The sequence below is a fragment of the Pyramidobacter sp. YE332 genome (assembly GCF_033060595.1).
Lineage (GTDB): Bacteria > Synergistota > Synergistia > Synergistales > Dethiosulfovibrionaceae > Pyramidobacter.
Genome location: NZ_CP133038.1, coordinates 1490326 through 1721011, shown reverse-complemented (window position 1 = coordinate 1721011; position 230686 = coordinate 1490326). Strand labels below are relative to the sequence as shown.

At 58.5% G+C, this 230686-nt stretch carries 207 protein-coding genes, 5 tRNA genes, 3 rRNA genes, 1 other RNA gene and 4 pseudogenes (2 of these 220 running past the window's edge); 154 read left to right on the top strand and 66 right to left on the bottom strand.

Features of this window, described 5'->3' with window-relative positions:
- Nucleotides 1–640, top strand: partial view of a 23S rRNA (guanosine(2251)-2'-O)-methyltransferase RlmB gene (rlmB, locus tag RAH42_RS08125; protein WP_317539233.1) — the 3' portion only. 236 nt of this gene lie to the left of the window's left edge; 640 of the gene's 876 nt are visible here — the last part of the coding sequence; its start codon lies beyond the left edge, outside the window; it ends in the stop codon at nt 638–640.
- Nucleotides 641–662: 22 nt separating this feature from the next.
- A complete protein-coding gene (locus tag RAH42_RS08120; protein ID WP_078015091.1) occupies nt 663–1478 on the top strand; it encodes a pyrroline-5-carboxylate reductase dimerization domain-containing protein in 816 nt (271 codons plus the stop codon).
- Between the two features lie 81 nt (nt 1479–1559).
- On the opposite strand, the gene msrA is transcribed toward RAH42_RS08120, so the two are convergent.
- On the bottom strand, nt 1560–2540 hold the full coding sequence (msrA, locus tag RAH42_RS08115; RefSeq protein ID WP_317539232.1) for a peptide-methionine (S)-S-oxide reductase MsrA: 981 nt from the start codon (nt 2538–2540) through the stop codon (nt 1560–1562).
- 288 nt (nt 2541–2828) lie between these two features.
- Here msrA and RAH42_RS08110 point away from each other — a divergent pair.
- The 14 genes from RAH42_RS08110 (at nt 2829) to RAH42_RS08045 (ending at nt 12746) form a co-directional block, all read left to right on the top strand.
- Nucleotides 2829–2903, top strand: a tRNA-Val gene (locus RAH42_RS08110).
- A 24-nt stretch (nt 2904–2927) separates the two neighbouring features.
- Nucleotides 2928–3002, top strand: a tRNA-Val gene (locus RAH42_RS08105).
- Nucleotides 3003–3161: 159 nt separating this feature from the next.
- On the top strand, nt 3162–3536 hold the full coding sequence (acpS, locus tag RAH42_RS08100; RefSeq protein WP_296425454.1) for a holo-ACP synthase: 375 nt from the start codon (nt 3162–3164) through the stop codon (nt 3534–3536).
- Nucleotides 3536–5029, top strand: a complete 1494-nt coding sequence (locus tag RAH42_RS08095) for an NAD(P)H-hydrate dehydratase (protein ID WP_317539231.1) — start codon at nt 3536–3538, stop codon at nt 5027–5029. Before acpS ends, RAH42_RS08095 begins: the two co-directional genes overlap by 1 nt.
- Nucleotides 5023–5511: a tRNA (adenosine(37)-N6)-threonylcarbamoyltransferase complex ATPase subunit type 1 TsaE gene (gene tsaE, locus RAH42_RS08090; RefSeq protein WP_317539230.1), complete on the top strand. Its 489-nt coding sequence runs from the start codon at nt 5023–5025 to the stop codon at nt 5509–5511. Before RAH42_RS08095 ends, tsaE begins: the two co-directional genes overlap by 7 nt.
- Nucleotides 5508–6164 (top strand): tRNA (adenosine(37)-N6)-threonylcarbamoyltransferase complex dimerization subunit type 1 TsaB, encoded by a 657-nt coding sequence (gene tsaB / locus RAH42_RS08085; protein WP_317539229.1) that lies wholly within the window; start codon nt 5508–5510, stop codon nt 6162–6164. Before tsaE ends, tsaB begins: the two co-directional genes overlap by 4 nt.
- Nucleotides 6165–6223: 59 nt before the next feature.
- Nucleotides 6224–6430, top strand: a complete 207-nt coding sequence (locus tag RAH42_RS08080) for a 4Fe-4S binding protein (protein ID WP_120371662.1) — start codon at nt 6224–6226, stop codon at nt 6428–6430.
- Entirely contained in the window at nt 6430–7566 is a 1137-nt protein-coding gene (locus RAH42_RS08075) for a 2-oxoacid:acceptor oxidoreductase subunit alpha (RefSeq protein WP_317539228.1), read from the top strand. The genes RAH42_RS08080 and RAH42_RS08075 overlap by 1 nt, the downstream gene beginning before the upstream one ends.
- Nucleotide 7567: 1 nt before the next feature.
- Nucleotides 7568–8386, top strand: a complete 819-nt coding sequence (locus RAH42_RS08070) for a 2-oxoacid:ferredoxin oxidoreductase subunit beta (RefSeq protein WP_296425466.1) — start codon at nt 7568–7570, stop codon at nt 8384–8386.
- A gap of 11 nt (nt 8387–8397) precedes the next feature.
- Entirely contained in the window at nt 8398–8967 is a 570-nt protein-coding gene (locus RAH42_RS08065; RefSeq protein WP_120371664.1) for a 2-oxoacid:acceptor oxidoreductase family protein, read from the top strand.
- Between the two features lie 140 nt (nt 8968–9107).
- Complete coding sequence (rlmD, locus tag RAH42_RS08060) at nt 9108–10454, top strand: 23S rRNA (uracil(1939)-C(5))-methyltransferase RlmD (protein ID WP_317539227.1); 1347 nt, start codon at nt 9108–9110, stop codon at nt 10452–10454.
- A gap of 263 nt (nt 10455–10717) precedes the next feature.
- Entirely contained in the window at nt 10718–11596 is an 879-nt protein-coding gene (locus RAH42_RS08055) for an MBL fold metallo-hydrolase (protein WP_317539226.1), read from the top strand.
- Between the two features lie 418 nt (nt 11597–12014).
- Nucleotides 12015–12440, top strand: a complete 426-nt coding sequence (locus RAH42_RS08050; protein ID WP_317539225.1) for a nuclear transport factor 2 family protein — start codon at nt 12015–12017, stop codon at nt 12438–12440.
- Nucleotides 12441–12476: 36 nt separating this feature from the next.
- On the top strand, nt 12477–12746 hold the full coding sequence (locus tag RAH42_RS08045) for a DUF6485 family protein (protein WP_317539224.1): 270 nt from the start codon (nt 12477–12479) through the stop codon (nt 12744–12746).
- 245 nt (nt 12747–12991) lie between these two features.
- Here the strand turns inward: RAH42_RS08045 and RAH42_RS08040 are convergent, their stop codons facing one another.
- From RAH42_RS08040 to RAH42_RS08025, 4 genes are all read right to left on the bottom strand, one after another.
- A complete protein-coding gene (locus tag RAH42_RS08040) occupies nt 12992–13243 on the bottom strand; it encodes a DUF255 domain-containing protein (protein ID WP_317539223.1) in 252 nt (83 codons plus the stop codon).
- 149 nt (nt 13244–13392) lie between these two features.
- Entirely contained in the window at nt 13393–13869 is a 477-nt protein-coding gene (gene tnpA, locus RAH42_RS08035; protein WP_317539222.1) for an IS200/IS605 family transposase, read from the bottom strand.
- A 184-nt stretch (nt 13870–14053) separates the two neighbouring features.
- The gene (gltA, locus tag RAH42_RS08030) at nt 14054–15496 is read right to left on the bottom strand and encodes an NADPH-dependent glutamate synthase (RefSeq protein ID WP_120373055.1); all 1443 of its coding nucleotides are present in this window, start codon (nt 15494–15496) and stop codon (nt 14054–14056) included.
- A 1-nt stretch (nt 15497) separates the two neighbouring features.
- Complete coding sequence (locus RAH42_RS08025; protein WP_120373054.1) at nt 15498–16331, bottom strand: sulfide/dihydroorotate dehydrogenase-like FAD/NAD-binding protein; 834 nt, start codon at nt 16329–16331, stop codon at nt 15498–15500.
- A gap of 312 nt (nt 16332–16643) precedes the next feature.
- Here RAH42_RS08025 and RAH42_RS08020 point away from each other — a divergent pair, with 312 nt between their 5' ends.
- A complete protein-coding gene (locus RAH42_RS08020; RefSeq protein WP_317539221.1) occupies nt 16644–17981 on the top strand; it encodes a glucose-6-phosphate isomerase in 1338 nt (445 codons plus the stop codon).
- 72 nt (nt 17982–18053) lie between these two features.
- On the opposite strand, the gene RAH42_RS08015 is transcribed toward RAH42_RS08020, so the two are convergent.
- On the bottom strand, nt 18054–18881 hold the full coding sequence (locus RAH42_RS08015; protein WP_317539220.1) for an ATP-binding protein: 828 nt from the start codon (nt 18879–18881) through the stop codon (nt 18054–18056).
- 164 nt (nt 18882–19045) lie between these two features.
- On the opposite strand from RAH42_RS08015, the gene RAH42_RS08010 reads away from it, so the two are divergent.
- Genes RAH42_RS08010 through RAH42_RS08000 form a run of 3 tightly spaced genes read left to right on the top strand, consistent with a single transcriptional unit; the run spans nt 19046 to nt 21250 of the window.
- Nucleotides 19046–19612: a hypothetical protein gene (locus RAH42_RS08010; RefSeq protein ID WP_317539219.1), complete on the top strand. Its 567-nt coding sequence runs from the start codon at nt 19046–19048 to the stop codon at nt 19610–19612.
- On the top strand, nt 19609–20676 hold the full coding sequence (locus RAH42_RS08005) for a lysylphosphatidylglycerol synthase transmembrane domain-containing protein (protein WP_296426922.1): 1068 nt from the start codon (nt 19609–19611) through the stop codon (nt 20674–20676). Before RAH42_RS08010 ends, RAH42_RS08005 begins: the two co-directional genes overlap by 4 nt.
- Nucleotides 20666–21250 carry an isoprenylcysteine carboxylmethyltransferase family protein gene (locus RAH42_RS08000; RefSeq protein ID WP_317539218.1) on the top strand — a complete coding sequence of 195 codons (585 nt, stop codon included), beginning with the start codon at nt 20666–20668 and terminating at the stop codon, nt 21248–21250. The genes RAH42_RS08005 and RAH42_RS08000 overlap by 11 nt, the downstream gene beginning before the upstream one ends.
- A 72-nt stretch (nt 21251–21322) precedes the next feature.
- Here the strand turns inward: RAH42_RS08000 and trpS are convergent, their stop codons facing one another.
- Nucleotides 21323–22342 carry a tryptophan--tRNA ligase gene (gene trpS, locus RAH42_RS07995; RefSeq protein ID WP_317539217.1) on the bottom strand — a complete coding sequence of 340 codons (1020 nt, stop codon included), beginning with the start codon at nt 22340–22342 and terminating at the stop codon, nt 21323–21325.
- A 262-nt stretch (nt 22343–22604) separates the two neighbouring features.
- Here trpS and RAH42_RS07990 point away from each other — a divergent pair, with 262 nt between their 5' ends.
- Nucleotides 22605–23342, top strand: a complete 738-nt coding sequence (locus tag RAH42_RS07990; protein ID WP_317539216.1) for an IclR family transcriptional regulator — start codon at nt 22605–22607, stop codon at nt 23340–23342.
- 365 nt (nt 23343–23707) lie between these two features.
- Here RAH42_RS07990 and RAH42_RS07985 read toward each other — a convergent pair whose 3' ends face one another.
- The gene (locus RAH42_RS07985; protein ID WP_317539215.1) at nt 23708–23983 is read right to left on the bottom strand and encodes a type II toxin-antitoxin system YafQ family toxin; all 276 of its coding nucleotides are present in this window, start codon (nt 23981–23983) and stop codon (nt 23708–23710) included.
- Nucleotides 23976–24242, bottom strand: coding sequence for a type II toxin-antitoxin system RelB/DinJ family antitoxin (locus RAH42_RS07980; protein WP_154527881.1), 267 nt, complete (start codon nt 24240–24242; stop codon nt 23976–23978). Before RAH42_RS07980 ends, RAH42_RS07985 begins: the two co-directional genes overlap by 8 nt.
- Before the next feature lie 202 nt (nt 24243–24444).
- Here RAH42_RS07980 and RAH42_RS07975 point away from each other — a divergent pair, with 202 nt between their 5' ends.
- Nucleotides 24445–24705, top strand: a complete 261-nt coding sequence (locus tag RAH42_RS07975; protein WP_317539214.1) for a hypothetical protein — start codon at nt 24445–24447, stop codon at nt 24703–24705.
- A gap of 505 nt (nt 24706–25210) precedes the next feature.
- On the opposite strand, the gene ssrA is transcribed toward RAH42_RS07975, so the two are convergent.
- From ssrA to RAH42_RS07955, 4 genes are all read right to left on the bottom strand, one after another.
- Nucleotides 25211–25528, bottom strand: a transfer-messenger RNA (tmRNA) gene (gene ssrA / locus RAH42_RS07970).
- 34 nt (nt 25529–25562) lie between these two features.
- The gene (gene smpB / locus RAH42_RS07965; protein WP_317539213.1) at nt 25563–26039 is read right to left on the bottom strand and encodes an SsrA-binding protein SmpB; all 477 of its coding nucleotides are present in this window, start codon (nt 26037–26039) and stop codon (nt 25563–25565) included.
- A 110-nt stretch (nt 26040–26149) separates the two neighbouring features.
- Nucleotides 26150–26227 (bottom strand) — tRNA-Pro (locus RAH42_RS07960).
- 58 nt (nt 26228–26285) lie between these two features.
- Complete coding sequence (locus RAH42_RS07955) at nt 26286–26876, bottom strand: hypothetical protein (RefSeq protein ID WP_296428711.1); 591 nt, start codon at nt 26874–26876, stop codon at nt 26286–26288.
- A gap of 128 nt (nt 26877–27004) precedes the next feature.
- Here RAH42_RS07955 and RAH42_RS07950 point away from each other — a divergent pair, with 128 nt between their 5' ends.
- From RAH42_RS07950 to RAH42_RS07935, 4 genes are all read left to right on the top strand, one after another.
- Nucleotides 27005–27556 (top strand): isochorismatase family protein, encoded by a 552-nt coding sequence (locus RAH42_RS07950; RefSeq protein WP_078017041.1) that lies wholly within the window; start codon nt 27005–27007, stop codon nt 27554–27556.
- Nucleotides 27557–27561: 5 nt separating this feature from the next.
- A complete protein-coding gene (locus tag RAH42_RS07945) occupies nt 27562–28266 on the top strand; it encodes an A24 family peptidase (RefSeq protein WP_317539212.1) in 705 nt (234 codons plus the stop codon).
- A 66-nt stretch (nt 28267–28332) separates the two neighbouring features.
- Nucleotides 28333–28743: a methylmalonyl-CoA epimerase gene (gene mce, locus RAH42_RS07940; protein ID WP_078017043.1), complete on the top strand. Its 411-nt coding sequence runs from the start codon at nt 28333–28335 to the stop codon at nt 28741–28743.
- 97 nt (nt 28744–28840) lie between these two features.
- Nucleotides 28841–29557, top strand: a complete 717-nt coding sequence (locus RAH42_RS07935) for a B3/4 domain-containing protein (protein WP_317539211.1) — start codon at nt 28841–28843, stop codon at nt 29555–29557.
- A 188-nt stretch (nt 29558–29745) separates the two neighbouring features.
- On the opposite strand, the gene RAH42_RS07930 is transcribed toward RAH42_RS07935, so the two are convergent.
- Entirely contained in the window at nt 29746–30660 is a 915-nt protein-coding gene (locus RAH42_RS07930; RefSeq protein WP_317539210.1) for a tetratricopeptide repeat protein, read from the bottom strand.
- A 959-nt stretch (nt 30661–31619) separates the two neighbouring features.
- On the opposite strand from RAH42_RS07930, the gene RAH42_RS07925 reads away from it, so the two are divergent.
- From RAH42_RS07925 to RAH42_RS07910, 4 genes are all read left to right on the top strand, one after another.
- Nucleotides 31620–32978 (top strand): sodium:alanine symporter family protein, encoded by a 1359-nt coding sequence (locus RAH42_RS07925; protein ID WP_078017046.1) that lies wholly within the window; start codon nt 31620–31622, stop codon nt 32976–32978.
- Nucleotides 32979–33179: 201 nt separating this feature from the next.
- Nucleotides 33180–33731 carry a LemA family protein gene (locus RAH42_RS07920; RefSeq protein WP_317539209.1) on the top strand — a complete coding sequence of 184 codons (552 nt, stop codon included), beginning with the start codon at nt 33180–33182 and terminating at the stop codon, nt 33729–33731.
- A 476-nt stretch (nt 33732–34207) separates the two neighbouring features.
- A complete protein-coding gene (locus RAH42_RS07915; protein WP_317539208.1) occupies nt 34208–41929 on the top strand; it encodes a YadA-like family protein in 7722 nt (2573 codons plus the stop codon).
- A gap of 104 nt (nt 41930–42033) precedes the next feature.
- Nucleotides 42034–42549 (top strand): OmpH family outer membrane protein, encoded by a 516-nt coding sequence (locus tag RAH42_RS07910; protein ID WP_078017049.1) that lies wholly within the window; start codon nt 42034–42036, stop codon nt 42547–42549.
- A gap of 198 nt (nt 42550–42747) precedes the next feature.
- On the opposite strand, the gene RAH42_RS07905 is transcribed toward RAH42_RS07910, so the two are convergent.
- Entirely contained in the window at nt 42748–44148 is a 1401-nt protein-coding gene (locus tag RAH42_RS07905) for a DegQ family serine endoprotease (RefSeq protein ID WP_317539207.1), read from the bottom strand.
- 558 nt (nt 44149–44706) lie between these two features.
- On the opposite strand from RAH42_RS07905, the gene RAH42_RS07900 reads away from it, so the two are divergent.
- From RAH42_RS07900 to RAH42_RS07885, 4 genes are all read left to right on the top strand, one after another.
- Nucleotides 44707–46231, top strand: a 16S ribosomal RNA gene (locus RAH42_RS07900).
- Between the two features lie 304 nt (nt 46232–46535).
- A 23S ribosomal RNA gene (locus RAH42_RS07895) occupies nt 46536–49510 on the top strand.
- Between the two features lie 131 nt (nt 49511–49641).
- Nucleotides 49642–49756: ribosomal RNA gene (rrf, locus tag RAH42_RS07890) — 5S ribosomal RNA — on the top strand.
- Together the 16S, 23S and 5S rRNA genes with 1 tRNA gene alongside form the textbook arrangement of a ribosomal RNA operon.
- Nucleotides 49757–50021: 265 nt before the next feature.
- Nucleotides 50022–50098, top strand: a tRNA-Ile gene (locus RAH42_RS07885).
- 120 nt (nt 50099–50218) lie between these two features.
- On the opposite strand, the gene RAH42_RS07880 is transcribed toward RAH42_RS07885, so the two are convergent.
- The gene (locus RAH42_RS07880) at nt 50219–50452 is read right to left on the bottom strand and encodes a hypothetical protein (RefSeq protein ID WP_317539206.1); all 234 of its coding nucleotides are present in this window, start codon (nt 50450–50452) and stop codon (nt 50219–50221) included.
- On the opposite strand from RAH42_RS07880, the gene RAH42_RS07875 reads away from it, so the two are divergent.
- The 10 genes from RAH42_RS07875 (at nt 50432) to rpsI (ending at nt 58866) form a co-directional block, all read left to right on the top strand.
- Nucleotides 50432–51259, top strand: coding sequence for a PHP domain-containing protein (locus RAH42_RS07875; RefSeq protein ID WP_317539205.1), 828 nt, complete (start codon nt 50432–50434; stop codon nt 51257–51259). The genes RAH42_RS07880 and RAH42_RS07875 overlap by 21 nt on opposite strands.
- 11 nt (nt 51260–51270) lie before the next feature.
- Nucleotides 51271–52620: a TldD/PmbA family protein gene (locus RAH42_RS07870; protein WP_078016252.1), complete on the top strand. Its 1350-nt coding sequence runs from the start codon at nt 51271–51273 to the stop codon at nt 52618–52620.
- A gap of 106 nt (nt 52621–52726) precedes the next feature.
- The gene (locus tag RAH42_RS07865) at nt 52727–54244 is read left to right on the top strand and encodes an N-acetylmuramoyl-L-alanine amidase (RefSeq protein ID WP_317539204.1); all 1518 of its coding nucleotides are present in this window, start codon (nt 52727–52729) and stop codon (nt 54242–54244) included.
- A 48-nt stretch (nt 54245–54292) separates the two neighbouring features.
- Nucleotides 54293–54952: a hypothetical protein gene (locus tag RAH42_RS07860; protein ID WP_078016250.1), complete on the top strand. Its 660-nt coding sequence runs from the start codon at nt 54293–54295 to the stop codon at nt 54950–54952.
- Between the two features lie 119 nt (nt 54953–55071).
- Nucleotides 55072–55800 (top strand): ribonuclease PH, encoded by a 729-nt coding sequence (gene rph / locus RAH42_RS07855; protein ID WP_256385762.1) that lies wholly within the window; start codon nt 55072–55074, stop codon nt 55798–55800.
- Nucleotides 55801–56412 (top strand): RdgB/HAM1 family non-canonical purine NTP pyrophosphatase, encoded by a 612-nt coding sequence (gene rdgB / locus RAH42_RS07850; protein WP_078016249.1) that lies wholly within the window; start codon nt 55801–55803, stop codon nt 56410–56412.
- Nucleotides 56413–56554: 142 nt separating this feature from the next.
- Nucleotides 56555–56776: a preprotein translocase subunit SecG gene (gene secG, locus RAH42_RS07845; protein ID WP_078016248.1), complete on the top strand. Its 222-nt coding sequence runs from the start codon at nt 56555–56557 to the stop codon at nt 56774–56776.
- 21 nt (nt 56777–56797) lie between these two features.
- Nucleotides 56798–57835, top strand: coding sequence for a nicotinate phosphoribosyltransferase (locus RAH42_RS07840; RefSeq protein ID WP_078016247.1), 1038 nt, complete (start codon nt 56798–56800; stop codon nt 57833–57835).
- A 187-nt stretch (nt 57836–58022) separates the two neighbouring features.
- Complete coding sequence (gene rplM, locus RAH42_RS07835) at nt 58023–58457, top strand: 50S ribosomal protein L13 (protein WP_078016246.1); 435 nt, start codon at nt 58023–58025, stop codon at nt 58455–58457.
- Nucleotides 58458–58473: 16 nt separating this feature from the next.
- A complete protein-coding gene (rpsI, locus tag RAH42_RS07830) occupies nt 58474–58866 on the top strand; it encodes a 30S ribosomal protein S9 (RefSeq protein ID WP_009166148.1) in 393 nt (130 codons plus the stop codon).
- 245 nt (nt 58867–59111) lie between these two features.
- Here rpsI and RAH42_RS07825 read toward each other — a convergent pair whose 3' ends face one another.
- Together RAH42_RS07825 and RAH42_RS07820 are read right to left on the bottom strand one after the other, a co-directional pair.
- Nucleotides 59112–59444 carry a transposase gene (locus RAH42_RS07825; RefSeq protein ID WP_317539176.1) on the bottom strand — a complete coding sequence of 111 codons (333 nt, stop codon included), beginning with the start codon at nt 59442–59444 and terminating at the stop codon, nt 59112–59114.
- 32 nt (nt 59445–59476) lie between these two features.
- On the bottom strand, nt 59477–59980 hold the full coding sequence (locus tag RAH42_RS07820; protein ID WP_317539175.1) for a winged helix-turn-helix domain-containing protein: 504 nt from the start codon (nt 59978–59980) through the stop codon (nt 59477–59479).
- 114 nt (nt 59981–60094) lie between these two features.
- Between RAH42_RS07820 and RAH42_RS07815 the strand changes: the two genes are divergently transcribed.
- Nucleotides 60095–60170 (top strand) — tRNA-Asn (locus tag RAH42_RS07815).
- Nucleotides 60171–60243: 73 nt separating this feature from the next.
- On the opposite strand, the gene RAH42_RS07810 is transcribed toward RAH42_RS07815, so the two are convergent.
- Both RAH42_RS07810 and RAH42_RS07805 read right to left on the bottom strand, forming a co-directional pair.
- The gene (locus RAH42_RS07810; protein WP_078016245.1) at nt 60244–60492 is read right to left on the bottom strand and encodes a hypothetical protein; all 249 of its coding nucleotides are present in this window, start codon (nt 60490–60492) and stop codon (nt 60244–60246) included.
- Nucleotides 60493–60957: 465 nt separating this feature from the next.
- A complete protein-coding gene (locus tag RAH42_RS07805; protein ID WP_317539203.1) occupies nt 60958–61806 on the bottom strand; it encodes a hypothetical protein in 849 nt (282 codons plus the stop codon).
- 238 nt (nt 61807–62044) lie between these two features.
- Here RAH42_RS07805 and hypA point away from each other — a divergent pair, with 238 nt between their 5' ends.
- Genes hypA through RAH42_RS07775 form a run of 6 tightly spaced genes read left to right on the top strand, consistent with a single transcriptional unit; the run spans nt 62045 to nt 67385 of the window.
- Nucleotides 62045–62407 (top strand): hydrogenase maturation nickel metallochaperone HypA, encoded by a 363-nt coding sequence (gene hypA / locus RAH42_RS07800; protein ID WP_317539202.1) that lies wholly within the window; start codon nt 62045–62047, stop codon nt 62405–62407.
- Nucleotides 62388–63059: a hydrogenase nickel incorporation protein HypB gene (hypB, locus tag RAH42_RS07795; protein ID WP_317539201.1), complete on the top strand. Its 672-nt coding sequence runs from the start codon at nt 62388–62390 to the stop codon at nt 63057–63059. Before hypA ends, hypB begins: the two co-directional genes overlap by 20 nt.
- A 31-nt stretch (nt 63060–63090) precedes the next feature.
- Nucleotides 63091–65067: a UvrD-helicase domain-containing protein gene (locus RAH42_RS07790; RefSeq protein ID WP_317539200.1), complete on the top strand. Its 1977-nt coding sequence runs from the start codon at nt 63091–63093 to the stop codon at nt 65065–65067.
- Entirely contained in the window at nt 65021–65620 is a 600-nt protein-coding gene (gene coaE, locus RAH42_RS07785) for a dephospho-CoA kinase (protein ID WP_317539199.1), read from the top strand. The genes RAH42_RS07790 and coaE overlap by 47 nt, the downstream gene beginning before the upstream one ends.
- A 29-nt stretch (nt 65621–65649) precedes the next feature.
- Nucleotides 65650–66285, top strand: a complete 636-nt coding sequence (locus tag RAH42_RS07780) for a site-2 protease family protein (protein WP_317539198.1) — start codon at nt 65650–65652, stop codon at nt 66283–66285.
- 38 nt (nt 66286–66323) lie between these two features.
- Complete coding sequence (locus RAH42_RS07775) at nt 66324–67385, top strand: AbrB family transcriptional regulator (protein ID WP_317539197.1); 1062 nt, start codon at nt 66324–66326, stop codon at nt 67383–67385.
- 230 nt (nt 67386–67615) lie between these two features.
- On the opposite strand, the gene RAH42_RS07770 is transcribed toward RAH42_RS07775, so the two are convergent.
- Genes RAH42_RS07770 through RAH42_RS07755 form a run of 4 tightly spaced genes read right to left on the bottom strand, consistent with a single transcriptional unit; the run spans nt 67616 to nt 73373 of the window.
- Nucleotides 67616–68041, bottom strand: a complete 426-nt coding sequence (locus RAH42_RS07770) for a peptidylprolyl isomerase (RefSeq protein WP_317539196.1) — start codon at nt 68039–68041, stop codon at nt 67616–67618.
- A gap of 3 nt (nt 68042–68044) precedes the next feature.
- Nucleotides 68045–69982, bottom strand: coding sequence for an ABC-F family ATP-binding cassette domain-containing protein (locus tag RAH42_RS07765; protein ID WP_317539195.1), 1938 nt, complete (start codon nt 69980–69982; stop codon nt 68045–68047).
- On the bottom strand, nt 69979–70974 hold the full coding sequence (locus tag RAH42_RS07760; protein ID WP_317539194.1) for a hypothetical protein: 996 nt from the start codon (nt 70972–70974) through the stop codon (nt 69979–69981). The genes RAH42_RS07765 and RAH42_RS07760 overlap by 4 nt, the downstream gene beginning before the upstream one ends.
- 47 nt (nt 70975–71021) lie before the next feature.
- Complete coding sequence (locus tag RAH42_RS07755) at nt 71022–73373, bottom strand: aminoacetone oxidase family FAD-binding enzyme (RefSeq protein ID WP_317539193.1); 2352 nt, start codon at nt 73371–73373, stop codon at nt 71022–71024.
- A 165-nt stretch (nt 73374–73538) separates the two neighbouring features.
- On the opposite strand from RAH42_RS07755, the gene RAH42_RS07750 reads away from it, so the two are divergent.
- From RAH42_RS07750 to RAH42_RS07740, 3 genes are read left to right on the top strand one after another with little or no spacing between them, the layout of a single operon-like run.
- Nucleotides 73539–74108, top strand: a complete 570-nt coding sequence (locus tag RAH42_RS07750; RefSeq protein WP_317539192.1) for an isochorismatase family protein — start codon at nt 73539–73541, stop codon at nt 74106–74108.
- A gap of 36 nt (nt 74109–74144) precedes the next feature.
- Nucleotides 74145–75719, top strand: coding sequence for a hypothetical protein (locus tag RAH42_RS07745; RefSeq protein ID WP_317539191.1), 1575 nt, complete (start codon nt 74145–74147; stop codon nt 75717–75719).
- Between the two features lie 35 nt (nt 75720–75754).
- The gene (locus RAH42_RS07740) at nt 75755–76087 is read left to right on the top strand and encodes a heavy metal-binding domain-containing protein (RefSeq protein WP_317539190.1); all 333 of its coding nucleotides are present in this window, start codon (nt 75755–75757) and stop codon (nt 76085–76087) included.
- 51 nt (nt 76088–76138) lie between these two features.
- On the opposite strand, the gene RAH42_RS07735 is transcribed toward RAH42_RS07740, so the two are convergent.
- The 3 genes from RAH42_RS07735 to RAH42_RS07725 form a co-directional block, all read right to left on the bottom strand.
- Nucleotides 76139–78298, bottom strand: a complete 2160-nt coding sequence (locus RAH42_RS07735) for a Tex family protein (RefSeq protein ID WP_317539189.1) — start codon at nt 78296–78298, stop codon at nt 76139–76141.
- A 138-nt stretch (nt 78299–78436) separates the two neighbouring features.
- The gene (locus RAH42_RS07730) at nt 78437–80371 is read right to left on the bottom strand and encodes a TRAP transporter fused permease subunit (RefSeq protein ID WP_317539188.1); all 1935 of its coding nucleotides are present in this window, start codon (nt 80369–80371) and stop codon (nt 78437–78439) included.
- A gap of 180 nt (nt 80372–80551) precedes the next feature.
- On the bottom strand, nt 80552–81550 hold the full coding sequence (locus RAH42_RS07725; protein ID WP_317539187.1) for a TAXI family TRAP transporter solute-binding subunit: 999 nt from the start codon (nt 81548–81550) through the stop codon (nt 80552–80554).
- 328 nt (nt 81551–81878) lie between these two features.
- On the opposite strand from RAH42_RS07725, the gene RAH42_RS07720 reads away from it, so the two are divergent.
- The 5 genes and pseudogenes from RAH42_RS07720 (at nt 81879) to RAH42_RS07700 (ending at nt 89525) form a co-directional block, all read left to right on the top strand.
- A complete protein-coding gene (locus RAH42_RS07720; protein WP_317539186.1) occupies nt 81879–82517 on the top strand; it encodes an HAD family hydrolase in 639 nt (212 codons plus the stop codon).
- Nucleotides 82514–84319 carry a DUF255 domain-containing protein gene (locus tag RAH42_RS07715; RefSeq protein ID WP_317539185.1) on the top strand — a complete coding sequence of 602 codons (1806 nt, stop codon included), beginning with the start codon at nt 82514–82516 and terminating at the stop codon, nt 84317–84319. Before RAH42_RS07720 ends, RAH42_RS07715 begins: the two co-directional genes overlap by 4 nt.
- A 408-nt stretch (nt 84320–84727) precedes the next feature.
- Nucleotides 84728–85642: pseudogene (locus tag RAH42_RS07710) on the top strand (ribonucleoside-diphosphate reductase); the annotation flags it as partial.
- Nucleotides 85612–87417, top strand: coding sequence for a hypothetical protein (locus RAH42_RS07705; RefSeq protein ID WP_317539184.1), 1806 nt, complete (start codon nt 85612–85614; stop codon nt 87415–87417). The pseudogene RAH42_RS07710 and the gene RAH42_RS07705, both read left to right, overlap by 31 nt.
- Nucleotides 87418–87578: 161 nt before the next feature.
- Nucleotides 87579–89525, top strand: a complete 1947-nt coding sequence (locus RAH42_RS07700; protein ID WP_078016227.1) for a S9 family peptidase — start codon at nt 87579–87581, stop codon at nt 89523–89525.
- Between the two features lie 264 nt (nt 89526–89789).
- On the opposite strand, the gene RAH42_RS07695 is transcribed toward RAH42_RS07700, so the two are convergent.
- Complete coding sequence (locus tag RAH42_RS07695; RefSeq protein WP_078016226.1) at nt 89790–90056, bottom strand: hypothetical protein; 267 nt, start codon at nt 90054–90056, stop codon at nt 89790–89792.
- 163 nt (nt 90057–90219) lie between these two features.
- On the opposite strand from RAH42_RS07695, the gene glmU reads away from it, so the two are divergent.
- The 9 genes and pseudogenes from glmU to RAH42_RS07650 all read left to right on the top strand — a co-directional run bounded on the left by glmU (nt 90220) and on the right by RAH42_RS07650 (nt 100182).
- Nucleotides 90220–91614: a bifunctional UDP-N-acetylglucosamine diphosphorylase/glucosamine-1-phosphate N-acetyltransferase GlmU gene (gene glmU / locus RAH42_RS07690; protein ID WP_078016225.1), complete on the top strand. Its 1395-nt coding sequence runs from the start codon at nt 90220–90222 to the stop codon at nt 91612–91614.
- 3 nt (nt 91615–91617) lie between these two features.
- A pseudogene (locus tag RAH42_RS07685) lies at nt 91618–92588 on the top strand (ribose-phosphate pyrophosphokinase).
- A gap of 49 nt (nt 92589–92637) precedes the next feature.
- Nucleotides 92638–92943, top strand: coding sequence for a 50S ribosomal protein L25 (locus tag RAH42_RS07680; protein ID WP_009166178.1), 306 nt, complete (start codon nt 92638–92640; stop codon nt 92941–92943).
- Nucleotides 92944–92947: 4 nt separating this feature from the next.
- Nucleotides 92948–93292, top strand: a complete 345-nt coding sequence (gene pth, locus RAH42_RS07675) for an aminoacyl-tRNA hydrolase (protein ID WP_317539183.1) — start codon at nt 92948–92950, stop codon at nt 93290–93292.
- Entirely contained in the window at nt 93289–93540 is a 252-nt protein-coding gene (locus RAH42_RS07670; RefSeq protein WP_317539182.1) for an aminoacyl-tRNA hydrolase, read from the top strand. Before pth ends, RAH42_RS07670 begins: the two co-directional genes overlap by 4 nt.
- A 178-nt stretch (nt 93541–93718) precedes the next feature.
- A complete protein-coding gene (locus RAH42_RS07665) occupies nt 93719–96661 on the top strand; it encodes a DEAD/DEAH box helicase (protein WP_240496132.1) in 2943 nt (980 codons plus the stop codon).
- Nucleotides 96662–96687: 26 nt separating this feature from the next.
- Nucleotides 96688–97500 carry a nucleoside triphosphate pyrophosphohydrolase gene (gene mazG / locus RAH42_RS07660; RefSeq protein WP_078016221.1) on the top strand — a complete coding sequence of 271 codons (813 nt, stop codon included), beginning with the start codon at nt 96688–96690 and terminating at the stop codon, nt 97498–97500.
- A gap of 140 nt (nt 97501–97640) precedes the next feature.
- Complete coding sequence (locus RAH42_RS07655) at nt 97641–99086, top strand: pyruvate carboxylase subunit B (protein WP_317539181.1); 1446 nt, start codon at nt 97641–97643, stop codon at nt 99084–99086.
- A gap of 139 nt (nt 99087–99225) precedes the next feature.
- The gene (locus RAH42_RS07650; protein ID WP_078016219.1) at nt 99226–100182 is read left to right on the top strand and encodes a PhoH family protein; all 957 of its coding nucleotides are present in this window, start codon (nt 99226–99228) and stop codon (nt 100180–100182) included.
- Here RAH42_RS07650 and RAH42_RS07645 read toward each other — a convergent pair.
- Nucleotides 100149–100484 carry a hypothetical protein gene (locus RAH42_RS07645; protein WP_317540268.1) on the bottom strand — a complete coding sequence of 112 codons (336 nt, stop codon included), beginning with the start codon at nt 100482–100484 and terminating at the stop codon, nt 100149–100151. The genes RAH42_RS07650 and RAH42_RS07645 overlap by 34 nt on opposite strands.
- On the opposite strand from RAH42_RS07645, the gene RAH42_RS07640 reads away from it, so the two are divergent.
- The 9 genes from RAH42_RS07640 to RAH42_RS07600 are packed head-to-tail and all read left to right on the top strand — an operon-like array spanning nt 100485 to nt 110802.
- Nucleotides 100485–102308, top strand: a complete 1824-nt coding sequence (locus RAH42_RS07640; RefSeq protein ID WP_343228908.1) for an HDIG domain-containing metalloprotein — start codon at nt 100485–100487, stop codon at nt 102306–102308.
- On the top strand, nt 102244–102837 hold the full coding sequence (gene ybeY, locus RAH42_RS07635; RefSeq protein WP_078016217.1) for an rRNA maturation RNase YbeY: 594 nt from the start codon (nt 102244–102246) through the stop codon (nt 102835–102837). The genes RAH42_RS07640 and ybeY overlap by 65 nt, the downstream gene beginning before the upstream one ends.
- Nucleotides 102834–104126 (top strand): hemolysin family protein, encoded by a 1293-nt coding sequence (locus RAH42_RS07630; protein WP_078016216.1) that lies wholly within the window; start codon nt 102834–102836, stop codon nt 104124–104126. The genes ybeY and RAH42_RS07630 overlap by 4 nt, the downstream gene beginning before the upstream one ends.
- A 3-nt stretch (nt 104127–104129) precedes the next feature.
- The gene (locus RAH42_RS07625) at nt 104130–105395 is read left to right on the top strand and encodes a hemolysin family protein (RefSeq protein WP_078016215.1); all 1266 of its coding nucleotides are present in this window, start codon (nt 104130–104132) and stop codon (nt 105393–105395) included.
- Between the two features lie 6 nt (nt 105396–105401).
- Nucleotides 105402–106313: a GTPase Era gene (gene era, locus RAH42_RS07620; protein ID WP_078016214.1), complete on the top strand. Its 912-nt coding sequence runs from the start codon at nt 105402–105404 to the stop codon at nt 106311–106313.
- Nucleotides 106268–107011, top strand: coding sequence for a DNA repair protein RecO (recO, locus tag RAH42_RS07615; protein WP_317539180.1), 744 nt, complete (start codon nt 106268–106270; stop codon nt 107009–107011). Before era ends, recO begins: the two co-directional genes overlap by 46 nt.
- Nucleotides 107012–107035: 24 nt before the next feature.
- Nucleotides 107036–107908: a glycine--tRNA ligase subunit alpha gene (locus tag RAH42_RS07610; protein WP_120371975.1), complete on the top strand. Its 873-nt coding sequence runs from the start codon at nt 107036–107038 to the stop codon at nt 107906–107908.
- 14 nt (nt 107909–107922) lie between these two features.
- Nucleotides 107923–109980: a glycine--tRNA ligase subunit beta gene (glyS, locus tag RAH42_RS07605; RefSeq protein ID WP_317539179.1), complete on the top strand. Its 2058-nt coding sequence runs from the start codon at nt 107923–107925 to the stop codon at nt 109978–109980.
- Between the two features lie 15 nt (nt 109981–109995).
- Nucleotides 109996–110802 (top strand): pyruvate, water dikinase regulatory protein, encoded by an 807-nt coding sequence (locus tag RAH42_RS07600; protein ID WP_078016210.1) that lies wholly within the window; start codon nt 109996–109998, stop codon nt 110800–110802.
- Nucleotides 110803–110882: 80 nt separating this feature from the next.
- Here the strand turns inward: RAH42_RS07600 and RAH42_RS07595 are convergent, their stop codons facing one another.
- The 4 genes from RAH42_RS07595 to RAH42_RS07580 form a co-directional block, all read right to left on the bottom strand.
- Entirely contained in the window at nt 110883–112031 is a 1149-nt protein-coding gene (locus tag RAH42_RS07595; protein ID WP_317539178.1) for an aldo/keto reductase, read from the bottom strand.
- A 355-nt stretch (nt 112032–112386) separates the two neighbouring features.
- Nucleotides 112387–113409 (bottom strand): IS30 family transposase, encoded by a 1023-nt coding sequence (locus RAH42_RS07590; protein WP_317539177.1) that lies wholly within the window; start codon nt 113407–113409, stop codon nt 112387–112389.
- Nucleotides 113410–113595: 186 nt separating this feature from the next.
- Nucleotides 113596–113928: a transposase gene (locus tag RAH42_RS07585; RefSeq protein ID WP_317539176.1), complete on the bottom strand. Its 333-nt coding sequence runs from the start codon at nt 113926–113928 to the stop codon at nt 113596–113598.
- A gap of 32 nt (nt 113929–113960) precedes the next feature.
- Nucleotides 113961–114464, bottom strand: coding sequence for a winged helix-turn-helix domain-containing protein (locus tag RAH42_RS07580; RefSeq protein WP_317539175.1), 504 nt, complete (start codon nt 114462–114464; stop codon nt 113961–113963).
- A 648-nt stretch (nt 114465–115112) separates the two neighbouring features.
- Here RAH42_RS07580 and rpsB point away from each other — a divergent pair.
- From rpsB to frr, 4 genes are all read left to right on the top strand, one after another.
- Complete coding sequence (gene rpsB / locus RAH42_RS07575) at nt 115113–115928, top strand: 30S ribosomal protein S2 (protein ID WP_078017142.1); 816 nt, start codon at nt 115113–115115, stop codon at nt 115926–115928.
- A gap of 20 nt (nt 115929–115948) precedes the next feature.
- Nucleotides 115949–116542 (top strand): translation elongation factor Ts, encoded by a 594-nt coding sequence (gene tsf / locus RAH42_RS07570; RefSeq protein WP_296429022.1) that lies wholly within the window; start codon nt 115949–115951, stop codon nt 116540–116542.
- 155 nt (nt 116543–116697) lie between these two features.
- Nucleotides 116698–117411, top strand: coding sequence for a UMP kinase (pyrH, locus tag RAH42_RS07565; protein WP_317539174.1), 714 nt, complete (start codon nt 116698–116700; stop codon nt 117409–117411).
- A gap of 20 nt (nt 117412–117431) precedes the next feature.
- Nucleotides 117432–117980 (top strand): ribosome recycling factor, encoded by a 549-nt coding sequence (gene frr, locus RAH42_RS07560; protein WP_120371927.1) that lies wholly within the window; start codon nt 117432–117434, stop codon nt 117978–117980.
- A 72-nt stretch (nt 117981–118052) separates the two neighbouring features.
- Here the strand turns inward: frr and ade are convergent, their stop codons facing one another.
- The 3 genes from ade to RAH42_RS07545 all read right to left on the bottom strand — a co-directional run bounded on the left by ade (nt 118053) and on the right by RAH42_RS07545 (nt 122569).
- Nucleotides 118053–119753 (bottom strand): adenine deaminase, encoded by a 1701-nt coding sequence (gene ade, locus RAH42_RS07555; protein ID WP_317539173.1) that lies wholly within the window; start codon nt 119751–119753, stop codon nt 118053–118055.
- Between the two features lie 89 nt (nt 119754–119842).
- Nucleotides 119843–121165 (bottom strand): NCS2 family permease, encoded by a 1323-nt coding sequence (locus tag RAH42_RS07550; RefSeq protein ID WP_296428982.1) that lies wholly within the window; start codon nt 121163–121165, stop codon nt 119843–119845.
- Nucleotides 121166–121369: 204 nt separating this feature from the next.
- The gene (locus RAH42_RS07545; RefSeq protein ID WP_078017148.1) at nt 121370–122569 is read right to left on the bottom strand and encodes a pyridoxal phosphate-dependent aminotransferase; all 1200 of its coding nucleotides are present in this window, start codon (nt 122567–122569) and stop codon (nt 121370–121372) included.
- Nucleotides 122570–122763: 194 nt separating this feature from the next.
- On the opposite strand from RAH42_RS07545, the gene raiA reads away from it, so the two are divergent.
- Entirely contained in the window at nt 122764–123294 is a 531-nt protein-coding gene (raiA, locus tag RAH42_RS07540) for a ribosome-associated translation inhibitor RaiA (RefSeq protein WP_078017149.1), read from the top strand.
- An 86-nt stretch (nt 123295–123380) separates the two neighbouring features.
- Here raiA and RAH42_RS07535 read toward each other — a convergent pair whose 3' ends face one another.
- Both RAH42_RS07535 and RAH42_RS07530 read right to left on the bottom strand, forming a co-directional pair.
- Nucleotides 123381–124544 carry an ISAs1 family transposase gene (locus tag RAH42_RS07535; protein ID WP_317539172.1) on the bottom strand — a complete coding sequence of 388 codons (1164 nt, stop codon included), beginning with the start codon at nt 124542–124544 and terminating at the stop codon, nt 123381–123383.
- A gap of 298 nt (nt 124545–124842) precedes the next feature.
- Nucleotides 124843–126198, bottom strand: a complete 1356-nt coding sequence (locus RAH42_RS07530) for an ISNCY family transposase (protein WP_317539171.1) — start codon at nt 126196–126198, stop codon at nt 124843–124845.
- Nucleotides 126199–126385: 187 nt separating this feature from the next.
- Here RAH42_RS07530 and rplU point away from each other — a divergent pair, with 187 nt between their 5' ends.
- The 10 genes from rplU (at nt 126386) to pgsW (ending at nt 133769) form a co-directional block, all read left to right on the top strand.
- Nucleotides 126386–126700, top strand: a complete 315-nt coding sequence (gene rplU, locus RAH42_RS07525) for a 50S ribosomal protein L21 (protein ID WP_078017101.1) — start codon at nt 126386–126388, stop codon at nt 126698–126700.
- Complete coding sequence (locus RAH42_RS07520) at nt 126697–127020, top strand: ribosomal-processing cysteine protease Prp (protein WP_296428980.1); 324 nt, start codon at nt 126697–126699, stop codon at nt 127018–127020. Before rplU ends, RAH42_RS07520 begins: the two co-directional genes overlap by 4 nt.
- Nucleotides 127020–127295 (top strand): 50S ribosomal protein L27, encoded by a 276-nt coding sequence (rpmA, locus tag RAH42_RS07515; protein WP_078017099.1) that lies wholly within the window; start codon nt 127020–127022, stop codon nt 127293–127295. The genes RAH42_RS07520 and rpmA overlap by 1 nt, the downstream gene beginning before the upstream one ends.
- A gap of 255 nt (nt 127296–127550) precedes the next feature.
- The gene (gene obgE / locus RAH42_RS07510) at nt 127551–128852 is read left to right on the top strand and encodes a GTPase ObgE (RefSeq protein ID WP_317539170.1); all 1302 of its coding nucleotides are present in this window, start codon (nt 127551–127553) and stop codon (nt 128850–128852) included.
- A 2-nt stretch (nt 128853–128854) separates the two neighbouring features.
- Entirely contained in the window at nt 128855–129520 is a 666-nt protein-coding gene (nadD, locus tag RAH42_RS07505; protein ID WP_078017097.1) for a nicotinate-nucleotide adenylyltransferase, read from the top strand.
- A complete protein-coding gene (locus tag RAH42_RS07500; RefSeq protein WP_078017096.1) occupies nt 129517–130830 on the top strand; it encodes an LCP family protein in 1314 nt (437 codons plus the stop codon). The genes nadD and RAH42_RS07500 overlap by 4 nt, the downstream gene beginning before the upstream one ends.
- 17 nt (nt 130831–130847) lie before the next feature.
- Nucleotides 130848–131201: a ribosome silencing factor gene (gene rsfS, locus RAH42_RS07495; protein WP_078017095.1), complete on the top strand. Its 354-nt coding sequence runs from the start codon at nt 130848–130850 to the stop codon at nt 131199–131201.
- Between the two features lie 101 nt (nt 131202–131302).
- A complete protein-coding gene (locus tag RAH42_RS07490) occupies nt 131303–132298 on the top strand; it encodes a Mur ligase family protein (protein WP_317539169.1) in 996 nt (331 codons plus the stop codon).
- Complete coding sequence (locus RAH42_RS07485) at nt 132295–132732, top strand: poly-gamma-glutamate biosynthesis protein PgsC/CapC (protein WP_078017093.1); 438 nt, start codon at nt 132295–132297, stop codon at nt 132730–132732. The genes RAH42_RS07490 and RAH42_RS07485 overlap by 4 nt, the downstream gene beginning before the upstream one ends.
- Nucleotides 132729–133769, top strand: coding sequence for a poly-gamma-glutamate system protein (gene pgsW, locus RAH42_RS07480; protein ID WP_168170125.1), 1041 nt, complete (start codon nt 132729–132731; stop codon nt 133767–133769). The genes RAH42_RS07485 and pgsW overlap by 4 nt, the downstream gene beginning before the upstream one ends.
- Nucleotides 133770–133816: 47 nt before the next feature.
- On the opposite strand, the gene RAH42_RS07475 is transcribed toward pgsW, so the two are convergent.
- A complete protein-coding gene (locus RAH42_RS07475) occupies nt 133817–134809 on the bottom strand; it encodes a biotin--[acetyl-CoA-carboxylase] ligase (protein ID WP_078017091.1) in 993 nt (330 codons plus the stop codon).
- A gap of 626 nt (nt 134810–135435) precedes the next feature.
- Here RAH42_RS07475 and RAH42_RS07470 point away from each other — a divergent pair.
- From RAH42_RS07470 to RAH42_RS07460, 3 genes are all read left to right on the top strand, one after another.
- Complete coding sequence (locus RAH42_RS07470; protein ID WP_317539168.1) at nt 135436–143313, top strand: ESPR-type extended signal peptide-containing protein; 7878 nt, start codon at nt 135436–135438, stop codon at nt 143311–143313.
- Between the two features lie 166 nt (nt 143314–143479).
- Nucleotides 143480–144013 (top strand): hypothetical protein, encoded by a 534-nt coding sequence (locus tag RAH42_RS07465; RefSeq protein WP_078016793.1) that lies wholly within the window; start codon nt 143480–143482, stop codon nt 144011–144013.
- A gap of 498 nt (nt 144014–144511) precedes the next feature.
- Nucleotides 144512–145603, top strand: coding sequence for a PTS sugar transporter subunit IIC (locus RAH42_RS07460; protein WP_078016792.1), 1092 nt, complete (start codon nt 144512–144514; stop codon nt 145601–145603).
- A 968-nt stretch (nt 145604–146571) separates the two neighbouring features.
- Here the strand turns inward: RAH42_RS07460 and pssA are convergent.
- The 3 genes from pssA to gyrA are packed head-to-tail and all read right to left on the bottom strand — an operon-like array spanning nt 146572 to nt 150598.
- Nucleotides 146572–147330 (bottom strand): CDP-diacylglycerol--serine O-phosphatidyltransferase, encoded by a 759-nt coding sequence (gene pssA / locus RAH42_RS07455; RefSeq protein ID WP_120372552.1) that lies wholly within the window; start codon nt 147328–147330, stop codon nt 146572–146574.
- Between the two features lie 31 nt (nt 147331–147361).
- Nucleotides 147362–147979 carry a phosphatidylserine decarboxylase gene (locus RAH42_RS07450; RefSeq protein WP_078016790.1) on the bottom strand — a complete coding sequence of 206 codons (618 nt, stop codon included), beginning with the start codon at nt 147977–147979 and terminating at the stop codon, nt 147362–147364.
- A 3-nt stretch (nt 147980–147982) separates the two neighbouring features.
- On the bottom strand, nt 147983–150598 hold the full coding sequence (gyrA, locus tag RAH42_RS07445; protein WP_078016789.1) for a DNA gyrase subunit A: 2616 nt from the start codon (nt 150596–150598) through the stop codon (nt 147983–147985).
- Between the two features lie 191 nt (nt 150599–150789).
- Here gyrA and RAH42_RS07440 point away from each other — a divergent pair, with 191 nt between their 5' ends.
- From RAH42_RS07440 to RAH42_RS07430, 3 genes are all read left to right on the top strand, one after another.
- Nucleotides 150790–151494, top strand: coding sequence for a DUF554 domain-containing protein (locus RAH42_RS07440; RefSeq protein ID WP_078016788.1), 705 nt, complete (start codon nt 150790–150792; stop codon nt 151492–151494).
- A 119-nt stretch (nt 151495–151613) separates the two neighbouring features.
- Nucleotides 151614–152150, top strand: a complete 537-nt coding sequence (locus RAH42_RS07435; RefSeq protein ID WP_317539167.1) for a phosphatidylglycerol lysyltransferase domain-containing protein — start codon at nt 151614–151616, stop codon at nt 152148–152150.
- Nucleotides 152147–152500 carry a phosphatidylglycerol lysyltransferase domain-containing protein gene (locus tag RAH42_RS07430; protein ID WP_343228907.1) on the top strand — a complete coding sequence of 118 codons (354 nt, stop codon included), beginning with the start codon at nt 152147–152149 and terminating at the stop codon, nt 152498–152500. Before RAH42_RS07435 ends, RAH42_RS07430 begins: the two co-directional genes overlap by 4 nt.
- Before the next feature lie 348 nt (nt 152501–152848).
- Here the strand turns inward: RAH42_RS07430 and RAH42_RS07425 are convergent, their stop codons facing one another.
- The 6 genes from RAH42_RS07425 to RAH42_RS07400 form a co-directional block, all read right to left on the bottom strand.
- On the bottom strand, nt 152849–153928 hold the full coding sequence (locus tag RAH42_RS07425; RefSeq protein WP_078016786.1) for an Ldh family oxidoreductase: 1080 nt from the start codon (nt 153926–153928) through the stop codon (nt 152849–152851).
- 72 nt (nt 153929–154000) lie between these two features.
- Complete coding sequence (locus tag RAH42_RS07420; protein ID WP_078016785.1) at nt 154001–154909, bottom strand: NAD(P)-binding domain-containing protein; 909 nt, start codon at nt 154907–154909, stop codon at nt 154001–154003.
- A gap of 27 nt (nt 154910–154936) precedes the next feature.
- Nucleotides 154937–156232 carry a TRAP transporter large permease gene (locus RAH42_RS07415; protein WP_078016784.1) on the bottom strand — a complete coding sequence of 432 codons (1296 nt, stop codon included), beginning with the start codon at nt 156230–156232 and terminating at the stop codon, nt 154937–154939.
- A 2-nt stretch (nt 156233–156234) separates the two neighbouring features.
- On the bottom strand, nt 156235–156795 hold the full coding sequence (locus RAH42_RS07410) for a TRAP transporter small permease (protein WP_158606299.1): 561 nt from the start codon (nt 156793–156795) through the stop codon (nt 156235–156237).
- 112 nt (nt 156796–156907) lie between these two features.
- Entirely contained in the window at nt 156908–157768 is an 861-nt protein-coding gene (locus RAH42_RS07405; RefSeq protein ID WP_317539166.1) for a TRAP transporter substrate-binding protein, read from the bottom strand.
- Nucleotides 157769–157991: 223 nt separating this feature from the next.
- Complete coding sequence (locus RAH42_RS07400; protein ID WP_078016796.1) at nt 157992–158672, bottom strand: RraA family protein; 681 nt, start codon at nt 158670–158672, stop codon at nt 157992–157994.
- A gap of 343 nt (nt 158673–159015) precedes the next feature.
- On the opposite strand from RAH42_RS07400, the gene RAH42_RS07395 reads away from it, so the two are divergent.
- A complete protein-coding gene (locus tag RAH42_RS07395) occupies nt 159016–159954 on the top strand; it encodes a LysR family transcriptional regulator (protein WP_120372545.1) in 939 nt (312 codons plus the stop codon).
- Nucleotides 159955–160244: 290 nt separating this feature from the next.
- On the opposite strand, the gene RAH42_RS07390 is transcribed toward RAH42_RS07395, so the two are convergent.
- Genes RAH42_RS07390 through RAH42_RS07375 form a run of 4 tightly spaced genes read right to left on the bottom strand, consistent with a single transcriptional unit; the run spans nt 160245 to nt 162917 of the window.
- Nucleotides 160245–161003 carry a Sir2 family NAD-dependent protein deacetylase gene (locus tag RAH42_RS07390; RefSeq protein WP_317539165.1) on the bottom strand — a complete coding sequence of 253 codons (759 nt, stop codon included), beginning with the start codon at nt 161001–161003 and terminating at the stop codon, nt 160245–160247.
- A 42-nt stretch (nt 161004–161045) separates the two neighbouring features.
- Entirely contained in the window at nt 161046–161360 is a 315-nt protein-coding gene (locus RAH42_RS07385; protein WP_078016779.1) for a TfoX/Sxy family protein, read from the bottom strand.
- A gap of 10 nt (nt 161361–161370) precedes the next feature.
- A complete protein-coding gene (locus RAH42_RS07380) occupies nt 161371–161679 on the bottom strand; it encodes a GIY-YIG nuclease family protein (RefSeq protein ID WP_078016795.1) in 309 nt (102 codons plus the stop codon).
- A 5-nt stretch (nt 161680–161684) separates the two neighbouring features.
- Nucleotides 161685–162917 carry an MFS transporter gene (locus tag RAH42_RS07375; RefSeq protein ID WP_078016778.1) on the bottom strand — a complete coding sequence of 411 codons (1233 nt, stop codon included), beginning with the start codon at nt 162915–162917 and terminating at the stop codon, nt 161685–161687.
- A 205-nt stretch (nt 162918–163122) separates the two neighbouring features.
- Between RAH42_RS07375 and RAH42_RS07370 the strand changes: the two genes are divergently transcribed.
- The 3 genes from RAH42_RS07370 (at nt 163123) to RAH42_RS07360 (ending at nt 167212) form a co-directional block, all read left to right on the top strand.
- Complete coding sequence (locus tag RAH42_RS07370; protein ID WP_078016777.1) at nt 163123–163665, top strand: cytidine/deoxycytidylate deaminase family protein; 543 nt, start codon at nt 163123–163125, stop codon at nt 163663–163665.
- On the top strand, nt 163656–165440 hold the full coding sequence (locus RAH42_RS07365; protein WP_078016776.1) for an MBL fold metallo-hydrolase RNA specificity domain-containing protein: 1785 nt from the start codon (nt 163656–163658) through the stop codon (nt 165438–165440). Before RAH42_RS07370 ends, RAH42_RS07365 begins: the two co-directional genes overlap by 10 nt.
- Before the next feature lie 101 nt (nt 165441–165541).
- The gene (locus RAH42_RS07360) at nt 165542–167212 is read left to right on the top strand and encodes a bifunctional UDP-sugar hydrolase/5'-nucleotidase (protein WP_168170091.1); all 1671 of its coding nucleotides are present in this window, start codon (nt 165542–165544) and stop codon (nt 167210–167212) included.
- Nucleotides 167213–167435: 223 nt separating this feature from the next.
- Here the strand turns inward: RAH42_RS07360 and RAH42_RS07355 are convergent, their stop codons facing one another.
- On the bottom strand, nt 167436–168560 hold the full coding sequence (locus RAH42_RS07355) for a nitronate monooxygenase family protein (RefSeq protein WP_120372535.1): 1125 nt from the start codon (nt 168558–168560) through the stop codon (nt 167436–167438).
- Between the two features lie 181 nt (nt 168561–168741).
- Entirely contained in the window at nt 168742–169866 is a 1125-nt protein-coding gene (locus RAH42_RS07350; RefSeq protein ID WP_078016773.1) for an efflux RND transporter periplasmic adaptor subunit, read from the bottom strand.
- A 200-nt stretch (nt 169867–170066) separates the two neighbouring features.
- On the opposite strand from RAH42_RS07350, the gene RAH42_RS07345 reads away from it, so the two are divergent.
- The 5 genes from RAH42_RS07345 to RAH42_RS07325 all read left to right on the top strand — a co-directional run bounded on the left by RAH42_RS07345 (nt 170067) and on the right by RAH42_RS07325 (nt 172678).
- The gene (locus tag RAH42_RS07345) at nt 170067–170450 is read left to right on the top strand and encodes a metalloregulator ArsR/SmtB family transcription factor (protein ID WP_078016771.1); all 384 of its coding nucleotides are present in this window, start codon (nt 170067–170069) and stop codon (nt 170448–170450) included.
- A gap of 32 nt (nt 170451–170482) precedes the next feature.
- Nucleotides 170483–171139 (top strand): Cys-tRNA(Pro) deacylase, encoded by a 657-nt coding sequence (ybaK, locus tag RAH42_RS07340; RefSeq protein WP_078016770.1) that lies wholly within the window; start codon nt 170483–170485, stop codon nt 171137–171139.
- Nucleotides 171133–171429, top strand: coding sequence for a DUF1294 domain-containing protein (locus RAH42_RS07335; RefSeq protein ID WP_078016769.1), 297 nt, complete (start codon nt 171133–171135; stop codon nt 171427–171429). Before ybaK ends, RAH42_RS07335 begins: the two co-directional genes overlap by 7 nt.
- 9 nt (nt 171430–171438) lie before the next feature.
- Nucleotides 171439–171861 (top strand): thioesterase family protein, encoded by a 423-nt coding sequence (locus RAH42_RS07330; RefSeq protein ID WP_078016768.1) that lies wholly within the window; start codon nt 171439–171441, stop codon nt 171859–171861.
- 67 nt (nt 171862–171928) lie between these two features.
- The gene (locus RAH42_RS07325) at nt 171929–172678 is read left to right on the top strand and encodes a gamma-glutamyl-gamma-aminobutyrate hydrolase family protein (protein WP_168170090.1); all 750 of its coding nucleotides are present in this window, start codon (nt 171929–171931) and stop codon (nt 172676–172678) included.
- Between the two features lie 392 nt (nt 172679–173070).
- On the opposite strand, the gene RAH42_RS07320 is transcribed toward RAH42_RS07325, so the two are convergent.
- Nucleotides 173071–173745: a Crp/Fnr family transcriptional regulator gene (locus RAH42_RS07320; protein WP_078016766.1), complete on the bottom strand. Its 675-nt coding sequence runs from the start codon at nt 173743–173745 to the stop codon at nt 173071–173073.
- 128 nt (nt 173746–173873) lie between these two features.
- Here RAH42_RS07320 and RAH42_RS07315 point away from each other — a divergent pair, with 128 nt between their 5' ends.
- Nucleotides 173874–174650, top strand: coding sequence for a 4Fe-4S binding protein (locus tag RAH42_RS07315; protein ID WP_078016765.1), 777 nt, complete (start codon nt 173874–173876; stop codon nt 174648–174650).
- Nucleotides 174651–174899: 249 nt separating this feature from the next.
- Entirely contained in the window at nt 174900–175427 is a 528-nt protein-coding gene (locus tag RAH42_RS07310; protein ID WP_078016764.1) for a sigma-70 family RNA polymerase sigma factor, read from the top strand.
- A gap of 303 nt (nt 175428–175730) precedes the next feature.
- On the opposite strand, the gene RAH42_RS07305 is transcribed toward RAH42_RS07310, so the two are convergent.
- Together RAH42_RS07305 and RAH42_RS07300 are read right to left on the bottom strand one after the other, a co-directional pair.
- Complete coding sequence (locus RAH42_RS07305) at nt 175731–176150, bottom strand: hypothetical protein (RefSeq protein ID WP_317539164.1); 420 nt, start codon at nt 176148–176150, stop codon at nt 175731–175733.
- A 41-nt stretch (nt 176151–176191) separates the two neighbouring features.
- A complete protein-coding gene (locus tag RAH42_RS07300; protein WP_317539163.1) occupies nt 176192–176752 on the bottom strand; it encodes a hypothetical protein in 561 nt (186 codons plus the stop codon).
- A gap of 666 nt (nt 176753–177418) precedes the next feature.
- On the opposite strand from RAH42_RS07300, the gene RAH42_RS07295 reads away from it, so the two are divergent.
- A complete protein-coding gene (locus tag RAH42_RS07295; protein WP_078016922.1) occupies nt 177419–177934 on the top strand; it encodes a type III toxin-antitoxin system ToxN/AbiQ family toxin in 516 nt (171 codons plus the stop codon).
- 43 nt (nt 177935–177977) lie between these two features.
- On the opposite strand, the gene RAH42_RS07290 is transcribed toward RAH42_RS07295, so the two are convergent.
- Nucleotides 177978–181385: a hypothetical protein gene (locus RAH42_RS07290; protein ID WP_317539162.1), complete on the bottom strand. Its 3408-nt coding sequence runs from the start codon at nt 181383–181385 to the stop codon at nt 177978–177980.
- A gap of 243 nt (nt 181386–181628) precedes the next feature.
- Complete coding sequence (locus RAH42_RS07285; protein ID WP_078016920.1) at nt 181629–182387, bottom strand: cyclase family protein; 759 nt, start codon at nt 182385–182387, stop codon at nt 181629–181631.
- Nucleotides 182388–182941: 554 nt separating this feature from the next.
- Between RAH42_RS07285 and RAH42_RS07280 the strand changes: the two genes are divergently transcribed.
- The 3 genes from RAH42_RS07280 (at nt 182942) to RAH42_RS07270 (ending at nt 186168) form a co-directional block, all read left to right on the top strand.
- Nucleotides 182942–183289, top strand: a complete 348-nt coding sequence (locus tag RAH42_RS07280; protein ID WP_078016919.1) for an SWIM zinc finger family protein — start codon at nt 182942–182944, stop codon at nt 183287–183289.
- Between the two features lie 485 nt (nt 183290–183774).
- Nucleotides 183775–185112: an RNA-binding domain-containing protein gene (locus tag RAH42_RS07275; protein WP_078016918.1), complete on the top strand. Its 1338-nt coding sequence runs from the start codon at nt 183775–183777 to the stop codon at nt 185110–185112.
- Nucleotides 185113–185377: 265 nt separating this feature from the next.
- Nucleotides 185378–186168 (top strand): IS5 family transposase gene (locus RAH42_RS07270; RefSeq protein ID WP_317539161.1). Its coding sequence is split into 2 segments (ribosomal slippage): nt 185378–185746 and nt 185749–186168, totalling 789 coding nucleotides; the frame shifts between segments, so codons are not numbered across the junction.
- A 254-nt stretch (nt 186169–186422) separates the two neighbouring features.
- On the opposite strand, the pseudogene RAH42_RS07265 reads toward RAH42_RS07270, so the two are convergent.
- Nucleotides 186423–187120 (bottom strand): annotated as a pseudogene (locus RAH42_RS07265) (NAD-dependent epimerase/dehydratase family protein).
- Between the two features lie 277 nt (nt 187121–187397).
- On the opposite strand from RAH42_RS07265, the gene RAH42_RS07255 reads away from it, so the two are divergent.
- On the top strand, nt 187398–189044 hold the full coding sequence (locus RAH42_RS07255; protein WP_317539158.1) for an RNA-binding domain-containing protein: 1647 nt from the start codon (nt 187398–187400) through the stop codon (nt 189042–189044).
- A gap of 102 nt (nt 189045–189146) precedes the next feature.
- Here RAH42_RS07255 and galE read toward each other — a convergent pair whose 3' ends face one another.
- On the bottom strand, nt 189147–190151 hold the full coding sequence (gene galE / locus RAH42_RS07250) for a UDP-glucose 4-epimerase GalE (protein ID WP_317539157.1): 1005 nt from the start codon (nt 190149–190151) through the stop codon (nt 189147–189149).
- A gap of 182 nt (nt 190152–190333) precedes the next feature.
- Between galE and RAH42_RS07245 the strand changes: the two genes are divergently transcribed.
- The 3 genes from RAH42_RS07245 (at nt 190334) to RAH42_RS07235 (ending at nt 192642) form a co-directional block, all read left to right on the top strand.
- Nucleotides 190334–191677: an ATP-binding protein gene (locus tag RAH42_RS07245; RefSeq protein WP_317539156.1), complete on the top strand. Its 1344-nt coding sequence runs from the start codon at nt 190334–190336 to the stop codon at nt 191675–191677.
- Between the two features lie 457 nt (nt 191678–192134).
- Nucleotides 192135–192401 (top strand): type II toxin-antitoxin system RelB/DinJ family antitoxin, encoded by a 267-nt coding sequence (locus RAH42_RS07240; RefSeq protein WP_317539155.1) that lies wholly within the window; start codon nt 192135–192137, stop codon nt 192399–192401.
- Nucleotides 192394–192642 carry a type II toxin-antitoxin system YafQ family toxin gene (locus RAH42_RS07235; RefSeq protein WP_317539154.1) on the top strand — a complete coding sequence of 83 codons (249 nt, stop codon included), beginning with the start codon at nt 192394–192396 and terminating at the stop codon, nt 192640–192642. Before RAH42_RS07240 ends, RAH42_RS07235 begins: the two co-directional genes overlap by 8 nt.
- Before the next feature lie 478 nt (nt 192643–193120).
- On the opposite strand, the gene RAH42_RS07230 is transcribed toward RAH42_RS07235, so the two are convergent.
- On the bottom strand, nt 193121–193327 hold the full coding sequence (locus tag RAH42_RS07230; protein WP_317539153.1) for an NAD-dependent epimerase/dehydratase family protein: 207 nt from the start codon (nt 193325–193327) through the stop codon (nt 193121–193123).
- A gap of 388 nt (nt 193328–193715) precedes the next feature.
- Nucleotides 193716–193874 (bottom strand): hypothetical protein, encoded by a 159-nt coding sequence (locus tag RAH42_RS07225; protein WP_317539152.1) that lies wholly within the window; start codon nt 193872–193874, stop codon nt 193716–193718.
- Between the two features lie 513 nt (nt 193875–194387).
- Between RAH42_RS07225 and glf the strand changes: the two genes are divergently transcribed.
- The 16 genes and pseudogenes from glf to RAH42_RS07145 all read left to right on the top strand — a co-directional run bounded on the left by glf (nt 194388) and on the right by RAH42_RS07145 (nt 208534).
- Nucleotides 194388–195509: a UDP-galactopyranose mutase gene (glf, locus tag RAH42_RS07220; RefSeq protein ID WP_317539151.1), complete on the top strand. Its 1122-nt coding sequence runs from the start codon at nt 194388–194390 to the stop codon at nt 195507–195509.
- Nucleotide 195510: 1 nt separating this feature from the next.
- On the top strand, nt 195511–196566 hold the full coding sequence (locus RAH42_RS07215; RefSeq protein WP_317539150.1) for a glycosyltransferase family A protein: 1056 nt from the start codon (nt 195511–195513) through the stop codon (nt 196564–196566).
- Nucleotides 196567–196695: 129 nt separating this feature from the next.
- Nucleotides 196696–197658 carry a glycosyltransferase gene (locus RAH42_RS07210; protein ID WP_317539149.1) on the top strand — a complete coding sequence of 321 codons (963 nt, stop codon included), beginning with the start codon at nt 196696–196698 and terminating at the stop codon, nt 197656–197658.
- Nucleotides 197659–197671: 13 nt separating this feature from the next.
- Nucleotides 197672–198961, top strand: a complete 1290-nt coding sequence (locus RAH42_RS07205; RefSeq protein ID WP_317539148.1) for an ATP-grasp domain-containing protein — start codon at nt 197672–197674, stop codon at nt 198959–198961.
- 27 nt (nt 198962–198988) lie between these two features.
- Nucleotides 198989–199612: a dTDP-4-dehydrorhamnose 3,5-epimerase family protein gene (locus tag RAH42_RS07200; RefSeq protein ID WP_317539147.1), complete on the top strand. Its 624-nt coding sequence runs from the start codon at nt 198989–198991 to the stop codon at nt 199610–199612.
- Between the two features lie 43 nt (nt 199613–199655).
- On the top strand, nt 199656–200207 hold the full coding sequence (locus RAH42_RS07195) for a dTDP-4-dehydrorhamnose 3,5-epimerase family protein (protein WP_317539146.1): 552 nt from the start codon (nt 199656–199658) through the stop codon (nt 200205–200207).
- A 59-nt stretch (nt 200208–200266) separates the two neighbouring features.
- On the top strand, nt 200267–201391 hold the full coding sequence (locus RAH42_RS07190) for a glycosyltransferase family 2 protein (protein WP_317539145.1): 1125 nt from the start codon (nt 200267–200269) through the stop codon (nt 201389–201391).
- A 17-nt stretch (nt 201392–201408) separates the two neighbouring features.
- The gene (locus tag RAH42_RS07185) at nt 201409–202011 is read left to right on the top strand and encodes an NAD-dependent epimerase/dehydratase family protein (RefSeq protein WP_317539144.1); all 603 of its coding nucleotides are present in this window, start codon (nt 201409–201411) and stop codon (nt 202009–202011) included.
- Nucleotides 201975–202349, top strand: a complete 375-nt coding sequence (locus tag RAH42_RS07180; RefSeq protein ID WP_317539143.1) for an NAD(P)-dependent oxidoreductase — start codon at nt 201975–201977, stop codon at nt 202347–202349. The genes RAH42_RS07185 and RAH42_RS07180 overlap by 37 nt, the downstream gene beginning before the upstream one ends.
- A gap of 224 nt (nt 202350–202573) precedes the next feature.
- Entirely contained in the window at nt 202574–203644 is a 1071-nt protein-coding gene (locus RAH42_RS07175) for an acyltransferase (protein ID WP_317539142.1), read from the top strand.
- Nucleotides 203645–203701: 57 nt separating this feature from the next.
- On the top strand, nt 203702–204253 hold the full coding sequence (gene rfbC, locus RAH42_RS07170) for a dTDP-4-dehydrorhamnose 3,5-epimerase (protein ID WP_317539141.1): 552 nt from the start codon (nt 203702–203704) through the stop codon (nt 204251–204253).
- Nucleotides 204254–204275: 22 nt separating this feature from the next.
- Nucleotides 204276–205001: a WbqC family protein gene (locus RAH42_RS07165; protein ID WP_317539140.1), complete on the top strand. Its 726-nt coding sequence runs from the start codon at nt 204276–204278 to the stop codon at nt 204999–205001.
- On the top strand, nt 204998–206137 hold the full coding sequence (locus RAH42_RS07160) for a DegT/DnrJ/EryC1/StrS family aminotransferase (protein WP_317539139.1): 1140 nt from the start codon (nt 204998–205000) through the stop codon (nt 206135–206137). Before RAH42_RS07165 ends, RAH42_RS07160 begins: the two co-directional genes overlap by 4 nt.
- Nucleotides 206138–206149: 12 nt before the next feature.
- Nucleotides 206150–207022: a glucose-1-phosphate thymidylyltransferase RfbA gene (rfbA, locus tag RAH42_RS07155; protein ID WP_317539138.1), complete on the top strand. Its 873-nt coding sequence runs from the start codon at nt 206150–206152 to the stop codon at nt 207020–207022.
- Nucleotides 207022–208079, top strand: a pseudogene (gene rfbB, locus RAH42_RS07150) (dTDP-glucose 4,6-dehydratase). Before rfbA ends, rfbB begins: the two are co-directional and overlap by 1 nt.
- A gap of 164 nt (nt 208080–208243) precedes the next feature.
- On the top strand, nt 208244–208534 hold the full coding sequence (locus RAH42_RS07145) for a GDP-mannose 4,6-dehydratase (protein WP_317540250.1): 291 nt from the start codon (nt 208244–208246) through the stop codon (nt 208532–208534).
- Between the two features lie 69 nt (nt 208535–208603).
- On the opposite strand, the gene RAH42_RS07140 is transcribed toward RAH42_RS07145, so the two are convergent.
- Nucleotides 208604–209353 (bottom strand): ABC transporter ATP-binding protein, encoded by a 750-nt coding sequence (locus RAH42_RS07140; protein WP_282012822.1) that lies wholly within the window; start codon nt 209351–209353, stop codon nt 208604–208606.
- A gap of 12 nt (nt 209354–209365) precedes the next feature.
- A complete protein-coding gene (locus RAH42_RS07135; RefSeq protein WP_317539137.1) occupies nt 209366–210133 on the bottom strand; it encodes an ABC transporter permease in 768 nt (255 codons plus the stop codon).
- Between the two features lie 407 nt (nt 210134–210540).
- Here RAH42_RS07135 and RAH42_RS07130 point away from each other — a divergent pair, with 407 nt between their 5' ends.
- Nucleotides 210541–210765, top strand: coding sequence for a DUF1659 domain-containing protein (locus tag RAH42_RS07130; RefSeq protein WP_078016896.1), 225 nt, complete (start codon nt 210541–210543; stop codon nt 210763–210765).
- Between the two features lie 39 nt (nt 210766–210804).
- A complete protein-coding gene (locus RAH42_RS07125) occupies nt 210805–211020 on the top strand; it encodes a DUF2922 domain-containing protein (protein ID WP_078016895.1) in 216 nt (71 codons plus the stop codon).
- Nucleotides 211021–211251: 231 nt separating this feature from the next.
- Here the strand turns inward: RAH42_RS07125 and RAH42_RS07120 are convergent, their stop codons facing one another.
- A complete protein-coding gene (locus RAH42_RS07120; protein WP_078016894.1) occupies nt 211252–212007 on the bottom strand; it encodes a glycosyltransferase family A protein in 756 nt (251 codons plus the stop codon).
- 568 nt (nt 212008–212575) lie between these two features.
- Between RAH42_RS07120 and RAH42_RS07115 the strand changes: the two genes are divergently transcribed.
- The 19 genes from RAH42_RS07115 to RAH42_RS07025 all read left to right on the top strand — a co-directional run.
- A complete protein-coding gene (locus tag RAH42_RS07115) occupies nt 212576–213598 on the top strand; it encodes an IS30 family transposase (RefSeq protein WP_317539136.1) in 1023 nt (340 codons plus the stop codon).
- Nucleotides 213599–214341: 743 nt separating this feature from the next.
- A complete protein-coding gene (locus RAH42_RS07110) occupies nt 214342–214911 on the top strand; it encodes an AAA family ATPase (protein WP_205948277.1) in 570 nt (189 codons plus the stop codon).
- Nucleotides 214912–214935: 24 nt separating this feature from the next.
- Nucleotides 214936–215556: a DUF4143 domain-containing protein gene (locus RAH42_RS07105; protein ID WP_205948278.1), complete on the top strand. Its 621-nt coding sequence runs from the start codon at nt 214936–214938 to the stop codon at nt 215554–215556.
- Between the two features lie 460 nt (nt 215557–216016).
- On the top strand, nt 216017–216817 hold the full coding sequence (locus RAH42_RS07100; RefSeq protein ID WP_078016458.1) for a hypothetical protein: 801 nt from the start codon (nt 216017–216019) through the stop codon (nt 216815–216817).
- Entirely contained in the window at nt 216799–217404 is a 606-nt protein-coding gene (locus RAH42_RS07095) for a hypothetical protein (RefSeq protein ID WP_078016459.1), read from the top strand. Before RAH42_RS07100 ends, RAH42_RS07095 begins: the two co-directional genes overlap by 19 nt.
- Entirely contained in the window at nt 217404–219017 is a 1614-nt protein-coding gene (locus RAH42_RS07090) for a PilC/PilY family type IV pilus protein (protein WP_168170065.1), read from the top strand. The genes RAH42_RS07095 and RAH42_RS07090 overlap by 1 nt, the downstream gene beginning before the upstream one ends.
- 13 nt (nt 219018–219030) lie before the next feature.
- A complete protein-coding gene (locus RAH42_RS07085) occupies nt 219031–220545 on the top strand; it encodes a GspE/PulE family protein (RefSeq protein WP_078016461.1) in 1515 nt (504 codons plus the stop codon).
- Nucleotides 220546–220550: 5 nt separating this feature from the next.
- The gene (locus tag RAH42_RS07080) at nt 220551–221636 is read left to right on the top strand and encodes a PilT/PilU family type 4a pilus ATPase (protein WP_317539135.1); all 1086 of its coding nucleotides are present in this window, start codon (nt 220551–220553) and stop codon (nt 221634–221636) included.
- Nucleotides 221633–222856, top strand: coding sequence for a type II secretion system F family protein (locus tag RAH42_RS07075; protein ID WP_078016463.1), 1224 nt, complete (start codon nt 221633–221635; stop codon nt 222854–222856). The genes RAH42_RS07080 and RAH42_RS07075 overlap by 4 nt, the downstream gene beginning before the upstream one ends.
- Nucleotides 222857–222867: 11 nt before the next feature.
- A complete protein-coding gene (locus RAH42_RS07070) occupies nt 222868–223215 on the top strand; it encodes a hypothetical protein (RefSeq protein WP_143521788.1) in 348 nt (115 codons plus the stop codon).
- A 29-nt stretch (nt 223216–223244) separates the two neighbouring features.
- On the top strand, nt 223245–224150 hold the full coding sequence (locus RAH42_RS07065; RefSeq protein WP_078016465.1) for a hypothetical protein: 906 nt from the start codon (nt 223245–223247) through the stop codon (nt 224148–224150).
- Nucleotides 224140–224673 (top strand): hypothetical protein, encoded by a 534-nt coding sequence (locus RAH42_RS07060; protein WP_078016466.1) that lies wholly within the window; start codon nt 224140–224142, stop codon nt 224671–224673. The genes RAH42_RS07065 and RAH42_RS07060 overlap by 11 nt, the downstream gene beginning before the upstream one ends.
- The gene (locus tag RAH42_RS07055; RefSeq protein ID WP_078016467.1) at nt 224670–225191 is read left to right on the top strand and encodes a hypothetical protein; all 522 of its coding nucleotides are present in this window, start codon (nt 224670–224672) and stop codon (nt 225189–225191) included. Before RAH42_RS07060 ends, RAH42_RS07055 begins: the two co-directional genes overlap by 4 nt.
- A complete protein-coding gene (locus RAH42_RS07050) occupies nt 225188–225661 on the top strand; it encodes a hypothetical protein (protein WP_078016468.1) in 474 nt (157 codons plus the stop codon). Before RAH42_RS07055 ends, RAH42_RS07050 begins: the two co-directional genes overlap by 4 nt.
- Before the next feature lie 9 nt (nt 225662–225670).
- Nucleotides 225671–227371 (top strand): secretin N-terminal domain-containing protein, encoded by a 1701-nt coding sequence (locus RAH42_RS07045; RefSeq protein ID WP_078016469.1) that lies wholly within the window; start codon nt 225671–225673, stop codon nt 227369–227371.
- A gap of 417 nt (nt 227372–227788) precedes the next feature.
- On the top strand, nt 227789–229066 hold the full coding sequence (locus RAH42_RS07040) for a hypothetical protein (RefSeq protein ID WP_205948279.1): 1278 nt from the start codon (nt 227789–227791) through the stop codon (nt 229064–229066).
- 480 nt (nt 229067–229546) lie between these two features.
- Nucleotides 229547–230122 (top strand): elongation factor P, encoded by a 576-nt coding sequence (gene efp / locus RAH42_RS07035; protein ID WP_078016471.1) that lies wholly within the window; start codon nt 229547–229549, stop codon nt 230120–230122.
- Between the two features lie 117 nt (nt 230123–230239).
- The gene (locus RAH42_RS07030) at nt 230240–230665 is read left to right on the top strand and encodes a CD1247 N-terminal domain-containing protein (RefSeq protein ID WP_078016472.1); all 426 of its coding nucleotides are present in this window, start codon (nt 230240–230242) and stop codon (nt 230663–230665) included.
- A protein-coding gene (locus RAH42_RS07025; RefSeq protein WP_078016473.1) for an Asp23/Gls24 family envelope stress response protein crosses the window boundary here: on the top strand, nt 230652–230686 show its 5' end (the start). The gene runs 469 nt beyond the window's last position; only the first 35 of its 504 coding nucleotides appear in the window; it begins with the start codon at nt 230652–230654; its stop codon lies off the right edge, out of view. Before RAH42_RS07030 ends, RAH42_RS07025 begins: the two co-directional genes overlap by 14 nt.

The following is a 230686-nucleotide window of genomic DNA, read 5'->3' as shown; positions in this document are numbered from 1 at the left end:
GGTGACGCGCCTCTGCGCCGACCGGCGGATCCCGCTGGACCTGACGGAGCGGGACGATCTGGAGCGGCTGACCGGCGGCGCGGTCCATCAGGGCGTAGCGGCCCGCGTGGCGCCGATCCCGCCGGCCGATCTCGACGACGTCGTCGACGCGCTGGATCCTCAGGCGCCGGCGCTGGTCGTGCTGCTCGATCACTGCCAGGATCCTCACAACCTCGGCGCGGTGATCCGCACGGCCGAAGTGGCCGGAGCCGCCTGCGTCGTCTGCCAGAACGACCGCTCGGCGACCGTCAACGGCACGGTCGTCAAGACCAGCGCCGGCGCCGCCTTCCGTTTGCCCGTGGCGCGGGTGGTCAACGTCGGCCGCACCGTGGAACGCCTCAAGCACAAAGGCTTCTGGGTCGTGGGACTGGATCACCGTACCGACGAGACCGTGTGGAGCAGCGCGCTGCCCGAACGGCTGGCGCTCGTCGTCGGTTCCGAAGGCGACGGCATCTCGGCGCTGACGGCGAAAAACTGCGACAAGCTCGTCAGTTTCCCCATGGCGGGGCGCACCGGCAGCCTCAACGCCGGCGTCGCGGCGGCGCTGGGCATGTTCGAGTGGGTGCGTCTGTATGGCTGCGGCGCGAGAGCGCCTGAATGAATTTTGCTGGGAGGCGTGTGTCATGAACGTAAAAGAACTTCGCCCGATCGTCATCGGCGGCGGCAATCTGGGCGGCGCCGTAGCGCGCGGGCTGTCCCGCGCCGGCGTCAGGCCCGTGGTGGTCCAGCGCCGGGGAGCGAATTTCGACGCGCTGAGCGGCGACGGCGTCGAAACGGTCGCCGCTTTGGCCGAGGCTGCGCCGCTGGCGCGCGGCCCCGTGTTCGTCGCGTTGAAACCGTGGTTGATCGAAAGCTACTGCGCGGAAAACGCGGCCGTGCTGGCCGGGCGCGCGCTGGTTTCCTGCGCGGCGCTGGTCAGCCTGGAATTGCTGAAGAAAGCGGCGCCGAACGCCCGCTGGGGGCGCGTGATGCCGAACATCGCTTCCGCCGTCGGGGCCGGATTTACCGGCATCGTCCGCGGCGACTGGAGCGACGGTGACTTCGAGGAAGTTCGCGGGCTCTGCGCGCTCTTCGGCGACGTCGTAGAAGTGTCCGAAAAGGATCTGGACGGCGTCGTCTGCCTTTCCGGCTCGGCGATCGCCTATGTGCTGGAACTGCTGGAAGGATTTATCCAGGGCGGTCTGGCCGTGGGCATGAAAAGCGATCTGTCGCTGCGCGCCGGCGCGGCGACGCTGATCGGCGCCGCCGAACTGGCGCGGCAGAAGAACGTTCATCCCGCCGCGCTCAAGGATTCCGTCTGCACTCCCGGCGGCACGACCATCGCCGGGCTGCGCGCCCTCCAGCGCGCGGGATTCAAAAGCGCCTTCGTCGAGGCGCTCGCGGCCACGGTCGAAAAGGCCAGGGAAGGCGCCGCCGCGTTCGAGAAATCGCGCCGATAAAAACGCCGGAGGGCGGAGAACATGCGACGTTCTCCGCCCTCCGGCGTTTTTTTGCGACGCGGTTTTCCGGCGCGCTGCGGGCTAGCGTTTGTCGTAGCTTTCGCAAAGATGCTTGAACTCGCCGTAGCCTTCTTCGTCCAGCTTGTCGTAGGGGATGAAACGCAGCGCCGCGCTGTTGATGCAGTAGCGCAGCCCGCCTTTTTCCTTGGGACCGTCGTCGAAAACGTGCCCCAGATGGCTGTCGCCGCTTTGGCTGCGCACCTCGGTCCGGCTCATGCCGTAACTGCCGTCGTGACGTTCGACGACGACAGCCGGCTCGATCGGTTTCGAAAAGCTGGGCCAGCCGCAGCCGGAATCGAACTTCGCTTCGGACGAGAAGAGCGGTTCGCCGGTGACGACGTCGACGTACAGCCCCGGTTCGCGGTTGTCGAAATATTCGTTGGCGAACGGGCGTTCCGTGGCGGCTTCCTGCGTCACGGCGTACTGGGCCGGCGTCAGTTTTTTCCTGAGCTCGGCGGCGGACGGCTTGGCGTATTTCCTTTCGGGCGCGGGCGGCGCTTTCGCTTTCAGTCCGTTGAGCGTGCTGAAGTCGACGTGACAATATCCGCCGGGGTTCTTTTTCAGATAATCCTGATGATACTCCTCGGCCGCGGAGAAGTTTTCCAGCGGCAGCAGTTCCGTAGCGAGTTTTTGTTCGTGCTTCTTTTGCTCGGCGGCGAAAAGACGCTCGAGGATCTCGCGGTCTGCGGCGTCGGCGTAATACACGCCCGTGCGGTACTGGCGGCCGACGTCGTTTCCCTGCCGGTCGCGAACGGTCGGGTCGATGATCGCGAAAAACTGTTCCGTCAGCGTTTCCAGACTGACGAGCCGCGGGTCGTAACTGACGCGCACGGTCTCGGCGTGCCCGGTGTTCCCGGAGCAGACTTCCCGGTAGGTCGGATTTGCCGTGTGCCCGTTGGCGTATCCCGACACGGCGTCGCTCACGCCGGGAATGCGCGAAAAATATTCTTCAACGCCCCAAAAACAGCCGCCTGCGAAGTAGATCTCTTTCAGATTTTTCATGTCCGCTCCTTCGTTTTTCGTCGCGAGAGCTCCCGCTCGTGTCCCGCCTGTCGCAAAAGGCATGGCCGAAAACAACGCCGCCAGCACTACGAGAATCGTTCTTTTCATAAGTGTCTCCCTTCCGATGTCAGGTCGTTCGCCTCGCGTTTCATGCGGGCGCTGATCTTTGTGCCGAGGCTATTATACTTTATGGAGGCGAGAATAGGCGAGCCCTGCGGGGCGGAAGACGCTTTTCAGGGTTGACAGACGCGGGCGGAGAGAGTAGAATTCCTCATGTTCGGCGTCATCGGGTGATTAGCTCAGAGGAAGAGCGCTTCCCTGACACGGAAGAGGTCACAAGTTCGATTCTTGTATCACCCACCATTGTTGTCCATACGCCCCGATAAAGGGTGATTAGCTCAGAGGAAGAGCGCTTCCCTGACACGGAAGAGGTCACAAGTTCGATTCTTGTATCACCCACCATGGTTTCGAGAGCATCTTTTCAAGGTGCTCTTTTTTTGTAGAGAAAAATATAGATTGAATTTCTGTCTTGATGATTCTAATACAGTTCCAATTTGATTTTTTTTAAGTTGAAACTGTTGTAAAATAGTGCGGAGCGGTATAGTATAAGGCGGTGAAAACATGATTGCCGGTGTCGGAATGGATCTCTGCGGCGTGGAGCGCATGCGGGAAGCCTGCGAGAGCGAAGCTTTTTGTCGAAGAGTTTTTACCGAAGCGGAGTTGTCTTACGCGGCGGGGAAAAAATCGCGCGCCTGTCATCTTGCCGCGGCGTACGCGGCGAAGGAGGCCTTTGCCAAAGCGACCGGTTTGGGCTTGGCAAAGCTGGGGCTTCACAGCGTGAGCGTGCGTCACGACGCGGAAGGGCGGCCTTTTCTTGTTCTCGATCCGCAGACGCCGGCGCTGGAGCCGTACCGCCGGGCGCGTTTTCATCTTTCGCTCAGCCATGACGGCGGCATCGCGGCCGCCGTGGTGATCTACGAGACGGAAGGAGTCTGATGGCCGTGATCCCGTGGTACGCGAACGGAAAAGTGAGAGTCCTTGACGCGCGGCTGATCGAATCCGGCCTGTCGGGCCTGGAACTGATGGAGCGCGTCGGCCGCGGCATTGTCGATTTTATCCTGAAACAGCCGCTCGCTCATTCAGCGTTGATTTTGGCGGGCGCCGGGAACAACGGCGGCGACGGCTTCGTGGTCGCCCGGCTTTTGATGGAACGAGGCTGGAAAGCGACGGTGCTTCTCAGCCACGAGGCCTCCCGTTCCCAGGGCGACGCCGCCGTCAATCTGACGAGGCTCGGGAAGATGGCGGTGCCGGTCGTTGAAAGCGGCACCCTTGACGAAACGGCGCTGACGGAGCTGTTGAATTCGCACGATCTTGTCGTCGACGCGCTTCTGGGCACCGGCGCGGTGGGTGCGCCCCGCGGCGAGACCGCCCGTCTGATCGCGGCGCTCAATCGCTGCCGCTTTGGCCGTCGTGTGCTGGCGGTAGACATCCCCAGCGGCGCGGAAGGCGGCGAGGGCGTCGAAGCGCAGTGGACCTGCACGGCCGGCGGCCGGAAACTGTCGATGGCGACGGGGCGCGGCGCGGCCTTGGCGGGGGAGACGATCCTGATCCCTCTGGACGAGAACGCCGCGCCGCTGCTGGGAGTTCCCGATGCGCTGGAGCTGGAAGAGCGCGACGTGCGAAATTTCCTTCCCCGCCGCCGGATCGACGACCACAAAGGCCGCCGCGGCGGCGTGCTGATCGTCGCCGGATCAAAACGCTACCGCGGCGCGGCTCTTCTGGCGGCGCGCGGCGCTCTGCGCGCCGGCGCGGGGCTGGCGGTGCTGGCTTCGGTTCCGGAAGTTCTGAACGCTCTCGCAGTATCGCTCCCGGAAGCGATCTCTGAACCGCTGGACACTCCGGGTTCTCTTGAGGCGGTCATGCGGAAATGGCGCCCCCGCTGCACAGCGCTTCTGATCGGTTCGGGGCTCGACCGCGACGACCGCGCCCGCGAACTGTGCCGGATCGGCGCGCAATGGGACGGCCCGTCCTTGTGGGACGGCGACGGCCTGTACTGGCTGGGCGAAGATGATATAAGCCCCGCGCGGTGCTGTCTGACGCCTCACGAGGGCGAAGCGGCGGCGCTCCTCGGCGGGCGAGCTCCCGTGCGGGATCGCTTCGAGGCGGCGGGAGCTTTGGCGCGACGTTGCGGCCCCGTGCTCTTGAAAGGGTACCGCTCGCTTGTCGTCGCTCCGGAGCAGACGCCGTGGATCGTGCCGCGCGGGGATCGGACGTTGGCCGTGCCGGGGTCGGGCGACGTGCTGGCGGGGGCCTGCGCGGCCCTGCTGGCCGCGGGAGTTCCCGAGGAAAAGGCGCTGGCGTTGGGGGCCTGGTGCCACGGCGCGGCCGGAGAGACCCTGGGCCGTACGCGGGGACGAGACGGTATGCTGGCTCACGAAGTGGCCGATCGCCTGCCGGCGGTTTTGAAGGAGCTGAACGGAGCGTGCTGACGGTAAAAAAAGAACCGGACGGACGAAGCTGTTTTTCGCTCGACGGACTTGACGATACGCGGGCGTTGGGAGAAAAAATCGCCGCCGTCCTGCGTCCCGGCATGACGCTGCTGATGGCGGGGGAGCTGGGCGCCGGCAAGACGACGCTGGTGCGCGAGCTGTGCCGAGCGCTGGGCTGGAAGCGGACCTGCAGTCCGTCTTTCGCGTTGGTCAACGAATACGCGCGGGCGCGGATCCCGGTCGCGCATGCCGACCTGTACCGTCTGGAGCGCGTCGACGGCCGGGAGTTGGGCTTTGACGAGTATCTCGACAGCGGCTGGGTGCTGATCGTCGAATGGCCGGAACGCTTCGCCCGAGACGATTTCGAAGATGTCTGGCGCTGCGAGATGTCTGCCGCGGGCGAGAAACGCCGCTTCCGCGTCGCCGCTGCGGGCGAAACGGCGCGGAGCGCTTTGGCGCAGCTGGAGAAGGCGTGTTCATGAGCGACGTCCTCTTATCCATAGATTGTTCCAACCGTTGGTCCTGCCTGGGACTGGCTGTCGGCGGAAAGATCGCCGGCGAGTGCAATCTCGACCTTGGCCGCGAACAGGCGGCCCGTCTGCCCCTGCTGGCGGCGGAACTGCTGGCCGGACACGGGCTGAAAGTTCGGGACGTGACGTGCGTCGCCGTGACGGTCGGTCCCGGCTATTTTACCGGCATCCGCATCGGCATGGCCTACGCCGCCGGCCTGGCCTTCGCCCTCGGCATCGGCATCGTGCCGCTGTGCAGCTTGGAGGCGGTGCTTCGTTCCTGCCCGGGCTGGAATCGCGGCGTGAAGGCGCCGCTGATCGCCGCGTCGCGCGAGCGGGCTTTTTCCAGCGCGTACAGGGACGGTCGTCCCGTGCTGGCCCAAAAAGAACGCGCGTACGAGGAACTTTTATCGGAACTGCATGAGATTTCGCGTGATTTTGAAATGTGGTCGGTGAAAGATGCGCGCTTGTTTGCCTCGTCGCCTCGCGAGGGGGTACAATACATCGCAAACCCGAGCGGCGCGGCGCACGCGGCGCTGGCGCTGGAGCGTCTCCGTACAAGTATAAAGCCGGACGAGCTGAGAGCTCGCTATCTGCGCGAGCCCGGCCTCGGCCGTTCTTTATAGATTTCTGTTTTTTCGTTGCACGTGGGGGAAGTTTTTTTATTTTTCTGGAGGTGAAGGTGTTGGCCAAGAAGTTCGACGTATCTATCAACAAAACTTGGTGCAAAGGATGCAGTCTATGCGTTTCCGTTTGCCCCAAGAAGGTTCTTGCCCTGAACGACAGAGTGAAGTCCGAGGCTGTACATCCGGAAGAGTGCATCGGTTGCAGATCATGCGAAAATATCTGCCCCGATCTTGCGATCACTGTGCGAGAGGATGGGACGAAATAATGGCTGAGATCAAATTCTGGCAGGGCAACGAAGCCGTCGCGTTTGGCGCGCTGGCGGCGGGATGCAAATTCTACGCGGGGTATCCGATCACCCCCTCGACGGAAGTCATGGAGACGATGGCGGTCGAACTGCCCAAGATCGGCGGCGTCTTCCAGCAGATGGAAGACGAGCTTGGCGCCTGTGGCTGCGCCATCGGCGCTTCCATTGCCGGCGTCAAGTCCATGACGGCCAGTTCCGGCCCGGGCTTCACGCTGAAGCAGGAAAACCTGGGCCTGGCTTATGAAGCCGAAATTCCCCTGGTTGTCGTCGACGTCATGCGCGGCGGCCCTTCCACGGGACTTCCCACGCAGGGCGCCCAGCAGGACGTCATGCAGGCCCGCTGGGGCACGCATGGCGATCACGGCACGATCGCCCTGGCCCCCGCTTCGGTGGAGGAGTGCTATACGCTCACGGTCGAGGCGTTCAACCTGGCGGAGCGTTTTCGCCAGCCCGTTCTTATCATGAGCGACGCCGAGATCGGACACATGAGGGAAAAGTTCGTCGTGCCCGATCCCGAGAATCTGAAGGTCGTCGACCGCAAAAAACCGTCCGTCGATCCTGAGCACTTCGTGCCCTATCAGGCCGATCCCGAAGACGACGTTCCGCCCATGGCCGGCTTTGGCGACGGATACCGCTGGCACGTCACGGGGCTGACCCATAACGATTGGGGATTCCCCACGACCGATCCGAGCGACATCGACAAGAAAATGCGCCGTCTGATGCGCAAAATCGACCGTTTCCGCGACGACATCGTCAAGTTCGACACCGTCGAAGCGGGAGACGCGGAAATCCTCGTCGTGTCCTACGGCAGCGTCTCCCGTTCCAGCGTCCGCGCCGTGCGCGACGCCCGCGCCCAAGGCATCAAGGTGGGACATTTCCGCCCCATCACTCTGTGGCCGTTTGCGGACAAAGAACTGGAGCGCCTGGCCCGCCGCGTCAAGACCATCATCGTGCCCGAGCTGAACTGCGGCCAGATGGCGCTTGAAGTCGAGCGCGCCGTTCACGGCAAGGCCCGCGTCGTGCCGCTGAACCGCGTGGACGGCGAGCTTTTCCAGCCCACCGAAATTTTCAACAAGATCGTCGAGGAGGCCAAGTAAGATGCCCAGCAAAGAAGTCTTTGAATGGATGCGCCCTCGCTTTTTCCCTCATATGTGGTGTCCCGGCTGCGGCCACGGAATCATTCTCAACGCGCTGCTGCGGGCCGTCGTCGATCTGAAGCTTGATCCTGCCCAGACCGTTTTCGCGTCCGGCATCGGCTGTTCCAGCCGCCTTCCCGGTTACGTCAACGCCTGCACGCTGCACACCACTCACGGCCGTTCGCTGGCCTATGCCACCGGCATCAAGATGGCCAAGCCGCAGCTCACCGTCATCGACGTCATGGGCGACGGCGACTGCAGCGCCATCGGCGGGAACCACTTTATCCACGCCTGCCGCCGCAACATCGACATCACCGCCGTCGTCATGAACAACAACATCTACGGCATGACCGGCGGCCAGATGTCGCCGACGACGCCGATCGGCGCCATCGCCAAGACGGCCCCTTACGGCGTCACCGATCCCTCCTTCGACATCTGCAAGCTGGCGGCCGGCGCCGGCGCGACCTTCGTGGCCCGCACCTGCGTGGCCAATCCGCGCGACGTCGAAAAGACGATCACGCTGGCCGTGAAACATCACGGCTTCTCCGTGGTCGAAGTGGCCGGTTTCTGTCATACCCAGTACGGCCGCTACAACAAACTGAAAACTCCCATCGTCAACATCGAGTACCTCAAGCAGCATCTCGTGCCCGCCAAGAAGGCCGCCGAGATGTCGCCCGAAGAACTCCAGGGCAAGATCGTGACGGGCGTGTTCGTCGACACCGAGCGCGCCGAGTACACCGATCAGTACAAGGCTCTTCTTGAGCGCGTTATGGCTAAGTAGGAGGCGCTTCCATGTCCAAACGTTTCGAAATCTGTCTGGCCGGTTCCGGCGGCCAGGGCGTCATCACCGCGGCCATCATGGCCGGCGAAGCCGCTTCTATTTTCTGCGACGGCCTTTACGCCGTGCAGACGCAGAGCTACGGCCCCGCGGCCCGCGGCGGCTCGGCGAAGGCCGAAGTCGTGATCTCCGACGAACCCATCGATTACCCCAAGCCCATCAATCCCGATCTGATGATCTGTTTGACCGGCGGCGCCGCCGACAAGTACGCCGGCGACGTGAAGCACGGCGGCCGTTTGATTCTCGACAGCTTTGCCGTCGAGGAAGTGCCGGTGGTGGACGCGAACATCTATCAGCTTCCCATCATCCAGACGGCCCGCGACAAGATCGGCCGCGAGATCGTCACCAACATGGTCGCTCTCGGCATGGTCGCCCGCGTGCTTGAGCTCGAGGGCATGATGAAGCCCGAAGCCGTCCGCAAGGCTATGCTCGACCGCGTCCCCAGAGGCACGGAGGAATTGAATTCCAAGGCCTTCGACGAAGGTTACAGCATGTTCAAGGACGCTCCCGCCCATATGCAGTAAGTTCCGGGTGCAGAAGTAGAAAATCCTCCGCTCTGTTTCGGGCGGAGGATTTTTTGTGCCGTGCGCGCGTCGGCCGGGAGAATATTCCCGACGGAGCGGGTATAATGGGCGAAAGAAAAGAGAACGAGGGAGGTCCCACGATGGAACAACTTTATATCGACAGAATGAACTCCGCCGGTCAGGGGATCGGGCGTGCCGCCGACGGGCGGACCGTGTTCGTGGAGGGGGCGCTGCCGGGGGAAACGGCGGTCATCGCCGTGCGGCAGGAAAAGAAAAATTACATTCAGGCGCGCGTCGAGCGCGTCGTGGAAGCCAGTCCGGAGCGCCGCGAAGCGCCCTGTCGCTGGTACCGCAGCTGCGGCGGCTGCCAGCTTCAGCACGCCGAGTACACGTTGCAGTGTCAGATCAAAGCGATGCTTGCCGCCGACGCCCTGCGCCGCATCGGCGGCTTCGAGATCGACGGCGAGATCCCCTGCGTGCCGTCCCGCAGCGAATGGCGCTACCGCAACAAAGCGTCCTTTCCCGTGCGCGCCAGGGGACGCGCCGGCGACATCGGCTTTTTCAAACGCGGCTCGCACGAGATCGTTCCCGTCGATCGCTGCCCCGTTATCTGCGACCGCGCCAACAAGCTGTACGCTGTTATCAAGAACATGATCAACTACGGGCGCTTCTGCTGCTACGACGAAAAGAGCAACAGCGGCTGGCTGCGGCACGTCGTCATCCGCAGCGCCCGCGACGGCGAGGAACTCCTGCTGATCCTCGTCGGCGCCGCCCGTCCCGAGGGCGGCGCGCTCGAGTCGCTCGAACGGCTCTACGATCATCTCAAAGAGCGTTTTCCGGAACTGCGCGGACTTGTCGTCAACGTCAATCCCGACGAGGGCAACGTCATCATCGGCGCAGAGTCCGTGCTCGTCAAAGGCGAAGACCGCCTGACGGAGCGGCTGGGAAACTTCAGGCTGGATTACGACGGCACGTCGTTCTTCCAGGCGAACTCGGAGCAGGCGGAACAGCTCTTTGCATATGCCGCCAGCCTGGTGGAAGGGCAGAATCTGCTCGAACTTTACTGCGGCGTCGGCGCGCTGACGGCGTTTCTGTCCCGGAAAGCGAAGACCGTCACGGCGGTCGAAGTATGGCCCTCTGCCGCCGCGCTGGCGCGGGAAAACGGCGAGTTCAACCGGATCGAAGGGCTGACCGTGGTCCAGGGCGCGGCGGAAAACGTCGTCACTCCCGCCGATCTCGAAGGCATCGACTGCGTCGTCGTCGATCCGCCCCGCGCCGGCTGCGACAAAAGCCTGATCGAGACCATCGCCGCCAGCCGCGTGCCGCGCGTCCTCTACATCTCCTGCAACCCCGCCACCCTCGCCCGCGACGCCGCCCTCCTGCGCGACGCCGGCTACGCCCTCGACATGGACAGCCTCAAAGTCTTCGACATGTTCCCGCAGACGTGCCATGTTGAAACCGTCGTGAGCCTCGTAAGGTCGAACTGATCGAGATCTTGCATTTTATACACTATTCGGAGCATTTCACGTTTGGGAAGATTGCATGGTCAGAACATGGTAAAGAAGCTGGAGAGGTATGTTCACGTCAGTGTGGCGATTGAGATTGTAATAGTAGGAGCGATCGCTGCCGAAAAGAGAAACGCTTGGAGGAATTAAACAAATCGTCAGTTTATCTATCCGTCTCTCTGTACATTGCATTGCTCTGCTTACAATATTAATATTTATCCGAATCGCTCATGGAGGAATGACCAATGTATGAGTTGATACAAGTTTCTGAGCGGAATTATTACATCCAGAGTCCGGCGAAAATCGGGCTGACCAAACTAAACGACCACAATATTTGCCTGATAGACAGCGGAAACGATAAGGATGCCGGAAGAAAAGTCCGACAGCTTCTCGATGCCAACGGATGGCAGCTTACCGCGATTTATAATACGCATGCCAATGCAGACCATATCGGTGGCAATCAGTATTTACAGAGACAGACCGGGTGTAAGATCTATGCTCCGAGGATTGACTGTGCATTTACCCGCCATCCTATCCTTGAACCTTCCTTTTTGTATGGCGGTTTCCCGTGTAAGGAACTGCGCCATAAATTTCTCATGGCTCAAGAGAGCGACGCACAGGAACTGACGTCGGAATCTATACCGGAGGGATTTGAAATTATCCCGTTACCGGGGCATTTTTTCGATATGGTAGGCTTTCGCACACCGGATGATGTGGTCTATCTGGCCGACTGCTTATCCAGCCGCGAAACGCTAGACAAGTATCAAATTAACTTTATCTATGATATTGATGCATATCTAAAGACGCTTGAGATGGTAAAAACTATGCAGGCAAAGATGTTTGTTCCGTCTCATGCCGCTGCCTCTGAGGAGATTGCCAGCCTTGCTCAGTACAACATCAATAAAGTGTTGGAAATTGCAGAAAAGATTATCGATATCTGTCAGCACCCGCTCTGCTTTGAGTCAATCCTGAAAGAGCTTTTTGACAACTACGGTTTGAGTATGAACTTTGAGCAGTATGTTTTGATTGGAAGTACGGTGCGCTCATATCTTACATGGCTGAAAGACACCGGCAGACTGAATTATTTGTTTGAAAATAATATGTTGCTCTGGCAGCGGGTATAGGGGATTGTTATGGCTAGGAGTGGTAAAAGAGTACTTCTCAAAGTTTGGAATCGCACATCAGGTGAAAGAATTTGGTGTTTCCAGTGCCACCGTAGAGTTAACGGCTCGGGCGCTGAGGTGTGAACCCTGTCGAATTGCATAGACTCTTTTATTAGAAATGCGAAAGACGATACTAAACTTGAAATGAAACGTTGTCGCCACTCATCGCACGAGTCTGACGAATTGTCGTCACATAGCACAGTCGATGCACATGGTGACCGTGGCGCTGCTATCGTGGGAGACGCTTGTCTGTAACGCGCTCTCCTAAATTGCCTCTTTGGGCAGCAATTAGAGCTGTCGGGCTCCGTTGGACTGGCAATGATGGAACTTCGTTGTTCAATGGGCTGGATAAAAGTATTGCCGGAGGTGCGGTATAAGCATGACGAACGACCAAAGAGAAAAAACAGTCGAACGCTGGTTTGCTATGTGGCTTCGACAGGACGATTCCGGGATCGGCGCGGTATTCGAGGAAGACGCCCTTTACATCGAGAGCTGGGGGCCTCAATATGAAGGTCTCGAAAAGATCGGAAAATGGTTCCGCGAGTGGAACACGCGCGGGCGCGTCCTGCGGTGGGATATCAAGCGATATTTTCACAGCGGCGCCACAACGGTCGTCGAATGGGACTTCAAGGATGAAATGGCCGGCGGCAAGTCCGAAGAATTTGAGGGAATGTCTCTCATCGAGTGGTCGCCGGGGAACAAAATCGCTTTTTTGAAGGAGTTCGGCTGCAACAAAAACCGTTACGATCCTTATCGAAACGGAGAAAGACCGGTCTTTGCCGACGAAGAAGCAAAATGGTTTTGACTGGCCGCACGTCCTGAACGCAATGGAGATGAGTATATGATTCACGGGAACGAGAAAACGCAAAATCGGGTTCTTTTTTGTACGTGTACGGACGTAAAATGTCCGAACCATCCGAGTAACCATAATAGAGGGTGCAATCCGTGTATCGCCAAAAATCTTGCGCTGGGCGAGATCCCGACCTGCTTCTTTAAGAAAGTTGACCCGGAATACAGGGGACCGGGGTACTTTATGAAGGATTTTGCTGCATTGGTCATGCGTAAGAACGAAACCGAAAATGAACGCCAAGGGCCTCATACTATTTCTTGATAAAAAGCATTAACAGAGTTTGCAGGGCGCTGCGAGGGAGATCCACAAAGCGGGCTGCGCAGACCGCGCAACGGTCGAGGGAGTCCTGAACGACTGAACTCCCTCGCAGCGCCCTTGCGTTCATCCTTTTAATTGAAAAATAATATTAAGAATGATTGGAAATGAACGATGAAACAAATCAATGTCCGCAAGGATCGATAGCAAGAGCGGGACTTTCGCTTGATCCGGTGAAAGTTCCGCTCTTGCTATTGTTCCTCGTGTCGGTAGGGCAGAATATCGGTGCGGTAAAATCCCCACAGGCGTTCCATCGCCTTTTCGGGGGTGAAGAAGTTTTCTTCGAGGATGTGCGCCCAGGCTTTGTCGCTGACGCCGCCGACGTATTCCGTAAAGTCGGGATCGTTTTTCGTCAGCGCCAGTTCGAGCGTCTTCTGACGGAAGACCTTCCAGTCTTTCAGATCGCCGTTGGCGTTGTAGCCGGTTTTGCCGCAGCAGCTCATTCGAGTTGCCTCCTTTGCAGAATCATAACCACCGGCCGTGCCGGTGGTTTGCACAAGCCCCCTTGGGGCATCTTCCCAGCCGAGCCTATAGGCTCATCGAAAAGTCTGTCAGCCGCACAACTCTCACAGGCTGCCCCTAAAGGGGCTCTCTACTTGCCTTCCTGTGCCGGCTTACCCGTAAACGGGTCAACGTACTCTTTGATCGTCAACTGTTCCTCGGCATGATCTTCCTGTAATTGATTCCTGATGGAGGTCTCTATTGCATTCTTGTTGCGTCCTACCGTGCTTACGTAATAACCGCGGCACCAGAAATGTCGATTGCCATATTTGTACTTCAGATTCGCGTACTTCTCATAAATCATCAGGCTGCTTTTACCTTTCAAGTAACCCATCACCTGTGATATGCTGTATTTGGGCGGTATACTCAGCAACATGTGGACGTGATCTTTACATGCTTCCGCCTTCAATATTTCGATTCCTTTGTACGCGCACAGTTTTCTCAGCATCAAGCCAATGTCTTGTTTGATCTTCCCGTAGATGATCTGGCGGCGATACTTCGGCGCAAATACCACGTGATACTTACACTCCCACTTCGTGTGTGCTAAACTACTTATGTCAAGTTTCATCAGGACTTGATCCTCCTTTGGTTTGGCTTGGCGGCTGACAGACCGTTCTTACTTTACCAAAGGAGGAGTCCTTTTTCTCCATAGCTAAAGCCTTTTGGAACCACCGGCACTGCCGGTGGTTTTCGTTTTACAGAAAAACAGCGAGGGCGCGAAAAGCGCTCTCGCTGCAACGAACGGAAAAGAACTACTTGGCGGCTTTGGCGGTCAGATATTCGTCGATCGCCTGGGCGGCCGTCTTGCCGGCGCCCATGGCGAGGATGACGGTGGCCGCGCCGGTGACGATGTCGCCGCCGGCGTAGACGCCTTCGATGGAGGTGGCGCCGCCGGTAGCCTCGTCGGCCTCGATATAGCCGCGCTTGTTGGTCTTCAGCTCGGGCCAGGCGTTCAGCAGGACTTTGTTGGAACTCTGTCCGATGGCTTCGATGACGGTGTCGATTTCGAGCGTGAACTCGCTGCCTTCGATCGGCTTGGGGCTTCTGCGGCCGGAAGCGTCGGGTTCGCCCAGCTCCATGCGCTGGCACTTGACGCCGACCAGCTTGCCCATTTCGTTCTTGTCGTCGCCGCTGTAGGCGATGTACTCTGTCGGAGCGGTGAGGAACTCGAACTTGACGCCCTCTTCGACGGCGTGATGATACTCTTCGATACGGGCGGGCAGCTCGTCCACGGAGCGGCGGTAGAGCACCGTCACGCTCTCGGCGCCAAGGCGCAGGGCCGAGCGGGCGGCGTCCATGGCGACGTTGCCGCCGCCGATGACGGCCACGTGCTTGGACTTCTTGGCCGGCGTGTCGTAGGCGGGGAACTCGTAACCGTGCATCAGGTTGATGCGGGTCAGATATTCGCTGGCGGAGAAGACGCCGTTCAGGTTGGTGCCGGGCGTGCCGGCGAACTTGGGCGTGCCGGCGCCGGTGGCGATGTAGACGGCGTCGAAGTTCTTCTGGATCTCTTCGACGGTGACGGTGCGGCTGGCGACGACGTTGACTTCGACGTCGACGCCGAGCGCCCGGATGTTGTCGATCTCGTGCTGCACGATCGCCTTGGGCAGACGGAATTCGGGGATGCCGTACATCAAAACGCCGCCGGGCAGGTGCAGGGCTTCGAAAATGGTGACCTTGTAGCCCAGCTTGGCCAGATCGCCGGCCACGGTGAGGCTGGAGGGACCGGAGCCGATGACGGCCACTTTGCCCTTGCCGTTATAGGGAACGGGTTCGGGCTTGACGGCAGGTTGCGCCGCTTTCCAGTCGGCGGCGAAGCGCTCGAGCTTGCCGATGGCGACGGGCTCGTTGTTCATACCCGTGGCGCGGTCCTTCATGCGTCCCACGGTGCAGACGCCCTCGCACTGCTTTTCCTGAGGGCAGACGCGGCCGCAGACGGCGGGCAGGGCCGTGGACTGGCTGAGGATGTCGAACGACTTTTCGAAATCGCCGTCCTTGATCGCGGCGATGAAATCGGGGATATGGATGGCGACGGGGCAGCCCTTGATGCAGGGGGCGTTTTTGCAGTGCAGGCAGCGGGCGGCTTCCTGCATCGCTTCTTCGGGGGTGTAACCGAGGCAGACTTCTTTGAAGTTATGGGCGCGGACCTTGGGATCCTGCTCGGAAATAGGGGTCTTTTTCGGAGAAATGGCCATGTTATTCACCAACCTCGCTTTTGTACTTGTCGAGAGAGATCTTCTCTTCATCCTTGTACTGGCGCAGACGGGTCATGAACTCGTTCCAGTTCACGCCCCAGCCGTCGAACTCGGGACCGTCGACGCAGGCGAAACGGATCTTGTCGTTGACGGTGACGCGGCAACAGCCGCACATGCCGGTGCCGTCGATCATGATGGGATTGAGCGAGACCCAGCAGGGGATCTGCAGTTCCTTCGCCTTCAGCGAGGCGAACTTCATCATGATGGAAGGTCCGATGGCCCAGCAGTAGTCGATCTTTTCGCCGCGCTGAGCGAGCATGTCCATGGCCGTGGTGACGACGCCCTTGACGCCGTACGAACCGTCGTCGGTGGTGACGATCAATTCGTCGGAGTACTTAGCGCACTCGTCCATCATGATGACGAGGTCCTTGGTGCGCCCGCCGAGGATGGTGATGACTTTGTTGCCGGCTTCCTTGAGAGCCTTGATGATGGGGAACAGCGCCGCGATGCCGACGCCGCCGCCGATCATGAGCACCGTGCCGTATTTCTTGACCTCGCTGGGCGTGCCCAGGGGACCGAGAATGTCGTGGATGCAGTCGCCTTCGTTGAGCCTGCCAAGAGCCGTGGTCGTTTTGCCGACGGTCTGGAAGATCATGCGGATGCGGCCGCCCTCGCGGTCGTACTCGGCGACGGTCAAAGGAATGCGTTCCCCCGTCTCGTTCACGCGCAGGACGCAGAACTGTCCGGCACGTCCGTTGCGAGCGATCTGCGGCGCGTCGACCCAGATGTCGAATTCGTTGGCCGCAAAGGCGCTCTTGGAAAGAATCTTGAACATGTAATGTCCCCCTATCGATATAAATATTCAAGATGGCTTCAGGAATTTCCCTATAGCTGAAACAGGCCGGAATGTGTAAAATAAATGTACGTCCTCCGTGTCAGACCTGAAACAGTTATTCCCTTGTGAAAGATTATACAACGGCAGTTACGTTTTACAAGCGGGGCGAAAGCGAAATACAATTCCTCATTATGCTAAAAAACACAGCAAAAGATCAGAAGTGTCGCGTTTTGTGAGAAAAAAGAGACATCTTTTTAACGTCTCGAGGGCGGCGGATCGGTACTATTTATTCGAGAGAGGAAGGACAGAGTCATGCTGAAAATTCGTCTTACCGAGGCACAGAAGGTCGGCAACGAGCTGCCGGACGTCGGGATCGCGCTCGAGACCGCGTGGAAAACGCTTCTTGACGGCGCCCGCCAGGAGAAAAACGGCTACGGCTGGATGAACCTGCCCGGGCGGGATCTTTCCGCGCTGAAGGAAATGGCGCGCGAATTGGCGCGATTCGGGCAGATCGTGCTGATCGGCATCGGCGGCTCGGCGCTGGGCACGCAGATGCTGATGAACGCTTTTTGCGACCCGCTGTATCCGTTTTCCGAAAAAAGCGGGCGGCCGCAGCTTTTCGTCGCCGATAACGCCGACGCCCGCAGCAACGAGGCGATCTGGGCGCAGATCGAGCCGCGGCGCGCGGCGCTGCTGGTCGTCAGCAAGTCCGGCCGTACGCTGGAGACGCTGAGCAACTTTTTGTTTTTCAGGGAGAAACTGTCGGCGGCGCTTGGCGCGGACGTTGAGAAGCATATTTTTGCCGTGACGGATCCGGCGAAAGGATTCCTTCACGCCTATGCGGCCGAGAAGAAAACGCGCCGCCTCGACTTTCCCGCGGACACAGGCGGGCGTTATTCGGTGCTTTCCGCCTGCGGGCTGGCGGCCGCCGGCGCGCTGGGCATCGACGCGGAGCGGCTGCTGGCCGGCGCGGCGGCGATGAAGAAAGCGCTGCTGGCGGACACGGCCGGCAGCGCGGCGACGGCGATCGCGCGGGAAGTGCTGCGCGGCGAAGCGGCCGGCCGCAACGTGACGGTGTTTTGGTCCTACGGCGACCGGCTCAAGTCGGTGAGCGAGTGGTTCGCGCAGCTCTGGGGCGAAAGCCTCGGCAAGAACGGCCTCGGCCTGACGCCGCAGGCGGCGCTGGGTTCCATCGACCAGCACTCGCAGCTGCAGCTCTACACCTCGGGGCCGGACGATAAGTTCTTCTTCTTCCTCAGCGAAAAGCCCGGCGTGAAAGGACGCCTGACGATCCCGGCGGAGAAACTTTTCGACGAGGCGCGCTATCTCGACGGCACGTCGCAGGAACGCGTTTTGGACTGCGAACGCCGCGGCGTCGTCGCTTCCCTGAAACGCCGCGGGCGGCCGCTGTGCGAGATCGAGCTGGAACGGGCGGACGAGTTCTGCCTGGGCGGCCTGATCTTCCTGCTCGAAACGGTGACGGCGCTGGTCGGCCTGGCGCTCGGCGTCGATCCCTTCGACCAGCCCGGCGTGGAAGAGGGGAAGAATTACGCTCTGGCGCTGTGCGGCAGCGCGGATTACGCCGGTTACCTGAAAACGCTCGAAAACATCGAAACCGGTTCGAAGAGCGCGATCTTTTCAGTAGAATGATAGAGTGTATTTTCAAGAAAGACGGGCCGTCGCGAAAAATTTTCGCGACGGCCCGCCTTTCTTGAAAAAATCTCAAAGATCGGGCTGCCGCTCCGAATCCGAAACGGAACGATCCGACTCGTACACGCCCGCGTAGAGCCGCGGCGTCGCCGTCCAATGGTCGGCGGGGGCGTGGTTTTCCAGCGCGTGGAGGATGCTCTGCTTGAGGTCAGGGAAACGCGGCTTGAGCTCGGCGATCAGCGACTTGGTGCGCGAGCGCTCGGTGTCGGCGCCGTACTTGCAGCAGTGCTGGAAGGTGGCGACGCCGAGACGGTCCAGTTCGTTTCGGATCTGGAATTCGCTGAGATAGATCATGGGGCGGATCAGCCACATCTCGGCGCGGTCGTGCCAGAGTTTGGGCTGGAAGCTGCGGAAGCGCCCGTTGCGCAGCAGGTTCATCAGCCCCGTTTCGACGACGTCGTCGAGATTGTGCCCGAGCGCCAGCTTGTTGCAGCCGGCCTTTTTGGCGGCGGCGTTGAGGATGCCGCGGCGCAGATTGGCGCAGAGGCTGCATGGGGATTCTTCCCGCTTGACGTCGATGATGTGCTCGATGGCGTAAGGGATCACGTGCAGGGGCACCTGCAGCGAATCGCAGAGAGTTTGGAGCGGCGCGGGGTCCCATTGGCCGTTGGTCATGTCGACGCTGAAAGCCTGCAGATCGTATTTGACCGGGCTGTAAGTCTTGATGAATTTGAGGATGCAAAGCAGCAGCAGACTGTCCTTGCCTCCGGAAACGCCGACGGCGATGCGGTCGCCGGGCGTGATCATGTCGTACCGGTAGATGGCCCTTCCCGTCAGGCGGCGGATTTTCGCGCTGATCCGCAGCGGTTCGGGACGATTTTTCCCTTCGATTTCGTCCATGGAAACTCTCCCCCTTGTGCAGGCCAGAAAATTCTAGCATATATTTTTTGATTTTTCCCGTCGGAGTTGATATGTGTGCTAAAATTGCTACGATGTAGAGTCCATTCCTGTAGGGGGATATTATGAGATTTTTGATCGATGGAACTGAGTGGGCCTTTCCGCATATGGAATCGCTGTCGCGGGAGGAACAGCTCGAAGCGCTGCGGGAAAAGGTATCCGCCGAAGGGCGCGTGATCGTCGACATGCTTTCGGACGGCGAATCGCTGGATGACGGGGATTTGCTGACGGTCCCGGACGGCATCGACGTGGACGTTCTGACCAACACGCCCTGGGGACTGGGAGTCGAGCTCCTTGAAGAGATCAAAGATTCCCTGCTTGAAGTCTTCAAAGGATTGCAGGAGATCCTTGACGGCGCCGAAGTCTTCGCAGCCTCCATGCTGGATGGGATTTATTCTTCTCTGGACTGGGTCGGCGAGGTGGCGGACGGCTTTCGCGACGCGTATCCCGAATACGGCGGCGCGCTTCCCGACGCGGCGCCGTTGCGCCGGAGCGTGGAAACGTTCCATGCTCTTATGGCCGACGGCCGTTTTGCGGAAGCTCAGGCCTGGCATGAGAATGAGTGGAAGCGCGAGGTCCTGCCGCCCTTCCTGGACGATTTGAAGCAGCTTCGCGGCTGGTTCGAGTCGGAGGACGCCAGAGATTCCGAGACGCCGGGGGAGGACAAAGAATGAGCTTGCGAAAAGGGCTGGCGGTCTTTCTGTTCCTGACGCTGGGCGTCGGCGCGCTGATCATCTGTGTCAGCGTGGACAAGCACGCGCTTCACGCGTTTATGCACATGAGGAAGATCAACATTCTGTACGTGCTGATGATGGTCTTTCTGGCCTGGAGCTGCGACGCTTCGCGTTTTTGCCTGACGGCGCGGGCCATGGGCTACAAGATCCGTTTTGTCCGCGGTCTGGTGCTGACCTGGCTGCACTATTTCGGCTGCGCGCTGACGCCCATGCAGGTCGGCGGCGGCCCGTTCCAGGTCTACGTGCTGTACAAGTCGGGCGTGCCGGTCGGCTCGGGCATCGCCATCACGCTGATCCGCACGCTGTTCAGCACCTTTCTGCTGAGCATTGCGGCGCCGGTGGCCTTTCTGACGGTGCCTCAGCTGGCGGGCGGCGGCGTGCTGGTCAAAGGCGTGTTCTTTTACGTGGGGATCCTGTCGGTGGTCATGTGGGTCGTTTTTATCCTCAGCATCCTCAAGGCCGACGTGATCAAACGCTTCTGCTGCGCCATGTTCCTCTGGCTGAAGAAGTTCAGATGGTTCAGCCGGCTCCGCGTGCTGCGCGCCTACCGCGTCACCTGTTCCGAGATCGACAGCTATTCAGAAAACGTGAAGCGCATGGTGGGGGAGGGGCTGCCGTATTTTATCGGCGCGTTCGCGCTCTCCGTCTGCCATCTGGTGGCGCTTTTTTCCGTGCTGCCGCTGCTGATGCACGCGGTGAGACTGACGGTCAATTATCTGCATGCCGTGCTGGCGCAGGCCATGTTCATGTTCATCCTCTACTTTATCCCCACGCCCGGCGCCAGCGGCGTGGCCGAGGGCGGCGGCGCCGCGATCTTCAGCCTGCTGATGCCCGAGAACATGGCGGGGATCATGGCCGTCATCTGCCGTTTCTTCACGGAATACCTGGCCATCTTCATGGGCTGCGTCGTCGCCATCCGCATGATCGGCTGGGGCACGGCGGAGAAGATCATCAGCGGTTCCGGTGACGAACTGATCGAAGAGGAGCGCAGAAATGGAGAATGACGCTTTGCAGAAGCTTCGCGTCTGGGCGTTCAGGCAGCGCGGCGGCATTTGGACGGCGCTGTTCGTCGTGATCCTCGCCCTGGCGCGCCCGCTGCCCGGGCGCATCGTCCCCGGGCTGATCCTGGTGATCCTCGGGCAGCTGCTGCGCTTTTGGGGCGTGGGGTGCATCACGCTCTACCGCGGCGAGGAAGTCAAGGCGCAGCGCTTGGCGACGTGGGGCCCCTACGCGCTGGTCCGCAATCCGCTGTACGTGGCCAACGGTCTGCTGGGGCTGGGCTGGGCCTGGATGTCGGGCAACGTCCCCACGGTCGTGTTCCTGGCGGCGTTCTACGTGCTCTATGGCGTGCTGATCGTGCCTCACGAGGAGGCGTTCCTGGCGCGGAAGTTCGGCCGGGAGTACGAGGATTACAAAAAGCGCGTCGGGCGCTTCGTGCCGAAGAATTTTTCCCGCGAGGCCCTGTCCCATGTCCGCGCCGGCGGGTACGACGCTTCGATCCTGCTGAAAAGCGAGATCCATTCGCTGCTGGTCACGGTCGTCGGCACGGCGCTGATCCTTTCGCGTCTGTGGTGGTAAAAAAACGGCATACAAAAAATCCGCTCTTTCCGACGTGCCGGGAGAGCGGATTTTTTGTATGCCGGTCGCGGCTCAGCGGGGCAGCAGGCCGAGTTTTTTCTTGACCTTGCCCAGCGTCCGCTCGGCGATATGGGCGGCCGTTTCCGCCCCCTTGCGGTAAAGCGCTTCCAACGCCGCCTTGTCGGCCGTCAGCGCGGCGAATTTTTCGCGGATCGGACGCAGCTCTTCCGCGACGGCTTCGCCGACGGCAAGCTTGAAATCGCCGTAGCCCTTGCCGGCGAAGTCGCGTTCGATCCGGTCGTAGCTTTCGCCGGTGACGACCGAATAAATGCTCATCAGGTTGTTGATACCGTCCTTGCCTCCGCGGTAACAGACGACGGTCTCGCTGTCGGTGACGGCGCGCTTGAACTTGTTGACGATGGCGTTCGGCTCGTCGAGGATGGAGATGAACGCGTTGACGTTCGTGTCCGACTTGGACATTTTTTTCGTCGGCTCCTGCAGCGACATGATGCGCGCGCCGGCCTCGGGAATGTAGGCGTCGGGCATGCGGAACACCTCGCCGTAGATGTTGTTGAAGCGGGTCACCACGTCGCGGGTGAACTCCAGATGCTGGCGCTGGTCTTCCCCGACGGGGACGTAGTCGGCCTGATACAGCAGAATGTCGGCCGCCATCAGCGCGGGATAGGTGAACAGCCCGGCGTTGACATTGTCAACGTGCTTGGCCGACTTGTCCTTGAACTGGGTCATGCGCGACAACTCGCCGAACATGGAATAGCAGGACAGGATCCAGCTCAGTTCGGCGTGAGCATGGACGTGGCTCTGGATGAAAACCAGGCTCTTTTCGGGATCGATGCCGCAGGCCAGCAGCAGCGCAAAGGCGTCCAGCGTCTGCTTGCGCAGTTTGGCCGGCTCCTGGCGCACCGTCAGCGAGTGCAGGTCGGCGATGAAATAGGCGCAGTCGTAGTCCTCCTGCATCTTGCCCCAGTTGCGCACCGCGCCGATATAGTTGCCCAGCGTGAAAATCCCCGTCGGCTGGATGCCGCTGAGGATCACTTTTTTCCGTTCCGTCCGCGTCGCTTCGTTCACTGTCATATCCTCCTTGACTTCATGGGCCTGAATTAAAACGAGGCCATACAGCATAGAATTGTATTGCCCTTTTGATGAAGAATCAAGGATGGATTTGTATTTGTATGAGATCGTATTGCGAAATTACCGGGAAATGGTGCATAAATCCAGCAACGTCGGGGAGACCCTCCATTGTTGCTTTTCGCGACCTGATTTCATATAATGAAAAAAATGCCGGTGATTGTTGAAATGAGTGCGGCGCGATGGTATTCTCGAAGGAGTGGGGAAAATGGCGGATTCAACGAAAAGCGAGTCGACGTCGAGAACTTTGGAACATGGGCTCGACGTGCTCATGTGCTTTTTGAAAAATCATCGAGAGCTTTCTCTGACGGAGATCTCCAGGACGGTCGGGCGCAACACGACAAGCACCTATCGGCTGATCCAGACGCTGGCGGAAAAAGGATTCCTGGCCAGGAATCCCGAGAACCGCAAGTATTTTCTCGGCATGACGGTGAAAATGCTTGGCGAACTTGTGGACGATAAAGAGGAACTGCGCCTTGCGGCGCATCCTTATCTGGTCAAGGTGCACCGGGAATTCAACGAGAACGTTTCCGTGTATATTTACCATAACTTCAAGCGTCTCTGCATCGACCGCATCGAGAGCACGCATCCGCTGCGCCAGACTGTGCTGGTCGGAGAGGAACTGCCGCTGACGCTGGGCGGCGGCGGGACGGCGTTGCTGGCGTTTTTGCCGCCCAAGGTGCAGGCGGCGGTGATGAAGTCCGAACCCGGCATTTCGCCGGAGAAGCTGCGGGAAATTCGCAAAAAGGGGTACGCCGTCTCCTACGATGAGATGGGGCAGGGGAGCGTGGGGATCGGCGTTCCCATTTTCGACAAAAACGGACGGGTCCTTGCGGCGCTGAATCTCTCCGGACCGACCAACCGTTTGACGGACGACGTCGTCACACGCGGCGTGGCCCGTTTGCAGGAAATTGCGGCGCAGGTTACTTCGGAGCTGGCATCGTGAAAGGACGGCCCATTGGCCGAAAAATCTGCGATCCCTCGGCGCAAAGCGCAGGACGAGCGGGAAAATTTTCCCGCTCGTCCTGCGCTTGTTTTCGTCTACAAATCATACCCACCGGCCGTGCCGGCGGCTATGATTCCCGATGTTCTCATACTATTTCTCAATTAAAATACCGAACGCAGAGGCGCTGCGAGGGAGATTCATAAGGCGAGCTGCGCAGCAGTCGAGCTCCTTCTGAGCGACTGAACTCCCTCGCAGCGCCCTGCAAACTATATTAGTGCTTTTTATCAAGAAATAGTATTACGGCACTATTCGTTGAGGCAATTATAAAAGCAAAGGGCCCCCTCGCGAGAGGGCGTCCTTTGCTTTTATCCGAACAGATCGCTGTGCGAACCGGTGCGGCTGAGGACCAAGACCAAGTCATTATGGTCGATGGTGTAGACGAGCAGCCAGTCCGGCTCGATATGGCACTCGCGGAAACCCGACCAATTGCCGCCCAAATCGTGGTCGCGGCACTCTTTGGGGAGCACCTGCTCTTTTACGAGCATCTCGATGATGTTTTCCAGCCGCCGAATATCGTACCCCCGTTTGCGGATACGCTTGTAGTCGCGCTTGAAGGCAGACTGATATCTGAGATTAAGCATCGAGATCGGCCATCAGGTCTTTCACGGACGAGAAGGTCTTGCTCAGGCCGCGACGCGCGCGGGTGTCTTCCATGGCCGCGCGTGTCGCGGCGTTGGGGCGGTCGCGCGCGATGGCGAACGGGATTCGTCGCTCGTACACAACCTGGCGCGCGAAGATGTTAATGGCCACCGACGTATTCAGCCCGAAGTCGGCGAGCATTTCTTCGAAATCGGCTTTCAGGTTTTCGTCCATTCTTACGGTGACGTTGGTTGTCGCCATGATCATCAGCTCCTTTTTGTCTCAAATTATAGTGTACTGAATGTGCACTGTCAATACAACGCACTATTTAGTCTCGACTTCTTTTGAAGATGTATCTCAACGTTAGGGGGGGTATGGCCGGGAAATTTTATCGCCGCATTTTGCGAAAGACGAATGCGTGTGCCGCTGCGGATGCGGACTGTGCAACGTGACACCGCGGCTGTTGGCGCTGGCGATGATCGCCGTGCTGCTGATCGTATGGCTTGCGGCTTTCCGGTGGTACTCGGGCGATATCGAAGCTTGGAGAGACATAAAAGATGTCTCCGACCAAATCGTCCGGGACGTCGAGAGCATCGCCGAAGAGGCGAAGAGGCGGGAGGGAGCGATCCGTGATCGGCAAAAACGGGAAGCGAAAACTTTGCCTGGCAACAACGTGGCTGTCGGCCTTGATGCTCTGCTGCGCGATTACCGTCGGAGCCGTTGAGACTCCGCACGTTTTCCACGTCGTGCCCGGCTGGAACGCGAACGTGTCCGGCTACTTCATGGACGAACCGGCCGGGCGCGATATGCTGAGCGGCTGGACGGCGGATCGCGAGGCATTGGCGGTCTCTAGAGCCGCTTTCGAAGAAGCCCGGGAGAAAGTTGTCGCGGCGGACGCTCGAATCGCTGTGTTGAGTCGGCGTGCGAAGGCCCAGGCGCGAAGATGGCCTATCGGTTTTGGCCTCTTCGAGGGCATAAACCGGCACGGCCGGTGGGTATGATTCTATACTATTTCTCAATTAAAAAGCCGAACGCGAAAGCGCTACGGGGGAGATTCACAAAGCGAGCCGCGCAGACCGCGCAGCGGTTGAGTTCCTTCTGAGCGACTGAACTCCCCTGCAGCGCCTTGAAAACTATGTTAATACTTTCTATCAAGAATTAGTATTACAACAAAAAGGCCGGACATCGTCCGGCCTTGTCTCTATGTGACTCTTCGTGAAATTTTGTTCTGGTGGAGGCGCGGGGAATCGCACCCCGGTCCTGACATGGTGTGTATGAATGAGCGGCTACAGGCTTAGTCGATTTCTTTACTGCGCAGAAGCGGGACTGTGACCGACAAAACAGCCGCCGCCTCTCTACGTTCCGAGACCATACGCCGCTCGCAGTGATTGACCCTCACAACCTTGCGGGCGCTCTCAGTTGCTCGGGCGGTTGCTTGGTTAAGCAGCCAGTGCGTAGTTGTTGTCGTTTCTTTTTTGTGACAGGTAACGCCTGTCGCTCGGCCTGCTCTCAGACTTCCACCATACCAGTCGAACCTGATCGCCCCCAATGAATGTGGAACATCGGACGACACACAACCGGCTAATACTCTTTGCCGCGGTTGCGCAGCTCCCGTGCGATGGCGCGCTTGGCGTCGCGCGCGATGATCGCGTCGCGGCGGTCGTGCGCGCTCTTTCCCTGCGCGAGGGCCAGCGCGACTTTCGCCAGCCGTCCCTCCTTCAGGTACATGGAAAGGGGAACGAGCGTGAAGCCTTTCTCTTTGACCTTGGCACCGAGCCGCCGCAGTTCCGACTTGTGGAGCAGCAGCTTGCGGTTTTGGCGCGGATCGTGCTGGGCCCAGCTCGCTTTTTCGTACGGGGAGATGTGGACGTTCATCAGCCACAGCTCGCCGCGTTCGAACTTGGCGTAGCCGTCTTTCAAGTTGACTTTGCCGGCGCGCACCGACTTGATCTCCGTGCCGGTCAGCACGACGCCGCATTCGAAGGTATCGACGACGAAGTAGTCGTGGCGCGCCTTGCGGTTCAGCGCGACCACATGGTCTTTCTTCTTCTGTTCCATCGCCGTCACTCCTTTGCGCGTTTATTTTAATCGGAAGGTCAATTTTAGTCAATCGAATCTTTGCGGACAAAAAAAGTCCCGGCCAAGGCCGGGGCTTGTGCATCCGAAAATGGTCGGGGTGAGAGGATTCGAACCTCCGACCTCCTCGTCCCGAACGAGGCGCGCTAACCAGACTGCGCTACACCCCGGACACGACGGGAATTGTACAACATTGTTCCCGTTTCGTCAATGAGGCAATTCGGCGGATCAATCGTCGTCGCTGTGACGCCGCCGGTTTCTTCCCGCGCCGCCGTCGGAGGACGAAATGCCGGGCAGCTGCACCTTGCCCAGCGCGGCGACGGGCAGTTCCACCCACCCCCAGGGCGTGACGACGAGAAAGCGCAGCGATATGCCGTGTTCCGCCATGGCCTTGATGTGGTCGCTGTATTCGAGCACGTCGAAGGGGATCCAGCAGTCGGAGACGACCCACATGCGGCGGCATTCCTCGCGCGAAAAGATCAGGCTGTAATCGACGGCGAGGCGCATGGCGTCGGTGAGATCGACTTCGCCGAGATAGAGCACCACGGCTTCGGGGCGCGGCGCCGGCGGCGTTATGGCGGGCAGCAGGGCGGCCTGCGATTCGAGCCACGAGAGTTCGCCGAAGAACATGTCGGGATCCTCGCGGATCGCTTCCCAGTAGGGCAGATCCAGCCCGTCCAGGCGGAACGATTTGGTCAGCCAGCCTTTGACCTGGTTAAGCAGCCTGACGATGTGCGACGGATAGTCGGGATTGAGCATGCTGCGCATCAACGAGCTGACAGTCAGCGGCGTCGGCGCGTCGGAAAAATCTTTGTCCATTTTATACCTCCACAGAGCGTGAACTTTTCGATTGAATAAGCATATCACAAAAATCGACTTTGTTCTCATGACGTGAAATGTATGGGATAATAAGTCACGAGGAAATCTATGCCCCGAGGAGGAAAAACATGGAACCTGTGCGTCTGCGCGCGGAAAAATGCGTTTTTGTGATGATCGATCTGCAGGAAAAATTAGTGCCGGCGATGAGCGGGATCGAGCCGGTCTTGTACGAGGCGGAGCGGCTGCTGAAGTCGGCGGCGGTATTGAAAATCCCCGTGCTGGCGACCGAGCAGTATCCCAAGGGACTGGGAGCGACGGTGCCGCCGCTGCGCGGGCTGCTCGGTCCCGCGGCGGTGATGGACAAAACCAGCTTCTCCTGCTTCGGCGCGGACGGTTTTGCGGCGGCGCTGGCGCGCTGCGGGCGGAGGTCGGCCGTCGTCTTCGGGATCGAGAGCCATATCTGCGTTTTTTCCACGGCCATGGAGCTGAAAGAACGCGGCTGTGCCGTCGCCGTCGTCGAAGAGGCGTGCGCGAGCCGCAACCGCAGACATCACGAGCTGGCGATGCGCAACCTGCTGGCGGCGGGCGTCGCCGTGCTGCCGGTGGAAACGGTCGTCTATCAGCTTTTGGGCCGGGCAGGGACGCCGGAGTTCAAGGCGTTGCTGCCGCTGTTCAAATAAGGCCGATGACGCCCTGCTGGGTGGCCGCCCTGTGCGGAGCCGCCGCCGGAGCCTTCGTGTGCGCGCTCGCGCGCCGGACGGCGGACGATGAAAGGAAGATCCTTGCCGGCCGGCGCGCCTTCGCCGGCTGCGCCGTTCTGACGGCCGTTTCCTGGGCTCTGCTCGTTTCGGGATGGCCGCTGCGCCGCGACTGGGCGCTGGCCGCGGCGGCGCTGTGCTTCGCCGAGTTTCACGCGCTGACCGACCTGAGCGACGGCTACGTTTACGATCGGGCCGTCGCCGCTTCTCTGGCGGCGGCGCTGGCGCTGCGGCTGCCTTACGGCGTTCTGTCCGGAGCGAAGGAAATTCTTCTGGGCATGGCGGCCGGGGCCGCGCCGCTGGCGCTGATCGTCCTGGTCACGCGCGGCGGCATGGGCTGGGGCGACGTGTTCCTGATGGCGGGGCTGGGCGCGCTGCTGGGCTGGAAGCTGACGGCGCTGACTCTGTACGGCGGCATCGTCTCGGGCGGCGTCGCCGCCCTGTTCCTGCTGCTTGCGAAGCGCGTCGGGCGAAAAGACGCGCTGCCGCTGGCGCCGTTTTTGCTGATCGGCCTTCTTTTCGCGCTCTGGGCGGCGCCGCGGATCGGCCCGCGGCTGGGGACGGCGATCCGTTTTTTCGAAGAGGAGCCGGCCGCTTCCGCCCGCCTTGTCCGGGGAGAGAATCCGCCTTGAGCTTTGGCGTTTTTCTGCTATCATAGGCGAAGCGAAGTTCCGCGATCATTCAAAGGGGATATGAAAATGAATCTTACAGTGATCGATCATCTCGGCGTCGCCGTGCCCAGCATCGACGAAGCGCTCGCGTTCTGGCAGGACACGCTGGGCGTCACGTGCCACGGCGTGGAGGAGGTCGCCGACCAGAAGGTGAAGACGGCGTTCCTTCCCATCAAGGACACCGAAGTTGAGCTCCTCGAGCCGACCAGCGACGACAGCCCGGTGGCCAAGTTCATGGAGAAAAACGGCGGCCGCGGCGGCCTGCATCACGTGGCGATCCGCGTCGAGAATCTCGAAGCGGCTTTGGCCGAACTGAAGGAAAAAGGCGTTCGCCTGATCGACGAAAAGCCCCGCCGCGGCGCGGGCGGCGCGATGATCGCCTTTCTGCATCCCAAATCGACCGGCGGCGTGCTGCTCGAGCTCTGCGAACGCCGATAAACCGAGCTTGGGAATCGGACGCGCAGAGCGGCACGACTTTTTTAAGTCGTGCCGCTCTGCGTCATGGAACGTGCGAACGTAAGGAGAAGATGCGCATATGGCCCGCTTTACCGCTTCGGAACCGTTTTGGAACCTGTTTCCCCAGGCCGAGATCGGCATCGTCGTCGCCCGCGGCCTGGAAAACCACGCCGACAGGGTGAAAGACCGCTCCGCCATCGCCGCAGACCTTGAGAGCGCGCTGAACGAGTCGAGAAAATACCTCACTGGCGAAACGCTCAGCCAGTGTCCCGTCGTGGCGGTCTGGCGCGACGCCTTCAAGCTCTTCAAAACGAAAAAAGGCGCGCGCAGCTCGATCGAAGCGCTGCTGAAGCGGGTGGAAAAAGGCAAGGGTCTCGGCAGCGTCAACCCGCTGGTGGACATCTACAACGCCGTGTCGCTCACCTGGGGCTTCCCCGTCGGCGGCGAAGATCTCGACGCCTTCCGGGGAGACCTGCGCCTCGACGTCAGCGCCGGCGGCGATCCCTTCCTGGCGCTTGGCGACGAGACGGAAGAGCCGACGTTGCCCGGCGAAGTCTGCTACCGCGACGACGCCGGCGCCGTATGCCGCTGCTGGAACTGGCGCGACGGCCAGCGCACCATGCTGACCGAAGACACGGTCAACGCCTTTCTGGTCATCGAATCCGTCGCTCCGGAACGCCGCGAGGATCTGCGCCACGCGCTGGAAACGCTGGCGGAAAAAACGCGGCGCCATCTTGGCGGAACGTGCCGCGTTGCCGTCGCCGACCGCGAAAACCGCTCCGCCAGCCTTGAATAAAGCGCGAAAGCTCCTCGAGCCGCGATGTTCCACGTGGAACAATCAAAGCGGCCGGAAGCCGATGAAATCAAGATCATCGGCTTCCGGCCGCTTTTTGTATGGGGCGCGCCGCGGCTCGAAAGGATTCCTGCCGGAAAAAACTCTTTCGTCCCGCTCGTCGAGCGCCGCGGCGCGAGGCAGGCCGAGCCTTACGGCTGCTCGTCGCGCTGCCGGCGCATCCGTTTGAAAGTCCGCTGCGCGCGGCGCCGGGCGCGGTCTTTGGCCGCGTCATCCAGTTGCGGCGCGACGAAATCCAGCCCTTGCTGCGCGTCCTCGTTGCCGCAGAGTTTCGACAGTTCGAACCAGAAGCAGGCTTCCTCGAAATCGACGGGGAATCCCTCGCCGTTGGCGTACATCACGCCGAGATTGACCTGCGCGCGGCTGTTGCCCGTCAGCGCCGCGCGCTCGAACCAGGTCTTCGCCTCCTGAAAGTTCTGCGCCGTGCCGTCGCCCGTTTTGTTCAACCAGGCCACGTTGTACCATGCCGTGACGTCGCCGAGCTCCGCCGCTTTCTTGAAATATTCGAAGGCCAGCGCGTGATCGGCCGCGACGTGTTTGCCCGTGTAATACAGAACGCCCAGACGGAAGAGCGCGTTGTGCTCCCCCCGTTCGGCGGCGGCCTTGTACCATTGCAGCGCCTTCGCCGGCGATTTTTTGACGCCTTCGCCGTTTTCGCAGCGCCAGGCCAGGATATTCATGGCCTCCGAGCTGCCGTTTCGGGCCGCCTTTTTGTACCATTGCACGGCCCGCTTTGCGTCTTTCTTCACGAAGACCCCTTTTTGATAAAGCTGGGCGAGGAGCAGCTGCGCTTCGGGCAGATTCGCCCGGTCCGCCCGATTGAGAAGCTCGAAAGCCGTTCTTCTGTGAGCGGGGTTGTTCCCGTTCAGATACAGCACGGCGAGAAACTTCATCGCAAAAGCGTCGTCCTGCGCCGCGGCTTCGCTGTAAAGCGCGACGGCCCGCGCGGTGTCTTTCTCGAGCCTTTCGCCCGTTTCGTAGAGGAGCCCGAGCTCCCGCTGCGCCTGCGCATAGCCCCCGTCGGCCGCGCGGCGCAGCCAGAGCATGGGGTGGATCCCGTTCGGCGCGGCGGCCAGCCCCAATCCTGCGCGCGGGCGAGAAGCAGCTGCGCCTGGACGCAGCCTTTGCGGGCGTATTCGTCGAGGATCGGCAGAATGGCGCCGTAGGCGTCGCCGCTCTTGGGAGAAAGCGCTTTGTGACGGTTGTAAAGCTCGGTGATCCGAGAGTAATCCTGCTGCCGGTCGGAGAGAAGGATGGCCAGGGCGTGATAGGGGACGGGGTCGGGAGAGTTCTCCCGCGTGATGCGGGAAAAAATCTCTTCCGCTTCCCGCTCCTGCCCGCCAAACCAGGCCCGCAGTCCCTGCGCCGTGCGCTTGTCCGATTTCGAAACCGCCGCCGGCGCTTCCGCTTTTTCCACCGGGGCGCCGCGCGCCGGCAGGACGAAAACGACGCTCAACAGCAACGCCGCGGCGAACTTTGTTTTTTCCATGAGATCTCCTTGAGGTTCCTTCTATAAAATTATAATAAAAAATCGCGTGTGATGATGCAGAAATGAAAACGAAGACGCGTATACATTTCATTTTACCTCATCTGCATCTTCTGTGCTTCCGAATTTTGAGGGAGAATGAATCTTGCCTTCGCCTCTGAAGATGAGCGCGGGAAAAGCGTACGGCAAAAAGCCGCGTGAAGTTTTTTGCGGCGGCGCGGACGCGGACGGCAAACTCTTTTCTCTCGAAACTTGCGAAAGCTGGGTGCCCCCTTCCTCGAGGCGAAATGCGGCCGGTTTTCTTTGTGGATGCACTAAAAACATGAATATATTTTTAATTCTAAAGATTTTTTTGCCGTAAAGTATCTGTTGTAAATTCGTGAAAGAAAACGCATAATACCAGTATGATTTGTGAGCTTTTCACAACTTTCTGCCCAAAGTTTGTGCAAGGCTTTCAGTCATCTGCAGTTTCATTGCAGCACAATGTTGTTTTTATTAATTCTAGGGAGGCTTTCGTATATGGACCAACTAACGGCACTGGTTTCAAAAGCGAACGGTTTTATCTGGGGACTGTACTGTCTGATTCCTCTTCTCTGCGGCACAGGATTGTATTTTACGCTTCGCCTCAAGTTCGTTCAGGTTCGCAAATTTGGCCAGGCGTTCAAGCACGTGTTTGGCGGCCTGACGCTCTTCGGCGAGCGTGCCGGCAAGGAAGGCATGAGCTCGTTCCAGGCTTTGGCTACGGCCATCGCCGCCCAGGTCGGCACCGGCAATCTGGCCGGCGCGGCGACGGCCATCGCCATGGGCGGCCCCGGCGCCATCTTCTGGATGTGGATCGCCGCCTTCTTCGGCATGGGCACGATCTTCGCCGAAGCCGTTCTGGCTCAGACTTACAAGGGCAAGGACGATCTCGGCAACGTCGTCGGCGGCCCGGCGTACTACATTGCCGAAGGTCTTCACTGCCGGCCGCTGGCGATCTTCTTCTCCGTCGCGATCATCATCGCTCTCGGATTTATCGGCAACATGGTGCAGTCCAACTCCATCGCCGACGCGTTCAGCAACGCCTTCGGCACGAACCGTCTGATCGTCGGCTGCGTCGTCGGCGCCGTCTCCGCTTACGTGTTCTTCGGCGGCGTTGGCCGCATCGCTTCTCTGACCGAGAAGATCGTCCCCATCATGGCCGGCCTGTACCTCCTGGGTGGTCTCTATATCTTGGTCCGTTTCGGCGCCAAGATCCCTCACATGTTCTGGATGATCATCGACGGCGCTTTCGATCCCAAGGCCGCGACCGGCGGCCTGATCGGCGCGACGATCAAGGAAGCCGTCCGTTACGGCGTCGCCCGCGGCCTGTTCTCCAATGAGGCCGGCATGGGCTCCACGCCTCACGCCCACGCCGTCGCCAAGGTCAAGCACCCGGCGGAGCAGGGCCTTGCCGCGATCATGGGCGTTTTCATCGATACGTTCGTCGTCCTCAACATGACCGCTTTCGTCATCTTCGTCACCGGCGCTCTCGACGGCAAAACCAGCGGCATCTCGCTGACGCAGAACGCGTTCAGGATCGGACTTGGCGAATGGGGACTTCCCTTCGTGGCCATCTGCATGCTCTTCTTCGCGTTCTCGACCGTCATCGGCTGGTATTTCTTCGGCGAGCAGAACATCAAGTACCTGTTCGGCAACAAGGGGCTCACGCCGTACCGCCTCATCGTCGTCGCGTTCGTTATCCTCGGTTCCGTCCTCAAGCTCGACCTCGTCTGGGAACTTTCCGATTTCTTCAACGGCATCATGGTGTTCCCCAACTTGATCGCCCTGATCGGCCTGGCCAAGGTCGTTTCCAAAGCGCTGGACGACTTCGACAGCGACGGCAAACTGAAAGCCTGATCCCGAAGCCGGACATAAGTTAAGTTCGCACAGGGGCGCTGTTCGGGCGTCCTCAAAGAGAACGCCTGATCGTACACAAAACGGAGCGAGAGAAACGGTAATCGTTGCCTCGCTCCGTTTTTTTGTGGCCGGAAGGAAAAGCGCTGCGGCCGGCACCCTTTTTTGGTATACTCTCATCATCTCTGCAAAGGAGGTTTCTCGATGAACCCAAGCGTTTTTTACGTCGTCGTGGCCGCCCTGGTCGGGCTGTGGGGCGTGACCGTCTATAACCGGCTGGTGCGCCTCGGTTCGCGCCGGGACGAGGGCTGGAGCGGCATTTCCGTGCAGCTGAAACGCCGTCACGATCTGGTGCCCAATCTCGTCGCGTCGGCAAAAGGCCTGGCCGGCCACGAGCAAGAGCTGCTGCTCAGCGTTACGCAGGCCCGCGCGGCGCAGGGAAGCGGTTCGCCCCGCGAGATCGCCGCCGCCGAAAACTCCCTCACCGCCGCTTTGGGACGTTTCATCGCCGTCGCCGAAGCCTATCCCCAGATCAAGGCCGACCGCGCCTTCAGCGACCTCATGGGCGAGCTGAGCCGCCTCGAAGACGATCTGCAGCTGGCGCGCCGCTATTACAACGGCGCCGTGCGCGAGTACAACGTGGCCGTGCGCTCCTTCCCCTCGTCGCTGGTGGCGGCGCTGACCGGTTTCCGCCGCGCCGATTTCTTCGAACTGGGCGACGCCGGCGAAGCCCAGGCCCCGAAAGTGTCTTTCTGATGCGCCGGAGCGGCGAGCGGACGGACAAAAACGGCGGTCGTTTGAAAGAGAAAATGTAAAACCCACGGCAAAACACAAGGGACCGTGCGCTGAAAAAATGGCGCGCGGTCCCTTTTTTGAAAGAAATTTTTCAAGCGGCTGTCGGAAAATGGCGAAACTTCCTATAAATAAGCTGAACGGCGTTTTTCACGAAAAGATGTCCCGCGTGGACCGTCTTCGTGATGATCGACCGGACGATGGCCGACGAATGGCAGATCGAATGTGAGAAATCTATGGGCAATATGTTCAGAAGATACTTGTTTGCAGAGGTATTGTCTGGTAAAATGGTCGAAATTAAAATTGGTTGAAGTGTAATTAGGCTTGCGTCATGTTTGAACGCATCAAATTGAACTTAAAACGGAGGTCGGTACGAATGAAAAAAGGATTGAAACAAAAACGAATTGTGGGGGGGGAGCCCCCTCGATGAAAAAAGCTCTTTGCCCGTCCTGAAAAGCGGCGCGCTGGCTGCCGTGGCGCTGGGATTGATGCTGATGAAGGCCGTGCCGGGCGCGGCGGCTCCGGCCACGAACCCTCCCGGCGAAGGGCCGGGCATCGCCATCGGTACAGGTTCTTCGGCGAACCACGCGCAGAACGCGGCGATCGGCTATAACGCCACGGCCAAAGGCGCGGGAGCGCTGGCCGTGGGCGCCAACAACGCCGCCAACGCAGGCAACGCCATCGCACTCGGCGTCAACAACGTCGCCAATGTCGCCAATTCCGTGGCCATGGGCGTGGGCAATAACGCGACAGGCGGCGACAGCATTGCCATCGGACGTCTGAATACGTCAAAAGGCGCTTCCAGTGTCGCCGTTGGCCGCGAGAATGCCACGAACGGCTCGACGACTTACGCTTTTGGGTTTAAGAATGCCGTATGGGGAAATAATTCCCAGGCGCTTGGCTCGACGAACACGATTTCGGGTACGACTTCTTATGCCTTGGGTTATAACAATAAAATTGGGTCTAACAATGCCTATACCGTCGGCGAAAGCAACGTCAACACGGGCCTTCGCGCGACGGTCGTCGGCAACAATAGCAAAGCCGGCGGTCAGGACGCCTTCGTCGGCGGGTACAACAGCGCCGTCGGTTCCACCTCCAAAAACGCCGTCGTCATCGGACAGGGCGCGCGCATCGGCGTGAGCAACAGCAACGTGACTACAACGGTGGATCCGGCGACTGGCAAAGTCACCGCCACCTACAACGGCGAAGTCGACGCCACCGACAGCGTGGCGATCGGCTATAACGCCAACGTGATGGCTTTGAACGGTCTCGCTCTCGGCCGCACGGCCAGCGTCACGGCGGTCGGCAAGAACGGCGTGGCGCTGGGCAGCGGCGCCAGCGCGCAGGCGGAAGACGGCGTGGCTTTGGGGGCTGCTTCCGTCGCCAACCGCGCTTCCGGCACGGCGGGCTGGGACTTTGCGACAGGGAAAGCCTCTACGGCGACCACGGCGGCCTGGGTGTCTAAAAAAGGCGCGGTTTCTGTGGGTGCCAATGGAGCGACTCGTCAGATCATCAACGTGGCGGCCGGTACAAACGAAACTGACGCCGTCAACGTGGCGCAGGTGAAGGGACTTGCCAAAAAACTCACCGATGACGGCGTTTCCTATTTCCATGTAAATTCAACGAACGTCGCCGAGGATCCGGTAACGAACAATAAAGGCACGGTCAGCGCCAAAGCCGGCGCGGGCGGTAAGAATTCTCTCGCCGCCGGCGTCAACGCGAAAGTGCAGAAAGACGCCGACAACGGCATCGCCATTGGATATAACACGAACGCCCGGGCCGCTAACGCTATCGTGATCGGCAACAGCGCGAACGTGACGACGGCGGGCGTTTCCGGCGTGGCGTTGGGGCAGGGCGCTGCTGCTTCTGTGGACGGCGGCGTGGCCCTTGGCGCAGGTTCTTCCGCCAATCGCGCCGCAGGCACCGCGGGCACGAATACTGCTGGCTGGGATTTCGCAACGGGGCAGGCCTCCACGGCAACTACGGCGACCTGGGTGTCTAAAAAAGGCGCGGTTTCCGTGGGTGCTAACGGAACGACCCGTCAGATTATCAACGTGGCGGCCGGTACAAACGAAACTGACGCCGTCAACGTGGCGCAGGTGAAGGGACTTGCCAAAAAACTCACCGATGACGGCGTTTCCTATTTCCATGTAAATTCAACGAATGTCGCCGAGGATCCGGTAACGACCAATAAAGGCACGGTCAGCGCCAAAGCCGGCGCGGGCGGCAAGAATTCTCTGGCGGCCGGCGTCAACGCGAAAGTGCAGAAAGACGCCGAAGAAAGCACCGCCATCGGCTTCAACGCGAATGTGACGAAGAAAAATGCCGTTACCGTGGGCAACCGTTCTTCCGTTTCTGCCGAAGGCGGTTCGGCCCTTGGTTACAACGCGCAGGTCCATGCCGACGGAAAGAACGGCGTGGCGGTCGGCAGCGGTAGCTACGTTCGCTTTGAAGGCGGCGTCGCCGCCGGTTCCGGTGCGAGATCTACCGGCGAGAAGGCCATCGCCGTCGGTCCCGGAGCCATCGCGGATTCCACCAGCACCATAGCTATCGGCGACGAGGCAAAAGTCGCTTCCAATGTGGATCTGGTCGGCGGCATCGCCATCGGCAAAAAAGCCTATGTTGTCAATGGTAGCGGCCAGCAGGAATACGAATTCGGCTTCGACAAGCCTAACTGGCCCACGCAGGGTGTTGCGCCGGCCGACAAATCCCGCGTTGCCACCGGCATCGCCATCGGCGCCAATTCCTACGCCCGCACCGGCAGCGTACAGATCGGCGCCCATACGTACACGGGAACCATGGGAGGGACACAAGTAACCTCGGCTACCAACGGCGAGGGGACGCACGTTAACCAAACGACCATCGGCACCAACAGCTACAACAAAGCCATTTTCGGCACGATGATCGGCGCTTATTCCATTGCGACCGGCGATTTCACCGGCGCAGGCGGATTCAACAGTCTCTATGCGGCACAGAATTTCGGGTCCAGCGTCGTCGGTTCGCTGAACAGCATACAGACGAAAGGCTACGGTTACCACAGCGGTATCGCCAACAGTATCGTCGGATTGGCCAATATGACCAAAAACGCCAACGGCGCTTTGATTTTGGGTGCCGGCAACAACATTACCAATTCCATTCAAGATATTTCCGGCATAACCAACGGCGCAGATACGCCGGACAAAATGGCGGCCAAACTGCGTGACGCTATCCAGAACAACAACGGTGGCGGCGCGGTGCTCGTCATCGGCGGCGGCAACACGGCCGATTACGCGCAGGCGTCTCAGGTCATGGGCGTGAACAATACCCTGAAAGGGACGAGCGGGAATATCAGCAAGTATAACCTGATCGACGGCTACAGGAACGCGGCAGACAGAGTAAGCAACGTTTCCGTCATCGGCTCTGAAAATACCCTGACAAACGGCAAGAGCAACGTGGTGATCGGCGACAAGCACAAGCTGACCAACGCCTCCAACAATGTCGTCCTCGGCTCCGCCGACGCGGAAAAGGAAATCAAAGTTTCCAACGCGGTCGTTCTTGGACACAACACCGACGTCCAGAAGGCGGGCGGCGTCGCTCTCGGTAGCGGCTCCGTAGTTTCGACGGATAAGAATGTAGTGGGTTATGACGTTTTGGGGACAAATCACAATTCCGACGCCACCGGCACGTGGAAATCGACCGCGGCCGCCGTTTCGGTCGGCGATACGACGGGGAACGCCAAGGTCACACGTCAGATCACGGGCGTGGCCGCCGGCACAGAGGAGACTGACGCGGTCAACGTGGCCCAGCTGGCAGCGTTGAACTCCAAAGTCGATAATCAAAAAACGCATTACGTGTCGATCCACAGCGACGACAGCGCTGCCCCCGCCGGCACGAACTGGAACAACGACGGCGCGACGGGGACCGACGCCATTGCCATCGGGCGCAGCGCCAGCGCCAGGCTGGAGAATTCCATCGCCTGGGGACACGGAGCGCGCGTCACTCCGGAGGGCGGCGCCGGCACCAATGGGATCGCGATCGGCACGAACGCGCGTTCCCATGTGATGACCAACGGCAATCACGAGGCGATCATCGCTTTCGGCCGGGATAAAACGAAACTTTCCGGCGGCATCGCCATCGGGCATGACACGCACGCGCGCATCGGCAACGTGGAAGTCGGAAACAGGGAGTACCGGGGCGAGATCGGAGATTTCGACCTCAACGGCAAAGACAATTGGGATATCACCTCAGGGGTGGGTTCTACCATCGTCGGCGACAATTCTTTTGCCATGGGGAACTTCGAGAGCATCAGCGGCGCGTACAACGTGATTTCCAAGGCGGAAGACAAGCCGACTGCGGCATGGGTAGGGAGTATTCTGCAAAGAGGCATGAACGCCCTCCACAATGCGGGCGCGGCGGCGCAGGGCTTCGGTGCCGTAATCAGCGGCACGCTGAACAGCATCGAGGCCAATGAAGAGCTTACGGCCAATCTGGGTTCCGTACTGGGAGGAACCCCGGATCATCCGGCCACGGGATTCATGTACTCCGGCTTCGGCAACGCCATCGTGGGCACGGCGAACCGGACCAACAAGTCCAACGGGGCCTTGATTTTCGGCGTTGGCAACGAGATCACGAACTCCTATTTGACGCCGGAGAATCCGGTCATACTGGACGCTATGTCGATGAACGCGCCTATTATAGGGCATTTGGAACTGACGCCGACGATCAAAATGGATTCCGTAAAGGAGCTGTCGGAAACGCTCAGGAAATACGCGCAGGATAACCGTCTGGCCTCGGTGGGAGTGACCGGCGCCGCCAACAAGGTGGATTACGCCGTGTTTTCCTCGGTCACCGGCGTCGGCAACGAACTGAAGGGAAAGGGCATGTCCGGTTTTGCCGGCACCACGGGGACTTCCTTGGGCGAAGCGACCGGGAACGCAAGCATTTTCTCCGCCTTCAACAGCGTCCAAGGCTACGAGAACAAAGGGACGCGCGTTACGCATTCCGTGCTGACCGGCTCCTGGAACGAACTGGAAAATACGCTCGGTTCCATCGTGATCGGGAACAATCACGTCCTCAAGGGGACGGACGCCGATCTGGCGACGGGGAATATCATTCTCGGGTTCAACGACGGCAAAGACGCGAACGCGATCAAGACATCCGCCAAAAACATCCTCGCTTTGGGCAACAATACGGAAGTGACCCAAGACGAAGGGATCGCCTTGGGCAGCCAGGCAAAAGCCGACGTGGAAAAAGGAAAAGCCGGCTATGACGCGCGGACCGGCGCGGCATCGACGGAGACGAGCGCCACGTGGAAATCGACCGCGGCGGCGATGTCCGTCGGAAACAGGGAAAAAGGCATCACCCGCCAGATCGCGGGCGTCGCGGCCGGTACGGAAGACACCGATGCCGTCAACGTCGCGCAGCTGAAGGGCGTAGCCAATATGGCCAGCGCCGCGGCCAACGCGGACATGTACTTCCACGTCAATTCCGGCGCGGCGGTCGCTCCCGTCGCCACCAACAAAGGTCCCATGACGGCCACGGCGGGCGCCGGCGGTTCGAACTCGCTGGCGGCCGGCGTCAACGCCACGACAAGTAGCGGCGCCGAAAAGGCCGTCGCCGTCGGCTACGGCAGTTCTTCCGACGGCGCGGGCAGCATCGCTCTCGGCGACACGGCGAAAGTGGCGTCGAACGGCCATTCGCTGACCAGCATCGCCATCGGCAAGAACTCCTATGTCCTCAACGGTTCGGGGCAGCAGGAGTACGAGTTCAGCTTCGACAAGACCAACTGGACGACGGGCGGGAATCCCTTCAATCCGACCTATACGCCTCACGACACTTCGCGCATCGCCGGCGGCATCGCCATGGGCACGAATTCCTACGCGCGCACCGGCAGCATCCAGATCGGTTCCCATACCTACACGGGAACGATGGGCGGAACGAACGTGGCGGCTGCGACGAACGGCGAAGCCAATCTCGTCAACATGACGACCATCGGCACCAACAGCTACAACAAAGCCGTTTTCGGCACGATGGTCGGTGCCTACTCCATCGTCACCGGCGACTTCACCGGCGCCGGCGGGCTCAACAGCTATCTTTACGGCTCGCAGAACTTCGGCGCGACTGTGATCGGGTCTCTGAACAGCGTGCGTTCGAAGGGGAACGGCGGGACCAGCGGCGTCGCCAACAGCATCGTCGGCATCGCCAATACAACCGAGAACGCCAACGGCGCGCTGATCTTCGGTGCGGGGAACAACGTCAGCAATTCCAACATTTTCCCGCTGAACGTGTCTTCTGGAGCCGACACCGTGGACGAGATGGCGGACAAACTGCGCCAGACCCTCCAGGACATGGATGGCGCCGGGGCGACTTTGGCCATCGGCGGCGGCAACACGGCTGATTGGACGCGTCGGTCCCAGCTGATGGGCGTCAACAATACGCTGACCGGTACGAGCGCCAAACTGAGCGATCTCAACCTGCTCAACGGCTACAAGAACGTCGGCGAAAACGTCAGCCACATTACCGTGATCGGTTCGGAGAACACCGTCAAAAACGGCGACTTCAACATCGTTCTGGGCGACAAGCGCAGCATGGACGGCAAGAGCCACAACGTCGCCATCGGCTCGCTGGACAGCGCTGCGGCGACGGACGCTTCGAACGCCGTCATCCTGGGACATAACGCCAACGCTTCCGTCGACGGCGGCGTGGCGTTGGGCGCTTTCAGCATAGCCGACCGTCAGATGCTGTCGAACGTCTACGTGCCCGCCGGCGCCGGCGCGGCGATGGACACGCTCGTGCGCGGTACGGTAAAGGGTTCCTATGGGGCCGTTTCCGTGGGGAACGCCAACGCGACCCGGCAGATCGCCAACGTAGCCGCCGGCAGCGCCGACACCGACGCGGTGAACGTGGCCCAGCTCAAGGCGCTGGACGCCAAGATCGCCGAAACCAACACCACGGTGGATAAGGGTTTTGCCCTCTCGGCCGACGATAACGGCGTCGTCACCAAGAAACTCGGCCAAGCTGTTCACGTCGCCGGCGACGGCACGAACACCGAGACCAGGGTAGATGGCGGCAAGGTTGTCGTCGCCCTCAAGAACGAGCTGAAATTCGACGTGACGGGGACGACAAACAAGCTCACGATCAACACCGGCGGCAAGGGCACGATCAACAACCTGACCAACACGACCCTCGACGCCGGCTGGGGCGAAGGCGACAGAGCCGGACAGGCCGCCACCGAAGGACAGCTCAAGCAGGTCGCGTCGACGTCTGCCAGCGCCCTGCAGAGCTGGGACGCCCAGATCGACGGAGTGAAAGTGAAGACCGTCAGCAAGATCGACAACGTCCTCAACTTCAAGGCGGGCAGCAACATCAAACTGAGCAACGACTCCGGGGCCGTCAAGGCGAGCGTCGTCGACGCGCCCACCTTCGCCGGCAAAGTCACCGCCAAAGGCTTCGACGCGACCGGCAATAAAGTCGTCAACGTCGCCAAGGGCGAAGTCAGCCAGACCAGCGCCGACGCGGTCAACGGCTCGCAGCTCTGGGGCGTCTCGTCGAGCGTCTCCAATCACTTCGGCGGCGGCTCCACCGTCAACAACGACGGTTCCGTCTCCGCCCCCACCTACGTCATCCGCGGCGGCACGTACCATAACGTCGGCGACGCCCTCAGCGCCGTCGACACACAGTTCACCAACATCTACAACAACTTCGGTAACGTCTACAACCAGATGGGCGAACTGAGAAGCGAAATCAAGAGCACCGGCGCGCTCGGCTCCGCCCTCGCCGGACTGAAACCGATGCAGTACGACCCCGTCGAACCCAGCCAGATCATGGCCGGTTTCGGAGCGTACAGAGGCGAGTACGCGCTGGCCCTCGGCTTTGCGCACTACCTGAAAGAAGACTTCATGGTCCACGCCGGAGTGTCCGTTACCCATCACGGCGAGTCGATGGCCAACGCCGGGCTGACCTGGAAGATCGGCCGCAAGGAAGACAAGGACGCGATCCCCGAGCGCTACCGCTCCGGCCCGATCAGCAGCGTCTACGTGATGCAGAAGGAAAACGCCGAATTGCAAGCCGAAGTGGCTTCGCTGCGGCAGACCAACATGCGCCAGGCCGAGCAGATGGCCGAGATGAACGCGCGCGTGGAGAGGCTGGAGCGTCTGCTGCAGAGCGGCAGAAAAGCGAACTGACGTTCAAGGGCGAAGGGGGCGGATTGGCGGTTGAGATCCGCCCTCTTCTTTGTGGTACAATGTGATGTGGAAATTAAAATTTTTTTCTGTGTGGAGGGTTTGCGATGAGACGAGCGATGACGATTTTTCTGGCGGTACTGCTGATGGGTGCGGCGGCGGGAACGGCTCCGGCCACGGAGATCGCGGTGGTGGATGCGGAGAGGATCCTGGCCCAGTCGACTCCCGGCAAGAAGGGGCAGGAGCACCTGAACGAGGTGCAGAAAGTGCTTCAGAAGGGATACAACGACTTGGTGGCTCTGTACCGCGGCCGGGAGAACTCGCCCGAGGCGCAGGAGATCATCAGGCAGGGACAGGCTGCGCTGGAGCAGCAGATGGCGGTCGAGCGCAATGCCGTGCTGGCGGTTCTGCAGTCGGAACTGATGGCGGCAACGGAGGCGTGGCAGAAGAAAAATCCCAAGATTCAGGCGGTCGTGAGCCGTCAGCTGCTTCTTGGCGCAGTCCCCAAGCTCGACGTGACGAGCGCGGTGATGAAGGAAATGAACAAGCGCACTCCCAAGTTCGCCGCTTTGCCCACGGTGACGGTGAACAAACCGGCTCCGGCTCAGCCTGCCCAAAAGTAGAAACGATCTTTTACAGCGCTGTCTTGAAGAGCGCGCATTGAAAGTACGACGCGATCCCCGCCGCTGGATTCGGAAAAAACGAGTCCAGCGGCGGGGATCGTCTTGTTTGCCGCGCTTATCGCTTCGACAAAAAGAGCCGGGACGCAGGAGACGGAAATGTCCGCTGCATCCCGGCGTTCGTTTGTGGAGCCGGAAAGCTTATTTGACGTTCAGAGGCAGGTACTGCGTGCGGCCGTATCTGCGGATCAGCAGGGGCACACGGTTTCTCTTGGTGGAACCGATGACCTTGAACAGATCGCCGGAGTTGTTCACTTCGCGGCCGCCGGCCTGGAGGATGATGTCGCCGCGGCGCAGGCCGGAGCGAGCCGCCAGGGATTTTTCTTCCACTTCGGTGACGACCAGGCCGCTGTCGCGCTCCGAGAGCTTCAGCTCTTTGCGCAGTTCCGGAGTGATCGTTGCCACGGTGAAGCCGATTTTCTCCGCCGTGCTGGCGTCGGCGACCGTGGTATCCACTTCCGCAAGCGTCAGCGAGAAGTTCATGGTCTTGCCGTTGCGGAGCACCTCGAGATTGATCTTGTCGCCGGCCATGTGCTGGCGCACCGAAGTGCTCAGCTTGACGCTGTCTTCCACCTCTTTGCCGTCGAGCTTGACGATGACGTCGCCGCGCTTCAGGCCGGCCTTTTCGGCGGGAGAGTCGGGGACCACGTCGGCGATCAGGGCGCCCTTGGTGTTCTTCAGCTCGAAAGCCGAAGCGATGTCCTCGGTGATGGGCTGCAGATAGACGCCCATCTGGCCGCGGCGGACTTTGCCGTAGGCGACGATGTCGTTCATGACCTGCTTGGCCATGTTGATGGGGATCGCGAAGCCGATTCCCTGGGCCGAGGGGATAATGGCCGTGTTGATGCCGATCACGCGGCCCTGCATGTCAAGCAGGGGGCCGCCGCTGTTGCCGGGGTTGATCGAAGCGTCGGTCTGCAGGAAACCGTCGAAATTGAAGTTCTGCAAGTGAATGCTGCGGTTGCGCGCCGAAAGGACGCCGACCGTCACGGTGGGCTCCAGCCCCAGCCCCAGCGTGTTGCCGATGGCGACCATGGTCTCGCCGACGCGGATCTTGTCGCTGTCGCCCAGCTCGAGCGTGGGAAGGTCTTTGCCGTCCACCTTGATCACGGCAATGTCGAACGTCGGATCGCGTCCGATCACCGAAGCTTCCATGGTCTTGCCGTCGAAGAACGTGACCGTGATCTTGTCGGCGCCGTCGATGACGTGGTTGTTGGTGAGGATGCGGCCGTCCTTGGAGACGACGAAGCCGCTCCCGGCCCCTTTCATGGGAACGCGGCGCGTGTACTCGCGGAACATGTCGCCGAAGAACTCCCTGAAGAAGGGGTCGTTGGGCAGCCCCTGATTCACCGTGCGCGTGACCGTACCTTCGACGTCGATATTGACGACCGCGTGACCGACCTTCTCGACCAGATCAGCCACGGGACTGCCGGCAGTCAGCGCTTCAGGCGGCAGCGTCCCAGAAAAAGCGGGTATGCCGCCTGCGACCATGGTAGCCAGTATAATGCCTATAAGAGATCTTTTCAGTTTTCTCAGTTCCATAAAATTTCACCTCCGCAAAGAATCGGGCAGGACGCGACGGTCCCGCCTCAACGATGCACATATTACACGAAAACGGCTGTTTGCGCATTGATGTTTTATACAAAACAGCTAAACTTGAATTTATTCTTTGCTCCTTTCAAATCAATAAAGTTTATCCAAAAGACGGCACTCGGCCGAGAGAAGAATCATTTGTTTGGGAACCGACGGGCATCGCCGCGCCGTGAAAATTTTGTGACAATGTTTCAATAACGTGGATTAATTGTGTCAGATCGGATTATAAGTTCGAGAATTTGGGAGTAAAATCGTTGAATGAGCGCGAAATGTCCCGCAATGAAATCGAAAAGTCGTCGTTCAAAAAATACAGAATGCTTTTCGTAGATATGGACATAATCGCCGGTTCGCGTTAATATACGCCGTGTTGCGCGCGGGAAAGCCGTTTTTGGAAGAGAGAGAGCGGCTGGAGAGCGTGCGACGCCGTTTCTTGACAACCGAAGAGGACGAGGAAGAGAAGCCAAGCGGGAACGATCCGAGAAGATGGAACAGGTAAGGATAAAGGATTCAACGGAGAGTTTGATCCTGGCTCAGGACGAACGCTGGCGGCGTGCTTAACACATGCAAGTTGAGCGAGGATGGTTTGAGGAGACATATGTTGAATTGAATCATTCGAGCAGCGGACGGGTGAGTAAAGCACAAGGACTTGTCCGAAAGAGAGGGACACCTTCGGGAAACCGGAGCTAATACCTCATAAGCCGGAAGGTGAAAAGCAGAGATGCGCTTTTGGAGAGACTTGTGTCCTATCAGGCAGTTGGTGAGGTGAAAGCTCACCAAACCGAAGACGGGTAGCCGGACTGAGAGGTCGACCGGCCACATTGGAACTGAGAGACGGTCCAGACTCCTACGGGAGGCAGCAGTGGGGAATATTGGGCAATGGGCGGAAGCCTGACCCAGCGACGCCGCGTGAGGGAAGACAGCCTTCGGGTTGTAAACCTCTGTTGCAGGGGAAGAAGGAAGTGACGGTACCCTGCGAGGAAGCTCCGGCTAACTACGTGCCAGCAGCCGCGGTAATACGTAGGGAGCGAGCGTTGTCCGGAATTACTGGGCGTAAAGGGCGCGTAGGCGGCGCTTCAAGTCGTCTGTCAAATGGAAGGGCTTAACCCTTTTTCGCAGACGAAACTGGAGAGCTTGAGAAGCAGAGAGGCAAACAGAATTCCTGGTGTAGCGGTGAAATGCGTAGATATCAGGAAGAATACCAGTGGCGAAGGCGGTTTGCTGGCTGCATACTGACGCTGAAGCGCGAAAGCCAGGGGAGCGAACGGGATTAGATACCCCGGTAGTCCTGGCAGTAAACGATGTATGCTGGGTGTGAGACTAGCGATAGTTTCGTGCCGAAGTTAACGCGATAAGCATACCGCCTGGGGAGTACGGTCGCAAGATTGAAACTCAAAGGAATTGACGGGGGCCCGCACAAGCGGTGGAGCACGTGGTTTAATTCGATGCAAACCGAAGAACCTTACCTGGACTTGACATACACGCGGTAGAGAAGCGAAAGCGGATCGACCCCTCCGCAAGGAAGGGAACGTGAACAGGTGCTGCATGGCTGTCGTCAGCTCGTGTCGTGAGATGTTGGGTTAAGTCCCGCAACGAGCGCAACCCCTATTGCCAGTTGCTACCAGGTAAAGCTGAGCACTCCGGCGAGACTGCCATCGACAAGATGGAGGAAGGTGGGGACGACGTCAAGTCATCATGGCCCATATGTCCAGGGCGACACACATGCTACAATGGATGGTACAGAGAGAAGCGAGACCGGAAGGTGAAGCAGATCCCGGAAAGCCATCCCCAGTTCGGATTGCAGTCTGCAACTCGACTGCATGAAGTTGGAATCGCTAGTAATCGCGGATCAGCCAAGCCGCGGTGAATACGTTCCCGGGCCTTGTACACACCGCCCGTCACACCATCCGAGTCGGGTGCTCTCCAAGCCGGAGGCCTAACCGCAAGGAAGGATCCGCCTAAAGAGTGTCCGGTGAGGAGGGTGAAGTCGTAACAAGGTAGCCGTACGGGAACGTGCGGCTGGATCACCTCCTTTCTAAGGAGCACCATCAGCGAACGAGAACTCAAGCTGAACGAAACAAGCTGCACGTTTGCACGACAGAAATACCAAAACATCTTCCCCCGCTTCACGCCGCTTCTCTCCCCCTCTTCGAGTCAAGGAACCCAACCGGGCGTTTTATGCCTGGATTAAGAAAGCGCCGAGCGCCAAACGCAAAACGCCAAAGAGCAAGCGCCGAAAGAGCGCGCGGCATCCAGCGTTGGAGAAAGATCCTCGGGAAACCGGATCCCCCTCCCGCGCGCCCAGCCATTTGACAATCGAACAGGACGAAACTGAAACAGGTTAAGGTAGAAAGGGCATACGACGGATGCCTAGGCACTTACAGCCGACGAAAGACGCAGCAAGCGGCGAAACGCCGCGGGGAGCCGCAAGCAGGCCTCGATCCGCGGATATCTGAATGGGGCAACCCCACGGGTGCAGACCCGTGACTCCGTAAAGGAGAGGAACCCGGTGAAGTGAAACATCTCAGTAGCCGGAGGAAAAGAAATCGAAGAGATCCCCCAGTAGTGGTGAGCGAACAGGGGCCAGCCTAAACCCCCGCAGTGCAAGGCAGCAGCCGTTGCTGCGGAGGGAGTTGCGGGACAGTCGGGGAAGCGCTGCTGAGCTTCCGCAGAGTAAGAAAAGCTCGGGTTAGTCGAATCGTGTTGGAAAAGCGAGCCGCAGAACGTGAAAGCCGCGTAGACGAAAACCCGATCCCTCTGAAGACCGAATCCCAAGTAGAGCGGAGCACGAGAAATTCCGTTTGAATCCGGGCCGCCCATGGTCCAAGGCTAAATACTGTAAGTGACCGATAGCGCATAGTACCGAGAGGGAAAGGTGAAAAGCACCCCGGGAGGGGAGTGAAAGAGACCTGAAATCGTATGCCTACAAGCAGTTGGAGCTGGAAATACAGCGATGTATGGAAAGTGACAGCGTGCCTATTGAAAAATGAGCCGGCGAGATATTGCATGCAGCGAGGTTAAGGGATGAAGTTCCGGAGCCGAAGCGAAAGCGAGTTCGAAGAGAGCGCGAAGTTGCCTGCAATAAACCCGAAGCCTGACGATCTAGCCATGGGCAGGTTGAAGTGGGGGTGAAACCCCATGGAGGACCGCACCAGTGCCTGTTGAAAAAGTCTTGGATGACCTGTGGTTAGGAGTGAAAAGCTAATCGAGTTAGGTAATAGCTGGTTCTCCCCGAAATGCATTGAGGTGCAGCCTTGATGGATTCGTGACGGAGGTAGAGCGACTGACAGCTCAAGCGGTCCTGGGGGATTTGCGCGAGCCATCAAACTCCGAATGCCGCCACGTAGAAATCAGGAGTGAGACCGCGGGTGATAAGGTTCGTGGTCGAAAGGGAAACAGCCCAGATCATCAGCTAAGGCCCCGAAGAGCATGCTAAGTGTGACAAGGATGTAGGGACCCCGAAACAGCCAGGAGGTTGGCTCAGAAGCAGCCATCCTTTAAAGAGTGCGTAACAGCTCACTGGTCGAGGACCCCCGCGCCGAAAATGTAGGGGGCTAAGCATGCCGCCGAAGCTATGGGATAGAGCAATCTATCGGTAGGGGAGCGTAGTCAGCGGGACGAAGCGAAATTGTAAAGTTTCGTGGACAGCTGAGTAGTGAGAATGCCGGCATGAGTAACGACATATTTGCGAGAATCAAATACACCGGAAGACCAAGGATTCCTGGGGAAGGTTGATCCGCCCAGGGTAAGGCGGGGCCTAAGTCAAGGCTGAAAAGCGTAGATGATGGACAGCAGGTTGAAATTCCTGCCCCGCGATAAGTTCGCTACGACCGAAGCAGCGACGCAGAAAGCTAGACAGGCCGGCTGATGGAAGAGCCAGTCCAAGGAAGCAGGCTGGGGCGACAGTCAAGCACATCGCCCCGTCAAGGCCGAGATCCGAGAGGGAGCCTCATTTCGAGGCGAAGCTGTTGAAGCTCCGCTGCCAGGAAAACCTGCTAGGGAGAACTTATGGCGCCCGTACCCGAAACCGACACAGGTGGTCAAGCTGAGCAAGCTAAGGTGAGTGGAATAACTCTCGTTAAGGAACTCTGCAAGTTAACTCCGTAACTTAGGGAGAAGGAGTGCTGCCCCCGTCAATCGTAAGGTGAAGCGGGGAGCAGCCACAGAAACCAGGCTCAAGCGACTGTTTACCAAAAACACAGGACTCTGCATAAGACGCAAGTCGAAGTATAGAGTCTGACGCCTGCCCGGTGCTGGAAGGTTAAATGGAAGAGTGAGCCGCAAGGCGCAGCTTGGAAATGAAGCCCCAGTAAACGGCGGCCGTAACTATAACGGTCCTAAGGTAGCGAAATTCCTTGTCGGGTAAGTTCCGACCTGCACGAATGGCGTAACGATTTGAGCGCTGTCTCAACGAGAGATCCAGTGAAATTGTGGTACCGGTCAAGACGCCGGTTCCCCGTGGTAGGACGGAAAGACCCCATGGAGCTTTACTGTAGCCTGATACTGATATTTGAAATCACATGCACAGGATAGGTGGGAGGCGGAGAAGAGAGAGCTTTGGCTTTCTTGGAGCCATCGTTGGGATACCACCCTTGTGATTTCGAATGTCTAACTTTAGCGTCTGAATCGACGAAGAGGACACAGTCAGGCGGGCAGTTTGACTGGGGCGGTCGCCTCCCAAAGAGTAACGGAGGCGCGCAAAGGTCAACTCATGGCGAATGGAAACCGCCAAGAGAGCGCAAGGGTATAAGTTGGCTTAACTGCGAGAGAGACATTTCGAGCAGAGACGAAAGTCGGTCCTAGTGATCCGGCGGTGCTGAATGGAAAGGCCGTCGCTCATCGGATAAAAGCTACCCTGGGGATAACAGGCTGATCTCCCCCGAGAGTTCCCATCGACGGGGAGGTTTGGCACCTCGATGTCGGCTCGTCGCATCCTGGGGCTGTAGCAGGTCCCAAGGGTTGGTCTGTTCGCCCATTAAAGCGGTACGCGAGCTGGGTTCAAAACGTCGTGAGACAGTTTGGTCCCTATCCACCACGGGCGCAAGATATTTGAGGGGAGCTGCTCCTAGTACGAGAGGACCGGAGTGGACGTACCACTGGTGTATCTGTTGTGGCGCCAGCCGCATCAGCAGAGTAGCCAAGTACGGCCCGGATAACCGCTGAAGGCATCTAAGCGGGAAACCGCCCCCAAGATGAGATATCTCATACCAGAAGGTAGTAAGGTGTCCCCGAGACGAGGGGTTCGATAGGCCGGGAATGGAAGCGTTGCGAGACGTTGAGTTAACCGGTACTAATACACCGAGGCCTTAACCTGTTTCAGTTTCGTGCTGTTCGAGAGAAGAGAAACGAAAAAGAGAAACGAAAAAAGAACAACGAAAAGGTTTCGCTTTCGCACTGACTGTGGACGCGTCCATGGCAGTTGCGGAAGTCGAATTGAACAGAGATACTGGTGATAAATGCGGAGGGGGTCCACCCGGTCCCATGCCGAACCCGGCAGTTAAGCCCTCACGCGCCGATGGTACTGCGATTCGCTTCGCGGGAGAGTAGGTCGTCGCCCGTGTCTCTGTTTTTTCTTCCTTACTTCTTCCTTCTTCTCTTTTTCTCTTCCTTTCTCCGCTCGAAAATCTTCGCTTAAAAATCTTCGTTCAAAAATCGCCGGCCCGCTGCGGAAAATCCTTCCCGCCGCGGGCCGGCCTTTTTTGTAAACTCTGCTCGCTTCGGCCTTGTGGTGTTTCTCTTTCAACCGCCGATTGGGGAGGAAAATAAATTTCAGGGCTTCACAAATGAGAATTTTGTGGTACAATTCCTCGTGTACTCACGAAAGAGGGCCGCTAGCTCAGTTGGTCAGAGCACTCGGCTGATAACCGAGAGGTCAGAAGTTCAAATCTTCTGCGGCCCACCATGGTCGGTTCACCACGACGAAAGTCGTGGTTTTTTTTTGCTTTTTTTCGGCTGAAGCAGGATCTGTTACGGCCGTATGGGCGGCGTCGGCGAAATCCGCAGGGGGATCTTCACGCTGAATTTAAAAATAGGAGAAAATACCAATTTGTGGCGGAGCGTCCGGTTTCTTTTCGCAAAATGGCTTAAATTCTGTTATAGTTAACGCAGTGGGTCGTTCTGTCGTTTTTTCGGCGGGACGGCGAAAGGAGTTGATACCATGTTTTGCGGCGCGTTTGCCGTTGCTCATGGGCATCTTGAAATGGGGAGTTTGTTCGCGAAAGGCGGACGAACGTAAATGATGCGCGTCGATATGCATTTTCACAGTCTCTGTTCTGATGGGAGCGATTCTCCCGAAGCGCTGGCGCGCCTTGGCAAAAAACGCGGGCTGGCGGTGATGTCCCTGACCGATCACGATACGATGAAGGGCGTTCCCGCCTTCATGTCGATGTGCCGCAAGTTGGGCATCAGAGCTGTTTCGGGAGTGGAGATCTCCGCGGAATATCCGCGGACACTGCATATCTTGGGCTATAATTATGATCCTCAGGACGAAGAGTTTCGTGCGGCGCTGGCAAAGATCCAATATTATCGTGAGGAGCGCAACCGTCGGGTTCTTGCCAAGTTGAACGAACTGGGGATCCCCATAACGTTGAAGGACGTTCAGGATGAAGCGGGAAAGGGCGTTGTCGGCCGTCCGCATTTTGCCTATGCGCTGATCCGCAGGGGGATCGTCCGCGACGTGCCGACGGCCTTCTCGGAGTATTTGGGACGGCAAGGGAAGGCGTACGTTCACAAGGTCAGTTTGTCGCCTGAAGAAACGATCCGCGCGATCCATCGTGCGGGCGGCCTTTCCGTGCTGGCGCATCCGGTGCAGACGTGCCCGGATATCAAGGAACTGCCGGACATTCTGCGCTGGCTGAAATCGCTTGGGCTATGGGGGCTTGAATGTTACTCGGGGCACCACAGCAGGGAGCAGAGCGAGGCCTACAAAGCGCTGGCGGCGGCGAACGGCCTCGAGGTCACGGCGGGGTCCGATTATCATGGCAGAGGGCGCCCGGGATACCATTTCGGCGTGTCGGTTCCTGAAAATCTTTTGCCGTGGGCTCGATTGGGGTTGAGGATGTAGAGGGCGCCTGGATGAATATCGACACGGCGCGGCGTTTGCTCGAGCGCATGCTTTCTAGTGCCAAAGCCGGCGGAGCATTGGCGGCGGAATGTGTCTGGTGCGGTTATGGCAGTCGTTCGTTTTCGGTCTGCGATGAGGCGCTGGAAAAAAGTCATTCTTCGATTTCCGAGTGTCTTGGGCTGCGCATTCTGGACCGGGAGCATCGCCAGGGCGTAGCGAGCCTTTATGATATCGACGACCGCGCCGTCGCCGTGCTGTGCGAAAACGCTTTTCGCAATGCGCGGCATGGCGCCGCGGAGGACGACGTCGTCTTTGCGAGGACACAGCCGGCAGTTCCGGCGGTCGATCTGGGCATTGACGATCCTGGGTTGGTCGCGTGGGATCCTCGGGAACAGATCGAGCTCTGTCTGCAAATGAGTCGTCAGGCCCGAGCTCTCGACCGACGTGTGCGCACGGTGCGCGATGCCAGTGTTTTTATCGGCTGGGAAGAATCGTTGACGATCAACAGTTATGGCGTTTCCTGTCAAAGTCGTTCCACCGCCGGCGGGATCGGCGTCACAGTAATGGCGGAGGACGGCGAGGCCGTCGAGATTGGCGGAGCGAGTCTGGACGGACGTTCTCGGGCGGCGCTCTCTTCCCGGCTGCCGGTCGACGAGGCTGTCGCGCGCACGGTACGCCTGCTGCACGGTGAGCCTTTGCCGACGGGGCGCTATACGCTCATCCTCGAGCCGGAGGTTGTCGCTTCCTTTCTCGAGGGACTGGCAGTGCTGTTTTTCGCCTCGAATGTCTGCAAAGGGCTGACGCTTCTGGCTGACAAAATGGGGGAACAGGTGGCTTCGCCCGTCGTGACGCTTGTGGACGACGGACGGCTGTATGGCGGCATGGGAACGGCCGCCTGCGACGCCGAGTGCGTTGCCACGCAGCGGACGGTTTTGCTTGACCACGGCCGTCTTGTTTCCTGGCTGAGCAATTTGCAATACGGAAAACGTCTGGGAACGATTTCGACGGGGAACGGCAGCCGCGGGCTCTCCTCCGTGCCCGACGTCGACGTGAACAACCTGTTCGTCGTGCCCGGGAAGCGTTCGGCGGAGGAGCTTGCGGCGGCTTACGACGGCTGCTTCCGTGTCACTGAGTTGATGGGGCTGCATACGGTTGACTCGGTCAGCGGAGATTTTTCGCTGGCGGCGCGCGGGCTGTATCATAAGAACGGCGTTTCCCGCCCCGTCTCCGCGGTGACGATCGCCGGGAATCTGTGCGAATTCCTGAATAAAATTATTGAAGTCGGCGGCGATTTACGGTTCTATGACCGTTTCGGCGGCTGCACAATGGTGGTGGACGATATTGCGGTGGCTGGAAAATAAATGTTTGAACGTTGCGCTTGTCATTTTCCTTTGCCTTTGGGTCGTTTCGAGCGCCGGCGCAAGCACGTGGCAGTGGAGCGGTGCCGGAGTTTCCGGAAGCGTCGAGGTGAAGGAGTTTCATTCGCTCCGCATGGCTGCGGCGGACCAGATAGCGGCGGGGCTTGGATACCAGCCCCGGCGGGAAAAAGAGGAACTGGTCGTGCAGGCTCCCGTCGGGCTGCGCTTCGTGCGCGGCGCGGCGGTCGTGTGGATCGGGTACAGCGTCGTCGCTCTGCCGGCACGGGCGCGTATGGAAGATGGGCACTGGTGGGTTGACACTGACACGGTGCTGAGCGTGTTCTCGCAATTTCTGAAGAGAAACGGGCGGAACGTGGCCTTGCAATGGTCAGGGGCGGGAAAGCGGCAAACGCCTCCGGTGGAGCGGGGATCGGGCGATCGGAAGAAAACGCCCGCCAACGACGCGCCACAGCGGGGACCGCTCCGGCGGGAACAGCAAAAGGCGCAGGATCTTCCCCGGCTGAAAGCGCTGAGGTGGGGCGGCGATCATGCCGACGTGCGGGCTGTTATCGATCTCGAGGGCTCTGCCGAACCTTCATATACCGTTCGGGATGAAACGCTGACCGTGGTGCTTGCGCCGATGAAGGCCTCGCAAAGGCGCGGCCTCAAATCCGCGCGTTCCGACATCGCCCTGTCGGTTAAGAACGATTCCACGGCGCGGCTGGATTTTTCTTTTCCCGGCAGAACGGTCAAAGTCTTCACGTTGAGCGATCCTTATCGCCTTGTCATGGATTTCAAGCTGGACGACACAACCTCGCGTCGAAACGAAAGCGGGGAGTTTTCCGCGAGGGACGGAAGCCAGAAGGATGATAAGAAGCTGGGCGCGAAAGGCGGAGAGGACAAATCTCGTGAAAAAAAGCCGCCTTCTCCGGCGCCGCGTTCCCGCAAGGGCAAGAAACTCGTCGTCATCGACGCGGGGCACGGCGGCAAGGATCCCGGCGCCATGGCGCACGGGTATCGGGAGAAGGATCTCGCCTTGCAGATTGCCAAGCGGGTGGCGAAAGAGCTGCGTTCGCGAGCGGTGACCGTGCGCATGACCCGGGAAGGGGATACGTATCCCACGCTGCGGGAACGCACGCAAATGGCGAACGACTGGAAGGCGGACGTGTTTATCAGCATCCATCTCAACGCCCTGCCCAAAGGGCGCCATTCCAAAGGCGTGGAAATCTATATCATGGCCCTGCCGACCGACAAAGACGCCATGACGCTGGCGAGAATCGAAAACGCCGAGATAGCCGAGGACAGTTCCGGCAAGAAGGGATCGTCGGACAAGAGAACTGAGATGCTGCTGTCGATCTTGGGCAACATGCAGCAGAATGCCAAGATCGACGAAAGCACCGATCTGGCCGAGGAGCTGTTCAAAGCGGGGCAGGAGAGCCGGCTGGACATGAAGCGAGTCGCTCAGGCGCCTTTCTGGGTGCTGCGCGGCGCGGTCATGCCGTCGGTGCTGATCGAGACGGGGTTCATCACCGAGCTGTCGGAAGCGAAGCGTTTGGCGCAGCCGGCGTATCAGCAGCGGATGGCGGAATCGATCGCATCAGGTATAATAAACTTCATCAACCGTTAATTCCCGAGAGTCCTTGGGAAAGAGATCCTATTTGAGGAGTGATCGACAGTGAACGATGAGATCTCGCGCCGGCCGCGAACGCCCGACCGTGAGGAATATTATCAGCCGCGGCGGCGCGCGCCGCTTTTCCTGCGCGTGCTGGCGCAGCTGAGCGTGATGGTGATCTTTCTGGCGGCAGGTTATTACGGGGCCGATCTGTTTTTGAAGATGCTTGATCGCAAGAACGTGCTCAAGCAGGAAAATGTCGTCTCCAACACGGAGGATCTGCAGCGTCTCCTGGCGGCCGAGGATTCGAACGACAGCGTCGTGGGGCCGCGCAAAGAGCTTGCGGTCTACCCGCTTGGACGCGACGGCATGGTGAAAGCCAGCTTGAAAGTCCTGTCCGAGGTGCAGGAAGACGAGATCATCCAAGCCGTGAACGCGATCTTCCGGGAATCTTCGGAAAGCTGGGCCAACGTCATGGAGGCAAAGCATGTCTATCGCGACGGCATCGCCGTTTATCTCGATCTGCCGCAGGGGTTCGCCGCCGGCCTGGGAAAGATGTCGGAAGAGCGCGCTTTGCTGATGCTGACGGGGATCGTGCGCACAGTCGTGGAGAATTTCCTGCCGGTCAAACAGGTCTATTTCCTTCAGGAAGGCCGCTGGGTGCAGAACGTCGGCTCGATTCGCCTTTCCGACCCCTGGGGATTGGAAAACGCGAACGGCTGAGTGAGAGATCAGCGCGCGGGAAACGCTCGTGCGCGCTGATCTTGTATTTTTTCAAAATTCTCGCGGGCAGAAAAAACTGCTTATCGTTTTATTTATGGAGGCGAAAAGAGATTCATACTTTGACGAGAGAACGGGCCGACGCACTTCGCCCCGTGACCATGGAACGGAACTGGAACATTTACTCCGAAGGGTCCTGCGTGATTTCCTGCGGGCGCACCAGAGTGCTCTGCACGGCCACGGTGGAGGACAAAGTGCCGCCCTTTTTACGCGGACAGGGCAAAGGCTGGGTGACGGCCGAATATTCGCTGCTGCCGCGTTCGACGGCGGTGCGCGTGCCGCGGGATGCCGCAAAAGGGCGAGTCAACGGACGCAGCCAGGAGATCCAGCGCCTCATCGGCCGTTCGCTGCGCGCCGCCGTGGATCTCGACGCGCTGGGCGAGCGCTGCATCACGCTCGACTGCGACGTGATCCAGGCGGACGGCGGCACGCGTACCGCTTCGATCACCGGCGCCTATGTGGCGCTGGTCGACGCGCTGCGCTGGCTGCGCGGGCAGGGGGCTTTCGAGAAACTGCCGCTCAAGTCGTCGGTGGCGGCCGTCAGCGTCGGAAAGGTGCGGGGACGGCTGCTGCTGGATCTGTGTTACGAGGAAGACAGCACCGCCGAGGTCGATTTCAACGTCGTCAAGAACGGACAGGGCGATTTTATCGAAGTGCAGGGAACGGGCGAAGGCGGCGTGTTTTCCCGCGAGGAGATGGCGGGGATGCTTGATCTGGCGTCGGCGGGAATCCACGAACTGACGGCGTTGCAGCGCCGCACGCTGCAATGGGACGACGCGGAGGTCCGTTAGATGATCGTGATGGACGGGGTTTCGCTTCAAAAGCTGGTGATCGCCAGCGGCAACCGGCACAAGTACGAAGAGTTTCGCGCTCTTCTGGCGCCGCTCGGGATCGAACTGATCTTCGGCGGCGATTGCGAACGCCCGTTGAGCGTGGAGGAGACCGGCGCCACTTTTCTGGAAAACGCGGCGCTGAAAGCCTGCGCTTGGGCAAAGCATACGGGGCTGCCCGCCATCAGCGACGACAGTGGCATCGAGGTGCGCGCGCTGAACTGGCAGCCGGGCATTTATTCTTCGCGCGTCGGCGGCGAAGACGACGAAGCCTGCCGCCAGTGGCTGATCGCCAACATGGCCGGCGAGTCGGACCGTTTCGCGCGTTACGCCGCGGCGCTCGTGCTGGCTTTTCCCGACGGAAGCGTTCATTGGCAGACGTTGGCCTACTGCAACGGCCGTGTGATTCAGGAGAAGCGCGGCGGGAACGGCTTCGGTTACGACCCGCTTTTCATTCCCGAAGGATATGACCTGACGTTCGGCGAGCTGCCGGCGGAGACGAAAGCGAAATTATCGCACCGGGCCAAGGCGTCGCAGGCTTTTATCGAGATGCTGCACCGCCTGAAAAGTTGAAAATCAGGCGCGCAGACATTCCTCTTGAGGTCGCCCCGTTGGCCGATTTCCCTCCGGCGGGACTTTGTGGTACAATCATTCGGAATTCATCGGGTAAGATGGATACGAACGATTCAGCAAAAATTTTCGGAGGTGCGCTCCAGTGAAAACTTTTCTTTCCATTGTCCAGATTCTTCTTTGCGTGGTGCTGATGGCCGTGGTTTTGCTTCAGCCGCGCAAACAAGGCCGCGGCGGTATCTTCGGCGGCGCCACGCTGGCCGATCCGACGGCCAATCAGTGGGCGCGTTTCTCCGGCCTGTCCAAGATCACCGTGATTGTCTGCGCCCTGTTCATGCTCAACTCGCTTGCTTTGATCATTCTCTGATACGAAAGAGGCCCGCGATCAATGTCAACTGCAAGCATCGAAACTCTGAAAGACGTTGCGTCGGTAGAAGTTTCCCCTGACCGTCTGCCCAGCGCGACGCACGAGGAAATCCTCAACGGTCTGACCACGGACATCTATTTCATCAGGACCCGCGATCTGCTTGACCATATGGGCCTTCTGAACACTCCCGTCGTGGCGGAGGTCTTCGCCCGCCGCAGCGGCATTTTCGCCGGCGTGGAGGAGACGGCCCGCCTTCTTCGCGGGAAAAACGTCCGCATCGACGCCGTTCCCGAGGGCACGCCCTTCAAGCCGAAAGATACGCTGATGCGCCTGACCGGGCCGTACGGCGCCTTTGGCATGTACGAGACCACGCTGCTGGGCATGTTGGCGTCTTCGACCGGCTGGGCGACGGCGGCCCGCGAATGCGTCGACGCCGCGGCCGGCAAACCCGTGCTCTGCTTCGGCGCGCGGCATGTCCATCCCGCCGTCGCGCCCGTGATGGAGCGTATCGCCGTGAAAGTCGGCGGCTGCGCCGGGGCGAGCTGCATCCTCGGTGCCAAACTGCTGGGGCAGAACCCCTCCGGCACTATCCCCCATGCCGCGATCCTGATGGCCGGCGACACACTCAAGCTGGCCAAAGTGTACGACGAGATCACGCCGGCCGGCGAAACGCGCGTCGTGCTCGTCGATACGTTCAAGGACGAGAGCGAAGAAGCGCTCCGCGTCGCCCAGGCGCTCGGGCCGCATCTGGGCGCCATCCGCCTCGACACGCCCAGCGAGCGCGGCGGCGTCGGCCCCGAATTGATCCGCGAAGTCCGTTACCGCCTCGACATGGCCGGGTTTAAACACGTCAAGATCGTCGCGACCGGCGGCCTGACGCCCGAGCGGATCCGCGTCCTTTCCGAGGCCGGAGCCGACACCTTCGGCGTGGGCAGCTACATCTGCCACGGCGCGCAGATCGACATGACGCTGGATCTCAAGGAAGTTGACGGAAAACCGGTGGCGAAACGCGGCAGATTGCCCGGACCACTGGACAATCCGCTGCTGGTGAGAGTATAATATCCAATTGTGAGAAACGCGCCTCCTCGTTCGAGCTTTGGTAGAGTTGTCACACACTTCCCTACGGCCTCTGATCGATGAAGTGACGGTTGCGCTCCAAACACTGGATCCCTTGGGTTCCCCAGAGCCCGGCGGTCCGATCTCATGCAGTATTTCAAAACAAGAACGTAAAAGGAGAGTGTTTCGAATGACCGGCAACCGGACATTCATGGCTCGCAAAGAGACCGTTCAGCGGAACTGGTTCCTGATCGACGCCACCGACGTCCCCGCGGGACGTCTGGCTTCGCGCGTCGCTCTGATCCTCACGGGCAAGAACAAGCCCATCTATACGCCTCACGTCGACACGGGCGACTTCGTCGTCATCATCAACGCCGACAAGGTCGGCCTGACCGGCAACAAACTGGAGACTTCCAAGGTCCATTCCTACAGCGGCTTTCCCGGCGGATTCAAGGAAATGACCTACGGCGAGGCGATGAAGCGCAGCTCCGTGCGCCTGCTTGAGCGTATCATCAAGGGAATGCTTCCCAAACACAATCATCTGAACTTCGGGCGCAAGCTGAAAGTCTACGCCGGCGCCAATCATCCTCACGCGGCTCAGAAGCCCGTGACGATCACTCTGTAAAGAAGGAGGAGATTCGATGGCTACTTCTTATTACTGGGGTACGGGTCGTCGCAAGAACGCGATCGCCCGCGTCCATATCGCCGCCGGCGAAGGCAAGTTCCTGGTCAACGGCCGCGAGACCGCTGAGTACTTCCCCCGCCACAACTGGCTGAGCGGGGCACTGTCTCCTCTGGTCGTGACGGGGCTCGAGGGCAAGGTCGACGTGTTCGTCAACGCCCAGGGCGGCGGCCTCACCGGCCAGTCCGGCGCGATCAGCCTCGGCCTGGCCCGCGCGCTTCTGAAGATGAATCCCGATCTTCGTCCCGTGCTGAAGAAGGCGGGACTTCTGACCCGCGACCCGCGCATGGTCGAACGCAAAAAGTTCGGTCAGAAGGGCGCCCGCGCGAAGTTCCAGTTCAGCAAGCGTTAATCCTTTTTCGACGGAAAGGCAGTTCGGCACGTTCGCGCCGGGCTGCTTTTTTTATTTGCCTCTTGATACTATTTCTCATTTAAAGCACCTAACAATCCATTGTCTTGCGGTAATACTCCTTATGGTCTGAGCGGTGAGATTTCTGATCGTGCGGCACAGACGCTCGACAACGTTCTCAAGCGTCGAAAAAATCTCGTTTCGAAAGCCCTGACAGCGCAGCTCTCTCCAGATCTGCTCAATGGGGTTCATCTCGGGGGTATAGGGGGAATATGGAACAGGGTGATGTTGGCAGGAACCTGAAGCGCTTTGGACTTGTGCCAGGCAGCTCCGTCACAGCAGAGCAGAATATGGTCTTCCGGAAATCGGTGTGAAAGTTCCCGCAGGAAAACGTTCATGCAATCGCTGTCGCAGTTGGGCATGATCAGAAAGAGGCTTTCTCCCGTAAGCGGCTCTACGGCACCGTAAGCATAGCGGTATTCGCGGATGTGAAGGCAGGGAACGTTCGGTCGAATGCCTTTCCTGCACCAGCAGTATTTGGGCGTGTTGATTCTGCCGAAGCCGGCTTCGTCCTGAAACATCAGTCTGACGTTCCCTGTTGTGGATAACTCTTTTAATTCCTGAACTTGAGCGTTAATTTTTTTGAGGCCTCGATGGCCTCCTCGTTCGCTTTCCTGGGGTGACGGCTGCGCGGCATGACTTTTCTCCAGCCATGACGTTTCAGGACCGCGTAAATCTGAGTCGGACTGATAGTATGTCCCACCGCGGTCTGATAGGCTTGGGCTATTTCCGCCACCGAAACGATTTCTCCTTTCCCGGCTTTCTCCAGGTAAGGAGCAAGTACGGCTTCTTCCTGCTCATAGGTCATGTTCCGATGGTTGCCGAGGTAATGGCATTGCAGCACATACGAGAGACCGCGATGGATAAACTGCGAGATGATCTTGCTGACGTTCGTGAAGTGGTATTCCGTGATTTCGCTGATTTCTTTCAGGGTTTTCCCTTCGGCGCGCAAGCTGAGGATTCTCAGTTTGGCTTCGATCTTCTTGTTGCGATTCTTTTTCCGCGCTGCTTCGATTTCCGCCTGCTGTTCCGATGTGATCTCGTATTTTACGGGCATTCTCCATCACCTCGGGTGCATTATAACTGAGGTACGGATACTTTGGCTATACTATAATGAAATAGTATGACACGGAGCGCGTGAAGAGTATAATTTTCCCCATTCTTGATAAATTCCTCGATAGCTCAGTCGGCAGAGCGGGTGACTGTTAATCACTAGGTCGCAGGTTCAAGTCCTGCTCGAGGAGCCAGAAAAACGAAGGCCCTGACGCAAAAAAACGTCAGGGCCTTTTCGTATGCGGACCTTTCGGCGTGCGGAAATTTTTACAGTAGCGATTCCCAGTCGAGGGTGAGCGAGCCGTCTTCCCTGATCACGCAGGGAACGCCGACGAAGTGTTCTTGGCGCGCGTCGGCGAAGACTTCTTCCGTGTCGCGCAGTTTGAGAAACTCTTTCAGCGTTTTGATGTCGGCGTCGATGTCGCGGAAATCGACGCCGATGCCGCGCGCTTCGTACTCGCGCAGCGCGTCGACGGTGTCGGGACAGTTCATGGTGCCATAGACGGTGACTTTCATGGAAATTTCCTCCTTGGAATGAAATGGATGCGCTTGAACACAGAACGTCGATCTTATACTAATTCTTGATAGAAAGTATTAACATAGTTTTCAGGGCGCTGCGGAGGAGTTCAGTCGCTCAGGACTATTTCGACCGCTGCGCGGTCTGCGCAGCTCGCTTTGTGAATCTCCTCCGCAGCGCCTCTGTATTCGGCATTTTAATTGAGAAATAGTATTATTACCGGACTGGCGGGAAGAGTTCGAGCTGCTTCCGGGCGGATTGCCCGAGCGCTTTCTGAACAAGGCGCTTCAACCCGGCCGGCATGGGCAAGCCGGTCAGTTTGTCCGCGGAAACGGCATCGCACCCGGCCGGCGGCTGCGGCATGCGGCAGCTCCACAGATGAAGGCGCACCTGCCAGCGCGTGAACTTCAAAGTCTCTTCCAGCTCAAGGTCGAGACATGGGGCGGTAAGCCGCAGCTCGGCGGTCAGCCGGGAAAGGCAGCTTTCGGCGCTTTCGTCCGCCTCGCCGCAAAGCCACGGGATCTCGTAAAAACCGGACCACAAACCGCCGGCGGGACGGCGGCGCACAACGCAGCCTGGGGGACGAGAATCAGCAGCGCCGCGCCGCGGCGCCGCTCGATAACGTTCCGGCGCGTGCTGACGGGGCGCTGCGCCTGCGTGCCGGCTGTCTTGGCGGCGCACAGTCGTCCGACGGGGCACTGCGCGCATTTGCAAGTCGCCCCGGGCGTGCAGACGGTCGCGCCCAGTTCCATGAACGCCTGCGTCAGTACGTGCGGCGAACCGAGTTTGAGAATGGCCGCGGCGTGGGCGGCGATCAGCGCCGTCCCCTTGGCCTTGGCGGGGTCTTCGCTCAGATCCAGCAGTCTCGAAAAAACGCGCCTGACGTTGCCATCGACGGCCGGGACCGGCATGTCGAAGGCAATGGAGCAGACGGCGCCGACGGTGTACGGTCCCAGTCCGGGAAGCGAACGCAGGAATTCCGGGTCGGCGGGCAGCGTCGTCAGGCCGGCGTCGCGGACGAGCTGCGCGGCTTTGCGGAGGCTGCGGGCGCGGCTGTAATAGCCGAGTCCCTGCCAGCAGGCCAGAACGTCGTCTTCGCTCGCCGAAGCGAGCGACGTCAGCGTGGGGAAGCGCTCCATCCAGCGCGCGTAAAAGCTTTTCACCCGTTCCACCTGAGTCTGCTGGAGCATGGCTTCGGAGACGAGGATGCGGTAGGGGTCGCGGTCGAGGCGCCAGGGCAGGGCGCGCTTGTGGGAATTATACCATGCGGTCAGCGCTTCGGCGGCTTCGAGGTGAAACTTTTCGGCGTTCATCGGCGGAGCGCATTCCGCAGAGCGGCCGCAGCGTCGTCCTGCGAAGAAAAAAGTTGGCGGGCGGTGAAATGGCGTTTGAGCACGTGAATGACCTCTGAATAGTTTTTGGAATGAAAGCAAAACACCGCTATTATACCAGCCTCCGCGTTTCGGAGAACGATGATCTGCGACAAAACGCGCCGACGCCGCCATTTTTTTGCCGCCGTGTAGTAGAATAGACGAGTTGGGAGGTGGACTGATGCATGAGTTCTCGCTGGTGAAGGCGGTCATCGATTCCGTCGAGTCTCTGGCGGAGGAGAACGGCTGGAAGAGGATAGAGAAAGTGACGCTGCGTATCGGCGCCATGCGTCAGGTCGTGCCGGAAATCATGAGATTCGCCTTTGCGGCGGCATCCCGGGATTCGCGGCTGCAGGGCGCGGAATTGGACATCGAGCCGGTTCCGATCCTCGTCCGCTGTCCGCGCTGCGGCCGCAAGTGGGGCGAAGAGCGCATGAGCGTGCTGTGCCCCTTCTGCGGTTCGCCCGACGCGCAGATGGAGCAGGGCATGGAACTGAACATTGATTCGATCGAGGTGGAAGACGATGACGCGAAAAAAAATTGACGTACAGCAGGCCGTCATGGCGGCGGATCTTGGCTATGCGCAGAAAATCAGGGACCTCCTCGCGGAAAAGGGGATCCTGATGGTCAATCTGATCGGTTCGCCCGGCTCCGGCAAAACGATGCTGCTGGAGCGGACCCTGACCGGTCTCGATCTGAAGTGCGCGGTGATCGAAGGCGACGTGGCCACCGACCGCGACGCGCGGCGGATCAGGGCGACCGGCACGCCCAGCGTGCAGATCAACACGAACGGCGGCTGCCATCTGGAAGCGAACTGGGTGGCTGGCACGCTGGAACAGCTGCCGCTCGACGAACTCGATCTGATCTTCGTGGAGAACGTGGGCAATCTGGTCTGCCCCGCCGAGTTCGATATCGGCGAAGACTGCAAGGTGGCCGTCTCCAGCCTGCCTGAAGGTTCCGACAAACCGCTCAAGTATCCGCTGCTTTTCTCCGAAGCGGCCGCCGTGGTGCTGACGAAAATCGATCTGAAACCGTACGTCGATTTCGACGAGGCGCTTTACTGGGATGACGTCACGCGGCTCAATCCCAAGGCGCGCCGCCTGCGTCTGTCCAGCTTCAGCGGCGAAGGTTTGGAGTTCTGGATCAAGATGCTGTACGACTGGCGCGAGACGAAGAAGGCTTCCCGAAGGCCGTGATCGGACGGCGGAGAGCGCATGAGGAAGACAGATGACTGATCCCGAAAAACTGCTGAAGGGCCTGAACGAGGCTCAGCGCGAAGCCGTGAACTTTACGGGGGCGCCGCAGCTCGTGCTGGCCGGGGCGGGGAGCGGCAAGACCCGCGTGCTGACGAGCAAGATCGCCTGGCTGATCGCCGCGCAGGACGTCAAACCGTGGCGCGTGCTGGCGGTGACCTTTACCAACAAGGCGGCGCGGGAGATGAGCGAACGCGTCGAGAAACTTCTGGGCGGTTCGCTGGGCGGCGCGCAGATCTGTACGTTTCACTCGTATGGGTTGAACCTGCTTTTCCGCAACCGCGAACTGCTGCGCGACCGGGGCTACAGCCCCAGCTTCGTGATCTACGACCGTTCCGATTCCCTGACGGCCGTCAAACACGTCATGCAGGAACTGAACATCGACACGGAGAAATTCGCGCCCTCGTGGGCGCTGAACAGGATCTCGGAAATCAAATCTTCCGCCGACCCCGCCTCGGTGCAGTTTTCCGCCTACGACAACTTCATGGGCGACGTGTACGAAAAATACTCGCAGGCGCTCAGGGAGCAGGGCGCGTTCGATTTCGACGACCTGATCGCGGTGCCTCTGGCCCTGCTGAAAAGCGATCCCGAACTGCTCGAGCGCGAGCGGGGGCGCCTGCAGTGGGTGCTCGTCGATGAATATCAGGACGTCAACGGCTCGCAGTATCAGATGATGAGGCTGCTCGTCGGCGATTCGAACAACCTGATGGTCGTGGGCGACCCCGACCAGTCCATCTACGGCTGGCGCGGCGCGAATTACGCCACGATCATGAACTTCGAGCGCGATTTCCCTAACGCCAAGGTGACGTTGCTGGAGCAGAACTACCGTTCCACCGCCATGATCCTCGACGCCTCGAACCGGCTGATCCAGCACAACAAAAACCGCCGCGAGAAAAACCTGCGCACGGATCGGGAAGAAGGCCAGAAAGTCAGCGTCTGGTATCTGCGCGACGAAAAAGCGGAGGCCGATGCGCTGGCGCGTGAAATCGTCGGTCTCACCGCAGCGTATCATTACGGCGACATCGCCGTCCTCTACCGCATGAACGCCCTCAGCCGCGTGCTCGAACAAGCGCTGATCGAAGCCGGCATCCCGTACCGCATCGTGCGCGGCACCAGCTTCTACGACCGCAAGGAAGTCCGCGACGTCGTGGCGTTCATGCGCCTGGCCGTCAACCCGTGGGATCTCGTGGCCCTGAACCGCGTCGGCAACCTGCCGACCCGCGCTCTCGGGCCGAAGAGCCTCGAGAAGCTGAGCGCCTGGATGCGGGAAAACGCCAAAGGCGCGGCGGAAGACGTGTGGGGGACCGTGAAAGTAAAAAAAGGCGGCCTGACCGGCAAGGCCGCCGAGGGCGCCGCGCAGCTGGCCGGCCACATGCTGACGCTGCTGGAGCGCCAGCACAGCCTGCCGCTGGCGCTCGATTGGATCCTGAACGGCGTTGGTTACGAGAATCTGCTGATGAAAGCCGAGCCCGCCGATTGGGAAGAGCGCGTGGAAAACGTGCGCGAACTGCTCTCCATCGCGCCGGAAGGAGACAATCTCGCCGAGGTGCTGGACCAGGTCTCGCTCTACACCGACATGGACACGCAGAACGAAGCGCGCGACGCCGTCAACCTGTCGTCGCTTCACGCCGCCAAGGGGCTCGAATTTCCCGTCGTCTTCATGACCGGCATGGAGGAGGGGATCTTTCCCCACAGCCGCAGTTCCGACAGCCAGGAAGAACTGGAAGAGGAGCGCCGTCTCTGCTACGTCGGCATGACGCGCGCCGAGGAAAGGCTCTACATGAGCGGCGCGCGTCAGCGCCGTCTGTTCGGGGCCGTGCTGCGGGAGGGCTTCTCGCGCTTCCTTGCGGAACTGCCCGACGAGTGTACGGAAGTCTTCGAGCAGAAGGAGGACCCTGAACGTTATGGCTACGGTCGTTATCGCCCTTACCGGCGAGCCGGGCGCTGGTAAGTCCACGGCGGCGCAGTGGTTCCGCGCCCGCGGCGCCGCGCTGCTGGACGCCGACGGGATCGTCCGCGGGCTCTGGGATGGCGGCGAACTGCCCCAGGAGGCGCGCGCCCGCTGGGGAGGATCGGTGTTCGGCGCCGACGGGAAGATCGACAGAAAATCCGTCTCGGCGCGGGTCTTCGCCGACGAGGAGGAATACCGCTGGCTCTGCCGCGTCACCCACCCCGTCGTTTTGGCCAGGATGAAGGCGGCTCTGCCGGAAGAAGGCGTCGTCGTGGCCGAGATCCCTATGCTGTTCGAGGCGGGACGTCCCGACTGGGTGGACAAAGTGCTGTTCATGGCTGCCGACCCGCGGCTCCGCGCGGAGCGCAACCGCTTCCGCGGGCTCGACGAGACTGAACTGGCGCGGCGGGAACGGTTCTTTATGGATCGCGAGCGGCGCATGGCATTGTCCGACTGGGTGGTCTGCAACGACGGTTCCATGGAGAATCTGGAAGCGCAATTGGAAAAAATCTGGCGGGAAATCCAAGCTCTGCGATCCCGCCGCGAAGCGTAAACTGACTGTTGAAAAGGTGAATCCGCATCATGAATCGATTCTTTGCCGAAGCCGGACGGGAATTTATTTCCCTGCTGCCGGCCGTGCCTGCGATCCTGTGGGCCATTTCGTTCCACGAGTTTTGCCATGGCTGGGTCGCGCTGCGCTGCGGCGATCCTACGGCGAAAGACGCCGGGCGCTTGACCCTGAACCCCATGGCGCATTTCGACCTGTGGGGAGCTCTGTGCATGTTTCTGTTCCACTTTGGCTGGGCGCGTCCCGTGCCGATCGACCCCTACAATTTCAGACGCCCGCGCCGCGGCCTGTTCCTTGTCTCCGTCGCGGGAGTCGCGGGCAACATCCTCACCGCTGTCGCCGCCGGACTGGTGATCCGCGGTCTGATCCGTTTTTTCCCCGCGGCGCTTTTCGGCAATTACGGCCTGCAGCAGGTGCTGATCGCTTTCGTGACGATCAACCTGAACTTCGCCGTGTTCAATCTGATCCCGGTGCCGCCGCTCGACGGTTCCAAACTGCTGGCCCTCGTCCTGCCGCGGACGGCCCGTCCCGCGTTCGAATGGCTCGATCGTTACAGCCTGCCGGTGCTGCTGGCCCTGATCTATCTCGGCGTCGTCGGGCGCCTTATGTCCCCGGCCGTTCGCTGGGGGCTGCGCCTGATCCTGGGTTAGACGCAAGGCGGTTCCTGCGGAAGGATCGGAGGCTGATGATGGAAATTCTCGCTCGCTCGGCAGGGACCGCCGCGCTTTTCGCCGTCGGCTGCGCGGGGTTCCGCGGCGCAAAAAAGATGGGCTGGCCTGCCGCGGCCATGCTCGGTTCGCTGTTCCTGCTGGGGCTTCTCAACCTGTCGGGGCTCCGGTTGCCCTTTTATCAGGCGCCGGTGTCCTTCGTTTCCAAGGTCTTGAGCGGCGTCATCCTCGGGCAGCGGATCGACCGCCATATGGCGAGCGCGGTCAGAAAGATGCTTTTTCCCGTCTCGCTGGCGTCGTTTTGGATGGTCATGGCTTCCGTTGCGACCGGCGTGCTGCTGTTCGCCCTCGCCGGCGGCAGACTTTCGCTGATGACCTGTCTGGCATCGTCGGCGGCCGGCGGCATCGCGGAAATGTCGATCTTCGCGATGTCCGCCGGCGCCGACGTGGGTATCGTAGCTTTCTTTCAGTCGGTGCGCATCATCGTGCTTTACGTGACGCTGCCGTTTTCCACGGCCTGGCTGGCGCGCCGTGCGCCCGGCGCCGTCCTGCCGAAAGCGCCGGCGTCGGGCGCGGAAACGAGAGCCTCCTTTACGCCCGGCGAGATTGCCCGCTTCGCGGCCGTCACTGGCGCTCTGGCGCTGCTTTTCGAGGCGGCGCATTTTCCGTCGGCGTACATGATCGGGGCTATGTGCGGAGCCGGCGCCATGAATCTTCGCTCGGGAAAGGTGATGACCCTCCCGCCGTGGCTGCGCAGTGCCGCCCAGATCTGTCTGAGCATGACCATCAGCGTGGGGCTGTCGCCGCGCACGATCCATCTGGTGAGAGAACTCTTCTTCCCTCTGGCGTTTTCCGTGGCGCTGATTCAGGCCCTTTCCTTCCTGCTCGCCTGGATCATGCACCGCCTTGCCCGCTGGGACGTGATGACCTCCGTGCTTGCCACCTGCCCCGGCGGCCTCAGCCAAGTGGTGTTCTTTGCGGAGGATCTGCGCGCCGACCCGTTGATCGTCGGGGTCTTCCACGCCGTGCGCATGATCTCCATCGTCGTCTGCGTGCCTCTGATCGCGCGGCTCTTTGCCTGATACTATTTCTCAATTAAAAGGCCGAGCATAAGGGCGCGGCGAGCGACTGAACTCCCTCGCCGCGCCCAGTAAACTATGTTAATGCGTTTTATCAAGAAAGAGTATGAGTCGTGTACGAAAAAAATGACCTGCGCCGAAGCGACGGCGGAGATCATTTTTTTATCTGCGTTCATGCCGGATTTTTCGATCCATCCTGATTTTCGATGATGACTTTTTATTGAAAACCGGTATCAGAGAATCTCCACGACGGTGACTTCGAAGTTCAGTTCCTTGCCGGCCAGGGAATGGTTGGCGTCAAGCGTGACGGAACCGTCGTCTTTGACCGCGGCGACGGTGACGGGGCAGCGTCCCATCTGAAGCTGATCGCCGACGTGCGGCGTGTAGCCTTTGGGCATGCGGTTCGCTTCGACGGTGACGAGCATGTCGTCGCGGCGCCGGCCGTACGCTTCTTCGGGGGCGAGCCTCAGCGTTTTCGTTTCGCCGACGGCCATGCCCTCGACGCCTTTGTCGAAGCCGGCGATCATCTGGCCGGCGCCGACGGTGAACTCCAGCGGCGGACGCTTGTTGAGCACGGAAGAATCGAAAACGGAACCGTCGTTCAACGTTCCTGTGTAATGTACGCGGATCTTGTCGCCTTTTTTTACGGTTTGAGACATGACTCATTCTCCCTTTTCGATTTTTTCGATGATTTCCATCAGTTCTTCCCAGCGGCTCGTCGCGGCTTCGACCGCCGCGACGGCGTCCGCAAGGTCTTTCATGAGCGCCTGGATTCTGACGGAATCCGACAGCACTTCCGGCCGGCAGAGCTCCCGTTCGTCCTTCTTTTTGCGCTTTTCCAGGCCGTCGATGCGCTCTTCCAGCGCGGCGAGTTCGTCAGCATAAACTTTTTTACGGCGGTAAATTTCGTTGCGCCGCTGCGCTTCTTCGCGTTTTTTGTCGCGTTCGCCGCCGCGGCGTTTCACATCGGGGCCGGCGTGAGGAGCATCTTGCGCGAGCGACGCCTGGCGCTGCTCGATGAAACGGCTGTAGTTGCCGGCGTAGTCGTACAGGGCTCCGTCGCGCAGTTCCCAAACGCGCTGCGCGAGCTGGTTCAGGAAATAGCGGTCGTGCGAGACGATCAACAGCGTGCCGTCGTAGGCGAGCAGAGCCTGCTGAAAGAGTTCCCGCGTGGTCATGTCGAGGTGGTTGGTCGGTTCGTCGAGGATCAGGAAGTTCGACGGGTTCATGAGGATCTTGACGAGGGAAAGACGCGATTTCTCGCCGCCGGAAAGCACCTTGACGGGCTTGTGAATGTCGTCGCCGCTGAACAGGAACGAGCCGAGCAAGGCGCGTTTTTCCGCCTCGGACATGTCCATGTTGAGCGGACAGATCTCCTGCCAGACGGTGCGGTCGTAGTTCAGATTTTCGGCGCTCTCCTGCGAGAAGAACGCGGGCAGCACGTGGTAGCCCGTTTCGCAGTTTCCGGAAGTGGGGCGCTCTTTGCCCGAAATGAGGCGCGAAAGCGTGGATTTGCCGGCGCCGTTCGCGCCGACGAGGGCGATTTTCTGCCCTCGTTCGACAGTCGCGTTGAGGTTCTCAAAGACGCGGTGCGTTCCGTAGGCCATGCCGAGATCGGTCAGCGTCAGGACGATGTGCCCGCTGGGCGGGCAGGGCGGAAATTTCAGCGTCACGCGACGGGCCGCCGTTTCCGTGCGGATGATCTGGGTCTTTTCAAGCGCCTTGATGCGGCTTTGCACCTGCGCAGCCTTTGTGGCTTTGTAGCGGAAGCGTTCGATGAATTCTTTCGTCTTGGCGATCTCCTCTTTTTGGCGCGCGGCGGCCTGTTCGAGCTGGGCTTTCTGCTCTGCTGAGGCGCGCAGATAATCGGAGAAGTTGCCCTTATAAACGCGGATCCTGCCGGAATGGAGCTCGGCGATGCTTTTCATGACCTTGTCCATGAAGACGCGGTCGTGGGAAATGGCCACGAGCGTGCCGCGATAGTCGGAAAGCCAGTTTTCCAGCCATTCCATGCTCTCCGTGTCGAGGTGGTTGGTCGGTTCGTCGAGGAGCAGGATGTCGGGGCGCGACAGCAGCAGCCCGGCCAGCGTGACGCGCATTTTCCAGCCGCCGGAGAACTCGCCGCAGGGCCTGGCGTCGTCGCCGTCATGAAATCCCAGCCCGTGCAGCGCCTTGCGCGACAGCGCCTCAAAAGAATAGCCGCCGAGGTTTTCATAGGCGGCGGCCGCTTCATCGTGCAGCTTCATCAGACGGACATGTTCGCTTGCAGGCGCGGCGGCGAGCTCTTCGGAACATCGTTTGAGCCGTTTCTCCGCCGCCGTAATGCCGGTGCGGTCTTTGAGGTACTGCATCAGCGTGACGTCGGGCAGCTCCGCCAGATCCTGGGGCAGGTACCCGACGGTTGCGGAAAGAGGGGAGACGGTGATGTCGCCGCTGTCGGCGGTTACTTGCCCGAGTATGGCGCGCAGCAACGTGGTTTTGCCGATACCGTTGGGGCCGACGAGTCCCGTCCGGCTTGCGGTGTCGATCTGCCAGTTCAGATTATCGAAAATTTTCCGGCCGCCGGCAAAGGTCAGATTGAGGTCCCGGATCTGTATCATGGCGACGGACGCCCGTCTTTTCCCGTGGATTTCAGGATGAGCCGGCGGCGGATTTCGTCGGCGCGGAGCTCGAGCTGCTTTTCCATATCCTGCTTCAGGGCCTCGAGCGCGCGCCGGTGATCGTCGTTGAGCTGTTCGATCTGATAGTGGGCGCGGTTGAGTTCGTGCGCTTTGTCTTCGAGAACGCTTTTCAGGGTTTCCAGCTGCGACTGATACTGCTGCCCCGTTTGCAGCTGGATCAGCGACAGCTTGCGCTCGTACTCGCGCTGCTGGTCGGCGGCGCGGCGTTCCTGTTCGGAGACGGCGGCTTCGTGACGGGCCAAGTCGTTCTGCAGCTTTTCCAGCTGCTGCTTCTGTTCGCGTTTACTGCGCGCCAGTTCCTCCAGCGCCGCGTTTTTTTCGCGCTCGGCGATGCTGCCCAGAGACTGGGTCCGGGCGATGGTTTCGGCGGCGTTGCGGGCGCGGTCTTCCGCGATTTGAATGTTTTCGTGCAGGGTCACTTTCTCCTGCTCGTATTTCAAGGTCAGCGTATCGATTTCCGTTTTGTGTTTGCGGGCGGCTCTGGCCGCTTCGGTATTCAATTCTTCGATACGAGCGCGAAGGTGAGCGGCTTCTTCTTTCGCGCTCCGCTGCTGGCTTTCGGCTTCTTCGATGCGGCGGGCGTCGACGCGGTAGACGGAGAGCTGTTCCTTGATCTGTCTTACTTCGAGCCTCAGCGAGGCTTCGCTGCGGCGCGCTTCGGAAAGCTCCATCTGAGCGTCCATAAGATTTTTTCGGAGCGCTTCCAGTTCGTTCTCCCTTTCGTCGAGCCGCTTGCGAAGCGCAATCGTTTCGCGGGCGTTCTGCTCTTTTTCGGTGAGCAGAAGGTCTTTCTGACGTTCGGCGGTTCGAAATATCTGCTTGCCGAACGTTTCGATCTGCGTGAGAGCCCGGCGGAACGCTTCTTCGTCGGGGATGGGATCAACGGCGCTTGTGTCAATTTGTTCCTGCATACGACTGGCCTTCCTGTTGAGAGATGGATGGTATTGCGTTTTTCGCTTTATCGTTCGTGATCTTTCCTGAAACGGGAGAAACTGGTGAATTTTCGCGGACGCGGTTTGGAAACGCCCTGCTTGTTGCGGGGCGGTCTGCTTTCGTGATGGAAATCCCTTTCCCGGATCCGGTCTTCGTCGAACGGCCGCGCGCCGTGAAAGGGGCGCTCCTGAGGATTGCGTCCGGCATGAAAGTCGCGGTCGGTATGGCTCCGGCGATTGTCGTAAGGACGCTCCGAACGGCCGGCGTACGAAATTCGTTCGTTGCCGAAGCCGCGCTCGTAAGCGCCGCGACGTTCTCTGGCGCCGGACGTATGAGGACGGTCGGGCGGATCGGAAAAACGGGGACGCCGATTCCGCAAAGGCGAGTCGGAGCGTGTTTGATATTCGGGATCTTCGTCGCGGAATTTTTCTCGGAATGGACGCGGAGCGCGCGGCCGTTCGAAGTCGCGGCGTTCATCGCGTTCTCTGAAGTCGGAGCGGTCGAAAGGGCGCCGTTCCGAGCGTCGGGATCTTCCTTCGGCCGCCGTTTCGTGAAAGCGGGACGGTTCCGAAAAATCTTCGCGTGCGCTCCTGCCGTAAGGATGCTGGCGGTACTCATGGTGAAGGCCGTCGGTGCGGCGGAATGGGCGCGGCTCGCCGCGATCGTTTTCGAACGGACGCCGCTCTCTTTCGAACGGGCGGTCTTCGTCCCGACGGAAGGAACGACGCTCTTCCGAAAAACGCGGGCGTTCGACAAAATCCCGGCGCTCCCCGAAATCTCTGTCTTCCCGGTACGCCTTTTGGGGACGATCCGGACGATCGGCGCGCCGGAAAGGATTCTCGCGGTGACGGCCTTCGGAAGAAGGCCGCTCAAAAGAAGGCCGGCGGTCTTTTCCGAAACTGAATTTGCCGCCGCCAGCGTCCCCTTTTGTCTGTTCGGACGTCTGCCGCCTGCGGGGATCTCTCCAGCCGCAGAACTCTTTGTCGTCGGTGGGGCCGGTTTTGATCGTCATGTCTTCGGTTTTCTCCTCCTTGAATTTCTGCCGCTCCGCTTGGGAGATTTCATATCTGCGGTTGCGCGCCGCTTCCATCTGTCTGACGATGTCCTCGTCGGTGGGCTTTTTGTACCCCAGAGCTTCGGCGGCCGCGCTCCCGGCGGTAAAACCGGTGCTCCAGCATTCCTGAAGGTTGTAGCCGCCGGTCGGCCCGTCGACGTCGATCATCTCTCCGGCGAAGTAAAGGTTGGGAACGAGCTTCGAGGCCATGGTCTCCGGCTCGATCTCGTCGGTGCTCACGCCGCCGCTGGTGACGATGGCGTGCCTGAACCCAAGAAGTTCCGTGGGCGTGACGGCGAAATCCTTGATCGTGTTTCTGAGCGCGAGCCGCTCTTCGGCCGTGGTCTCGCCGCAGGGCTTCCCCATGTCGAGCGCGGCCATTTTGAGCACTTCGGGGATGATCTGCGCAGGCAGCATTTTTCTGAGCGCAAAGCGCAGCGCGTCGCCGCCGAACTCGTGGAAGTCGCGTTCGATGCGCGCGTCGAGACGTTCCGGCTCGAGCGCCGGTTTGAGGTCGATATGGACGGTCGTGCGGCCCGTCTGACGCAGGCAGTTCCCCACGCCGGCGGCCAGGTCCATGACGATGGCGCCGGAAATGCCGAACGGCGTGAAATCCATCTCTCCGAAGCGCTCGTCCACGGTTTCACCGTCGTGACGGAGCGTGACGCGCACGTTTTTGAGCTTCAGACCGGACAGCTGATCGTCGAAGCGTTCCGCGATCTTGATCGGGCACAGCGCCGGCGTCGTTTCGACGATCTCGTGGCCGGCCTTGCGGGCCCAGCGGTAGCCGTCGCCGGTGGAGCCGGTGTTGGGAAAAGATAGCCCGCCCGTCGCGAGGATGAAAGCGCGCCCTTCGATTTCCTCGCGTCCCGTGGTGACGCGGCGGACTTTGCCGCCGAGGATGTCGAGAGAGCGGACCTCTATCCCGCGCAGCACCTGGACACCGCCGTCCTTCAGCGCCGTCCACAGCGCGTTGACGACCGACGAGGCGTCCTGTCCCTCACGGGGATAGAGGCGGTGTCCGCGTTCGTGCGCCGACACCACGCCGCGGCGCAGAAAAAACGCGGTGGTTTCTTTGGCGCCGAACGTGCGAAGCGCCGGCAGCAAAAATTCCCCGCCGCGGCGGTAATCTTTCGATAAAAGTTCCGGATCCTCCTGATCGTGGGCAAAGTTGCAGCGTCCCCGGCCGGTGATCATCAATTTGCGCCCCAGCTCGCGGTTCTTTTCGAGCAAAACCGTGCGGGCGCCGTATTGGGCGGCGCGGGCCGCCGCCATCATCCCGGCCGGACCGCCGCCGACAACGACAACGTCAAATGTGCTCATCAGCAAATCTCCTTCGGCTTCTTGCGCCAGACGCATGAATGTTTTAATACTATCACGACAACCCTTTTTTGTGTGATGTTATAATATGAACGTTTCGATCTCTTTCTGCGAAGCTGCTTTTTCGAACGAAGACTTTTCGGGATGTATTTTATGGAGGTGCTCTGCATGAAAAAAACAGCGCTTTTTATTATCGACGTTCAGAATGACTTCTGCGAAAACGGCGCTTTGGCGGTACCGGACGGCAACGCGGTCGTCCCGGTGTGCAACCGGCTGATCCAGATGGCCGCCGAACGCGGCTGCCCGGTGCTGGCCAGCCGCGACTGGCACCCTGTCAATCATTGCAGCTTCAAGGACTTCGGCGGCTCCTGGCCGATGCACTGCGTGGCCGGGCAGGACGGGGCGGAGTTCCATCCCGATCTGCAGCTGCCGGTAGACGTGATGGTCTTCAACAAGGGAACGGACGCGAACGCCGAAGCCTATTCGGCGTTCGACGGCACGCAGGCCGCCGGCGTGCTCCATGACGCGGGCATCGAGCGATTGATCATCTGCGGGCTGGCGACGGATTATTGCGTCAAAGCGAGCGTCCTCGACGCGCTGCAGGCGGGGTTCGACGTGCTGGTGGTCAGCGACGGCTGCCGCGCCGTCAACGTGGATCCGGACGACGGCGAAAAGGCTTTCGCCGAGATGGAAGCCGCCGGAGCGACGATCCTGCCTCTTGCCAAGGTCGAATTCTGATGTTCCCGGGTGACTGAGCGCCTGGGGCGGTGTGAAATGTGCAAAAAACTTCTCGGTCTCGTCGCGACGGCCGTCGTTTTTCTGGGCATGCACGGACGGCTCCCGGCGGCCGTTCCAAGATACGAAAAAGACGCGATCGCGTACGACGAGACGGTGCCCTTTCAGGACGTCGAAACTCGCCGGCGCTTCCTCGATGAAATCGAATCGTCGTTTCTTAAGGATTACGACGCGCTCTGGCTGCGCGAAGGGATGAACGCCAAGCTGACGGCAGCGGCGGACCGCGTTTTCGCGGACAGCTTATCGGGCGGCCGGCTGACGGGCGCCCTTCAGGTCGCCATGGATCTGAACGGCGTTGTCCAGCGGATCCAGGACAAGATTCCCGAAGCGTTCCGCAGCGATTACGAGCGTTTCCTTGCGATCGTGGAAGACTTTTTCACCGACGCGTATCTGGATCGCCTTTCGGCGTATGACCAGGCGCTGCTGGCCTCGCGGGTGGGCGCTCTCGTCAACGCTCCGTCGGTGCGGATCTTTTTCGAGGAACAGGTGCGCCGCGCCGCCGCCCAGAGCCGCGCCGTCCTCGGCGAATCCCTGACGAAGGGGATCCGGGGGCGTCCCGAGCTTTCCCTGGCCGGTTCCGCCGCTTTTCTGGGCATGGTGCTGGGACGCAAGCTCCTGCGCCGCACGCTGGGGAGAAAAGCGCTGTCCGCTTTCGGCAAGGGGCTGGGCCGGAAAGTGCTCATGGCCGCCACCGGAGTCGGCGCGCTGTTGACGGTGGGCTGGGCGCTTTATGATGTCGGCTCCTTTGCGGTGGAAGTCTGGGAATCGCCGGCGAAACTTCGCGAGACTCTGCTCGTCCGCTACGACGGCTATTACCGAACGGAAGCGCCGCGAATTTACTGGCAGACGCTGAGAAAGGGCGTCCGCGCCGAACTCGACGAGATCCAGGGGCGTATGGCCCGCCGCGACGAAGACACGAAGGCCATTCTCGCTTCTTCGACGTTCCGCCGCATGACCGAGCGCATGTCCGAAGCCGAACAGAAGAATTTTATCGACCGCCTGATCAGCGTCAGGCCGCTCGACGGTTCCCTGAGCTACAGCTCGATCGTGGAGAATTTCGGCCGGATTCTCGTCGAAAGCGAAGCGGAGGACATCGCCGCTTTCAGGGAGATTTTGGCGCAAGGAGACGTGTTGCTGGCCCGTCAGTGGTTCGCCGTCGCGGGGAAAGAATATTTTTCTCTTTTCCGAAATCTGCCCCGGCTCGTCTGGGACAAATACCTCCCCAATGCGGCTTCGCTGCAAACGCTCAGGTGGTTCGCGCTGCGTCCCAGAGCGGTGCGGGAGGCGGCGGCGCAGCTTCCCGCCGACAGCGTGCAGTGGCTCATGAGCGAAGTGCCGCAAGCGCAGGCGGAACGTTTTTTCGCCGACGGGAAAACGCCCGGCGAGATCGCTCGGGAGATCGAACGGATGAAATCCCTGCCCAAGGCGGCGCGCATTCCATGGCAGAGCAGCTTGGCCTATCTGCTGCACAGGGCGGAAAACTATGCGCTCTTCGCGGGGCTCGTTCTGGCGCTGCTGACCGCTGCCTGGCTTTACAAAAAATATCTGCGCTGACGCCGCGTCGGCTTATCGGGGAGAGATGACGGACGATGGATAAAAAAGAGATCGCTCTTTCCACGGGGACCATTCCGCCGCCGGGCGCCGTGGAGCTCGGACTCGTGACCGGCAGCTGCGTGATCAGCACTTCGATCCTGGGCGACGCCCTGGCCGCCCTCAGGAACATGTCGGTGGGCGGCGAGCTGAAACAATACACCGAACTGCTGCGGACGAGCACCGAAAAAGCCATGGAGCGGCTTGGCAAAAAAGCGCGCGAGAAGGGGGCCGACGGGGTTTACGCGATCCAGTTCATGGCACCGCAGGTCGCCGGCGGCGCCGCCGAAGTGGTCGCGGTCGGCACCGCTTATAAGTTCGATGACAAATAACGAAGAGGCCGTCTCGCCCGTTCGGGGAGACGGCCTCTTCGTTTGCCGGATTTATTTGACCGCGCTTTTTTCGCGGGCGGCTTTTTTGCCGAGTTCCATGCGCAGGGAGATCCTGCGCCGTTTGACGTCCACGTCGATAACGTAAACTTCCACCGCCATGCCGGGATGAAGCACGGTGGAAATGTCCTTCACGTAGCGTCCCATCTGGCTGACGTGGACGAGGCCGTCCTGATGCACGCCGATGTTGACAAACGCGCCGAAGGCCGTGACGTTGGAGACGATGCCCGGCAGTTTCATGCCCGGCTCGAGGTCGGTCAGTTCGCGCACGTTGGGATCGAAAGAAAAGATCTCCAACGCGCTGCGGGGGTCGCGTCCGGGTTTTTCCAATTCGGAGAGGATGTCCTCGAGCGTCGGCAGGCCGACCTCGTCGGTGACGTAGCGATTCAAGTCGATCTTGCCGCGCAGGTCTTTGGCGGCGATCAGGTCGGCGACGGCGCAGTTCTGGTCCGCGGCGATGGCGTCGACGATGCCGTAGTTCTCGGGATGGACCGCGCTGGCGTCGAGAGGGTTCTCCGCGTCGCGGATGCGCAAAAAGCCGGCGGCCTGTTGATAGGCTTTGGGGCCCAGGCGGGGAACTTTCAGCACGTCCTGGCGCCGCTTGAAGGGACCCTCGTTTTCGCGGAATTTGACGACGTTGTCGGCCAGCGACGGCGTCAGCCCGGAAACATAGGACAGCAGTTTGGCGCTGGCGGTGTTCAGATCGACGCCGACGGCGTTGACGCACGAGACGACGGTGTCGTCAAGAGCGTTTTTGAGCTGTTTCTGATCGACGTCGTGCTGATACTGACCGACGCCGATCGATTTGGGATCGATCTTCACGAGTTCCGCCAGCGGATCCATGAGGCGACGACCGATCGAAACGGCGCCGCGGACCGTCACGTCCTGGTCGGGAAATTCCTTGCGGGCCAGTTCCGAAGCCGAATAGACGGAAGCGCCGCTTTCGCTGACGACGATGATGGGGATGTCCAGATCGAGGCCGCGCAGGAACTCTTCCGTTTCCCGGCTGGCCGTGCCGTTGCCGACGGCGACCGCGTCGGGCTTGAAACGCGCGGCCAGCGCGCGGATGGTTTCGCCGGCCTGAACGTACTGGGCGTCGGAGCGCTGGATGAAAATGACCGTGTGGTGCAGCAGATCGCCTTTTGCGTCGAGGCAGACGACCTTGCACCCCGTCCTGATCCCCGGGTCGATAGCCATGATGGGGCGGGCGCCGAAGGGCGAGGCCATCAGCAGCTCGCGGAGATTGCGGGCGAAAATGGCGATGGCGTCGGTGTCGGCGCGCTTTTTCAGCGTGCTGCGGGCCTCCGTTTCCATGGAAGGCGCCAGCAGACGGCGATAGCCGTCGGTGACGGCCGCTTCGACCTGCCTGGAATCTTCGCCGCTTCCCGTGACGTAACGCGCGTAAAGCTTTTCCAGCGCCAGCCTTTCCTTGGGGCGGATCGAGAAGGTGAGGTAGCCTTCCTTTTCTCCGCGCATCACCGCCAGCAGGCGATGGGAAGGCACGCGCAGGAGCGGCTCTTTCCAGTCGAAATAATCGGCGTACGTCGCCGCTTCCGGTTCCTCTTTCCTTTTTTCGACGACTGAGGAAGCGCAAACGCCGAAGCGGACAAAGATCACGCGCATGTCCTGGCGTACCGCCGGGTTTTCGCTGACGTTTTCGGCGATGATGTCGCGCGCGCCGGCCAGAGCGGTCTCGGCATCGGCGACGCCTTTTTCCTCGTTCACATAGCGTGCGGCCAGTTCCCGCGGGTCGCGCCCCTTTTGTTCCAGCAGGGCGTCGGCCAAAGGCTGGAGCCCCGCTTCACGGGCGGCCGAAGCGCGCGTCCGGCGCTTTGGGCGGAAGGGGAGGTAGGCGTCTTCCAGAGCGGTCATCGTCGCAGCGGCGTCGATCGTCTTTTTCAGCTCTTCCGTAAGGACGCCGCGCTCGGTCAGCGAACCCAGAATCGCCTCGCGCCGTTTTTCGAGTTCTTCGATTCGGGCCAGTCCGTCGCGGATCGCGGTGATCGCGACTTCGTCGAGGGAACCGGTTTTTTCCTTGCGGTAGCGGGCGATGAAAGGGACTGTGCACCCTTCTGCGAGAAGTTCGGCGACGGCGCCGACGCCGCTGACGGGAAGTTTCAATTCCTGGGCGATCCGCCCTGTGTAATCGGCCATAAATGAAGAACTCCTTTCGATGTGCTGTACGGAACTGCCAAAGCCACCGCATATCTTACCTAAAGCCGGCTTCGATGTCCATGCCTCGGGAACAAAAAACAAGCCCCGCACGCAACGGGGCTTTGAAGGAAATTTTCGTTAAAGCGCGGAAGACGCTTTTTTACCGGCGAAGACCTTCTGACAGAAAGTGTACAACACGAAAATCGCCACGGTTCCGCCGAGAGAGATCAGAGAACTCTTCCACATGGAGGCCAGCCCGAAGACCGCGAAAAGGACGCGGCTCCACATCGGGATTCTGCCGCCGCAATAACCGGTAAAACTGAAACCGATGCCGAACACCAACGCGACGCCGCTGATAACGGAGATGAGGTTGTGTGTCCAGTCGAGCTGAAGCAGCAGCCCGCCGTCGTAACAGAAAGCGAAGGGGATGACGAAAGCCAAAAATCCCAAACGGCAGGCGGCCCATCCCGTCTTGTTGGGCGAATCTTCGGCGATGGACGCCGCGGCGTACGCGGCAAGGGCGACGGGAGGCGTGATGTTGGAGATGATCGCATAATAAAACACGAACATATGGGCGGCGATGCTGTTGAAGTGAAGCTGGCCGAGCGCCGGAACGCTCAATGATGCCGCGAGAATGTAGGCGCTCGTCGTCGGCAGTCCCATGCCGAGGATCAGACAGACCACGGCGATCAGCAGCAGCGTGAGCACGGGAATGCCGTGGGACGCCGAAAGGACCGCGCTGACGATTTTCGGCCCGATGCCGGAAAGTGCCACGGCCCCGAGAACGAAGCCGGCCGAAGCGCAGGCGGTGCAGACCACGGGGATCCCTTTGGCTCCGTCGTGAATGGCGCGCAGGATGCCTTTTGGCCCCATGCGCCGTTTGGGATTGGGCAGCGACACGCCCCAGGCCAGAACGATGCCGGCGATGGCGGCATACATGGGCGTGTAACCGTCGAGGAGCAGATAGACGAGAAGAACGATAGGCGACATCATGTAAGCGCGTTTCAGCACGCTCCTTTTCCCGGGCAGCTCCTCGGGCGGCAGCCCCTTGAGCCCGTCGCGCTTGGCGGTCAGGTGGACCATGACGAGGACGGCGGCATAGTAAAGCAGCGCCGGAAGGATTGCGGCGACGACGATGCGGCTGAAAGGGACGTTGAGGAAGGAAGCCATCACAAAAGCGCCGGCTCCCATGACCGGCGGCATGATCTGACCGCCGGAACTTGCCACGGCTTCGACCGCGCCCGCAAAATAGGGCTTGTAGCCGATGCGCTTCATGAGGGGAATCGTGAACGTTCCCGTGCCGTACACATTGGCGACGGCGGAACCGGAGATCGAGCCGAAAAGACAGGAACTGACGACCGCGATTTTGGCGGGACCGCCGGCCTGAGTTCCCGTGAAGGCCTGAGCGAATTCCATGAAATACTCGCCGACGCCGCTGTTCTCGAGAAAGCCGCCGAAGATCAGGAAGATCATCACCAGCGTCGCCGAAACGCCCAGCGAGGACGAGTAAATGCCCTCGTCGGTCAGGAACATCTCCTCGATCAAAAGTTTGAAGGCGCCCGAGAACCAGTCGCGGAAATTGGCGAGAGTGAAATTGCCCAGCGTTCCGCTCTGCGCAGCGATGTCGGTCATCATGTAATACATGCAGTAGCCCATAAAAGCGAGCGAGACGAGAATGATGGGAAGCCCCACGGCGCGGCGGGTCGCTTCGATCAAAGCGAGAACGACGATCGTGCCGAGGATCAGCTGGATCGCCGTGATCTCATCGACGCCGATCATGCGCTCGACGATCATGTTGTAGTTGAGCATGATATAGATGCCGGGAACGGCGGAAACAACGGCGAAGCACCAATCGTACCATGGCACGGCCGTCTGGGGCTGCGCCGATTTTTTGTTTTCGGACATGGGATAGACGACGAAGACCATCGGCAGGACCCATGTGAGGTGGATCGCCCTTTGAAGGTACGCTTCAAAGGCTCCGAAAACCGCGGTATAAAGATGAAAGAGCCCCATCGCCAGTACATAAAGCCATAGGCCTTTTGCGACGACTCCATCGAGTTTTCTTTTTGTCATCGACCATCATCCTCTTTCCTGTCGGCGGCGCGATCTCACCACGCGGCAAGCATGGGATTTCGCGGGAAAATACGGAAGAAGGCAGGCCTGGAGCCTGCCTTCTGGGGGATTTTCCCGTTCGCGCTTCGATATTTTCTTTGAGACGATTTGCGGCGCGCTCCCAAGCGGGGGCCCGCTCCCTTATTGAACTTTGCCGCTGGCCTCGTTCCAGAATTTCACGGCGCCGGGATGAGACTCGAGCCCCTTGGCGGGGATGGCCGTCTTGGGATCGAGCTCGGCGATGTCTTTCACGCCCTTGGCCAGCATCTCCACGTTGCTGTACATGGATTTGCAGAGATCGTAAACGACCTGATCGTCGAGATCGCCGCGCACCACGATGCTGGTGTAATCACCGACGACTTTGACCGGCTCGGCGCTGGCGGGGACCGATTTGTAGATGCCGGGATCGATCAGGAAGGTGACGGTGCCGATCGCTTCGCCGACCTTGTCCAGCGCTTCCTGGCTCATGCCGAGCAGGACGACATCGGTGGTGCTTTCGATCTGCATGACGATCGCGGCGACCTTGCCGACGGAGAAGGCGAACACGTCAAGATGATTGTCCGCGATCAAATCCGCGCCGCCCGAATAGGAAGCGTATTCGACCGTGCCGCCCCATTCCTTGAACGCTTTGCGGTAGTCGATGTCGAATCCGGATTCGAAAACGTTCTTGACGACGAATTCGGATCCCGTGCCCGTCTTCAGCGTGGCAAAGCGGAAGGCGAGCTTCTTGTTGACCAGATCGTCGACGGTCTTGATACCGTTCTTCTCGGCGAAGTCCTTGCGGGCGATGAAGTAAGTGTATTGAGTGTACAGGTTGGCAAGGAGCTTGGCGTTGTCGCTCTTCGTTTTGAACGTGCCGAGGTCGGTGCCCTTCTGGGCCACGGCGATCATGGAGGTGTTGGAGAAGCCGAGGTCGCCTTTTCTCATGTGCGCGTTAATGATGTTGGCGACGGCGCCGCCCGTGACGCTGGTGGTGGGCATGACCTCCTTGCTCCAGAGATCGGCCAGCTCGCCCCCCAGAGCGAACCAGTTGCCGCCCGGAGGTCCCGCCATAAACTTGAGCTGCGACGGCGTGTCAGCCCAGGCAGCGCCCACCCAGAGTGCGGAAAGAACAACACACGACGCCAATAATTTTTTCATTCACACAGACCTCCTCATTGTGTTTTTATTCATACGGGATTCTCTTGCATAACTAAGCGTGGAAAACGATGAAGCCTCGAACGCCCCTCATGCGCAGTACGCGGATCTCCGTACTTTCCAAAGTATACTAGTGCTCTGGGATTTGTGTCAAGAAGCAATTTTTCAATATGTATTTTTAATTTTCGCTCCGATGCCTTCCGCGGGAAGACAATGAGAGGCAATTAGCCCGGCGAGCGAAAAAACGCCGCGGATGGTACAATGAAGGGCGTTTGGAACGGCGGCATAAATTCGGCGTTCTATCGCCGGTGGGAAAAGGAGGCGAGGCCCTTTGCTGCGGGGCATTGTATTTGATTTCGATCTGACGCTGGTGGACAGCGCCGCAGGGATTTGCGCAAACTTAAACGCTCTGGCCGCGGAGAAAAAGCTGCGGCGCCTGCAGCTTGCCGAAGTGCGCCGGACGATCGGCTGGGCGCTGGCCGACGCGATGCGGTCTTTTTGGGGAGACGGCCCCATAGAGGAGGAATGGCTGCCGCGCTACCGTTCGTTTTTTGAGGAACGAAATTACGCCGGCGTCGTGCCTTTTCCGGAGACGGTGCCGGCGCTCGAAAAGCTGCGCTCGCGCGGAGCGCTGCTGGGAATCGCCACAAACCGTCTGACCCCGTTGGGGATCGTGCGGGCGGCGGGGCTGGATACGCTCTGTCCGATCATTGTCGGGATCGAAGGATTCAGCCCCAAGCCCGATCCGGCAATCGTTCTGGAGGCGCTGTGGCGCATGGGGCTGAAAGCCGCTGAGGGCGTTTACGTCGGCGATACGGATATCGACATGAAAACGGCGGTCAATGCCGGAGTCACCAGCGTCGGCGTGACGACCGGCAATCATGGCGCATCAGCGCTGAAAGAAAGCGGCGCTTCGCATGTCATCGAGGATCTCAGCGAGCTGCCGGAGCTGTGGGAGGAGATACGATGAGTCGGAGGAGCGCCAATCCTTGGGTGAGACGGATGGGAGAAGGATCCGTCGAGTGGAAACCGTGGGACGCTGAAACGCTCCGGCGTGCCGCGTCCCTGGACCGTCCGCTCTGCCTGTGCCTGACCAACAACGGCAGCCGCTGGAGCCACATGATGAGGGCCAATTTCGAAGAACCCGAGATCATCAGAATGCTCAACAACGACTTCATTCCCGTGCTGGCCGACAGCGACGACGTGCCTCATCTCGCGCTGGCCGCCCGCGCCATGGCGCAGATCATGCTCGGCCACGCCGGCTGGCCGCTGTTCATTTTCATGACTCCGGGGAAAAAACCGATCTTTGCCTGCTCGTATCTGCCCAAACAAAGCGAGATCCCCGAAAACCCGGGACTGCTCGAGGTCCTGCGGCGCATCAAGTGGCTGTGGCTGATGAAACGGCCGCAGATCGACGAAGCGTCCGCCAGTTACGGTGCCCAGCTCGAAGAAGCGCTTTCGCCGTATACGGCGCCGCTCCAAGAGGGGCTCGAGGCGAGGGCCGCCGAGCAGCTGCTCGCGGAAATGGACCTCCCAAACGGCGGCTGGGGGACGGCCCCGAAATTTCCCCAGGCCCCGAAACTGCTTTTGTGTTCCTACCTCGGGCGGAAAAACGAAAAGCTCCGCGCCCATTTTGGCCGCTCCCTGGCGGCGCTGTTCAGGGAAGGCCTGTACGATCATCTTGATGCCGGATTTCACGACTACTGTTGCGATCGGGAATGGCAGATCCCTTATCTGGGCAAGCATCTTGCCCAGAACGCGGCCGTCCTGGAAGTGTTTATCGAGGCCCTGAGGGAAGCTCCCAGTCCCATCTACCGCAGAGTCGTCGAGGACAGCGTCGCTCTGCTGAGGTGCACCTTGAGCGAAGAAAACGGGCTGCTGTGTTCCGGGGACGACGTCCGCGATATGGGCGCCGTCGATCGCTACTATTTGTGGAGCAAAGATGAAATCGACGGGCTTCTTCACGAAGGCTCGGACGCCTTCTGCCGCGTCTATGGGGTCACTCCCGAAGGGAATTACAGCGATCCGCTGACGCAGAAAAAGACCGGCGGAAATGTTTTGCGTCTCTCTGCCATGCCTGAAAGCGATGAACAGGCTCTCGAGCTTTGGGAAAAGACCGAGAGCGCGCGGAGGATCCTGAGGGAATGCCGTTCGCGCCGTAAGAGCCCGGAAAAGGAAGCGCGCATTTCGGTGAGGGCCAACGCCTGTTTTGCGGCCGTGCTTGCGCAGGCTTCCGACGTCTTGGGACGGAAAGAGTATCAGGCGCAGGCCGAGGAGATCATGAAGAGCCTGTCGACCGTGGCGGTTTCACGGAACGACCTGTGCCATACGCTTTACGACGGCCTTCGCGACGGCGAAGGCGGGCTGGAAGATTATGCGTCGTTTATATGGGCGAGCCTGAAGGTGTATCGTGCGTCGGGCTCCGCGTCATGGCTTGAGGCCGCCGAAAAGTGGAGCGCGCGGGCCGATGAACTTTTTGGGGCTCGCGGGGCAATGCGCCTTGTCCGGGAGGGGACTCTCGAGATCCTGCCGGCGTGGGATGCCGGCGACGATTTTTTGCCCTCGGGAAACGGCATGATGGTGAACAATCTGCTCGAACTTTATCGCGCCACCGCAGACGAACGATGGCTGATGCGCGCGCGGAGTATTGTCGATGCTTTTGGCGGAGCGCTCAACGAATATCCGGCGGCGTGCGCCTCGCTCACGCTGGGAGCTTTGAGGCTGAAGGAGCTGCTTCGGAGGAAAGCGGCTCATAAGAGTCCTGTTGTGTGAACGCCTCGCAGCGAAGGGCGCTTCAGAAATGGCGCCGAAACGGCGTTCGCGTAATTTCCCCGGCACGCCTCCTTGGGGACATGCCGAACATTTCTGCCCGCCGGCGGAAGCGCAAAAATCTTTTCCGTGGTAGAATACTCAGCGTTGCTCCTCCATGCGCCGGATGATAAAAACAGAAAAGGCACGCTCTGTGCGCAAATGAAAATGGAGAAGTTCCCGGTTCCCGTCTCTTTCGGACAGGGACCGGGATTCTTTCGTTTTTTGTGTATTTAGTGTTCTTTGGGTTTAAGTCAATACTATTTCTAGTGGCATTTTTTACCGGGACGAGGTAGAATGATTTTGCCGTTTCGTAAAAGATCCGCACAGAGGATTCACTTTTAAAAATTCCACAGAACGGGAGACCTGTCCATGTATAAATCGATGAAAGAGCGCTTTCGGGATTCGCTGGATATGGGGCTGCTTGAAAACCCTCTGGTGCCGCGCCAGTCGGAGAACGCGCGCTGGCTTTTGGAGCAGCGCTATTATGCCGACCGCTACGACCCGGAGACGGGCGGGCTGCGCAAGGAGCGCAGTTTCGAGGAATTCGCGCGCCGCGTCTCGCGCATCGTCTGCACGGCCGAGAGTCTGTACCGCAAGGCCGACGACATCGAATGGCTCCGCCGGCTGGAAAAAAATCTTTTCGCCGATCTCGTGGAGGGACGCTTTATTTTCAACTCGCCGTGCCTTTTCGCTTCCGGCGCGGGCATGACCCGAGTGCCGGAGCTGGCGGAGCTGATCTACCGCTCGCCCGACGAGATGGAGCTGGCGGACTACCGGCGCCTGTACGACAACAAGACGGACAATCAGCAGCTCTTCGCCTGCTTTGTGATCGACATCCCCGACAGCATCGAGGGCATCTTCGACTCGGTGCGCGACGCCGCCATCATCAGCAAGTACGGCGGCGGCGTGGGCGGCAACTTCGGCCATCTGCGCGAGCGCGGCGCCGACATCAAGGGCGGCACCGGCGGCAAGGCGTCGGGGCCCGTCTCGTTCATGGAGACGTGGAACACCATGGGCTGTGTCGTGGTGCAGGGCGGCCGCCGCCGCGCGGCGCTGATGGGCATGCTGCCCGACGACCATCCCGACATCGAGCAGTTCATGGACGCCAAGACGGAAGAGGGCAAGCTGTCGTATTTCAACATCTCCGTCTGCGTCTCCGACGAGCTGGTCAGCGCCGCGCGCGAGAAACGCCCTTTCGCGCTCCGCTCCCGCGCCAACGGCAAGGCGGCGCGCACAGTACAGGGCGACGAGCTGTGGAACAAACTGTGTCAGAACGCCTGGCGCCGCGGCGATCCCGGCGTGTTCTTCATCGATCGCGCCAACGCCGACAATCTGCTCAAGCTCTCGGGGACTTCGACATCGAGTCCACCAACCCCTGCGGCGAGCAGCCGTTGCCGACGTACACGAGCTGCAACCTCGGCTCCGTCAATTTGGTCAAATTCGTCCGCCCCGACGAGACGGGACGCCGAAGCTTCGATATGGAAGGTTTCATGGACCAGGTGTACCGGTCCATCTACTACCTCGATCTCGTCATCGACGCCACCAGCTACCCGCTGCCGCGCATCGGCGAGCGCACCAAGCGCATCCGCCCCGTGGGGCTGGGGCTGATGGGACTGGCCGACGCCGCGATTTTGAGCGGCGACGTCTACGGCTCCGACTCGTTCAAAAGTTTCTGCGATTCTCTGGGCGCCCATATGTCCGGCGCGGCGCTGATGGCGACGGTCGATGCGGTCGCGCACATGGGCAAGGAACCTTTTTCCGAGAGTTTCGCCGTGGCGAAGCTGTTCGAGGGAGAGCATCGCGCCCACGGCGGCGAGCTCTTCGCGCGCCAGTGGATCGAGGAGATGGACCGCGACTCCTACCGCGAATTCGTCGCCCAGATGCGGTCGCACGGCCAAGTGCCCTACACGCTGCTGAACACACTGGAAATCCTGCCGGATGTGCTCGGCGCCGACGCGCTGCCCGAGCTGAAACGGCTGATGACGGCGCTGCTGGAAGGGAAGCTGCGCAACAGCCGGCGCCTTTCCATCGCGCCGACCGGATCCATTTCCATGATCTTCGACAGCTCGGCGGGCATCGAGCCGAACTTCGCCTGGCGCTGGAGCCGCAAGGTGATGAAGTCCGACGGCGACGGCTGGGAAGTGCGCGAGTATTTCCACCCGCTGATCACGCAGAAGGAAGCGGAAGAACTGCGCGGTTCGGGCGTCATTTCCGATCCGCGCTACGTGACGGCTTACGACATTTCACCGGAGCAGCACGTGGACGTGACGGGCATCTTCGCGCGCTACGTGGACAGCGGCATCAGCAAGACCGTCAACCTGCCTTCGTCGGCTACCGTGGACGACGTGCGCAAGGTCTACGAGACCTGTTACGACATGGGCTGCAAGGGCATCACGATCTACCGCGACGGCTCGCGCGACAACCAGCCCATCGAGACGAAGAAGGAAAGCGAAAAGGAGTCCAAGAGCGAAGCGCCGGCCACGGTGACGCGAGCCGAGGCGGAGGAAAAACCGAGCGCCGAGGAAGCGTCTCAGCCGGCGGGGCTGGAACGCGCCGCCGAGGAGCACGAACACGTTCCTTACAGCAGCAAGGTGAAGCAGCGCTCCACGCCGATCGTCTTCGGCAAGACGATCAAGGACCGCACGCCCTGGGGCAGTCTGTGGGTGACGCTGAACTACGACGGCAACGAGCCGTTCGAAGTGTTCGCCTCGCTGGGCAAGAGCGGCTCGGAGCTGAAAGCCATGACCGAAGCGATCTCGCGCGTGATCTCCATCGGCCTGCGTTCGGGCTGTCATCTGGAGGATTTCATCGGCACGCTGCGCGGCATTTCCGGCAAGGAATACTGGATGTTCGACTGCGACGACGACGAAATGGTGCGCTCGATCCCCGACGCCGTGGCGCTGCTGCTGCAGAAACTGATCGAACAGCGGAGCGGCGCGGCGGCGAGGAGCGCGGGCGAGCCGCGCAGCGAACTGATCTGCCCCGAATGCGGCGCGCCGATGGAAATGGTGGCCGGCTGCGCGTATTGTTTCAGCTGTGGCTATTCGCCCTGCAAATAAAAGAACACAATGAGCTTTTCCTGTCGAATCTGTAAAACTGTGCTATGATTCGATGGAAAAACTCTTTTGAGTTCCGTCTTTGAAAAGCGCCGCCGAAGGCTCGAAAGAGGCTCGGCGGCGCTTTGTTTTTGGGAACAAGTTTTTTGACTGGAGGCCATTCGATGACGGAAAAGAAAACGGTACAGTTCGACGATCTGCTTCATTTCAAGTTCCTTTCGTGCCCGCGGCTTTCGCCGGACGGCGCGCTGGCGGTCTATCAGGTCGCCCAAGCCGACCTCGAAAAGGACGGCTACAACACCAACCTGTGGTTGTACGACTGCGGCGCGGGCGTCTCTCGCCAGATCACCTTTTCCAACGCGGACAAGACCGCGCGCTGGACGCCGGACGGCAAAGCGCTGATCTTCGCGTCGAAGCGCGACGCCTCGCTGGAGAAGGATGTTACGGCGCTCTACCGGCTGGAACTTGACGGCGGTGAAGCCCGCCGGCTGGGCGTCGTACCGCTGCCCGTGAACGATCTGTGGCCGCTGCCGGACGGCAGGATCCTGCTCAATGCCGTGTATACGCCGGAAGAACCCAACCCCGAGAACGCGCAGTATAAAGTTTACACGCAGATCCCGTTCTGGCAGAACGGCAAGAACTTTACCGGCCAGCGCCGCAGCGCCCTGGCGCTGTGGGATCCCCGTTCCGGCGAGCTCAGGCGCCTCACGCCCGACCGCATGGACGCGCTCGACTGCACGCTGTCGCCCTGCGGCGGTGCGGCGCTGCTGGTGGCCGAAGAGTACGAAAAAGTCAAGCCGCTGTGCAATCACGTCTGGCGCCTCGATCTCAAAAGCGGCGCGATGGAGCGCCTCAGCGAGGGGCTTGAGTACAGCTTCAAGACGGCCGGCTGGAGCGGCGGGCGCGTCATCGTCCTCGCCAGCGACATGAAGCGTTACGGCATGAACGAGAACGCCCTGGTCTTCGAGCTGAAGGACAAAAAGCTGACCTGCCTGACGCCGGATCTCGACACCAGCTTCCACAACAGCATGGTCGGCGACTGCCGTTACGGCGTGGAAACGCAGTACGGCCTGATCGACGGCGACGGTCTGTATTACATTTCCACGCAGGGGACGAGCAGTCAGATCCACTTCAACGACCTGAACGGGCACGACCGCAACCTGACGCCCGGTCTGCTTTCGGCCGACTGCTTCGACGTGCGCGGCGGGCGCGTGCTCGCCGTGGGCTTCCGAGGTCTGCAGCTGCAGGAACTGTACGCTGTCGGAAACGACGGCGAGACGCAGCTGACGCATCACAACGACTCTTTCATGGCGCAGTTCCAGCTTTCTCAGCCCGAACACTATACGGTGGACAACGGCGAGGGGCTGATGATCGACTGCTGGTATATGAAACCGGTGGGCGCGGAGCCGGGCAAAAAGTATCCGACGATCTTCGACATCCACGGCGGCCCCAAGGCGACGTACGGCGCGCTGTATTTCCACGAGGCCCAGTGCTGGGCGGCGCTCGGCTACGCGGTGATCTTCTGCAATCCGCGCGGCGGCGACGGGCGCGGCAACGAGTTCGCGGACATCCGCGGCTTCTACGGCGTCAAGGACTATCAGGACTTCAACGCCATGCTCGACTGGGCGGTCGCGCATCTTGACTTTATCGACGCGGAGCGCCTGGGCGTGACCGGCGGATCGTACGGCGGCTACATGACCAACTGGATGATCTCGCACAGCGACCGCTTCAAGTGCGCGGCCTCGCAGCGCGGCATCTGCAACTGGATCTCCTTCGACGGCGTCAGCGACATCGGCTGGTATTTCGGCACAGACCAGCAGGGCGGCAGCGGTCCGCTGACCGATCCGGAGGGCGCGTGGAACGCCTCGCCGCTCAAGTACGTAGGGAACGTGAAGACGCCGACGCTGTTCATCCATTCCGAAGAGGACCGCCGCTGCCCGGACGAGCAGGTGTTCCAGTTCTACACGGCCTTGCAGGTCCTCGGCGTGGAGACGCGGCTGTGCTATTTCCTCGGCGAGAATCACGAGCTGAGCCGCTCGGGCAAGCCTCGCAGCCGTCTGGCCCGTCTGCGCGAGATCACCGGCTGGATGGACCGCTTCCTGAAAAAATAGGACGCGCCGGATCGCTCGCAGCCGACCATTTCACTGAAAACGCGGGGAAAATTTTCCCCGTTCTCACTATTATTTCTTGATTGAAACGCTGAATAGCAGGAGCGCCTCGCGGCAGATTCACAAAGTGATCTGCGCAGACCGCGCAGCGGTTGAGATACTCCTGAGCGGCGGAGTCCCTCGAAGACTCATTTGTCGTTTTCTATCAAGAATCAGCATTAAAACGATTCTCCCGTTTCGCGCGTGTCATGCGAAACGGGAGAATCGTCATTTCTTGGAGGGCTTTCGTGTCGCCAGAAACAGCTTTATGAAGATACAAACCGGGAAAAGAGGCGCGATCGAAAGCAGCGGAGAGACAAAAAAGAAAATGTAGGCGGCAAGCAAAAACAGAAACGCAATCACTGAAATCCAGAACGCATCGATATTCTTCTGCGTACTTTGCGGTTTCATGGCCATGAAGCCGAGAATCGAAAAAACGATCAGCATGACGAAGAGAACGATCATTGCATATGATTTGGCCGCTGAAATATTCATGAGCAGATGCCTCCGGGATTTTCTACATTCTTTGCCTTGACAGGCTTCGAGACCATGATAGTATAGACTCGTTCTTTTACGCTTTTCCAAATCTTACCATGAAAATATGAAACGAGGAAGTTATCGGACTCGCCGTCCGGCGACTTTCCGAAAGGATGATAAAATGACGCGGCCGGAGAAATGCAGCGCGTTGATATTGGCTGCCGGCAAGGGAACGAGAATGCAGAGCGCGGTCCCCAAGGTGATGCAGCCTCTCCTCGAAGAGCCGATGCTTTACTATGTTTTACGAGCGCTGCGAGCCGCCGGCATCGACGACATCGCCGTTGTGGTCGGACACGGAGGGCAACACGTCGAGGCATGGCTCGCGCAGAATGCCCCCGACGCCAAAGTGATCTGGCAAAAAGAGCAGCTTGGCACCGGACATGCGGTCATGACCGCTGCCGATTGGATCAGAGAGCGGGAGCGCATTTTGGTCGTGAACGGCGACATGCCGATGATCACCGAGCAAGAGATCGGCGCCTTTCTTGACCAGGCGGACGCGGCGGACGCGGCGTTCATGACCTGCGATCTGGACGAGCCGGCTTCCTACGGGCGCGTCGTCAGGAGCGGGGGCGGCGTCCGTATCGTGGAGGCAAAGGACGCGTCGCCTGAGCAGCTGCGCATATCTGAAATAAACGCCGGCGTCTACGTGTTCGCTGCCCCCATGCTTCTTGAGGGCCTTTCCGGCTTGACTCAGAACAACAGTCAACGGGAATATTACATTGTCGATCTCGTTTCCTGGGCCTGCCGTCGCGGCCTGAACGTCGTTCCGGTGAAGCTTGGCGCCGAGAATCTCGCCGGCGTGAACAATCCCCTCGAGCTTGCCGCGCTTTCGCTGAAAATGCGGGACCGCCTCCTCGCGAAGTGGATGCTCAAAGGGGTAAAATGCGTTGACCCGAGCACGGCGTGGGTCTCGCCGCGGGTCGTGTTTCACGGCGAAGCGTTCCTTTCCCCGAACGTCCAGATCTGGGGATGCAGCGAGATCGGCGCGGGCTGCCGCCTCGGCTCGGGAACGATCCTCCGCCGCTGCATATTGAAAGACAACGTGCAGTGTCTCGGCTATGTGGTCGCCGAGGATATCGTCGCGGAAGAAAACGTGAAGATGGGGCCTTTCTGTTTCTTGCGGGATGGCACGCATCTTCTGAGGGATTCTTTTGCCGGAAAATTCGTCGAGATCAAAAACAGCGAGATCGGCGAAGGGACGAAAGTTCCTCATCTGAGCTATATGGGGGACGCCGTGATCGGCGCGGAAACCAATATCGGCGCGGCATCCGTCACATGCAACTACGACGGCGTCAATAAAAACAAAACGCGGATCGGGGCCCGCTGTTTCATCGGCAGCGACACGATGTTCGTCGCCCCAGTGAACATCGGCGACGGCGCCGTGGTCGGCGCAGGGTCGGTCATCACTCGGGACGTCCCCGCGGGAGCGCTCGCCGTGGCGAGAAATCGTCAGGTCGTGCGCGAGGGATGGACACAAAGAAAAAAGGCTGAGCACGAAAAAAATATGGAGGCTTGAAAGATGATGTCGAGCGAGAGGCAGATCATGGTTATTTCCGGTACCGCTCATCCCGAGTTCGCGGAGAAAGTGAGCCAGGAACTGGGGATCAGGCTGGCAAACGTTACCCATTACAACTTCGCCGACGGAGAGGTGGGCTTCCGCATCGAAGAGAGCGTCCGCGGCGCAGACGTGTATGTGATCCAGCCGACGTGCAAGCCCGTCAACGACAACCTGATGGAACTGCTGATCATGGTCGACGCGCTGAAGAGAGCCTCCGCGGGAAGGATCAACCTTGTCATGCCCTATTTCGGTTATGCCCGTCAGGATCGCCAGGCCAAGGGCGGGAGCCGATCTCTGCAAAACTGGTCGCGAATATGATCGAGCACGCCGGCACCGACCGCGTCGTTACGGCAGACCTGCACGCGCGGCAGATCCAGGGTTTTTTTGACATTCCCGTGGATCACCTCTTGGGAGTGCCGCTTTTGGCCGGCTGGTTCAAAGAGCATCTTATCGGCGACCAGGACACCAGTCAATTCGTCGTCGTATCGCCCGACGCCGGCGGGGTCGTCCGCGCCCGGAAACTTGCGACCCTCCTCAGAGCGGAGATTTCCATCGTCGATAAACGCCGCCGTCACGACATGGCCAATATTTGCGAGGTCATGGAAATCATCGGCACCGACGTGGCCGATAAAACGTGCATCATCATCGACGATATGATCGATACGGCCGGCACGATCGTCAACGCGGCCAAAGCGTTGGAAAGCTTGGGCGCCAAGGAAGTCTACTGTTCGGCGACCCATGGCCTGCTCTCCGGCCCCGCCATCGATCGTCTTAGCGACGATGCCGTCACAAAAGTCGTTGTGACCGACACGATCCCATTGCCAGCGGAAAGGAAATTGGATAAAATAGTGCAAGTGTCCATGGCCCCGGTTTTCGCCGAGGCTATTCGAAGGATTCACACTGACGGTTCCGTGAGCGATCTTTTTGAGTGATTTCGGACCCGCCATTGTAAATAATTTTTTTGAGGAGGCTCTTTGTATTATGTCAGAAGCAGTTCAGATTGTTCTCGAGAATCGCGAGGGTTCGGGGTCGGCGTATTGCGGCCGTTTGCGCAAGGAAGGCTTTCTTCCCGCCGTCGTTTATGGTCCGGCCCTCGAGCAGACGTACTCCGTTAAAGTGGAGACCAAAACGATGCTGCCCTACCTGATGTCGGACGATGTGAAGAAGACCGTCTTTGCCGCGAAACTTCCCAACGGGGAAGTGAAAAACTGCGTGATCAAGTCCGCCACGAAGAATTACGCCACGGACCGGCTGCTGCACATCGACTTTTACTGCGCGAACGAATAAGCACTTGCGTCTCATTGCAGGGCTTGGCAATCCCGGCACGGATTACGCTTTAACGCGGCATAACGTCGGCTGGGATGTGATCGACTGTGTCGTGGATCGTCTGCAGGCCGGCGAGCCGTCGACAAAATTCGGCGGCGCCTGTTGGGGGCCGTTGAATGTCGGCGACGAACGGGTCGTGTTTCTCAAACCCTATACGTACATGAACAACAGCGGCATAGCCGTGGGGGAAGTCGCCCGTTTCTACAAGATCGAGCCGAGGGATATCCTCGTGGTCGTGGACGATATCAACCTGCCGTTGGGGCGTATGAGGATTCGTTCGAAAGGCTCCGCCGGGGGCATAACGGGTTGAAATCCGTCATCGCTCATCTTAACAGCGGGGATTTTCCGCGTCTGCGTCTCGGCGTCGATCCCTGCCCGTCGCGCTACGATATGGCCGCTTGGGTGACGGGGCGTTTTTCCGCTGACGATCGCCGCATCATTGACAGGTCAATTGAAAAAGCTTCAGCTTTTTGTCTGGAGTGGTGTTCGTCTGGCGCAGAAAAACTTATGAACCGCGTGAACAGTTGTGATGTACGTTCTGTAAACGGCGAAGCATGACGCTTTCGCCGTTTTTTGTTTATGATCGCCATAAGCGAAAGAGAGGTGAAGAACTCTGACTTCTCGCTTAAGTGACGTCGATTCTCGGCTTTGGGCGCGCGGCGCGTCGGTCGGCATTCCTCTGGAAGGCGCCGGGCTGGCGTGTTCCCTGCGCGGATGTGAAAAGGTTCTTGTCCTTGTGCCGACGCGCCAGGAGGCGCTGGCTCTGGATTCCGATTTGAAAGTGCTGGAGGTCGGAGAAAGCCGTCTGCTCGAAGAGCCCCCCTTGGACAGCGAGAAGCTGCGGAACGGGGATTCGTTTCTGCGGCGCGGTCATACGCTTTCGGGATGGCTCAACGCAGAGAGCGGGATGTTGGTGACCACCCCGGGAGCGTTGGTCACGCCGTTTCGCTTCGGCAAAGCGGGACTGACTTTGGCGGCCGGCGCGCGCTTGGGACGAGATGCGCTTGCGTCCTGGCTTGCCGAAAACGGCTATCGGCGGGCGGAGTTGGTGTGGCAGCCCGGCGAGTTTGCGGTTCGCGGCGGTATCGTCGATTTTTTCGATCCCTCCGAAAAGGCGCCTCTGCGCGTCGAATTTTTTGACGAGGACGTGGAATCGATCCGTTTTTTTCAGCCCCGCTCGCAGAGAAGTTTTCAAAATCTGCCGCATTTCATTGTGCGCAGCGTCAATCGCAGCGAAGACGAAGAGCGCGAAAGGGCCTGGGGCAGTTACGGAACGCTGCTGGTCCAACCCCGCAGACTCGAGGACAGCTTTGCGGCTTTTTGCGAGCTCTACAACGCGCTTGTCGAAGAAAAACAACGGCTTGCGCCCGACGCGTTCGAAAGGTTTTTGCTGGACACGGGGCGTTTGCCGCGGTTGAGAGTATCGCCTCCCGGGGAGGGAGTTCACCAGGACACCCTCGATTTCGGCGTCGTTCCTTATTTCCGGGGCGATCTGAGAGCGGCCCGCGCGTACGTCGACAGCCATCTGCAGGCGGGATTCAAGATCCATATCGCCAGCCGCAACTTGACCGGGGATTCGTTTCCTGAGCAGGTCTTTTTCCATCGGGGCAGCAGTTTAAGCGGCGGCGTCGTGGTGAAGGACCGGAACGAGATCTGGATTTCCGACGCGGAACTTTTCGGCATCAACGAAGTTGCCGAAGAAGAGATCAATCACGGCATGCCTTTGGACCTTGAGGCGAGCTTGAAGAAGGACCAATGGGTCATTCATGAAAAATATGGCGTCTGCCAGCTTGTGGGAACATCGGTTGAGAATTTTGGCGGCCAGAATTACGAAACCATCGTTCTGCGGTTCGCCGACAACGAAAGGCTGATTATCCCTACCGCTGAGCTTTTTCGCCTCACCCCGTGGAACGGTAACGGCGTCCCCGAGCTCGACAGCCTCAAGTCGAAGCGCTGGCGTTCGGCATGGAAAAAAGCGGAAGCGCAGATCGAAGCGGAAGCGCAGGGGCTCCTGAATCTCTACGCCCAGCGCGAACTGGCCGACGGGCGGGCTTTTGGACGCGACGGCGACCTGCTGAAACGCTTTGAAGAGAGCTTCCCCTACAAAGAAACCGTCGATCAGCTTCGGGCGATCCGCGACGTCAAGCACGACATGGAACGCCGCTGGCCTATGGATCGTCTCATTGTCGGAGACGTCGGTTACGGCAAAACCGAGGTCGTGCTGCGCGCGGCGATCAAGGCCGTCGAAAATGGCGCGCAGGCGGCGATTATTGCGCCGACAACGGTTTTGGCCCTCCAGCATTATCGCACCTGCGTCGCCAGAGTCGGCGAACTTCCGATCCGTGTCGAGCTGCTTTCGCGGATGATCCCTAAGAAAAAGCAGAAGGAAATTCTCGACGAAACGGCAAACGGCCGTGTCGATATCCTGATCGGCACCCATCGCCTTTTTCAGGACGACATTCGATTCAAAGACTTGGGACTGCTGATAATCGACGAAGAACACCGTTTTGGCGTCAAACATAAAGAGCGGCTGAAAGTGGCGCACCCCGGGCTGGACGTGCTTTCTCTTTCGGCGACGCCGATTCCCAGAAGCCTTTCCATGGCTCTGCGCGGCATCCGGGACATTTCCGTGATCGCCACTTCGCCGCGGGGGCGCGGCGAGGTCTTTACCGTGACCTCCCGCTGGAATCCCGGTCTGGCGCATGACGCAATTCTCCGCGAGCTCATGCGAGGCGGGCAGGTATACTATCTGCATAACCACATCGACGACATAGAACAGATCGCGGCGCGTCTTGCCAACCGTTTTCCCGGACACCGCACGGCCGTCGCTCACGGGCAAATGGGAGAGCGCGAGCTCGAGAAAACGATGAACGAGTTCTATGACGGCAGAATTGAAATCCTGGTGTGTACGACGATCATCGAAAGCGGGCTCGACGTGCCGCGGGCCAACACGCTGATCGTCGACGACGTCAGGCGTCTCGGCCTGGCACAGATGCATCAGATACGCGGCCGCATCGGGCGGCGCAGCGAGAACGCTTACGCCCTGTTTTTTTATGAATCCGAAGAAAGCGGCGGGCAGACCCGCGAACGCCTCGAAGCCCTGGGCGCCGTCGGCTCGCAGAATGGCGGTTATCAGCTGGCGCAGCGCGACCTCGAGATCCGCGGGGCGGGCGAGATCCTCGGAACGGAACAGCATGGCTTCAAGGAACGCATTGGCTACACCCTTTATCTGAAAAAATTGAAGGAGTACGTCGACCAGCTGCGAGGGATCGAAATAAAGCCCGCGCTGGTCGATTTGGCCATGCCGCTGGTGATCCCTGTGGATTATGTCCCGCAGGCGGAACTGCGCATCGGGCTGTACAGACGCTTATTGTCCCCCTTGAGCGCTCGGGAATACGAGGAAATGCAGGCGGAACTCCTTGATCGGTATGGCTCTTTGCCCGAGCAAGTTCAAGGGCTGCTTGACGCGGCTCTGGTCCGCGGCGAAGGCGGGGCTCTCGGGATAGAGAAGCTCCGGGTCTCGAAGGCTTTTGTCGCTCTTGAGGGACCTTTGCGGGAAGACCTCTTCCTGCCTCCGCGCTGGATCGCGAAAAGCGGCGCGCGCCTCGGCCCCGGCGGCGTCAACGGACTGCATGCCGCCGCCGGGGAACTGATGAAAAAATTCGTTTCCCGGCCGTGACATTTCCTATGTGAGGAGGCAAAAGAATGGACAAGGAGCTCGGTCGTTTTTCCGAACTCATAGAGACCATGAAAAAACTGCGCTCTCCAGACGGCTGTCCCTGGGACCGCAAGCAGGATTACGAGTCTCTCCGTCCGCATATCATCGAAGAAGCCTACGAGTTGGTAGACGCCATTGAACGCCGCGAGACCGACGGGAACATGAAACACGTTCTTGAAGAATGCGGGGATTTGCTGCTTCAGGTGATTTTTATCGGCACCATTGCAGAGGAAAACGGCGATTTTTCAATCGACGACATTCCGAGGATCATAACCGAGAAACTCGTCCGCCGTCATCCCCACATTTTTGGCACGCCGTCGGCCGAGGCGCACGAGAGCGCTCCGGCCGGCTGGGAGGAAATAAAACGCCAGGAACGCCAGGCGGAACAGACACGGGACGTTTCCGTTTTGACGGGAGTGCCGCGCCGTCTGCCCGCTTTGACGAAGGCTTACAGGATTCAAGAGAAAGCCGCCGGCGTAGGATTCGATTGGCCTCAAGGAGAACAGACGCCGGTCGTGGAGAAGATCAGGGAAGAGCTCGCCGAAGTCTGCGAAGTCCTCGACGCTGATAAAAAACAGGAACTCGCCGGGGAAATCGGCGATCTCCTGTTTGCGACCGTGAACCTTTCACGGCGCTGCGGCATTGACCCGGACTTGGCTTTGTCAAGGACGAATGCGAAATTCGAACGTCGGTTCCGTTATATTGAAACGCAGATTGAGCAGGACGGCAAAAAATGGAATGACCTTTCATTGAACGATTTAATATATTTATGGAATCAAGCGAAGAAAGCTTCCTTGTGATATAGTAATCGCATTGGCAATTATTCTCGAACGAAAACAAAAATTGAAATATATCTTTGTAGGAGGGAATTTACATGGTTTCAAAGAAAACACGTTCTTCAGCCGCCGTTGAGGACGAAAAAGCGGACGTCCAAGAGAAAATGCCGCCGGCCGAAGAGCCTGCCGCACAGGAGAGCGCCCGCGAAATTTCCGCAACGCGCAGGGTGGAGATCACTGAAACAGTGCTCCGCGACGCTCATCAGTCGCTGATGGCTACGCGCATGTCCCTTGATGACATGCTCCCGGTACTGGATCAGATGGACGAGATCGGCTACCATTCCTTGGAAGTCTGGGGCGGAGCGACCTTTGACGCCTGCATGCGTTTCCTCGACGAAGATCCCTGGGAAAGACTGCGCACCCTGAAGAAACATTTTAAGAAGACCAAGCTGCAAATGCTTTTGAGAGGGCAGAATCTCGTGGGATACCGTCATTACGCCGACGATACCGCCAAAGAGTTCGTGAAGCGGGCCGTTGGCAACGGTATTGACATCATCAGGATTTTCGACGCTCTGAACGACCTTCGCAACGTCGAAGTGACGGCTGCCCAGACAAAGGCGGAAGGAGCGCACCTTCAGCTCTGCATCGCCTATACGACTTCTCCGGTGCATACGGTAGAGGCCTTTGTGAAATTGGCTTCGCAGATGAAAGACCTTGGCGCCGATTCGATTTGCATCAAGGACATGGCCGGGTTGTTGACGCCGACGGCTGCCAAGGAACTGGTCTATGGCATCAAACAGGCGACGGCGCTGCCGATCCAGGTGCATTCGCACTATACGTGCGGGCTCGCAGGACTGGCTTATTACGCCGCGATCGAAGCCGGCGCCGATGTCATCGACTGTGCTTTGTCTCCCTTCTCGATGGGGACCAGTCAGCCGTGCACCGAGACCTTTGTGGCCGCCCTTGCCGGCAGTCAGTGGGACACGGGGCTCGATATCCGTCGGCTGACGCCGATTTCCAATCATTTCAAGAAGATACGCTCTAAATACGACAAGATCTTCGTAAAGGTCCAGGGCGCGAATACGGATATTCTGCTCGCGCAGATTCCCGGCGGCATGTATTCGAATCTCGTGAACCAGCTGAAAGAAGCCGGGCAGCAGGATAAGCTGTCGCAAGTCCTGGAGGAAGTCCCTTATGTCCGCGCGGCCATGGGGTATCCGCCCCTGGTGACGCCAAGCAGCCAGATTGTCGGCACGCAGGCCACGCTTAACGTGCTTTCCGGAGAGCGGTGGAAAATCATTCCCAAGGAAGTGTATAATATCTTCAAGGGAATGTATGGCCAGACGCCCGCGCCGATGGACCCGGAAATCCAGAAAAAAGTTCTTGGCGGGGATAAGCCGATCACCTGCCGTCCCGCCGACCTTATCGAGCCGGAGCTGGAAAAGGCCCGAAAAGAAGTGGCGTCATGGATCACCCAGCCCGAGGACGTGCTGACCTATGTGCTTTTCCCGGCGGTCGCCAAGGAGTTTCTGGTGAAGAAGTACGCCCGCGAAACGATGACCGATATCGGCCTGAACGAGTTCGTGGATGGTTCAGCATATCCCGTGTAAGAGCCTGAGAGCTTGCGGCGTTTGTATTTGGACTTTATAAAAAAGGAGGGGCGGCTTTTCCGTCCCTCCATACTGTGTTTGTTGTATGAAACTTTCGTGTGGAAGTGGGGGAGGTATTACCATAGACGGAGTCTATACAATGCAGTTGGAATGTTCTGATCCCGCGCTGTTGATGAGAATCTGCGGACGGGACGACGAAAACCTCGAATTTCTCGAGTCAAAGCGAAAGGTCCGCGTTCTCAGGCGGGGAGAACTGATCACCGTCGCCGGAGATGAAGAAAAAGACGTACGTCAGGCCCATGCCCTTTTGTTGCAGGTGCGCGATGCGGCGCAGGATGGCCACCAGTTTCGCCTGCAGGATTTTCGCTATATGCTTGAGACTCTGCGCAAGAACGGCCGTGTCGATATCGCTTCGCTCTATTCGGAACTGCTGTGCATCACTTACCGGGGCAAGCCTGTCAGGCCGCGTACCGCCCGGCAGCTTGAATACGTAAAGGCGATGGAGAAGAACACGGTGATTTTCGGGATTGGACCGGCAGGGACGGGGAAAACGTATCTTGCGGTCTGTCAGGCCGTGAATCAGCTTAAAAACGGAAACGTGAGCCGCGTCATCCTTGTGCGCCCGGCAGTCGAGGCGGGCGAAAGTCTGGGTTTTTTGCCCGGCGATCTTCGTGAAAAGGTGGAACCTTACCTCCGCCCGTTATACGACGCTTTTTTTGAACTTCTTTCCCCCGAAAAATTCGCCCGTTACGCTGACAAAGGGATCATTGAAATCGCCCCTCTTGCTTACATGCGGGGGCGGACCCTCAACGACAGCTTTGTCATCCTCGACGAGGCTCAAAATACAACGCCCGAACAAATGAAGATGTTCCTGACTCGTATCGGTTTTGGTTCCAAGGCGGTCATTACCGGCGATCTCACTCAGGTTGACCTGCCTAACGGCAAGCAGTCGGGACTGAGACTCGTTCAGGGGATCCTCAAAGATATCGAAGGGATTTCTTTTATCCACCTGCAAAATGAAGACGTGGTGCGGCACGAGATTGTCCAAAAAATTGTCGCTGCCTATGATCGATATGAGGCATCACAGAAGAAATAACTGCGAGGAAACAGACGATGAATATTGATCAACTGGATCGGACTCAGTGGAGGAAACTTTTTCAGAGTTCCTGCAAGTACGTTGTGAAATTCCTCCCTTATGCGATTGCCGCTTTTGTGGCCATGGTCGTCGTGCAGGTACGATGGTACACGGTTGATTCCGACTCTTACTTCATTCCCGGCGCGACCGCTCAACGGGCGTATTACGCCGTTCGCGACATGAATTACGACGACAACGAAGCGACGGAAAAGCTGCGCGAGGAAGTTGCCGACGGAATCATCGGGGTCGTCGTCAAAGGACATATGAAAAGCGAAGTCGGTTTTGACGATGAATGCGAGATCCTCTTGAACCGGCCGCTCGACGACAGGATTTTGCCCAAGGAACTCCGCGAGCTCTTGGATGCCGCGCCTCTGGACACACGGGAGCAGATTGTCGCTACCGTCCGTTCGATCCATGACGATCTTCAGCGCAACGTGAATTTGTCTGCGGACGAAAAGGACGAGTTCATATGGCAGCGTATCGGTCTGATAGAGACGAACCCTTCTTCCGCAAACATCATTTATCAGATTCTCGTCGGGCTGTCCGAAGGCGATCAAAAGGTCGACCCCGATCTGACGGAGCGTATAAAATCGCTGGCGGCCTCCGATATCGAACAGACCAAACACATATTTTATGCCGGCGACCGGATCGTCAACAAAGGGGAAATCGTGACGCCGCAGCTTGCGAGGATCTTGAAACTCCAAGGGTATCCCGAGGGGCGTTTCCCGATGACGTCCCTTGTCTTCGCCGTCATCGTGGCCTGTATAAGCGTCCTCTGGATCCGCAAGACCATGACCCACGTTTTTATAAGCACGACGTATCATGGAGACTGGACTTATTCGTTCTTTCTCTTGTTGTTGGGCTGGCTCTTTCAGATCGGCGTGATTTATTGGGGCGTCAACGGCGTCGGCGTTTTTCCCGTGATTGCGATGATCTACCTCACGCTTCCCGACATCGGCGCGTTGAATTGCGCTGTCGCCGTGACGTTGAGCGCGTCGATCATCACCTCGGGATACGATGTCACCGCGTTTGCCATCAATGCAATTTCGGGGTGCGCCGGAGCCATTTTGGGAATCTCCCTTTTCAAAAGGAATTATTCGCGCTCCGCCGTCTGGATCCATGTGTTCGTTCTCGGCATCGCGATGCTTGGGGTCGCCTCGGTGCTCCAATGGGGGTTGACCAATCTGATGAGCGTTCGTCAGGCGGCTATTATGTTTACGGCGTGCTTGCTGTTGAGCTTTATGGTTATCGTCTTGCTGCCGCTGCTGGAGATACTCTTCGATATCGTTTCTCCTTTGCAGCTCGTAGAGCTGACGCAGCCTTCCCATCCGCTGCTGAAAAGGATGCAGGTCGAGGCTCCCGGCACTTATCATCACAGCCAGATGGTGGGGAATCTGGCCGAGGCGGCGGCCGAGAAGATCGGTCTGAATCCGATGTTGCTCCGGGCGGGAGCCTGTTTTCATGACATTGGAAAGCTGAAACGGCCGCAATCGTTTATCGAGAACCAAATTTCGGGAATAAACGCTCATGATGAGATGTCGCCGGCTTTATCCGCGCTTGTGATCCTGTCGCATGTGAAAGACGGGCTGGAACTTGCCGACGAATATCGTCTGCCGTCGCAGATAAAAGCGTTTATCGCGGAACATCATGGCACGACCTGCCTGACGTATTTTTATCGAAAGGCGCTCCAGGCGGGGTTGAAAGCGGACGAGAGTCAATTCTGTTATCCCGGACCGAGGCCGCAAAGCAAGGAAACCGGCGTCCTGATGATTGCCGATTCGACGGAGGCCGCGGCCCGAGCGGAGAGCGCAAATATCAAGGGCATTCTCGATCTCACTCGCCTTGCCGACAACGTGGTGCAGTCCAAGATAAGCACCGGTCAGCTGGACGAAGTCCCCTTCACCCTGAAAGACCTCTCGGATATCAAAGCGGCGCTGGTCAGTACGTTGCGCTCGATGTATCATACGCGCGACATCAAACCGCTGAAATCGTTGCCTGAAGAGCAAGGAAAGGAGACTGACGATGCGCATGGCTCCTCGAACATTGTCGCGGTTCAAGCTAAAGCAGCGGCGGCGAAAGAATCCTGAAGTCCGCATTCTCATCGCCAGTGACATCGATCAGGATCCCCTGCTGACGTTGGCAAAAACGAATATCGCCACTTTCGAAAGGCTGGCGGCGGACTTATATGACGTACATTGGCCAGCGTGGCGCGCGCATGGGGGACTGCAGATCTCTCTGCAGTTCCTGGATGAGACGCGGATGGCCGAAGTGAACGATGAATACCGTCAGGTCCACGCCCCAACGGATGTGTTGAGCTTCCCTTTTTTTGAGAAAGAAGGCAGGTTTGCCCCCGACGCTCAGCTGCCGCCTCTTCTCCTCGGCGATATTGTGGTGTGTCCCGCGGTCGTTAGAAAGAACGCCGTGGAACATCATGTATCGGGAGAATCGGAACTGGCGCTCGTTGTTTTTCACGGCATGCTGCACCTTCTGGCATGGGATCACGACACGCCGGAGAAACAAGAGAGAATGTGGAGCGTGCAGGAACATTTCAGAGATCTTTTTCTGAAGGGACTGTCCGCTCCGGCTGCCGGTAACGCGGGGCGCGAGAAAAAATGACGTCTTTTGTCGTCCTCCTTTTGACCGTCGTCTTTCTCGTGATGCTGAGCGGCTATCTGAGCGTGGGCGAAGCGGCGATTTCTTCGGTCAGCGCAGCCAAGGCCCAGGCATTCGGCGAAGACAACGCAAAACTGGCTCCGCTGGTTGATTGGGAACTTGCTGAAAGACAAAAAGTGATTATTGCCATCTTGGTGGCGCATAATCTCTTTTCCGTCGCCGCCAGTTCATTCGCGACGGTCTTGGCGACGGACTTCTGGGGTGAAAAAGGCGTTTTTTGGGCTACGGTCATCATGACGATCCTCATGGTCCTTTTTGCCGACTTCCTGCCCAAATGTATCGGTATGGCCCTCGGTGAAAGGAATTTCAACGTCATCCTGCCGGGCTTGCGCGCGGTTTCCGTCGTCTTCAGCCCCCTTATTTGGATTTTGGAGAAGATCGTGGCCTTTTTCAGCGGCTTGTTTCACGTCGATATGACGCTGGAAAGCGCGGTCGTCACACGGGATGAAATAGAACAGCTTGTAAAACACGGAGAAGAATCCGGGGCTATCGAAGCTTCGGAACGCAGAATGATCGACGGCGTTATCGCTTTCGACGAGACCAGAGTGTCGGAGATCATGGTCCCTCGCGTGTCCATGGACGCGCTGGAGGTGAATGAGACTATCGCCGACGTCGTTTCTCTCATGCAAAATTGGGAACATTCGAGGATTCCCGTCTTTCGCGAAACGCCGGACGACATCGTCGGCGTCGTTTACCTCAAAGACATGATTCCCTATCTGCGGGCCGGCAAGATGGATACCCCTCTCAGCGCTTTTATGCGGCGGGCGCTCTTCGTCCCGGAAACGATGAAAGTCAATGACCTGTTCGGCATGATGCGCGGCAAACACGTTCATTTTGCGGTGGTCGTGGATGAATATGGCGGCACGGCGGGAATCGTCACTCTTGAAGACCTGCTTGAAGAGATTGTCGGTGATATACGCGACGAATACGACGAGGAGTCGGCCCCTATCGTGCAGTTGAACGAGAACTCGTACCGGGTGAAATGCACGGAGTCGCTCGAGGATCTCGGAGCCGTCGTGGGATACGACTTTGACTGCAATGACGTTGATTCCGTCGGCGGCTATGTTCTCGACAAGTTTATGGGGTTTCCCGAGAAAGGCGATATTTACCGCGATGATGACTGGACGATAAAGGTCACTGACGTAGGAGAACATCGCGTGAATGAAGTCATCTTTACGCGATCCGCGCATGAAGTTCAGAAGGAACGTCACACCAAAGCGCAGGAGGAATGATTTTTGGACGCTTTGCCTCAATTATGTACGGCGATAGTTATTCTGTTGTTCCTTTCGGCTTTTTTCAGTGCGTCCGAGATGGCGCTGACGGCCGCCAGCAGCACGAGAATGAAATTGCTGGCCGAGGAATATCCCTTTCTGGAACGCTTCGTAGATTGGGTCAATGAGGACCGGTATCAGGCGATTTCGGCGATTCTCGTCGGCAACAATCTTGTCAACGTGGCGGCGAGCGTTACCGCCACGGCGCTGGCGACGTCGTTGATTGACGAACACGGCGTCGCTTCCGCCGTCGTCGTGATGAGCATTTTGATCATCATTTTCGGCGAAGTGATTCCCAAGTGCGTGGCGATGGCGAAGGGCGAACGCCTGCTTGTCGTGGCTCTCCCGCTCGTGCGTTTTTTCAGCTGGCTCGTGACGCCGTTGATCTGGGGGATGGAGCAGTTTGCGAGAATAGCCAGTTACATCACGGGTTTGGACCTTTCTCTGAAAGATTCTTTCGTTACCAAAGAGGAAATAGGGCAAGTCGTGAAGATCGGCGAAGCCTCCGGCGCGATCGAAGAATCCGAACGCCAGATGATCGACGGCGTCATTTCCTTTGACGAGATCCGCGTCTCCGAGATCATGATCCCCCGTACTCAGATGCACATGATCGAATCGGAGCGGACGGTGGACGACGCGCTTCAGTTTATTGAAAAGATGGGGGATTCCCGGGTTCCCGTTTTTACGGACACCCCGGATCACATCGACGGGATCGTTCTCGTCAAGGATCTGCTTGCGGCCTTGATGAAAGGGCAAAAAAACGAGCCGGTCACCAAGTTCATGAGGACGCCGCTGTTCGTGCCCGAAACGATGTACGTGCCCAAGCTCTTCAGAATAATGCAAAACGTCCGTATGCACATGGCGGTCGTCGTCGACGAGTACGGCGGCACGGCGGGACTGATCACTCTCGAGGATCTTCTGGAGGAGATCGTCGGCGAAATCCAGGATGAATACGATAAAGAAGAACAAACGGTGACACGTCTCTCCGATGATTCTTACAGAGCGAAAGCCAGTATTTCCCTTGAAGAGCTCAACGACGTTCTGAACAGTCATTTCGTCTGCGACGACGTCGACACGTTGGGAGGGTTTTTACTGGATCAGTTCGGCGATTTTCCCCGCGAAGGGGATACCGTCGCGTTGGACGGCTGGCTTTTCGAGATCGTCAGCATGGATGGCCATCGGATTAATGACGTTGTGATCCGCAGGGACACATCGGAGGCAGGAGAATAGATCAAAGTGCAGACAGATTTTCGTGCGGGAATCGTCGCCGTCATCGGCCGGCCCAATGTGGGCAAATCGTCGCTCCTCAATAGGATCCTCAAGTACAAGCTGTCGATCGTTTCTGCGAAACCCCAGACGACCCGCGACAACATTCTGGGGCTTTACAATGGAGCGGCGAGTCAGATCCTTTTCGTCGATACGCCCGGCATTCACGCTCCTTTGAACAAGCTCGGCGAACGTCTGGTCGAGCGCGCGGTCTCGGGGCTTGAGGATGCCAATGTCGTCCTTTATGTCGTGACGATCGACGATCGTCCCGAGCAGAGCGAAAACGACCGCATCCTGAAAGTCCTTCGCGATTATCCCAGCATCCCTGTCGTGTTGGCGGTCAATAAGGTGGACCTTCCCGGTTCCAGAAGCAAAATACTGCCTCTCATCGACCGTTTTACGAAGAAAATCAAGCTGCGCGACGTCGTTCCGGTATCGGCAAAAGACGGCACCAACGGCGAAGTTCTCGTCAGAACCCTTGAGAGCTTGCTTCCTGTCGCGGCGCCGCTCTATCCGGACGATATGATCACGGACAGGACGGAGCGTTTCATCGCGCAGGAACTGATTCGCGAAAAGATCATCGCGTCCACCGACGAGGAAGTGCCGCACAGCGTCGCCGTGGAGATCGAAGAGTTCAAGTCGCCCGACGAATACCCGGAGCGCAGGGACTTGTTCGTCCGCGCCACGGTCTATGTGGAGCGGGAAGGCCAACGAGCCATCATTCTCGGCAGAAAAGGGGAAAAGATCAAGACCATCGGCACGGCCGCCCGGAAAGCGCTGGAAGAGATGACGGGACATAAAACGTATCTTGAACTTTGGGTTAAGGTTAACAAAGGATGGAGAGACTCGGAAAAGGAATTGAAAAGACTGGGATACGAATAGACCTTCCGGAGGAGACGTCTCAGCGTCTCATCAAGCGGACGGGCGTCGTGCTGCGGCGCGGAAACTACATGGAAGGCGATATCGCCGCGTTGTTGTTTTTAAAAAGCGGCGGCACGAATTGGGTGTACGTCCCCGGAGCCTCGAAAGGGTCGATGCGTTTCGGCGGCGCCTTGGAGCCTTTCGTCTGGGGACATTACCAGCTTTATCAGTCAAAAAGAAAGACGTATCTGAAGGAAATCGAAGTCACCGAGGACTTCTGGGCGCTGCGACGCTATCCGCGGGCCGTGATCCAGGCCGTTCGCTGGGCGAAGATGTTTGAACGGCACTTGATTCCCGGTTATCCCTACGACGATTTGTTGGCTCTCTTCTATTGGGCGTTGAAGGCGCTGAGCGAAGGCGCCGCGCCGGAACTGCTCGATGCGCGTTTTTTATGGCGCTGGCTCCTCAGCTGGGGGATCGCGCCTGATCTGCTCTCCTGCAGCGCCTGTGGAAAGCCTTTGGGCGGACGCGCCGTCTGGCAGGAGGGGACCTTTGTCTGTACGAACTGCGCTCACGGGCAGAGCCCGGTCGACATCGATGAATTCGCGGCTTACGCCCTTTCGAAAAGCTTTGTACCGGAGAACGGCACATCGAAATTGTTGAAACAGGCCCGAAATGTCCGGCAACTCTTTGTGAGAAACCTTGATGATAATCGATAGTTTGAATTGGAGGTCGCGTGTGGAATGAACTTTCAGGATATCATGCTGAGATTGCAACGCTATTGGGCGGATCAGGGATGCATCGTACAGCAGCCCTACGACATCGAGGTCGGGGCCGGCACGATGCATCCGGCTACGTCGCTTCGGGTCATCGGCCCCGAACCCTGGAACGTTGCCTATGTGCAGCCGTCTCGCCGTCCGGCGGATGGGCGTTACGGCGACAACCCCAACCGTCTGCAGCATTATTACCAGTTCCAGGTGATCATGAAGCCGGCGCCGGAGAACATCCAGTCGCTTTACATCAACAGCCTTGCCGCGCTGGGGATCGATCCCCGCGAGCATGATATCCGTTTCGTCGAGGACGATTGGGAGTCTGCGGCGATCGGCGCCTGGGGACTCGGCTGGGAAGTCTGGCTCGACGGCATGGAAGTGACCCAGTTCACCTATTTCCAGCAAGTCGGCGGCGTCGATATGGAAGCGGTGCCCGCAGAAATAACGTACGGCCTTGAACGTATCGCCATGTTCGTTCAGAAAGCCGACAACGTTTACGATTTGAAGTGGAACGACAAGGTGACCTATGGAGATGTCCATCATCAGGGAGAAGTCGAGAACTCCATATATAACTTCGAGGTGGCCGACGTCGCCATGCTTGCGGAAATATTTTCCCTGTACGAGAAGGAAAGCTTGCGTCTTGCCGATCAGGCTTTGGTTCTGCCCGCCTGGGACTGCGTGCTGAAGTGCTCGCAGATTTTCAATCTTCTCGATGCCCGCGGCGCGATCAGCGTCACGCAGCGCACGGGGTATGTTTCGCGCATCCGCGCGATTGCGTCGAAGTGCTGCTCAGCCTATGCACAGCAGCGGAAAGATATGGGCTATCCGCTCATGAAAAAATTTTAAAGGGGGACGGACCGATGGAAAGAGATCTGATTCTGGAGATTGGAACGGAAGAGATACCGTCCCGTTTTATGCCAAGCGCCTTGCGTGACATCGCCCAATACGCCGAGGAAGAGTTTGCTGCGCAGCGTCTCGGGCATGGGCGCATAGAGGTGATGGGCACTCCCCGCCGCCTCGTGCTGTTGGTCCGTTCCGTTGCGGAACGTCAGGAGGACCTCTCCGAAGAGCACAAAGGGCCGGCGTGGAAATCCGCTTTCGACGGCACGGGAACGCCGACTCGTGCGGCAGAAGGTTTTGCCAAAAGCAAAGGCATTGCCGTCGAACAGCTTGAAAGCCGCAACGTCAACGGCGTGGATTATGCGTTCGCCGTCATCAATCACAAGGGCGGCGCCGCGGACGCCTTGCTTCCGGACATGATGAAGCACATCGTCTCCCGTATCGTTTTTCCCAAAAACATGTACTGGTACGACCCCAGCGTTCGCTTCGCCCGCCCGATCCGCTGGCTGCTCTGCCTGATCGGAGCGAAAGTCGTCGAGTTTGAGCTGAACGGCATGAAAAGCGGCCGGACCACCTGCGGACATCGTTTCATGGGAGCGCCTTCCGTGGAGATCGAGTCGAGCGACGATTATCTGACCGTCATGTACGACAACTGGGTCATTGTCGATCAGAAGAAGCGCGAGGAGAAAATGCGCGCCGCCATTGCCGGCATCGAAAAAGAGCTTGACGGCGTCGTCGAGCTTGATCCCCCTCTGGTTCAGGAGAATCTTTATCTTGTCGAGTATCCCGTGCCCTTTTACGGCTCGTTTGACCGCAAGTATCTGGAGATCCCCGAAGAAGTCCTGACGACCTCGATGAAAGACAACCAGAAATATTTTGCCGTTCACGACCACAGCGGCAAATTGATGCCCTGTTTTGTCGGCGTCAGCAACAATCTGGTTCCCAATATGGAGCTGGTTCGGGAAGGAAATGAACGGGTTCTGCGCGCCCGCCTGGAAGACGCCGTTTTCTTCTGGAAGGAAGATCTGAAACGTCCCCTCTCGGCGCGGGTCGAGGACCTGAAAAACGTCATCTATCAGGAGAAGCTGGGTTCCGTCTACGACAAGACCATGGAAATGGTCAAGATCTCCCGAAAGATTTGCGACCTCCTCGGCAGCAAGGACGACGTCAAGCTGGTCGAACGCGCGGCCTACCTTTCGAAAGCGGATCTTGTCACCGGCATGGTCGGCGAATTTTCCGAACTCCAGGGGATCATGGGGCGTGAATACGCCCTGAAAAACGGAGAGGATCCGCGGGTCGCCAAGGCCATCGCCGAGCAGTACATGCCGACCGCGGCGGGAAACGAACTTCCTTCCGACGTGATCGGCGCCGTCGTGGGGATTGCCGAACGGGCCTTCAACATGGTCGGAGCCTACAAGCTGGGGTTCCAGCCGACGGGGTCGCAGGATCCTTACGGCCTCCGCCGCGCCATCCGCTGCATCAACGAGATCCTCTGGGGACTTCGCCTCGACCTCGATCTGGAGGCGCTGCTCGCTTTCATCGCCCAGGACCTCGAAGTTGGCGGCGAAGCTTTGAACTCGCTGCTGGAGTTCATAAGGCAGCGCACGCTCATTCAGCTCAAGGAAAAAGAATACGGCCACGAACTGATCGAACTGGCGCTCTCCGTGACAGGATCCCGTCCCCTGCAGACGCTTTATCTGCTGGGCGCGTTCGCGGAGGTGAAGCAGGAAGACTGGTTCACGAAGCTGGTCAATTCCGCGGTGCGGGTGAAGAACATCCTGACGAAGGCCGAGAACGTTTCGAGCTCCGTGGATCCTTCGCTTTGCGTCAAGGCTGCCGAAAAGGACCTTTATGCGGCCGTGAACGAGGCGGAGAAGCCCGTGGAAGCCGCTCTGCAGAAAAACGACTGGAACGGGCTGATGAACGTCCTCGCCCAGCTTTCCCCGGCCGTTTCGGCCTTCTTCGACGACGTGATGGTCATGGACGAGGACGCGGCCGTCCGCGCCAATCGTCTCGCGCTGCTGTCCCATTGTCAGAATCTCTTTATGCGCGTCGGAGATCTCAGCAAAGTCAAATAGACTGAAGGACATTTTATGACATTACGTGTTTCCATCGTTTCCGATTCGACAGGAGAGACTGCCGAAAGCATGCTCCACGCGGCGCTGGCCCAGTTCGACGGCCTCGACGTGACGATCGAGCGCCATCGGTCGGTTCGCGAAGTCGCTCAAGTCCACGGGATCGCCAGCGATTTTTATCAGCGCGGCGGGCATTTGATCGTCAGCACTCTGGTCAAATCCGACGTGTTGGCGGCGTTGGTTGCCGACACGAAAAAGTACAACTTAGGCTATGTGTCCATGATGGGCCCCCTGGTCGAAGAGATCTGCCGCCTCACGGGACGGCAGCCCATGCAGCGCCCGGGAGTGAACCGCCGCGTTGACGGCGATTACCTGCGCCGCGTCAAGGCCATCGAATTCACGCTCCGCTGCGACGATGGACAATCCCCCGAGCTGATGACCGCGGCTGACATCGTCTTGTTCGGCGTGTCTCGGGCCGGAAAAACGCCCCTCTCGATCTGGCTTGCCCTGAAAGGATACGCCGTCTCGAACGTTCCTTTGCTGCCCGGCGTCGCTCCCGATCCCCGCATCTGGAATGTGAGCGTGGAAAAGAGGGTCGGGCTCCTGATCTCGGCTGAGCGCTTAAGAGAGATCCGCTGCGAACGGATCGTCGCCATGGGGCTCGATCCGCAGCGAGCGGCATATGCCGATATCGACAAGATCAGGGCGGAACTGGACGACGCCCGTTCTTTGATGGAGAAGCTCCAGTGCCGCGTTTACGACAGCACGGACCATTCTTATGAAGAGCTGGCGCGTAATATCCTCGAAGATTTGAAAATGCTGTAGCAAAAAGCGGGCATCTGAGATATTCAGATGCCCGCTTTTTGCGCTCTTTGAACGCCGGGGAACCTCGTGCCGCACGCGGTCTAGCAGCCGAACAGCGAAGAAGCTTCTTTCATGGCGTCGATAATCGGAACTCCGAAGGGACAGCGTTTCTCGCAGCTGCCGCAGGCAATGCATTCGGAGGCGTGGTGAGGCAGCAGTGCATAGTGCTCGCGCGCCGTCTCCGGGATCTGCTCCTGGGTTTTGGCAAGATTGAGGAATTTATTGACGGAAGCGACGTTGATGCCTTTGGGGCACGGGGCGCAATGGCCGCAGTACATGCAGTGCCCTTGCCAGGAAAAACGCGTCATCCCCTGCATGACGGGCACATAATCCCGTTGCTGCGGCGTCGCCGTGCACCAGTCGACGGCGGCGCGGAGCTCCGCCTGCGTCCTGCAGCCGATCATGACGGCGGCCACGGCGGGACGAGTCAAAGCGTATTCGATACACTGCACCGGCGTGAAGGCGCGCCCGAAAGGCGAATTCCCCTCGCTGAGCAGGTCGCCGCCGCCGTAGGTTTTCATGACGTCGATCCCCACGCCTTGACGCGCGCACAGTTCGTAGAGACTCTCGCGTCCTGGATCCATGTTGTGCAGATCTTTCATATAGCTTTCATCGGCCCAGAGATCCTCCACGTTTTCGCCGGCAGGCTGCATGTCGTAGCAGGGATTGACGGCGAACAGCAACACGTCGATCAGCCCCGTTTCAACGGCCAGCGACGCGACGTGCGGATTATGGCTGCTCAGTCCGAGGAAGCGGATCTGCCCCCTCTCCTTCAGCCGCCGAGCGTATTGAATGATCTCGCCGTCGAACACCGCGCGAAAGTCCTCTTCCGCGTCGATGTAATGGATCATGCCGACGTCGATGTAATCCGTCCCCAGGCGCGCCAGCAAATCCCGGAAAGCCCTCTCCGTCCTGACGGGATCACGCGTGCGCAGGTACTGGCCGTTTTCCCAGACAGAACACAGGTGCCCCTGAACGATGAATCTCTCCCGCCGTCCTCTCAGCGCCTCCCCAAAAGCGGAGCGGAGCTGCGGATCGGAAGAATAGCAGTCGAAAAAGTTGATCCCCAAATCCTGCGCGCAGTCGAAATCCTTCCTGACGGCTTCCGGAGTTTTGCCCGTGAAGCCTTCGCACCCCAACGCGATCGCGCTGACAGAAAGCCCGGTGTGCCCGAGAGGTCTGTATTCCATAGCGAACTCCCCATGTCGATTCTGACGTGTGATATGATCTCGCGACTTCAATGTATCACATGAAGGGGGCTGCACGTCAAGCGGGAAAACTCATCCCGGGGTAAATTTTCAGAGTAAATGCAACCTCGTCAAAGTAAATGCGACGGGGTTGCATTTACTTTAACAGGACAAAAGCAGCAAGCAGTCATTACGAACACATAATAACGATCAAGATTGCGCTAACGGAACAAATTCAAGGGGATGAAAAGCTGTTACGAGGAAATTGTCCGAAAAAAGTGCATACAAAAGTGATCCTCAACTGAAAGCAAAATTTTCAGTTCAGAGTTAATGCAATCAAGAAATTAAAAAGGAGCCGTTATTTACCGGCGAGAAGAGTCCGCTTTAAACAGATATCCTGTGGCGGAATAAGTTCGAGTCCGAGTAAATGCAATACGTCCTCGCCATACAGGTTGATAAAGATCTCTGCAGGAGATTTTCCGTTAAATTTTTTCCTCCCGTATGAGTTTATATGAGACATCATCAGGTTGATATCAGTTTGGGATAAATTGTCGAAAGTTGTTCCCTTGGGAAGGATCCTTCGAATGAGAGTATGATTATTTTCAACCTTCGGTTTTTCCTGCGGTGCTTGTGGATTGCAATAGAACATATATGATTTTCTTTCTCCGTCCGGACCTTTTTCGATAGCCGTCGGATTGGAAAACTCTGTACCGTTGTCAGCAAGAAGGACCTGAAACATGGACTTATAGCGTTTCCTGCCCAGAAGAGTGAAGAGCATTGTAAAAATCTGCTCAACAGATTGAGCAGTATTTTTATCTCTCAAAAAAGCCAGCATAAAGTTGCAGTTTCTTAAGATGACAGTCAGAAGAACTTTTCCTCCTGCGGTGCCAACGACACTGTCGATTTCGGTAATAAGCATGTCCGGATGTTTCTCCGAAAAAGAGAGAAAATCATTGTAGGTACGGCCTTCACGACATTTTTTATCCACCTTCATGTTATTTCTTTTTCCCTTTCTCTTCTTAAAACGGACAGCTCGGGGCAAGTCTATTTTCCGTGCCTCTAAAATACCCGAAAGCAGGAGCCGTCTGGCGGTACTTTCAGAACAGGGAACAGTATCTCGATTATTACGGATAATATGATAGAGAGACTGCCCCTGTTTGATGAGAGGAGAGAAAAAAGAATCAATATCTGCAAGCTCGGCATCGGAGATATTGAAGCCTTCACGAGCCTCATGCAAAGTTTTCTCGTAAGAGTCATTTGCAGATTTAGCAGAATAGATCCGTTTTTTTAAAGTGCAGCGGTGACGGTTGGGGCAGCCGTTACAGACATACGGAGGAACCGAAAGCTGCGGGCAGACCTCCTCCTTAAAGTCAGGACACATCGTATTATACTATTTCTCATTTAAAGCACATAACAATCCATTGTCTTGCGGTAATACTCCTTATGGTCTGAGCGGTGAGATTTCTGATCGTGCGGCACAGACGCTCGACAACGTTCTCAAGCGTCGAAAAAATCTCGTTTCGAAAGCCCTGACAGCGCAGCTCTCTCCAGATCTGCTCAATGGGGTTCATCTCGGGGGTATAGGGGGAATATGGAACAGGGTGATGTTGGCAGGAACCTGAAGCGCTTTGGACTTGTGCCAGGCAGCTCCGTCACAGCAGAGCAGAATATGGTCTTCCGGAAATCGGTGTGAAAGTTCCCGCAGGAAAACGTTCATGCAATCGCTGTCGCAGTTGGGCATGATCAGAAAGAGGCTTTCTCCCGTAAGCGGCTCTACGGCACCGTAAGCATAGCGGTATTCGCGGATGTGAAGGCAGGGAACGTTCGGTCGAATGCCTTTCCTGCACCAGCAGTATTTGGGCGTGTTGATTCTGCCGAAGCCGGCTTCGTCCTGAAACATCAGTCTGACGTTCCCTGTTGTGGATAACTCTTTTAATTCCTGAACTTGAGCGTTAATTTTTTTGAGGCCTCGATGGCCTCCTCGTTCGCTTTCCTGGGGTGACGGCTGCGCGGCATGACTTTTCTCCAGCCATGACGTTTCAGGACCGCGTAAATCTGAGTCGGACTGATAGTATGTCCCACCGCGGTCTGATAGGCTTGGGCTATTTCCGCCACCGAAACGATTTCTCCTTTCCCGGCTTTCTCCAGGTAAGGAGCAAGTACGGCTTCTTCCTGCTCATAGGTCATGTTCCGATGGTTGCCGAGGTAATGGCATTGCAGCACATACGAGAGACCGCGATGGATAAACTGCGAGATGATCTTGCTGACGTTCGTGAAGTGGTATTCCGTGATTTCGCTGATTTCTTTCAGGGTTTTCCCTTCGGCGCGCAAGCTGAGGATTCTCAGTTTGGCTTCGATCTTCTTGTTGCGATTCTTTTTCCGCGCTGCTTCGATTTCCGCCTGCTGTTCCGATGTGATCTCGTATTTTACGGGCATTCTCCATCACCTCGGGTGCATTATAACTGAGGTACGGATACTTTGGCTATACTATAATGAAATAGTATTACATCTTGAGCACCGGAAACACAGTGAACGGCATTTCGGAGAGGTGTTACAAAGGGAAGTAACGGAGCAGTCATACCGGTGAAGGCAGCAGTTTGCTGTCCGGCCATAACAGCCTTTGAAGACAGTCTCTGCATGTTTTCTGATCTCTCTGGAGATCGTACTCGGCGACTTCAGAACTGTTGAGGCAATACTTCTGAGAGATTCTCGCCGGTTGAGGGCGCTTTCAATGGCTTTTCTTTCAGCCAGAGTCAAATGTTTGTTCATGATGATGAACTCCTTTCCGAGATCTGTTGTCTCGTAAGAAAGTTCTTTCATCAATTCAGACTAAATGCAAGCTTCTTTTAATTCAGATTTAATGCAACGGGGTACCGGATGTTGCGTTGCATTTACCTTGAAGAATTTCAAAACTCATCCCGGCGCTGACGTGGAAGCACGAGCTCTTGCAATGACGGAACGGTATGGTATAATGAATCGGTTTTAAAAACGCACACCGTACGAGGGCTGAGGGGCGGTGCCCTTCGCGAGAGGGTCCCAAGCCTGCTGGAATACGGTGGAGGATAACCGAGGAGGAATTTTTGAATGTCAGTCGTCAGCATGAAGCAGCTTCTTGAGTGCGGTGTCCACTTCGGACATCAGACGCGCCGCTGGAACCCGAAGATGAAGCCTTACATCTTCACGGAGCGCAACGGCGTGTACATCATCGACCTGCAGAAGACCGTCAAAGGTCTGGAGAAGGCGTATGATTTCGTCCGTTCGGTAGCCAAGGACGGCGGTTCGGTGCTTTTCGTCGGCACGAAGCGCCAGGCGCAGGACACGATCCGCGAAGAGGCGCAGCGCTGCGGCGAGTTCTATATCAATCAGCGCTGGCTGGGCGGCCTGATGACCAACTTCGCCACGATCCGCAAGCGCGTGCAGCGCATGATCGAGCTTGAAAAGCACGAAGCCGACAACGATTGGGGCGACTATACCAAGAAGGAGATCTCCCTGTTCCGCAAGGAACTGGCCAAGCTCGAGAAGTATCTGCTCGGCATCAAGGATATGCGAGCTCTTCCCGACGCGCTCTTCGTCATCGATCCCCGCCGTGAAGACATCGCCGTCATGGAAGCCCGCAAGCTTCACATTCCCGTCATTTCCATCGTCGATACGAACTGCGATCCGGAGATGATCGATTATCCCATTCCCGGCAACGACGACGCCATCCGCGCCATCAAACTGATCTGCGGCCTGATGGCGAACGCCGTCATCGAGGGCCGCGGCGGAGAGGACGGCGCGGTGTCTGACGCTCAGCTTCCGGATGCTGACGAGACCGCCGCCAGCGACGCTTCCATCCTCGATATGAAGGAGAAGCTGACGGAGGCCTACGGCGAAGTTACCGCCGAGGGCAACGACGAATAGTTCCGAAGGAGGTCGCCATAATGGAAATTACTGCTGCTGTCGTGAAAGAGCTTCGTGATCGTACCGGCTGTGGGATGATGGACTGCAAAAAAGCCCTGGTCGAATGCAACGGAGACGCCGAGAAGGCCATTGATTTTCTTCGCGAGAAGGGCCTTGCCAAAGCTGCCAAGAAAGCCGACCGCAACGCCAAGGACGGACGTGTTTTCTCCTACATCCACAACACCGGCAAGATTGGCGTGATGGTGGAGATCGACTGTGAGACCGATTTCGTCGCCAAGACCGACGAGTTCCAGCAGCTGGGCCACGACATCGCCATGCAAATCGCCGCGGCCAATCCCGCCTACGTGGCTCCGGAAGACGTCCCGGCCGACGTTCTCGAACGCGAGAAGAACATCTACCGCGAGCAGCTGATCGCCGAAGGCAAACCCGCCGATCGCCTTGATAAGATCATCGAGGGCAAGGTCCGCAAGTACTACGAGCAGAGCTGTCTGCTCGAGCAGGCCTGGATCCGCGACGGAGACAAGAAGATCAACGACCTCGTGATCGCCCTGATCGCCAAAATGGGCGAAAACATGAAAGTGCGCCGTTTTTCCCGTTTTTCCATCGGCGAATAGGATGTGGTGGCACAGAGTTCCTGATGAGCTCTGTGCCTTTTTATGTGCGGTTTTATTGTGAAAGTTTCGCTCTTTTGATGATTTATGTTAAAATCAAGTCGCGCGGGATGAAGGGCATATGAGCGCGGATCGCGAAGCGATGAGGAGGAGCCGTCATGAAGTTCAAACGTGTGCTGCTGAAACTGTCAGGAGAAGTCCTCGCCGGACCCCAGGGATTTGGCCTCGATTTTCGCGCCATCGACCGGATGTGCCGCCAGATCGCCCAGGTAGCGTCCGACGGCATCCAGATCGGGCTCGTCGTCGGCGGCGGCAATTTTTTCCGCGGCCGGCAGGCCGTGGATGAAGGCGTCGAACGTTCTCAGGCCGACTATATGGGGATGCTGGGGACCGTCATCAACGCGCTGGCCCTGCAGGACGTCCTGGAACGCAAAAACGACATTCCGACGCGCGTGCTGACGGCGATCGAGATGCGTCAGGTGGCGGAGCCCTACATCCGCCGCCGGGCTTTGCGCCACATCGAGAAAGGCCGCGTGGTGATTTTCGCGGCCGGGACGGGCTCTCCCTATTTCTCGACCGATACGACGGCCGCCCTCCGCGCGGCGGAGATCGGCGCCGAATGCCTCGTCAAGGCGACCAAGGTCGACGGCATTTACGACAAGGATCCTTTCAAATATTCCGACGCGGTCAAATTCGAGAAACTTTCATATATGGACGCGCTGCAGCGCCGTATCGAAGTCATGGACGCCGCGGCGTTTTCCCTCTGCATGGAAAACGGCATCCCCATCGCCGTTCTCAACGTGCTGGAAGAAGGCAGCCTGCGCGCGTTCCTGATCGAGGGCAAAAATATCGGCACCATCGTATCCAAATAAGACAAAGGAGCGGATTCAGTATGGCGGATTTCAATCTTGACGAGAAAATGGCAAAGGTGCTCGATCACCTTGACGGCGAGTTTCAGGGCATTCGCACCGGGCGCGCCCATCCCGGGCTTGTCGAGGGCGTCAAAGTCGATTATTACGGGTCGCCCATGCCCATCAAACAGCTGGCGAACATCACCGTGCCCGAAGCGCGGATGCTGATCATCGCGCCTTTCGACAAAGGGGCGGTCAAGCTCATCGAAAAGGCGATCCTGGCCGCCAACATCGGCCTGACGCCCAACGTGGACGGGAACAACATCCGTCTTGTCGTTCCGGAACTGACCGGCGAACGGCGCAAGGAATTCGTCAAAATGGCTTCGAAAGCGGCCGAGGAAGCGAAAGTCGCCTTGAGGAACATCCGCCGCGACGCCAACGACGCCTACAAGAAGCAGGAGAAAGCTTCGGAGATCACCGAGGACGATCTCAAGAAAATGCTCGACGACGCGCAGAAGACCACCGATAAATTCATCGCCCGGGTCGACGACGAGTTCAAGAAAAAGGAAAAAGAGATCCTCGAAAAATAAACGACACACAAAGCGCAAGCAGGCGTTCCGCGCGGAACGCCTGCTTGCGCTTTGTCTTTATCGAAGAAGCTTTTATTGAACGCCGAGCGGCACCAGGCCGCCCTGGGCGAGGTCGACGTAGCCCCGATCGGTCAGCTTCAGCGAAGGGATCACGGACAGCGAGAGGAAACTGAGCACCATGAACGGATTGGGGAGCGGCGTGCCGAGTCTCTTCGCGGCGTCCAGCAGCCGGCTGAAATCCCTCAGCAGCTCCTCGGGCGGAAGGTCGCTCATCAGCCCGGCGATCGGCAGCGGCAGATGGAACAAAACTTCGTTTCCGTCGGCCGCGACCAGCCCGCCCTTTTCCCGTATGGCGGCGAACGCCGTCAGCATCGACTGGTCGTCCATGCCGACGATGCTGAAATTGTGCGCGTCGTGCGCCACGGACGAGCCCAGAGCGCCGCGCCGCAGTCCCAGACCTGTGACGAACCCGCGGCCGATCCTTCGCTGCGCGGTGTTCCGGTTCACGACCGCCATCTTCGCGAGATCGCGGGACGGGCATGCCGTGAATTCACCGTCCACGGCCGCGCCGTCGACGATCCGTTCGCGGGTGATCACTTCGCCGGGAACGGTTTCGATGACGCGGAGCCTGCCCCGCGCCGGGATCCTCAGATCGTCCGCCGTCAGCGTGCAGCCGTTGCCGCTGACGCCGGGGAGATTCGCGCCGCGGGGTGATCCCCGGCGGGGGAACTCCGCGGCCCTGCCGTTCTTCCAGACCCGAAGGACGTTGAAATCCTCGAGGTCGTCCAGCAGAACCATGTCGGCGCGGTAACCGGGCGCAATGGCCCCCAGGTCGTAAATGCGGTTGAACTCCGCCGGGTTCAGCGTCACCATGCGCAGGGCGCTGACGGGGGAGATGCCGTTTTTCACGGCCAGGCGCAGGATCCGGTCCAGATGCCCTTCGTCGTGGAGCACGGCGGCGGTCAAGTCGTCGCTGACCAGCATGCAGCGGCTGGCCCGCCGTTCGTCTTCGGCGACCAGCGGCGCCAAAGCCGCCAGATTGTGTTCCGTCGCTCCCTGGCGCAGCATCACCCAGCAGCCGCGGCGGAGTTTGTCGAGCGCTTCCTCGTAAGAGCTGCATTCATGGTCGGAGTTGCAGCGCGACAGCAGGTAAGCGTTGAGCTCTTTTCCCCTCAGGCAGGGCGCGTGCCCGTTGCGGGGCTGCCCGCGCGAGGCGAGGATCTTTTCCCACGTGTCCCGGTCGCCGCCGACGACGCCGGGGTAGTTCATCATCTCGCCCAATCCCCGGCATGTCCCTTCGGAAAACATCCGCGCGATCGCGTCGGCCTCGAGGATCTCGCGCGGCGTTTCGAACGGCGAGGCGGGGACGCACGAAGGCGCGTTCAAATAGATGTCCACGGGAAGCCCCTCGCCCGCTTCGCGCATGAAGCGGAGCCCCTCGAAGGACGAGGTGTTGGCGATCTCGTGCGGATCGGCGAACACGGTCGTCGTGCCGTGAGGCAGCACCAGTTCGGCGAAGCCGCGCGGCGTCAGCATCGTGCTCTCGATATGGCAGTGCGCTTCGATGAAGCCGGGCACGAGGAATTTTCCCGCGGCGTCGAATTCCTCCCGTCCGCGGTATCCTGCGCCGACGCCGACGATCAGGCCGTCGCCGACGGCAACATCCGCTTCTTCGATCTCGCCGGAGAAGAGATTGGGAACCTTCGCGTTTTTGATGACACAATCGGCGGGGCTCGCGCCGCGGGCCTGTGACGTCAACTTCCGATAATCCACCTGCGTTCCTCCTTACGAAAATCAGTCTGGCAATACAAAAAAAGGAGGTCTGTCAAAGACCTCCTCAATACTATCATACAACGCGGCGCTTAGAACATCGCCGCGACGGCCGGCAGCCACCAGGAGCTGCTTTCCTTGGCCAGGAACAGCAGCGCCAGCAGCCAGAGGATCGGGCTGATCTCCTTGACCTTGCCGCCCAAGACCTTGGTGACGACGAACGTGAGCGTGCTGAACTCGATGCCGTTGCCGATGCTGTACGTGAAAGGCATCGTAAAGATGGCGACGGCCGCGGGGATCGTGTTGGAGAAGTCGCCGAAATCCAGGTCGCGAAGGCTCATCATCATGTAAATGCCGACCATGACCAGAGCCGGCGAAGTGGCGGCGCTGGGGACCATGGCCACGAGCGGGCTGAAGAAAACGGCCAGCAGGAAGAGGACCGCCGTCGTCAGCGCGGTGAGCCCGGTGCGCCCGCCCTGCTCGACGCCGGAAGCGCTTTCGACGAAGGACGTGACGGTCGAGACGCCGAGGACCGATCCGGCCACCGTGCCGATGGCGTCGGCCATCAGCGCCTGACTGGCGCGGGGCAGGTTGCCCTTTTCGTCCAGCATGCCGGCGCGCGTGGTGACGCCGACCAGCGTGCCGACGGTGTCGAAGAAATCGACGAAGAAAAACGTGAAGACGATGCCCCAGAACGTCGCCGTGCCGATCATGGAAAAGTCCATCTTGCAGAACAGCGGCGCGATGGAAGGCGGCATGGACACGAAGGAAGCCGGCACTTTCGTCAGCCCCGCGGGGATCGCGGCCAGCGTGGAAGCGAGGATCCCCCACAGCACGGCGCCCCTGACGCGGTGGCACTCCAGGCAGACGATCACGAGGAAGCCGAAAATGGCGACCAGAGCGGGCTTTGAAGTGAGGTCGCCGACGGAGACGAGCGTCGCCGGGTTATCGACGACGATGCCGCAGCCGATCAAGCCGATCAGGGCGATGAAAAAGCCGATGCCGGCCGCGATGCCCACCTTGAGAGTCTTGGGGATGCTGTTGATGACGGCCTCGCGGATCTTCGTCAGCGTCAGCAGGATGAAGATGACTCCCTCGACGAAGATCGCCGCCAGCGCGACCTGCCAGGAAACCTTCATCGAAAGGACGACGGAGAAGGCGAAAAAGGCGTTCAGCCCCATCCCCGTGGACAGGCCGATCGGATAATTGGCCAGGAACGCCATCAGCGCCGTGGCGAACGCGCTGGCCAGACACGTGGCCACCATCACGGCGTCGAACGGCATGCCGGCGTTCGCCATGATGTTGGGATTGACGAAAATGATGTACCCCATCGTCATGAACGTCGTGACCCCGGCCATGATCTCCGTATGGACGGAGCTGCCCGCCGCTTTGATCTTGAACAACTTCTCGAACATGCAAAATTCCTCCTGATCGCTGATATTATGGAGCTTTCGGAACGAAAATCACGGGATGAGGATACACTATTTGCCGCAAGTCCGCAAGTTCCCGCACGACATGCCGCCGTTGCCGGCGCCGCCGCGCCCGTCGGAGCGGCGGCCGAAATGAAGCAGGGGAGTATTTCATGCGGCGAAATACTCCCCTGCGGAAACGAGTCGGACCTACTCGATCTCGGACACGTACTCGGCGAAGCGGCGCAGGCCCTCGCGGATATCGTCCTCCGAGTTGGCGTAGGCGATGCGCATCATGCCGTCGGCGAAGAAGGCGCTGCCCGGCGTCACCGCCACGTATTTGCTCTTGAGCAGATCGGAGCAGAGCGCCGCGTCGTCGGCAAGCAGCGTGTCGCCATGCTTTTTCCCCAGCAGCCCCTTGAGATCGATCAGCACGTAAAAAGCCCCGTCCGGCTTGACGTACGAGATACGGGGGATCGCGTCCAGCAGGCTGAACACGAGTTCGCGCCGGGCGCCGAAAGCCTTTCTCATCACCTCGACGTCCACGTCGTCGGCGCCCTTCAGGCCGCCGAGCGCGGCGTACTGGGCGATGGAGCAGGCGTTGGACGTCAAATGTCCCTGGATGCTGCCCATGGCCTTGATGTATTTCGAGGGACCGAGCGCGTAGCCGATTCTCCAGCCCGTCATGGCGAACGCCTTGCTGACTCCGTTGACGACGATCGTGCGGTCCTTGACGGCGGGGCAGAGCGCGACGATCTCGCTGAACTTGGCGTCGCCGTAGACAAGGCGCTCGTAAATTTCGTCGTTGACGATGATCAGATCGTGATCGAGCGCCAGCTGGGCGATGCCTTTCATGGTCGCTTCGTCATAGACGGCGCCGGTCGGGTTGTTGGGGCTGTTGAGGAGGATGCACTTCGTCTTCGGCGTGATCGCGGCCTTCATGCGCTCGAGCGTCGGCACGTTGCCGGTGTCGCTGCACTCGACGAGAACTTCTTTGCCGCCGCAGAGGCGGATCTGCTCGACATAGCTGACCCAGGCGGGAGCGGGAACGACGACCTCGTCGCCTTCGTCGAGGATCGCCGCCAGCGCGCAGTAAAGCACCGGCTTGGCGCCGGCGCCGACGAGCACGTCATTGGCCGCGTATTCGAGCCCAAAATGTTTTTTGTAGTAGGCGCAGATGGCTTCGCGCAGCTCGGCAATGCCGTTGCTGGCGGTATAATGCGTATAGCCTTTGTCGATGGCGTCATGCCCCGCTTCGAGCACGGCCCGGGGCGACGTGAAGTCGGGCTCTCCCTGGCTGAAGGAAATGACCGGCTTTCCTTCGCGCTTCATTTCCTTGGCAAGGGCCCCCACGGCGAGCGTGGCGGAAGGCTTTAGGTTCATGGCTTTCTTCGACAGAGACAGTGACATGATGTACCACTCCTTGTTTTGTTTTGGTAAAGATGAACTGGAACGGATCCAATGTAGCAGAAAACGCCATGAAAATCCAGTTGACAATAACTTTTTAATATTTCTATATCAGGACTTGCCGGAATATAATTTGAGTGATATGATAAGTTTGCAACAGAGAGTGACAGAACGCACACTGGAAGGAGGAAGTATGCATGGAGATTCGTTTTTTGATGAAAAATGTTGAAGTTCCTGCTGACCTCAAGGAGTATATGGAGAAGAAACTTTCCAAGATGGAAAAGTTTTTCCCGCGCATCACCGACAGTCAGATCCTCGTGAAGATGATCAAGAACACGTATATCACGGAAGTGACGGCCAACGTCAACGGCGTGATCATGCGCGGGGAAGAGAAGGACGTGGATCTGCGCAAGTCTTTCGATCTGGGGCTCAAGAACCTCGAGCGCCGCATCCGCCGCCACAAGGAATATCTGGTGGACCGAGCCCATTTCAAGACGCACGACCGGGAGTTCTCCTTCGACGACCAGCCGGAGCTCGACGAGCTCCCGGTGGGGACGATCGTCAAGGAAAAACACTTCGACCTCTATCCGATGACGCCCGACGAAGCCGTGATGCAGATGGATCTTCTCGAACATTCCTTCTACATGTTCCTCAACGCCGAAAGCGGCAAAGTCAACGTCGTTTACAAGCGCGAGGCCGGCGGTTACGGGGTCCTGATCCCGAATTGAAACGCCGGATCACTGATAAATACCAAAAGGAGGGCCTGCGGCCCTCCTTTTTCTTTGGAGAAAAATCGCGATGACAGGGCAATCGCTTACGGAATAAGAACCCCCGTAGGGACGAGTCCCAGGACCTGCAGAGCCGTAGGAATGCCAAGCCCGCAGAGCTTGCGCTTGCTCCTCATCCCGCATTTGCATGTTTCACAGGTCTTCAGCATCTGCAAAGCGAGTTTTCGCAGAATGTTCATCACTTCCGCCGCGTTCTTCGCTCTCGCCCGACAGTCATCCTCCCTGAAGGCCATGTCCAGCATCCAGTGTAAGTTGTTCTCGATCGCCCAGTGCTCTCTCTTGATGCGCAGAAGGTCTTGCGCCCGGGCTCCTTTCAGGCTGTAGATGAAGTAATGGTCTTCAGTGCTGGTCTTGTTATCGACGTTCCGGGTGTTGTGGATCCAGGCGACGCCCGTGATGCCTCGCCAGTCTTCAAGTCCTTCGAACCAGCTCAGGTCGTCGGAGAGGTAACATTCTCTTCTCTCGATGCGCCCATGATCCTTCTCCAGGGTGCTGGCATACTGTCCTTTGGCTTTGAGTTCTCTTGTGCTTGTGTCCTGCGCTTCGCTGCGCAGGTGCCAGATGATGTCGTCGTGCAGTTTCTTCTGATTGCCTTTGACGGCGAGGACGTAATCTCCGCCCTTTTCGATGATCTTGGCGGCGATGTCCTTCTGCGTCCCCATGGCGTCGATGGTGACGACGGTGTCTTTGACCTGAAAGAGATCCAGCAGTTCGGGGATAGCCGTGATCTCGTTGCTCTTCTCGTCGGTCTTGATCTGACCGAGGACCAGCTGCGCCCGACTGGCAAAAGCGGTGAGCACGTGACTGGCTTTCTGTTCGGAACTGCCGCTGCGGCATATGGTCTTGCCGTCGATGGCGACGGTCATGCCTCTTGACTCCGCCAGCTTGCCCAGGTGGACGTACAGCTCGCTCATCCAGGCGTTGAAGCGTTCGGACAACACACGGGGATCGAGGCGGCTCAACACCTTGCCAAAGGTATCGTGAGAAGGGGTGCCGTGGCGGAAGTCGCAGAACGGCGCCAGATATTTCTTCTGATGATCGGCAAACATGGCCATTTCCGTATAGGTATCCATGTTACAGATCACGGCCAGCACGCTGACCAGAAGGATATCCTGGAGCCGATAGTGGATCGCGTTGCCTGTGCGGAAATCTTCAATTTCTGCCAGCAGTTCCAGAAATGTCTGGTTCATTCTCGTGCCTCCTGTCGGTGTTTTGGGGCGTTTTCGGTGTTTCTTTGTATTCTACCGCAGGGAGGCTTTCTTGGGATGAACTTACTTTTCTGCGTTGCGGCTTTCTTCTTCTCGTGAGCTTAATGGCAATTTTCTCGAGTGGGTTTTCGTAAGCGATTGCCCTGATCGCGATGAAGTCTTTGTGTCAATAGCCAATAAAAAAGTCACCATAACTGCTCATTAAAAAAGTCACCCCATCACACTCTCATCACAGCAAGACACCTCGAAAGAACTCCCCATCGTGCCGCCATAACAACGTCTACGCGAACGTACGTTTATCCCGACATGTGCTATGATATCCCTGCCTCTTGACGACGCCACGCCGCCAAGGGTGGTCCGGAGCGGGCTTGTGCGCTTTCACAAGCCCGCTTTTCCGTTTCTTTGCCGATGCCTCATCGGAGTCGACTCGTTTTTGACTTTCAACCTCCTTCATCTCGATCCGTCTGCCCTTGGAAACACCCCAGATCCGCCCGGTCGACGTTTCACGCACCTCAACCGTCGTTTTGGCCATCCCGAGGCAATCGTCCGCCGCCGGAACGTACCGACGACCTCCGTAGGAGATCATGCCGCCGTGATCCGTCCTGCGAGATTCGCGACGCGCAAAGAGAAAATCCAAATCGACTTTTCCTTCCGGCTTCACATAAACGTCCTCTCCCTCAGCCGGAGTGACGGCAAACTTCCGATTGTGCCTGGCGATGAGCCTCGGCAAAACCTCGTTGGCCGCCGTGATATCCGAGACGCCAAGCAGCCTCAGCTCCCCCGGCAGCCTGTCCTGCATCGTGTTCCAAAGACGTTCGACACGCCCCTTCGCCTCCGGCGTCAAGGCAAAGATCTGCCCGATCCCAAGATCCTTCAGCCCCCGTCCGAAACAACTTAACGGCTCCTCCTTCCCCGCCTCATTCCCTTCATTTTCTTCATTCCCTTCGATCCGATCCTCATCATCCTGCGCCCGTGCCTTTGGAGAGCGGAAAATCGTATGCCGGTCGCTGTAAATCGCCATCGGCAGCCCATACCCCTCGATCCCCATCCCCAGCGCGGCGACATAGCCCGCCATACATTCGTTCTCAGTGAAACAGGCGCCAGTCACGATCCCCGTCGCATCGTCAATATAAGCGTGCAGCGTCGCACGCCCGTTCCCCCTGCCAAACCATTCAAACGACGTGGCGTCAGTCTGCCACAACATCCCCGCGGCCACCTTCCGCGGTCGGGAACGGTGAAGCTTCGGCCGCCGCCGCGCACTCTTCTTGCTCCTGATCCCCTCGTCCTTCAGAATGCGGACGACACTCGAACGACTGATCCCGATCCCCTCCCGTTCGTTCAGGCATTCCGCAAAGTGAGAGAAGTTGAAATCGTAATAGACCTCCTCATACGCCTTCAGCACCGACTCCCGAACCTCATCTCCGATCCTGCGCCGAGACGTTCTGCCGCGGTTGCCGTGAACAAGCCCCGCCGCCCCTTGAGCGACGAACCTCTTCTTGATCCTGATGATTTGCCGTTGACAGAGCCCCAGCTTCTCCGCCGCCTCCCTGTTCGTCATGCGTCCCTCGACAAGCGCTCCGATAATCCTGATACGATCCAGTTCCTTTTGTGACAATGTCATTCGCTCCTGTTTCATGAACGGTATTATCTCAGAGTGACATTTTCTTGGAACAGTTATGGGTGACTTTATCACTGAACAACGACACGCGATGAAGTCTTTGTTGACGAATTCGTCGCCAACGGATAAAATAACATAGTTATTCCGCATGGCAGAGGTTGTAAACTCATTCGAGTACCTGCGCCAGCGAGAGGAGGAAAAAAACATGTACGCAATCATCGAAACAGGCGGCAAACAGTACAGAGTGGCCCCCGGCGAGAAGATCCTGGTCGAGAAACTGGGCCTTGAAGCCGGCGCGACCGTGACCTTCGACAAGGTCCTCCTGGTCGGCAAGGACGACGGCGTCTCCGTCGGCGCTCCCTTCGTGTCCGGCGCGACCGTGACGGGAACGGTGGAAGAAGAGGGCAAGGCCAAGAAGGTCATCGTCTTCAAGTACAAGAACAAGACCAACCAGCGCCGCTTCCGCGGCCATCGCCAGCCGTTCACGGCAGTGACGATCGACAGCGTCAACGCTGAGTGACGGTCATCGAAGTTTATCGCCGCGGCGGCGTCCCCACCGGCTTGCGCGTTTACGGCCACAGCGGCTGCGCGGAGTCGGGCGCCGACGTGGTGTGCGCCGCCGTCAGCGTCCTTGTGCAGACGCTGCATATCGGGCTGGCGGACGTCCTCGGGCAGAACCCGGAACGCGAGATCGACGAAGAAAACGCCTCGATCGAGCTGCGTTGGGACAATGCGGACGTCGAAAGCGTGCGCGTCCTCTCGGAAACGATCGTCCGCGCGCTCTATGAAACGGCGCAGTCGTACGGAAGCTACGTCAAATATGTGGAGGTGTCTTTGTAATGCTCTTTGAAAGAATGGACCTGCAGTTTTTCGCTCATAAAAAAGGTCAGGGAAACAGCACCAACGGCCGCGATTCCAATCCCCAGTACCGGGGCGTGAAAAAGTCGGGAGGATGCGTCGTCAAGGCCGGCAACATCCTGGTCAGACAGTGCGGCACCAAGTTCCATCCCGGCACAAACGTCGGACTCGGCAAAGACTACACGCTTTTTGCCCTCAAGGACGGCGTCGTCAAGTTTACTACAAAGGGTGCTCGAAAAGTCGTCGGAGTCGAGTAAATCCCTTTGCCGCTCTGCGGCACTCCGATTTCTCGTGGACCCTTGTATCGGCAGGGGTCCATTTTTTGTAACCGCTCCCGTTGCGTTTATTTATCGAACGATACTGATTCTTGAGAGAAAGTATTGACATAGTTTGCCGGGCGCTGCGAGGGCATTCAGTCCCTCCCCCCCTCGACTGCTGCGCGGCCCGCTTTGCGAATCTCCCCGGCAGCACCCTTATGTTCGGCTTTTCAATTAAGAAGTAGTATAAAAGAGGTGTTCACCCTGAAATTTGTCGATCTCGTGCGGATCCATGTCAAAGCCGGTCACGGCGGCGACGGCTGCGTCAGCTTCCGCCGCGAAAAGTTTGTCCCCAAAGGCGGCCCCGACGGCGGCAACGGCGGCGACGGCGGCAGCGTCATCGTCGAGGCCGCGCAGAATCTGCTGACGCTCGCCGATTATCAGTACACTCGCCGCTTCGCCGCCGAGCGCGGCGTGTCCGGCAGCGGCGCCCTGTGTTACGGCGCCAACGGCAAGGATTTGACGATCTACGTCCCCTGCGGCACGGTCGTTTACGACGCCGGCGCCGACGCGCCGCTGGCCGACCTCGTCGAACCGGGGGACCGCTGCGTCGTCGCCAGGGGAGGCCGCGGCGGCAAGGGCAACGCCCATTTCGCCAGTTCGCAGCGGCGCGCCCCGCGCTTTTCGGAAAAAGGCGAAGCGGGCGAGGAGCGGGACGTCACATTCGAGCTGAAAATGATCGCCGACGTGGCCCTGGTCGGCCTTCCCAACGCCGGCAAGAGCAGCCTACTCAAAGCCATCTCCAACGCCAACCCGAAGATCGCCGGCTATCCTTTTACGACCCTGACGCCCAATCTCGGCGTCCTCGCCGTCGACGACCAGAAGATCATCCTCGCCGACGTGCCCGGCCTGATCGAAGGCGCGCACGAGAACAAGGGATTGGGACTGTACTTCCTGCGCCATATCGAACGGACGCGGGTGAACGTCCACGTCCTCGACCTTTCGGACGGGGACTTCGATACCATTGTGAAACAGTGGAACGTCGTGCTCGACGAGTTCCGGCACTACGGCGCCGGACTGGCCGAGCGCCCCTGCCTCATCGCTCTCAACAAGGCCGATCTGCTTCCCGACCGGGACGTGATCCGGCAGCTGCGGGAGTTTTTCTCGGCCAAAGGGTTCCAGGTGATCGTCACCAGCGCACTTCGCGGCGACGGCATCGAAGAGCTCATCGGCGAGATCGTCAGAGTCGTCCGCGCCAATCCGCGCCCCAAAGGCTCGTACCGTCTCTACGACATCCCCCTCGACGTCGATTCGATTCCCGCCGGCAAGCCCCGCATCGTCAAAGAGGACGAGGGCGTTTACCGCGTCGTCCATCCCCGCATCGAAAAAGCCGTGGCCCGCTACGACTTCAGCCAGGAAGAAGCGCCGCTGCGCCTGCAGCGCCTGCTGCGGCAGTTCAAGGTGGAAGACCTGCTCGAAGAAGCCGGCGCCGCGACCGGCGACACCGTCAACATCGGCGGGACGTCCTTCACCTTCGAGCCGGAAAGGGCCTTGTGACGATGGCGGCTGAGGCTGAGGAGGCGTCGGTGCTGCGTATCGGCATCATGGGGGGGACCTTCGACCCCATCCATTTCGGCCACCTGCTCGCGGCGCAGGAAGCGCTCGTCAGGCTTTCCCTGCAGCAGGTCATTTTCGTCCCCACCGGGAATTCCTATCAGAAAACCTACCGTTCCGTCACTCCGGCCGAAGAGCGCTATATGATGACGTTCCTGGCCACGCTCGACAATCCCAAGTTCTCCGTCTCGCGCCTCGAGATCGACCGCGAGGATCCCAGCCATACCGTGGACACGCTGCGCGAAATGCGCTACTGGTACGCGGACCAGGCGGTCGAGTTCTTCTTCATTACCGGCATCGACGCGCTGATGAGCATGGACACCTGGACGGAATACGAGAAGATCCCCGAGCTCTGCACGATCGTGGCCGCCAACCGTCCCGGCTACGACTACGAACATTACAATCTCGACAACCTCCCGGAAAAGGTGCGGTCGCGCGTCCTGCGCCTCGAGATCCCGCTGCTGTCCATTTCCAGCACGGAGATCCGCCACCGCGTCGCCGCCGGGGAAAACCTCAGGTACCTGCTGCCGCATCCGGTCGAGCAGTACATTTACAAGCGCGGCCTCTACAAAGACGAAGATCCTGGAAGGGATGTGGTCCTGAAAAAATGAGACGCGGAAGCATAATCCTCACCGTCCTCATCGCGCTCGCCGCCTTCGCGGTCGGCGCCACTTACCGCTTGTATTCCCTCGTCACGGCGGACGTGGGGGAGATCAAAAAGGCCATCAACTTCGACGAACGGCACGGCACGGTGAACGTCCTGGTCCTCGGCGTCGACGAGGTCGAGGCCGTTCACCGCTCCGACACGATCATCCTGGCCAGGGTCGATATCGACCGCAAAACGGCCTCGATCATGTCGATCCCGCGCGATACGAGGGTTTCCATCAAGGGACGCAAGCAGCCGCAAAAGATCAATCATGCCTACGCTTTCGGCGGGATCGAGCTGCTGCGCGACACGGTGATCAACCTGACGGGAGTGCCCGTCAACTATTATCTGGTCCTGAACTACGCTTCCTTCCCCAAGATCGTCGACGCGATCGGCGGCGTGGACATCGACGTGCCGCGGCGCATGCAGTACACCGACCGCGCCCAGAACCTCCACATCGATTTCGCGCCGGGCAAACGCCACATGAACGGCGTCGACGGGCTCAAATACGTGCGCTTCCGGCACGACAGCCTGGGAGACATCGGCCGCATGAAGCGCCAGCAGGAATTCGCCAAAGCCTTTCTCGACAAGGTGAAATCGCCGGCGATCCTGCCGCGGATCCCCGAGCTGATCGAGCTCGTCCTTTCGGAAATCAACACCGACATCCCCGTCAAGACGGCGTTGCAGCTCGCCGGACAGCTGAAAGACATGAAGCTGGGCAACGTGCGTTTCTTTACGATGCCGGGCTCGACCGCCTACATCGACGGCCTGAGCTACTTTGTGGCGGACCTGCAGCGGGCGTCGCGGGAAATGGATCCCAATTCCGTTCTGAGCGCCGACAAAGACGCCGGGGACCGTGCGGATCCGAAAGGCACGGACGAACCGCCGACGCCCGAGACGGATCCCGTCGGCGGCTCCATCGAGCCGCCCGGAGACTTGAGCGAGATCGCCTCCCGTTTCAAAGAGCCGATCGCCATCCTCAACGGCACGGGCAGGCCGGGACTGGGGAAACAGTTCACGACGCTGTTCGAAAAGGCCGGCATCGAAGTCGCCTTTACCGGCAACGCCAAACACGCGGATTTCCGCTACTGCCTGGTCCAGTACCCGGAAAAAGGCGATTCCGGCCTGGCCAGAGAGCTGGCCAAACTGTGCGGCATCTCCGAAGGGCTCGTCCGCAAGGCGAACATCACCTATCCCGCGGCGCTGATCCTCGGCAAGAACAACAGCAAAGACGTAATGGCGCGGATCGAAGCCCTGCTGGCGAAGCGGCAGTGAGTCAAAGGAGTCATTTCATGAACGAGAATATTTACAAGGTTCAAGAGGAGATCGTCAACGCGCTCCTCGACAAAAGAGCGCTGGACGTCCTCACCATGGACGTCGGCGCGGTCACGCCGCTGGCCGACGGTTTCATCGTCGCCTCGGGCAATTCGGACGTTCACATGGGCGCCCTCGTCAACGCCGTCACCGATTGCCTCGACAGGCTGCGCGCGGATTACCGCGTCGAAGGCGCGATGAGCTCCCAGTGGACGCTGATCGACGCCGGCGACCTCGTGATCCACATTTTCAGCGTCAAAGCCCGCGAGTTCTACAAGGTGGAGCGCCTGTGGGGCGACGTCCCGGTCCAGCGTTACGAGAGCCGCGATTAGAAAACGGAAAAACTGCCGCGAGGTCTTCTGGCTCGGCGGCAGTTTTTCAATGGGAATTTTTGGGGATTTTCGGTTGTCTGTACCGTAAGGAGGAATGAGACATGCCCGCTGCTATTCGCGTCGCCGTCACGGGCAGCCGCGGCAAAAGCGGCGTCGTCCGCCTGATCCACGCGGCGCTGCGCGGCTGCGGCCGGCGCGCTTACGGCCGCATCACCGGCGTCGTGCCGCGCGAACTGGGCCCCGATTCCGAGCGTCCGATCCTGCGCCCCGGCGGCGCCAACATCTCCGAGATGAAATGGTGGCTGCGCTCGCTTCCCGCCGACGCCGAAGCCGTCGTTTTGGAAAACAGCGCCGTCTCACCGGAACTGCAGGGCCTGTGCGCCCTGTGGCTGAAACCCGCCGTCACCGTGCTCACCAACATCCGCCCCGACCACGAAGCCTTTTGGGGGCCGGGCGAGCTCGACGTGCTGCGGGCGCTGTCGCGCGCCCTGCCGCGCGGCGGGGTCGTCGCGGTCCCGGCGGAGCTGGCGGAAAATCCCGCCATGCGGCTTCTTGCGGAGGAAAAAAATCTTGCCGTCCTGCCGGCGCAAAAAATCCCCGGCCTGCCGCCGCATCTCAGCGCCAACATGGGGCTGGCGCTGGTGGCGTGCCGCTTCTGCGGCCTCTACGAAGGGCGCTGTCTCGAGTCCATGAAGCGCCTGCCGCCCGATCTCGCGGATTTCCGCGTGCTCGGCGTCGGCGGGGGAGAACTGGCTTTCGCGTTTTCGGCCAACGACGTCGTCACGACCGAAGAGCTGTTCCGCTCCACGGGCTGGCGCCGGGAAGATACGGGCGTCCTCTTCAACCACCGTTCCGACCGCGTCGACCGCTTCCGCTGCTTCGAGGGCTGGATGCGCGCACATCCCTGGCGCGAAGTGCTGATCATCGGCGACCGGCCGCCGCGCGCGCGGCTGCGCTGCGATTTCTGGCGCGGCGGCGACGTGAACGCGCTGGCCCGCCGTCTCGACGGCGCGCGCTGGCTGGGCTGCGGCAACACGGTCTACGGCCTGCCGCTGGTCCTCAAACTGACCTGCGAAGAAGGAGGGCTTCGGCTGTGAACGATCTCGGCATCCTCACCATCGGCATCGGCATCGCCGTCTCCATGATCTGCGACTGGCGCACCGGATACGGCAGCGGCGGGCTCGTTTCCGCGGGAACGATCGCGCTGACGCTGTACAGCCCGCTCCGCGTCGGCGTCAGCCTGCTCGCCGCGCTGCTGATCTGGCCGCCGCTCGATTTCGCCGTCAGGCGCTGGGGCCTGCACGGCCGCGCCCGCGTCGGCTGGGCCATGCTGATGGCTCTGGCGCTCCGCCTGGCCGCGGGGAACTTCGTGCAGCCGCTGCCGTGGCTGGGCTGGGTCATCCCCGGCCTGATCGCCGCCGACATGCAGCGCCAGGGCGTCGTGGAGACGCTTTCGGCGCTGACGGCCGTCTCCGTGCTGACGGCCTTCGCGTCGCAATGGCTGTTCCGGTTGGGGGGCGCGCTGTCATGAAGCTGGCCGGACTTGAAGAGTACAAAAAGCGCCAGCGCGCCGCCGTGCGTCGGAACCGGCTGCTCCTGCTGGCGCTGGCCGCCGTTTCGGCCGCGCTCTGGTTCTGGGCCGGCGGCGGCCTGTCGGCCCGGGAGCGCACGCTGATGAGCTCCGTGCACGAGGCGCAAAAATTTCTCTACGATCTGCGCGTGCGCGGCGGCAGCGGATTCGAAAGAAGCGACGACCCGTACCGGACCGGTTTCATCGGTCTGGAATGGAGCCCCCTCAGCACGACGCTCGGCGCCCTTCCCGCCAAGCGCACGGCCTGCGACCCGCGCTGGTCGGTGGTGGTGCGCCGCTGGATGGAATCGCTGGGCGTGCAGCCCGGCGACTGCGTGGCCGTCTATTCGTCCTCGTCGTTCCCGGGCATGGCCTTCAACGTTTTGAAGGCGCTGGAGTCGCTCGGCGCGCAGCCGCTGCTCGTGGTCTCCCTGGGCTCCTCGACCTGGGGCGCCAACGATCCCGATTTCCCGTGGCCGGCGCTCGAAAAGGAACTGCGTTCGGCCGGCTTCCTGCGCACGCAGGCGCACGCCTACACGCCCGGCGGCGGCCGCGACCTCGGCGGCGGCATCCCGGAGGAAGCAATGGCAGTCCTGCGGCGTGCGGCGGCGGAGAATCATGTGCCGCTGATCGTCAAAAATTCCCTCGAAGAAGTGATCCAGTGGAAAATGGATCTGCTCGCGCGGCACCACGCGAAGGCGCTCGTCAGCATCGGCGGTTCGGAGAGCAACCTCGGCCCCGGCAACGACATTCTGCGCCTGCGCCCCGGGCTGCACCGTTCCGGCCGCGCCGGCAGCGGCGTGATCGGCCGGGCTTTGCAGGCCGGTTATCCGGTCGTGCACCTGCTGAACATCAAGGGCCTCGCCGCCGCCACCGGCGTGCCCTTCGACGCGCCGCCCGGCGCGGTTTTTCACGGCGCGCGCAGCCTCTGGGCTTCGCTGGCCTGCCTCGCGGCGTTCGTCGCCGTCATGGCGTTTTACAAAAGATGGAGTTTTTAAAAGGGAACGGCGAGATCGGGAAAACTTTTCCCGCCCTCGCCGTTTTTTTATGCCGAGCCGCCGCGCGGCTTCACGGAGACTTCGCCGGACTGCAGATATTCTTCGGCGCCGTCCTCGTAGCGCACGTGCAGCCGGAACTCGCCGTCGATGTCCAGCGCGCGCGCCGGACGGCGCTCCGCCCCGCTGACGACGTCAACGTCCTTGCCCGACAGGAACGAGCGCTCCCGGTAACCTTGCAGGAACGCTTTTTCGCCCAGATTTTCGTAGGAACGCCAGAAGCGTTCAATGATCTCCGCAACGATCCGATTGCGCAGGACGGGATCGTAATCCGCCTCGCCGAAGACGCTGGTCACGATCGGTTCCAGCTCGTCGGGAAAGCCGCCCGCCGGCGGGCGCATGTTGACGCCGATGCCGAGCACCGCGTAGGCGAGGCGGTTCGTCTCCATGTCGAACGCCGCTTCGGTGAGGATGCCGCACGCCTTTTTGCCGCGCAGATAGACGTCGTTGACCCATTTGATCTGCGCGCGCCGTCCCGTAACGTGTTCGATGGCTTCCGCCACGGCCACCGCGGCGGCCGTCGTGACGTACAGCGACTGCGAGGCGCCGCACGACGGCCGCAGCAGCAGGCTCATGTAGACGCCGCTGCCGGCGGGGGAGTAAAAGCGGCGCTCCATGCGCCCCCTGCCGGCCGTCTGTTCCGCGGCGACGAGGATCTTCCCCTCCGGCGCGCCGCCTTCGGCCATCGTCTTGAGCACCGTGTTGGTGCTGGTCACGGTCTTGCGGACTTCAACGTCCCAGCAGGCCGCCCGGCGCGAAAAATATTTTTCGACCGCCTGCGGCGACAGCAGGTCGGGCGTTTCGTTGAGGCGATAGCCGCGCCGCGTCACGGCGTCGATGGAGCAGCCCTCGTCCTGCAGCGACTTCACCGCCCGCCAGACCGCGTTGCGGCTCAGCGAAAGCCGGCGGGCCAGAGCCTCGCCCGACACGTAGCGCCCCTGTGAAAGTTCGAGGGTTTTCAGCACTTCTTCTTTCGTCGTCATGATTCCCTCCCGTCGCAGCGCGCCGGCCGCGCCGACGCGCCGATATGCGTGCCGTTTCTCGTTTCCAGTATAAACCGAAGGCGGGGCAAAAGCCAGCGATGTTCTTCGCCCGCCGCCCCGCACGTGAAGAATTTGCCGCCCGCCGAAAAAGGGGAAAAAACAAAATGAATCCGCTGAGGATACATTGAAGAAGGCGCCGGACGTTTTCAAAATGGGAACGTCCGGCGCCTTCTTTTTTACGTTCTGAAAGTTCCGGCGGACATCTGGCATCATGCCGGATCGCGCAAGCCTGCGGGGCCGGGAGCAGAAAATGGAACAAAACGGGCTATGTAAACAATAAGACATCTTTACGCGGGGGGGGTGATGATATGATACCCTTAATTGTTAATTACAATTTGAATATACGCGAGTTATCAGTTTGCATTCGACGAACCCGTGAACGACGGATCCTCTTCTTCGAAGAGATTTGAAACAATCTCAACGGGCCGCGTCGAGAAAGTCCTGAGGACGCGGCGGAAAAATTTGCGACGGGAGGGGATCCATGCGAACGAAACCTTGCGGGAAAAACTGCCGAAGAACTTCGTTCTTCGGCTTATTTTATGATATTGCCTAAGGAGAGTGCACGTATGAACAAGATTTACAAGGTCATCTGGAGCAGGGTCAGGCGCTGCTATGTGGTCGTTTCGGAACTGGTCAGGCGCAACCACAAGAACAGCGGCGGCTGCAGCAGCGTGTCCCTGACGGGAGTGCTGTGCGCGGCGGCCGTCGCCGGCGCGGTTTGGGCGTCGCCGCTGCCGGCAGGCGCCCACGATAACGTGAACGGCACCGGCCCCGGCGTCACCATCGGCACCGGCAGTACGACGCATAGAGCCACCGACGTCGCCGTCGGCAGCAACGCGTCGGCCACCGCGCCGACCACGGGCGAGACGGACTCGGGCACCACGGCGACGGGCGTCCATGCCAAGGCGCTGGGGAAAAATTCGACGGCCTTTGGCTACAAGGCGCAGGCTTCTATTATCTATTCCGGAGCGGGCACGCAGGGGGCTATAGGCTCCACGGCCATAGGCGCGTTCTCCGTGGGCGGGGCCAATTATGCAACTGCCCTGGGGCAGGGTGCAAACGTGCAGTGGGGCGGCGACTACAGCGTCGCGTTGGGGCAGGCTTCCGTCGTCAACCGCAAGACCAACGACATCCAGGCGGGGTACCTTGCCCCGTCCGGCGCTATCGGCAGCGCGAATGAGTATATTTGGAAAGCGAATCGGGGCGTAGTATCTATCGGTTACCTCGCCGACGGTGTACATAATACCCGCCAGATCATGGGCCTGGCCGCCGGCACCGAAGACACCGACGCGGTCAACGTGGCGCAGCTGAAGGCGGCGTACACCCATTATTACAGCGTGAATTCCTCCGAACAGGGACGCGGCAGCAACTATGCCAACGACGGCGCCACAGGAACGAATTCTCTGGCGGCGGGGCCGAATGCCGCCGCTAACGGCGCGGGCGACGTGGCCGTGGGCTACGGCGCGCAAACGGACCCGGCGGCGCAGGGCAACAATATTGCCATCGGCACCTCCGGAAAGGTGACCCGTGGGGCCGACAGCGTCGCCATCGGCCATGGGGCCGAGGCCAATTCGGCCAACGGCGGCATGATCGCCTTGGGCAAAAACGCGGTCGTCGCCGCTTCCGCCCACGCAAACGCCATCGCCGTCGGCACCGGCAGTTCCGTGGCCGGGGACGGGCTGGCCCTCGGGCCTTCGGCGTCCGTGACCGCGTCTTCCACCACGGACGGCAGCGGCATCGCTATCGGTAAATCGGCCAAGGTGGACGCCAAAGAGGGCGGCATCGCCATCGGCAAAGGCGCAACCGCAACCAATACTTCCGGCAATCAGGGGGCTCCGATCGCCATCGGCATGAATTCCAACGTGACCGGCATCCAGAGCATGGCCATCGGCTACGGGGCGAAAACCGAAGGCAATCAGCAGAAAGCGGTCGCCATCGGCGCCGAAGCGAAAACGACGGGAAGCAGCCGATATGCTACTGTAGTCGGCGCGGAGGCCAATGCCAGCATGGAAAGAGCCTCTGCGCTGGGGTATCAGGCTTCGGTAACGGCCCAGGGCGGCGTGGCCTTGGGCGCGGGGAGCGTTGCGGATCGTACTCAGCATGTCAGCGCCGCGACCAACCCCTACATCCCTTCCACCGCGGGCACCGCGCAGCAGAACGCCGTCAACGCCACCAAGGCCACGGACGGCGCGGTCAGCGTGGGCGCAAAGGGCAGCACGAGCAATCCCGCTGCCCGGCGGCAGATCATCAACGTGGCCGCCGGCTCCGAAGACACTGACGCGGTGAACGTGGCGCAGCTGAAGGCGGCCATCACGGCGGCCGGTCCCGCGATCCACGATTACAGCGTCAATTCCGTGGACGCGGCGTTCGATAGCAACTACAACAACGGCGGCGCGACCGGCGCCGACGCCATGGCGGCGGGCGTGAACGCCGCGGCGCAGGGAAAGAGTGCTGCGGCCGTGGGCAAAGAAGCCAAGGCGATCGGCGACAATTCGCTCGCTGTGGGATCGACCGCCCAGGCAAAGACCGCGTTTGATATGGCCATCGGCGGCGGCGCCATTGCCAACGGCGGCCCGGCCAGCATCGGCGACGAGGGCGGTTCCGCGCTGGCCATCGGCTCCAAGGCCAAGGCGGAAGGCACGAACGCGATCAGTATCGGCAACAGCGCCCAGGCCACGCAAAAATCCGCCATTGCCGTGGGAGGCAGCGCGACTGGCGATTCTTCCACGACGCTCGGCTATGTGACAACCGCATCCGGAACAAGCTCCACCGCGGTGGGCTATTATGCCCAGGCGACCGGGAATCAAAGCACGGCAATCGGTACCACGGCTCAGGCAGGAAGCATCGGAGCCGTGGCTATCGGCAATGGAGCGAATGCCGCGGCTTCCGCGGGCGACGTCGCTCTGGGCGCCGGTTCGGAAACGGCGGCGGCAGCGGGGACTGCTTCCTATACGGTCAACGGGCAGACGAAGAACTTTGCGGGAACCAGTCCGTCTTCTACGGTCAGCGTGGGCAAATCCGGCACGGAGCGCACGATCACCAACGTGGCGGCCGGGCGTATCAGCGGCAACTCTACGGACGCCGTCAACGGCAGCCAGCTGTTCGGCGTCATCGAAGAAGTGAACAAAGGAACCAAATACGGCGGAGACACGGGCGCCGTCTTTACCCGCAGACTGGGAGAACAGACCAACGTCAAGGGCGGCAAGAGCACCGGCCTGACCGAAAACAATATCGGCGTGGTTTCCAACGGCACGGACACCTTAACGGTAAAGCTGTCCAAAGATGTGAACCTGGGCAGTACGGGCAGCCTGCAGGCCGGCGGCACCACGATCAACAGCACCGGCATCGCCACCAACCAGATCGTGGCGGGCGGCACGACGATCAACAGCACCACGTTCGACGCGGGCAACAAGCAGATCACCAACGTAGCCAGCGGCGGCAGCGTTACGAACAATGCGGCCACGATCGGCGACGTCAATACCATTGTCGGCAATAAGGCCAAATGGACCATCAAAGACGGAGAGACGCCGGCGGGCGAGAAGGAAATCAACAGCACCACCCCGTTGGTCGTCGAAGGCGACGCTTACGTAAAGACCAAAGTGGACAACTCCGGCCTTCACCTGAGCATGGACGAAACCAAGCTGAACAGCACCATCACCAACAACACGACGGTCAATCAGCACGGCGACGACATCACCGCGCTGAAAGGCGGCTTCACCGTCAGCAACGCCGCGGGTACGAAACAGGACATCACCCTCGGCGGCGCGACGAAGAAAAACATCAAATTCGAAGGCGAAGCCGACAAGATCGACGTGGCCGTAGCGGCCGATGGGACCGACGGCGCGAAAGTGACCGTGACGGCCAACGCCAACCTCGGCCAGAATATCGACATCAGCAACAACAGCACGATCACCAATCTGGATAACCGCGTTACGACGAACACCAGCAACATCACCAACAATACCAGCAACATCACCAAGCTGCAGGGCGGTTTCGACCTGAAAGCCGGAAGCACGACCTCGAACGTCGCCCTGGGCGGCGCGACGCCCCCGACCGTCGAATTCTTGACGGCCGACGACACGATGACCGTCGGTCTCTCCGGGACGAAAGTCACCTACGGCATCGACAAGACCAAGCTCGTGCAGAACATCACCGGCGACGTCATCAACCAGATCAACACCACCACCAGCAACCCGGTGACGAACATCGAAGGCAAGTTCAAGGTGAGCGACGGCACGTCCGCCAATACCAAGACCCTCACCATCAGCAAGAGCGGCGTGCCCGAGATCCAGTTCAAAGGCGAGACGAACAAGATCGCCGTTGAAGTGGCCGGAACCGATTCCGTTCCCGTCGTCACCGTCAAGGCCGACCCGAACCTCGGCCAGAACATCGACATCAGCAACAACACGTCGATCACCAACCTGTCGGCCGGGTTCAACGTGAAAGCAGGAGCGAACACCGGAGCGATCCAGGCCGGCAACACCCTTGAATTCGCCGGCAAGAACTACGTAGAAGCCGAGTACGACAGCACGGCCAAGAAGATGACCATCGGCCTCGACGACGCCACCAAGAACAAGATCGACAACCTCAGCACCACCATCAACAACGCGTCCAAATGGACCATCAAAGACGGAGAGACGCCGGCGGGCGAGAAGGAAATCAACAGCACCACCCCGCTGGTCGTCGAAGGCGACGCTTATGTAAAGACCAAAGTGGACAACTCTGGCCTTCACCTGAGCATGGACGAAAACAAGCTGAACAGCACCATCACCAACAACACGACGGTCAATCAGCACGGCGACGACATCACCGCGCTGAAAGGCGGCTTCACCGTCAGCAACGCCGCGGGTGCGAAACAGGACATCACCCTCGGCGGCGCGACGAAGAAAAACATCAAATTCGAAGGCGAAGCCGACAAGATCGACGTGGCCGTAGCGGCCGACGGGACCGACGGCGCGAAAGTGACCGTGACGGCCAACGCGAATCTGGGGACTCACATCGACATCAGCAGCAATACGACGGTGACGAATCTGATCAATATCGGCCTGAAATTCGACGCGAACGTCGGCGGAGTGCAGACGAACAAACTCGGCAGCACGGTGAAGATCCAGGGCGCCGGAACCGAAGCCGACGACAAGTACTCCGGCGAGAACGTCAAGACCAAGATCGCCCAGGATACTGCCGGCAACACCACCATCGACATCCTGCTGAACAAAGACCTGAAAGCCGCAAGCGTCACCGTCGGCAAAGACGGCAAAGACGGCAAGATCGGAGTGACGGGAGCGAACGGCAAAGACGGCGTGACCATCTGGAGCGAGGGCCCCGAGGGACAGAACGGCGTCGACGGCCACATCGGCCTGAGCGGGAAAGACGGAGCCAGCGCCGACATCCACGTGAAAGACGGAACCCCCGGCCTCGACGGAGCCCCCGGAACGACCCTGACCCGCATCGTGTACGAAGACAAGAACGGCACGACCCACGAAGTCGCCACCCTCGACGACGGTATGAAGTATGGCGCCGACAGCGGCTCCGTGATCAAGAAACATCTGAACGAACAGGTGAATGTGGTCGGCGGAATCGCTGACGCCAGAAAGTTGACCGATGACGACAACATCGGCGTGGTCTCGGATGGAAACAACGACCTGAAGGTTCGTCTGACAAAAGATCTGAAACTGGGCGCGAGCGGCAGCGTGACCATCGGCAGCAGCGTCCTGAACGCCGGCGGCCTGACCATCACCAACACGACGGATCCGACCAAGACCGTGAGCCTGACGGACGCCGGACTGAACAACGGCAACCACCAGATCACCAACGTCGCCAGCGGTGGCACCACAGAAACCAACGCCGCCAACATCAAAGACGTGAAAGACGCGATTGCTAATTCGCAGAGCGGCCTGACGAATATCGGCCTGAAATTCGACGCGAACGTCGGCGGAGTGCAGACGAACAAACTCGGCAGCACGGTGAAGATCCAGGGCGCCGGAACCGAAGCCGACGACAAGTACTCCGGCGAGAACGTCAAGACCAAGATCGCCCAGGACGCTGCCGGCAACACCACCATCGACATCCTGCTGAACAAAGACCTGAAAGCCGAAAGCGTCACCGTCGGCAAAGACGGCAAAGACGGCAAGATCGGAGTGACGGGAGCGAACGGCAAAGACGGCGTGACCATCTGGAGCGAGGGCCCCGAGGGACAGAACGGCGTCGACGGCCACATCGGCCTGAGCGGGAAAGACGGAGCCAGCGCCGACATCCACGTGAAAGACGGAACCCCCGGCCTCGACGGAGCCCCCGGAACGACCCTGACCCGCATCGTGTACGAAGACAAGAACGGCACGACCCACGAAGTCGCCACCCTCGACGACGGTATGAAATACGCCGGCGACGACGGCCAGAGCGACGCGAGCAAAGTCATCGCGAAGAAACTGAACGCCACGCTCGACATCGTCGGCGGCACGGACGCGACCAAACTGACCGACGACAACATCGGCGTGAACAACGTCGGCGGCCAGCTGAAAGTCCAGCTCGCGCAGAACCTGAACCTGGGAAGCTCCGGCAGCGTGACCATCGGCGACACCCTGCTTAACGCCGGCGGCCTGACCATCACCAACACGACGGATCCGACCAAGACCGTGAGCCTGACGGACGCCGGACTGAACAACGGCAACCACCAGATCACCAACGTCGCCAGCGGCGGCACCACCGATACCAACGCCGCCAACATCAAAGACGTGAAAGACGCGATTGCCGCTTCACAGACCACCCTGACGAACGCCGGTCTGAAATTCGCCGGCGACGGCGGGACCCCCGTCGGCAGAAAGCTCGGAGAGACCCTGAAAATCAGCGGCGGAGCGGACGTCACGAAACTTGCGGACGACAATATCGGCGTAATCGCCGATCCCGCCAGCGGCGCACTGAAAGTGAAACTGGCGCGGAACCTCAACCTGACGGCAGCCGGCAGCGTCTCCATCGGCGACGTCACCTTGAACAACGGAGGACTTTCCATCAACGGCGGCCCCTCGATCACCAAGACCAGCGTGAACATGAACGGCCTGCAGATCGCCAACGTGAAAAGCGGTTTGGACGGCGCAGACCTCTCCACCGCCAGCGGCGCTACGCTAAAGAACGCAGCCAACATCGGCGACCTGAAAAACGCGATCGAAAACGCCAGTTCCAATCTGACCGACAAAGGCTTTGCCCTCTCGGCCGACGATAGCGGAATCGTCACCAAGAAACTTGGCCAGGCCGTCCACGTCGCCGGCGACGGCACGAACACCGAGACCAAAGTCGACGGCGGCAAAGTCGTCGTCGCCCTCAAGAACGAACTGAAATTCGACGTGACCGGGACGACAAACAAACTCACCATCAACAAGGACGACAAAGGCACCGTCAACGGCCTGAGCAACACCGCCTGGAACCCCCTGAGCATCACCTCCGGCCAGGCCGCCACCGAAGACCAGCTCAAGGCCGTGGACGACAAGATCGCCGCCATCTCCACCGACACCCTGAAAAGCTGGGACGCCCAGATCGACGGAGTGAAAGTGAAGACCGTCAGCAAGACCGACAACGTCCTCAACTTCAAGAAAGGCAGCAACATCAAACTGAGCGACGACAGCGGCGCCATCAAGATCTCCGTCGTCGACGCGCCGAATTTTGCCGGCAAAGTCACCGCCAAAGGCTTCGACGCCACCGGCCACAAGATCGAGAACGTCAAAGCCGGAGCAGTGAACCAGACCAGCGGCGACGCCATCAACGGAGCGCAGCTGTGGAAGACCTCGAGCAGCATCGCCCAGCACCTCGGCGGCGAGAAATACGGCATTACCGTCCAGAACGACGGCAGCGTCTCCCAGCCGACATACCGAATGCAGGGCGGCAGCTACAACAACGTCGGCGATGCTCTGAGCGCTGTGGACAAACAGTTCACCAACGTCTACAACAACTTCGGCAACGTCTACAACCAGATGGGCGAACTGAGAGGCAGCATCAAGGCCACCGGCGCGCTCGGCTCGGCCTTGAGCGCGCTCAAACCGATGCAGTACGACCCAATCGAGCCGAGCCAGCTCATGGCGGGCTTCGGAGCGTACAAGGGCGAATGGGCGTTCGCGCTCGGCTGGGCACATTACATGAAGGAAGACTTCATGGTTCATGCAGGGGTGTCCATCACTCACCACGGCGAGTCGATGGCGAACGCCGGGCTGACGTGGAAGATCGGCCGCAAGGAAGACAGGGAAGCGATCCCCGAGCGCTATCGCAAGGGGCCGCTCAACAGCGTCTACGTGATGCAGAAGGAGAACGCCGAGCTGCAGGCCGAGGTGGCCTCGCTGAGACGTACGAACTCCCGGCATGAGGAAACCAACGCGCTCCAGAGTCAGGAGATCGTCGAACTGAAGGCGCGCATGGCGGCGCTGGAACGGATGCTGCAGAACGGCTCGAAACGGAGATAACGTAATCGCGATTCAACTTCTTGTATCGGCGGTGCGAAAAGAGGGCGGATGGTTTTCAGTCCGCCCTTTTCTTTCGGTTTTCCGGCGCGATCCGTGGTATGATATGTCACGCCGTGACGCATAGGATCCGAAAACGATTTTTTTATTTATTCGAGGAGGTTTTTCAGTGAAACGTTTGACGAAATCGATGTTTGTCTTTCTGATGCTCGCAGCGCTGGCCGGAACGGCGTTCGCTACGGAGATCGCCGTGGTGGACACGGAAAAGCTCCTGGTCCAGTCCGAACCCGGCAAGCTGGGGCAGGCCCATCTGGAGGAAGTGCAGAAAGTGCTCCAGAAAGGGTACGACGACCTGCGGGCGCTGTACCGCGGCCAGGAGAACGTGCCCGAGGCGCAGAACGCGATCGCGCAGGGGCAGGCGGCGCTGGAACGGCAGATGGAAGTGGAACGCGCGGCAGTGACGTCGGTGCTGCAGTCGGAGCTGATGGCGTCCGTGGAGGCGTGGCGGAAGAAGAACCCGAGGATCCACGCGGTGCTCGCCCGGCAGCTGTTCCTCGACGCGGCGCCCAAGCTCGACGCCACGAGCGCCGTGATGAAGGAAATGAACAAGCGAAAGCCCAAGTTCGCCGAGCTTCCCACGGTGACGGTGAAGAAACCGGAAGTTCCCGCCAAGGCGGAACGGGCCTCCGCGGAAGCGAAATAACGGCCGGTTCCTGATAGAACGGTTTAACGGCAAACGTTCGACGCTGCGGGGAAGTCCAGGCGCACAGGACGACCTCGGAGCGCCTTTGCGTTCGGCCTTTTGATTGAGAAATAGTGCGAGATTCATCAAAAACAGCAAAGAGGCCGTCTCAAAAATCGATTGAGACGGCCTCTTTTTAACGAAAGCGGGCGAACCTGTTTGCGGAAAGGGCGTATTTTCACGCTCTTTCCCGAAGGGGACGCCGCATGGTCTTCAATCTCCGTGGGAGCTCCGCCGCGCGACAGCGGGGGCAGCCGCCGGACCTTTGAAAAAAGCCCTGGGCAATGGTAAAATCGCACCGGTTCCCGGCCGGAAATATCGAATGCGCTCCACCCCTGCCGCGGGGGCTGATAATGCGAGGCGGCGGTCGGTGAGAACCCTGACAGGACGATCGTCCCGGCCTGTCAGAACAGGTCGGGACGTTTGCTGTGCGAAAAAAATGAAAAGTGGGGAACGCAAGTGGAAAAGGTAAAACGATTTTTGCGCCGCAAGGACATCGAAATTTCGGTCAGGCGATATTGCATCGACGCGCTGGGAGCGATGGCGCAGGGACTGTTTTGTTCGCTGCTGATCGGCACCATCGTCAACACGCTGGGCATCCAGTTTCGGATTTCATGCCTGACGGAGCCCATCATCGCCATCAGAGGAACGGTCTACACCGTGGGCGGGCTTGCCTCGGTCATGAGCGGTCCGGCTATGGCCACGGCCATCGGCTACGCCCTGCATTGCCCGCCGCTCGTGCTGTTTTCGCTCGTTTCGGTCGGCTTTTCCGCCAACGCGCTTGGCGGCGCGGGCGGACCGCTGTCCGTCCTGTTTGTGGCGATCGTCGCGGCCGAGCTTGGAAAAGCTGTTTCCAGGGAGACCAAAGTTGACATTCTGGTTACGCCTCTCGTGACGATCGGAGTCGGCGCCGCTTTGTCCGCGTGGTGGGCTCCGGCGCTGGGCGAAGCCGCGATGAAAATCGGCAATATCGTCATGGTCGCGACGACGCTTCAGCCGTTTTGGATGGGGATCGTCGTTTCCGTCGTCGTCGGCCTGGCGCTGACGCTGCCGATCTCGTCGGCGGCGATCTGCGCGGCGTTGGGGCTGACGGGGCTTGCCGGCGGCGCGGCTGTCGCCGGCTGCTGCGCGCAGATGGTGGGCTTCGCCGTCATGTCCTTTCCGGAAAACCGATGGGGCGGCCTGATCTCTCAGGGGCTCGGCACTTCGATGCTGCAAATGGGCAACATCGTGAAAAATCCCCGTATATGGATCGCGCCTGTGGTTACCTCGGCGATCACCGGGCCGCTGGCGACGTGTCTTTTCCGGCTGGAAATGAACGGCGCGCCGGTATCCTCCGGCATGGGCACCTGCGGGCTGGTCGGGCCGATCGGCGTTTATTCGGGCTGGGTCAAAGAGATCTCCGGCGGTGCGCGCGTTTCGGTCGCGGCAACGGACTGGATCGGGCTTCTGCTGGTCGCGTTCGTCCTGCCTGCGGTCATCTGTCCGCTCCTGAATCTGGCTCTGCGGAAGATCGGCTGGGTGAAGCCGGGCGATCTGAAACTGAACTGATCAAAGAACGTTTCGACGGTTCCCGGCGCCGGCAGCTCCCGGTTTACGTGAAGGCGGCCGATGAGGGCGGCCGGAAACGCGCCCCTCTTAAAACGGACGCAGGCGGCGCTCCCCCCTGGGGGAGCGCCGCCTGTCGTTTCATGACGCGGCGAACAGCTGCGGCACGCGGCGGTAGATTTCTTCGAGCGGGCGGCGCGAGGGCATCCCGTGCAAAAGCGGAAGGAATGGTCGCTGCCGTCGATCTCGTAATATTTTTTGTCCGCTACGGCCAGCGCGTCGAAGATCCGGCGGCAGGAATCGCTCGGGAACGTGGCGTCCTCGCCGCCGCGGAAAACGCGCGCCCAGCGGACGTTCACGCCGCGCGCGGCCTGCAGGAGACGGTCGTTTCGTTCAAGGCTGCTCAGGATCGGCAGCTTGAAAATTTCTTTGTTCTCGGGAAAGACCGCGTCGCCGCTGCCGCAGAGGATCAGCCCTTCGATGCCGCTGGGCGCGGCCCCGCCGGTCATGGCGCCGCCGGCGATGAGCAGCGCGCTCAAGCCCCCCAGAGAAAAGCCCCAAAGCGTCAGCGGCAGGCTGGAGTAGAGGGCGCGCGCGGCCTCGTAGGCGTTGTAGAAGTCCTCGAGCTCTTCGGCGTAGGTCTTGCCGTCGAAGGCGTCGTAGATCCATCGCAACGGCACGTTGGCGTAGTCGTGACGGTTGCGCACTTTGCGGCTGCTCTCGGCGAGAACGGGCATGATGCGGTTTTCCGCCAGGGCGGCGCCGATGCGGGCGTACTTGTTGCCCGGTTCCGAACTGGCGTTGCTGTGGACGCCGTGGAAAAGGAGCGCGACCTTGCGCGGGCGGTCGATGACGCCTGTGGTCAGAATCACCGTCTTGTCGCCGAAGGTGCCGTCGATGTAATTCTTTCTCCAGCGCATGACACCGCCTCCTTGGACAGGATCAATAAAGAATAAAGACGAGAAGGGCGCTCAGCCGTTGTGTTCCTCCTGCTGCGGCTCGGGAAGGGACAGCCACGTTCCCCAGTCGAAACGGACGATGCCGCTGACCAGGTAAATGGAGATCAGGATCAGCAGGCCGCGCTGGCGGGCGGCGATGAACACGATGGCGGCGAAGGCCGCCAGGCCGTAAAGCTTGCTCTTGTTCATGAAGCCTTTTTTGATGGCCTTGAGATTCCCGTACGGCACCGACGAGATCATCAGGAAGCCGTCGACGGCGGCGAGAATGCCCATCAGCCAGGCGGGGACTTTGCCGATCAGCCCGGCCAGGACGATGGAAACGAGGAACAGGCCGCCGGCGGGAATGGGCAGGCCCTGAAAGGGGCCGGGGCGGTGCACGATGTTGAAGCGGGCCAGGCGCAGGGCGCCGCACAGCGCGAAAAACGCCGCGATCAGCGCGCCGACCACGCCGGGCAGGGCCTGCAACGAGGTGGAATAGACGAGGACGGCCGGCGCGACGCCAAACGAGACCACGTCGCCGAGGCTGTCGAATTCGACGCCGAAGTCGCTGCTTACGCCCATGGCGCGCGCGACTTTGCCGTCCATGAAGTCGAAGAACACGGCGCAGGGGATCATCCACGCCGCGGGCAGATAGTGGCCGCGGACGGTGAGGATCAGCGACAGCATGCCGCAGAGCAGGTTGCCGCTGGTGATCATGTTGGGGATGTTGTTGCGGATGGGGATCCCCCTGAGCCTCTTGCGGTAGTGCAGACGCAGTTTGATCTTTTTCATTGTTGGCCTCCTTTTGAGGATTGGCGCGGATTTATTTTTGGCCGCGGACGGCGATGACCGTCTGCCCGGCCGTGACTTTCTGGCCGATCTCCGCCGTGCATTTCAGCGAGAGGGGAAGATAAACGTCGACTTTGCTGCCGAACTTGATCATGCCGAAACGCTGCGCTCGTTCGAGCCGGTCGCCTTTTTTCAGGCGGCAGACGATGCGGCGCGCGACCAGTCCGGCGATCTGCGTCAGCAGCACGGGGCCGTCCTCGGACGAATACCCCACGTACATGCGTTCGTTTTCCAGCGACGCTTTATCGGCGTTGGCGAACCATTTTTTGCCCGGCGCGTACTCGAGGTATTCGATCGTTCCGGCCGAGGGCATGCGGTTCACGTGCACGCTGAAAACGTTCATGAAAATGCCGACCTTGAGCGCCTTGCCCGTGTAGGGGTGCTCGGTCTCGCAGATCTCGATCACTTCGCCGTCGGCGGGGCTGACGAGTCCGTCTCCCTGCGGCGTGCGTTCGGGATCGCGGAAGAACCAGAACACCAGCGCCGCCAGCGGCAGCGTCACGATCAGCGTCCAGCGGCTCAGCCACGCCAGCAGCAAAGTGGCGGCGGCGACGGCGCTCATGAAGAAGGAGCCGTCGGGGGCGAATCTCATGCTTTAGTCCTCCTTTTCGGGCTCGCGGCCGGGATCGGTCGGAGCGGCGTCCGGCGCGTCGAGAACGGCGCCGGGAACGTCTTCGAATTCCAGACCGCCGGTGTCGTCATCGTCGCCGAAAGGCAGCGTCGGTTCGACGGGGCGCTGCGGGGCGGGCGCCGCTTCCGTGGCGCGAAGACTGCCGCTTTGGACGAGGTCTTCCTTGTGGATCAAAGAGACGTTGGCGACTTCGTCGCCGTTTTCGGGGCGGATCAGGATGGAGCCGGCGGCGTCGCGTCCCAGCTGCGGGATCGAGTCGACGGCGAGGCGGATGATGTTGCCGCCGGCCGTCATCAGCGCCACTTCGTCGCCGGGGAAGACGGTGTTGGCCACGGCCAGCCGGCCGGTGCGGTCGCCGATGCGCATGGCGCGCTGGCCGCCGGTGGCGCGGTGGTGGACCGAGAACTCGTCGTAGGATGTGATCTTGCCGATGCCGCGCTGGCTGACCAGCAGGATGCGGCTGTCGCCGGCGATGACTTCGCAGGAGATGATCTCGTCGTCCTTGCCGAGCTTCATGGCTTTGACGCCGCGGGCGGAACGGCCCATGGTGCGGATCTCGTCCTCGCTGATGCGCAGGCCGCGCCCCATGGCGCTGACGAGGAACAGGTCGTCGAGGCCGTTGGTGCAGCGGATGCGCGCGATGTCGTCGCCGTCGTCGAGCGTCATGATCTGGCGGCCGGCGCGCGTGAGGTTCTGCAGCTCGCTCTTGTCCATGCGCTTGGCGATGCCGCGGCGCGTGATCAGCACGACGGTGCTGCAGTTGTCGGGGAAGCGCCCGAGGATCTCCACGACCGTTTCGCCTTCGCTCAGCGAGATGAACTGTTCGACCTTGCGCCCTTTTCCGGATTTCGTCTCGGGGACCATGTGCCCCTTGATGGCGAAGACGCGGCCGCGGCTGGTGAACAGCAGCACGTCGTTGTGCGTGGTGGTGACGACCATGCCGGCGACCTGATCTTCCTCGTGCAGGTTGGCGCCGCGGCGACCCTTGCCGCCGCGGTTCTGAACGTTGTAGTCCTTGAGCAGCGAGCGGCGCAGATAGCCGTCTTTGCTCAGCGTGATGACGATGTTCTCCTCGGGCATCAGATCCTCGTAGGAGTCGGATGTGCTTTCGACGTGGAGCCGGATCTCGGTGCGCCGCTTGTCGCCGAACTTGTGGCGCAGCTCCGTGAGCTCGTCGCGGATGACGCCGTCGAGAACTTTGGCGTCGGCGAGGATCTCCTGGTAGCGGGCGATGTCGGCCAGCAGCTGCGCCATCTCCGCCATCAGCTTGTCGCGCTCCAGCCCGGTGAGGCGCTGCAGGCGCATGTCGAGGATGGCCTGGGCCTGCTTCTCGGAGAACTGCAGCTGTTCGATCAGGCCGCGGCTGGCTTCTTCGGCGGTCTGGGCGCCGCGGATGATGCGGATCACTTCGTCGATCATGTCCAGCGCGCGGCACAGGCCCTCGATGATGTGTTCGCGTTCCTGAGCTTTGGCGAGGCGGAAGGCGGTGCGGCGGCGCACGACGCCGCGGCGGTAATCGAGGAACACTTCGAGCATGCTCTTGAGGCCGAGCTCGACGGGGCGCTGGCCGACGAGCGTCAGGTTGATGACGCCGAAGGTGCTCTGCATCATCGTGCGGTTGTACAGCTGACGCTGCACCAGTTCGGGATCGCCGTCGCGGTTCAGGTCGAGGACGATGCGCAGCCCCTGGCGGTCCGATTCGTCGCGCAAATCCGCGACGCCGTCGATGGAATGTTCCTGCACGCACTTGGCGATGCCCTCGATCAGCGTGGTCTTGTTGACCATGTAGGGGATCTCGGTGATGACGACGCTGGTCCGGCGTTTCCCTTCTTCGACGACGCAGCGCCCGCGGACGATGATCTTGCCGCGGCCGGTACGGTAGGCGTCGACGATGCCCTCGCGCCCCATGATGATGCCGCCGGTGGGGAAGTCGGGGCCGGGCAGGCGGTCCATCAGCTCGCCCAATTCCGCCTCCGGGTGATCGATCAGGCAGCAGAGCGCGTCGACCACTTCGCCGAGATTGTGGGGCGGCATATTGGTGGCCATGCCGACGGCGATGCCGGTGCTGCCGTTGACGAGCAGATTGGGTACGAGACTGGGCAGCGTCAGGGGTTCCTTCAGCGATTCGTCGAAGTTCGGTCCCCAGTCGACGGTGTCTTCGTCGATGTCCTGCAGCATCAGCTCGCCGAGTTCGGCAAAGCGGGCTTCGGTGTAACGCATGGCGGCCGCGCCGTCGCCGTCGACGGAGCCGAAGTTGCCCTGCCCGTCCACGAGCGGATAGCGGAGATTCCACGGCTGCGCCAGGCGCACCATGGTGTCGTAGATCGAGGCGTCGCCGTGCGGATGGTATTTGCCCATGACTTCGCCGACGACGCGCGCCGATTTCTTGTACGCCTGATTGTGACGGATGCCCAGCCCCAGCATGCCGTACAGCACGCGGCGCTGCACGGGCTTGAGCCCGTCGCGGGCGTCGGGCAGCGCGCGGCCGACGATGACGCTCATCGCGTAGTCGAGATAGCTCCTTTTTATTTCCGGGACGAGCGGATTCGGTATGACCCGTCCCATCGCCTGTTCTTCCATGCTTGAACCTCCATTGACAGAAGCCGGGTGCGCTTCTTTTTTTCAAATCGCTCTCATGCTTTTAACCCAACCATTTTATCATCTTCAGCGGGGTTCTGCCCAATGATTTTAAATGGTTATATTTTGACGGAGCCATTTTCTTCGCCCGCGGTGATATAATGCACGTACTTGTTTTTGAGGGAGGTTTTCTTTTGGACCTGTGGCAGACGATTCCCCTGTACGGATCGGTCGTAAACGTGCTGGCGGTCGTGGCCGGCAGTTTGGCGGGCTACGCGCTGCGCCGTCATGTCAATGAGGAGATCATGAGACTGCCGATGCAGTGCCTCGGCCTGTTTACCGTTTCCATCGGCATGGGCATGGCGCTGAAGACGCAGAACCTGCTGATCGTGGTCTTCAGTCTCTGCGCCGGTTCGATCGTCGGCGGCCTGCTGGACATCGACGGCCGCATTGAACGCGCCGCCGGCGGAATACAAAAGCGCTTCAAGAGTTTGGATTCGAATTTTTCGCAGGGCGTCATGGCGGCGACGCTGATTTTCTGCGTCGGATCCATGGCCGTGCTCGGCTCTTTCGAAGAAGGGTTGGGCGGCTATCCGACGCTGCTGCTGACCAAGTCGATGATGGACGGCCTGATGTCGGTGGCGCTGGCGGCGTCGCTGGGGCTCAGCGTCGCTTTTTCGGCCGTGCCCGTGTTCGTCTATCAGGGCACGTTGACGCTCTCCGCGCGCTTCATCCAGCCGCTCATGACCGAAACGGCGACGGCGGAGATGACGGCGACCGGCGGCGTCATGCTCATCGGCGTCGGCCTGTCGGTCCTCGGCCTGGTCAAAATGAAGCTGATGAACGCGCTGCCGGCCCTCGTCGTCGCCGTGGCGCTGGCGCGGATTTTCCTGAGTTAGCGGAACTTTTTCTGGGCAAGAAAAAAGTCTGTCCCCGCAGTTTGTTTGACGGCTGTGTTACAATGAGCTTGTAATCCGACCGATTATATATTGAATGAAAAATTCGGAGGCGTTTTTCAGTGAACGAAATTTATAAACCTTTGGACGTGTCCCAATACGAAAAGTATAAAGAATTTTGGTTGCGATGCGATGAATATTCGTCGGACATGAGTTTTGTGATCCTCTGGGCCTGGCAGGATTTCTTCGGCTACGAGGCGAGCTGGGAGCCCGAACTGATCTGGATGCGCCAGACCAAGCCCGATCTAAAATGGCTGGCTCCCGCAGGCGACTGGCACCGCGCCGACTGGGCCGAACAGCTGCGGGCGCACGCGGGCGACGAAGCCGATTTCATCGACGTGCCCAAATCGCTCGTCAGGATCTGGCAGGAACAGTTGGGCGCGAAGATCGCGGCCGTAGACGACCGCGACAGCTACGAGTACCTCTACAACGTCGAAGAGCTGGCGACGCTGGCCGGCAACAAACACATGAAGCGCCGCAACCGCGTCAACAAGTTCCGCCGCGAGTTCAACGCCCAGTACAAGACGCTGACGCCGGAGATGACCGAGGAAATCAAAATCTGCAAAGATCCTGGACTCACGACGAGAACGAATTCATGACCAGGATGCTGACCGCCGAGGGCGAGGGCATCCTGCGCGTGCTCGACCACTGGCGGGAAATGGGCCTGATCGGCGGCGCCATCGAACTGGACGGCCGGCTGATCGCCTACACGCTGGCCGAACCGGTCACGCCCGAGCTGATCATGATCCATTACGAAAAAGGCCTGCCCGAGTTCCACGAAGTCTATCAGGTCATCAACAAGGATTTCCTGTTCCACGACGCCCGCAGCTACAAGATCGCCAACCGCGAGGAAGACATGGGCGACCCCGGCCTGCGCCACGCCAAGCTGGCCTATCTGCCCTGCGGCTACGTGGAGAAATGCAACGTCCACTGGAACGCCAACGCCTGAACGATAAAAACCGTCCCGAAGATCTCACGCAAGCTGAGATCTTCGGGACGGTTTTTTTATTTTTTATCGAAGGACTTGAAATCCGTTGCTGCGCGCTTTGTGGATTTTCCTCGAGGCACTCTTGCTGCCTGGTGTCTCAGTCAAGAAATAGCATGAATCGTCGTGAGCACCATCTGCGGATGGTACGCGGGGCAGCCGATCTCTTGGCAACGGCTGGAGAGCTTGTCCAGGACGAGGGGGCGACGACGGAAATGAAATCCTTTCTCATGCCTCATTGAGCACAATACGAATCGAAAGAGTCCGACTTTTCCTCCTTCTTTAGGTTTTTGAGACAGACTCTTCTATGGATCAATTCGGTTGTTTTCCTTCCGCCTGAGCGAGGAATTCTTCTAGACTGGCAGCGGAAACGTCGTCTATCACCACGCCATCGTGCAGGGCCCGCTCGCGGGCTTCGCGCTCCTTTTCGCCGTGGATCCAGACGCGGCCGCGACCTTCGGCCGTCTCGCCGTTCCGTACTTCGCGGAGGATTTCGCCGATGTGGGCGCGCAGGGCGGTGGGATCGCCGAAGATGTCGAGGCGAACGGCCGAAAAGAACATGGCGACTTTTGCGCCGACGCCTTTTTCATACGAATGCAGGCTCCATGCGCCCATCGACAGCCCGGCGGAAAGCAGCTCGACAAGCAGTCCGAGGCCGTAGCCTTTGTGTCCGCCGGTGGCCTCCTGCGTGCCTCCGAGGAAGACGAGTCCGCCAAGTCCGGGTTCGGCTTTGTAGGCGCGCAGGAACTTGACAGGATCGCGCTGACTCTGCCCCCTGCTGTCGACGGCCCAGCCCTCGGGCAGAATCTTGCCGCGGCGGGCGTACACTTCGATTTTGCCGAAGGCGGCGGTCGTCGTCGCCATGTCGAGCAGGAACATGTTTCCATTCTCTTCGGGGATGGAGACGGAAATGGGGTTGGTGCCGAACATGCGGGTACGGCCGTTGGTAGGGATGGCGTTGCACCGCGTCGTGCAGCAGGAGCAACCGATCATTCCGGCCCGGGCGATGCGTTCGGTCCAGAGACCGGCCATGCCGTAGTGGCTGGCATTGCGCACGGCGCAGAAAGCCGCGCCGGTCCGACGGGCTTTTTCGATCAGGCGCGTCACGGCGAAATCGGCGATCAGTCCGCCGACGCCGTTGTGCCCGTCGACGACGAGTGAGACGGGGGTCTCGAAAGTAATCTCCGGCGCGCGCCCGGGATGGATAAAGCCGTTGTCCAGAAACTGACGGTACGGACTCAGCCGTCCCACGCCATGCGAGGGCACGCCGCGCGCGTCGGCCTCGACGAGAACGCGGGCGGTCAACGAGGCTTCTTCCTCTGAATAGCCGAAACTGCGCAGGATTTTTTTTGTTTTCAGCAGCAGATCGTTGTATGCATACACTGCGGACATCTTTATTCCTCCTGCTTTTATCTGTGCGACAAGGCGCTCCGGCTTGGCCGGAGCGCCTTGTGTCCTATGGGCCTAGTTGTAGTTTTTGCGGTCCATCAGCGCGAAGATCTCGGCGAGCGACTGGGGCGCCGCGCCGTTCAGCTCCTTGGCGCAGCCGAAGCTGGTGGTGTGCTCCATGCGCGCCTTGGCGCCGGCGGAAACGAGCGGTTTGACGCCGACCTGCCCCATCAGTTCCATCGCTTCACCCACTTCAAAGCCGCGGCGCTCGGAATGAACAAAGTCCGATCCGGCCAGGGCGACGACGAGCTTTTCAAACGGCTGCTTGGCCATCGTGGCGCAGATCGACTGCATGAAACGGTCTTCAAGGCCGCACTTATGAGCGAACGCAAGCGCCTCCGTCAGCAGCGCTTCCAGTCCCTTGGTGAAGACACTGCGCACCAGCTTGATGCGCGAAGCGTCGCCGGCTTTGGAACCTTCGCCGACAAGCGTGATGTTCATGCCCCAGGGCGTCATCGAGTCGTGCCAAGCGTCCGAGCCTTCGCCGGAAGCGAGGATGGGGACCTTGTGACCGTAGCCGACGAGGCCGCCGAGCATCGCAGAATCCACGTAAAGCGCGCCTTTTTCGGCAAACTTCTTTGCCTCGGCCGTCTTGATGTCGGGCAGAGCCGTGGTCACGTCGATGAAGTACTGTCCTTTGCGGGCCATCGGCAGCAGGCCATCGGCCGTGGAGGGGGTAAAGCGCGCGGGCACGGCGATGACGACGAAGTCGCACTTCTCGACAAGTTCCTTTGCGGAAGCGGCGGCCGTCACGCTGCCGGCGCTGGCGACGCGGTCGAGCACCGTTTTCTTGTAAGGACCGTCCGAGCCCATCGCCACGTCGTAGGCGAGAATTCCCGTCAGCCCCTCGTCGCACAGCCCTTTGGCCATGTGATAGGCGGCTTCGCCGAAACCGATATAACCGAGAGAAACATTCTGAGCCATGTGAAAAGACCTCTTCCCTTGTAAATTTTAACGAATCATGCCGAAGAATTTCGGCAGTACCAGACTGATCCAGGGCACATAGAGAATGATCAGCGTCGCGGCGATCATCGAGAGAATGAACCATTTGCCTTTGCGCGCGATAGAGATCATGTCGATGCCCGTCATCGACTGAGCGACGAACAGGTCCATGGCCACCGGCGGCGTCACCAGGCCGACGCAGAGCGCCAGTACCATGAAGATGCCGAAGTGCACGGGATTGACGCCGATCTCCTGGACGACTGCCAGTAAAATGGGCGAAATCAGCAGCATCGAAGGAGTCGTTTCCAGGAACATGCCGACGATGAGCAGCAGGATCAGGATCATGAACAGGATCACGTAAGGGTTGGACGAAATCGAGATGAAGAACGCCGTGATCCTGGCAGGGATCTTCATATAAGCGAAAATCGAGCTCAGCGCGCCGGCGGGGGCGAACGTGAACAGCATCGCGCCGATGAAGCTGGTGTTCTTCTTGTACATCTCCCAGATGTTGCGCCACGTCAGCTCCCTGTAAATGAAACGGCCGACGATGATCCCGTAGGAGCAGCCGACAACGGAGGCTTCCGTCGGCGTGACAACGCCGGAATAGATGCCGCCGAGGATGATTACCGGCATCAAAAGAGCCCATTTGGCGTCCCAAAAAGTCTTAGCTATTTCCTTGCCGCTGAGGCGGTGATTCTTGCCCACCCAGCCGTATTTCCTGCAGGTGAAGTAGTTCACCGTCATCAGCAGACCGCCGACGACCATCGCGGGCAGAAAACCGCCCATGAACAGAGCGCCGATCGAGACGTTGTTGGTGACACCGTACACGACCATCGGCGTGCTTGGCGGCACGATCATGCCAAGACTGCCGGCCACGGCGATCAGCGCCGTCGCGTAGGTGCGGTTATAGCCTTCCTGAGCCATTGCGGGCAGCATGATTGAGCCGATCGCCGCTACTGTGGCGATCGCCGAACCGGAAACTGCGCCAAAGAACATGCAGGCGATGATCGATACCATACCGAGGCTGCCGGTGACGTTACCGATCGCCGAGTTGGCCGCCTTGACGATGCGGCGCGAGATCCCGCCGCCTTCCATGATCGTGCCGGCGATCATGAAGAAGGGTAGCGACAGCAGCGTGAAGTTGTCCAGCCCCGAGTAAAGGGACTGAGCGATAAACGTCAGCTTGGTGATCGGCGCGAAGCGGATCAGCGCCAGCATCGCGCAGGCGATGGAAACGCCGATGGGCACGCCGAGAAAAAGGAGCGCGAACATCACTCCGAAAAGGATGGCAACGCTGTTCTCCATGGTTATTTGCCTCCTCCGTCGTTTTCAGCGGTTTCCTCGTCAAGATTCGCGTCGAAGATGGAGCGGCTGGTTGTCACTTTCACGTCGTCGTCGCTCGACGTGGCGATGCGCCAGCAATCCTGGATCAGGCGCAGCGTCATCAACGCGAAGCAGAACGGCAGCACAGCATAGATCACCGATTTGGGCATACGCAGCAGGATCGTAGCGCTGTTGCGCCTCGCGAAGTTGGCGATGATCTTCATCAGCGGTGGGATCATGTAGAGGCAGAAGCCCATCGTCACCAGATCGGTGAAGATCAGTAAGGCCTTTTTCGCCTTGCCGTGTAGGCTGTTGAGGAAGCCGTCAATACGCAGATGCTTGCCCTTCAACACGCCGCCGCAGGCGCCCAGGTACGACAGCCAGATGAAGAAGACGGTGCACAGCTCTTCCGTCCAGCTGAACGAATAGTTGAACAGATAACGCGTGATCACCTGCAGCGTCAGCAGGATTGTCATCGCTGCGAAGAGCGTGGCACCGATATAGACTTCGAATTCGTTCAGGAATCTCAGAACGCTTTTTTTCAAGAGAAGCGCCTCCTTTAACTGCAAAACATTGTAAGCCGTATCACAAAACTGTTTTTCAAAAACAAGCGGCCGCGCGAAAGATGTGCGGCCGCTTGCAGGAAGCTGTGGCAAACTATTTGCCGAGGCGGGCCTTGATGGTCTCGATCTCTTTGACGATCGCGTTCCAGGCTTCGTCGCCCATTTCTTGGCGGACCATGTCGCGCACGGGCTGAGCGGCATCCTCAAACGCCTTCATCTGCTCGGGAGTGAGCTGGTTGAAGGTCATCACTTTTTTCAGCTCGCTCAAGCAGGCGTCCTCGAATTTCTGGTTGTCCTCGGCCACCTTCTGAGCGGCAGCGCAGGCCTTGTCGAACGCATCGCGCAGATCTTCGGGCAGCCCCTGATAAGCTTCCTCCGCGATGCACATGACCGCCAGCGTGTAGGCGTTGCGCGTCTCGGACAGATACTTCTGGACCTCGTACAGCTTGGAGTTGTAGATGTTCACGAAAGGTCCGTCGGAACCGTCGATCAGCCCCTGCTGCGAAGCGGTGTACAGCTCGCTGTAAGAAACCTGAATAGTAGGCGCGCCGAAGGTCTCGAACGTCTTGATCGTGTAACGATCGGAGAGCACGCGCATCTTCAGCCCTTTGAGATCCTCGGGCTTCGTGATCGGGCGAACATTGTTGATGATGTTGCGGAAGCCCAGCCAGCCGTAGAAAACGACGCGGGTATCGGTATCGGCCAGAACCTTGTCTTTGATCTTCTGGCCTTCGGGGCCGTAGAGGAACTCCTGAAGGACCTTTTCGTCGGTGAACAGGTAGGGCGTGTTCACGGGCAGGAACGCGTTGGTGTACTCGCCCCAGCTGCCGGCCACAAGGTTGAACATCTCGAACGACCCCATTTGAGCGCCGCCGACCACTTCGGAAGGCGTCTTGCCCAGCTGGCTGTGGGGAATACCTCGACCTTGAGGCGTCCGTTGCTGAGTTTGTCGCATTGCTCGACGAGCGTCGTGATGCCCAGACCGAAGGAGCTGTTTTTCAAGTCGTTTTCGCTGATGTTCGTGTTCATGCGAAGTACGACCGGATCGGCGCCCCATGCGGCGGAAACGAACAGGGCCAGACAGACGGCGGAAAGGAACGATCTGCGGAAGTTCATCATTTTCAAATACCCTCTTTTCTATAGATTAAAGTGCTGCGTTGCTGTCGGAGCAGAAAAAACTACTCGACAATCTCGCAGCCGATTTCCTTCAACTTGACGTCGACCCAGGGACGGTCGAATTTGCCTGTCTTCTTGATGTTCTCGATCCACACAGCCTCTTTTTCCGACGTGGCGCGAGCCTTAGCGGCCAGTTCCTCGGCTTCTTCGGGGTGGATGAAGAGCGCGCCGTCGCCGTCGCCGATCACGATGTCGCCGGGACGGACGACGATACCGCCAAAGGAGATCGTCGTGCCGATCTCGCCGGGGCCGTTCTTGTAGGGACCGTTCGGCGTTGCGCCGCGGGCGTAGATGGGCATGTCCATGGCAGCCAGCTCGTCGCGGTCGCGCACACTGCCGTCGACCATCAGGCCGGCAACGCCGCGCGTCTTGCAGTACTGCGCCATGATCTCGCCGAAGATGGAACGGCTGACGTCGCCGCCGGCGTCAATAACGATAACGTCGCCCGGCTGCGCCAGATCCATGGCCTTGTGGAACATCAGATTGTCGCCTTCGGCAACCTTGACGGTGAAAGCCACGCCCAACAGAGGCACGCTGTTCAACGGGCAGATCTCGGGACGCACGGCCGCCGTGCGGTTCATGCAGTCGTCGATGTTTGCCACGGGTAGGCCGCGGAACTTCTCGACCAATTCTTTGGGAGGACGGGGAAAGTTCATCACGATTTTGCAGCCAATGTTAGCCATGTAAACCACCTCAGAGAAAAAATTTTGAAACATCGCGACTTCCTGCCGCGGAAACGCTCGAAGAAAATTTGTCACACTAAAGCGTTGATTTTCGAAAACTCAATTTAACCAAATTTATTCATTACGGGTTATAATTTTGGACTACGAAAAACCTTCCGCCTGACGCGCCCGCGCCTTTGTATCGGCGTTCAAAAGGAGCTATGTCAACAATCGTAGCGGCTATTTAGTTAGTAATATTTATTGTCGACGAGGCTATCATATAAGAAATTCAAACGTTTGTCTAATTCATCTTGTTATATAATAGTCATGCCTATTTCGGAATACTTATGCGGAGGCGACAAATATGAACAATTACGATTATTTTCTGGCGATCGCCGAAACGGGAAACATCTCCCGCGCGGCGGAAAAACTGTACGTCTCGCAGCCGTCGCTGAGCAAATACCTGCGCCGCTTGGAAAATGAGCTGGGGATTGAGCTGTTCGACCGCTCTTCCTATCCACTGAAGCTGACTGAAGCCGGCGAACTGTATCGAAGTTACGTCAGGGAAGAGATTCTGCGCGGCAAGAATCTGCGCCGCAGCTTTGCCAACCTCAAGGCTCCCGACCGCGGAGAAGTTCGCGTCGGCCTCACGCCGTGGCGTTCGGCCAGTCTGCTGCCGGAGATCCTGAGCGTGTTCTGGCGCGCTTGGCCCAACATTCGCGTCAGTCTGGAGGAGGGGCCCCACCAGCACCTTGCTTCGCTGATCGAGCACGACCGCGTCGATTTCGCGCTGACGCACCTGCCCAACCAGTACCAAGGCTTCACCTGTACGCACGAATTCCTTATGACCGACGCTGCCGTGTTCGCCGTCAGCCGCAGCAATCCCATTCTCGCCGCGCTGCCGGACGAAAAAGGTATTTCGCACATCAGCGAGGAACAGTTCACGCTGTTCCAGAACGAACCTTTTGTGATGTTTCAGGAAAGCCAGAACATTTACGAAATGCTCTACTCCTTCCTCGAAAACGCCGGCGTGCTGCCCGGCGTACGGCTTGTCACGCCCAACATCCACACGGCGATGAACTTCGTGCGTCAGAATCAGGGCGTCGGCTTTGCCACGACGAGCTACGCCGAAGCTTGCGAAGATGAGAACCTGCGCTTCTTCTTCGTCGACAGCGAGCCAATGAAATGGGATGTCGTCGCTACCTACAAAAAAAGCCGTCCTCTCAGCTCGCAGGCCCGGCTCCTGGTGGACTGTATCCGCGCATGCTGTCTGGAGAAGTTCGGCGGCCGCGCGCGGGCATGAGTTCGCTCGCTTTTCGATGCAAAAAACATTTCCCCGTATCACGCCAAGCTGTGATGTGATTGCGGCACAAGCGCATCATATGATTCTCGGGCTTTGAGCCGAAACACTTTTTCTGCCGGGTATTCTCCATTTGTATGTTTTTGTTATACGAAAGCCCTCCTGACGCAGTTTTTTATTCTACGACAGGAGGGCTTTTTGTTATTGTCTCCATTGTGGGGGATACAGTCTACAAGCTGAGATCTTCGGGACGGTTTTTCTGTGATGAAATAAAATGCAACCGCGCGGGACATTCACCGCAGCGTTGCCAATTCGGCCTTGACGGCGCGGAAGAAAGCGTCGAGGTCGGCGTCGACGCGCAGGGTGATGCGCGACGGCGGCAGATAGTCGGCGGACACTTCGCCGCGGTTGACGACCACGATTTTGCCGCGGCAGAGCTGGGGCAGGAACGCCGCCGGCACGACGTTGAGCGACGAGCCGAGCACGAAGAGCAGCTCGGCGCGCGAGCAGAGCCGCTCGCATTCCGTCAGGTATTTGACGCTTTCTCCGAAAAAGACGATGTCGGGCTTGATCACGCCGCCGCAATGGCAGATCGGCACGTCGGCCGTCTCGAGCATTCGGTTGACGGCGTCGTAGCCGTAATATTCGCCGCATTTGGTACAGTGGGCGCGGCGGATCGTGCCGTGGATCTGGTAGACTGCTTTCGACCCGGCGGCTTCGTGCAGGCCGTCGAAGTTCTGCGTGACGATGCCGCTCAACCGGCCCTCGGCCTCGAGGCGGGCGAGGAATTTGTGCGTGAAGGTCGGCTCGATGTGCGCCAGCATGCGCTCGCATTCGCGGTGAAAACGATAATAATACGACGGATCGCGTTCGAAGTAGTTGATGTCGAAGAGTTTGTCGGCTTCCACGTCGGCGCGCCGGTAAATGCCCTGCGGCCCGCGGAAGTCGGGGATCCCCGCCGCGGTGGACAGCCCGGCGCCGCTGACGGCGGCCGTGTCGCGGGAATCATGGATTATTTGGGCGCACTGGCGCGCCTGTTCCTGTAACGTCATGACAACACCTCCCAGTGATGTTCCAAAACGGAAGCGGAGCGGTTATTTCTTTTCCCCGGCGGCCGGCAGCGCGTCGTACGTCGCTTCGATGAGCTTTCTGAGGAATTCCCGGTCGCTGACGTCGCGTACCATGAGCATCGGCTTCCCGCCCTCGTAGGGAAGTTCGAAGGCCGCGTCGGGCATCAGTGAGATGGCCGCCGCGACGGGCTTGACGAGGAAACGGTCGTCGTAAACGCCGCCGATGACTTTGTCCCGATAATAGAGGACGTATTCTCCCATCATCGGCCGGAAAGCGACTTCCGGCAGTTCCGAGAGTCGTTCCATGATCAAAGACAAAAACTCTTTGCTTGACGCCATGAGCCCCTCCCTAATTTCGTCTGGGCCGTTTTTCCTTCGGAACGGAGACGCGCTTCCCGCCGGACGGGAAGGAAACGCCCGCCGCCAGCGCCAGTTTTTCTTCTCGCGTCAGGCGCTTGACGCGCGCTTCGGCGCTCATGGCCGCGCCTTTGTCCGGCCACTGCCAGAGGGCGATCATGCGCACGGGGCGGCGCGAGCGCGTATATTTGGCGCCGCGTCCGGCGTTGTGGGCGGCCAGGCGCTTTTGGGGATCGACGGTGGAGCCGCTGTACAGCGTGCCGTCGGCGCAGCGGAGGATGTAATTGTAATAATTCGGCATTTTTTTCACTGCGCGGCGACGCGGGCGCGTCCCTTGTCCACGTCCACGCCGGCGAGGATCGCCATGCCGGCGATGAAGTTCAGCGCGATCACGCCCACGGCCAGCCGCAGCGAACCCGTCGCTTGGGCGACGAAGCCGCACAGCGCCGGGCCGACGATGCCGGCGAACTTGCTGGAGACGTTGTAGAGGCCGAAGAAGTGACCGCTGCGCCCGGCGGGCAGCATCGAGGCGTAGATCGAACGGCTGATGGCCTGCGAGCCGCCCTGCACCATGCCGACGGCGACGGCCATCAGCCAGAAATGCCAGTCCTGCGTGATGAACATCGCTCCGACGGCGACAATCGTATACCACGCAAGCGCGATCATGACGGCGCGCTTGCTGCCGGATTTTTCCGCCAGACGGGCGAAGACGAGCGCGAAAGGCACGCCCACGAACTGCGTCGCCAGCATGGCGCCGACGAGATGGTTCTGCGAGATCCCCAGTCCGGCGCCGAACACGGCGGCCATGCGGACGATCGTGCCGATGCCGTCGTTGTAGAGCCAGAACGAGACCATGAAACGCAGCGCCTCGGGGTACTGCTTCAGTTCCGTCCAGCTGTGCGCCAGCGCGCGCAGCGTTTGCCTCAGCCCCGAGGGCGCGTTGTTGGCCGCCGGCGGCTCGGGCACCCACGCCGTGAGCACGGCCGCGGCGGCGCTCCACCAGAGCGCGACCGACAGGAACGACATCTTCACGCCCGGCTTGCCGAAGCGGGCGATCAGGATCATGTCGAGGGCCAGCAGCACGCCGCCGCCGAGGTAGCCGACGCCGTAGCCGAGCGTGGAAACGCGGTCCATCGTGCCCGGCGGCGCGACGAACGTGAGCAGCGCGTCGTAACACACCGACGCCACCGAGAGGCCGACCGTGCCCAGCACCATGCAGGAGAGCGAGTAAAGCCACGTCCCTTGCCCCGAGAAGGCCAGCGCGGCCGAGGCGGCGATGCCGAGCGCGGCGAAGGCCAGCAGGAATTTTTTCTTCAGCGGGCGGCCGTCGACGTACGTGCCCACGACGGGCGTGAGCAGGGCCGAAAGGAGCAGCGCGACCGACGAAGCGTAGCCCCACGACGACAGCGCCCACGATCCGCCGCCGGCGACGACGTTCTGGTAGTAGACGGGCAGCACCACGGCCATGACGACGGTGGCGAAGGCGCAGTGTCCGGTGTCGTAGAGGCACCAGGCGAAGACGGAACGGTTTGCGAACATGCGATTTTCACCTCAAAAATTTGCGGCGAAGGAACGGCTCCGGAAAACTGCGTTCCGGCGCGGAAATTTCTTCGCGCTGTCAATTCCCGCTCAACTGCTTTATAATAAACCATAGCGCCGGACAGTTCAAACGATAAAAATCCGGCGCGGAAAAGTTTTTCGCGAAATTTTTTCGCGGTCTTTCGCAAAGGAGCGATCATTGGAAATGTCTTATCAGCGTCCCGACTGGGAAAGTTACTTCATGACTCTCGCGCTGGTCGCCGCGACGAGGAGCACCTGCCTGCGCCGCCAGGTCGGCGCCGTGATCGTCAGGGACGGGCAGATCATCAGCACGGGGTACAACGGCGCTCCCAAGGGCACGCCGCACTGCTTCGAGACGGGATGTCTGCGCACCAAACTGGGCATCCCCTCAGGAGAACGGCACGAGATCTGCCGCGGCTCGCACGCCGAGCTGAACGCCATCGCCCAGGCGGCGTCGGTCGGCGTTTCCACGGCCGGAGCCTCGCTGTACTGCACCCATTCGCCCTGTTCCTTCTGCACCAAAGCGATCATCAACGCCGGCATCCGCCGCGTCGTCTATCTTTATTCCTATCCCGACGAACTGGCGGAGAATCTGCGCCGCGAAGCGGGACTTACCGCCGAACACTTTCCGCCCGAACGCCTCGGCTGCATCAACGACTGCCTCGACCGGGCGCGCTTCAGCCTCGGCGACCGAAACGCCACGAAGGAGGGCTGCTCATGCTGCTGAAATTCTGCGGCGCCGCCAAAGAAGTGACCGGTTCCAATTATCTGCTCGAAGCCGGAGGGCATCGTCTGCTCATCGACTGCGGCATGCATCAGGGCGAGCGGGAAGAAGCCAACGACGATCCGTTCCCCTACGCCGCCGGTTCGATCGACGCGGTGCTGCTGACGCACGCGCACATCGACCACTCAGGCCGCATCCCCAAGCTGGTCAAGGAGGGCTTCCGCGGCAAAATTTACGCGACGCTGCCGACCATCGAACTGACCGAGATCCTCTGGGACGACTCGGTGCGCCTCATGCGCGAAGACGCCGAATGGCAGAGCGCCAAGAACGCCCGCCGCGGCCTGCCGCCCGCGGAACCGATCTACGGGCAGGAAGAAGCCGACGCCGCCAAGAAACTTTTCGCGCCCGTCAATTACGACTCGCGCCTCGAAATCCTCCCCGGCGTGTCGGTCCGCTTCCGCGACGCCGGACACATCCTTGGCAGCGCCATTTTGGAAATCCTCATCGAGGAAGAAGGGCGTATCGTGCGCCTTGTCTTCTCCGGCGACCTCGGCCCCATGCAGACCGTGATGGGACGCGCGCCGGCGGAGATCACCGACGCGGATTACGTCGTCATCGAGTCCACCTACGGCAACCGCGAGCACAAGGACAACCGGCAGACCCGCGAAGAATTTCAGACGCTGATGAAGGACATCTTCGCCAAAAAGAAAGGCAAAGTGTTCATCCCTACCTTCGTGGTCGACCGAGCCCAGCGCATCATGTACGAGCTGGAGCTGCTGCGCGGGCAGGGCGTGGGCGGCGGCATGCCGGTGTTCTTCGATTCGCCGATGGGCGTCAAAGTCAGCAAACTCTACGAGAGTCATCTCGACCTGCTGTCGCAGGAGATCCAGGCTTACCGCCGCGACGGCGGCAATCCCTTCTCCAGCGAGGACATCCGCTACGTCTCCACGCGCGAGGAGTCGCAGGCCGTCAATAACCTCGGCTTCGGCGTGGTCATGGCCGGCAGCGGCATGTGCAACGGCGGGCGCATCGTCCATCATCTCAAGAACGGCATCTGGAACCCCGACAACCACGTCGTCTTCGTGGGCTACCAGGCGCACGGCACGCTGGGACGCCGCATCGTCGACCGCGCCAAGACCGTGCGCATCGCCGGCGAAGTCGTCAACGTCAACGCGCAGATCCACACCATCGGCGGCTTCTCGGCCCATGCCGACCGCACCGACCTGCTCGGCTGGGCCGAACGCTTCCGTCCCACCATGCCGAAGTTCTTCGTCACCCACGGCGAAGCCGAAGCCGCGCAAAGTCTGGCCGAGGCCCTGAAAACGCGTGGCTTCGAGGCGCTGGTGCCCGAGCTCGATCAGGAAGTGGCGCTCGTGCCCCGCGAAGCCGGCCAGAAGCTCAGCGAGGCGATCGCCGACGCCAAGGCCGCGCCGCTTCCCGAGAAGATCGCCGAGACCGAGACGCCCGCCGATCCCGGCGGCGCGGCCGTCGCCGAGGAAAAAGGCGCGCCCGTTGCGAAAGTCGAAACGGCGCCCTCAGTCTCCGTTGCGGAGAAAACGCTGACGAAGGAGCAGAAGAAGACGGCCGAGAAAAAGGCGCGCCGCGCCAATCGCCGCGCCGTGAAAGCCCTCGAAAACATCAGCGACCAGATGCGCGAGATCTACGAAAAGGCCGGCAGCGGCGAGATCGCGGCCGAATCTCAGCCCCTGCTCGACGCCGTCGCCGTGCTGCTCGACTCGATCATCGCCCAGTCCGGCAAGGACGCGGCGAGAAATTAGAAAATTGCGTTGTCATCTGCTATAATCTGAACGAAATTTCAAACAGGGCGCGGCGGGGCTTCGCCTGAAAAAATCTCTGGTGGGGGAAAGGAATGGATACGATGGAAAAGTCACGGAAGTATTTGTTCGGCGGTTTAGCGGCGCTGACGGCCGCCTTCGTGCTGTTGCTTGTGGCCGGACGCGGCCAGGACGTCAAGGTCAAGGCGGAGCCGCGGGACGCCGTCGTGCTTTACACGAACGACATCCATTGCGGCATCGACGGTTACGCGAAGCTGGCGGCCTATCGCCGGCAGATGATCGAGGCCGGTTACGAGACGGCCGTCGTCGACGCCGGCGACTTCATTCAGGGCGAGATGGCCGGTTCGCTGACCAAGGGCGCCGACATCGTTGCGCTGATGAACGCCGTTCCCTACGATCTGGCGGTGCCGGGCAATCATGAATTCGACTACGGCACGGCGAACTTCCTCGCGCTCGTGCAGAAGTTGGCCGCGTTCCCCGTGCTGAGCGCCAACTTCGAGGACCTGCGCACGCACAAGCCGGTGCTGCCGCCCTGCAAGATCCTGACGCTGGGCGGTCGCCAGGTCGCCTTCGTCGGCGTCTGCACGCCTTCGACCTATACCTCGTCGACGCCCAGATACTTCGAAGACGAAAACGGCCGGCAGATCTACGGCTTCGGCGAAAAGGACTTCGTCGCCAAAGTCCAGGCGGCCGTGGATCGCGCGCGCAAAGAGGGCGCCGAGATCGTGATCCTGCTGGCGCACCTTGGCATCAACGGCATCAACGAAGGCTGGCGCTCCATCGACGTGATCGCCCGGACCCGCGGCATCGACGCCGTGATCGACGGCCATTCCCACGAGGCTTTCGCCGGCGAAGTCTACAAGAATGCCGACGGCAAGGACGTGCGTTACAGCCAGACGGGCAGCAAGTTCATGTTCTTCGGCAAGATGACGTTGGCCAAAGACGGCTCCATCCGCACCGAGCTGCTTCATCCCGGCGACGTCGACGAGAAAAAGAGCGAGGCGTCGCAGAAAGCGTACGCCGACGTGCAGTCCCTGATCGACCGGTGTCACGAAAAAGTGGCCTATCTGAACGAAAAGCTCGGCGTCGCCGAAGTGCCGCTGGCGATCGACGACCCCCGCACCGGCACGCGCCGCGTGCGCCTGGGCGAGTGCAGCATGGGCGATTTCGTGGCCGACGCCTACCGCGCCGTGCTCGGCGCCCAGATCGCCGTCGTCAACGGCGGCGGCGTGCGCGCTTCCGTCGACGGCCCCGACGTGACCCGCCTCGGCCTGATGAACGTCAATCCCTGGAACAATCCGACCTGCGTCGTCGAGATGCCGGGACAGACCCTGCTCGACCTGCTCGAGTTCAGCTGCCGCCATCTGCCCGATGAGGAGAACGGCGGATTTCTGCAGGTTTCCGGCTTGAGTTTCGAGGTCGAGCCGTCCCTGAAGAGCCCCGTCAAAATTGACGACAAGGGCGTCTTCGCGGGCGTCGACGAGACGGTGCCGCGCCGCGTGCGCAACGTGCGCGTGGGCGGCGGGCCGCTGCGCCCCGAGGCGGCCTACACCGTGGCCAGTTCGAAATACGTGCTGCTCGAAGGCGGCGACGGCAACGGCGCGCTTGCGGGCGTCAAAGTCCTGAAGGCCGAGGGCCTGCCCACCGACGCCGAGTGCCTGGTCAAATATTTTACCGAGGATCTGCATGGCAAGGTGAAGATGGAGAAGTACGGCAATCCGCTTGGCAGCGGCCGGATCACGATCGTCGAATAGCCGGCGCGGCGTGCCGGGGCACTGCTCGCTGGAACAAAACGACAGGAACGAAAATAAAAAGAGCGCGAACGACCGGATCTCATTCCGGTCGTCCGCGCTCTTTCCGTTTGAGACATCTGCCGCTGTTTCTTGATTGAAAGGCCGAACGCAAGGGCGCTGTTCGCGAGATCGTCCTCAGCGACCGGACTCCCTCGGGGCGCCGGGCGCTCACGGTTGAGCCGTTCTATCGAGAATCAGGGGCAGTATCCTGGCGGCAGCTTTTGTTTCCCCGCTCATCGCCGCCGAAGAGATCGCTGAAGATCTCTCTCACGGTCTGGATCTTGTTGACGCGCCACACGTTGGTGCCGCAGAAGAAGAGCCCTTCCTCCCAGTTGCCCTGGAGCGCCTGGATCAGGGCGCGGGCGATGCAGAACGTCTTGTGCGTGGCGCGGTAGACGCAGTGCGCCAGGCAGTTTGCGATGCAGGGGTCCTGGCGGTCCTCGTGACGGAGATAGCGCTCCACCATCGGGCTGCGCAGCGCCCGGCCGGGCAGCCCGCAGGGGCTGTTGATCAGCACCACGTCCTCGGGCTTGGCGTCGACGTAAGCCTGTTTGAAGACGTCGGAGGCGTCGCCCTCGGCGCTGGCGGCAAAGCGCGTGCCCATCTGCACGCCGCTGGCGCCCAGTTCGAAAGCGTGCAGCATCTCGGTGCGGTCGAAGATGCCGCCCGCGGCGATGACGGGAATGTTGAGCTTGATCTCTTTCAGCCAGTTCACGAGCTGCGGGATCACCGTCTCGAGCGAAAGCTCCTTGTCGTCGACCTGTTCGATCTTGGCGGCGCCCAGATGCCCGCCCGCGGCGTTGGGCGTTTCCACGACGAAGGCGTCGGGCGTGCGCCCGTAGTTCTTCACCCAGCGCCGCACGATGATCGAGGCGGCCTTGAGGCTGCTGACGATCGGTACGAGCGCCACGTTGGGGAAATCCTTGGTCAGCTCGGGCAGCTTGAGGGGCAGCCCGGCGCCGGAGATGATGATGTCGATGCCGGCTTCGCAGACGGCGCGCACCTGCTGCTCGTAATCCTGAAGCGCGCACATGCAGTTGGCGGCGAGGATGCCGCCTTTCGCCTTTTCGCGGGCCTTGGCGACGAAATCCTTGAGGGCTTCCACGTTCTTCTTGAAAAAATTGTCCACGTTGCAGGTCATGGTCGCCATGCCGATGCCGACGGTGGCCAACGTGCCGATGCCGCCTTCGGCCGCGACGGCGCCGCTGAGGCTGGGCCCCGAAATGAGGACGCCCATGCCGCCCTGGATGATGGGGAAGCGCGGCGTGTACCGGCCGATCTTCAAAGTTGGCAGTTTATCGAGAACCATACTTTTCTCCTTTCTCCGCGAAGAGGGGCGCGCGGAGTTCCATATGCCGTGCGAGACGGTTTTATAAATATAGGGCCTTTTGGCAGATTGTGCAAGCTCTTTCGTGTCGTTTCCCGCCGTGGCGGAGAAAAAAGTGCCCCCGCGCGGCGCGGGGGAGGAAAAACGTTCCGTGGACGGCCGCTCAGTCGACGACGCGGACTTTTCGCCCTTCGCGCAGGCCGCGCGCGCCGACGGTGACGATCTGATCGCCGGGCGCGAGTTCGCCGGTGATCTGGATGCGGCTGCCGCGAAAATCGCCCAGCGTCACGGGAATGCGGGCGATGTTGCCGCCGCGCCCGCAGCGCCAGACCCATGTGCGCCCCGACACGTCGCCCACGACCGCCTCGAGCGGAACGTAGAAGTTCGGATCGCCCGTTTCCCCGCCGATCAGGCTGGCCGTGACGTTCACCGCCATGCCCGGCAGGATGCGGGCGCTCTTCGGCTGCGGCATGGTGACGGTGACCGGATAAGTCTGCGTGCGCGGGTCGGACTGCGCGCCCACTTCCTTGAAGGCGACGCGGAACGACTGCCCGGGCAGTTCGTCGAGCGTGGCTTCCAGGTCGAGGCTGACTTTTTCGGAAAGGCGGAACATCCTGTTTTTTTCGTCGGCGACGGCGATGTTGGCGATGTCTTCTTCGGAGACGCGGATCACGATCTCGACCGTGTCGAGGTTCTGCAGGCTGGCTACGGGCTGCTTGGCCTGCACGTCCTGAAAGTTTTCCGCCATGCGGGCCACGATCACGCCGCCAAACGGGGCGCGCAGCTCCGTGTCGGCGAGCGCGTCCTGCGCGGCGGCGACGCTCGCTTCCGCCGTTTTCAGCGCCGAACGCGCCACGTCCAGCGCCGTCTTGTAACGATCGTACTGGGCCTGAGAGACGGACTGTTTTTTGTAAAGTTCGTCGTAGCGCCTGAAGTTGTTCAGCGCTTCGCCGTAGCGCGCCTGCGTTTGAGAAAGCCGGCTTTGGGCGTCGCTGAGGCGCGTGCGGAAGTCGCGCGGGTCGATGCGGCCGATCAGATCGCCCTTCGCGACGCGCGAGCCCATCTCGACGGGAAACTCCATCAGCGGCCCCGGCACGCGGAACGACAGGTTCACGCGCTGCGAGCCCTGGACGGTGCCGTAATAATGGCGCTGGGGATGCGAGCGGGCCGAGCCGAGAAACAGCGTCTTCACGGGAAGCGGCGGCTCCTCCGCGGCGGTCGGAGCGGCAAGGAGACTCAGCGCGGCGATCGCCGCAAACGTTTTGATGAAGGGCGTCCTCGTTTTCATGGTGAAGAAACTCCTCTTCCGTAGAAATGTCGATACGGCTAAGTCTAGCACGACCGGCAGCGCTTGTGAAGGGCCGCCGCTCCGCGTCCCGAAAACGGGGGGATCCGTCCGGACGGTCGCGCCGGGAACGCCGTTCCCTTTTGACAAAGCGGCGTTCTTGCCATACCATTGTGCTGTGAGCGAAGAGGGGGGGAAGCTGCGTGGCCTTTGACGATGACGAACGAGTGACTGCCGGCCCGTCCGCGGTCCGTGAGCGGGCGGTCGAAGCGGTGCGCCGGGCGCTGCCCGACGAAGAGAAGCTGCGGAAACTGGCGGAATTCTTCAAAATTTTCGGCGACCCGACGCGGATGCGCATCCTCTGCGCGCTGAAAGCGTCGGAACTGTGCGTTTACGACCTGACCCGCCTGATGGGCGTCTCTCAGCCGGCGGTCTCGCATCAGCTGGGGCTGCTGCGCGCGGCTCATGCGGTACGGGCGCGGCGCGAGGGCAAGACGGTTTATTACTCGCTCGACGACGAGCACGTCAGCGCGCTGCTCCGCGTCGGCCTCGAACACATCGGCCATCGTTTCTCCGGCGGCCGCTGACCGCGATCGCTCTTTATGAAGAAGGGAATACGATGCGCCGACACGAAGACATTGCCAGAGTGACGCCCTGTTCCTGCGGCTTTTCTCCTGAAGGGGCGAACGCGTCGTTTCATCGGGCGGGGGAGTTCCCGTGCGCCGCGGGATGGTGTATGATGGGGCGCGAGGTGATCGAAGTGGCGAAAACGCCGAAGACGAACGCCGTCCGCGAGGCGGAGCGGCTGCGCATCTCCGTGCTCGTGATCGAGTACGAAGCCGACGAGAGCGACCTCAGCGCCGCTCACGCCGCGGCCAGCTGCGGGGTGCCGCTGGAACGCATCTACAAGACGCTGGTGCTGCGGGGCGACGGGCGCGCCAAAGAGCTGCTCGCGGCCGTGATCCCCGGCGCGATGGAGCTGGATCTGAAAAAGCTGGCGGCGCTGTCGGGATACGATAAAGTGGAGTTGATCCACGTGAAGGAGCTTTTCGGGCTGACGGGCTATGTCCGCGGCGGCTGCTCGCCGTTGGGCATGAAAAAAAAGCTGCCCACGTTCCTCGACGAGTCGGCGCTGCGGCACGAACGCATCGCCGTCAGCGCGGGACGGCGCGGCCTGCAGATGGAACTTGATCCCCGCGATTTACAGAGAGCCGCCGGCGCGACGATCGGCGCGATCTCGCGCGAAGCGGCGAAAGAAGAGGAGAAAACATGGTGAAATGGGTTGTACTGGCGTTTCTGGCCGTCATGAACCTGGGCGCGTTCGCGGCCTACGGCATCGACAAGAAGATCGCCGAGCGCAACGGCCTGCGCGACGACGACGCGGACGCGCGCCGCATCAGCGAAAAAGCCCTGTTCCTGTGGGCGTTGTGCGGCGGCTCGCTGGGCGCGCTGCTGGGCATGAAAGTCTGGCGGCACAAGACCAAGCACTGGCACTTCGTGTGGGGCGTTCCCGCGGTCCTGATCGCCCAGCTGGCGCTGGGCGTGTGGCTGATCTGGAAATTCTAGGAGCCCGCCATGGAAGCCAAAGGTGAAAAACGGTCTTACACGTTTCGCGTGCGTTACGCCGAGACCGACCAGATGGGCATCGCCCATCACAGCAACTATTTCGTCTGGTTCGAGGCGGGGCGCTCCGATTACTGCCGCGACCTCGGCGTGCCCTATCCCGAATGGGAGCGGCACGGCGTTTTTCTGCCGGTCGTCGAGGCGCGCTGCCGCTACAAATCGCCGCTGCGCTACGACGAGCTGGCGACGCTGGAAGTCTTTCCCGTCGAGTGCGGCGCCGCGGCCATGACCTTCGGCTATCATCTGCGCCACGCCGACGGGCGGCTGGCCGCCGAGGGCTGGACGAAGCACGCCTTCGCCGATGCCGAGGGCAGGCTGATCCGCGGCGGGAACGAGTTCATCGAGCGGCTGAAGAGCGCGATCTTTTCCGCCTGAGGGGCGAAAAGCCGCGCGCAAAAATTTATATATTGTAAGACGACAGACACAACAGGGGGAATCCGAAGTGGCGGAAAGAACGCTCATTGCGGTCGCGTGCAATCTTGATTGTCCGGGGACGACGCCCATCGTCGGCGTGTACAATTCCTACACGGGAGCGCTGACGGAGGCGGGCGGCGCGCCGTTCGTCGTGCCGGACTCGACGGACGAGGCGCTGCTGGCGCAGTATCTGGACATGGCCGGCGGGCTTTTCGTGCCCGGCGGCATCGACGTCTGGCCGATGCTGTACGGTCAGGGGCCGGACGCCAAGCTGGGGCGGCTCGATCCCGGGCTCGACCTCTATCAGATCGCGCTGATCAAGCTGGCCCGCGCGCGGCGGATGCCGGTTTTCGGCGTGTGCCGCGGCGTTCAGATCATGAACGTGGCCCTCGGCGGCACGCTGATCCAGCACCTCGGCAACGACCCGGTCAGATTCGGCCACCAGCAGAACATGCCCGGCTGCTGGCCCAGCCACGAGGCGACGGCCGAAAAAGGCTCGCTGGTTGGCGCTCTTTTCGGCGAAAAATTTTCCGTCAACAGCTTCCATCATCAAGCGCTGGACGCCCTCGCGCCGGGATTCAGGGCCACCGCCTGGGCGCCCGACGGCGTGATCGAAGCGTTCGAGGCGGAGGACGGCTCGTTCTGCATGGGCGTGCAGTGGCACCCCGAGCGCATGATCCACGATTTCCCCGCCGACCTGAACCTCTTCCGGCGCTTCGTGGAGGAGGCGGCCAAATACCGCGCCGTCCGCCGCCGGGCGAATGGGAACGAAAACTGATCGGAAACAGATCGAAAACAAGAAGCGGCCGGAAGCCGATGAAAACTGACTCATCGGCTTCCGGCCGCTTTCGTTGTTCCACGTGGAACATTTACGATCGGTGAGTATCTCGCGCGATCTTTTGATACTAATTCTTGATAGAAAATATTAACATAGTTTCCGGGGCGCTGCGGAGGAGTTCAGTCGCTCGGGACTCCCTCGACCGCTGCGCGGTCTGCGCAGCCCGCTTCGTGAATCTCCTCCGCAGCGCCTCTGTATTCGGCATTTTAATTGAGAAATAGTATGACGTGCAGTCGAGCGTTCTCCTGGGAATTGGCCTCGCGAAGTATTTTTTTTTCGCTTTTCTTTGCGACTCCGCGTCCCCGCGGCGGCTTTCGTTTTGCCTCAGCTTATCATTCCTCCGCGATCTCGAAGCGCTTTTTGAGCTCGAAGGAATTTTTGCGGAAGGCGATCAGCCCTTCCTTCTGCATCCTCGACAGCTCCGCCGAGAGCGCGCTGCGGTCCGCCGCCAGATAGTCGGCCAGCCCCTGCCGGTCGAGCGGGATGCGGAAACTTCGCGCTTCCGCTTCCTGCGCGCAGTACGACAGGTAAGTCAGGATCTTGTCGCGGAGCGTGCGTCGCGAGATCACGGCGAGGCGCTGCAGCAACAGCAGATTTTTCCGCGCCAGGATGTGCATGAGATTGTCGAGGATCTGCCGCCCCTCGCGGTCGGGCGCGCCTCCCTCCAGCAATCTGGCCGGATCGCCGAAGAGCGCGCGGGATTTTTCCGCGGCGACGACGCCGACGGGCATTTCCGCGACGCCGGCGCAGGAGAACGCTTCGGCGAAAAGATCGCCGGGGGCCAGCGCTGCGACCACGGTGCGCACGCCCCAATAGTCTTCCTTCACGATCAGAGCGGCTCCCGACAGCAGGATGCCGAGCCCGCGCGGCGCTTCCCCCTGAAGCAGGATGGTCTGATCCCTTTCGTATTCCGCCTGGCGCGGCGACAGAGCCGCCACGGCGCGTTCCAGACGGTCCGCGGCGATCCCGGCGAACAGCGGACACTGAGCGAGCGCTTCGTAGTTCATCTTCGTCACCTCTTTGTTGTAAAAACAACAGACATCGTTGCCTCATCATAGTACACTGAGCGCACGATGTCAAAAGACGAGCGCCCGTTTTCGGACGGCGCGCGACGAATGGATCCGGGGGGATTTTCATGAGGAGAAAAATCGTCAAGATCGACCGCGACAAGTGCAATGGCTGCGGCGCGTGCGCCGGCGCCTGCCAGGAGGGCGCCATCCGGATGATCGGCGGCAAGGCGGCGGTGGTCCGCGAAGATTACTGCGACGGGCTGGGGAACTGCCTGCCGCATTGCCCGACGGGCGCCATCGCCATCGAAGAGCGAGAGGCCGTTCCCTTCGACGAGGCCGCGGTCAGGGCCGCTCAGGAAGCTCAGGCCGCGAAAAATGCCGAGCCCGCACGCGGCGGCTGTCCCGGCTCGACCGCGCGCGCCATCCTTCGGCCGCTGCCCGGCGGGGCCCCGCACATGTGCCCCGGCTCGATGACGCGCGCCGTTCAACGCGCCGCGGCGGAAGCGCCCGAAGCGGCGGGCGTTCCGGCCGACCTGCGCAGCCGCCTCGGCCAGTGGCCCGTGCAGATCAAGCTGGCGCCCGTCAGCGCGCCTTTTTTCAAGGACGCTTCGCTGCTGATCGCCGCCGACTGCACGGCGTACGCTTACGGCGCCTTTCATCGCGATTTCATCAAAAACCGCGTCGTGCTGATCGGCTGCCCCAAGCTCGACGAGGGCGACTACCGCGAGAAGCTGACCGAGATCATCAAAAACAACGAGATCAAGAGCGTGACGATCGTACGCATGGAAGTGCCCTGCTGCGGCGGCCTCGAAAAGGCCGCCCGCGCCGCGCTGATGGACAGCGGCAAGTTCATCCCCTGGCAGGTCGTGACCATCGGCGTGGACGGCCGCGTGATCGAATAGCTTTTTCGCCGAAAAAAATATCGCCGCAAAGCAAAGACGGCAGAGACGCCTGAACGAATCAGCGCGACTCTGCCGTCGCGTTTTTTGCCGTGGAGCGCTTCATGATGACGATAAGTAAACTGTCCTTTTTGACTTTCGTGAAGTCTGGTTGTATATTTGTCGCGATTTAAGCACTCTTTTTGATAAAGTCGGAGAAGGCTCCTTCTTCCGACGCTCAAGACCTCACAAGAGGAGAAAGGATCACAGTCAGTGGAATGCGAACGATGCGCTGCGAGCAAAGAGCAGCTGAACGAAATCGCCCTGCGTTTTCTGCCGCTGGCGAGAAAAATTGCCTGGCAGTATACAGGCCGCGGCGCCGAATACGAAGATCTGGTGCAGGAGGGCATGATCGCGCTTTTCGAGCTGGTGCGGCGCTACGACGAGGAACGACCGGCCCAGCGGCTGAGCCTGTTCATCTGGTACCGCCTGCGCGGCCGGGTGCGCGACGCCGCCGCGAGGCTGCGCCGGGATGGCGCCCACGATTCGCTGGAGCAGAAATTCGAGGACGACGGTTTCGACGTCCCTTGTGAAGAGGGCGGCTACGCCGTCTTCGAACTGCTCGAAAGCCTGCCGCCCCCCGAGCGCGAGCTGGCGCGCGGTCTGGCTTCCGGCCTGACGCAGAAGGAACTGGCCCGCCGCTGCGCCGTCAGCCAGCAAGCGCGTGAGCCGCCTGCGCGACAAGGTGCGGCGCGCTCTGGCAAGCTGAAAATAAAGAGACGGAACGCCGGCTTTCGATAGGTCTGATTATGAAAAAAATCGAGGCTGGCTTTGAGTTTTCATATATTGGTAAATTTTCAGAGTAAATGCAACCTCGTCAAAGTAAATGCGACGGGGTTGCATTTACTTTGACAGGACAAAAGCAGCAAGCAGTCATTACGAACACATAATAACGATCAAGATTGCGCTAACGGAACAAATTCAAGGGGATGAAAAGCTGTTACGAGGAAATTGTCCGAAAAAAGTGCATACAAAAGTGATCCTCAACTGAAAGCAAAATTTTCAGTTCAGAGTTAATGCAATCAAGAAATTAAAAAGGAGCCGTTATTTACCGGCGAGAAGAGTCCGCTTTAAACAGATATCCTGTGGCGGAATAAGTTCGAGTCCGAGTAAATGCAATACGTCCTCGCCATACAGGTTGATAAAGATCTCTGCAGGAGATTTTCCGTTAAATTTTTTCCTCTCGTATGAGTTTATATGAGACATCATCAGGTTGATATCAGTTTGGGATAAATTGTCGAAAGTTGTTCCCTTGGGAAGGATCCTTCGAATGAGAGTATGATTATTTTCAACCTTCGGTTTTTCCTGCGGTGCTTGTGGATTGCAATAGAACATATATGATTTTCTTTCTCCGTCCAGACCTTTTTCGATAGCCGTCGGATTGGAAAACTCTGTACCGTTGTCAGCAAGAAGGACCTGAAACATGGACTTATAGCGTTTCCTGCCCAGAAGAGTGAAGAGCATTGTAAAAATCTGCTCAACAGATTGAGCAGTATTTTTATCTCTCAAAAAGCCAGCATAAAGTTGCAGTTTCTTAAGATGACAGTCAGAAGAACTTTTCCTCCTGTGGTGCCAACGACACTGTCGATTTCGGTAATAAGCATGTCCGGATGTTTCTCCGAAAAAGAGAGAAAATCATTGTAGGTACGGCCTTCACGACATTTTTTATCCACCTTCATGTTATTTCTTTTTCCCTTTCTCTTCTTAAAACGGACAGCTCGGGGCAAGTCTATTTTCCGTGCCTCTAAAATACCCGAAAGCAGGAGCCGTCTGGCGGTACTTTCAGAACAGGGAACAGTATCTCGATTATTACGGATAATATGATAGAGAGACTGCCCCTGTTTGATGAGAGGAGAGAAAAAAGAATCAATATCTGCAAGCTCGGCATCGGAGATATTGAAGCCTTCACGAGCCTCATGCAAAGTTTTCTCGTAAGAGTCATTTGCAGATTTAGCAGAATAGATCCGTTTTTTTAAAGTGCAGCGGTGACGGTTGGGGCAGCCGTTACAGACATACGGAGGAACCGAAAGCTGCGGGCAGACCTCCTCCTTAAAGTCAGGACACATCGTATTACATCTTGAGCACCGGAAACACAGTGAACGGCATTTCGGAGAGGTGTTACAAAGGGAAGTAACGGAGCAGTCATACCGGTGAAGGCAGCAGTTTGCTGTCCGGCCATAACAGCCTTTGAAGACAGTCTCTGCATGTTTTCTGATCTCTCTGGAGATCGTACTCGGCGACTTCAGAACTGTTGAGGCAATACTTCTGAGAGATTCTCGCCGGTTGAGGGCGCTTTCAATGGCTTTTCTTTCAGCCAGAGTCAAATGTTTGTTCATGATGATGAACTCCTTTCCGAGATCTGTTGTCTCGTAAGAAAGGTCTTTCATCAATTCAGACTAATGCAAGCTTCTTTTAATTCAGATTTAATGCAACGGGGTACCGGATGTTGCGTTGCATTTACCTTGAAGAATTTCAGTTTTCATATATTTTGTCTTCCTCGTGAGAATGATTTGACAAAAATTCATAACTTGAGTAAAATAACACGTAGAAAGAGCGATGCTCTTTTGGCAAGTGCCCTGCCGCTTTGAGAGCAGATCATCGATGAGAAGCGCCCTGCCGCTTTGAGAGCAGATCATCATGAAAGGCGCGCTGCCGCCTGAAGCGCAGCTGTAGTGAAAACAGGAGGGGCTGTGGCCCCTCTCTTTTTATCTCTGACTTTGAGGCCCGCATTGATGGAAAAACTCAATTTTTACTACGTGGACTTTGCTTATACCAACTATTTGAAAAATGCAGAGATAGAAAAGAGGGGCGTAAGCCGCGTCCCTAACATGGATTATGGAGTAAGTCGAAAGAGAAAATTTTTATGCGGCGTTGTGCTTCAGGTGCGTGAAATGAACTATTACGTGCCTGTGACTTCTTTTAAACAGCAAAAGCCCGATAACTTCCTCATTCAGGCTGACAATGGTCAGATTGTCGCTTCGCTTCGGTTTAATTATATGTTTCCTGTTCCCAAAAGCGCACTCTCGCTCCGTTCCATAGACGACGAACCCGATCGAGCTTATCGTGCCCTGCTTGCGCAGGAATTGAGGTTCTGTATCAAAAATCAGGAAAGGATCCAGTATCTTGCCGAGCGCACTTACAAACGAGTGCTGTTGGGCAAGAATCCCGGACTTGTGGCCAACAGCTGCGATTTCCTCTTGTTGGAACACAAATGCCAGTTGTGGGTCACTCAAAACACAGACGGATAAAAAGCGGCGAGCCTCGAGTGAAGCGAGGTTCGCCGCTTTGCTTTTACCGTTTGAACGCGGGGTCTTTGCGCGAAGCGGACAGGTCGGCGTAGGTGTTGAAGGCGACGCTGTCGACGACGCGTTTTTGCTTTTTGTCGTAGACGACGATGTTCATGCCCAGCGACTGCGTGGAATATTCCGCGCCGTCGATCCGGATCGACGACTCGTAGCCGGCTTCCATGCCCGTGCTGACGAGCCCGATCTTCAGCCCCGCGGCGTCGATAGTTATGTCGATGCGGCCGGGCGCGCATTCTTCGTAGACCTTTTTGCCGCCGTCGCTGACGGCCGCGTAGCTCCAGCGTCGTTTGCCGGACAACGACAGGTCGAGCCCGAGCGGCGCGAAGAGCTTGCGGTGCGTTTCGGTGAGGCGGCGCGCGCCCTCGTCGAGCACGGAGATCAGCACGACGTGATCGGGATTGGCCAGCCGCCGCAGATAGCGGCAGAAGTCCGTTTCCAGAAAAAGCGGCGTCAGGTCGACGGACTGCGCGTGTTTTTGCCCCTGCCCGTCGATGAAGCCGACGTCGGCGGACGCCCCTCGCGCCGGCAGGGCGGAGATCACGCCGTCGAAACCGGCCGACACGGCGCGGTCCAGCGGCGCGATGCCCGCGCTTTCGGAACCGCCGAGCAGTTTGATTTTGAAGACCTGTTCCCACGGTGTCTGGAAGTAAAGGCGGCCGCCGGAGCGCGCGACGTATGGGCCGCCGGGCCAGGAGGCGAGGAACGCCCCCTTTTCGATGGGGACGCGGTGATCGACGGGGCAGTGGAGCAGTTTGGGCGCTTCGCCGCCGGTCCGCCGCGCCGTCTCGGGCTGTGCGCCCGCGAGCAGCGCCGCCAGTTCGGCCAACGGTATCGGCGTGGCACAGGCAGCGCGGTCGAGCGCTTCGCCGCAGGCGGGATCGAAGACGACGAAGTTCGTTCCCTGCTGCGCGCAGGCGTATTCGAGGCCGTTCACGCGGATCGACAGCCGCGCGCGCGTGCGCGACTGGGCGGCGGTGGCCTCGTCGTACGTGTTGAGGTCGAGGTAAACGCCGCCTTCCTCGCCGTCGAAGTGCAGCGCCGTACCGGGCACGCCGCGCTGAAGCGTGAGGATCTGCCCGTCCCGCATGGCCAGTAGGCCGGGCTTTTGCTCCGGGGCGTTGACGGCGGCGAGGATCAGCGCCTTCGACCGCGACAGTTTGCGCGCGTAGGCGTAAAAATCCTGCTCCTCGCGCAGCGGCGCGCTTTTCGCCGCGGGAAGGAGGCTGAACGGACGCACGTTTTCCGCGCCGCCGCGCCGCCAGCCCGCTTCCAGATATTCAAGACCGGCTCCGTCCAGCGGCGCGGCGGCCCAGCGGAATTTTTGGTCGGAAGCGCGGCGCAGCTCGCGCGGCGTCAGTTCGACCGTCTCTCCGCCGCGGCGGGCGCGCAAAATCAGATCTTTTGCGGACAGTCGGCCGTCCAGCAGCTTGCAGAAGAGCGTGTCCCGATGGCAACAGACTTCCATCGCGCCCGCGAAGGCGACGCAGGGCGCGCCGCCGTCCAGCACGATACGCTCGTCCTGCGGCACACCGCCGTCTTCGGCGGCGTACCGCCACTGCGCCGCCGTCCGCAGCGGCGTTTCGAAGGCGGCGGCGAGCGGCCGGTCCTTTTCGTCGACGAATTCCAGCCGCAGACGGTACGTTCCTTCCGGCGGCACGGGGATCGCCGCCTGCAGGTATTCGGCGTCCTGCGGCGGCAGATCGCGCGGCAGCGGGAACGTGCGCGCGTATTCCGGCATGTTGCGGCCGTCCGCGGCGCAGACCGACGCGCGGATCCGCAGCGGCGAATCTCCCGCGCCGGACAACAGGCTGTCGCTTGAATTGAAGACCGCGCACTGAAAAGCGCCGCTGCCGCCGGTCCTCATGAACAGTTCCGGTTCGGAAAGGGCGAGGCGCGGCGCGCCCGCGGAAAAGTCGTTCGTCTTCAGCGGCGCGCGCCGGTCGGGCTTCCCCTCGGGACGCTTGAAGAAACGGTTGTAGCGCGCCGACGTCTTGCCCAGCTCGGCGACATAAGCCTTTTCGCCCAGTTCCTCGATCATCGTCGGGCGCCCGCTGAACAGCGACGTGCCGATGCCGAAGCGGCGCCCGGGCAGGGACGCGCCGATGGCTTCGAGAATCGTCGGCGCGAAATCCGGCGCGCTGAAAAGTCGTTCGATCCCGCGCTCCGGGCGCGGGATCGCGTTGATGAACAGGTTGAACACGGCGCGTCCGTCCCCCAGCGGGCGCCCGGCGACCGTGTCGCCCATCCAGAGGTGGTCGCCGAGAACGACGATCGTCAGGTCGCGGGCGAACGGCTGCGCCTGCACCCAGTCGATGAATTCGCCCATCATCAGGCTGCCGGCGCGGATCACGTCGCGGAAATCGTGCCAGCGCGTTTCCGGGCGGACGTCGGGGTCGAGGAAGTAATACGTGTCCGGCCCGTGCGTGTCGAGCGTCTCGACGAAAAAGGCGTAGGGCGCGCCCGAAGCGGCGCGCAGCGCCAGATCCTCCTTGAGCCGCTCGTAAAGATAGCGGTCGCGCAGGCCCCAGCCGTTGCCGCGGTTCTGTTCCACGTCGGAACGGTACTGGCTGAACCAGCGCAGATCCTTGACGACGGGGCGCGCCGCGTGCGTGCGGATCAGGTTTTCGATGCCGCCGAACGAACAGTCGCTGGAAAACATGAACTCCAGCGCGTAGCCGCTGCGCTCCAGCACCTCGAAGATGCTCAGCGCTCCGGGCAGGAACGACTCGTAGTCGCCGTAGTCATTGTGCCCGATCGGCAGCAGCAGCGGCAGCCCGAAGTCCGAGGCCGTCACGCCCGCCGTTGTCCAGGTCGTGCCGCGTACCTGGCGGAAACCCTTGAAATGGAGATGCTCCTTCCGCAGCCGCGCCAGCTCGGGCAGCAGCGGGGCGCCCATGACCGCCGCGTCGTTGAACGTGTCTTCCATGGATTCCATGTGGATCACCAGCAGATTGCGCTTGGCGCCGGGGAACGACCAGCGTGCGTCCTGCGGCTCGGGCACCGCGTCGAACAGCGCCGTGGTCTGGAACTGGCGCAGAACGAACCCGGCCACGCCGACGCTCCGCTCCGCGTACAGCGCGAATCCCGCCAGAGCCAACGCCGCCAGCAGCCCCGCCCCGCGCCGTCCGCGCCGCAGGCAGAAGCCGCAGAACAGTCCGTACAGCGCCGTGACCGTCGCCGCGCCCGCGGCCGCGGCGAAAATGAGGCGGCGCAGGTTGGCGTCGACGCCGCCCGTCAGCGGCACGTTCAGATGGAACAGGATCTGCTCCATCGACACCGGCCCCCAGACCCGGCGCATCAGCGCCAGCGCCGCCGCCCCCGCCGCCGCGAAGGCGAAAACGCCCGTCAGCGCCGCGCCCTTGAAAAAACGCGCATGATTTTTTATGAATGGCATAAACATGATCTCCCGGTTGAATGTAACGTGGCGGAACGGTTATTTATACCGATTCCCGACAGAAAATATTGGTATGGCTCGCAACGTCCTTGAGTTTGGCTTTTCAATCAAGAAATAGTATCAGTATCGGAATATGTCCGAAATCTTGAGAACAACTCACGCACGAGTAAACGAAACGGCAAGGCGCCGCCGCAATATCCGCGGCGGCGCCTTGCCGTTTACGCCAAATGGCGGACGCGAGTTTTACTCGCAGATAGCGAAAACACGGACAGGAAGTCCCGTCGCTCCCTTGATGTTGGGATACCCCGCGAAAAGGAGCGCGCCGGCGGGCGGGAGCATATCAAGATTGCAAAGCACTTCTATCTGAAGTTTGCCCTGCTGAAGGACATATCTCTCGCAGGCTAGGTCGCCAGCCTTCGCCGCTTCGGCCGACGCATCGGTGTCAAGGGACTCGTGCCCGTTCGCAGCCGCGGAGCGGAACTCGTAGATATATTTGAGCGCAGGCAGCGACCAACCCGGGAAGTTTTCTGAGCCGTCCTCTTTTATTTTCGTTCCGGAGAGGGCATCCATGTCGGGCCAATTTTTGCTCCAACCCGTATAAAGAGCCACAAACGCACCGTCGGGTATGGCTCCGTATTTCGCTTCGTATTCCTTAATGTCGTCTACCGTCACGGCATAGCAGGGATCGGCTTTTACCTTTTTCGAAATGTCGACGACGCAGAGCGGGAACACGCAGTCTTTCACGCCGAAGGCTTCCGACAGCGGTGCGCCTTTAACGAAATGCCCGGGGAAATCTATGTGTGTTCCGAACTGCCCAGGAAATTTAAAAGTCTGAATGAGACATTCAAGCATCGGATTGTCCCAGTCGAACACAGTTTTGCAGAGTTCGACGGATCCATCCGGTATGCCGCTCCAATAGGGGCTTGTATTATCGAGAGGATGCGAAAGGTCTATCCAGCGCAGCTTTTTCAGTTCCTGAAGCTCGTTCCAAAGCTTATACACAGAAGATCCATCCTTTCAGTAATAATATTCATTGTTCGCTAACTTATTCAATTATATTTTACCTCTGTTCGAAAAACAAGTGTCTTCTGCGCGGATTTTTTTCTTGGCGCATGGCTGGGATGCCACGCTTGGACAGGGATACGTTGAGCATAAGGGACTTGCAAAATATAAACGATCAGGCCAAAGTTGACGCGGGAGCTTCGGGCGCCGCGGCAGGCGCGGCGACGTCGCCGAAAGTCCGCTCCGCGCCCTTGGCGCCACGTCGGCTGCGAAACGGGAGAGCGGGATATTGTGTTTTGATGTATTATATTTCTGTGTCAGGCTTGCGTCGGAAAGAATGCTGACTGTAAAAAAATCAATCGCGACGGGGCGCGCTGCGTTTTTTCGCCGCGGGAGACGTTGCCCGGAAAAGCCGGACGATGGGAACGACAAGGAGAGGGCTCGATGAGTTTGATGACGCTGGCCAGCGGCGCCTCGCTGTGGAGAGGATACGAATACTATAAGGAAGGGTCCTTTCGTGCGAGAAGACCGGCGATCTCGAAGCGAGCGGGAGCGTGCGCGGGAGCGGCACCGTCTACGAAGTGCGCATCGACGCGGAGCATCCGCGCAAGTCTTCGTGCACCTGTCCCCATGCCGCCGGCCGGCGCGTGATCTGCAAGCACATGATCGCGCTGTTCTTTGCGGCGTACCCGGAGAAAGCCCGGGAATACTACGACGACATCGTCAAATACGAAGAGGAAGAAGAGCGGCGTCGGGAAGAGCTGGACGAAAAACTGCGGCGCTACATCGACGGACTGTCCAGGGAAGAGCTTCGGCAGGAGCTTTACAGCCTTTTGTGCGACTGCGAAGACACATGGATATTTGAGCAGTTCGCGCGCAACCACCTTGACCTTGACTGGTGAGATCTCGCAACGAAAGCCGGCGAAGGCTTTGCGACCCCGACGGCAGTCCGGGATAAACGACGTCGCGCTCGTCGCGTTTTGAACTGTTCCTTCAAAACATGACGGGCGCGACATGTTCTTAATGAGCCCCTTGATGTTTTTATCGCAGCGACTTCTTCCCCCAGTTCCAGGAATCGCGGCACATGCGCTGATGTTGCTCAGACTAATTCTTAATAGAAAGTATTAACATAGTTTCCGGGCGCTACGGAGGAGTTCAGTCGCTCAGGACTCCCTTGACCGCTGCGCGGTCTGCACAGCTCGCTTTGTGAATCTCCCCCGTAGCACCTCTGCATTCGGCATTTTAATTGAGAAATAGTATCAGACCGTCGGCGGTCGCCGTAGGGGTATTCTCCATTGAGGAGGGAGGTGCCTCGCCTTGTTAATAGTGACGTAAATGTCACTATATGATATGATGACGTCACTTTATAACGGCGAGGGAAGCGGGAATGAATCTGGGAAAAGAAACGGAAACGTTGGAATTCAAAAAGACAACTGCCGAGATCCGAGAGGCGATGATTTCTATTTCGTCTATTTTGAATAAACACGGGATAGGAACCCTTTATTTTGGGATCAAACCGAATGGTGATGTGAGCGGGCAGGCCGTTTCGGAATCGTCGCTTCGTGATGTTTCGAGAATGGTATACGAAAGCATCAGACCTCAGATATATCCTGCTATAAACGAAACGGTTCTTGACGGAAGGCATGTAATCAAAATCGAATTTAATGGCAGTAATGTCCCATATTCTGCGTTTGGGCGTTATTACCTCCGAACTGCTGATGAAGATCGTGAGGTGGTGCCGGAAGCGCTGAAGTCCTTCTTTGTATCAAATGAATATAAGGAAAAGTGGGAGAAAACACCGTCTTTGGCGACATCCAAGCAAATTGACAAAACGGCAATCAGAGCTTTTTGGCAAAAAGCTGTTTCGGCGGGGAGAATACCGGAGGGAAAATATACATGTCCAATCGTTCTGAAGAGGTGCGGCTTGCTGGATGACGATCATTTGAATAACGCTGGAGAATGCCTTTTCGGAAATACGCATCCGGTCACATTGAAAACTGCTGTATTTGCTACGGATGAAAAGCTTACTTTTATTGATATGAAGCTCTATGAAGACAATATATATAATTTGCTGAAGATATCTGAAGATTATATTTTGAAGAATGTCCGATGGAGAAGCGAAATCATCGGGACAGAAAGAGAGGAAATCCCGGAGATCCCTGTTGCGGTCATTAGAGAGGCATTGGCTAACAGTTTTGCACATGCAGTATATAACGAATCCACAAATCATGAAATATGCATCCACCCAGGGAAGATAACAATCTATAGTCCCGGACGATATGCAAGCCGTTATAAACCGGAGGATTACATTAAAAGGAATGTAGAGTCAGAGATACGTAACCCTCTTATTTCGAAAGTTCTGTATCTGAATAAGTCTATTGAGCAATTCGGAAGCGGCTTTAAGCGAATAAACAGTCTTTGCAAGGATGCGGCTATTCGATATTCGTATGAGACAGGCGAAAGCGGATTTAAGTTTATTATTTACAGACCAGCGTTTCAAAGTGACATTCAGAATGTCACTTTTAATGTCACTTTAAAGGGGACGGAAGTGGCTGTGCTGGCTATATTGAAAAACAAGCCGGATTCAACCCGGGACGAGATGGCTGAGAAGATATCAAAAACAGTCAGAACAGTTCAGCGTACGCTGGATTCGTTGAGAGAGAAAGGCTATATTCGAAGACTTGGCTCCAGGCGTGACGGCACGTGGGAAGTTATCGAAAAATAGAGAAATGTTTGCTGCAGTTCTCAGAACAGGGCATAATAAAATCCATCGAGTGGGTCTCGCCGCGGTCGTAAAACTTCTTGGTGCTCCTCTTTTCCCTACTCGACAATAATCCGATAAAACGAGCATGCGGCATATCCATCATTTCCCTTTCGATCAACTCTGCTGATGAGATTGCGAGGGAGGAATGACTGGGTATGCCTATCTTAGGGCTTGTTTAAAAAACGTCAAAGTTGCCTAAATCGATCCAATCGCTTAAACTTTTCTCATGGAAGAGAGAAGATATGAACTGACCTCCAGCGAGTGGAATCGAATCAAGAGAATGCTGCCGCCCGAACACCCGAAATCAGGTCAACGTGGACGCCCGGCAAAATACGATAACCGCAGGATCATCAATGGGATTCTGTGGCTTGCCAGAAGTGGAGCGCCATGGAGAGATCTTCCGGAGCGTTACGGCAAATGGCAGGCAGTTTACGCACGTTTCAGGCTGTGGAAACAGCGGGGAATATTCGAGGCGATCTTTGCCGCCCTAAGCGCTGATGCCGACATGGAAAATCTCTCTATCGACTCCACGTCCTGCAAAGTACATCAAAGTGCCAACGGGAGAGGGAAAACCCCGGAAGGGGGAAAAAAGGGGCTCAAGCGATTGGCATGTCCAGAGGCGGCAAGAATACGAAAATTCATGCGATAGTAGATGGTTTAGGCAATCCGCTGGCGCTCCTGCTCAGTCCCGGCAATGACCACGATTCCCGCCATGCCGTGTCCTTGCTCGGGCAAGCGGAAATCAGAGGGAGCAACGTCATCGGCGATAAGGCTTACGGTTCGCAAGCCATCAGAGAGTACATTACTTCTCGGGAGGGAAGTTACACTATCCCGCCGAAGAGCGATAATCCCGAACCGTGGTTTATAGATGAGCATGTTTACAAGGAACGACACTTGGTTGAATGTTTCTTTCAGAAAATCAAATGGTTCCGTAGAATTTTCACCCGCTATGACAAACTTGACGCTTCGTTTTTCGCTTTTGTTCTTGTCGCTGCCAGTGTTATTTTATTGAAATAATACAAGCTGAAATGTTTTTTAAACAAGCCCTAATATGAGTAGACTCGTTGGAGGAGGTGAACATCTTCAGTTCGACGCGTGTCCCCCCAACGTTTATTATAGAGCCGAAATGAGATTTCTCACCGAAAGCCGGCGGAGGCTTTGCGACCCCGACGGCAGTCCGGGATAAACGACGTTGCGCCCGTCGCGTTTTGAACTGTTCCTTCAAAACATGACGGGCGCAACGTCGTTTTTTATGAGCCCCTTCGATACTTTTATCGCAGCGACTTCTTCGTCCAGTTCCAGGAATCGCGGCACATGTCGTCGAGCGATTTCTGCGCCTTCCAGCTCAGCAGGCGCTCGGCTTTCGAGGCGTCGGCCCAGCACACGGCGATGTCGCCGGCGCGGCGCGATCGCGTAAGGGATTTTAATGCCGTTGACCCGTTCGAACGAACGGATCAGATCCATCACGCTGCTGCCGCGCCCCGTGCCGAGATTGAATACCTCGGCCCCTTGGTGCGAGGCGGCGTAAGCCAGCGCCGCCGCATGCCCTTTGGCGAGATCGACCACGTGGATGTAGTCGCGCACCCCCGTGCCGTCGGGCGTGGGGTAGTCGTCGCCGAAAACGCGCAGCTGCGGCAGCTTGCCCGCCGCCACCTGGCACAGATACGGCATCAGATTGTTGGGGATCCCCTGCGGCTGTTCGCCGATCAGCCCCGACTCGTGCGCGCCGATCGGGTTGAAGTAACGCAGCAGCACCGCCGACACCTCAGCGTCCGCGGCAGCCGCGTCGCGCAGGATCTGCTCGATCATGAACTTCGTCCAGCCGTAGGGATTCGTGCAGCCGCTCGATCACCGAAGCCGAGCTGTTGCTCAGATCGTCGGCGATCACCACGCCGTGCCCCGCCGCGATCAGTTCGACCGCCGTATGCGACCCGATAAAACCGGCCCCGCCGGTAAGCAAAACGTTCATGGTGTTTTCTTCCCTGAGAAAGCGTCAGCTGTAACGCACAATGTGAACTCTGGCTTCTGTGAGAAAATTATACACTGAATCAGTTATTTTTTACTGACGCTGAGAAAAGCTCGCGGCGTTCTTTTCGGTTTTGCTCGGAGGCGCTTTCATGGTGCAGTACTGCCCGAGATCCTTCTTTTGCCAACAGCTTCGCCAAGGTCTTTTTTAATGCGTTTTTGCGTTGGAAAATTTGATGCTAACGCAAAATGTGTGTTAGAATTGCGATGGAGGTGTTGAAATGCTGCCCAATAAAGAAACGTTGACAATAGAGTTCAAAAGCGATCAGAAGAAGTTGCCGGACGCCGATGTTTTTGAAGCGGTCGTGGCGTTCGCCAATACGGAAGGCGGCGATCTTTATCTTGGCATCGAAGATTCGGGAGAAATAACGGGCGTTCATGAAGCGCATCGGAACGTGACGACGGTCAGCGCTTTTATTGCGAACAATACCGTACCACCTGTCTCTGTCAGGGCGGAAATCGTCGGCGATACGAAACCCGTGCTAAAAATATCGGTGCCGAAGTCATTCGGCGGAATTGTTGCGACCGCATCCGGAAAAGTTCTTCACCGGCGGCTCAAAGCCAACGGAGAACCCGAAAACGTGGCGATGTATCCTTATGAATTCGCGACGCGGCTCTCTGATTTACGTCTGCTCGATTATTCTGCCATGCCCTTGTTCCAAAGCAGCATCAAAGATTTCGATCCCCTGGAGACAGAACGCCTCAAGCGATCGATCTCGTCCTTTAGCGGAGACAAGACGCTGTTGGAACTGGCGGACGAAGACCTGTACAAGGCGTTGGGATTGGTTCGGGAACAGAACGGCGTCCTGTGTCCCACGGTCACGGGTATTCTCCTGATCGGAAAGTTGGAAGCCATTCAGCGCTTTGTGCCGACGCATGCCGCTGTATTTCAGGTGTTGGAAGGAACTGAAGTCCGTCGTAACGATGATTACGTATTGCCGATTTTATCGACAATAGAGAAACTCTATAACGGTTTGGAAGCTCGAAATCCCGATCGGGAACTCGACATAGGATTCTTCAGACTCTCCATTCCGGAATTCGATAAAAGAGCGGTCAGAGAAGCCGTCGTCAACGCCTTCAGCCATAGAGACTACGCCAAAAGCGGCAGGGTCCGGGTCGCATTGAGCGATGAAGGATTGACGGTCGCCAATCCCGGCGGATTTGTCGAAGGCGTCTCCATAAACAATTTGCTCACGGCCGAGCCGCATGGGAGAAACCTTCTGTTAGCGGACGCGCTGAAACGTATCGGTTTGGCAGAACGGACAGGAAGGGGGATCGACCGGATCTTCGAAGGCTCGTTGCTCTATGGCAAGCCGTTGCCCGATTATTCTGCGTCGACCTCGGCGACGGTATCCTTGTTTATTCCGCGGGGAGAGCCCGACAGACGGATCGCGGAGCTGATCGCGAAGGAACAGAACAGATCGGGACGCCCTCTTTCGCTCAACGCTCTGCTGATCCTGAACGTCTTGAAGGATAGTCCGAAGTCGACAGTCAAACGGCTGGCACAAGAGATAAATATTCCAGAAAACACAATAAAAGTTATTCTGGATTCAATGACAGCGACCGGACTTGTCGAGGAATATGGCAGCGGTAGAACCGGCACCTATGCGATTCGTTTTAAAGCGTATGCCACGAAGACGGGTAAAATCGAAGACGTGCGCCGAGCTGACGGAGACAAGACGAAGTATCATGAATCGATTGCGGAATTCGCCAAAGGCAACGACTTTATTTCCCGGTCAGACGTCATGCAGCTACTGCATGTCAGCGCTTCCCAGGCGTACATTCTCCTGAAGGCTCTTGTGGCGCGAGGGCTTCTGGAACCGGTGAACAAAGGCCGCTACGCAAAATACCGCTATGTTGGGCGGTGAGCGTTTGGGGCTCGTAACGGCTCTATACGTCACAAAAAGAGGTCGCCTCGATTGACTTTCGAGACGGCCTCTTCGTGTTCTCGACGAACTCTTTCGCTGATCCTACAGCAGCGACTTCTTCGTCCAGTTCCAGGAATCGCGGCACATGTCGTCGAGCGATTTCCGCGCCTTCCAGCCCAGCAGGCGCTCGGCTTTCGAGGCGTCGGCCCAGCACGCGGCGATGTCGCCGGCGCGGCGCGGCGCGATCGCGTAAGGGATTTTAATGCCGTTGACCCGTTCGAACGAACGGATCAGATCCATCACGCTGCTGCCGCGCCCCGTGCCGAGATTGAATACCTCGGCCCCTTGGTGCGAGGCGGCGTAAGCCAGCGCCGCCGCATGCCCTTTGGCGAGATCGACCACGTGGATGTAGTCGCGCACCCCCGTGCCGTCGGGCGTGGGGTAGTCGTCGCCGAAAACGCGCAGCTGCGGCAGCTTGCCCGCCGCCACCTGGCACAGATACGGCATCAGATTGTTGGGGATCCCCTGCGGCTGCTCGCCGATCAGCCCCGACTCGTGCGCGCCGATCGGGTTGAAGTAACGCAGCAGCACCGCCGACACCTCCGCGTCCGCGGCGGCCGCGTCGCGCAGGATCTGCTCGATCATGAACTTCGTCCAGCCGTAGGGATTCGTGCAACCGCCGGTCGGCATCTCCTCCGTGAACGGAACGGAGTTCGTCATCCCGTACACCGTGGCCGACGAGCTGAAGATGAAGCGCCTGCAGCCGTGCGCCGCCATCACTTCCAGCAGCGCCAGCGTCGTGTCCAGATTGTTGCGGTAGTAAAGCAGCGGCTTGGCCACCGATTCGCCCACCGCCTTCAGCCCCGCGAAGTGGATCACCGCGTCGAGATCGTGCTCCGCAAAGAGACGTTCCAGCGCCGCCGTGTCGGCCACGTCGATTTGGTAAAACGGCACGCGCACGCCCGTGATCCGTTCCAGCCGCTCGATCACCGAAGCCGAGCTGTTGCTCAGATCGTCGGCGATCACCACGCCGTGCCCCGCCGCGATCAGTTCGACCGCCGTATGCGACCCGATAAAACCGGCCCCGCCGGTAAGCAAAACGTTCATGGTCGTTCCCTCCAATAAAAGATTGCCAGCCGCCACACATCACGTAAATTTCGGCCGCTGCCATAAAATTATACACTGAAATAATTACACGACGGCCGTTGCTTTTTTTTGTTGAGCAGAATACAATAATTATGTGATAATAATACACGTAAACATCAATAATAATGTGAGGTGTGCTGCATATGGAACGAGTGATTTTAAAACAATTGCTGGAATGGAAGCATTCACCTTACCGTAAACCTTTAATCTTAAAAGGTGTTCGCCAAGTAGGCAAGACATGGATTCTCAAAGAATTTGGCACACGATACTATGAAAACGTTGCTTATTTCAATTTCGACGAGAACGAAGAATACAAAGAGTTCTTTGAAACGACAAAGGACGTCGATCGTATCTTGCAAAATTTGATGCTGGCCAGCGGTCAGAAGATCACGCCTGAAAAGACCCTCGTCATTTTTGACGAGGTACAAGACTGCCCCAAGGTCATCAATTCCATGAAATATTTCTGCGAAAATGCACCGCGATACCACGTCGCCTGTGCCGGTTCTCTGCTGGGGATCCCCTTGGCCAAACCTTCATCGTTCCCCGTGGGCAAGGTCAATTTTATGCAGATTGATCCCATGACCTTTGCAGAGTTCCTGCTCGCCAACGACGACGAGAATTTAGCAAGGTATCTGGACAGTGTGAACATTATTGAGCCAATCCCCGACGCCTTCTTTAATCCTCTTTATGAAAAACTCAAAATGTACTACGTGACCGGCGGCATGCCGGAATCCGTTCTGATGTGGACAGAAGCGCGAGATGTATCCGCTATGCAGGAAGCCCTGTCCGGGATCATCGGCGCCTACGAGCGTGACTTTGCCAAACATCCTAATATCAACGAGTTTCCGAAGATCTCTATGATCTGGAAGTCTATACCGTCCCAGCTGGCGAGGGAAAACAAGAAATTCATCTACAAGGTCGTCAAAGAGGGCGCAAGAGCCCGTGAATACGAGGATGCCCTGCAATGGCTGGTAGATGCCCGTCTGGTGCACAAGGTCTATCGCAGTTCCGCCCCTGGCCTGCCTGTGGCTGCTTACGACGACCTCTCCGCCTTTAAGATTTATTTGGTCGATGTGGGACTGCTTCGCCGTCTTGCGCAGCTGGCTCCTACGGCCTTTGGCGAAGGCAATCGCCTGTTCACCGAGTTCAAAGGCGCACTGACCGAGAACTTTGTGCTTCAGACCTTGGTCACCCAGTTTGAAGTTGTTCCCCGGTATTGGAGCCAGAACAATCCTCCTTATGAGGTGGATTTCCTCATTCAAAGAGAGAACGACGTTTTCCCTGTAGAGGTCAAATCCGAGGCCAACACAGCCGGCAAGAGCCTCAAGAAATTCAAGGAACTGTTCCCGGATCAGGTGAAGCTCCGTGTGCGGTTCTCTCTGGATAATCTGAAACTGGACGATGATATGCTGAATATCCCGCTGTTCATGGCAGACCAAACGGATCGGCTGATTGGCTTGGCATTGGAGCAGCGCCAGAGCTCGTAGGCACAATGGGCTCTATGGAAAATCGTGGATGTTCAATGCCGCAGACGTAATGTATTTATCGAACCGGAAGAGGGAAGCGTTTCCGCTCCATTGGACAATTTTTCTTTGATCCTGAATTATTGTCCAGTATAACTGGCCGGTTTTAAAATATCGAACTGTAATGTTCATACTGTTTCTTGATAAAAAATATTAATATAATTTGCAGGGGGCTGCGAGGGAGGTCATGCGATCAGAACCAACCTGACCTCTGCACAGGCCGTGCCGCCGTCTGCAGGCGACGCAGCCGGTGCTTGACTGGGTTGTTGTACAAACGAGTATGAGCCGCTCAATGACGCAACGCTTCTTCGTTCCCTAGCATTGAGATACATCTTCAAAAGAAGTCGAGACTGAATAGTGCGTTGTATTGACAGTGCACATCTATCACACTATAATTCGAGACGAAAAGGAGCTGATGATCATGGCGACAACCAACGTCACCGTAAGAATGGACGAAAAACTGAAAGCCGATTTCGAAGAAATGCTCGCCGATTTCGGGTTGAATACGTCGGTGGCCATTAACATCTTCGCGCGTCAGGTCGTATACGAGCGGCGAATCCCGTTCACCATCGCGCGCGACCGTCCCAACGCCGCGACGCGCGCGGCCATGGAAGACACCCGCGCGCGCCGCGGCCTGAGCAAGACCTTCTCGTCCGTGAAAGACCTGATGGCCGATCTCGATGCTTAATCTCAGATATCAGTCTGCCTTCAAGCGCGACTACAAGCGTATCCGCAAACGGGGGTACGATATTCGACGGCTGGAAAACATCATCGAGATGCTCGCAAAGGAGCAGGCGCTCCCCAAAGAGTGCCGCGACCACGATTTGGGCGGCAATTGGTCGGGGTTCCGCGAGTGCCATATCGAGCCGGACTGGCTGGCCGCACCGGTTCGCACAGCGATCCGTTCGCATAATCAAAGGAGCCACTGATAAATCGCAGTGAGAGGGGCGGTGGAAAGAATTTCTGCCTGTAGGGCGTAACTGTCTCCGTTTACCGGAGACGCTGCCTTTCGACGGCAGTTTGAGGGCATATTTTGCCTATGGAATGGACAATTCATTTGACTATCAGGTTATTCATTTGGAAGTCAAGTTCCCGTTCAGGGGGAAATAATCAACGGCTCCTTTATTCTGCGTGTACGTTGTGTTTTAATACTGGAGAAAAATTACCAAAGGACAGCAAAAAGGCCGTTTCGATTGACTTTTGAGACGGTCTCTTTTTATAAATGTACCGTGCTGCGTATAGACACAGCGTAAAATTGTTCCTTCACCATCAACCGCAGAAAATGTGTTAAAATCGCGTTGGCTCTGCGCTGGAATTGCGATGAAGGTTGAAATCCTGCCCCATAAAGAAACGCTGACAGTGGAGTACAAAAGATCAAACGGTAAAAACAAGGCGCCGCAACGCGTATTAAAGCGTTGCGGCGCCTTGTTCATACCGGCTCGTGTTTGTCGGTTTTATTGTCTTCCCACGTCTGGCGTCATTCACCCGCTCGATCACCGAAGCCGAACTGTTGCTCAGATCGTCGGCGATCACCACGCCGTGCCTCGCCGCGATCAGTTCGACCGCCGTATGCGACCCGATAAAACCGGCCCCGCCGGTAAGGAGATCGTTCATGGTCGTTTCCTCCTCAAGAGATTCTTAACCGTAAAACGTCACGCGCCCCCTGACTTTCGATATAAATTATACACTGGATTGGAACTTTTTCACCGGTGCCGAAGAAAGCGGACTCATGACGTTCTTTTCGGCTTCACTCCGAGATCTCTCATGTCCTACCGCTCACTCTTCCTGCACCGGCTCTCGGTTCAGATTTCTCGCTTTTTTCAAAAGATGGCGGGCTATCCACGGTTCGGCATACAAGGAACCGCTGGAAATCGTCTTGACCAAACCTTCATCGCTCCCTGTGGGCGCAGATGGCGGGAATCGAAATCTGCGCGCTGTAATTTCATGCGAAATCTCGCTGTCAGGATATCAGGTTGTCAAGGAAGTCTTGGCTGCTTGACGATCAGCTCGATTCGTGCGTGCCAATCGAGTTGAAGTAACGCGGCAGCTCCGCGTCCGTCGCGTCGCGCGGGTTCTGCTCGATCATGAACTTCGTCCAGCCGTAGAGATTCGTGCAGCCGCTGGCCGGGATGTCCGCGGTGAACGGAACGGAGTTCATCATTCCGTATATTGTGGTCGGCGAAGTGAAGATGAAACGATGAAATCGCCTATAGCCGTACGTCGCCGTGACTGCCTGCAGCGCCAGCGTCGTGTCCGGATTGTTGCGGCAGCAGGGCGGCGGCTTGGCAACCGATTCGCCTGCCGTAAGACGCGCGCTAGGCTTGTGTTGGGATTGTGTCAAAAGAGTACTTGTAAAGAAACGACGACGGCAGAACGTCCTTGGAACAAATATCCCAGACGAGACGGGTGGGGGCTTGGCATCTTCAGTTTTGCTGGCGTGGTATGGGGGCTTCCCTTCATCGGTAAAACGCGCTCATTCTTTTCGCGCTTCTCAGCGCCCTCTGGGAACGCAGTTCTAACGCAAGAAATGTGTTAGAATTGTGCTGGAAGTGCGTTAGTGTTCAGGCGATATTACACGCTGACTGTGAAAACGCCATCCGGCTCAACGGCGGGGGAAATATTTACGGCAAACGAAAGGCGCTATATCATATACGAAAAGAGCGTGTTATCTTAAATGGCAGTCTACGACTTTCTCATTGTCGGCGCTGGTTTTTATGGGGCAGTTTTCGCCCATTATGCAGCGTCGGCCGGCAAAAAATGTCTTGTAATAGATAAGAAGAATCATATCGGCGGCGCTGCTTTCTGTGAAAAGCAGTCGGCGATAACGGTGCATAAATACGGACCGCACATATTTCATACAGACAGAGAAAAGATCTGGCAGTTTATTATGCGCTTCGCTAAGTTTAACAATTTCGTTAATTCGCCGCTGGCACGCAACGGCAATGAAATCTACAATCTGCCGTTCAATATGAATACGTACAATAAGTTGTGGGGGGTTATTACTCCAAAAGAAGCAAAAGAAAAGATCGCTGAACAGACGCGTCCATACAGAACAAAAAAGCCTTCGAATCTTGAAGAAAAGGCGCTTTCGCTCGTCGGCCCGGACATATACGAGAAGCTAATAAAGAACTACACGGAAAAACAGTGGGGACGCCGTTGCTCTGAGCTGCCTCCTGCAATAATAAACAGACTCCCACTGCGCTTTAACTATGACAACAACTATTTCAACGACGTTTATCAAGGCATACCTGCGGGCGGCTATAATGGGATATTTGAAAAACTGCTGAAAGGGTGCGAACTTCAGCTTTCAACCGATTTTTTCTCCACAAAAAAACTCGTATCGCTGGCGGATAGCGTTGTCTACACAGGTATGATCGACGAATACTTTGATTACAGATACGGCGCGCTGGAATACAGAACATTAACCTTTGTTACAGAGGAAATCAACACTGAGAACTTCCAGGGAAATGCCGTTGTAAACTACACCGACGCTGAAACGCCCTATACAAGGATTGTAGAGCATAAGCATTTTGCATTCGGCAAACAACCGACGACAGTAATCACCAGAGAATACCCCGGAGAATGGCAAGCGGGCAGAGAGCCACTCTACCCTGTGAACGATACCTCAAACAACGAACTTTATAAGCGCTATCGCCAGCTTGCGGAAAGGGAGAAAAACGTCATATTCGGCGGGCGACTTGCAGAATACAGATATTATAATATGGACGAAGTTATACACAGCGCAATGCAGACCGCTGAAAAAATATTTTCTCTTCGGAGAGGCAAAAGGTCATAAAATGTGCGAGGAAAATAAAATCGTTACATTTATAGTCCCTGCCTATAACTCCGAAGGCTTCCTTACAAAATGCCTTTCCTCTTTCGTCTCTTCGGGCGGCGCGGATAAGAGGATCGAAGTGATCATCGTCAACGACGGTTCAAAAGATAAAACAAAAGACATTGCCGAGGGATTCGTACGCCGTTACCCGAATATTTTCAAGTTGATAAACAAAAAAAACGGAGGGCACGGATCGGCGATAAACATTGCCGTGCCTGTTGCGTCGGGGAAATATGTTAAGGTCGTCGATTCAGACGATTGGATAGTGACGGACAACCTTGAAAGTTATGTTTCTCAGCTTAGTACCTCAAGCGCCGACGTCGTAATTACTCACTTTCATACGATCAATGTGCGCTCCGGCAGGGGTACCGCGATAAAATCGTCCGGCATACGTTATGGCAGAAACTATTCTTTGGAAGAACTGATGGACGCAGGCAAAGGCGCCTTAAGCTGCTGCATGTTTCACGGTATCACCTACAAAACAGATTTTTACCGTGCCTGCGGAATAACGTTAAGCGAAGGAATTTCATACGAAGATCAAGAGTACTGCACCTTGCCTTTTATGAAAGCCAAAACGATAATGTTTTTTGACTTGTTTCTCTACGAATATCTCATAGGCAACGTAAGCCAGAGCATGTCCGACAGCAACCAGGTTGCGCGCGCGCCGCAGCTTGAACAGGTTTATTGGAAAATATCCGATGCGTATCTGAAGCATGAAAACATGCGGGGTGCGTCGAAAAGATATTTTTTATATAAAATGGCGGAAACGCTGCAAAATTACTGTGTCACCATGCTGATTCGGAACAAGGATAGGAAACACGGCAGAGCAGAAGCGCAGCGCGTCAAAATGAAGAGCGTTCAGATCGTCCCGGAAATACTGAAATTGGTCGAGCCGAGATACCGGATTCTACTTTCGATGCATTTTCTGCATATATCGCCTCGTCATTTGGAGTGGCTCAAGAATTCCCCTCTCTATATCTGGCTGAGAAAGACCATACGCAGGAAGGACCTTTGTTAAATGACGGAATAAAATTTTCATCGTTTGGGAATTTGGAAACGCAGGGGCCAGGGCCGAGGGGCGGTCAAAACTGAACCGCGCGCGCCGGAGCGAGGCAGGGTTGCAGCCCAGGAATGAGGTTAAGTCACAATGTCTGATAGCGTATTAGTAAGCGTGATTGTTATGTCATATAATCAAGAGCAGTTTATTGAGCAGGCGGTTTCCAGTATCCTAATGCAGCGCACAAATTTTCCTTATGAGATCCTCGTTGGAGATGACGCGTCTATCGACGGCACGCCCGAAATATTGAAGTCACTGCAAAGAAAATATCCCGAGAAAATTCGACTTTTTCTAAGGGAACATAATCTGGGCGCGACAAGAAACGCGTATGAACTCTCCATGCGCGCCGGGGGAGCCTATATCGCCGTTTGTGAAGGCGACGACTATTGGACGTCAAAGGATAAGCTGCAGACGCAGGTTGATTTTCTTGAAAAGAACCCTTCTTTCATCGGCTGCTCTCATGACTACGTTGCCGTCGATCAAAACGGGGCGCCGTTAAGACGGCAGCGCTTACGTTGGATCAGCGGCAAATCCCGGTACACCCTGAAGGATTTTCAGGGCGTCATGCTGCCGGGGCAGGCGGCGACTATTGTAAAGCGTAATATTTACGCCGACAGATCCCAGGACTACTCTATCTGCTATAAAGCCCACCGGCAGATCAGCGATCGAACGGTGATATTGATTTGCGCCGCCAAGGGCGATTTTTATCATTTTAAAGAAAAAATGAGTTGCTACCGCCGATATAAAAAATCCGGAAATTTAACGGCGGCAATGTACAATTCTTCGCTGGAAAACATGAGGCGGGAACTTGCCTATACTCGTACGCTGGAAAACTACGCCGCTTCAGTATTAAAGGTCGACGCCGGTTTTCGCGCCCACAGGAAAGAGCTGTTTGTTTCTGCGGTTTTACATTACTTGAAGACGGGAGTTAAAGGCTGGCGTTGCCTGGCATGGGAGATTCTCGAACTGGAGAACAGAAAATGGGAATTTTTCCTCTGCATCCCCATGATCTGTGTAAAAAAAATATACTATTGGCTCTTTTATCTTGACTAAGGGTGAGGGCAGAATGGGACTGTTTGATGGAAAACGGCTGTTGCTTTTAGGTACGTCCGTTGCATCTGTTAGCATGGTTCGCTATGCGCGGCAGGAAGGCGCGTATGTGATCGTCACCGACAACCTGGCGCCTGAGCGGTCGGAGGCAAAGCAGATTTGCGACGAATGTGCTGCGGTCAGTACGCGGGATGTTGGCGCTCTATGTGATTTTGCCCGGGAAAAGAGCATCGACGGCATTTTTTGCGGCGTCAGCGAGGGGAATTTAATAACCCTTCAGGCAGTATGCGAAAAACTGGGGTTGCCTTGTTACTTCACGAAAAAGCAGTGGGATGCCTTTCAGAATAAAAAGACCTTTAAAGACCTGTGCGTAAAACATGGCGTTCCGGTACCGCGGGAATATGCCGTCGGCGCGGACGGCGACAAAGAGTGGGCTAAACGTGTGAATTACCCCGTCATTGTAAAGCCTGTAGACGGTTTCGCCGCCCGCGGCGTTACCATCTGCCGCGGAGAGGGCGAATTGGAACCGGCGGTTCGTCGCGCCCGGGAGAATTCCCCAAGCGGTTCTGTGATCGTGGAAGATTATGTGACCGGCACGGAAATCACCTCGGTTTATACTATCAAGGGCGGGGAAGTGAGCCTGTCCATACTGCGCGATCGGTACCCTTCGCTGGATCACACTGGAGTAACGGCGCAGTTTGACGCCAGTATTGCCCCGTCGCAGTTTTATGAGCAATATAAAAAACAGGTTGATCCGGCGATCAAAAAGATGCTGAAGAGCGCCGGCGCCTACGCCGGGACTGTGTTTTTTCAAGGCATTGCCACCGAGAAGGGGATCTACATTTTTGAGTGTGGATATCGCATTCCCGCGCTGTGCGATTACTATTACCTGGATGCGGTTAACGGTATCAACTATATGAAAATGGCCGTTGAATATGCGCTGACAGGCACGTCGGATCATGGCGATCTCGGCAGGGACAATCCGAACCCCGATTGTTTCTGCTGCGCGTTCAATATGACGGCCCACGCCGGCGTCATCGGGAGTCTCAGCGGCCTGGAGAAAGTACGGAAAATCCCGGGAGTCTGTTATGCGGAGTTTTTGCTGCCTGTCGGCTCTGAAGTTGTGGAAAACAATTCCATGGCGCAGTCAGTCTTCCGCGCCTATATCGCCGCAGACACCTGCGATGAATTGAAGAACGTTATTAAGAAGATTCAGGAGCTTGTCTGCGTCCGCGACGACCGCGGCAATGATATGCTGTTCTTGAAATTCGATACGGAACGCGTTGTGAATTCACTGAATAACTGAGCTTATTCTTGGTGAGGAGAGAACCCCGTGCTTATTATAAAATCGAAAAAAATAGCAGGAGTAAAGTATCAAAAACTAAATCTTTCCGTAGATCATAAGGGGATCAGAGTCATCACGTATAATTGGTTAGATCTGTTCCAGGCCGGAGAGGAAGATATATTTGAAATGATTTACACTAAAAGATGCACGTCTTCCCCCTGTGTCGTCGAAGGTTTGTATTCTATTCCACAGCAAAAAATTCTTTTAAGGTGCTTTCAGGGATGTATGAACTTATTCTTGGCTGATCTCAGAAACAATAGTGAAACTTTTTTAAAAACAGAAAGGTTAAAATTACGTTCTTCTTGGTCGATGGACTCTAATTTATATCAGGGGGGGCTGATTCCCGAAGGCGTTGTTTGGGGTGTGGAACAAGCTGAGCCCAATTCTATATTGCTAATTCAAACTTCAAGGCCTGTTGATTTTGCGCAGGTGCAGATGATTAATCCTTTGGATGAACAACTGGGCACTCTATTCGATGGCATTGAATTTTCTGTTATCGATGCTTTCAGTAGGGAAATGAAAACGGTTCAGGAGTTTCTTGATTTGCGAGCGCAAGATAATAGGGTAGATGAACTAACTGGTCGTTTGAGTGAGGTGCTGGAGAGAAATTAAGCAGTTGTAGTGCTATTATATGTTAAGTCAATGGAGTGAAAAGATGGAATGTTGTAAATCAAAGATTCCTGGAGTTTATCTCTTTTCAGAAAGACCAGAAATAAACAATAATCTTGGTTTTGAAGTATTGTATTCTCATGAAAATATTAGAAATGTAAGTGGGTTAAAGAATGTGTTTTCATATCACTATGAAACAGAATTTATGTTTAAAAATACTCTGCGTGGCTTTTTTATCCAAAATGCTCCATGGACAAACAATCTCCTGATGAAATGCGTAAATGGCTCGTGCAGAGTTATCGTTTTAGATGTAAGAGATACCACGGAAACGTATCAGCATTATACTTCAAGAGATTTGTTGAGTAGTGATGGGAACTTATTGTATGTTCCCATTGGGGTGGCGCATGCCTTTTTATCTCTGGAAGATAACACAAGATTGTATATTTTATCAGATAATATTATTTCAGAGAAAAAGAATATTACAATAAACGTCTTCGAGACTTTAGCAGGAAGCGGGATAATACCAGCGAAAGTTATCTCTTCCGTGGAAACATATAAAGCACCTCGTCTTTCAGAAATAGAGCGTCGATATTGGTAGAGAATCTACAACGTTACGAGAAAATCGATACAATATTCTTATCAGTAAGGAGGCATTGTGTGAATAGTATAGATGCGAGCTTGCCCGACGAGCCTGTAGTTAGTATTGGTATGGCCACATATAATCATGAAAAATACATTGCCCGTGCGATAGAAAGTGTATTGATGCAGGAGGTGACTTTCTCCTATGAACTCGTTATCGCAGAGGATTGCTCTACAGATCATACACGAGAGATCGTCCAGAAGTATCAGAAAAAATATCCAGAGGTAATCCGTCTGATACTGCATGAGAAAAATATTGGAATGCAGAAAAATTCGAATTGTTTGAGACGGGCGTGCCGAGGAAAATATCGCGCCAATCTGGAAGGTGACGATTATTGGCTTTTCAGTGATAAGTTGCAGAAACAGGTTAATTTCTTGGAAGAACATCCCGATTTTATCGCTACGGGGGGCGACTTTGTGTGTGTCAATGATTTTGGTGCTCCCTGTGCATTCCCTTGGGGGAAGCTTAGTGACACTTATTGTCAGGATGATGAATATACTAAAGAGCATTTAGAGAGATGGCTGTTGCCATCTCATATATCAGCAACGCTCTTCAGAAATGTTTTCCGCAATTACAGTGAAGAAGAGCTCCAACAATTTGAGGAAATACAAGTTTTAGGGGATCGGCGTGTGTATATGCTTCTGGTTACGCTCGGCAGGATTCGGCACGAAAAAAAACCCGTTATGGTACGACGGATTTTAACGAAATCCAGTACAAGCTTTACATCAGCCATTAAAAAGACGAATTGGCTGCAAATCAATTTCGACTGGCTATGTGAAGCGGAACGATTTGCGAAAAAACAGCTTCACACATCGTTGGACTTAAGCAAACGCAAAGAGATGTATTGGTTGGGGAGTCTTAGGATGTTTTATTGGCATCCGACTAAGGTTAACTTTGATACTTCATATTATATATTTAAAAACTCTTCGGGCAAAATGCGGTGTATTTTTATTTTTATACGCGCGATACTAAAAAAAGTATCCTGCGTGCTAGAACGAGATGGAATTATTCTCACGCTTAGAAAAGGAGCAAGCGTGTTAAGAGAATATTTGGTCAGTGCTGTCAAATACGCTTTGCAGAAAGAAGACAGTTTGCAAGAGGAAAATCAATCATCGATTGCAACTTCCTTCTCGAAAAAATAAAACAGGTAGCGTCGTTCATGCCGAACATTGGAGTGGGTGAAGTGTGTAAAAACACCGTACTTATTACCGGAGCAAGTGGTTATATCGGGTTGGAGCTAATACGGCAGCTTTTAGAGGAGACGGATTTTAATGTGCTGGCAGTTTCGGGCAACAGTGAAACGATATGGGCTGCGCTGGAAAAGAGAAACGTTGCGCGTTTGCAGTGTGTTGGCAGGAGTGCGGATTTTACTTCAAATATTCCGTGGAAACGTATTAAAGTTGTTGTAAATCTAGCATTTGCTCGCACAGAAATACAGCAAAGCGCATTAGTCGAAACATTGGATTTTCATAAAGAAGTGTTTCTTGCGGTCAAAAAAGCAAGAGTGCCTGCTATTATGAATATTTCCTCGCAAAGTGTATATGGTAGTTCGCCGGGCTTGCATAATGAAAATAGTAAACTGTGCCCTTTGGGAAGTTATGCTTTGGCAAAGTGCGCCAGTGAGATTCTGTTGGAAACGGTTTTTTCTACAGAGTCGGAGACAGCGGCCACGAATATACGCCTCGACAGCATTGCAGGAAATAAAAAACTCCTTCCTACGTTTGTTTGTGCTGGAATCGAAAGAAAAAAATCGAACTTATAGGTGGTAAGCAGCTTTTTTCGCTGCTTGATGTGAGAGACGCCGCATCGGGGCTTGTCGCTCTTTCTCAGACTAAATATTCTCAATGGAAAAAAATCTATAATCTGGGCTGGCACAATAAAGTCTATTCCTTAGTAGAGATAGCCGAACTTACTAAAAGCAGATTGGAAAAGCGGGGGTATTCGGGCATTGATATCTCCCTGCAAAGAAAGGATGACATTCGCACATATGCCGGAATGGACGCGACGAGTTTTTTTCAGGACACGGGGTGGACTCCAAGGTATGATATTGAGGATACTATTGATAAAACGATAGATGAATATATTGATAGTCATAAATGATATGTTGCAATAATGCTTGTAAATCGAACTTTGGGGAAAAATGCGAGTCTATGAATGAATACAAGGAGCCTAGGATTTTTGCTTTAAAGCTTTTTTGTCAGTAACACTTCAACAAGGAATGAATGGAATTAGGGTCATTGTAAAAATCATCGAGGAATACAGGGACAAAGTTTACGCAAAGAACTAGCGTTTTGTGCGAGCCTTTTTATTAAAGCGAGGGTCTTATGAAAATACGGTCGATTGAAGTCTGGCGGCTGGTCTTTGCCATATGTATCGTGTTGTGCCATTCCATGCTGCTCCCAACAAATAAAAACGCTGTGAACTTACACGTCAACTCGTTGGGCGTGGAGTTTTTCTTCGTTTTATCCGGCATTTTGATGGCTCGCTCTGTCTGCCGGAAAAAGGAGCCTTGCATTGCTCTTGGGCAGGAAACGATAGCCTTCTTGGTGCGAAAGATAAAACCCATTTACACAGTCTTTTTCATTACCGCTGTTTTTGAAACGGTGGCGCTCATTTTTCTGCGTTCGGGGTCTGTAACCGCGCTTGGCGGCAGTCTGTGGGACCTGCTGTTTCTGCGCGCCTTTGGCTTTGGCGGGAAATCGAATCTCTTGGTCGGCGCCTCATGGTACTTGTTTGCTTTGTTTCCTGCAATGGGGGCTTTATACCCGCTGCTTAGAAAGCATACCAATATGTTTGTGTACGTGATTGCGCCGTTGGCGGCCTGTTTTGTTTTGGGGTGGTTTTCCCGCGCCTACGGTCACGTTAACTTTGCGATGCACGTTACAGAGAATAAAATGGTTTGTCTTGGATTGCTGCGGGCGGTTGCGGAACTGTGTGCCGGGTGCGCCGCCTATGGGGCGTGCGACTGGCTGAACGGACAGTTCAGCCAGTCGCAGGCAGGGAATCTCTTATTCACGTTACTTGAAGCGGGACCTCTTGTTGGGGTCATCCTCTTTTCCATTTACGGCACGCGGTCTCAAACTGATTTCCTGTGTGTTTTGCTGGTCTGCGTGGGGATCATTGCCGCTTTCAGTGGAAAGAGTCATGCAAACAGAGCGTTAGGCAAAATGGACGATAAATATATTTCTTTTATCTCAAAGTATAGCCTGTGTCTTTATCTGAACCATTACGTCTGGGCGCGGACGCTTCGCGTCTGGAAATTGAATGTATCCTTTGGGGTGGAACTGACCCTCTATCTTGTGCTTTCCGCATTGACCGCTTTGGTCTGTCTTGTCTTGAGCGGCTATGTCGACAAGGCTCTAAAGCGGTTGACCTCTAAAATAATCGGGGCTTAAATGCTTTCTTGACCACAACCGAGAGAATCGCGACTTTTTGAGAAGGAGAACAGGAAAATGTCGAGCGGCAACGCGTTGCCATGTGTTAAAATTATTGAACCCTGTGTCTTTGGCGACAACCGGGGCTGGTTCTTTGAGTCCTATAACAGGAAGAAGATGACGGGTCTGGGGCTGGACATGGAATTTATCCAAGACAACCATTCTCTTTCCGTTCCGAAACATACGGTTCGGGGCATTCATTTTCAAAATAATCCTTATGCGCAGAGCAAGCTGGTTCGCTGTACCCGCGGGAGGATCATGGACTATGCCGTCGATCTCCGGAAAGGTTCGGAAACCTATCTGCAATGGATGGCAGTCGAACTTTCCGCGGAAAATAAAAAGCAGCTGTTTATTCCAAAGGGCTTCGGACACGTTTTTGTCACCTTGGAGGAAAACTGCGAAGTTCAGTACAAAGTTGACAATATTTACTCCAAGGCGAACGAGCGCTCCATTCGTTACGATGACCCGGACATTGGCATTGAGTGGCCCGAAGGAATGAACCCCATCCTTTCGGAAAAAGACGCCAACGCTCCTTACGTGGCGGCGTGCGATTGTAACTTTACAGTTTAGTTAGTAGGGAGGCGTTGAGAATATGAGAATTGGCATTATGCAGCCTTATTTTTTCCCCTACCTGGGCTACTGGCAGCTTATGAACGCAGTAGATAAATATGTCGTTTACGACGATGTCAATTTCATTAAAGGGGGCAGGATCAATCGAAATGCAATTTTAATGCAACAAAAGTCCGGAAATATCAACGTGATTTTGTCTGGCGCGAGCCCCAATAAACTGATTCGCGAAGTGGAGGTCAACAATCAACGCGTATTACAGACCAAATTGCTCCGCACCATCGAAATGTCGTATTCGAAAGCGCCGTATTATGCCAATGTTATGCCGATACTCGAAGATATCATTACGCAAACAGAAACCAATTTAGCTGAGTATCTTTTCTACTCTTTTCGAAGAGTTGGCGAATATTTGGGCATTACCACGGAACTCATCATGTCCTCTAAAATGGAGAAGGATTGTTCTTTGAAAGCCCATCATAAGGTGATCTCTATATGCAAAAAACTAGGCGCAACGGAATACTACAACTCAATCAGTGGTATCCCGCTCTATGTTCCTTACGTCGAAAAGTTTCAACAGTCGGGAATTGAGCTGAGCTTCCTTAAACTGCGCGATATTCATTATCATCAATACAATGATGAATTTGTTCCTAACCTGTCTATTATCGATGTGATGATGTTTAATTCTCGGGAAGAATGTCAGAACCTGCTTCAAGAATATGATTTAATCAAAGGGAGTGGAATCGAATTATGATCAATGTGTTTCAGCCTTCTCTTGGCGCTGAGGAACTGGCGCGGATTAAAGGAGTTTTTGAGTCCAACTGGCTGGGCAAGGGCAAGCTCAACGATGAATTCGAGCTGGGCTTTGCGGCGCATCTTAAGGTCGACCGCAAGCATGTGTTTACCACCAACTGCTGCAGCGAGGGGTTATTTGCTTCTATGCACATGTTCGACATCGGCCCGGGCGACGAAGTAATAATGCCCACTATCAGCTTTGTCGGCGCGGGCAACGCCGTGTGCGCTTCTGGCGCGAAGTTGGCGCTGTGCGATGTCGACCCCCGCACCCTCAATGTGCGTGCTCGTGATATCGAGACGAAGATCACTCCCAATACGAAGGCCATTATGCTCATTCACTATGGCGGCGTGCCCTGCGAGATGGACGAGATTATGGCGCTCGCCGAAAAGCATCATCTTTATGTCATTGAGGACAGCGCCTGCTCTGTCTCTTCCACTTACAAAGGGCAAGCCTGCGGCACCATCGGCGATATGGGGATGTGGTCTTTCGACGCGATGAAGATTCTGGTCTGTGGCGATGGTTCTATGTTGTATTTTAGGGATCCGGAACTTAAGGTCAAAGCCGAAAAATGGCTGTATTTTGGCTTGGAGAGCAAAAGTGGATATTCCAACAGCGTGGACAAAAAATGGTGGGAGTATGACGTGTCTTCCTTCGGTCATCGCGCCATTATGAACGACATCACTGCGGCCATGGCTGTGGAGCAGCTGAAGAAGCTTCCCGGTTTCATCACGAAGCGCAAGGCGATTCATGAGGAATACGACCGCCTGTTGGCCGATGTAAGCTGGCTGGATACGCCGCTCCCACTGGCTGCTGATTGTACCTCCTCCTATTATTTCTATCATGTTCAGGTCAAAAAAGCGCAGCGTGACGACCTCGCCAAGTACTTAAGAGAGCACGGCGTGTATACTACCTTCCGTTATTTCCCGCTTCATCGTGTCAGCCGCTACGAAATTAAAGGCAATTTCCCCAACGCCGACTATGCGGCTGAGCACACGCTCTGTCTGCCGCTTCATCAGAGCCTCTCCATGGAAGACGTAGCGACGGTGGTACGGCTGATTCATGAGTTTGGCAGAATCAATCACCTGAATGAATAGGGGCGGCGAACGATGAAAGGGATTATTCTGGCCGGCGGCTCGGGAACCCGCCTTTTTCCGCTGACGCGGGCGGTATCAAAGCAGATCCTTGCTATTTACGACAAACCGATGATTTATTATCCGCTTTCTACTTTGATGCTGGCTGGGATCCGCGAAATTTTGATTATCTCGACGAAGAGGGATATCCCGGCATTTCAAGAGCTTCTGGGAGATGGGAGGCAGCTAGGTTTGTCCTTATCGTATACCGTACAGGATAAGCCGAACGGAATTGCCGAAGCGTTTATTATTGGCGAAAAGTTTATCGGCGAGAGTCCAGTTGCTCTGATTTTAGGAGATAATATCTTTTATGCCAGAGGTTTTTCCGACATACTTGCCCAAGCGATGAAGCGGGTAAATGGAGCGACAATATTCGGGTATAAAGTCAATAATCCTTCCGAGTTTGGAATTGTAGAATTTGACAACGATTGGAGCGTTGTTTCCATCGAAGAAAAACCTAAACATCCAAAATCAAATTATGCGGTCCCCGGGCTTTATTTTTACGATAATCAAGTGGTGCAAATCGCTAAAGAGATTCAGCCGTCGGCTCGCGGTGAAAAGGAAATTACTGCGGTCAATAATGAGTACCTGCGGAGGGGACAATTGCGGGTAGAGCTTTTCGGCCGAGGAATGGCCTGGCTGGATACTGGAACTCACGACGGATTGTTGGAGGCGGCGAATTTTGTTGCGATCGTGCAGCGACGCCAAGGGCTATACGTCTCTTGTATCGAAGAAATCGCTTTCCGGCGCAAATTTATTACAAAAGAAGAGTTGATTGCTTTAGCGCAGCCTATGATGAAAACGGCGTATGGGAAGTATATCATGCGCGTTGCGGAGGAAGCTGTCTGATGAAATCCGTGCTTGTTACAGGAGGAGCAGGGTTTATCGGGTCCAACTTTGTACGCCATATTCTTTCTTATTCTTCCGATATCGAGGTTCTGGTAAATTTGGACGCCCTCACTTACGCAGGTAATCTGGAAAATTTAAGTAAGGTGGAGTCCGACCCGCGCTACCGCTTCGTAAGGGGAAATATCTGCGACAAAGTGTTGGTAGAGCGTCTGTTCGATGAGTATGACTTTGACACGGTTGTTCATTTTGCCGCCGAGAGCCATGTAGACCGAAGTATTGAAACGCCCGAGGTATTTTTTGCTACCAATATTATGGGTACCCAGACGCTGTTGGAAGTCGCAAAAAGGCGTTGGAAACTTCATCTTGGGGACAAATATTCCAGGGAATACCGCCGGGGTACGAGATACTTGCAAGTGTCTACCGATGAGGTATACGGTGCTCTGGGGGCTACTGGAATATTTACTGAGGATACGCCCCTCTCCCCGAATAGTCCCTATTCCGCGTCCAAAGCAAGCGCGGATATGATCGTACGCGCCTACCACGAGACTTATGGGTTGCCGGTAAATGTTACTCGCTGCTCCAACAACTACGGTCCATATCAGTTCCCGGAAAAGCTGATCCCCCTAATGATCAACAATGCTCTCCAGAACAAGCCGCTGCCCGTCTACGGTGACGGTATGCAAATCCGAGACTGGCTCCATGTGTCCGACCATTGTGCCGCCATTGCCACTGTTTTGAAAAAGGGGCGGCGGGGCAGGTGTACAACATTGGCGGTAACAACGAAAAGGCCAATCTTGAAATCGTGCGTTTGATTCTCAAGGAATTGGGGAAAAACGAGGAATTGATAACTCACGTGAAGGACCGCCCCGGCCACGACCGGCGATACGCCATCGACAACACCAAGATCACTACGCAGCTGGGGTGGTCCCCGGCTTATACTTTTGAGCAAGGAATCCGCGAAACCATCCGGTGGTATCTAACCCATACGGACTGGGTAAGGAATGTTACATCCGGTGATTATATGAAATATTATAATAAAATGTATCAGGGCAGATAAAATGGAGTTATTTGATATACGCTCCTGGGGCTGGCAGGACAACATCGCAAGGAAGCAATGTACAAAAAGGCGCGTATGATAAACATTGGAGTGAGGCTGGCGTTTGCCGTATGCCTCACTCCAATGTTTATCATGAAAAGTGTTTTTTTAAAGTATAAAATTCCATATCCTGTTCAGAAGCTTTCCGTGGTCGGGGCAAATGTCGTTTATCTGGTCTCCGAATTCGATTTGCTCTCTCTCGTGCAACCACAGTACTTTGTCGCCCGGGGCACGATCTGCGCTACGCGATCGATCCGGCCAAAATCCACGCGGAATTGGGCTGGCTGCCGGAAACGACGTTCGACGAGGGGATTCGCAGGACCGTACGGTGGTATCTGTCGCACAAGGAATGGTGGCGGCACATCATCAGCGGCGAATATCGGAATTACTATGCCAAGATGTATGAGGAACGCTGAAAAGTTCAACGCAAACAAGGCGCTTGCCCGGCAGGATTTTTTTCGGGTGAGCGCCTTGTTTTTTGACGGTTATAACTGAATTTTTTTATCGAGGAAATCTTGATAGCGCGCGCAGATGTCGTCTACCCGGTCCCCGAATTCGACCTGCCGCCCCTTGTGCAGCCACAACACTTTGTTGCACAAGGCGCGAACTTGCTCGAGCGAATGGGATACCAGAATGGTGGTCGCGCCGCCGCGGATGATCTCCATCATTTTTTCTTCGCTGCGCTTGCGGAACGCGCCGTCGCCGACGGACAGCACTTCGTCGAGAATGAGGATGTCGGGATCGACGAGCGAGGCGATGGAAAAAGCGAGGCGCGATTTCATTCCCGAGGAAAGCTGCTTGAACGGCCGGTCCTGAAAGTCGGCAAGTTCCGCGAAGCCGACGATCTCTTCGTATTTTTCGTTCATGAACTTACGGGTGTAGCCCAGCATGGCGCCGCGCAGGTGCGTGTTCTCGCGAACGGTCAGCTCGCCGTCGAAACCGCTGGCGAGTTCCAGCAGCGCGGCGATATTGCCGTGCGTGATCACGGCGCCTTCCGTCGGGGTCATGATGCCGGCGATCGCTTTGAGCAAGGTCGATTTCCCGGCTCCGTTGGCTCCGACGATGCCGAGCATATCTCCCTTTTTCAGAGAAAACGTGATATGCCGGTCGGCCCAGAACTCCTGAACGTGATAATTCCGCTTGATTCTGCGAATGACGTATTCTTTAAGCCCGATAGCTTTGAAGTCCCCGACTTTGTAACGGATCGAGACGTCGTTTAATTCGATGACTGACATGTCGATCACCCGCTACACGTAATAAAGGAATTCGGCGTTGTACCGGCGGTACATCCAACAGCCGAAAAGGACGACGACCGAAACGTCGAAAGCCATCAGAAGGTGGAAGCCGGCGTTGGGGACCCTCGCGTCGATGACGATCGAGCGGAAGTAGCGGATGAACAGATAAACAGGATTCAGCAGAAAAACGCGCTGAGCCATAGGGCTGAAGCTGTCGATGCTGTAAAAGATGGCGGACACGTACATGAGCAGCTGGGAAAAAATCGACCACAGATATTGAATGTCGCGGAAAAAAACGTACAGCGCCGACAGCACCAGGCCCATGCCGATGTTGAACAGCATCAGCAGCGCGACGGGATAGAGGAGAAAGGCAAATTTCCACGTGAAGACAATGTGGTCGAGCAGGCAAAAAATGAAGAAGACGACAAGAGTCAGGCCAAAATTGATCAGGGTCTGACAGTTTTTGGAGAGGAGAAACAGATACTTGGGGACGTTGACCTTGGTAAAAATCGCGGCGTTGCCGAGGAGCGAGGTCATGCCCTGCGACGTGGATTCGCTGAAATAGGCAAAAACCAGGTTGCCGCAGAAAAGGTACGTCGTGTAGTGCGACATGGTGCGTCCAAAAAAGTGGGTGAAGACAAGCCGCATGACCAGCAAGGTCACGAGCGGCGAAAGAATGCTCCATCCCATTCCGAGAACGGTTCGTTTGTATTTTTTCTTGAAATCGCGCTTCACCAGTTCCTCAAAGAGGAACTGGTGTTTTTTGTATTTTTCAAGCATGAGACGCTCCTTGCTTTGGCATGATATCTAACGGTTATGGGGATAGCTGTTTTCGAACTGAGCGGCGTTGTTCCGCAGCCGCTTTTTATGGCGGCTTCATATGTCCGGTACGAACGGTTTCCCTTACTTCGAATCTTCAAGACGGCCTGCATGGATCTTAAATTGGCAGGCGGCACGACGTGCTCATTATACGCAAGGTTCCGGAAAAATGCCAGTTTGCACCGATCGGATCCTGTTTTGTCGGGCGCGCTGGCGCGGCGTCCGCCGGTCGGTTCGTTTCACGGGCGCACCGCCGCGCGAAGTGGCGAGGCGCGGAAGGGAAAATTCTCTTCGGAAAAGACAACTGGTTGTAATTTAGACGATGGAAAAGCACTCTTGGTGATGTAACGGGAAAGGAGGTGAGAACGATGGCTGCACAGATTGTTCTTGCGAACTGCAAACTGCGGATCAAAACTAAGGCCGGCACGTTGGAGAACGGCGCCGACAAGGTAAAGAGCATTTCCCTGGCCGGCATCCGGGAAGGGGCCGAAGGCCAGCAGCTGCTCGACGTGGCGGGCGCGATCGGCACGGTGATCAGCAACCCGGTGCTGGAAGTGCTGCGCGTTGACGAGAACGTGGTTTCCGCCGAATAAGGCGGTTTGTGACGGGAAAAACGAAAGGAGGTGACGGGGATGCCCAAGACCCTTGCGATGAAATTCGGCCTGGCCAGCGGCGGCAAGCGCACCATTTCGGTATCCGATGTGAAGGACGATCTGAACGCGGAGACGGTGACCGGCTGCATGAACGCCATCGTCGGAGCCGGCGCGGCGTTCGACGACGCGCTGACCGGCGCGCTCAAGGCGGAAGTGACCGAGCGCACCACCACGGTGCTGCTGGATAACGAGTAAAACGGATAACGGATAAACCGAAAACAAGAGCGGCGCTCCGCGGAGCGCCGCCATAAAAATAGAGGCGCTGGAGAGTTTTTCCTTCCGCGCGCGATGACAAACGCCCGAGGCGAACGGACACAATGCGTTCGCTTCGGGCGTTTTTTTATGTCTGCGGCCGTGAAACTCTAAAAAAAGCGCCGGTCACGCCGGAGCCCAAAAGCTCGATGACTGTTCGGGGACGCCCCGAGTTTAGATATATTTCAAGAATCCCCGGATCGCGTATCCGCACATGTACTCTATTGATCGGAGCGCGCTCAGTCCCAGATGTTGCCGATAAATTTCCCATACGCCTCTGGCGGCGCGGAGCTTGCTGTGGTTGCGGGAGCCGGGGAGGATCAGGGTATCGGTCAGCGATTCCTGGCAGGCAAAGCAGTCGCACTCTTGGAGACACTGGAGCCAGCACAGGTAATCTTCGTGAATGGCGCGGGCGTCCATGGGGTACTTTCGCGCCAGTTCGCTGCGGAGCATGACGGTGGAGCAGCCGATGGAGTTCCATTTGATCAGATCGCCGCGGGCGATCCGCGGGGGAACACGCGACACTTTGCACAGAGTCCGCGCCGGGTAAGAAATCATGTTGTAGGCGCTGCACAGGAAGGAAGCGCCTTTTTGCTCCGCCAAGGCAAGCTGCCGTTCGAGCTTGTCGGGATGGAAGACGTCGTCGCTGTCGAGAAAAGCGATCCAGGGGGTCTTGGCGGCACGGACGCCACGGTTGCGGGAGTCGGCGGCGCCGAGGTTTTGCCGGTTGCACAGGACTTCAAAACGACGGTCACGCACTGCGTAGTCGTTGGCGATCTTTAACGTTGCATCGTTGCCTTCCGGGCCGTCGACGATGACGAACGCGCGCCAGTCGGGGCAGGTTTGGGCGATCAGGCTGTCGAGGGCGAGCGAGATCGTTCTTTCCGCCTTCGAAGCGGGAATAATGACCGAGCAAAGCGCTGGATTCATGCTGAACCATCCTTTGCGAACAAGAATCGTTTTGACGAAAAGCAAAGTGGAAGTCAGTATCTGATTGAAGTCAGTATCTGCAAGATTTGTTCATTATACGAAAAGTTCCGGAAAAATGCCAGTCGAGCCCTGAGCCGGGAAAAGTCGCTGTGCATATTTGAAATTCTTCAAGGTAAATGCAACGCAACATCCGGTACCCCGTTGCATTAAATCTGAATTAAAAGAAGCTTGCATTTAGTCTGAATTGATGAAAGACCTTTCTTACGAGACAACAGATCTCGGAAAGGAGTTCATCATCATGAACAAACATTTGACTCTGGCTGAAAGAAAAGCCATTGAAAGCGCCCTCAACCGGCGAGAATCTCTCAGAAGTATTGCCTCAACAGTTCTGAAGTCGCCGAGTACGATCTCCAGAGAGATCAGAAAACATGCAGAGACTGTCTTCAAAGGCTGTTATGGCCGGACAGCAAACTGCTGCCTTCACCGGTATGACTGCTCCGTTACTTCCCTTTGTAACACCTCTCCGAAATGCCGTTCACTGTGTTTCCGGTGCTCAAGATGTAATACGATGTGTCCTGACTTTAAGGAGGAGGTCTGCCCGCAGCTTTCGGTTCCTCCGTATGTCTGTAACGGCTGCCCCAACCGTCACCGCTGCACTTTAAAAAAACGGATCTATTCTGCTAAATCTGCAAATGACTCTTACGAGAAAACTTTGCATGAGGCTCGTGAAGGCTTCAATATCTCCGATGCCGAGCTTGCAGATATTGATTCTTTTTTCTCTCCTCTCATCAAACAGGGGCAGTCTCTCTATCATATTATCCGTAATAATCGAGATACTGTTCCCTGTTCTGAAAGTACCGCCAGACGGCTCCTGCTTTCGGGTATTTTAGAGGCACGGAAAATAGACTTGCCCCGAGCTGTCCGTTTTAAGAAGAGAAAGGGAAAAAGAAATAACATGAAGGTGGATAAAAAATGTCGTGAAGGCCGTACCTACAATGATTTTCTCTCTTTTTCGGAGAAACATCCGGACATGCTTATTACCGAAATCGACAGTGTCGTTGGCACCACAGGAGGAAAAGTTCTTCTGACTGTCATCTTAAGAAACTGCAACTTTATGCTGGCTTTTTTGAGAGATAAAAATACTGCTCAATCTGTTGAGCAGATTTTTACAATGCTCTTCACTCTTCTGGGCAGGAAACGCTATAAGTCCATGTTTCAGGTCCTTCTTGCTGACAACGGTACAGAGTTTTCCAATCCGACGGCTATCGAAAAAGGTCTGGACGGAGAAAGAAAATCATATATGTTCTATTGCAATCCACAAGCACCGCAGGAAAAACCGAAGGTTGAAAATAATCATACTCTCATTCGAAGGATCCTTCCCAAGGGAACAACTTTCGACAATTTATCCCAAACTGATATCAACCTGATGATGTCTCATATAAACTCATACGAGAGGAAAAAATTTAACGGAAAATCTCCTGCAGAGATCTTTATCAACCTGTATGGCGAGGACGTATTGCATTTACTCGGACTCGAACTTATTCCGCCACAGGATATCTGTTTAAAGCGGACTCTTCTCGCCGGTAAATAACGGCTCCTTTTTAATTTCTTGATTGCATTAACTCTGAACTGAAAATTTTGCTTTCAGTTGAGGATCACTTTTGTATGCACTTTTTTCGGACAATTTCCTCGTAACAGCTTTTCATCCCCTTGAATTTGTTCCGTTAGCGCAATCTTGATCGTTATTATGTGTTCGTAATGACTGCTTGCTGCTTTTGTCCTGTCAAAGTAAATGCAACCCCGTCGCATTTACTTTGACGAGGTTGCATTTACTCTGAAAATTTACCCGCTGTGCATATTTGCCGGCCGTAATGTTCCACGTGGAGCTTTTTACTGCAATGTCCTGCAAAATCCGGGCTTTTCCCCTCGCGCAAAAATGCGGGCGCTGTCCGGGCCGGAAAAAAAGAGGCTGTCCCAAAAAGTCGATGGGAATGAAGACGACGGAGAGACGCACGTTGGAGCGATGGGAGCGTATTGATGAAGTGAAGGTCGTAAAGTCGAACTGACGAGTTTTAAGGGTTTCATCGGCGCGGAAAGCGGGGAGGAGCGATCATTGGAAAACGGTCCTAAGCTCTCGTTTTTGCCGTCGCGCCAGAAAATCTAATGAGGTTATCCTTGATGGATAGTAAGACGAGAAGTCTGTGATGCATGGGAATCTGAACTTGTTGATTTTGATTTTGACTAACATGTTAGCCAAAATCAAAATCAGAACTTTGCTTTGCGATTGTATTTGAATTATAATGATTTTATCCATGAAAGGGAGGTTATAGACTTATGATCAAGCGGGAGCGGTACATGGAGCGTATCCGGCCGTTCATCGGCAATGAGCTTATAAAGGTCTTGACTGGTTTGCGCCGTTCCGGCAAGTCCGTCATGCTTGAGCTGATTCAGGATGAGATCCTGAGAATGGGGGCTTCGCGAGAGCAATTTGTCTCAATCAACTTTGAACAAATGGACAACGCCGGACTCTGTACCGCCGAAGCGCTTCACGAGGAATTGAAACGCAGGATTTCCGGGATTCGCGGCAAGGCGTATCTGTTTCTGGACGAGATTCAGGAGGTCGAACGCTGGGAGAAATGCGTCAACTCCTGCCGCGTTGATTTCGATTGCGACATCTATATCACGGGCTCCAATGCAAAATTGCTTTCGGGGGAGTTGGCGACTTATCTCGCCGGTCGCTATGTCGAATTTGTCGTCTATCCTTTCTCGTTCGAGGAGTTTCTCGAGATGTCGCGGCAGAGAAATCCGGGACTGGGAGCTGCGGAAGCTTTTCGCAGTTATATCCAGCTCGGAGGCATGCCTTTCCTGACTCATCTGATCGAGAACAGAGAGGCGTGCGCTTAGTATCTTCGCGAACTCTACAACTCCGTGATTCTGAAAGACGTCGTGAGCCGCGTGCGAATTCGCGACGTGGATCTTCTGGAACGCATTGTCGCTTACGTTGTCGCCAACGTGGGACATCCTTTCAGCGCGTACGCTATTTCCAAATACTTCAAGAACGAGAAACGGGCCGCGGCTCACGATACGGTTCTGAACTATGTCAGAGCCTGCACGGATGCGTTCCTTTTCAACAGGATAAGCTGCGCGGACCTTATCGGTAAAAAAATTCTCTCGGTCAATGAAAAATATTACGTTGCCGATCATGGCATTCGCGAAGCTGTTTACGGTCAAAATATGAGAGACGTGGATCAAGTGCTGGAAAACATCGTCTGTACGGAAATGCTGCGCCGCGGCTACAGCGTCAACGTTGGCCGAAACGGTGCGAAAGAGATCGATTTTGTCGCCAGCAGGGGAGCCAGCAAGCTGTACGTGCAGGTCGCCTATCTGCTTGCCGGCAGGGAGACGGTCGAACGCGAGTTTGGCGCGTACAAAGGGATCCCCGACAATTTCCCCAAATATGTCGTTTCATCGGACGAGTTCGATATGGGGCGAGACGGCATCAAACACTTCAATATCCGTGACTTTTTGCTGATGAAAGAATGGGATTGAGCGCGTCGTCATAAAGGATCGCTTCGCGGCGAAAACGTCTGGAGGAGCGGAGAAGAACCGGTCGATGGCGCAAGCGCGAGGATGGGACGCTGATTTCTTTCGGCGATCCGTTCTCGCGCTTTCATGTTTGCGGAGGCTGCCGACACATGTAGAACGGTGCGTCCCTGTCGCTGCGATCGGCGTGCATGGTTTTTCCTTATGGAGAGCCAAAGAGCGGGAGCAGACAGAATGCCGTGCTGATATGCGATCAGCAGATTTACTGTATCATTGGCGTTCAAAAACGAACGTATTTTTTGTGAACTTCTTCATAAAATATAAGAGGTCTCTCTTGATAAGAAAAAACAGTTCTGATAAAATAAAAAATAACTTATTGGGTTTATCGTTTCAATGAGGCTGAGAGTCGTGTTTAAGTGATGGGGAGGCCGGCGCGATGCGAAGCGGAAAACGCAGACGAAGAGGAATGACGCTTGTCGAGGTTCTGACGGCGCTTCCTCTTTTTGTTTTGCTGAGCGGCGGCGCCCTTTTCGTCATGCAGAATGCCGTCGAGTCCTTCCACCGCAGCGAGGATTATGTCTCAGGGGCCGGCTGGAGCAGCGCGGAACGCGTTTTCGCTTTTCTGGAAACTCCGGTGAAGCATTGCGGCGTCGGACTGCCCAAACGTTGGCAGGCGGATCTGTTTTCGCCCCCGCTGCCGCTGTACTCCATGCCGGCCTGGTCGCTCTGGCAAAAAAACGTTTCCGTCGGCGACTCCGTTGACGGATACGGTTTCCGCTCCGCCGGCGCCGGCTGGGGGAACACGCTCCGTCTCGTCTCCTGCATGCCGACGGGGAATGTCGTGCTGAAAGAGCTCCAGGCGGAAGCGAACGTTCCGGTGAAAAGTCTTTTTTCCGGCGCCGTCAAAGAGGAAAATACGACGGACGCCAGGCTGTCGGTCAGCTGGCTTTTGTTCCCGGGGACGGAGGTGCCGGTGCGGATCGTCCGCGAGGCGGCCGGCGAATCTCCGACGGTGACGGCGCGGGCACCCCTTGCCGTGCCGTGGGGAACGCCGGTCTGCCGGCTTCTGGCGATGAAGGTTTTCGTTAAAAATGGAACGGTCTATGTCGATTATCATGACGGCAGTCATGAACAGCCGATGTTTCATGGCGTGCAGGCGCTGGGGTTTCGCCTTGACGAAGAGCGGCGTCTGCTCGGCGTCAAAGTGCAGTTCGCCGCCGGAGAAAAGGCGCTGGAGGCCTCGCGGACATGGAAGCTCGGACTCTGAAGCGGCGGGGCAGCGCTCTGGCGGTCCTGCTGATCGTCGTCTCGGCCCTGGCCGGAATGCTGGCGCTGGAGTACGCGCGCTGGCGCGGGCTGCAGCGGAGCGTCGGCGATTCCATCCTGCAGGCGAAGCTTGACGCGGCGGCGCGGGACGCGCTTGAACGCGCCACGAGGTGGATTTTTCAGCGCAAACCGGAAAACCCGCGCGGAGGATACGGGATGATGCCGGTTTCACCTGCGGCCGGCCCGGAACAGCTGGAGATCGCCGTGCCGCCGGACATCGGACGGTTCTCCACGGCTGACGCGGAGGTGGAGAGTCGCGTTCAGTGGTGCCTTTTTACCGTTTCTCCCTCTTTGAATGTGAATTCAAGGGTCGCCGCGTATCCGCCCGCGGTGGGCGGGATGTGGCCGGACGGCGAGCCGCCGCTGTTTTTTCGCCAGTCGTACGCGCAGCTTCAGGCGAGGCAGGCGGGACGCCCGCTTTTTCAAAAAGGGGCCTGGCGCGTTGCGGTCACGGCGCGTCCTCGTTTACCGGCGGCGGACGCGCTTCATGCCGTGACGCTCGAGCGGGTTGTCCTGGTGGAACGATGATGCGGCCGGGATTTCTCGGATTTCTCGCGGTCCTGTTTTTGTTTTCGGCGGAAAGTCTGCGGGCCGAGGCGCCGGCGCTGCCGGTAAACCGGCGGGAACTTTCCAGTTTCTCGCGGAATTCGGAGTGGGAACTGACGGGGACGCCTTTGCTCTTCCGGGAGAACGGACGCCGCGGCGGTTACGTGCCGCTGCGGCGGGAACGCCCAAGTCCCTGCGGCGACGAGGGCAAGATACAAAAGCGTCTCTTCGGCGACGCGTTCGAAACGGAACGGATCATCTGGGAGTCGTCCGTCGGATCGCCGCGCCGGGTGCTCGTCGTGCCGTGCGGGCGCGACGGGCCGGCGGCGGGGGAGCTGCGCCCGCTTGGTGGGTACGACCCCGCGGCGGGAAATTACTTCGGCGTCGATGAAGCGCTCTGGGACGAGTGGCGCGCCCGGCTGCGGGACGCGTCGCCGGGCGCGCCGTTTCCGGCCGCCATGGTCGACGCGGAAAACTCTCTGTACGTCCAGACCGACGACGGGCTGATATGCGCCTTCGACGCGGCGACGGGAAAAGAACGCTGGGCTTTTGCGCCGCCGCAGCTCTGCTGGAAAACGCGGGCGGAGGCCCTGGCGCGGGCGAGGTCCCCGACGGAGCTGCCCTGGCTGACGGCCGGCGGTTTGACGGCGGAGCGGGTGACCGTTTCCTCGCGGGAACGGATTTTGCTGTGGGGCAGTTTGGGGCCGGGGGCCCGCGCCCTTTTCTGCCTCGACGTGACCGATCCCCTCGCGCCTTCTTTTCTTTGGGGGCGCGAGGATCTGGCAAACGGCGACTGTCTCTGCTGGGGCGGCGTCGAAGACGGCTGTTCGCCGCTCGGGTATGCCGCGGCGGCGCCGCTGGCGTTTCCCCTCGCCGGAAAATGGTCTCTGCTGGTGCCTTCCGGCGCCGGCGCGCGCGGGCGGCTGCTGAGCTACGACGCTTTGAGCGGGAAACTGACGGGGCAAAGCGAGGGCGACGGCGACGCGGAACTTTGCCTGCCGCCGCTGGCCCTGAACGATTCTTCCGGGCGCTTGCAGCGTGTGGCGCTCTGCGACAGCCGCGGCGGCGTGCAGATTTTTCTGCGCCAGGTGGAAGGTTTTCGTTTTTCCGAACGGATCGATCTGGAAAAGATAACGCTCTTCGATGAGTTGGATTTTTGTTTCGCGCCGATCCCCTGCCTTGTGCCCCGGGGGCTGTGGCTGGCTTTCGTCGGCGGGAACGGCGCGGACACTCTGGTCGCGGCCGCGCCGGCGGGGCTGAAAAGTCTGCGCTGGAGCGCGGCGCCCTGGCGCGGCAGCGGCTGGGGCTGGTGGCTGGAGCTCAAAGGTTTTCATGACGTCGTCAGCGCGCTTTTCTATGACGGGCTGCTCTACCTCTTGGGCCGGGAGGAGGAGCGCCGCGTTTTGCAGGTCGTCGATCTGACGCCCGGCAGGCTCGCGGCTGCGGAAACGCTCTCCGACAAGGCGGCCGCTCTGGCGGTCCGGGACGGCAAAGTCGTGGTGCTGGAAAACGGCGCGGACGGGCCGGCTGTCGTTCCCGTCTCGTCGGTTCTGCCGGCGCCGTCGTCGGGGATCTATTACACGCTCTACAGGTAAGGAGATGACGTCTATGACGCTTGGGGAAAGCGGCGCTCTGCCGCCGTCCCGCGTGGCGCTGGCCAGGCTGCATCCTGCGCCGGAGGCGCTGGGGCTGATCTCGTTCGAAACGGCGGCGCGGCTTTGCGTCCTGCCGCTGACGATCGCTGCCGACGGACATCTGCGCGTCATGGCGGAGGAGCCGCGGCGCCTGCCCTGTGCCGATGAACTGCAGACGCTGACGCGCCGGCGGGTGGAGCTGGTCCCCTCGACCGTTCCCGACCTCGCGGCCGAGATCCGCCGCGCCTATCAATTCTCGGGACGCATCGCCCGCCTCTCCGCGGATTATCTGCACGACGAGAGGAACGACGAAGCGGCGCCGGAACGTCTGGACGACGCTTCGCCGGTTTCCCGGATCGTGGAGAGCATGATCGCTCAGGCGATCGGCGAACGCGCCTCCGACATCCACGTCGAGCCGGGCGAAAAAGAGTCGCGGGTCCGTTTCCGCATCGACGGCCGGCTTGTGGACGCGGTCCGTTTTCCGGCGGCGATCCACCGGGCCGTGACGGCGCGCGTCAAGATCATGGCGGGGATGGACATCGCCGAAAGCCGTCTTCCTCAGGACGGCCGCATTTTACGGGACGTCGACGGGCGCAAAGTGGATCTTCGCATTTCCACGCTTCCCTCCGTCCACGGCGAGAAAACGGTCCTGCGCCTCCTCGACCGGGAGCGGGCGCTGCGCGGGCTCGAAGGACTGGGCTGCGAGGCCGCAGAGCTGGCGCGGATCAAGGATCTGCTGAAGGTCCCCAACGGCGTCATCCTCAACACCGGCCCCACCGGCAGCGGCAAGACCACGACGCTGTACGCCATGCTGGAGCGGCTGAACCTTGCCGAGTTCAACGCCGTGACCGTGGAAGATCCCGTGGAGTACGACATTTCCGGCGTCACTCAGGTGCAGGTCAACGAGCGCAGCGGGCTGACCTTCGCCGCGGCGCTGCGTTCCATCCTGCGCCAGGATCCCGACATCGTCATGCTGGGAGAGATCCGCGACGGCGAAACGGCGCTGCTCGCCGTCCGCGCCGCGCTGACCGGTCATGTCGTCTTGAGCACGCTGCACACCAACGACGCCGCCAGCGCGGCGCTGCGCCTGATCGACATGGGCGCGCCTGCCTTCCTCGTGGCCTCGGCGCTGCGCGGCGTGATGGCTCAGCGCCTGGTGCGCAAACTCTGCCCTCATTGCCGGCAGCCGTACGCGCTGCCCGAACGCGAATGCGAGCGCCTGGAGCTTCCGCGCGGCAGCGTGTTTTACCGGCCTGTCGGCTGCCCGCGATGCGACGGCCGGGGATATGCGGGACGGACGGTGATCTTTGAGGTCCTCGCCGTCGACGAAGAAATCTCCGCTCTGATCGCGCGCGAGGAAAGCGTCTCCAGGCTGCGCGAGGCGGCCGTCCGCAAGGGCATGAGGACGCTGGAGCGCGGCGGCATCGCCAAAGCGCTGGCCGGCGTGACGAGTTACGAAGAAGTTTTCGGCGCCATCGACGTGAGGTGATTGCCATGCCGGAACCTGATCTGTGGGCTTTGTTCGACGAAGCAGCGGAGCGCCGGGCCAGCGACGTTCATCTTTCCTGCGGCCGCGCGCCGTTGTTCCGCGTCGACGGCCGGCTCGAGGACGGCGGGCGCGCCGTGGTCGGCCGGGAATGGCTGCTGGCGTCCATCAGGCGGATGCTCTCCGCGGCGGAATGGGACGACTGGGAACTGAATAAAAGCGTCAGCGCCGCGCATGAATTCGGCGCTCCCTCCGCGCTGAGGCGATTCCGCCTCAGCTGCTTCTGGAGCATGGGCCAGCCCGCGGCGGCGATCCGGTTGATCCCCGCTCGAATCCCGGCGCCGGAACAGTGCGGTTTGCCGGCGGTTCTGAAAAGACTCTGCGCGAAAGGCCACGGCCTTTTGCTGTTCACCGGGCCGTCCGGGAGCGGTAAGAGCACGGCGCTGGCCTCTCTGGTCGACTGGCTCAACGGGACGTACCGCGTCCACATCGTGACGCTGGAAGATCCCGTTGAGTTCGTGCACGAGGGCAAACGGGCGCTGCTTCACCAGCGTCAGATCGGTCGCGATTGCCCGAGCTTCGCGGCCGGCCTGCGGGACGCTTTGAGGCAGGATCCCGACGTGATCGGGATCGGGGAAATGCGCGACGGCGAGACGATCTCCGCCGCCGTCACGGCCGCCGAAACCGGCCATCTGGTGCTGGCGACGTTGCACGCGCCGGACGCGTCCCAGGCCGTTGAACGCATCATCGACGTCTTTCCGGCGGCGCAGCAGGCGCAGATCCGCGAGCAGACGGCGCTTTCGCTGGCGGGCGTGTGCGCGATGCGGCTGGTCCCGCAGCGCGCGGGCGGCCGCTGCTTGGCCACGGAAATGCTCGTCGCCACGCCGGCGGTGCGGAGCGCGATCCGCGAGTCGCGCACGGCGCAGCTGAAGACGATGCTGCAAACGTCGCAGCGCGACGGCATGCACACGATGGAACAGTCTTTGCTGCGGCTCGTCGAGCAGGAGCGCATCGCGCCGGAAGCCGCCCTTGCCGGCGCGTTTGATGGCGAAGAGATGAAGCGTCTTCTGGACGGCCGGTCGATGACGTCATGAAATTCTCCTATCGGGCCCGGTCTTCCGCCGGAGAGCTGCGAACGGGCGTGGTCGAGGGCACGAACGCGCGGGAAGCGGCGCGGCTTTTGCGTCGGCAGAGCCTGCTGCCGCTTGCGATCGAAGCCGGCGCTTCGGAAAAAGCGGCGCGGCCCGCGGCGTCGCTCTGGCGTAAACTGCGCGCTATCGGCACGATCCCGCTGCTGCAGAAAGCGTTGTTTTTCCGGGAGCTGGCGCTCTTCACCGCGGCGGGAATCCCGCTGGGCGTTTCCCTGCAGCGGCTTGCGGAGACGAGCCGCTGCGTTCCGATGATCGAAAAGATCCGGCGGGTGTGCCGGGGAGTCAACGGCGGACAAGCCATGAGCCGGGCGATGAGAGACGGCCGTTTTGGCGAGCCGGTCGACCGGATGATGCTCTCCGTCGGCGAAGAGACCGGGCGGCTTTCCGAATCGCTGGAGCTTGTGGCGGAACGGTACGAGCGCCGTGAACGGCTGCGCTCCCAAATTTTTTCCGCGCTGACCTATCCGGCGCTGGTGTTGTTCTTCTCTCTTGCGGTGCTTTTGGTTATGTTCGTTTTCGTTCTGCCGAAGTTCCACGAGATTTTCGCGCGTCTGAAAATTCCCATGCCGGCGCTCACGGCTCGGCTTTTTTACGTGAGCGGACATCTTCCGCTGATCCTGTCTTTCCTGTTTGCCGGCTTGGCTGCCGCCGCCGGCGCGCTCTGGGGGCTGCGCCGGGTGCCCGGGGCGCGTTTGGCGATCGACCGTCTGCGGCTGAAGGTCCCCGTCGTCGGCGCGCTGCGGGCGAAAGCGGCGCTGGCGCGTTCGCTGCGCAGTCTGGGGCTGCTGCTGAAATCCGGCGTGCCGTTGCTGCGTTCGCTCGAGCTCAGCGCGGAAACTTCTCGCAACACCGCGATGGCCCGGACGCTGATGGAACTGCACGACGCCGCTTCCCGGGGAGTCGGCCTGGCGGCTCGGGCCCGGGAACTGGCTCTGCTGCAGCCGGTCACGGCGACTTTGATCGCGGCGGGGGAGCAGACTGGGAAAATGGACGAAATGTTGCTGCGGGCCGCAGAGTGGCATGAAAGAGCGCTCGACGAGGGGATCAAACGGCTGACGTCCGTCCTCGAACCGCTGTTGATCATCGCGGTCGGGCTGGCGGCCGCGGTCGTCGTCGCGGCGATCTTTCTGCCGATTTTGCAGGCGGTGCGGTCGTTCTCATGACGAGGGACGAGATGAGAAAAGGTTTTCTGCTGGTCGAGTGCCTGATCGCCGCGGCGCTCGCGGCTGTTTTTCTGCCTCTGCTGGCCTCCGCCTTTACGGAAAACCTGCACGCCGCCGTTGAGCTTCGCCGTCGTCAGGAAGCCTGGCGGGGGGCGCTTTCGTGCGTCGAGGAAGTGGAGGCGTTGGGGAAGGTCCCTTCGCCAGAGAAGCTGTTGGAAAATTTTTCCAGCGGCTTCGCTTCGTTTGACGTTTCTGTCGACCTGTCGCCTTCGACGGAGGGAAGGATCTGTACGGTCCTGGTGACCTGGCCGGGACGGGGAGAAACGCGCGAAGTCAGGCTGTCCAGGCGGATTCGCTGAAGCGGTGTGCTCGGGGAAGGAGCGGGACGATGCTGTGGAAACGGAGAACTGAACGCTGCGCGGGGGCGGCGCTGGCGCTGCGCGATCGCTGTGCGTGCTACGGCGAACTTTTGCGGGAAGGCGGACGGGCGCGGCTCGTCAACGCCGATAAAATCTCTCTTCCCGACGGGGTGGTCAGCCGCGGACATCTGGTGGACGGGGCGGCCCTGGGCGCGTTTCTGCGCAGAAAATTGGCGTTCCGCTGGGGCAGGCTCCCTTTCGCCGTAGGGATCCCGTCGGCCGACTGCATTTTTCAGCTGTTTTCCCTGCCGGCGGCCGATCTGGAAGAGGCGCGCGCCTCCATGGCGTGGTGTTTTTCCGATTATTTCCCGTTCGATTTCGGCGAAGCGCTGTTCGATCTCTGCGAGGCGGCCGCGCCGGCCGGCGCCCGGCTGAGCCTTGTGGGCGCGGCCTGTGCGAAGGCGCAGGTTGTGCCGTTTCTCGAAAGTCTGCGCGGCTCGCGGGGGCGCGTTTTCGCCGCGGAACCGCAGATCGTCGCCTCGACGCGCGCTTTCGCTTCCGTCATCGCCGCAGAGCGTTTCCTGCTGGTCATGGCACGCGAAGGTTCGCTGCACTGCGCGTTCGTCTCCGAGGGGAGCGGCTTGGTCTTCCGCAGCGTCGCCCTCCCGGCCGAAGAGTTTGCCTGGAATTCGCAGATGTGTTCGGAAATAAACAGGACCTTGGATTATGTTTCCGAAAACTTCGGCGGGACCGCGCCGCCGGTTTATATCGCAAAAGACGCCTCCGCGCCGGCCGCGCTCCCGTTCGGCAATCTGCGCGCGGCGGCGCGGGAGATCGATTTCGACGGAGTCTGTCCGGCGGCTCTCGTGCCTCCGGCCGATCCCGGCTGGTACGACGTCGTCGGTTTGCTGCTGAGGTTCGCTCATGAAGACTGAATTCAATTTGCTGCCGGCTTCCTATTTCGAGCCGGTCGAGCCGGGATGGAAGCGCTTTCTGCGCGAATACGGGGCATTTGCCGTGATGTTTTTGTGTTTTTTGCAGTTTTTTATCTGCGCGCTGACGCTGTGGCCGCGTCTGCAGTCGCAGTACGCCGCGGTTTTGGAAGCGGAGCGCGAAGCGGCGGCGGCCGCGGCGCGTCTGAGCGAAGTGTGCGGGGAGCTTGAAGCGCACGACGGTCAGCTCAGGGCCATGATCGAGCACGGGCAAAGCTCGGCGCCGGCGCTTGAAATCCTGACGGCGCTCGCCGGCGCCTTGCCGGAGACGGGGGAGCTGGAAGCCGTCGCGGCGGACCGGGAACGCTGTCGGATCGAGATCCTGTTCGCCGATCGCGAGAGCGTGGATCACGTCTTCGAAAAGCTTGCGCGTCTGCCCTACGCGCCGCTGCGAATCACGGAGCGCCGGCTTCTGAGCGGCGGAAGTCTGCTCCTGTGTCTGGAAGGAACGAGGCGGGGACGATGAAAAAACTCACGGTGACGGCGCCCGTTTTTCGCGGGCTGGCGGCCGTCGCGCTGATGCTTGCCGTGGTGTGGGCTCAGAGTCGGATCGTGTCCCGCATCGACGATCTGAAAACGCGCACGGTGGAGCTGCGGCTGCTCGCCGAGCGCCGCGGAGCCCGCGCAGAAACGCTGACGGCTCGGATCGCCGCTTTGCGGGAAGAGCGGGATCGTTTCGACAAACTGCCGATCGTTCCGGCAGACACGCCCGAAGATTTGAAGGCGGCGCTGGAACAGGGCGCGCTGGCGGCACAGGTCGAGTGCGCCGTGTCCCTGTCGCCGGATCCCGATCGGCTTGGGGCGGTGCGTCTCGAGGCGGCTTTGCGGGCGCGGGGGCAGGGCATCCGCGCCTTTTTGAGCGAACTGCTGGCGCGCCGCGAGTTTTTTTGCATCGACCGCGTGGAGGCGCGCCGTACCGGCGAGCGGTCGTTCGGCGTGGACATGACGCTGTCGGCCTTTTTGCGGAAGGGGGCGGCGTCGTGAGCGCGATTCCCGGCAAGATCAGGACGGCGGCCGGCGTTTTCTGTTGGGGCTGCGCGATCCTTTCGTTGATTTTCACCGTCTTCTGGCAGCGTCGGCTCTTTCGTCCCGCGAAAATCGCCGTCGCGGCGGCGGCGCCCGAGGAACCGGCGCCGGTCGCGCGGAGCACCGAACTGGAACGGATTCTGCAGCGGCGGCTCGACGTCCTGAAGCGGGCGGCGGCGTGGGACGAATCATGGGACGGCGGCGACGATGCTTCGCCGGATGGGATCCTGAATCGTCCCCTTTTGGCGCTGCGCGGCGTCGTTTCGTCCGGCGGCCGGCAGTGGGCAGCCGTGGCCGTCGAAGGGGCGGCGGGGACGGTCCTGGCCGTCCCCGGGCAATCGCTGAACGGCGTGAGGATCCTGACGATCGGGCAGACGGGCATGACCTGTCAGTGGCGCGGGCAAAAATTTTTCGTGCCGCTGGAATAGGAGGGGCGTATGAATCCGAAGAAGCATTGCGCGGCGCTTGCATTGTTCCTGTTTCCCCTTTTCCTGCCGGCGGAACTTGCGGCAGGAACGCGCGCGGAGCCCCGGCTCTGGGCGCTTCGCGTGGAACAGGCCGGGGATTCGCATATCGTGTTGTCCTTGGAGGGGCAGGCGTTGAAACGCCCAGAACTGGCTTACAGGAATGAAAATTCCCTGACGCTGGTGCTCGAAGGCGTGCGCTTCCCCGCGCTGAACTACGAGCGCGATCTCGATACGCCGCTGGTCCCTCATATCAAAGTGGAAGACTCCAACCGCAGCACGCTGATCACGCTTTTCTGCGAAGAGCCCTTGCAGCTCGGCGACGTCAGAGGGGCCGGGAGCGGCCGCATGCGGATCCGCTTCGCAAAAGGCGGGCGCGCCCGGGATCGGGAACAAACGCCGATTCTGCAGGAAGGCGGAGACGCCGGGCGCATTTCGTCGAAAAAGATCTCCATGAACCTGAAAGACTGCGATCTGGCGGACGTCTTCCGCCTCCTCGGCGCGATGGCGGACGTGAACATCGTCGTCGACGCCTCGGTGCCGCAGAACGCGAGGATGACGCTGGCCTTCAGGGAGGCCCCCTTCGCGGACGTGTTTCAGTTCGTGCTCCGTTCTCAGAATCTCGGCTTCAGCGTCGTTGGCCGGACCGTCGTCGTCGGCGCGAAAAATTCGCTGGGCCTGCTGACGGGGCGCCTGACGACCAAGAGTTATCACGTCGCCTATGCGGAGGCGCAGAAGACCGCGCCCCTGCTGAAAGACCTGGCGGAGCTCGCTTCGCCGGCCAACAGAGTGCTGGTCGACGAGCGCCAGAATCTGATCATCGTCACGGGAACGGCCTTTCAGCAGGAAAAAGTGCGGCGAACGCTCCGCCTGCTCGACGCGCCGGGACGGCAGGTGATGCTCAAGGCGCGCATCATCGAGGTGAACGACGACGCGAGCGACCAGCTCGAAACGGCCCTCAACGCCGTTTACGACTGGTGGTGGGGCAGTTACCAGAACGGCGCGCTCTCGGCGGGATTCGCGCAGAGCGGTCACAAGCCCGGCACGGCCGAGGGGCCGCTGGGGAATCTGGACACTTCCGCCAATCTTCCCGGCGAGATCGGCAGCGGCATCGTCCGGCTGGCCGGCACGGCGACGCGGATGCTGGATTTTCGCCTTCACACTCTGGTGGAACAGAAAAAAGCGCGCGTCCTGGCGGATCCTACGGTGACCGTGCTCGACGGCGAAAAAGCGACCGTGAAGCTCGTGGAAAAACTGAAATACGTGTCGCGGCGCGACGACGCGCAGAATCCGACCTACGACGACGAAGAAGTCGGCCCCAAACTGGAAGTGACGCCCCGGATCGGACGTGGCGGCATGATCACCGTCGGCGTCTCCCTGGCGACAGGCGAGGTGATCCAGTGGATCCGCGGCGGTCAGGGCGAACAGATCCCGCAGACGAACTCCCGCACCGTCGAAACGAAGATCCGCGTGCGCGACGGCGAGCCGTTCGTGATCGGCGGCCTGTTCAAGGAAAGCCGTTCGCGCACGCGCGCCGCCGTGCCGATTCTGAGCAGCATCCCGCTGATCGGCGAGCTTTTCAAAGCCAAACTCGATAAAAAAACGCGCAGCCAGGTCGTGATGATTTTGATCCCCTATATTCTTGAAATCCCCGACCTTGAAAAGAGCTTCTGAAAAAATGTCGCTGTGACCGTTCATTGAAAGAGCCGCTCGAAAGCTCCCGCGTCTTACTTTTCGGTCCGTTGCGCTGGGACTGCAGACCTGCCGGCGCGGCCGGAGCGCGTGCGCCTGACTGCGCGAATATAAAAGGCAATCCGGCCGCGCCGAGGCGCTGCGGACGGATTGCCATGTCCTTTTACAGGCGGCTTTTTCAGCAGGCGGGAGTCTTTGTGCTGTTTTTGAAAAGATTCAAAGTGGTTACAAAAGCCTAAAGCATCTGCAATTCTGTGAAAATGGACGCGGCGTGTATTTTTTTATGTGTGAAACGGCGGCTTTTCTGTTATACTTTTCGATGCGGATATATTTCGAAGGCGCCGCCGCGATCTTTTGAAAGCAGATCGCGAAAAAGGCGAAAATCGAAAGGACGATGACATGATGAGAATCGGAAAGAGAGCGAAAACCCTGACGTCGATACTTCTGATGTGCGCGCTGGCATTCTCGGGCTTTCCCGCGGCGGCCGTCGCGGCAGGCGCCGCGCCCGCGGCGAAGAGAGCCGCCCCTGCCGCGAAAAAAGCGCCGGCGGCGAAGAAATCCGCGAAGAAGAAAGACGCCGCGAAAACGAAGAAAAAAGCGCCGAAGAAAACCACCATTCCAAAGAAATACGCCGCGCAGATCCTGAGGGAACACGACGCGTACATCGAGGCGTTCATCAACGCGGAAATGGGCGCCAGGTATTACTGCAAACGGATCCACGACGCCATCTACCGGGGCAAAAAGACGCCTTCGCAGGAAGAACTGGACGCCATGGCGTACGAGGTGACGCGGCTGAGAAAGGAACTGAGTTCCGTGGCGAAGAGGTACGCCCTCAACATCCGCGTGGCGAAGAGGATGGCGGTGTCTTTCATGAACGAAGAGGAGCGGACGATGCTGGCCGAAGCGCTGAGCTTTCTGTTCGCGACTCCGGCCTATGCGGCGCCTTTCAACCTGTCCAGTCTCGACGGCATCGAGGCGGGACTCAACAGCATCGCGGACGGCACTCCGGATATCAACGTGCCGGCCGCCGAGATCGACAGGCTCCGCAAGGAGGAGAAGAAACGGCAGCGGGAAATGGAGGCCAAATATCCCCAGGCCCGAAAAGACCGGATAAAAGCAGAAATGGCGGACGCCCGGCTGGACGCGGCCATTTCTGGTACGCTTGGCTACGTCGCCAGAGCCGGCGAGGTGGCTGCGGCCGGAACCGCTGCTGTCGCAGGCCTCGCTCTTTTCTTTCTCAGCGCTCCGTCATTAGCACCCGCGGTGGCTGGAATGGTGGGTACTACTGCAGGCACGTATGGTGCAGTTTTTGTCGTTACCAGTGGGGTAGTGGGGAGTGGGTTAGCGGCGGGCGATTCGATTCTGGGTTTTGTCGATGTCGCGACTGATAAAGATCGCAGCACTGAACGGAAGGATTTTAAAAAGATAACCGTGGCAGTCAATGCCGTAAACGTGGTCCAAGGAGCGGTAACCATATCCTCGGAGACCGAGGCAATAAAAGCAGTCGTCGATGGTATAGGCTGGGTGCAAAGTTATGAGGACATGCTTGACGCTTGTGAGGATCCCAAGGCTCCCGGGCGCAAAGGGGCAAAAGCCGTCAAGCGCGCCGCGGAATCCGCCAGCGACGCGAAACGGGAAAACAAGGACAACGGCGGCCACGACGGCTGCGGGCACTGACCGACCACCGGCGGCTCTCGCCGCGGCGTTGTGTGGCGGCAGCCGGGTCTGATCGATCTCGCGTGCTGAAATAATGGGCGTGGGGCGCCGCGCGCAAAAAATTCCGCCGGCCGGTTTCGGGGCGAAGCCGCGCGGGCGCCGCCGCATCGATCTTGCCCGCCGACGCTTCCGGCACGAGTCGGTTCCTTTGACGCCGACGGGATTTGTTCCTGTGCGATATCGTTTTTTTGTTTTTCCATAACGCCGCGCCTTCATGGGCGCTCCCAAGCGGGCCTGCGCGCTTCCACGGGCCCGCTTCCCTTTTATGAACGGCCCCCGGTGCGTCCCGGCGGAATCGTCCGCCGTCGGAGCTTACGCGCGGCATTATCGTTGAACGACGACACACGCTCTTGCAAATGGAGTGAAAACACATTAGAATTAAACGTCATGGCTGTCTGCATTCGCGGCAGAGAAACAGATTCTCGGGAGGGTACGTAACAAATGGCTGATATCGTCGATACGAGTAAATTTTACCCTGGCATGAAACTGAAATGGCAGGGCGGTCTGTGGGAAGTGGTGGACTGTCAGCATCACATGAAGGGGCGCGGCGGCGCCGTGCTCAAATGCAAACTGCGCAATCTCGACACGGGCAGCATTTCCGAAAACAGCTTCGTGTCCGGCAACGATAAATTCGAACGCATCGTCTTTGACGAGAAACCCGCTCAGTACAGCTACAAAGACGGCGACCACTACGTCTTCATGGACATGGAAAGCTACGAGGAAGTCTATCTGACCAAGGAAGCTCTCGGTCCGGCGCTCAATTATCTGACGGACAATCTCGAAGTCAGTCTCGACATGTACGAGGGCAAGGTCATGGGGATCACGCTGCCCAACAGCGTGGTGCTGAAGATCGTCGACACGCAGCCGAACTTCAAGGGCGACACGGCCGCCGGCGGCGGCAAGCCGGCCACGATGGAGACGGGCTTGGTCATCACGGTGCCGATGTTCGTCATGAACGGCGAGAGCGTCGTCGTCGACACCCGCACCGGCGAATACGTCGAACGAGTGAAAAAATAATTGAAGTGTTCCACGTGGAACATTTTATATTTTATTTAAGAAGAACTGGAAACTGCGTCTTTCAGCCTGTACGGAAAGACTGTTTCGAACCTGTTTTTCACAAAGGAGAGATCCGCAATGAGCGCACGTGAAAAGATCGCCTATGTCAAGGGACTTCTCGACGCCGGCAAGCCGGAAGACAAGCTCGCGCTTTCTCTCTTTAATGCCGTCGTCGAGGCGCTGGAGGCGTTGGCGGACGAGAACGGCGAGCTGAAAAAACAGCTGGAGGAGCAGCGGAGCGCGGCTGACGACCTCTATTCGATCTGCGGCGAGCTCGACGCCGATCTGTCCGACGTCGAATCGCGTCTGGGCATCGACGAAGAACTCGACGAAGACGAAGCGTCTCTCGAAGACGATTACACGGAAGTCGCCTGTCCGTCCTGCGGCCTGCATTTTTACTGCCAAACGTCCATGCTTTCCCCCGACGATCACTGCGTTGAGTGTCCCGACTGCGGGGAAAAGGTCGACGTGGATTTAGAGGCGGAGGATCATGACGCCGATTGACGAGCTGGACCAGACGTCCGA

Bases quoted from the DNA above. Each gene is read 5' to 3' on its own strand.
- RAH42_RS08120 (WP_078015091.1), top strand. From the start codon at position 663: ATGAACGTAAAAGAACTTCGCCCGATCGTCATCGGCGGCGGCAATCTG.
- msrA (WP_317539232.1), bottom strand. From the start codon at position 2,540: ATGAAAAATCTGAAAGAGATCTACTTCGCAGGCGGCTGTTTTTGGGGC.
- acpS (WP_296425454.1), top strand. From the start codon at position 3,162: ATGATTGCCGGTGTCGGAATGGATCTCTGCGGCGTGGAGCGCATGCGG.
- RAH42_RS08095 (WP_317539231.1), top strand. From the start codon at position 3,536: ATGGCCGTGATCCCGTGGTACGCGAACGGAAAAGTGAGAGTCCTTGAC.
- tsaB (WP_317539229.1), top strand. From the start codon at position 5,508: ATGAGCGACGTCCTCTTATCCATAGATTGTTCCAACCGTTGGTCCTGC.
- RAH42_RS08075 (WP_317539228.1), top strand. From the start codon at position 6,430: ATGGCTGAGATCAAATTCTGGCAGGGCAACGAAGCCGTCGCGTTTGGC.
- RAH42_RS08070 (WP_296425466.1), top strand. From the start codon at position 7,568: ATGCCCAGCAAAGAAGTCTTTGAATGGATGCGCCCTCGCTTTTTCCCT.
- RAH42_RS08065 (WP_120371664.1), top strand. From the start codon at position 8,398: ATGTCCAAACGTTTCGAAATCTGTCTGGCCGGTTCCGGCGGCCAGGGC.
- rlmD (WP_317539227.1), top strand. From the start codon at position 9,108: ATGGAACAACTTTATATCGACAGAATGAACTCCGCCGGTCAGGGGATC.
- RAH42_RS08055 (WP_317539226.1), top strand. From the start codon at position 10,718: ATGTATGAGTTGATACAAGTTTCTGAGCGGAATTATTACATCCAGAGT.
- RAH42_RS08050 (WP_317539225.1), top strand. From the start codon at position 12,015: ATGACGAACGACCAAAGAGAAAAAACAGTCGAACGCTGGTTTGCTATG.
- RAH42_RS08045 (WP_317539224.1), top strand. From the start codon at position 12,477: ATGATTCACGGGAACGAGAAAACGCAAAATCGGGTTCTTTTTTGTACG.
- RAH42_RS08040 (WP_317539223.1), bottom strand. From the start codon at position 13,243: ATGAGCTGCTGCGGCAAAACCGGCTACAACGCCAACGGCGATCTGAAA.
- tnpA (WP_317539222.1), bottom strand. From the start codon at position 13,869: ATGAAACTTGACATAAGTAGTTTAGCACACACGAAGTGGGAGTGTAAG.
- gltA (WP_120373055.1), bottom strand. From the start codon at position 15,496: ATGGCCATTTCTCCGAAAAAGACCCCTATTTCCGAGCAGGATCCCAAG.
- RAH42_RS08025 (WP_120373054.1), bottom strand. From the start codon at position 16,331: ATGTTCAAGATTCTTTCCAAGAGCGCCTTTGCGGCCAACGAATTCGAC.
- RAH42_RS08020 (WP_317539221.1), top strand. From the start codon at position 16,644: ATGCTGAAAATTCGTCTTACCGAGGCACAGAAGGTCGGCAACGAGCTG.
- RAH42_RS08015 (WP_317539220.1), bottom strand. From the start codon at position 18,881: ATGGACGAAATCGAAGGGAAAAATCGTCCCGAACCGCTGCGGATCAGC.
- RAH42_RS08010 (WP_317539219.1), top strand. From the start codon at position 19,046: ATGGAATCGCTGTCGCGGGAGGAACAGCTCGAAGCGCTGCGGGAAAAG.
- RAH42_RS08005 (WP_296426922.1), top strand. From the start codon at position 19,609: ATGAGCTTGCGAAAAGGGCTGGCGGTCTTTCTGTTCCTGACGCTGGGC.
- RAH42_RS08000 (WP_317539218.1), top strand. From the start codon at position 20,666: ATGGAGAATGACGCTTTGCAGAAGCTTCGCGTCTGGGCGTTCAGGCAG.
- trpS (WP_317539217.1), bottom strand. From the start codon at position 22,342: ATGACAGTGAACGAAGCGACGCGGACGGAACGGAAAAAAGTGATCCTC.
- RAH42_RS07990 (WP_317539216.1), top strand. From the start codon at position 22,605: ATGGCGGATTCAACGAAAAGCGAGTCGACGTCGAGAACTTTGGAACAT.
- RAH42_RS07985 (WP_317539215.1), bottom strand. From the start codon at position 23,983: ATGCTTAATCTCAGATATCAGTCTGCCTTCAAGCGCGACTACAAGCGT.
- RAH42_RS07980 (WP_154527881.1), bottom strand. From the start codon at position 24,242: ATGGCGACAACCAACGTCACCGTAAGAATGGACGAAAACCTGAAAGCC.
- smpB (WP_317539213.1), bottom strand. From the start codon at position 26,039: ATGGAACAGAAGAAGAAAGACCATGTGGTCGCGCTGAACCGCAAGGCG.
- RAH42_RS07955 (WP_296428711.1), bottom strand. From the start codon at position 26,876: ATGGACAAAGATTTTTCCGACGCGCCGACGCCGCTGACTGTCAGCTCG.
- RAH42_RS07950 (WP_078017041.1), top strand. From the start codon at position 27,005: ATGGAACCTGTGCGTCTGCGCGCGGAAAAATGCGTTTTTGTGATGATC.
- RAH42_RS07945 (WP_317539212.1), top strand. From the start codon at position 27,562: ATGACGCCCTGCTGGGTGGCCGCCCTGTGCGGAGCCGCCGCCGGAGCC.
- mce (WP_078017043.1), top strand. From the start codon at position 28,333: ATGAATCTTACAGTGATCGATCATCTCGGCGTCGCCGTGCCCAGCATC.
- RAH42_RS07935 (WP_317539211.1), top strand. From the start codon at position 28,841: ATGGCCCGCTTTACCGCTTCGGAACCGTTTTGGAACCTGTTTCCCCAG.
- RAH42_RS07930 (WP_317539210.1), bottom strand. From the start codon at position 30,660: ATGCTCTGGCTGCGCCGCGCGGCCGACGGGGGCTATGCGCAGGCGCAG.
- RAH42_RS07925 (WP_078017046.1), top strand. From the start codon at position 31,620: ATGGACCAACTAACGGCACTGGTTTCAAAAGCGAACGGTTTTATCTGG.
- RAH42_RS07920 (WP_317539209.1), top strand. From the start codon at position 33,180: ATGAACCCAAGCGTTTTTTACGTCGTCGTGGCCGCCCTGGTCGGGCTG.
- RAH42_RS07910 (WP_078017049.1), top strand. From the start codon at position 42,034: ATGAGACGAGCGATGACGATTTTTCTGGCGGTACTGCTGATGGGTGCG.
- RAH42_RS07905 (WP_317539207.1), bottom strand. From the start codon at position 44,148: ATGGAACTGAGAAAACTGAAAAGATCTCTTATAGGCATTATACTGGCT.
- RAH42_RS07875 (WP_317539205.1), top strand. From the start codon at position 50,432: ATGATGCGCGTCGATATGCATTTTCACAGTCTCTGTTCTGATGGGAGC.
- RAH42_RS07880 (WP_317539206.1), bottom strand. From the start codon at position 50,452: ATGCATATCGACGCGCATCATTTACGTTCGTCCGCCTTTCGCGAACAA.
- RAH42_RS07870 (WP_078016252.1), top strand. From the start codon at position 51,271: ATGAATATCGACACGGCGCGGCGTTTGCTCGAGCGCATGCTTTCTAGT.
- rdgB (WP_078016249.1), top strand. From the start codon at position 55,801: ATGATCGTGATGGACGGGGTTTCGCTTCAAAAGCTGGTGATCGCCAGC.
- RAH42_RS07840 (WP_078016247.1), top strand. From the start codon at position 56,798: ATGTCAACTGCAAGCATCGAAACTCTGAAAGACGTTGCGTCGGTAGAA.
- rplM (WP_078016246.1), top strand. From the start codon at position 58,023: ATGACCGGCAACCGGACATTCATGGCTCGCAAAGAGACCGTTCAGCGG.
- rpsI (WP_009166148.1), top strand. From the start codon at position 58,474: ATGGCTACTTCTTATTACTGGGGTACGGGTCGTCGCAAGAACGCGATC.
- RAH42_RS07825 (WP_317539176.1), bottom strand. From the start codon at position 59,444: ATGTTTCAGGACGAAGCCGGCTTCGGCAGAATCAACACGCCCAAATAC.
- RAH42_RS07820 (WP_317539175.1), bottom strand. From the start codon at position 59,980: ATGCCCGTAAAATACGAGATCACATCGGAACAGCAGGCGGAAATCGAA.
- RAH42_RS07810 (WP_078016245.1), bottom strand. From the start codon at position 60,492: ATGAAAGTCACCGTCTATGGCACCATGAACTGTCCCGACACCGTCGAC.
- RAH42_RS07805 (WP_317539203.1), bottom strand. From the start codon at position 61,806: ATGAACGCCGAAAAGTTTCACCTCGAAGCCGCCGAAGCGCTGACCGCA.
- hypA (WP_317539202.1), top strand. From the start codon at position 62,045: ATGCATGAGTTCTCGCTGGTGAAGGCGGTCATCGATTCCGTCGAGTCT.
- hypB (WP_317539201.1), top strand. From the start codon at position 62,388: ATGACGCGAAAAAAAATTGACGTACAGCAGGCCGTCATGGCGGCGGAT.
- RAH42_RS07790 (WP_317539200.1), top strand. From the start codon at position 63,091: ATGACTGATCCCGAAAAACTGCTGAAGGGCCTGAACGAGGCTCAGCGC.
- coaE (WP_317539199.1), top strand. From the start codon at position 65,021: ATGGCTACGGTCGTTATCGCCCTTACCGGCGAGCCGGGCGCTGGTAAG.
- RAH42_RS07780 (WP_317539198.1), top strand. From the start codon at position 65,650: ATGAATCGATTCTTTGCCGAAGCCGGACGGGAATTTATTTCCCTGCTG.
- RAH42_RS07775 (WP_317539197.1), top strand. From the start codon at position 66,324: ATGGAAATTCTCGCTCGCTCGGCAGGGACCGCCGCGCTTTTCGCCGTC.
- RAH42_RS07770 (WP_317539196.1), bottom strand. From the start codon at position 68,041: ATGTCTCAAACCGTAAAAAAAGGCGACAAGATCCGCGTACATTACACA.
- RAH42_RS07765 (WP_317539195.1), bottom strand. From the start codon at position 69,982: ATGATACAGATCCGGGACCTCAATCTGACCTTTGCCGGCGGCCGGAAA.
- RAH42_RS07760 (WP_317539194.1), bottom strand. From the start codon at position 70,974: ATGCAGGAACAAATTGACACAAGCGCCGTTGATCCCATCCCCGACGAA.
- RAH42_RS07755 (WP_317539193.1), bottom strand. From the start codon at position 73,373: ATGAGCACATTTGACGTTGTCGTTGTCGGCGGCGGTCCGGCCGGGATG.
- RAH42_RS07750 (WP_317539192.1), top strand. From the start codon at position 73,539: ATGAAAAAAACAGCGCTTTTTATTATCGACGTTCAGAATGACTTCTGC.
- RAH42_RS07745 (WP_317539191.1), top strand. From the start codon at position 74,145: ATGTGCAAAAAACTTCTCGGTCTCGTCGCGACGGCCGTCGTTTTTCTG.
- RAH42_RS07740 (WP_317539190.1), top strand. From the start codon at position 75,755: ATGGATAAAAAAGAGATCGCTCTTTCCACGGGGACCATTCCGCCGCCG.
- RAH42_RS07735 (WP_317539189.1), bottom strand. From the start codon at position 78,298: ATGGCCGATTACACAGGGCGGATCGCCCAGGAATTGAAACTTCCCGTC.
- RAH42_RS07730 (WP_317539188.1), bottom strand. From the start codon at position 80,371: ATGACAAAAAGAAAACTCGATGGAGTCGTCGCAAAAGGCCTATGGCTT.
- RAH42_RS07725 (WP_317539187.1), bottom strand. From the start codon at position 81,550: ATGAAAAAATTATTGGCGTCGTGTGTTGTTCTTTCCGCACTCTGGGTG.
- RAH42_RS07715 (WP_317539185.1), top strand. From the start codon at position 82,514: ATGAGTCGGAGGAGCGCCAATCCTTGGGTGAGACGGATGGGAGAAGGA.
- RAH42_RS07700 (WP_078016227.1), top strand. From the start codon at position 87,579: ATGACGGAAAAGAAAACGGTACAGTTCGACGATCTGCTTCATTTCAAG.
- RAH42_RS07695 (WP_078016226.1), bottom strand. From the start codon at position 90,056: ATGAATATTTCAGCGGCCAAATCATATGCAATGATCGTTCTCTTCGTC.
- glmU (WP_078016225.1), top strand. From the start codon at position 90,220: ATGACGCGGCCGGAGAAATGCAGCGCGTTGATATTGGCTGCCGGCAAG.
- RAH42_RS07680 (WP_009166178.1), top strand. From the start codon at position 92,638: ATGTCAGAAGCAGTTCAGATTGTTCTCGAGAATCGCGAGGGTTCGGGG.
- mazG (WP_078016221.1), top strand. From the start codon at position 96,688: ATGGACAAGGAGCTCGGTCGTTTTTCCGAACTCATAGAGACCATGAAA.
- RAH42_RS07655 (WP_317539181.1), top strand. From the start codon at position 97,641: ATGCCGCCGGCCGAAGAGCCTGCCGCACAGGAGAGCGCCCGCGAAATT.
- RAH42_RS07650 (WP_078016219.1), top strand. From the start codon at position 99,226: ATGCAGTTGGAATGTTCTGATCCCGCGCTGTTGATGAGAATCTGCGGA.
- RAH42_RS07645 (WP_317540268.1), bottom strand. From the start codon at position 100,484: ATGTCCTTTGACGACGACCCCGATGATTCCGTCGGCAACTTCCTCGCG.
- RAH42_RS07640 (WP_343228908.1), top strand. From the start codon at position 100,485: ATGAAAAGCGAAGTCGGTTTTGACGATGAATGCGAGATCCTCTTGAAC.
- ybeY (WP_078016217.1), top strand. From the start codon at position 102,244: ATGCGCATGGCTCCTCGAACATTGTCGCGGTTCAAGCTAAAGCAGCGG.
- RAH42_RS07630 (WP_078016216.1), top strand. From the start codon at position 102,834: ATGACGTCTTTTGTCGTCCTCCTTTTGACCGTCGTCTTTCTCGTGATG.
- recO (WP_317539180.1), top strand. From the start codon at position 106,268: ATGGAGAGACTCGGAAAAGGAATTGAAAAGACTGGGATACGAATAGAC.
- RAH42_RS07610 (WP_120371975.1), top strand. From the start codon at position 107,036: ATGAACTTTCAGGATATCATGCTGAGATTGCAACGCTATTGGGCGGAT.
- glyS (WP_317539179.1), top strand. From the start codon at position 107,923: ATGGAAAGAGATCTGATTCTGGAGATTGGAACGGAAGAGATACCGTCC.
- RAH42_RS07600 (WP_078016210.1), top strand. From the start codon at position 109,996: ATGACATTACGTGTTTCCATCGTTTCCGATTCGACAGGAGAGACTGCC.
- RAH42_RS07595 (WP_317539178.1), bottom strand. From the start codon at position 112,031: ATGGAATACAGACCTCTCGGGCACACCGGGCTTTCTGTCAGCGCGATC.
- RAH42_RS07590 (WP_317539177.1), bottom strand. From the start codon at position 113,409: ATGTGTCCTGACTTTAAGGAGGAGGTCTGCCCGCAGCTTTCGGTTCCT.
- RAH42_RS07585 (WP_317539176.1), bottom strand. From the start codon at position 113,928: ATGTTTCAGGACGAAGCCGGCTTCGGCAGAATCAACACGCCCAAATAC.
- RAH42_RS07580 (WP_317539175.1), bottom strand. From the start codon at position 114,464: ATGCCCGTAAAATACGAGATCACATCGGAACAGCAGGCGGAAATCGAA.
- rpsB (WP_078017142.1), top strand. From the start codon at position 115,113: ATGTCAGTCGTCAGCATGAAGCAGCTTCTTGAGTGCGGTGTCCACTTC.
- tsf (WP_296429022.1), top strand. From the start codon at position 115,949: ATGGAAATTACTGCTGCTGTCGTGAAAGAGCTTCGTGATCGTACCGGC.
- pyrH (WP_317539174.1), top strand. From the start codon at position 116,698: ATGAAGTTCAAACGTGTGCTGCTGAAACTGTCAGGAGAAGTCCTCGCC.
- frr (WP_120371927.1), top strand. From the start codon at position 117,432: ATGGCGGATTTCAATCTTGACGAGAAAATGGCAAAGGTGCTCGATCAC.
- RAH42_RS07550 (WP_296428982.1), bottom strand. From the start codon at position 121,165: ATGTTCGAGAAGTTGTTCAAGATCAAAGCGGCGGGCAGCTCCGTCCAT.
- RAH42_RS07545 (WP_078017148.1), bottom strand. From the start codon at position 122,569: ATGTCACTGTCTCTGTCGAAGAAAGCCATGAACCTAAAGCCTTCCGCC.
- raiA (WP_078017149.1), top strand. From the start codon at position 122,764: ATGGAGATTCGTTTTTTGATGAAAAATGTTGAAGTTCCTGCTGACCTC.
- RAH42_RS07535 (WP_317539172.1), bottom strand. From the start codon at position 124,544: ATGAACCAGACATTTCTGGAACTGCTGGCAGAAATTGAAGATTTCCGC.
- RAH42_RS07530 (WP_317539171.1), bottom strand. From the start codon at position 126,198: ATGAAACAGGAGCGAATGACATTGTCACAAAAGGAACTGGATCGTATC.
- rplU (WP_078017101.1), top strand. From the start codon at position 126,386: ATGTACGCAATCATCGAAACAGGCGGCAAACAGTACAGAGTGGCCCCC.
- rpmA (WP_078017099.1), top strand. From the start codon at position 127,020: ATGCTCTTTGAAAGAATGGACCTGCAGTTTTTCGCTCATAAAAAAGGT.
- nadD (WP_078017097.1), top strand. From the start codon at position 128,855: ATGGCGGCTGAGGCTGAGGAGGCGTCGGTGCTGCGTATCGGCATCATG.
- RAH42_RS07500 (WP_078017096.1), top strand. From the start codon at position 129,517: ATGAGACGCGGAAGCATAATCCTCACCGTCCTCATCGCGCTCGCCGCC.
- rsfS (WP_078017095.1), top strand. From the start codon at position 130,848: ATGAACGAGAATATTTACAAGGTTCAAGAGGAGATCGTCAACGCGCTC.
- RAH42_RS07490 (WP_317539169.1), top strand. From the start codon at position 131,303: ATGCCCGCTGCTATTCGCGTCGCCGTCACGGGCAGCCGCGGCAAAAGC.
- pgsW (WP_168170125.1), top strand. From the start codon at position 132,729: ATGAAGCTGGCCGGACTTGAAGAGTACAAAAAGCGCCAGCGCGCCGCC.
- RAH42_RS07475 (WP_078017091.1), bottom strand. From the start codon at position 134,809: ATGACGACGAAAGAAGAAGTGCTGAAAACCCTCGAACTTTCACAGGGG.
- RAH42_RS07470 (WP_317539168.1), top strand. From the start codon at position 135,436: ATGAACAAGATTTACAAGGTCATCTGGAGCAGGGTCAGGCGCTGCTAT.
- pssA (WP_120372552.1), bottom strand. From the start codon at position 147,330: ATGAAAAAGATCAAACTGCGTCTGCACTACCGCAAGAGGCTCAGGGGG.
- RAH42_RS07450 (WP_078016790.1), bottom strand. From the start codon at position 147,979: ATGAGATTCGCCCCCGACGGCTCCTTCTTCATGAGCGCCGTCGCCGCC.
- gyrA (WP_078016789.1), bottom strand. From the start codon at position 150,598: ATGGAAGAACAGGCGATGGGACGGGTCATACCGAATCCGCTCGTCCCG.
- RAH42_RS07430 (WP_343228907.1), top strand. From the start codon at position 152,147: ATGACCAGGATGCTGACCGCCGAGGGCGAGGGCATCCTGCGCGTGCTC.
- RAH42_RS07425 (WP_078016786.1), bottom strand. From the start codon at position 153,928: ATGTCCGCAGTGTATGCATACAACGATCTGCTGCTGAAAACAAAAAAA.
- RAH42_RS07420 (WP_078016785.1), bottom strand. From the start codon at position 154,909: ATGGCTCAGAATGTTTCTCTCGGTTATATCGGTTTCGGCGAAGCCGCC.
- RAH42_RS07415 (WP_078016784.1), bottom strand. From the start codon at position 156,232: ATGGAGAACAGCGTTGCCATCCTTTTCGGAGTGATGTTCGCGCTCCTT.
- RAH42_RS07405 (WP_317539166.1), bottom strand. From the start codon at position 157,768: ATGCGACAAACTCAGCAACGGACGCCTCAAGGTCGAGGTATTCCCCAC.
- RAH42_RS07400 (WP_078016796.1), bottom strand. From the start codon at position 158,672: ATGGCTAACATTGGCTGCAAAATCGTGATGAACTTTCCCCGTCCTCCC.
- RAH42_RS07395 (WP_120372545.1), top strand. From the start codon at position 159,016: ATGAACAATTACGATTATTTTCTGGCGATCGCCGAAACGGGAAACATC.
- RAH42_RS07390 (WP_317539165.1), bottom strand. From the start codon at position 161,003: ATGACGTTACAGGAACAGGCGCGCCAGTGCGCCCAAATAATCCATGAT.
- RAH42_RS07385 (WP_078016779.1), bottom strand. From the start codon at position 161,360: ATGGCGTCAAGCAAAGAGTTTTTGTCTTTGATCATGGAACGACTCTCG.
- RAH42_RS07380 (WP_078016795.1), bottom strand. From the start codon at position 161,679: ATGCCGAATTATTACAATTACATCCTCCGCTGCGCCGACGGCACGCTG.
- RAH42_RS07375 (WP_078016778.1), bottom strand. From the start codon at position 162,917: ATGTTCGCAAACCGTTCCGTCTTCGCCTGGTGCCTCTACGACACCGGA.
- RAH42_RS07370 (WP_078016777.1), top strand. From the start codon at position 163,123: ATGTCTTATCAGCGTCCCGACTGGGAAAGTTACTTCATGACTCTCGCG.
- RAH42_RS07365 (WP_078016776.1), top strand. From the start codon at position 163,656: ATGCTGCTGAAATTCTGCGGCGCCGCCAAAGAAGTGACCGGTTCCAAT.
- RAH42_RS07360 (WP_168170091.1), top strand. From the start codon at position 165,542: ATGGAAAAGTCACGGAAGTATTTGTTCGGCGGTTTAGCGGCGCTGACG.
- RAH42_RS07355 (WP_120372535.1), bottom strand. From the start codon at position 168,560: ATGGTTCTCGATAAACTGCCAACTTTGAAGATCGGCCGGTACACGCCG.
- RAH42_RS07350 (WP_078016773.1), bottom strand. From the start codon at position 169,866: ATGAAAACGAGGACGCCCTTCATCAAAACGTTTGCGGCGATCGCCGCG.
- ybaK (WP_078016770.1), top strand. From the start codon at position 170,483: ATGCGCCGACACGAAGACATTGCCAGAGTGACGCCCTGTTCCTGCGGC.
- RAH42_RS07335 (WP_078016769.1), top strand. From the start codon at position 171,133: ATGGTGAAATGGGTTGTACTGGCGTTTCTGGCCGTCATGAACCTGGGC.
- RAH42_RS07330 (WP_078016768.1), top strand. From the start codon at position 171,439: ATGGAAGCCAAAGGTGAAAAACGGTCTTACACGTTTCGCGTGCGTTAC.
- RAH42_RS07320 (WP_078016766.1), bottom strand. From the start codon at position 173,745: ATGAACTACGAAGCGCTCGCTCAGTGTCCGCTGTTCGCCGGGATCGCC.
- RAH42_RS07315 (WP_078016765.1), top strand. From the start codon at position 173,874: ATGAGGAGAAAAATCGTCAAGATCGACCGCGACAAGTGCAATGGCTGC.
- RAH42_RS07305 (WP_317539164.1), bottom strand. From the start codon at position 176,150: ATGCTCTTCACTCTTCTGGGCAGGAAACGCTATAAGTCCATGTTTCAG.
- RAH42_RS07300 (WP_317539163.1), bottom strand. From the start codon at position 176,752: ATGTGTCCTGACTTTAAGGAGGAGGTCTGCCCGCAGCTTTCGGTTCCT.
- RAH42_RS07295 (WP_078016922.1), top strand. From the start codon at position 177,419: ATGGAAAAACTCAATTTTTACTACGTGGACTTTGCTTATACCAACTAT.
- RAH42_RS07290 (WP_317539162.1), bottom strand. From the start codon at position 181,385: ATGCCATTCATAAAAAATCATGCGCGTTTTTTCAAGGGCGCGGCGCTG.
- RAH42_RS07275 (WP_078016918.1), top strand. From the start codon at position 183,775: ATGAATCTGGGAAAAGAAACGGAAACGTTGGAATTCAAAAAGACAACT.
- RAH42_RS07255 (WP_317539158.1), top strand. From the start codon at position 187,398: ATGCTGCCCAATAAAGAAACGTTGACAATAGAGTTCAAAAGCGATCAG.
- galE (WP_317539157.1), bottom strand. From the start codon at position 190,151: ATGAACGTTTTGCTTACCGGCGGGGCCGGTTTTATCGGGTCGCATACG.
- RAH42_RS07245 (WP_317539156.1), top strand. From the start codon at position 190,334: ATGGAACGAGTGATTTTAAAACAATTGCTGGAATGGAAGCATTCACCT.
- RAH42_RS07240 (WP_317539155.1), top strand. From the start codon at position 192,135: ATGGCGACAACCAACGTCACCGTAAGAATGGACGAAAAACTGAAAGCC.
- RAH42_RS07235 (WP_317539154.1), top strand. From the start codon at position 192,394: ATGCTTAATCTCAGATATCAGTCTGCCTTCAAGCGCGACTACAAGCGT.
- RAH42_RS07230 (WP_317539153.1), bottom strand. From the start codon at position 193,327: ATGAACGATCTCCTTACCGGCGGGGCCGGTTTTATCGGGTCGCATACG.
- RAH42_RS07225 (WP_317539152.1), bottom strand. From the start codon at position 193,874: ATGATGAACTCCGTTCCGTTCACCGCGGACATCCCGGCCAGCGGCTGC.
- glf (WP_317539151.1), top strand. From the start codon at position 194,388: ATGGCAGTCTACGACTTTCTCATTGTCGGCGCTGGTTTTTATGGGGCA.
- RAH42_RS07215 (WP_317539150.1), top strand. From the start codon at position 195,511: ATGTGCGAGGAAAATAAAATCGTTACATTTATAGTCCCTGCCTATAAC.
- RAH42_RS07210 (WP_317539149.1), top strand. From the start codon at position 196,696: ATGTCTGATAGCGTATTAGTAAGCGTGATTGTTATGTCATATAATCAA.
- RAH42_RS07205 (WP_317539148.1), top strand. From the start codon at position 197,672: ATGGGACTGTTTGATGGAAAACGGCTGTTGCTTTTAGGTACGTCCGTT.
- RAH42_RS07195 (WP_317539146.1), top strand. From the start codon at position 199,656: ATGGAATGTTGTAAATCAAAGATTCCTGGAGTTTATCTCTTTTCAGAA.
- RAH42_RS07185 (WP_317539144.1), top strand. From the start codon at position 201,409: ATGCCGAACATTGGAGTGGGTGAAGTGTGTAAAAACACCGTACTTATT.
- RAH42_RS07175 (WP_317539142.1), top strand. From the start codon at position 202,574: ATGAAAATACGGTCGATTGAAGTCTGGCGGCTGGTCTTTGCCATATGT.
- rfbC (WP_317539141.1), top strand. From the start codon at position 203,702: ATGTCGAGCGGCAACGCGTTGCCATGTGTTAAAATTATTGAACCCTGT.
- RAH42_RS07165 (WP_317539140.1), top strand. From the start codon at position 204,276: ATGAGAATTGGCATTATGCAGCCTTATTTTTTCCCCTACCTGGGCTAC.
- RAH42_RS07160 (WP_317539139.1), top strand. From the start codon at position 204,998: ATGATCAATGTGTTTCAGCCTTCTCTTGGCGCTGAGGAACTGGCGCGG.
- rfbA (WP_317539138.1), top strand. From the start codon at position 206,150: ATGAAAGGGATTATTCTGGCCGGCGGCTCGGGAACCCGCCTTTTTCCG.
- RAH42_RS07140 (WP_282012822.1), bottom strand. From the start codon at position 209,353: ATGTCAGTCATCGAATTAAACGACGTCTCGATCCGTTACAAAGTCGGG.
- RAH42_RS07135 (WP_317539137.1), bottom strand. From the start codon at position 210,133: ATGCTTGAAAAATACAAAAAACACCAGTTCCTCTTTGAGGAACTGGTG.
- RAH42_RS07130 (WP_078016896.1), top strand. From the start codon at position 210,541: ATGGCTGCACAGATTGTTCTTGCGAACTGCAAACTGCGGATCAAAACT.
- RAH42_RS07125 (WP_078016895.1), top strand. From the start codon at position 210,805: ATGCCCAAGACCCTTGCGATGAAATTCGGCCTGGCCAGCGGCGGCAAG.
- RAH42_RS07120 (WP_078016894.1), bottom strand. From the start codon at position 212,007: ATGAATCCAGCGCTTTGCTCGGTCATTATTCCCGCTTCGAAGGCGGAA.
- RAH42_RS07115 (WP_317539136.1), top strand. From the start codon at position 212,576: ATGTGTCCTGACTTTAAGGAGGAGGTCTGCCCGCAGCTTTCGGTTCCT.
- RAH42_RS07110 (WP_205948277.1), top strand. From the start codon at position 214,342: ATGATCAAGCGGGAGCGGTACATGGAGCGTATCCGGCCGTTCATCGGC.
- RAH42_RS07100 (WP_078016458.1), top strand. From the start codon at position 216,017: ATGACGCTTGTCGAGGTTCTGACGGCGCTTCCTCTTTTTGTTTTGCTG.
- RAH42_RS07095 (WP_078016459.1), top strand. From the start codon at position 216,799: ATGGAAGCTCGGACTCTGAAGCGGCGGGGCAGCGCTCTGGCGGTCCTG.
- RAH42_RS07090 (WP_168170065.1), top strand. From the start codon at position 217,404: ATGCGGCCGGGATTTCTCGGATTTCTCGCGGTCCTGTTTTTGTTTTCG.
- RAH42_RS07085 (WP_078016461.1), top strand. From the start codon at position 219,031: ATGACGCTTGGGGAAAGCGGCGCTCTGCCGCCGTCCCGCGTGGCGCTG.
- RAH42_RS07080 (WP_317539135.1), top strand. From the start codon at position 220,551: ATGCCGGAACCTGATCTGTGGGCTTTGTTCGACGAAGCAGCGGAGCGC.
- RAH42_RS07075 (WP_078016463.1), top strand. From the start codon at position 221,633: ATGAAATTCTCCTATCGGGCCCGGTCTTCCGCCGGAGAGCTGCGAACG.
- RAH42_RS07070 (WP_143521788.1), top strand. From the start codon at position 222,868: ATGAGAAAAGGTTTTCTGCTGGTCGAGTGCCTGATCGCCGCGGCGCTC.
- RAH42_RS07065 (WP_078016465.1), top strand. From the start codon at position 223,245: ATGCTGTGGAAACGGAGAACTGAACGCTGCGCGGGGGCGGCGCTGGCG.
- RAH42_RS07060 (WP_078016466.1), top strand. From the start codon at position 224,140: ATGAAGACTGAATTCAATTTGCTGCCGGCTTCCTATTTCGAGCCGGTC.
- RAH42_RS07055 (WP_078016467.1), top strand. From the start codon at position 224,670: ATGAAAAAACTCACGGTGACGGCGCCCGTTTTTCGCGGGCTGGCGGCC.
- RAH42_RS07045 (WP_078016469.1), top strand. From the start codon at position 225,671: ATGAATCCGAAGAAGCATTGCGCGGCGCTTGCATTGTTCCTGTTTCCC.
- RAH42_RS07040 (WP_205948279.1), top strand. From the start codon at position 227,789: ATGATGAGAATCGGAAAGAGAGCGAAAACCCTGACGTCGATACTTCTG.
- efp (WP_078016471.1), top strand. From the start codon at position 229,547: ATGGCTGATATCGTCGATACGAGTAAATTTTACCCTGGCATGAAACTG.
- RAH42_RS07030 (WP_078016472.1), top strand. From the start codon at position 230,240: ATGAGCGCACGTGAAAAGATCGCCTATGTCAAGGGACTTCTCGACGCC.